Raw genomic sequence first — 230686 nt, forward strand, 5'->3', positions numbered from 1 at the left:
TGATCTGCTTCACGCGCTCGACGAAATCCTCCGACTTGTAGTCGATCGCGTGGGTCGCGCCGAGACTCAAGGCCGCCTCGCACTTCGCCTTCGAGCCCGCGGTGACGATGATGTCGATGCCGAAGACGTTGCATAAGCCGATCGCCATCGTGCCGATGCCTGAAGTGCCGCCGTGGACGAGGACCGTATCGCCTTCCATCGCGTAGGCGCGCTCGAAGAGGTTGGTCCAAACGGTGAAGAGCGTCTCGGGCATCGCCGCCGCCTCGACCATCGTCAGCGCCTCGGGGACGGGCAAGCACTGGCCGAACGGAGCGACCGCGTATTCCGCATACGCACCGCCCGAGATCAGCGCGCAGACGCGCTGGCCGATCTGTTCGTCGCCGACGCCGTCGCCGACCGCGACGATCGTGCCGGAAATCTCCATGCCGAGGATCGAGGGCGCACCCGGCGGGGGCGGATACTTGCCCTGGCGCTGCATGACTTCGGGGCGGTTGACCCCGGCCGCGGCGACCTTAACGAGCACCTCGCCAGGCCCAGGCCGCGGCACGGGACGGTCGACGAGGACAAGCACTTCGGGACCGCCCGGCTGTTCCGGATCGATCGCCTTCATGACGTCAGGTAAACCTAAGTTATTCGAATTGTTTTCGGGTATCGCGGTCATCTGCTCGTCACGTCCCTTTTGAACTTCGCGCCTTATTGACATCACTCCGGTGCGGGTCAACGTTACAGAAATTATGGACCCGGAAGACACCCCCTCCCGTCCCGACGATCTGCTCGACGCGCTCGTGCGGCAGGACCTCGATCCGCTGTCGGTCGCCGAGCTCGATGCACGCATAACCGTGCTGCAGGGCGAAATCGCCAGATGCCAGGTCAAGAAGGACCGTGCGGTCAGCCACCGCGCCATCGCCGACGATCTTTTCAGGCGGTGACCGCCGCCGCGGTGCCTTTGATTGCGGCCACGGCATCGACCGGTACTGTCCTTTCGACCGATGTGGGACAGCCTCACCGCTTCGTCATCCCAGCAGACGGAGGGACCCAGACTTACGAGCGTCCGCCTTCATGGCTCTGGATCCTGGGTCGAGCCCAGGATGACGGCGTGGGTAATGCGGGTCGTTCGATCTTTAACCGACGCAGGAACGGACGGGACCGGGTTCAAGTGCTTGATGCGACCGATATCAGTTCCGACATAGTGGCAAAGGGCTCGCGTTCTCGCGGCCCGACAGGAGTATTGTAAATGCCATCATTTGCACCCGCCCTCGAGACGACGCTGCACAAGGCGCTCGAGGCGGCATCGTCCCGGCGGCACGAATATGCGACGCTGGAGCATCTGCTGCTTGCGCTGATCGACGACGAACATGCGTCGAAGGTCATGACCGCGTGCAACGTCGAGATCGGCGATCTGAAGAACACCGTCTCGCATTACCTCGACAGCGAACTCGATGCGCTGAAGGTCGATGCGGCCACCGACCCCTCCCCCACCAGCGGGTTCCAGCGTGTCGTCCAGCGCGCGATCCTCCACGTCCAGTCCTCGGGCCGCGATGAAGTGACCGGCGCCAACGTGCTCGTCGCCCTGTTCAGCGAGCGCGAGAGCTATGCCGTCTATTTCCTGCAGCAGCAGGACATGAGCCGCCTCGATGCGGTCAGCTTCATCAGCCACGGCGTCGGCAAGGGCGGGCAGCAGGCGACCGAAGCATCCACGCCAAAGGGTGCGGACGACGAGAAGCCGGCCAAGGGACAGGAGAAGGGCAAGACGGAAAGCGCGCTCAAGCAATTCACGGTCGACCTCAACGAGAAGGCCAAGAACGGCAAGGTCGATCCCCTGATCGGGCGCGGGCCGGAGGTGGATCGCACGATCCAGATCCTGTGCCGCCGGTCGAAGAACAACCCGCTCTATGTTGGCGATCCCGGCGTCGGCAAGACCGCGATCGCGGAAGGCCTGGCGCGCAAGATCGTTGAGGGCGACGTGCCCGACGTACTGTTGCCTGCCGTCATCTACTCGCTCGACATGGGCGCGCTGCTAGCCGGGACGCGGTATCGCGGTGACTTCGAGGAGCGCTTGAAGGCGGTCGTCAACGAGCTCGAGAAGCTGCCCGATGCCGTGCTGTTCATCGACGAGATCCACACCGTGATCGGTGCGGGTGCGACGAGTGGCGGCGCCATGGATGCTTCGAACCTGCTCAAGCCGGCTTTGTCGGGTGGCACCATTCGTTGCATCGGCTCGACGACGTACAAGGAGTTCCGCAATCACTTCGAGAAGGACCGCGCTCTGCTGCGGCGCTTCCAGAAGATCGACGTGAACGAGCCGACGATCGAGGATACCATCAAGATCCTCGCCGGCCTGCGCTCGGCGTTCGAGGATCACCACAACGTCAAGTACACCCCCGACGCGATCAAGTCGGCGGTCGAGCTGTCGGCTCGGTACATCAACGATCGGAAACTGCCGGACAAGGCGATCGACGTGATCGACGAGGTCGGCGCGATGCAGATGCTGGTGCCGCCGAACAAGCGCAAGAAGACGATCACGCCGAAGGAGATCGAGCAGGTCATCGCGACGATGGCACGGATCCCGCCGAAGTCGGTGTCGACCGACGACAAGCTGGCGCTGGCCACGCTCGAGACGGATCTGAAGCGCGTGGTGTTCGGGCAGAATGCGGCGATCGAGAAGCTGTCGTCGGCGATCAAGCTGGCGCGGGCGGGTCTTCGCGAGCCCGAGAAGCCGATCGGCAACTATCTGTTCACCGGGCCTACCGGTGTCGGCAAGACCGAAGTCGCCAAGCAGCTGTCGACGATCCTCGGCATTCCGCTCCAGCGGTTCGACATGTCCGAATATATGGAGCGGCATTCGGTCAGCCGTCTGATCGGTGCGCCCCCGGGCTATGTCGGGTTCGACCAGGGTGGTTTGCTGACCGACGCGATCGACCAGAACCCGCATTGCGTCCTGTTGCTTGACGAGATCGAGAAGGCGCATCCGGACCTGTTCAACATTCTGTTGCAGGTGATGGATAACGGGCGGCTGACTGATCAGCACGGCAAGTCGGTCGATTTCCGCAACGTCATCCTGATCATGACGACCAATGCGGGCGCCAGCGACATGGCACGCGAGACGGTCGGCTTCGGCAATCTCACCCGCGAGGGCGAGGACGAGGTGGCCGTGACGAAGATGTTCACGCCCGAATTCCGCAACCGTCTCGATGCGGTGGTGCCGTTCGGGTACCTGCCGACCGAAGTGGTTGCGCGGGTGGTGGACAAGTTCATCCTCCAGCTCGAACTCCAGCTGGCGGACCGCGGCGTGCACATCGTCCTCGACGACGAGTCGAAGGCATGGCTGACGACCAAGGGCTATGACAAGCTGTACGGCGCACGGCCGATGGGTCGCCTGATCCAGGAGAAGATCAAGCAGCCGCTCGCCGAGGAACTACTGTTCGGCAAGCTGGTGCACGGCGGCGAGGTGACGGTGAAGATGAAGGACGGCGCGCTGTCGTTCGCGATCGAACCCGCCGCGCCGAAGAAGCCGAAGAAGAAGGGCAAGACCGAGACCGTCGAGGCGGAATAATCTCGGGTTGCGGTTGAGGTGAAGAGCCCGCTGTCGGAGCGATCCGGCGGCGGGCTTTTTTGTGCAGCGGGCGTTTTGAAGGGGACGGTTTCAGGCGGTCCACTTCGCGCGTGGTGGCCCTGAACTTGCCGAGGTCACCGCATCACGGGTTCCGGTCCTATCCCTCGCATCGAGAGAAGCTTGTTTCCCCGCGAAGGCGGGGATCCAGACTGGGCTCCCGCCTTCGCGGGAGAACATAAAGGCGCGGGCTGCTATCGGACATGTCGGTGTGTATGCCCTGAACGTACTTCACCTCCCCGGCGGAGGCCGGGGTCCAGTTGGGGGACGTAGCTGACGACGCGCAACGCTCCGTTACTGCGACCTTTCCAACTGGACCCCGGCCCCCGCCGGGGAGGTGCGGATGTTCGAATGGGATAAGGCCCAAAAGTTTTCGGAAGGCGAGTAGGACGGCCGATATGACTGTCCCAGATTCATATTCGGTCGACCGCTCTTATCTTCATCTCCAGGGAGAGGTGACTGGCACTCGCCACACGGAGGGAGCAGTGCGCGATCACCTTTGTTCCGTGTCCGCCCCCTCCGACGCTTCGCGCCCCCCTGGCGGGGGACGATTACAACCAAATTGGACCGCGTTTACCGATAATTGGGGAAGCGGTGCTAGTGTGGCGGCATGGAACGTTTGGCATGGCTGCGATGGATGATCGGCGCGGTGGCGCTGTCGTTCTGCGTTGCCTTCGCGACTCCGGCCGCAGCCATCACGGGCACACCCGTGTCGGTATGCGTGCGTCCGGCATTACCCGGCCAAACGCCGAAAGCACTGTTCGCGCACCCTGACGGATTCGACTGCACCACACCGCAGACTCGTTTCGGCGGCGGCGATTTCTGGGTGGTGTCGAAGCCCCTGCCCGCAAATACGACGCGGAACGATACCGTGCGGATCGGCAGCACATGGGTGAACCGCGTCACGCTGTATGTCCTGTATGCCGATAGCGCGATCCGCCAGACCGGGTTCACCTCGCGCACCGCAGGACAGTTGCTCGGGCTTGGCGCGGTCATCGTCCAGCCGATCCCGTATCACGACTCCGCGCCGGTCCGGCTGCTCTGGCACATCGAGGGCGCGGCGAACCTGCGCGGTCTCATCCTCGGCCCTGCGATCGCGGACCACGAACAGCGTGACGTCACCGAAATCCTGCTCGCGGCATTGTACGGCGCATTTGGCGGGATGGCGCTGGCGCTGATGGTCTATAATCTGGCTTTGTGGGGCGCGCTGCGCCAGGCTTTCCAGCCTGCCTATTGCCTGCTGGTGCTGTGCCTGCTTGCCTATGCGCTGACGTCGTCGGGAGCACTCGGGCAGATGGTCCCCGCCCTCGACAATAACGACCGGCAACGGCTGAACACGCTGTTCCTTGCCGGGTCCGCCGTCTCGGCCTTGCTGTTCGCGCGCGCGTTCTTCGAGCGGCCGGTGTTCGCAGGATGGCTGCGACCCGCGAGCACCTGGGTGATGGTCGCGTTGCTGACCAGCGCGACCGCGTGGGCAGCCTGCGCACCGTGGCATTTCCACGTGCTCGATAGATTGCTCGCGACGGCCTACCTCGCGTTGCTGATCCTGATCCCCACCGTCCTTTACAACGCGTGGCGCACGCGCAGCCATTTCCTGTGGCTGTTCTCGCTGGCATGGAGTGTGCCGATCGCGGTGGCCGGCCTGCGCGTCGCGAATGCGTTCGGCCTGCTGAAATGGAACCTGTGGCTCGACAATTCGACGATCCTGTCGATGGCGCTCGAATCGATGCTGTCGAGCCTGGCGATCGCGTATCGGATCCGCCTGTTGAGCGTCGAGCGCGACGAGGCCCGAGAACAGGAGATTGCCGCGCGATTGCTGGCGGATACCGAGCCGCTGACCGGGCTGCTCAATCGCCGCGCGTTCCTGACGCGTGCGATCGGCCGGCCGGGCGACCAGATGCTGCTGATCGCCGACGTCGACCACTTCAAGCGCGTCAACGAGAAGATCGGCCATGACGGCGGCGACGAAGTGCTGCGCGTGGTCGCGCGCGCGCTGCGCAACGCGGTGCCGGCGGATGCGCTGGTCGCGCGGATCGGCGGCGAGGAGTTCGCGATCCTGCTCGACGCGGCGAACGCAGTCTCGCCCGACGCGGTGCTGGATCGCCTGCGCCGTCAGCGGATGCCGTTCGACATCGTGGTGACCGCGAGCATCGGCGCCTGCACCGGGCCGTTGCTGCACGAGAAGGACTGGAAGCACCTGTATCACTGCGCCGATGGCGCGTTGTTCGCGGCGAAGGCCGCCGGGCGCGATCGGGCGCGCGAAGCCCCGGTGTGCATCGCCGCCTGACTGCCGCCCGACCGCTGCCGGGGTTTGACGGTCGACTTGTCGGCACGCGACATTTGCGACATGATCGCGCGTATTGCCGGGGGGACGCACGATGCGAAATCACAAGGGGACGCTGCTGATCGCGGGGCTGGTCACGCTGACCGCGATCGCCGTGCGGCATCCGACCGTCGATCTGCGACTGGTCACGCACGACGTGCGCGATCCCGCGCCGCACCGGATGCAGGCGGCGGTCGACTTCGGCCTGGTCGGCGTCTCTGTGCTCTATACCTGGACCGTGAACCGGCTGCGCTGAACACGCGCGCCATGTCCTTGACCCCCATCGCGTGCCTGCGCCATAGCGGCGGACATGGACACGCCGATCGAAGACCTCGCGTTCGAGGATGCATTGAAGGAACTCGAGCTTATCGTCGGTAAGCTGGAAAGTGGCGATACGCCGCTCCAGCAGGCGATCGAGCTGTACGAGCGCGGCAACAAGCTACGCCAGCGGTGCGCCGACCGGCTTGACGCGGCGCAGGCGCGTATCGGGGCGATCCGGCTCGATGGCGAGGGCAAGCCCGTGGGCGTGCGCCCGTTCGCGGCAGGCTGAGCCGGTGGCAGCGATTTCCGCCACGCTGAAGGACGCGCTCGCCGAGGTTTCGGCGGAGATCGACCGGCAGTTCGACCAGTTGCTGGCGATCCCCGACGATCCGCGTCACGACCTGTACCGGGCGATGCGCCATGCGGCGATCGGCGGCGGCAAACGCCTGCGGCCGCTGCTCGTGTTCGCGACCGCCAACCTATTCGACGTGGCGCGCGATTGTTCCGCAAGAGCCGCGACCGCGCTGGAGGCGATCCACGTCTACTCGCTGATCCACGACGATCTGCCGTCGATGGACGATGACGACATGCGCCGCGGCAAGCCGACCGTGCACAAGCTGTTCGACGAGGCGACCGCGATCCTGGCGGGCGATTGCCTGCACGCGCTGGCGTTCGAAATCCTCGCCGATCCCGCCACGCATCCCGATCCGTTCGTCCGCATCGAACTGGTTCAGGATCTCGCGCGCGCCGCCGGCCCCAACGGCATGGCGGGCGGGCAGAAGATGGACATCGAGGCCGAAAACACGCGGTTCGACCTCACCACCGTCACGCGGTTGCAGCAGATGAAGACCGGGGCGCTGATCTCGGCGTCGGTCGAGGCTGGCGCGATCCTCGGGCGCCTGCCACCGGAAGGGCGTGTCGGGTTGCGCGGCTATGCGCACGATCTTGGGCTCGCGTTCCAGATCGCCGACGATCTGCTCGATGCCGAGGGCGACGAGGCGGTGGTCGGCAAGTCGTTGCGCAAGGACGAGGTCGCGGGCAAGGAGACCTTCCTTTCGCTGCTCGGGCCCGAGCGCGCGCGCGAACAGGCGCGGATGCTGGTCGACCAGGCGATCGCGCATCTCCATAGCTATGGCAAGGAAGCCGATCTGTTGCGGGATATCGCCCGCTACGTGCTCGAACGCGACCGCTAGGAGAGCGCAATGACACCGCGAATCGGCGTTTATCCCGGCACGTTCGATCCGGTCACCCTGGGTCACATGGACATCATTCGGCGTGGCGCGAAGCTGGTCGACCGGCTGGTGATCGGCGTCACCACCAATCCCTCGAAGTCGCCGATGTTCACGATCGAGGAGCGGATGGCGACGGTGCGCCGCGAGGTCGCGAGCATCGGCGGCGATATCGAGGTCGTCGCCTTCGATTCGCTGCTGATGGATTTCGCCGAGCGGCAGGGTGCGAAGGTAATCGTCCGAGGCTTACGCGCGGTCGCCGATTTCGAATATGAATACCAGATGGCGGGGATGAACCAGCAGATCAATCCGCGCGTCGAGACGGTGTTCCTGATGGCCGACGTCGCGTTGCAGCCGATCGCGAGCCGGTTGGTGAAGGAGATCGCGCTGTACGGCGGAAATATCGCGAAGTTCGTGCCGGAAGCGGTGCGCGACGAGGTGATCGCGCGGGTCGAGAAGATCGGCCGCAAGGGGAGCTGACTTCTCTCCGCTCCCTGAAAGGGAGGGGTTGGGGATGGGTCTGGTTTCCGCTTGGTCGCACGTTTGAGGCTCAAGCGGGCCTACCCACCCCCGGCCCCTCGCTTTCAGGGAGGGGGGAAGTTCGGCGTCAGCAGCCCCGCACGTTCAGATTGGCGCAAGCGGGGATTTGCTCTAAGTGGCGGCAGCCTGGTTGCGCCGGGCCTCTTGCGAGTGGGAATTTGATGCGCTTTTTCGTCGGAATGTTCGCGTTGCTCGGGTGCCTCGTCACGGTACCAGCCGCTGCGCAGAAGAAGGATGTCGTGGCAGCGCCTGCGCGCCTGACGCCGCCGCTCACGACCGATACGCAGAATTTGCTGTTGCTCGACCTGTCGACCGGCGGGCGCGTGACGATCTGGCTGCGGCCCGACGTCGCGCCGCTGATGGTCGAGCGGATCAAGACGCTGACTCGCCAGCATTTCTATGACGGCCTCGCCTTCCACCGCGTGATCGATGGCTTCATGGCGCAGGGCGGCGATCCCAAGGGCGACGGCACCGGTGGATCAACGCTGCCCGACCTCAAGGCCGAGTTCAATTACCTGCCGCACGTCCGCGGCGCGGTGTCTGCGGCCCGCTCGGACAAGGAGGACAGCGCGAACAGCCAGTTCTTCATCGTCTTCCAGCCGCGCCTCAGCCTCGACAAGAAATACACCGTGTTCGGTCGTGTGATCGATGGGATGCAGTATGTCGACGCGATCGAGCGCGGCGAGCCGCCGGCGAACCCGTCGCGGATCGTCCATGCCTATATCGCGGCGGACAATCCCCCGGCGTATGTCGCTGGCCCGCCTGCCCCTGCTTTCGGTGCGCCGGTGACGTTGCCGGGAACGGCTTCGGGCCCGAACGCGGCGAAGCCCAAGCTCGCACCGGCCCGCAAGGCGCCGGTGAAGAAGGCGCCTGCCAAGAAGTGAGACTCCGTTGAACGTCGACCTTTTCGACTTCGACCTGCCGACCGACAACATCGCGCTGCGCCCGGCGGCGCCGCGCGATGCTGCACGGATGCTGGTGCTCGAAGGTGATCGGACCCTTGATGCGGGCGTGTCCGACCTGCCGTCGTTGCTGCGTCGTGGCGACATGCTCGTATTCAACGATACGCGCGTCATCCCCGCCCAACTCGAAGGACGGCGCGGCGATTCGAAGATCGGTGCGACCTTGCACAAGCGCGAGGGCCCGCGTCGATGGCGGGCATTCATCCGCAACGCGCGGCGACTTCACGACGGCGACGTGATCGCGTTCGGCAACGGCGTGAGCGCGGCGGCGGTCGATCGCGAAGACGACGGCAGCTACGCGCTGGTATTCGCTGGCGACGAGCCCGTCGAGCTGCTGCTGGAACGCGCGGGCCACATGCCCCTGCCCCCATACATCGCCAGCAAGCGCCCGACCGACGCGCGCGATGCGGACGATTACCAGACGATGTTCGCGTCCGAGCCGGGGGCGGTCGCCGCCCCGACCGCGGCGTTACACTTCACGCCAAAGTTGATGGAGGCGCTCGACGCGGCGGGGATCGGTCACGCGACGCTGACGCTGCATGTCGGCGCGGGGACGTTCCTGCCGGTCAAGGCAAACGATACGACCGAGCACCGGATGCACGCCGAGTGGGGCCGGATCGATGCCGCCACCGCCGATCGGCTCAACGCGGTGCGCGCGAACAGTGGTCGCGTGATCGCGGTCGGGACGACGTCGCTGCGACTGATCGAGAGTGCAGCCGGTGAGGACGACGTCATTCGGCCGTTCGATGGCGATACCGCGATCTTCATCACCCCCGGATACCGGTTCCGCGGGATCGACGGGTTGATGACCAATTTCCACCTCCCGCGCTCGACCTTGTTCATGCTGGTGTCGGCGCTGATGGGCCGCGAACGGATGCAGGCGGCGTATGCGCATGCGATCGCTGAGAAGTATCGCTTCTACAGCTATGGCGACGCCTCGCTTCTGCTGCCATGACCAGCGGCATGCTGCTCGCTCTCGCTCTGCTTCAGGCTATCACGGCCGCGGCGCCGCCCGCGGGCGCGCCGCAACCGCCCGCGACGATCTTCGCCGAACCGGCTGCGCTGTTCATCGCCGCATGCGATGCGAACGGTGACGGCCGCGTGACGCAGGCCGAACTGACCGCGGGCGTCGCGCGGAGCTATGCGACCGCCGACGGTGCTGCGACTGGATCGATCGGGTACATTGCCTTTGCCGACTGGGCTCAGGCGTGGCTTGGCGATCGCAACGCGTTGCCGAGCCCGTTCGAGGTCGATCGCGATGGCGACAACCGGATCACGCTCGCCGAACTCCAGGCGCGGTTCGCGCAGTTCTTCACGCGGTTCGACCGCGACAAGGATGGCGTGCTGACCCGCGCCGAACTCATCACCATCCGCGGCGCGCCGGCCGGCGATCGCTACGGCCTCCGCAAGAAAAAGTAATATGACCACCCGTCCCCGCTTCGACTTCACCATTTCCGCCACCGACGGCAAGGCACGCACCGGCGTCATCGCGATGCAGCGCGGCGACATCCGCACGCCAGCGTTCATGCCGGTCGGCACCGCCGCGACCGTCAAGGGGATGAAGCCGGCCGATGTGGTCGGTGCGGGCGCGGACATCATCCTCGGCAATACCTATCACCTGATGCTGCGGCCCGGCGCCGAGCGGGTCGCGCGGCTGGGCGGGCTGCACGCGTTTTCGGGCTGGTCGAAGCCGATCCTGACCGATTCCGGCGGCTATCAGGTGATGAGTCTTGCCGACCTGACCAAGCGCTCCGAGGAAGGCGTCTCGTTCAAGTCGCACCTCGACGGCACGCGGCACCTGCTCAGCCCCGAGCGGTCGATCGAGATCCAGCGGCTGCTCGGCTCGAACATCGTCATGGCGTTCGACGAACTCGTGCCGACGACCTCGACGCGCGAGGTGCAGGCCGCGGCGATGGAGCGATCGATGCGCTGGGCGAAGCGATCGCGCGCGGCATTCGATGCAGGCGAAGAGCATGCCGATAACAACGCGATCTTCGGCATCCAGCAGGGTGCGCTGAACGAGGGCTTCCGGAAGTCGTCGGCGGATGCGCTGATCGATATCGGCTTCGACGGCTATGCGGTCGGGGGGCTGGCGGTCGGCGAGGGCCAGGAAGCGATGTTCGGGTGCCTCGACTTCGCGCCGGACCAGTTGCCGGTCGACAAGCCGCGCTATCTGATGGGGGTTGGCAAGCCGGACGATATCGTCGGTGCGGTCGAGCGCGGGATCGACATGTTCGATTGCGTGATGCCCACGCGCTCCGGGCGGACCGGCCAGGCCTTTACGCGCACCGGCCCGATCAACATCCGTAATGCCAAGTTCGCCGAGGATATGGGGCCGCTCGATCCCGCCTGCCCCTGCCCGGTCTGCGCGACCTGGGGCCGGGCGTATCTGCATCATCTGGTACGGTCGGGTGAAATGCTTGGCGCGATGCTCATGACGGAGCATAACATCTGGTTCTACGAAACGCTGATGGCGGATCTGCGGGCGGCGATCGCCTCGGGGACGCTGACACAGTTCGCGAATGATTTCCGTGGCGTGTATGCCCGGAAGAGTGAAGGAGAGCCCAAGTGACGATCAAGATCGACAGCGATACCCCGAACGAAATCCTCGCCGCCGCGAAGGAGGCGAAGCTGCAGGCCGAAGCCGCCGCGCACAACGCCGCCGAGAAGGCCAAGAGCTGGCCGCTCGCGAAGATCGGCCTGGGCGTCGGCATCGGCTCGGCGGCGATCGCGGGCGCGGTGCTGTTCGCGAACCGCAACAAGTAAGGATCCCGATGCGCCTCCTCCGCTCCGCGCTGCTGCTGACCGCAGCATGTCTTCCCGTAGCGGCGGTGGCGCAGACCGCACCTGTCCCGACACAGGTCTCAGTGAAGCCGCTTGCCTATACCGAGCGCACGCTTCCGAATGGCCTGCGTGTGTATGCGATCCACGATACCGGTACGCCGAACGTGTCGGTGCAGGTCTGGTACGACGTCGGTTCGAAGGACGATCCCAAGGGCAAGTCCGGGTTCGCGCACATGTTCGAACATTTGATGTTCAAGTCGACGCGTAACCTGGTGTCGGAGCAGATGGACCGGCTGACCGAGGACGTCGGCGGCTACAACAACGCGTCGACCAACGACGACTATACCAATTACTACGAGGTGATCCCCGCCAACCACCTCCAGCGGCTGTTGTTCGCGGAGGCGGACCGGATGGCGAGCCTCGTCGTCGAGCCCAAGAGCTTCGGCTCGGAGCGCGACGTGGTGAAGGAGGAACTGCGCCAGCGGACGCTCGCGCAACCCTACGGCAAGCTGTTCTCGATCTATTATCCCGAACTCGCCTACCAGGTTCATCCCTATGCGCGGCCAGGAATCGGCAGCCTGGAGAATCTCGAAGCCGCCGGGATCGACGACGTCCGGGCGTTCCACGCGACCTATTATCGGCCGGACAACGCGATCCTCGTGGTGTCGGGCAATTTCGATCCGGCGCAGTTGAACGGCTGGGTTGATCAGTATTTCGCGGGCATCAAGAAGCCGAGCGCCGCGATCCCGCGCGTGACGGTGGCCGAGCCTGCGCGCACGAAGGCGGTGACGCGGACGGTGTACGAACCGAACACGCCGTTGCCTGCCCTACTCGTCAGCTATCACCTGCCGCCGGACCGTGACTCGGATATCCCCGCGCTGACGGTGCTGAAAGCAGTGCTCGCAACCGGCGAGAGTTCGCGACTGTACGAAAGCTTAGTGTACCGCGACCAGCTCGCGCAGTCCGCGGAAGCCATGCTCGATACCAAGCAGGCGACCGGCAACATGGTCGTCTATGCCATCCTGGCAGGCGGCAAGACAGTCGAGGCGGGTGAGGCCGCATTGAAGCGCGAGATCGCCCGGTTCCGCGACGCGCCAGTGACGGCGGCCGAACTGGCCGAGGCGAAGAACGAGATCCTGACCCAGTCGATCCAGTCGCGCGAGACGGCCGAGGGCAAGGCGAGCACGCTGGCCGCAGCGGTGCTGATCGATGGTGATCCGGCGGCGGCCGACAAGCAGTTGGCGGCGATATCGCGGGTGACGGCGGCGGATATCCAGCGGGTTGCGCGGAAATATCTTGGCGACAATCAGTCGGCGACTATCCGCTACATGCCGCTGGCCGACAAGCCTGCTGCTGGCGTTGCCGATACGATCGCGGTGGCGCCGACCGTGCAGGTCGCGGGTCTGAAGGCACCGGCAAATATCGAGATCGTGACGCCTGCGCCTGACAGCCAGCGCGTCCAGCCGCCCGCGCCCAGCGCGCCGGTATCGCCGACGATCCCGCAACCGGTCGAGACGCGGCTTACCAACGGCATGCGGCTGGTGACGGTGGAGCGGCACGACCTGCCGATCGTCACTGCGTATCTCGTGACCGCGGGCGGCGCGGCGACCGATCCGGCGAACCGCGCCGGCGTCAGCAGCCTGTCCGCCGACCTGTTGACCAAGGGTACGAAGACGCGGTCCGCGACGCAGATCGCGCGCGCCATCGAAGGTCTTGGTGGTGTGATCGGCAGCAGCGCGGCGAGCGACGGGGCGTCGGTCGACGTGACGGTGAAATCGGATCAGCTGGCGCCGGCGATGGCGATTCTCGCCGACGTCGCGATCAACCCGGCGTTTGCACCCGAGGAGATCGAGCGCGCGCGGACGCAGCAGGTCGACGCGGTCACGCTGGCGCTCAAGGACCCCGCGCAGGTCGCGGGGCTCGTCGCGGACCGGGCGGTGCTTGGCGCATCGCCTTATGGTGCGCCCAGCGGGGGAACGCCGCTATCGCTGAAAGCGATCACGCGCGACGACATCACCGCGGCCTATGCGCGCACCTTCAAGCCGGACCAGGCGACGCTGATCATGGTCGGCGACGTCACCGCCGCCAGGGCGAAGGCGTTGGCCGAGGCGCAGTTCGGCAGCTGGACGACACAGGGCGCAGGTGCACCGAAGGCTACACCGGTCGTGTATCCCAAGCCTCGCGTGATCGTCGTCGACATGCCCGAGGCTGGTCAAGCGGGCGTCGTCGTCGCGCGGCCGGCCATCGAACGCGCCGACCCGCGCTATTACCCGCTGGCGGTGGGCAACACCGTGCTCGGCGGCGGCTTCTCGTCACGGCTGAACCAGGAAATCCGGATCAAGCGTGGGCTGGCCTACGGTGCAGGAAGCGCGCTGGATGCGGGCAAGACCCAGGGGACGATCGCCGCGCGAACCCAGACCAAGAACCCGACCGCCGCGGAGGTGGTGACGCTAATCGCCGCCGAGATGACCCGGATGGGGTCGGCCCCCGTCCCGGCGGCCGAACTCGACACGCGTAAAGCCGTGCTGATCGGCAATTTCGGACGCGGGATCGAGACGACCTCCGGTGTCGCCAACATTCTCGGCGCGTATGTCCAGAACGGCGTACCGCTGGGCGAACTCCAACGCTTCACGGGCGCGGTCGGAGCGGTCGATCCAAAGACCGTGCAGGCGGCGGCGATCGCGCTGCTCGACCCGAAGGCGGCGAGCATCGTCGTGGTGGGCGATGCGAAGCAGTTCATCGCTGCCTTGCGCAAAGCCTATCCCAACGTCGAAGTCATTCCCGAGACCGCCTTGAACCTCGACACGCCAACCTTGCGGTAAGCAATTCCTGCCACGACGCCGTGCGTCCCGAGACGGGACGCACGGTAAATACGGAACAGTTCGCGACGGCATAATCGGCTATGCTCCGATTCTCCCGCGGCGGTCGGGCAGAGGCGAGGTAAGTCGGTTGCGGGTTCAGATGCGAACATTTCGGCTGATGCGCCGCATCTGGTTGGGCATGGTTGCGGTGCTGTTGATGATCGGCGCCGGGATGTCCGCGCAGGCCGCACTGCGCGCCATCGCCCGCCACGGCGCGGTCGCGTCCAATCTCGCCGACGTCGCTACCTTGCCGGGCGATACTGCTTTGCCAGTGGTGTCGGACAAGCAGGAAACCGCCGCGCCCGCCGCCGGCGTGACCGGGACGATCGATCTGCCCGACCTGCCGATCCCCGCCGGTACGGCGATCGACGTCGGTATCGTCCCCGCCCGGCCGTTCTCGACGACCGGCATCTCGGCGATAGATCGCGGCCGCGCGGTGCAGTGCCTGACCGCCGCGATCTATTACGAGGCGGCATCGGAACCCGATGCCGGCCAGCAGGCCGTCGCGCAGGTGATCCTCAATCGCACCCGTCATCCGGCATTTCCGGCGACCGTGTGCGGCGTGGTGTATCAAGGGTCCGAACATGCCGGCTGCCAGTTCAGCTTTGCGTGCGATGGCGCGATGGCGCGTATTCCCAATCGCGCGGCGTGGATGCGGGCGGCGCGGACCGCGGGCATGGCGCTGTCCGGCTATGTCTACGCGCCGGTCGGGCTGGCGACGCATTATCACACCTACGCGGTGACCCCGGCGTGGAACCGCGGCATGGTGATGACCGATGTCGTCGGCGCGCATTTCTTCCACCGATGGAAGGGGTATTGGGGAACCTCGGCCGCGTTCAGCCAGCATTATGGTGGCGGCGAGCCCGTGCCGGGACCGCACACGCCACTGGCACCGATCGCTCCGCCCACGCCGGCGATGATCGCGGCAGGCATCGCCGCGGCGGATACCGTTCCGACTCCGAGTGTTGCCGCTGTCTCGATGGCGTCGGTTCAGCGGGGCGCGATGTCGATGAAGTCCACCACCCCTACACCCGCGCCGGTTGCCGACGACATGCTGCCGCCCGAATCGCAGATCCTGGAGCGCTGGAAAGACTCGGGGAAGCCGTTGAAATAGCGCCGACCGACATTCGGTGTCGGCGTGCGGAAATGCCCAAACGGCTCCGTCGCCTGGGATTGGTTCGGTGATTATACGCATCCCACATCTAACCATCGTCATCCTCGCGGAGGCGGGGCCCCCTATGCTCACGCGTCGGCGATCACATCGCGAGGTTTGCCATTATGGGTTCCCGCCTGCGCGGGAATGACGACTAACTGCTTGAAAGCATGATCAGCGACTGACTCCGGGGCCTACCGTTCCGCGGGCCACATTCTATCGATTTGCCGGCATCGCGGATTCTAGGTTCAGGCTCTCCTGAGTGAAGCCGGACGGGCTGGATAATGCGCGAAAGAGCGGATTTTCGCAGTTAAAACTGACTGTCGGTCGGTTCTAGGTATCGCCGCTTGAAGCGCGCGACTTCCGCCGCTTGGGGCGCAGGACGGTCCGAAAGATTGGCTATCAAGGACTGGGTTCCGAGCTAAATTTGCCCAATCCTAGACAGTTGGAATTCGCCGAATTGCAGGCCTAAGCGATTCTCTCAAGCGTAGCCGAAGGGATGGGTATGATGGGATCAAGAGTCCCCGGACTCAACCGGCCCTATGCGGCCACCTCTTGATACAGAAAAGCCCGGGCGCTGGTGGCACCCGGGCTGTATTCGCTCGTCGATCACGTCACGGTGATCGCGGGTGTCCCTATTCGGCGGCGACCATCACGTTCATCATGTTCATGCGCTCGCCGCCGGGAGGGGCGGCTTCGCGGGCGGCGCGGAGGACCTGGGTGCGCTCGGCGCGCGAGGCCATCTCGTCCCAGGCCTTTTCGGCGCGGCGGCAACGGTCGCGGACGTTGTCGAGGAGGGCGGCATCGCCGTTGCGACGCTCTTCATCAGCGCGGGCCCGGTAAAATTCTGGATTATCGGCCATGCTGGTGCGCTCCTGCGGGAAATTTCAAAGGGGTGATGCGGCGGCCATGATAGCCGCCGCATCGCAACCGAGATCAGGTTGGCGGACCGTAATCCGCCAGCGAGATCAATCGGCTGGCTGGAGGTTCACGGCCGACTGCTTGCCACGCTTGTCGGGCTCGAGCTCGTAGGTGACGCGCTGGTTCTGGTTCAGCGTCGGCATGCCGGCGCGCTCAACCGCGGTGATGTGCACGAATGCATCGTTGCCGCCGCCATCCGGCGCGATGAAGCCATAGCCCTTGTCGGCGTTGAAGAATTTTACGGTTCCGGTGATAGCCATGAGATGGCTCCTTCTTAGTATGGGGCAACCCGACGTTCGGGCGGCCCGTGCCGCGGAGCAGGGAAAGAAGGAGAAAGGTGCCGCAAAGCGCCAAGAACCGTCGATATGCGACTGTAGCTGAGCACCATATGGGCCAAGATCGCCGGAAATGCAAATCTTGCCGATAAAATGGCTCAAGAAACACGTCGATTTACGCAACTAATATTTTCGCGCTCCCATCCCGAAGCAGCAATACTTCGTGACGACCGACACCGATATTTCGGTGCCGGTCGAGCGGCTTAGCGGCAACGCGTCTCGTTGCTGTTGCGATCGATGGCACGCCCGGCGAGCGCCCCGCCGGCGGCCCCGAGGACGGTGCCGAGCAAGCCCGAGCCGCCCGGTGCGATGACGTTGCCCAGCACGCCGCCCGCGACTCCGCCGACGATCAGTCCGGTGGTGCCGTCGTTGCGGCGGCAATAGTAGCGGCCGTCGTTGCCGCGATAGACGCGCTCGTTCTGCGACAGGCGGCGCTCGCGATAGCGGCGGTCGTCGCGGTAATAGCGGCCGGCGTCGTAGCCGTTGTAGGCGGGATCCGGCCGGTTATAGTCGTAGGACCGATAGCGCGGGTCGGCGCCGTAGCGACTGCCGCCGTCGCCGACGCAGCCGGCAACCAGGGTGGAGGCGGCCAGCAGGCCCAGCATCGCAACGCGCATTTCGTGTCCTTTCAGGGGATATCGAGAGCGTAATGATCGGCGCCGGGGTTTGGTTGCCGGCGCCTATCCCACATCAGTCCTTGAGGTTGGCGGGCACGGTGCCGCCGTTCTTCTCCAGCTCGCGCATCACGGCCTTGATCAGCCACATGTTCATCTCGGCGCTGCCGTCCTTCGCGCCGGTATAGCCGAGCTCGGTGGCGAGCTCCTTGCGGTTGTCGAGGCTCGAATCGAGATCAAGCAGCTTCATCAGGTCCACGATCGAGGTGCGCCAGTTGAGATCGGAGCCCTTCTTCGAGGCGATGCCCGAGAGGACGGCCTCGACGTCGACAGCCTGGGCGGGCGCGGCGGGAGCGGCCTGCGGAGTCGGTGCGGCGGGCGTTGGCGTCGGCGCGGGCTGGGCTGCGGTGGTCTGCGGCGCGGGCGCTGGTGCCGGTGCGTCGGCCTTGGGCGTGCCGAAATGGCCGCTGCCGAGCGGGCCGTGCTCACCGAAGATGGCGGACTTGATCTTGCTGAAGATGCTCATGGGGGGTCTCCGTTGATGAGGCGTATGGCGGGAGAACGCCCGGTGGCGGATTTGGGTGCAGGGTCCGCAAGCGCCGGCGCCAGATCGGCCGCGCCGTGCGACTGGCCGGGGCCGGCGCCGGGGCGGTGATCGGCACCGGGTTCGAACTCGGACTCGGGTTCGCGCGGGCGTTCCGGATCGAACATATCGGCGAGCGCCGCGACTCGCGCCGCATCGGTCGCGGCCGCCGCGTCGACCTCGTCATCGCCGATCAGCCCGCAGTCCACCGCATAGGCGATGAACCAGCTGTCGCGGTCCGCGCCCTCGACGACGACCCGCTCGGCGGTCTCGCGGTCACGCGGCGCATCGAGGATGATCACCTCCTCCTCGGAACAGTCGCGGCTGTAATCGTCGTCGCCGAAAATGTTGCCGTCCTCTTCGTCATAGTCGCTCGGCGGTGGGAAGCGGGTGCGCCAGGCACAGGTGACGTCGTCCCACCAGACCGGGCATTCGCCGTCGGGTCCGTCGGGCTCGACCGCCGGAAGTGCAGAAAGTGCAGACGCTGGAACGGGTTTCTGCGGCACCGGTTTGGCGACGGGTCCGGGCGCGAGACTGAGCAGCCCGGCGGCCTCCGCGCGCGCCCATTGCTCGGCGGTCCAGCCGGCGCGGGCGGCGGGATCGAGATCGGCGACGTCGATCTCCGACGCGAGGCCGGCGTTGCTGCGAAGCCAGCGGTCGGCGCGGGCGAGCGCCACGATCGGCGCCATCCCCTCCCCTGCGTCGGACGATCGGACACGCTCGCCGAGGAACAGGCCGGCGCGCGCCGGGCCGGCATCGCGCTCGACGAGGTCGAGGAACGCGTCGAACTCGGTCGCGATCAGGCGGGCGGCGGCGCTGGTGGTCTCGCTCTCCTCGGCATGGCGATCGAGCCGGGCGAGCAGCGACATGGCGAGGCGGTTGTCGAAGCGGTGGCGTTCGATCACGTCGCCGTCGGGCTTCGTGAGACGCTCGATCTGGCCGACCATCGCGCGACAGAACAGCGCCTCGGCGACGATCGGCCGCGCGACGAGCTTGGCAGCGTCCCAGCCGAGCGCGAACGCCGCGCCCGCTGCACGGCGGCGCAGGCTGTAGGCGGCGCGTGGCGACAGGCCGACGCTGGCGGTCGCCTCGTCGACGGTGGCGCCCTCGGCGATGCGTTCGAGAAAGCCGCGCTGGCGCTCGGGGGACCAGCCGTCGATGCGCTGGCGATGTTGCCGCGTGAAGGAGTCGATCGGCGGCGCGTCGACACCTTGGTCATGGAGAGCGGCGGTCACTTGCGCATGGTCCGGGCGAGCGCGGTCCAGCGGTCGCGGTTGGCGGCGATCTCGGGCGATACGGGGATGCGGGTGCCGATCCGGCCGGCGTCGACATGCGCTCGCCAGGCCATGACGTGGCGGACCGCGTCGGGGAGATGATCGGGGATCGGCGGTTCGTACCGTGGCCGGGGGGCGGGCGCGGCGCGCGTTGCGATGAAGCATGGGGGCGGGTCGGCCGGGGTGGGTGCGTTTGCCATGATCGATCCTCGTTGCGGAGAGGACCGATCAGGTATGCCGGATCGGGGTGTGTAGGACAGCGGTTTCGTGGGGTGGCCCATCGTCCTGACGCCCCCTCGTCATCTGACGAAAGTCAGGACCCAGGGTTACGGGGTATGGCGCTTTTGGCTCTGGGTCCTGACTTTCGTCAGGATGACGGAGGGGGGACGGCTGGCGCCGGCAACGGGGCGTGGAGGGGACGCGTGGCGACACCCCTCCCCCCTCATACCGGACTTGTTCCGGTATCCACCGTTCCGCACTACCGCCGCTATCGCGTTCGAGGGACCGTGGACCCCGGAACTGGTCCGGGGTGACGGAGCGAGGGTGGTGGCGACGGGATCAGCTTCGACCGTCGGGCTGTCCTGATCCTCCCCCGCTAGGGGGAGGTGGCACCGCAGGTGACGGAGGGGGAGGACACGGAACCTACGTAATCGCCCCCTCCCCTCCGTCTGGCAAGCGCCAGCCACCTCCCCCTTGCGGGGGAGGATCAGGAATGCGTCTCAGCCGAGCGTCGAACCGCGATCCGCGGCGAACGACGGGGCCGGGCCGGTGGCGGGGCGGAGCGACTCGCGCTCGGCCTTGGTGGGGACCGCGGTGGGGTCGGGGCGGAAGGCGTCCGGCGCGCGATCGGTCGCACCCGGGCGGGGCGTGTCGAGCGCGAGATCTGGCGCGGCATGCTCGGCGGGGTTGGCCTTCGACCGCAGGAACACCGCCAGCAACGCACCCCCGAGACCGATCGCCGCGGCCCCGATCGACAGCGCGTTGATGCCGAACGTTTTGGCGTTGGGCTTGGGCTTTGGGGCGGGCTTGTGCGGGTGAGGCTTGGTCATGGGAATGTCCTTTGATGCAGCCTCGGAAACGGACGGTCGGTGGCAGGGGTTCCGCTTTGCGCTGGCGACCGAGTTGCGTCCGTCACCGATGCGAATACCCTTGCTGCGTGTGATGACCCGCTATGCTCTCATTGACGGTGACATTGTTGTAGTTACATAAAGGGTCGGATGTGGAGATCAGCTTCGACCCGGTAAAGCGCGCTTGGACGCTGGCGGAGCGAGGGCTCGATTTCGCCGATGCGGGCAAGGTGTTTGCGGGGACGGTGTTCGAGTTCGAGGACGAGCGCGTCGCGTATCCCGAGCGGCGCTATTCGACGATCGGCATGCTCGAAGATCGCATGGTCGTGGTAATATGGGTCGACGCCGAAGACGGTCGGCGCGTCATATCGATGAGGAAGGCCAATGTCCGAGAACGCACGCGATTTGAACGCTACCTCGCTTGATCCGAACGACGACGCGCCGGAGTGGACGGACGAGATGTTCGAACATGCCGAGTTCGCGATCGGCGGGAAGGTGATCCGGCCGGCGACGGGCTATCTGGGCCCGAACGGCGTCGTCAAGGGCCGCCCTCCCCTGCGCGACCGGGCCAAGCAGCAGGTAACGTTGCGGCTCGATCCGGACGTGCTGGCGAAATTTCGCGAGGGCGGGCCGGGATGGCAGGGGCGGATCAATGCGGCGTTGCGGACGGCGGCAAAATTAAATTAAAACATTACTTCAGTATATTGCGAAAGGTTAGATTGATGCGAGAATCACATCTCTTGCTTTCCTTGTTAATGCCGTGTTTCCAAAATGATTGAGTTGGCCCTTGCATTAGCATCATACTGCCAGAGGTTAAGCTTATTGCCTTGACTGGCAAATCAACTTTTTTCTTATGTTTGAATAGCAAGGTTCTTGTAGCGCCGTAGCTCAACGATGCAATCGTCGGCTCCTTGCCAAGCGATGGTTCGTTATCGCTATGAAATCCCATGCTATCATTGTTATCTCGGTATAGATTCAACAATACGCTGTTAAACCTTGCGTCAACAATAGATTCAAGTTCTCTTTTTATACTTAAAAGTAGATTTGTCCAAGGCATCGGAAACATAACAGTACCCGAATAAGTATAACTTCTGCCGGGATCACCATACCATGCCGTGAGACGCGGCTGCAAATGCCGCTTACCCCACACAACGATTTCCTCATGTAACCACTTGGTTTCAGAATTTAGCTTTTCAAAAATAGAATCATTACTAAGTGGCATTGGAAATTGGACAAGAAAGGACACATCCGCGTCCTCCATCGGGATACTAGACATTTTAAGATCGGAAGAAAATAAATCACGCATTCTAAATCTTTTTCCAGATTCTTCTGTTCACATTTCCCGTTATTTTGGGGCTTTGATCGTATCGAGCAGAATACTTATTCAGCGTGGATTTTTCTTCGTCGCCGCCAATTAGCATCCAGGTATCGTCCTCCGAGAAAACCTCCACGATATCGCTTCGTTCCGCGATTGCCTTTTCTGCTAGCGGCAAAAAGGCGTCGCCGCCGTTATCTACATATACGAACAACGCCCCCGCCCTTGCACCGGAAATCAAGCGGTCAATAAATTTTGAAACCGACCCACCCGCCGCATCAAACGCCCAAACTTCGGAAAGGGCGAAGCTAAACGTGAAGATATCAGCATCGTTAAAACTCCAGCTATCAGCCCATGGAGCTCCAAGCGCAAGGTCAGTTTTTACGGATTTCCGCGTATAACTTGTTTCGCCAAACGTCGCAAATAAGGCATCGCGTACCGTCTTCCATGCCGCCTCATAATCCAAGAATACGAACTTTATCTTGCGCTTTTCCAAGCCATTACGCTCTGCGAATTTGATAAATCCTAATGCGTCGCTACCTGGGCCGCCGCCGATACACGCAATTTTTATTGAGCCTCCGCCAACCGCTTTTAGGACAGCTGATTTCGCTGAACTCAAAGTCCGATATAAGAGGTCGCCGTGAGACGCGAGACATCTAAAACTATAAGCAATTTGAGTATCTGCGGATGAATAATCGATTGGGCTTCGATCCACATTCATCAACATCGAATAAGCCGATGATAGAGAATTTAGCCTCGACTTAACACTCGCATCGACTGATTTTCCCTCGACCTCAACCGCCTGCCTGTCTAAATCATCAAGCACAAGGAGCACTCTGTCAAAATTGGTTAGCACGGCTCTCTCCATAATTCCGTGCTAGTTGAGCCTGCCGCTACTGATGTCGCAAGTGCTATAAAATTCAAATTATTACAAAAAGGGCCTACTAGAAAGGCTCAGCTCCAACACAGCTACAATTTGAAACCGAAAAACCGCCTACCCTCGCAGTTCACAACCTTATTCCTCTGCAACCACCCGCTTCTCCAGCAACGGCGCCAGATACTTCCCCGTGAAGCTGCCCTTGGCCTTCGCGACCTTCTCCGGCGTTCCCTCCGCGACGATCTCGCCGCCCTTGACGCCGCCTTCGGGGCCCAGGTCGAGGACCCAGTCGGCGGTCTTGATGACGTCGAGATTGTGTTCGATCACGACGACCGTGTTACCTTGCTCGACCAGCGCGTGGAGGACCTCCAACAATTTCCGCACGTCCTCGAAGTGGAGGCCGGTGGTGGGTTCGTCGAGGATGTAGAGCGTGTTGCCGGTGGCGCGGCGCGAGAGTTCCTTGGCGAGCTTGACGCGTTGCGCTTCGCCGCCCGAGAGCGTCGTCGCCTGCTGGCCGACCTTGACGTAGCCCAGGCCGACCTCGACCAGCATCGCCATCTTGTCGCGGATCGGGGGGACCGCCTTGAAGAACTCGGCGGCGTCCTCGACCGTCATGTCGAGCACGTCGGCGATCGAATGGCCCTTGAACTTCACCTCGAGCGTCTCGCGATTGTAGCGCGCGCCGTGGCAGACGTCGCAGGTGACGTAGACGTCGGGGAGGAAGTGCATCTCGATCTTGAGCACGCCGTCGCCCTGGCACGCCTCGCAGCGGCCGCCCTTGACGTTGAAGCTGAAGCGGCCGGGCTTGTAGCCGCGCGCCTGCGATTCGGGCAGGCCGGCGAACCAGTCGCGGATCTGCGTGAAGCTGCCGGTGTAGGTGGCGGGGTTGCTGCGCGGGGTGCGGCCGATCGGTGACTGGTCGATGTCGATGACCTTGTCGAGATACTGGAGGCCGGTGATCTTGTCGTGCTTGCCCTGGACGATGCGCGCGCCGTTCAGCTCGCGTGCGGCGGCCGCGTAGAGCGTGTCGATCGTGAAGCTCGACTTGCCCGAGCCGGAGACGCCGGTGATGCAGGTGAAGGTGCCGAGCGGCAGGCTGGCGGTGACGCCGCGCAGGTTGTTCGCGACCGCGTTGTGGACGGTGAGCTTCTTGCCGTTGCCTTTCCGACGCGTCGCGGGGACGGGGACTTCGCGCGTGCCGTTGAGATAGTCGGCGGTGATGCTGCCCTTCGACTTGAGGATCTGCTTCAGCGTGCCCTGCGCGACGACCTGGCCGCCGCGGACGCCGGCGCCGGGGCCCATGTCGATGATGTAGTCGGCGGTGCGGATCGCGTCCTCGTCATGCTCGACGACGAGCACGGTGTTGCCGAGATCGCGCAGACGGCGGAGCGTCTTGAGGAGCATGTCGTTGTCGCGCTGGTGCAGGCCGATCGAGGGCTCGTCGAGGACGTAGAGCACGCCGGACAGGCCGCTGCCGATCTGCGACGCGAGGCGGATGCGTTGGCTTTCGCCGCCGCTGAGCGTGCCGCTGGTGCGGTCGAGGTTGAGGTAGTCGAGGCCGACGTTGTTGAGGAAGCCCAGTCGCTCGACGATCTCCTTGAGGATGCGCTCGGCGATCGCGTTCTGCTGGTCGCCGAGATGCTGCGGCATGTCGGTGAAGAACTGGAGCGCGTCGACCACCGAGAGATGCGTGGCGTAGGAGATGTCCTTCATCGCGATCTTGACCGCTAGCGCTTCGGGTTTCAGGCGCGCGCCGCCGCAGACTTCGCAGGGGGCGGCGGACTGGTACTTGCTCAGCTCCTCGCGCATCCAGGCGGAGTCGGTCTGGAGCATGCGACGGTTGAGGTTGCCGATGACGCCCTCGAACGGCTTGGAGACGTCGTATTTCTTCTTGCCGTCGATGAAGGTGAGCGTGACGGGCTTGCCCTTCGAGCCGTGCAGGATGGTGCTCTGGACCTCCGGTGGGAGGTCGGACCACGGCGTCTCGATGTCGAACTTGAACTCGCGCGCGAGGCTGCCGAGGACCTGCATGTAATACGGGCTCGGAGGGTTGGATTTCGCCCAGGGAACGACCGCGCCCTTCTTGATGCTGAGCATGTGGTTGGGGACGACGAGGTCTTCGTCGAACAGCAGCTTCTCGCCGAGGCCGTCGCAGGCCGGGCATGCGCCTTGCGGGGCGTTGAACGAGAACAGGCGTGGCTCGATCTCGGATATGGTGAAGCCGCTGACCGGGCAGGCGAACTTCTCGCTGAACACGATGCGGCCGTCGGGGGCGTTGTTGCCGAGGATTTCCGACTTGGGGGTGTGCGGCTCGACCGGGTCGGCGGGGTCGACATAGGCTAGGCCGTCGGCGAGTTTCAGCGCGGTTTCGAAGCTTTCTGCGAGGCGCGTGGCGATTTCGCCGCCCACGACGAGGCGGTCGACGACGACTTCGATGTCGTGCTTGTACTTCTTGTCGAGCGCGGGGGCTTCGTCGATGTCGTGGATCGTGCCGTCAATGCGGACGCGCGCGAAGCCTGCCTTCTGCCACTCGGCGAGTTCCTTGCGGTACTCACCTTTCCGCCCGCGGACGACTGGAGCGAGCAGGTACAGGCGCGTGCCCTCGGGGAGCGCCATGACGCGGTCGACCATCTGCGACACGGTCTGCGCCGCGATCGGTTCACCGGTGGCGGGCGAATAGGGGATGCCGACGCGCGCCCAGAGCAGGCGCATATAGTCGTAAATCTCGGTGACGGTGGCGACGGTCGAGCGCGGGTTGCGCGACGTCGTCTTCTGCTCGATCGAGATCGCGGGGCTGAGGCCTTCGATGTGGTCGACGTCGGGCTTCTGCATCAGTTCGAGGAACTGGCGGGCGTAGGCAGACAGGCTCTCGACGTAGCGGCGCTGGCCCTCGGCGTAGATCGTGTCGAACGCGAGGCTCGACTTGCCCGAGCCCGAGAGGCCGGTGATCACCGTGAGCGTGTCGCGGGGGATGTCGATGTCGACGTCCTTGAGGTTGTGCTCGCGCGCGCCGCGTACGGAAATCTTTGTCAGCATGAGGCTGGTTCTACTTCTGTTCTGATCGGGAGACTAGTGGGAGAGATAGGAATGCATGAGGCCGGGTGCCAGTTCATCCGGGACGATCGATTGCGCGACGGTCGTCATGCGAGCGCACATCCGACTTGCAACCCGGTGGGTATTGATGACAACCGGCGGGAGGTACGGCGTGCAGGGGATAATGCGATGAGGACTGATTTTCGATGCCGCTGATGATGCCGCTGGCCGCCGCCGCAGCGCTGGCCGAGCCCACCGCGACTGCGCCGTTGACGCCGGTGGGCAAGTGGAACGTCGACTATGGCGCGACCGCCTGCATGCTCGGCCGCACCTATGGTACCGGCAAGGCGGAGACGGTCCTTGCGCTGCGCCAAGTGCCGCTGGGCTCGTCGCTCGACCTGATGGTCTATACCAACGACAGTAGCGCGACGATGCGAATGGGCCAGGCAAAGGTCAGCGTCGCTGGCGGCGGAACGCACGAGGGGCGTTACGAAAGCTTTCCGACGCAGGCGTCGGGGAAGCGGATGACGCAGATGCCCGTCGACGCCGCGCTGTTCGAGGCACTTCCTCCCGACGCGGTGCTGCGGGTCGCGCCCGAGAAGATGCGCGGATGGAGCTTTACCCTGCCCAATGCGAAGGCAGCGTTCGAGGCGTTGGCCAAATGCAATGATTCGACGGTCAAGCTGTGGGGGCTCGATCCGACCGAGCGATCGCGGATCGCCCAGGCCGCCGAGCCGAAAGGCCCTCCGGGAGACTGGATTTCGACCGGCGACTACCCGATGTCGATCGTCAGCAAGGGCGCGCAGGGCACGACGACGATCCTGTGGACGATCGGTCTGGATGGCCATGTCGCCGATTGCCGAACCGTGGTGTCGAGCGGCGAGGTCGAACTCGACAAGGCGGCGTGCCACGCGATCGTCGCACGGGGGCGCTACAGCCCGGCACTTGGCTTCGACGGCAAGCCGATGATCAGCCATGCTTCGCGCAAGGTGATGTGGCGACTGCCGGGGACGTGGTCCGGCAAGTAAGCGCGCTCCGGTGCAGAGCAGAGGACCGGCGCCATCGGGCTTGCGATCCTCAATCGGTGTATTATCTTTGTCGTACACATTGCGAACGGCACAGAGGACGACATGGGCAAGAAGAAGGACGAGCGTAAGCGGCGCGAGCGCGAAGTTGAGATCGACATGCGCGCGGGCGGGCATCACGCGGGTGAGCCGGACGGCGGCGGGCACAAGCGCCACAAACATGACGATGGCAAGCACGCCGACCATAAGCACGACGGTGGAAAGCAGGATGGCGGCAAGCATGCGGGCGGGGCGCCGTTCGCCGGGATCGCCGCGACGATCGCACGGCAGATGGGGACGCCGGTCGGGCGGCAGATGATCGCGGCCGGGCTGATGGCCGCGGCGACGGCGATCTCGAAGCATGACGCGAAGGTTAATGCTCGGCCGACGCCGCCGACCCCACCGACGCCCCCTGCCCCGCCCTCGCCTTCCGCACCCTCGCAACAGGCTGAGCCTGGTGCGTCGAAGGTGGAGCCGGATGTGGCGGTCGAGACGGCCAAGCCGCAGGGCAATGGTCCGTTCGCCGGGGATACGCCGGAGCCGCCGCGGAGCGAGAAGACCGCGTTGCCGCCCGAGTTCGCCAAGGTGCTGGACTCGGTGACGGTAGGGCTGGAGCGGTTGTTCGTCGGGTTCGGCAAGCCGACCGGGAAGAAGGATCCGCCTGCCGCTTGATCGTGCGGGACCGCGACGCCGCGCGTGGCGTTGCGGTCCTGCCCCGGGGCTCAGGCGGCCTTTGTGTATACGTCCGGGATATAGACGTCCGGGACGTAAACGGGAGGAATGCAAACGGCGGGTTGGCGGCGGTCGCTCTTCGCGCGGTACATCGCGCGGTCTGCGTCGGCGATGAGGTCGACGATCGGCGTCTGGGGCTCGCCTTCGACGATGCCGAAGCTGACCCCGAGCGTGCCATGCGTCGCCATGCGCGGCGCCATGGTCTGCGCGAACCGTGTCGCGATGCCGGTGCCGATCGCGCGGGCCTGCGTTGTCGGGACGTCGGGCAGCACGCAGACGAATTCGTCGCCGCCCCAACGGACGAGGTGGCCTTGTCGGCCGAGGGCCTCGTGGGCGATTTCCGCAAAGGTGCGGAGCGCCGCGTCGCCGGCGGCGTGGCCGAACGTGTCGTTGAGCATCTTGAAGCGATCGAGATCGAGCATCATCACCGTCAGCGTGCGCGGCGCATGGCCGCCAACGAACGTCCGCACGATGCGATCGAGGCCGGCGCGATTGAACGCGCCGGTGAGCCAGTCGCGCTCCATCTGATCGAGCAGCAGGTTCTGGCCGCGCTCGGCCTGCAGGATCAGCAGCGAGAACGCGCGGAAGATGATGAAGGCGATCTGGCCGGCGGCGAGCCAAGCGCCGAGATCGTCGTGACGACCGGTCAGCTGCGTGCCGATGCGGTCGCTATAGGCCAGCCAGGCGCGGCCGAGAAACATCGGTACGGTGACCGCGAACAGCGCGGCGACGATCCAGCCGGTCTGCAGCGAGTCACGCCGCGCGAAACGGACGGCGACGACGACCACGACGAGATCGAACCCGGCACGGATGACGCTGAGATAGGCGACGCGGAGGTGGAAATGCGCAGGGTCGTGCGTGAACCACAAGGGCAGGCCCAGCACCGCGGCGATCGCCAGCAGCGACCTCAGGCGCGCGTCCGGGCGGTCGAATTTCACCGCCGCGCCGGCGATCAGCGCATAGCCCATCACCACCGCGGGGTTGCCGATGCTGGGCGCCCAGGGGAGACCGATCCGATCGTTCAGCACCGCCATCAGTGCGCCGCAACCGGCGATCACGTGACCGGCGCCCCATAAGCCTGCCCATGACCCGAACCGGCCGGTCGCGAGGGGGATGAGATGGATGAACCCGGCGACCAGCATGCCAAGGCCTGCGACGACGTAGAGAGTAGAGAGATCGAGCGCCACGGAGACCTGCTTGTTCGTTCGTTACGCGGGTTGATAGGTCGGCTTTGCTAAGGATTGGTTCCGGTTAGGGCGTGGGGACGGAAATTTGCTTTTTGTTGGGTTTTGGGTGCTTCGGCTTGAAGGGCCCCGCCACGCGGTGCACGCCACTCTGATCGAGCTCGGTAATTGCGTTCCCCTTGCCCCGTCATCCCGGCGAACGCCGGGACCCATGGTCGCGGGGCGGGTAATGATGGCGCGATATCGCCGGGTCCTCCGTAACCGTGGGTCCCGGCGTCCGCCGGGATGACGGATCGGGGTGTGGGTTTGAAGGGTTTGAGAAGGGTCTGGAGCGTGGGCTTGGGAGCACGTGGCGCTGTCATAGACCTCGCAAACCAGGATCTTCCTGCAGTCGCGGCTGCCATTTTATAGCTCGCTACCCCCTCCCCCGTCATCCCGGCGGACGCCGGGACCCATGGTCGCGGGGCAGGTAATGATGGAGCGATATCGCGGGGTCCGCCGTAACCGTGGGTCCAGGCCTTCGCCGGGATGACGGATAGCGGGTGGTCGGACGGGTTTTCTGGAGGGCGTGCAATTGTATCGCTTCCCCACACCCCCGACTCCCGCTCGTTACCCCTACCCTTTCAACCCAGGTCGTTCGCCGTTCGCCGTTCGCCGTTCGCGCGGCAAACGCAGAGAGGGCGCCGGTGGATTGCCACCGACGCCCTCTCGATCTTTCTTCACTCGCAGATGCGAAGCCTTGCTTGGCCGGACAGGGGCAAAGCCCCTGTCGTCGGACGGCGCTGGAGCGTCGCCGGCCGGGCAAGCCCTTTGGATCCATATCTAGCAATTGCTAGATATGAATAGGCTTGCCCTGCACCGCCATCGCCGCTTCCTTGATCGCCTCGGCATGCGTGGGATGCGCATGGCAGGTGTAGGCGATGTCCTCGCTGGTCGCGCCGAATTCCATCGCGATGGCGGCTTCGGCGATCAGCGTTCCCGCCAGCGAAGAAACGATCCAGACGCCGAGGACGCGGTCGGTCTTGGCGTCAGCGATGATCTTCACGAAGCCGTCGGTGTCGCGGTTGGTCTTGGCGCGGCTGTTGGCGGCGAACGGGAACTTGCCGACCTTGATCTCGGTCTTGTCCTTCGCTGCCTCTTCCGTCAGGCCGACGCCGGCGATCTCGGGCATCGTGTAGACGACGCTCGGGATGACGTCCTCGTTGACGATGCCGGTCTGGCCGGCGATGTTTTCCGCGACCGCGACGCCTTCGTCCTCGGCCTTGTGCGCGAGCATCAGGCCGGGGATGCAGTCGCCGATCGCCCAGACGCCATCGACCTTGGTGCGGAACGAGTGATCGGTTTCGATCTGGCCGCGCTTGTTGAGTTCGAGGCCGATGGCTTCGAGGTTGAGACCGTCGACGTTCGCTTTCCGCCCGATCGAAACGAGCACCGCGTCGGCGGTCAGCGTCTCGGATGCGCCACCCGCGGCAGGCTCGACGGTGACGGTTGCGACGCCGTCAGCGACGGTGACGCCGGTGACCTTGGTTGAGAGCTTCAGCTCCATGCCCTGCTTCTTGAAGAGCTTGGCGGTCTCGCGGCGGACTTCACCGTCGAAGCCTGGAAGGATCTGGTCGACGAACTCGACGACCGTGACCTTCGCACCGAGACGACGCCAGACGCTGCCGAGTTCGAGGCCGATCACGCCGCCGCCGATGACGACCATGTGCTCGGGCACCTTCGGCAATGCGAGCGCGCCGGTGCTGTCGACGACGGTCGTCTGGTCGACCTCGACGCCGGGGAGCGGCATCACCGACGAGCCGGTGGCGATCACGATGTTCTTCGCGGTGACCTTCTGGCCCGCCACGTCGACGGTGTGCGCGTCCTGGAATGCGGCCTTGCCCTTGAGCCAGGTCACCTTGTTCTTCTTGAACAGGAATTCGACGCCGCCGGTCAGTTCCTTGACGGCCTTGGCCTTCTCGGCGTGCATCTGGTCGAGGTTCAGCGTGACGCCCTGGAAGTCGATGCCGAACTTCGTCATGTGGCCGCCCTTGGCCTCCTCGTAGATCTCGGACGCATGGAGCAGCGCCTTCGACGGGATGCAGCCGACGTTGAGGCAGGTGCCGCCGAGCGTCTCGCGCGATTCGGCGCAGGCGGTGCGCAGGCCGAGCTGCGCGGCACGGATCGCCGCGACGTAACCGCCGGGGCCCGCACCGATCACGAGGACGTCATAGTCGTAGTCAGCCATGCCTCAACTCACCTTTTAACTTATTGCGCTTCGCCGCAACGAGATCGCGCGTGAACCCGAGTGCAGCTTGCAACTGTGCCCGAGTGATATGGGAATAATCCGCGAGATAGCTATCGATCGAACCACCATACTCGATGAACTCAAGGAGGTGATCGACGTACATTCGGGTGCCGGCGATGCGAACCTTGCCGAAGCAAACATCTGGGTCGGTCACGATGATCCCGTCCCATGGCGTTCGATCTGGTGCCGTCATCTCGACCTCCGATTGCCTCACGATACTTTCCGTCATCCTGGGCTCGACCCAGGATCCAGAGCAACGAGCGGTTCCGTCCGTTACTCTGGATCCTGACTTTCGTCAGGATGACGGTTTAAGTCATGCGATACCTTTGGTGTACCTTCTTTCCGTTCAGAACGTACCTTCGTTCATCGACCTCAGAGGTCGATCAGGATGCGCGTGGGATCTTCGATCGCATTTTTCAGCGCCACCAGGAACGTCACGGCTTCGCGGCCGTCGATCAGGCGGTGGTCGTAGCTGAGTGCGAGGTACATCATCGGGCGGATGACGATCTGGCCGTTGACGACGACCGGGCGCTCCTCGATGCGGTGGAGGCCGAGCACGGCGGACTGCGGCGGGTTGATGATCGGGGTCGACATCAGCGAGCCGAACACGCCGCCGTTCGAGATCGTGAAGGTGCCGCCCTTCATCTCGTCCATCTTGAGCGCCCCTTCCTTGGCGCGCTTGCCGAAGTCGCCGATCGTCTTCTCGATCGTCGCGACGGACATCTGGTCGGCATCGCGGATCACCGGGACGACGAGGCCGCCCGGCGACGAGACCGCGACCGAGATGTCGGCGTAATCGTGATAGACGATGTCGTCGCCGTCGATCGACGCGTTGACCGAGGGGATGTCGCGCAGCGCCATCGTCGCGGCCTTCACGAAGAAGCCCATGAAGCCGAGGCGGACGCCGTGCTTCTTCTCGAACAGGTCCTTGTACTTGGCGCGCGCCTCGATCACCGCGGTCATGTCGACGTCGTTGAACGTCGTCAGCATCGCGGCGGTGTTCTGCGCTTCCTTGAGGCGCTTGGCGATCGTCTGGCGGAGGCGCGTCATGCGCACGCGCTCTTCGCCGCGACCCGAAGCGGCGGCAGGCGCTGCGGCCGGAGCAGGCGCTGCGGCGGGCGCCGGTGCTGGCTTGCTCGATGCGGCGGCGGTCACGTCTTCCTTGGTGATGCGACCGTCGCGGCCGGTGCCCTTGACGGTGCCGGGGTCGACGCCGTGCTCGAGCACCGCGCGGCGGACCGACGGGGAGAGCGCGGCGGGCGAGTCGCTGGTGCCGGCACCGGGCTGGTCGCCGTAACCTGCGCCGGACTCATCCTTGGCGGGCGCGGACGGCGTTGCGGTCGCGGCTGGCTCGGGCGCCTTGGCCGGGGCAGCGGCGGCGCCGTCACCGGAGTCGATCGTGGCGAGCATCGCGCCGACCTGCACGGTGTCGCCGACGGCGACGGCGTGCTGGCCCATGACGCCGGCGACCGGCGACGGGACCTCGACCGAGACCTTGTCGGTCTCGAGGCTGGCGATCGGCTCGTCGACCGCGACGGGGTCGCCGGGCTGCTTCAGCCACTCGCCGAGGGTGGCTTCGGTGATCGATTCACCCAGGACGGGGACGGTGACTTCGGTTGCCATTTTCTCGTTTCCTCCACCCCGGCGTAGGCCGGGGTCCAGTTACGAAACGCTGAGTGGCCGGCGTTTCGCTCAATTACATCTACCATCCCAATTGGGCCCCGGCCTACGCCGGGGTGGTAGAAAAACTTAGTTTGCGCGGGTGCGGCGGATTTCGTCGCGGACGCTGTGGCCGAGCGCGTCGGCGACGAGCGCGCCCTGTTCGGCCTGGTGACGCTTCATCAGGCCGGTCGCGGGCGACGCCGAGGCGTTGCGCCCGGCGTAGCGCGCGCGCTTCACGCGGGAGTCGACCGTTGCCAGCGCCTCCTCGATCAGCGGCTCGACGAAGAACCAATAGCCGTTGTTCTTCGGCTCTTCCTGCGCCCAGACGATCTCTTCCAGGTTCGGCATCCGTGCGACGCGCTCGGCGATCGGGTTGCCGGGGAAGGGATAGAGCTGTTCGACGCGGACTATCTGCGTGTCGGTGTCGCCCGCCGCATCGCGTGCCTCGATCAGGTCGTACGCGACCTTGCCGGTGCACAGGACCAGACGCTTCGTATCGACGTCGGCGGCCGGATTGGTATCCGACAACAGGCGGCGGAAGTGGCTGTCGCCCTGGAAATCCTCGGCGTTCGAGACGGCCAGCTTGTGCCGCAGCAACGACTTGGGCGTCATCACGATCAGCGGCTTGCGGAAGTTGCGGTGCATCTGCCGGCGAAGCAGGTGGAAATAGTTCGCCGGGCTGGTGCAGTTCGCGACCTGGATGTTGTCGTCCGCGCACGACTGAAGGAAGCGCTCGGGACGTGCCGAGCTATGCTCTGGCCCCTGCCCTTCATAGCCGTGCGGCAGCAGCATCACGAGGCCGTTGGCGCGGAGCCACTTCGACTCGCCGGACGTGATGAACTGATCGATCATGATCTGCGCGCCATTGACGAAATCACCGAACTGCGCCTCCCAGAGGACCAGCGTCTTCGGGTCGGCAAGCGCATAGCCATATTCGAAGCCGAGCACGCCGTACTCGGACAGCGGGCTGTCGAGCACCTCGAAATTGCCGTGCTCGATCTCCTGCAACGGCACGTACTTGTGCTCGTCGGTCTGGTCGACCCAGACGGCGTGGCGCTGCGAGAAGGTGCCGCGGCCCGAATCCTGGCCGGACAGGCGGACGCCGTACCCTTCCGAGAGCAGGCCACCGAATGCGAGTGCCTCGCCGGTCGCCCAGTCGAAGCCCTTGCCCGACTTGAACATCTCGCGCTTGGCGTCGATCACGCGCGCCAGCGTCTTGTGGATCTTCACGCTGTCGGGGACGGTCGTGAGCGTGCGGCCGAGCGAATCGAACAGCTTCGTGCTGAGGCCGGTCTCGACATTGCGGCGTGCCGACGCACCATCCGTGGGCGCGCTGAGGCCGGTCCAGCGACCGCCGAACCAGTCCGCCTTGTTCGGCTTGTACGACGATCCGGCTTCGAACTCACCCTCGAGACGGAGCGTGAACTGCTTCACGTTCTCGTCGATCCAGGGCTGGTCGATCACGCCTTCCTTGATCAGGCGGTTGCCATAGACCGTCGACACGCCGGGGTGCTTACGGATGATGTCGTACATCAGCGGCTGCGTGAAGGACGGCTCGTCGCCCTCGTTGTGACCGAAGCGGCGATAGCACCACATGTCGATGACGATGTCGCGGTGGAACTTCTGGCGGAATTCCATCGCCATCTTGGTCGCGAAGGTGACCGCCTCGGGATCGTCGCCGTTGACGTGGAAGACCGGCGCCTGGACACCCTTGGCGACGTCCGACGGGTAGGGCGACGAGCGCGCGAACTGCGGCGAGGTCGTGAAGCCCACCTGGTTGTTGATGATGAAGTGGACGCAGCCGCCGGTGTTGTAGCCGCGGATGCCGGAGAAGCCGAGGCACTCCCAGACGATCCCCTGCCCCGCGAACGCCGCGTCGCCGTGGATCAGCACGGGCAACGCCGCGGTGTGATCCTTGAGGTCGTTGGTGAGCGTCTGGATCGCACGCGTCTTGCCGAGCACGACGGGGTCGGCGGCTTCGAGATGCGACGGGTTGGCGACCAGGCTCATGTGAACCTTGTGGCCGTCGAACTCGCGATCGGTGCTGGTGCCGAGGTGGTACTTCACGTCGCCCGAGCCGCCGATGTCGTCGGGATTGGCCGAACCGCCGGCGAATTCGTGGAAGATCACGCGCAACGGCTTGGCCATCACGTTCGCCAGCACGTTGAGGCGACCGCGATGCGCCATGCCGATGACGAGCTCGCGCACGCCCATCTGGCCGCCGTACTTGATGACGGACTCAAGCGCGGGGATCATCGATTCGCCGCCGTCGAGCCCGAAGCGCTTCGTACCGACGTACTTCTTGCCGAGGAATTTCTCCCACTGCTCGGCCTCGATCACCTTGGTGAGGATCGCCTTCTTGCCGTCGATGGAGAATTCGATCGCCTTGTCCTGGCCCTCCATGCGCTCCTGGAGGAAGCGGCGCTCCTCGACGTCGGAGATGTGCATGTATTCGAGGCCGACATTGCCGCAGTAATTCTTGCGCAACGTGTCGACGAGCTCGCGGATCGAGACCCATTCGAAGCCCATCGTGCCGCCGAGATAGACCTTCCGGTCGATGTCGCCGTCGGAGAAGCCGTGATATTCGGTCTTCAGATCCTCGGGCATCTCGCGCTTCGACAGGCCGAGCGGATCGAGGTTCGCGGCGAGATGGCCACGGACGCGGTAGGTGCGGACGAGCAGCTGCGCGCGGATCGCGTCGGCGGCGGCCTTGGCGATCTCTTCCTTCGAGACGGGCGCGGGTGCCGCGGCGGCGGGGGCCGGCTTGCCACCCTTGGCGGGCTTGGGCGCGGGCTCCATCTGGGTCGGATCGAGCGCTGCGGTCAGGTCGTCCGTGGTGGTGAGCGGCCAGCGGGCGCTCTCCCAGCTCGGGCCCTGCGCGGAGCCTTCGAGACCCTCGAAGAACGCGCGCCAACCGGATTCGACCGAGGCCGGGTCCGCGTTGAACTTGGCGTAGAGCGTCTCCACGAACGCCGGGCTGACGCCGGCTGCGATATCGCTGAAATCCTGGCCTTCGTAGCCCATCGTTCTCGTCCTCAGTGTCCTTCTCCCCGCGGGGGAGAAGGAGGGGCCCACTCGCACTTGCGGGTGGGAGGGTGAGGGCACGGGCGGTCACGTGCCCTCACCCTTCCGCTGCCAAGAGGCAGCTCCTTCCCTCTCCCCGGGGGGAGAGGGGTAGTTCGTTCAACCCTTCAGCACGCTCAGCAGCGTCTCGCCGAGCAGGCTGGGGCTTTCCGAAACGCGGATCCCGGCAGCTTCCATCGCCGCGATCTTGCTCTCTGCGTCGCCCTTGCCGCCCGACACGATCGCGCCGGCATGGCCCATGCGACGGCCCGGAGGCGCCGTACGACCGGCGATGAAGCCTGCCATCGGCTTCGACCGACCGCGCTTGGCTTCGTCGCGGAGGAACTGTGCCGCCTGCTCCTCGGCGTCGCCGCCGATTTCGCCGATCATGATGATCGACTGGGTTTCGTCGTCGGCGAGGAACAGCTCGAGCACGTCGATGAAGTTCGTACCGTTGACCGGATCGCCACCGATGCCGACCGCGGTCGTCTGACCAAGGCCTGCGTTCGACGTCTGGAACACCGCCTCATAGGTCAGCGTGCCTGAACGGCTGACAACGCCGACCGAGCCCTTCTTGAAGATCGAGCCGGGCATGATGCCGATCTTGCACTCGCCGGGGGTCAGCACGCCGGGGCAGTTCGGGCCGATGAGGCGCGACTTGGAGCCCGACAGCGCGCGCTTGACCTTGACCATGTCGAGCACCGGAATGCCCTCGGTGATCGCGACGATCAGCTCGATCTCGGCGTCGATCGCTTCGAGGATCGAATCGGCGGCGAAGGGGGGCGGCACGTAGATGACCGACGCGGTCGCGCCGGTCATCGCCTTGGCTTCGGCGACGGTGTTGTAGACGGGGAGGTCGAGGTGGGTCGTACCGCCCTTGCCGGGCGTGACGCCGCCGACCATCTGCGTGCCGTATTCCAGCGCCGCCTTGGTGTGGAAGCTGCCGGTTTCGCCGGTCATGCCTTGCGTGATGACCTTGGTGTTCTTGTCGACGAGGATGCTCATCTTGTCTCGTTCCTTACCACCCCGGCGAAGGCCGGGGCCCAATTGGGAAAGCGGTCATGGTCGTGCGATGCGATCGTAAAGGTCGTCCCAAGAGGGATTGAAACCGTTGATCTCACGCAGTTTCCAGTCTCGCTTCCACTCCTTCATGTGCAGCTCGCGCTGCCGGGCGGCTTCCCAACTACCGGCTAACTCATACCAGACGAGCAGCTTGCAGTCGTATTTCTTCGTGAACCCGGCGACAACGGCGTTGCGGTGTTCCCACACGCGCTTCGCCAGGTTCAACGTCGAGCCGAGGTAGATCGTGCCATTAAACCCACTTGCCATGATGTAGACGAACGCTTGTTCTTCCATCAGCGGGGCCTTCCCAATTGGGCCCCGGCCTTCGCCGGGGTGGTGCGATCCTTACCTCACCTCAAATCAGTTCAGCGAACCGTCGATACCCTTGCAGGCGACGATCAGCTCCTTGACCGCGTCGACCGACACGGTGAGGTTCTGCTTGGCTTCGTCGTCCAGCTTGATCTCGACGATCTTCTCGACGCCGCCAGCACCGATCACCACCGGCACGCCGACGTACAGATCGGTAAGGCCGTACTCGCCCGACACATACGCCGCCGCCGGCAGCACGCGCTTCTGATCGTACAGATACGCCTCGGCCATCGCGATGCCGCTGGTTGCCGGCGCGTAGTATGCCGAGCCGGTCTTCAGCAGCGCGACGATCTCACCGCCGCCGCCGCGCGTGCGCTTGACGATCGCGTCGATCTTTTCCTGGCTCGACATGCCCATCGCGATGAGATCGGGAACCGGGATGCCCGAAACGGTCGAGTAGCTGATGACCGGGACCATCGTGTCGCCGTGGCCGCCGAGCACGAAGCTGGTGACGTCCTTGACCGAGACCTTGAACTCGTCGGCGAGGAAGTGGCTGAAGCGTGCCGAGTCGAGCACGCCGGCCATGCCGACGACCATGTGATGCGGCAGGCCCGAGAATTCGCGGAGTGCCCACACCATCGCGTCGAGCGGGTTGGTGATGCAGATCACGAACGCGTTCGGGGCGTTGGCCTTGATGCCCTCGCCGACGGCCTTCATGACTTTCAGGTTGATGCCGAGCAGGTCGTCGCGGCTCATGCCGGGCTTGCGCGCGACACCGGCGGTGACGATGATGACGTCTGCGCCGGCGATGTCGGCGTAGTCGTTCGAGCCGGTGATCTGCGAGTCGAAGCCTTCGACCGGGCCGCACTGCGACAGGTCGAGCGCCTTGCCCTGGGGGATGCCCTCGGCGACGTCGAACAGGACGATATCGCCAAGGCCCTTGAGTGCTGCGAGGTGCGCGAGCGTACCGCCGATGTTACCGGCGCCGATCAGCGCGATCTTCTTGCGAGCCATTCCAATCCGTCTCCGTCTGATGTGCGGGGTGATTGGTGACGCCGGTTACGCGCATTATCCCGCTACGGCAACCGCTAAAAGGACAAAAGCGGGTTGTTATTGCGAGTAGTTCGCATGTGCAATAAGCCGTGCTTGCTTCGTCATCCTGACGAAAGTCAGGATCCAGAGTAACGAACGACATCGCCTGTGGCTCTGGATCCTGACTTTCGTCAGGATGACGGTAGAGCCTTAGAGGTGGCCTTCCGCGAGATAATCCTCGGAGCGCATCTCTTCGAGGCGGCTGATCGTGCGGTCGAACTCGAAGCGCCCGTCACCGCTTTCGTAGAGGTCGCCGGGTTGCGCATCGGCGGCGGCGAGGAGCTTCACCTTGTGCTCGTACAGCGCGTCGATCAGCGCGACGAAGCGCGCGGCCTCGTTGCGGTTCTCGGGGCCGAGCTTGGGGATGCCGACGAGGATGACGGTGTGGAATTTCCGCGCGATGGCGAGATAGTCGGCCACGCCGCGGGCTTCTCCGCACAGCTTCTTGAAGCTGAACACCGCGACGCCCTTGAGCGATTTCGGCACCCGCAGCGTGCGGCCCTGGACGATCAGATCCTCGGCGGGGACGTGCTCGCTGTCGTCGGTCGAGAAGTCGGTTAGGCGGAAGAACGCGGCTGACAACTGCGCGGTCGCCTCGGGGCCGTTGGGGACGAGCCATGTGTCCTGGCTGCCGAGCCGGTCGCGACGATAGTCGACCGGACCGTTGAGCGGGAGCACGTCGAGGCGGTGCTCGATGGTCGCGATGAAGGGCAGGAAATGCTCGCGGTTGAGCCCGTTCTTGTAGAGATCGGCGGGCGGGCGGTTCGAGGTGGTGACGATCGTCACGCCGGAATCGAGCAACGACGTCACCAGTCGCGACAGGATCATCGCGTCGGGGCTGTTGGTGACCATCATCTCGTCGAACGCGAGCAGCCGCGTCTCGTCGGCGATCGCGGTGGCGACGGGAACGATCGGGTCGCCAACTTCCTTGCGACGCTCGGCGGCGATGCGCGCGTGGACCTCGAGCATGAACTCGCCGAAGTGGACGCGGCGCTTCTTCTCGACGGGCGCGTTGGCGAAGAACAGGTCCATCAGCATCGACTTGCCGCGGCCGACGCCGCCCCAGAGGTAGACGCCGCGGGGGTCTGGTTTTTTGGAGAAGCGGGCGAAGAAGCTAGTGGACTTGGGGGTGGCGAGTTCGGTGGCGAGGGTGTTGAGGCGCGCGGCTGCGGCGGCTTGTTCCGGGTCGGGGCGGAGTTCGCCTGACGCTACGAGTGCTTCGTAGGCCTTTAGGACGGTCACGCCGCCACCTCTCCGCCACCCCGGCGGAGGCCGGGGCCCAATTGGAAAGGTTTCGATAACGGAGCGGGGCGCTTCAACACTGATCGTTTCCCAATTGGGCCCCGGCCTTCGCCGGGGTGGTGATAGCGGCCGGGGTCAGCCCTTTTGCGGCTTAGGCGACGGCTTGCGGATCGTGGCCGAGAAGGCGGCGATCTTCGTTTCGTCGTCCCCTTGCACCACGAGGCCCCGCAGGAACAAGAGGCGGCCGGTTTCCTTGAGCACCTCGACCTGCGCCTCGATCGGCTCGCCGACGCGGCCGCCGCCGATGAATTGCGTGTTGAGATCGAGCGTCACCGCGGTGCCGGCGGTGATCAGGCCGAAGCCTCTGGCGGCGGCGAACAGCGCGACGTCGATGAACGCGAGGAGCGCGCCACCGTGGACGTTGTTCTGGAGGTTCGAATGGCGATGCTCGGGGGTGATGCGGACGCGGACGATGGGGCCGTCGACGCGGTAGAGCATGGGGCCGAGCAGCGTGTTGAAGCGGGTCGGGTCGGAGAGCGACCAGCTGCGCCAGCCTGGGTTGGCGGGGTCTTCGGCTTCGACGAAATGGGGTTGGGGAGCAGGCTTATCCGTCATAATTTCCGTTCGTGCCGAGTAGAGACCGAGCGTAGTCGAGGGCTCGTATCGAGGTACATGTCCTTCGATACGCCATCTCGACAAGCTCGATGGCTACTCGGGACGAACGGGATTGGGGGGAGGACTGACGCCCTCCCCGCCCCAAAGGATCAGACGATCCGTTCGGCTTCCATCTTCTTGATCTCGGCGATCGCCTTGGCGGGGTTGAGGCCCTTCGGGCACGCGTTCGCGCAGTTCATGATGGTGTGGCAGCGATAGAGGCGGAACGGATCTTCCAGCTCGTCGAGGCGCTCGCCGGTCATCTCGTCGCGGCTGTCAGCGAGCCAGCGATAGGCCTGCAACAGGATCGCCGGCCCCAGGAACTTGTCGGCGTTCCACCAGTAGCTCGGACACGAGGTCGAGCAGCAGGCGCACAGAATGCACTCGTACAGGCCGTCGAGCTTCGACCGGTCTTCCGGCGACTGGAGGCGCTCCTTGCCCGAGGGCGGCGGGGTGACGGTCTGCAGCCACGGCTTGATCGACGAATATTGCGCGTAGAAATGCGTGAAGTCGGGGACCAGGTCCTTGATCACATCCATGTGCGGCAGCGGGGTGATCTGGACCTCGCCCTTGCAATCCTCGATCGCGGTCGTGCAGGCGAGACCGTTCTTGCCGTTGATATTCATCGAGCACGAGCCGCAAATGCCCTCGCGGCACGACCGGCGGAAGGTGAGCGAGGAATCCTGCTCGCTCTTCATCTTGATCAGCGCGTCGAGCACCATCGGGCCGGTGTCGTCGAGATCGAGCGCGAACGTGTCGTAGCGCGGGTTCTCACCGCTGTCGGGATCGTAGCGGTAGACCTTGAACGATTTGAGACGCTTACCCCCGCTGGTCGAGGCATGCTTGACGCCCTTCTTGACGACGCTATTTTTCGGGAGCGAGAATTCGGCCATTGCGAGCGGTCCGTCCGTGGTGTGATTATAGGTTGTCAGAGCCGATACATGACAGCGGCCCTCCCCGCAAATCCTTAGCTTCGCGGGTGCAACATGGGTCACACCCGCTGTCGCGTCGCCTGCGCGTGCCGGATCAGATGATGTCGAGGACGAGCCCGAGGTCGCGCGCTTCCTCGGCTTCGATGTACCAGTTGGAGGGGGCCTTCTTCTTCAGCTCCTCGAGCGACACCTTCGAGCCCTCGACGATTGCGCGAAAACCTTCCTCCTGGATGTTGATCGAGTCCTCGATCTCGTGGAGCTTGGCCTTGAGCGTGTAGGACAGCGTGTTGAGCGGGCCATTGAGCTCGATCGTGCTCTGCATCTGGCGCTCGTGGATCATGATGCGGCTGTTGCGGGTGAGGAAACGGCTGTCGACGGGGAAGGCGGACATGAACGTCGCGCCGGCGGAATATACCGCGACCTTGCCGAGGAAGAGCGTCTCGCGGCCGGTGTATTCGCGGAGGAGGCGGATGTTGTCGCCCATCGCGCGGGCGACTTCGGGGTCGCCGCCGAGGGTGGTGATCGAGACGACGAGCGGGCCTTCGGTGGGCGCGGCGACGAGTTGCAACTTGAAATTGTCGTACATCGCGTCGTCGACGGGGCCGTGGAGGTGGATGTGTGGGGCGGCCAGCAAGGGGTAGTTGCGGGCGTTCGAAGCGGGGGATGTGTCGGTCATGCCGCGGCAAACTTTTGCGGGGGCGGTGGGTTCCGAGGGACGCGATAAAAGCGCGAGGGCCTAAAGCTTCGTGGCAAGCCCTGCCTGTTTCAGGATGGCGTTGGCCGTGTGGCGGGACAGGATCGTGCCATCGACGACGACCGGGCGTGGCGCGTGCGGACTGCGCCAGATTTCGTGATCGCCCTTGCCGCTGCGCACGAAGGTGCAGCCGTTGGCCGTAAGGATATCGCGAACCTGCGCGGCGTATCCTCGGACCATGATGCGTTAGGCCGCGATCTCGAAATCGCGTTCATGGTGAGCAATGATCCGGATGCGGTGCGGGCCGGCGAGCCGCGTGGGATCGGCGATATCGTCCGCGTGGATATCGAGAAGGTCGGGTAGCATCGCGGCGGCTTTTTCGACGAGTGCTTCGAGCGTGGCGGCGTCGGCAGCGAAACCAGGGATATCGCCGTCTACCGAATACCAGACGCTGGCTTCGGGGTCGTAGTCTGCACGGATCGTCCAGTGCGCCATGTCCAACCTCGTCTTTCCGCGGATTGCTGGGGTTGGTGTACGCGGGAATGCGGTTTGGCGCCACAGGCGCGGTGTTGCCGGGTCGGATGCGGACTGCACCCAACGTTGCTGCTCTCCTGCGAACGCAGGAGTCCAGGATCACACATGCCGCGTTCCGTAACCCTGGGCTCCTGCGTTCGCAGGAGAACAAGAGGGGGTTCAGCTAGCCTTGGTTGTGCGCTTGTACTGGAGTATCCAGCCTACGAGGCCGCCGGGGACGCCGCCCACTAGGGAGAACAGCGCGTAGAAGGTGATCGCTATCTTCTGAGGTTCTTCGCCGACACCGCGGGGTTCGATGCCGAAGACGTAGATCGCGGTCAGGATCGCGACGACCGCCGGCCATAGGAAGCCGGCGATCATCGGTTGGAAGCGCGTCAGGAGCCCCACCGCGACGGGCGCCAGGAACCCGACCGCGATGATGGCCCAGGTCATCAGTATACCCGCTTCTTGGGCTTGATGTAGTCGATGTCGTCGGTGAGCGTGTAGTCGTGGACCGGGCGGAAATCGATCTTGGTCTCGCCGCCCTTGCCGCCCCAGCCGTTGAAGGTGGTGATGGTGTGCTTCATCCAGTTCGCGTCGTCGCGCTCGGGGAAATCCTCGTGCATGTGTGCGCCGCGCGACTCGGTGCGGTTGGCTGCCGAGTTCATCGTCACGACCGCCTGGCCGATCAGATTGTCGAGCTCCATCGTCTCGACCAGATCGGTGTTCCAGATCATGCTGCGATCCTTCACGCCGACGTCGGTCATCCGGTTGTAGATCCCGGCCATCTTCTCGACGCCCTGGTTCAGCAGCTCGGTGTCGCGGAACACCGCGCAATGCTTCTGCATCGTCTGCTGCATGTCGAGACGGATCTGCGCGGTCGGCGACCCGCCGCTCGCGTTGCGGAAATGGTCGAGACGCGTCAGCGCGAGGTCTTCCGAACCCTTGGGCAGCGGCGCGTGTGCAGTACCGGGCTTCAGCGTGTCCTTGATCCGCAGGCCGGTCGCGCGGCCGAACACCACGAGATCGATCAGGCTGTTCGAGCCGAGGCGGTTGGCGCCGTGGACCGACACGCACGCAGCCTCGCCGACCGCGAACAGGCCGGGGACGACCGCGTCGGGGTTGCCGTCGACGAGGTTGACGACTTCGCCGTGGAAGTTGGTCGGAATGCCGCCCATATTGTAGTGCACGGTCGGCGTGACGGGCAGCGGCTGGCGCGTGAGATCGACGCCGGCGAAGACTTTCCCGGTCTCGGTGATGCCCGGAAGGCGCTCGGCAAGCACCTTGGGATCGATGTGATCGAGGTGGAGGAAGATGTGGTCGCCGTTCTTGCCGACGCCGCGGCCTTCGCGCATTTCGAGCGCCATCGAGCGGCTGACGACGTCGCGCGAGGCGAGGTCCTTCGCCGACGGGGCATAGCGCTCCATGAAGCGCTCGCCCTCGGAGTTGGTCAGGTAGCCGCCCTCACCGCGTGCGCCCTCGGTGATGAGCACGCCCGCGCCGTAGATGCCGGTCGGATGGAACTGGACGAACTCCATGTCCTGGAGCGGCAGGCCGGCGCGGAGCACCATCGCGTTGCCGTCGCCGGTGCAGGTGTGCGCCGAGGTCGCCGAGAAATACACGCGGCCGTAACCGCCGGTGGCGAGCACGGTCTGATGGCTGCGGAAGCGATGGATCGAGCCGTCTTCCATGCACAGCGCGATGACGCCGCGGCAGACGCCGTTTTCCATGATCAGGTCGAGCGCGAAATACTCGACGAAGAAGTCCGTGTTGTACTTCAGGCTCTGCTGGTACAGCGCGTGGAGCATCGCGTGGCCGGTGCGATCGGCGGCGGCGGCGGTGCGCTGGACCGGGGGGCCCTCGCCCATGTTCTGCATGTGGCCGCCGAACGGACGCTGATAGATCGTGCCGTTCTCGTTACGGCTGAACGGCATGCCGGCATGTTCGAGCTCGTAGACCGCCTGCGGGGCTTCGCGGCACAGATACTCGATCGCGTCCTGGTCGCCGAGCCAGTCGGAACCCTTGACGGTGTCGAACATGTGCCAGGTCCAGTGGTCCGGCGAGTTGTTGCCGAGCGACGCGGCGATGCCGCCTTGGGCTGCAACGGTATGCGAACGGGTCGGGAAAACCTTGGTGATGCACGCGGTCTTCAGGCCGCTCTCGGCGATGCCCATCGTCGCGCGCAGGCCGGAGCCGCCGGCACCGACGACGACCGCATCATAGGTATGATCGATGATCTTGTAGGCAGCTGACATTACGCGGGAGCTCCGGAGAAGGCGACCTTCAGGATCGCGAACAGGGCGATGCCGCCCAGCGTGAAGGTGAACAGGTTGAGGAGGATCATCGTCACGACACGGCTCTCGCCGTGCTGGTAATCCTCGATCACGACCTGCAGACCGAGACGGAAGTGATAGAACACCGACAGGATCAGCAACGCCATCGGCACCGCGACCCAGGCCGACTGTAGCCACAGGTGGACCGCGGCGTAGTCGTAGCCGGGCATCCGCGCGACCGAGATCATCAGCCACAGCATGAGGAACAGGTTCGCGCCCGCCGTCAGGCGCTGCTGCCACCAGTGGTGCGCGCCGTATTTCGCGCTGCCGAGGCCGCGGACGCGACCGATTGCCGTACCCGAACCCATTACTTGATCCCCATGTAGAGCCAGAACACGACCGTTAGCGCGACCGATGCGACCATCGTCGCGATCGCGCCCATCTTGTTCCGCTTCAGTTCGTAGCCCGCGCCGGTGTCGAGCACGAAGTGGCGGATGCCGGTCATCATGTGCTGGAACAGCGACAGCGTCAGCCCGACCGCGACGATATAGCCGAGGATATTGAGACGGCCGGTATCGGTCGTGAACACATCGACGAAGGTCGCATAGGCCTGATCGCCCGCGGCGATCGCGGCGAGCCACCAGACGAGCAGCAGGCTGCCGACGGTCGCCATCCCGCTGCCGGTCGCGCGGTGCAGGATCGAGACCAGCATGTGCGGGCCCCATTTATAGACCTGCAGATGGGGAGATAGCGGGCGTGCCGGGTTGCGCGATGCCAAGGGCGGAGTCCTCGAACCAGAAGATGACGAACCAAGAACAGCTTGGTCCAGAATATATAGATTGGGCGACCTATTAGCCACCGCGTGCTGCGATGCAACCCATCGCTCGGGTTCCGATAACCCAAGGCAATAGCTGGACACGTCCTGGCCACCCAGGAACGCGCACGCGAAACCGTCGCCGCTGTTGCCGGCCATCCCTAACCAGCTTTTAATCAATAGGCCTTAGCGCTCGACGGGCAAAACCCGTTTCCGGAGTCTACCGCCTTGACCACAGACATGCCGATGACCGGCGCGATCGCCGCCACCATCGACCTTCCGGTACGGTTGCGGGCGTTCGACTTCGACGGTTCGCTGACCGCCGCCAGCCGCGCGGTGTGGGACGCGATCGAACCCGAGATCGCGGCGGTGTCGAAGGCGTATTGGGAGCAGTGGCAGCGCTGTTTCTCCGAGGAACGGGTCTGGGCGGCGCACAAGACCGAGGAAATGATCGCGATCGGCTGCACGTTCCTGCGCAACCGCTTCCTCGACACCGCGGGTCGCGGCTGGGTCGAGTCGATCGAACGGTCGGTCGCAGCGGCCTACGCCGCCGACGTGTCGCCGATGGCGTTGTTGTCGATGATCAGCGCGAGCGATCGCGCCGCGCTGGACGTGCTGATGCGTCGGGTCGATCGCAGCAGCGAGACGTTGCCCGTATATATCGACACGCTCATGCGGCTGTCCGCGCTCGAGGGCGAGATCACCGTCGCGATCTATACCGCGTATCGCGCGCATTCGGCGCAGGACGCACGCGACAAGCTGGCCACCGAGTTCCGCGACGGGATCGCGGCGATGGTCGAGACCGCCACGCACGAGGGTCATACGTTGCGCGAACAGACGGTGCGCAGTTCGGCGTCGACCCGCGCGGTGCTGGGCAAGGCGAGCGAGGTCGCCGCCGCCGCCGAGCAATCCGCGGTGGCGATGCGCGAGGCGGCGCAGACTGCCGCCGGGCTCATCCGCGCGATCGAGGATGCGCGGACCGAAGTCGAGGCCGCAGCGGAGATCGCCAATCGCGCGTCGGTGCAGGCGGGCCAGGCGGTCGGCATGTCCGAGGCGCTGAGCGATCATGCCAAGTCGATCGAATCGATCCTCGGGCTGATCCGCGACATCGCCGGGCAGACCAACCTGCTCGCGCTGAACGCGACGATCGAGGCGGCGCGCGCAGGCGATGCCGGCCGCGGGTTCGCGGTGGTGGCGCAGGAGGTGAAGAGCCTCGCCAACCAGACCGCGCGCGCGACCGACGACATCGCCGCGAAGATCGCCGCGATTCAGTCGGCCACGCGGGGCACGGTCGAGACCAATGCCAGTATCAAGTCGACCGTCGCCGAAGTGCAGGAGAGCGCCGACCGTATCCGCTACGCGATGGAGGCGCAGGCGCAGACCGTGACCGCGATCACCGCCGCGGTCGACGAGACGGCGCTGGCGGCGGATTCGATGTCGACCACGATCGCGACGATCCGGGAAGACACCGAAACCGTCGCGCGCGAGATCGACAGCGTGGGACGCGGTTTCGACGTGCTCGACGGACGGCTCGGCCATCTCAAGAACAGCGCGGGCGATTTCGTGGCCAAGGTCGCTGCATAGGAACCCCGATGACTGCAACACCCGCCAGCGCGTCGCCCCGCCCCCTACTTCCCGCGGCCTGGGACAGCGACATCCGATCGCTGCGCGACCGCGTGCGCGACTATGACTGGGACGGGCTGATCGCGCCGACCTGCGCGACCCTGACCGCGTTGCTGGACGAGGACGACCATCGCCGGATCGCCGAGACGTTCTGGCAGCGTTATCTGTCGCTGGAGGCGGTGAGCCACGTCGTGGCGTATTTCACGCCCGAGCGACTGGCGCGCCGTATCACGGCGAGTGCCGAGTATGCGCGGCTGAAATACCAGTCGCCCTATGACGAGGCCTGGAAGGCAATCGCGATCGGCCATGCCGACGATTCGCGCAAATCGGGCATTCCCCTGCCCGCTCTGCTGTCGTCGCTGGCGTTCGCGCACAGCGTGACGCTGAGCCTGGTGGCGGACCGGATGGGCACCGATACCGCGCAGATGCAGAGGCTGGGCGATATCGTCCAGCGCCTCGCGCTGATCGAGGCGGATCTGATGGCGTCGCACCTTGGCGCCACCGACGCCGCACAGGCGCGTGGCGAGCGCGGCGCACGGGCGGCGAATTTTTCGCGAGTCGATCGCCGCGTCGATCGAGGATACCGCAGCCCTTGGCGCGCGCATCCGGATCCAGGCGGAAGGCGCATCGTCGTCGACCCGCAGCGTTTTGGGCAAGGCGAGCGAGGTCGCCGCCGCCGCCGAGCAATCCGCGGTCGCGATGCGCGAAGCCGCGCAGGTCGCCGCCGGCCTGATCCGCGCGATCGAGGACGCGCGCGTCGAGGTCGAGTCCGCCGCGCGGATCGCCGACCGTGCTTCGGTCCAGGCCGATCTCGCGGTTGGGACCTCGGACGCGCTGAGCGAGCATGCCAAATCGATCGATTCGATCCTGGGATTGATCCGGAACATCGCCGGGCAGACCAATCTGCTGGCGCTGAACGCGACGATCGAGGCGGCGCGGGCGGGCGACGCCGGGCGCGGCTTCGCGGTCGTCGCGCAGGAGGTCAAATCGCTCGCGAGCCAGACCGCGCGCGCAACCGACGACATCGCCGCGAAGATCGCCGCGATCCAGGCGGCGACGCGCGCGACCGTCGAGACCAACGCGATCATCAAGTCGACGGTCGCCGACGTGCAGGAGTCCGCCGGCCGCATCCGCTACGCGATGGAAGCGCAGGCGCAGACCGTGTGCGCAATCACCGCCGCGGTCGACGAAACCGCGCTGGCGGCGGATTCGATGTCGACCACGATCGCCGCGATCCGCGAGGACACCGAGAGCGTGGCTACCGAGATCGACGGACTTGGGCGGCAGTTCGGCGAGGTCGACGACAAGCTGGGCGAGCTGCGCGGCGCGGCGGACGGGTTCTCAGCTAGCGTGGCTTGAGGGCGGCGTCCTTCTATCTAGGGGCACGATCGCAGAATTTTTCGCGCAGAGGCGCAGAGGACGCAGAGACCTACGCGGAACCGCAGGTTCTCAAAATCGCAGTATTGCCGCGCCGTCGCCGCGATGTGTACGCACTCTGCGTCCTCCGCGCCTCTGCGCGAACCCATTTCTCACTTGGCCTCAGGTGACGGCATCAGCCTGCGGCGCTAGAGCGCGGGGATGACCATTCTTCTTACCGGCTCCAGTCGCGGTATCGGCGCGGCGATTCAGGCGGCACTGACCGACGCTGGCGCTTCCGTTATCGGGCATGGGACCGCCAGCGGTATTCCGGCCGATTTTAGTGATCCTGACGGGCCGACTGCGTTGTGGAACGCGGCACTGGAGCAAGCTGGCGGTACGATCGATGTGCTGATCAACAATGCCGGGGTGTTCGAGGCGGCAGCGCTCGCCGATGACGACTGGACCGCGCAGTGGGAGCGGACGATGCGGATCAACCTGACCGCGTCGGCGGAGCTGTGTCGGTTGGCGGTGCTGCATTGGCAGGCTCGGGGTGTCGGCGGGCGGATCGTCAATATCGCGAGTCGGGCTGCGTATCGCGGGGATTCGCCGGCGCATTGGCATTATGCCGCGTCGAAGGCGGGGATGGTGGCGATGACCAAGACGATCGCCCGGGGATATGCTCGGGAGGGCATCCTCGCCTTCGCGGTGTGCCCGGGGTTCACGATGACCGGGATGGCGGAGGATTATCTGTCGAGCCGGGGCGGCGATGCGCTGCTGGCGGATATTCCGCTCGGGCGGGTCGCGGCGCCTGACGAGATCGCGGCGGCGGCGAAGTTTCTTGCGCTGGAGGCGCCGGCTTCGATGACGGGGTCGGTGATCGACGTGAACGGGGCGAGCTATGTCCGATAGTTGGAAGCTCACCCTGCCCTGCACGCGGGCGGAGGCGGAGGCGATCGATGCGAGCGACGATCTGACGATCGACGCCGTGTTGATGACGACCGAGGAGATCGAGGATGACGTCGAGTCGTGGCGGCTCGATGCATATTTCGAGCATGAGCCGGCAGCCGACACGGTCGCGGCGGTGCGCGCGCTGGTGCCGAGTGCGGTGGGGGCCGAGATCGCGGTCGAGCGGTTGGGCGATGCAGACTGGGTTACGATGAGCCAGGCCGGCCTGGAGCCTTTGTCGGTCGGGCGGTTCTTCGTGCACACGGGTGCGCATGCGGGCGCGGTGCCGGCGGACAAGCGGGCGTTCCTGATCGAGGCTAGCCGGGCGTTCGGGACGGGGCATCACGAGACGACCAGCGGGTGTCTGGCTATGCTCGACGGGTTGGCGGATGCGTCGTTTGCGAACGTGATCGATATCGGGACGGGGACCGGGTTGCTGGCGTTCGCGGCGGCGCACCTTTGGCCTGAGGCCAAGGTGATGGGGACGGATATCGATCCGGTCTCGATCGATGTTACGGCTGAGAATGCGGCGCTTAACGGGGTCGAGGGGATCGATCTCGTTGTGGCGGACGGTACGCTGGACGATGCGATCGTGGTTCGCGCGCCGTATGATCTGGTGATCGCGAATATTCTGGCGGGGCCGCTGGTGTCGATGGCGCCGGAGATTGCTTCGATTTCGGATGTGGGGGCGACGATCGTTCTTGCCGGGTTGCTGGAGACGCAGCGGGCTGGGGTTGTCGCGGCGTATGAGGCTTGCGGGTGTTCGCTCGAGGCGGTCGATCGGCGGGGGGATTGGAGTGTGCTTCGGCTTAAGGCCGGGCCGGAGAGGTTTGTGGCGGAGGGGCCGTTCGATCCGAAGGGGCGCGATGGGTGGGCGTTGGATATCTGAGCGCTGCGGATATTTGAGTAACTGCCCTCCCCCCAGAAGGGTGTTCCCCCGCGAAGGCGGGGGTCCAGTCTGGGCCCCCGCCTTCGCGGGGGAACAAGTTGGTGAGGGCGGCCCTCACCTCACTTCCGGCACCACCCCGGCGGAGGCCGGGGCCCAATTGGAATGGCGGTGCGGCTCTATTTCCGAGGTTCGCCCAATTGGGCCCCGGCCTTCGCCGGGGTGGTGCTTCTGTTTTATGCGCTGAGTTTCGCATTCGCGTAGTCCTGCGTGCCCTCGGTGATCACCACATCGCCCGGCTCGATCCGCGCGACCGGGATATCCGGGAGTGCCTTCAGTTCTTCGTACAACGGCGCGAAGTCCGTCTCGACCGTCAACCGCAGCAACTCCTCGAAGCTCGGGATGACGAAGTAGTTCTGCTGGAAATCGTCGATCCGGTACTCGGTGCGCATCACGCGGGCGAGATCGAGCGCGATGCGGTTGGGGCTCGGATCGTCGAGCGCGAACCGCGTTTCCGCGTAGCTGGAGACGATGCCGGAGCCGTAGATGCGCAGGCCTTCGGGTTCCGCGATCAAGCCGAACTCGACCGTGTACCAGTAGAGCCGGCCGAGATACTTCAGCGCGTCGAGCCCCAGCGCGCGCTGGCCGCCGCGGCCGTAGGCGGCGAGGTAGTCGGCGAAGACCGGGTCGGCGAGCATGGGCACGTGGCCGAACACGTCGTGGAAGACGTCGGGTTCCTGGAGATAATCGAGCTGGTCGGGGCGGCGGATGAAGTTGCCGGCCACGAACCGGCGATTGGCCATGTGGTCGAAGAACACGTCGTCGGGGACGAGCCCCGGCACCGCGACGACCGACCAGCCGGTGAGCTTGGTCAGGCGCTCGGACAGTTCCTCGAAATCGGGGATGCCCGGCTTCGAGAGCTTCAGCACGTCGAGCCCACGCAGCCACGCGTTCGACGCGCGGCCGGGGAGCAGTTTCGACTGGCGCGCGAACAGCGTGTCCCAGGTCGCGTGATCCTCGGCGGTATAGGCCGCCCAGTTCTGCGGGATCGTCCAGTCGGGCGCGCCTTCGGGCGGGGTGCTCAGTACGTGTGTGTCATTGGCCATGCGGCTGGTCTAGCATGACGGAATGAAGACGGAAACGCGTTGGGTTAAGTGGATTTTATGGGCGATCGCCGCAGTCGTCGGCGTGGTTGCGAGCTATGCGGTGGCGGGGTTGGTCGGTGGCTCGATCCCGAGCAATCGCGACTGGCGAGCGCCTGCCGAGGGCGTGCATATCTTCGTCGAGAGCAACGGCGTGCATACCGGGATCATTGTGCCGAAGGTCGCCGCCGGGGTGGACTGGCGCGGGGTGGCTCGGGCGGGGGATCTGCGTGATCCGCGGTATGGCGCATTCGATCATGTGGCGTTCGGGTGGGGGGAGAAGACGTTTTATCTGGAGACGCCGACCTGGGCTGACGTGAAACTGCGAACCGTGGTCGGCGCGGCGTTCGGCAGCACGCGGACGTTGATGCATGTCGATCATCTGCCGAGGCCGCGTGCGGGGGACGGGGCTCGGGAGATCGTAGTCACGCCCGCGCAGTATCGGCGGTTGGCGGCGTATATCCGGGCTAGCTTTCGCGACGGGGGTGCGCGGTATCGGGGGTATGCTGGGTATGATGCGTTTTACGAGGCTAACGGTCGGTATAGCGGGGTGCGGACGTGTAATTCGTGGACGGGGGATGCGCTTCGGTTTGCGGGGGTTCGGATTGGGTGGTGGACGCCGTTTCCGGTTACCGTGATGGGGTGGTTTTGAGCCAAGCTTGTTCTCCCGCGAAGGCGGGAGTCCAGACTGGGCTCCCGCCTTCGCGGGAGAACAAAAAAAGAGCCACCACCCCGGCGGAGGCCGGGGTCCAGTTGGGGGACGTTGCTGACTGTGCGCAGCGCTACGTTACTTCTGTTTCCCAACTGGGCCCCGGCCTTCGCCGGGGTGGTAGAAGGGAGGTCAGTTTCCTGCGCGGTAGCCCTGGTATTGGCCGCATTCCGAGCGTTGTGGGTCGCGCTTGCAGCGCTTCGCGAGTTCCTTGCGCTGCTTGCCTTCTTCTGCCTCCTGTTTGCGCATCTTCTTGCCGTAGTTGCGGTCCGATTCTTCCTGGCTGGTGGTGGTCCAATCGACCGCCTTGCCGGCGACCTGGAACGGTGCCTTCACGATCGAGGTTGCGGTGCTGATGCAGCCACTTACGAGGAACGGCAGGACCGCGAGTACGGGAAGAACCTTACGCATTTACTTTACTCCTGCACGCGCAGTTCCCTGGGCTCGGTCGCGCGCTTGGGTTCCGTATAGCGGAAAGTCGGTGAAGAAACCGTCGATACCTTGTGCAAGCCCGGCGTCGATCTCCGCGGCGATGTCGCCGTGCGCGGCTGGGTCGGTGCCGCGGCGGAAGCGCGTCGGTTCGAAATAGTTCTCCGCGCGGTAGGTCCAGGGGTGGACGCGTAGACCCGCCGCGTGCGCGTCCGCGACCAGCGCCGTCGGCGTCGCGTCGGTCCAGAGCATGCTCTTGTTCGGGCCGATGCCGTAGGCGTAGGCCGCGACCGCCTTCAGGCCTTCGGGCGTGATCATCGCCTTGTAGCTCGGCTGTGCGCCGTCGGCAGGACCGCCCTCCCCGTCCATGAGCTGGATCAGGCGGACCTTCGTCATCTTGTGGAGACGCTGGAGATTGGCGACCTCGAACGACTGGATGAAGACCGGCGCCTTGGCCGAATCCCAGCCGGCCTCGCGCAGTTCGGCGACCAGCTTCGCGTCGGTCGGGTGGCCGATCTTGGCGAAATAGGTCGGATGCTTGGTCTCGGGATAGATGCCGATCGTCCGGCCCGTCTCGGTCGTGCGGCGTTTGGCGAGCGCGATGATCTCGGCGAGCGTGGGGATCTGGAACTGGCCGTCATAGGCGGTGTTCGCGGGGCGGAGCTTGGGCAGGCGTTCCTTCGCGCGCAGCGTCTTCAGTTCGGCGAGCGTGAAGTCCTCGACGAACCAGCCGGTCATCGTCTGGCCGTCGATCGTCTTGGTGGTTTTCAGGCCTGCGAACTCGGGATGGTCGGCGACGTTGGTCGTCTCCGCGATGTCGTTCTCGTGGCGCGCAACGAGCACGTCGTCCTTCGTCGGCACCAGATCGGGCTCGATGAAGTCCGCGCCCTGGTCGATCGCGAGCGAGTAGGCCGCCAGCGTATGCTCGGGGCGGAGACCGCTCGCACCACGGTGCGCGATCACGATCGGGGGCGACAATCGGGGAGAAGCTGGCGTCATCGCAACAGCTTGCCCGCTCGCCGCCGCCAGTGCCAGCGCAACTATGTATGAGAGCCTGTCGCAATAGGAAACGATTGGTCGCATCGGCGTTGAGTCCTCGAAATCCGTACATTCCCGGCACATTCAACCAGGGGCACCGCCATGCATTTCACGATCAATGGTCAATCATATGACGCCGAGCCCGATATTCGCACGTCGGTGCTCGACCTGTGCCGCGAGCATCTCGGGCTGACGGGCTCGAAGAAGGGCTGCGATCATGGCCAGTGCGGCGCGTGCACGGTGCTGATCAACGGGCGCCGCGTCAATTCCTGCCTGACGCTCGCGGTGATGCACCAGGACGACGAGATCACGACGATCGAGGGCATCGGCCAGCCGGGCAACCTGCACGCGTTGCAGGACGCGTTCGTGCGGCATGACGGCTATCAGTGCGGCTATTGCACGCCGGGGCAGATCTGTTCGGCGGTCGGCATGCTCGACGAGGTCAAGAAGGGCTGGGCCAGCCATGCGTCGGGCGACCTGACCGATCCGAAGTTCGACGATGCCGAGATTTCCGAGCGGATGAGCGGCAATCTGTGCCGTTGCGCCGCGTACCCGAACATCGTCGATGCGATCCGCGAAGTCGGTGGTGCCGAGCCCGCTGGCCGGACTGCGGACGAGAAGGACGCCGCGATGGAAGCCAACGCGCGCGGGGAGCTGGTGGCATGAAGACCTTCACGTACGAGAAGCCCGCGACGCCTGAGGCTGCGGTCAAGGATATCGATACCGATGGTGCGAAGTTCATCGCAGGCGGCACCAACCTGCTCGACCTGATGAAGTTGCAGGTCGAGACGCCGGACAAGCTGGTCGACATCTCGCGGCTCGATCTCGCGAAGATCGAGGAGCGCGAGGATGGCGGGCTGACGATCGGTGCGCTGGTGCCGAACAGTGATCTCGCCGCTGATCGCCGCGTCGTCGCCAAGTACGAGGTGCTGAGCCGCGCGTTGCTGGCGGGTGCCTCGGGCCAGTTGCGCAACAAGGCGTCGACCGGGGGCAATCTGCTCCAGCGGACGCGATGCTATTATTTCTACGACACCGCCGCAGCGTGCAACAAGCGCGAGCCGGGCAGCGGCTGTTCGGCGATCGGCGGCTTCAACCGCATCCTTGCCGTGCTGGGAACGAGCGAGCATTGCATCGCGACGCATCCGAGCGACATGGCGGTGGCGATGCGTGCGCTCGACGTGACGATCGTGACGTTGAAGGCGGATGGCGATCGTCGGCGGATCTCGATCCACGACTTCTATCGCCTGCCGGGCGACACGCCGCAGATCGAGAACGCGCTCGAAGCGGGTGAACTGATCACGCACATCGAGCTGCCCGCGCCGGTCAAGGGCAAGCAGGAATATCGCAAGGTCCGCGATCGTGCGTCCTATGCCTTCGCGCTCGTCTCGGTGGCGGCGATCGTCGACGTGCAGGACGGCGTGATCGCGTCGGCCTCGCTCGCGTTCGGCGGGCTCGGGCCGATGCCGTGGCGCAATCCGGCGGTCGAGGCGGCCCTGGTCGGCAAGGCGCCGTCCGATGCCGTGTTCGAGGCGGCGGCGACCGCGCTGCTGGCCGACGCCAAGGGCTATGGCTCGAACGACTTCAAGATCCCCCTCGCCCGTCGCACGCTGATCGCGACGCTGCGCAACGTCACGGGAGCATAAGCATGTTTGGTCTTGGCACTACGAATAGCCTGACGATGGACAAGCCGCATCCGGACAGTCTTCTGGATACGGGCGTCCAGGGTGTCATCGGCAAGCCGCTCGACCGGATCGACGGCCCGCTGAAGGTCACCGGGACGGCGACATATGCCGCGGAATACCAGTTCGCGAACATGGCGTATGGCGTGCTGGTCGGGACGAAGATCTCGGCGGGCAAGGTCGTCTCGATCGACGTTGATGCGGTGAAGGCGATCCCCGGCGTGATCGACGTCGTCACCGATTTCGACCAGTTCATCCGGGTCTCGGCGCAGGGCGGCGCGACCGATGCACCGACGCAGGGCGTGAAGGACATCGCGTTCTTCGGCCAGATCGTTGCGATCGTGCTCGCCGAGAGCTTCGAGGTCGCGCGCGATGCGGCGGCTCGCCTGCCAATCGAATATGACGAGGCCGAGGGTCAGTACGACTTCGCCGCGCACCGCGACGAGACGCGGACGCCGCCGGACGACGCGACGCCAGCGCACTTCAAGCAGGGCGACGTCGACAAGGCGATGGCCGAGGCGGCGGTGACGATCGATTCGACCTATGTGACGCCGAGCCAGAACTCGGCGGCGATGGAGCCGCATGCCTCGACCGCGGTGTGGGAAGAGGACGGCTCGCTGTCGCTGTACGGCGCGTACCAGATGCCGACGTCGGATGCGCAGCAACTGGCGAAGTCGCTCGGCGTGTCCGAGAAGAAGGTGCGGATCATCGCGCGTTATATCGGCGGCGGGTTCGGCTCGAAGCTCGGCATCGCCCCCGAGAGCGTCGCGGCGGCGATCGCGGCGAAGCAGCTTGGTCGCCCGGTCAAGGCGGTGATGTCGCGGCCGCAGGTGTTCGAGGCGACGGTGCGGCGCTCGAATACCGAGCAGCGAGTGCGTTTGGCGGCGGATGCGGACGGCAAGCTGTCGGCGATCGGTCACGAGACGCTGACGTCGAACCAGTCGACCGAGGATTATTTCGAGCCCGCGGGGATCGGCACGCACATGCTGTATGGCGGTGAGAACCGGCTGATCACGCATGAGGTGGTCGATCTGAACTTCGTGCTGTCGGGCTCGATGCGTGCGCCGGGCGAGGCTGTCGGGATGCTGGCGCTCGAAGGCGCGATGGACGAGCTGGCCGAGAAGCTCCAGATGGATCCGATCGAGCTGCGCAAGCGCAACGATCCGAAGATCGACCCCGAGAAGGACGTGCCCTATTCTTCGCGCAACCTGACGCGTGCGCTCGACGAGGGTGCGAAGAAGTTCGGCTGGGACAAGCGCCAGAAGGCCGGGACGCGCCGCGAGGGCGAGTGGCTGATCGGCATGGGCGTCGCCTCGGCGGTGCGCGGCAACATGATGATGGAATCGTCCGCCAAGGTCGAGATCCACCCGGATGGCTCGGCGACGGTGTCGTCGGCGATGACCGATATCGGCACCGGCAGCTACACGATCCTGGCGCAGATCGCGTCGGAGATTCTCGGCATTCCGGTCGAGAACATCACGATGTCCTTGGGTGATACCAACGATCCCCCCGCGGCTGGTTCGGGTGGATCCTGGGGTGCGACCTCGTCGGGGACCGCCGTGTATCTCGCGTGCGAGATGCTGCGCGGGAAGCTGGCCAAGGCGGCTGGCGTCGATGAGGACAGCCTGACGCTCAAGGACGGCAAGGCGATCGGCGACAACCGCTCCACGCCGATCGGCGAACTGGTCGGCAAGGGTCTCGAGGCTACCGGGCACATCAAGCCGGGCAAGCAGGAGAAGGAGACGACGCAGGCCGGGTTCGGCGCGCATTTCGCCGAGGTCGCGGTCAACGTGGTCACCGGCGAGACGCGGGTGCGGCGGATGCTCGGGTCGTTCGCGGCGGGGCGCGTGCTCAACGCGAAGACCGCGCGGTCGCAGTGCCTCGGCGGGATGACGTTCGGGATCGGCACCGCGCTGACCGAGGACCTCGTCCACGACACGCGGACCGGCAAGCTGGTGAACCACGATCTGGCGGAATATCACGTGCCGGCGAATGCGGACATTCCGCAGATGGACGTGCACTTCGTCGACGAGCGCGATATCCATGCGAACCCGATCCACGCGAAGGGGATCGGCGAGCTGGGGATTTCGGGCGCTGGTGCTGCGGTGGCGAACGCGGTGTATAATGCGACCGGAATCCGGGTGCGCGAGTTCCCGATCACGCTCGACAAGCTGCTGGATCAGTTGCCGGCTGTTTGAGGGCGAGGCTGAGTAAAGCTTAGCTCCTGTAACAGTTACCCCCCCGGCGGAGGCCGGGACCCAATTGGGAAGGCTTTGATAACGGAGAATTGTTCTCCGTTACTCTCGTTCCCCAATTGGGCCCCGGCCTTCGCCGGGGTGGTATTTGGGGGATGCGTGGCGCCCTCGTCAAACGACCCCACCCTACCCATATCCTTCCCTCCACCCGAGGACCGCAGAATGAACGAACACGTGATGGATGCGGCGTTTCGGCCGGGTGGTCTCGACCGCGCGAAGCAGGGCGTTCTCGGGCTTGGGCTCGACCGGATCGAGGGGCCGGCGAAGGTCACCGGTGTGGCTGACTATGCGTATGAGGGCACGCCCGATGGCATCGCCTACGCCGCGATCGTCGGTACGCCGGTCGGTAGTGGGCGCATTCTCGGCATCGACGTGAGCGCCGCCGAGGCGTTGCCCGGCGTGATCGCTATCATCCACGACGACCCGCGCATGCCGGCTGGCGAGTCCAATTCGCGCGCGATGCCGCTGTTCGATACCGACGTCATCCTTCACCTTGGCCAGCCGGTCGCGATCGTCGTCGCGGAGGACCAGGCGATCGCGCGCGATGCCGCCGCGCTGGTCGTGGTCCGCACCGAGGCGGGCGAGGATCGGTTCGACGTCGAGGCACAGCCGGTCGACACCGCGCCGAAAATCGGCTTCCTGCCGCCGATCGACAATGGCGATCTCGACGCGGTGATGGCGGACGCGGCGGTGACGTTCGACCGGACCTACACGACCCCCGTGCATTTCCCCGCCGCGCTGGAGCCGCATGCGACCACCGCGTGGTGGGACGGCGACAAGCTCACCGTGCGGTCGAGCAACCAGGTGATCGGCGGCGCGCGCAAGACGATCGCGAAGGCGCTGAAGATCGATGCGGACAAGGTGCGCGTGCTCGCGCCGTATGTCGGCGGCGGGTTCGGGGGCAAGACCGGCGTGGGTCCCGAGGCGATCCTCGCGGCGATCGCGGCGGAGGTCGTCGGGCGGCCGGTGAAGGTCGCGCTGCCCCGCCGCCAGACTGCGTATATGGTCCACCACCGCTCGCACACGACGCAGCGGATCCGGATCGCCGCCGACGCGAACGGCGTGATCCTCGGCATGGGGCATGAGAGTGTCGTCGCGCAGAACGACGATGGCGAGTTTTTGGAGCCGGTGCCGTTCGGGACGCTGCCGCTGTACCGGGGCGATGCGCGGCGGTTCAAGACCGACTTGGTGCGCGTCGACCTGCCCGCGAGCGGTGCGGTGCGCGCGCCGGGCGAGGCTGTGGGCACGTTCGGGGTCGAGTGCGCGATGGACGAACTGGCCGAGCAGCTCGGGATCGATCCGATCGAACTGCGGCGGCGCAACGAGCCCGAGACCGATCCGGTGAGCGGCAAGCTGTTCTCCACGCGGCGGATGCTCGATTGCTATACGCAAGGTGCCGAGCGGTTCGGCTGGCCGGATACGGTGCCCGCGCCGGGGTCGGTGCGCGAGGGCGAGTGGCTGGTCGGGATCGGCATGGCGGCGAGCCTGCGCGGCAACTTCACCGTCGAGGCGCAGGCGCGCGTACGGCTGGAGGCGGATGGCCGCGCGACGGTCGAGTGCGACATGACCGACATTGGTACTGGGACGTACACCATCCTCGCGCAGACCGCGGGCGAGATGCTCGGGCTGCCGGTCGCCGAGGTGAACGTGCGGCTCGGCGATACCGATTTCCCCCCGAGCGCGGGGTCGGGCGGATCGTTCGGCGCTGGCAGCGCGTGTTCGGCGGTGGTGCTGGCGTGCGAGGATATCCTTGGCGAGCTGGCGCTCAGGATGAATGCGGCGCCGGAGGATCTGAGCCTGCACGATGGCTGCGTGAGTGCTGGCGGGCGATCGGTGAAGCTGGCCGATCTCGTCCGCGGCGAACCGATCGTGGCGATGGGCAAGACCGGGCCGGGTGCCGAGAGCAAGCGCACCAGCCAGGCGAGCCACGGCGCGCACTTCGTCGAGGTCGCGGTCAATGCGGTGACGGGCGAGACGCGCGTGCGGCGGATGCTGGGCGTGTTCGATGTCGGGCGCGTGCTCAACCGCAAGACCGCGACGAGCCAGATCACCGGCGGGATGGCGTGGGGGATCGCCTATGCGCTGAGCGAGGAGGGCATCGTCGACACGCGCACGGGGGCGTTCGTGAACCCCGATTTCGGCGAATATCATGTCGCGGTGAATGCCGACATTCCGCAGCTCGAGGTGCATTTCATCGAGGAGATCGACGACTCCGCGAACCCGGTGGGGGCGAAGGGCGTTGGGGAGCTTGGCATCTCTGGCGCGGGGGCTGCGGTGGCGAATGCTATCTACAACGCGACGGGGGTGAGGGTTCGGGACTTTCCGGTGACGCTCGACAAGCTGCTCGAAGGGTTGCCCGCCATCTGATCCTCCCCGGCACGGGGAGGGGGACCGCGCCCCTTGGCGTGGTGGAGGGGGCGAACCCAAGCGTAACGTCTGCGGCTGGCCCCCTCCACCAGCTGCGCTGGTCCCCCTCCCCGCGTGCGGGGAGGATTAGAAAGAGAACGAGACATGGCCGAAAACGATAGCGTGCTCGCTGCTGCGAAAACCTGGAAGGGCGAGAAGATGGCGATCGCTACGGTCGTCTCGACCTGGGGATCCGCACCGCGGCCCAAGGGGAGCCATATGCTCGTCCACGCCGATGGCCGGTTCGAGGGATCCGTCTCCGGCGGGTGCGTCGAGAGCGACATCCTCGCCACCGCCGCCGAGGTGATCGCGGGCGCGCCGTTCCAGGTGCGCAACTACGGCGTCGCGGATGCGGCGGCGTGGGAAGTCGGGCTGCCGTGCGGCGGCGAGATCGCGGTGATGGTGCAGCCGGTTTCGGCCGAGGGGTTCGATCCCGAACTGTTCGACCGGATCGCCGATGCGCGCGACCAGGGCGACGCGTTGACGGTGACGACCGATCTCGCGACCGGGCACAGCGATGCGCGGCCGTTGGAAACGGGCGAGGTGTTCGTCAACCGCTACGATCCGCCGCGTCGGCTGCTGATCGTCGGCGCGGTGCAGATCGCGCAGGCCTTGGCGGGGCTCGCGCGCGAACTCGGAATCGAGACTATCGTGATCGATCCGCGCGCGCGCTTCCTGACCGAGGAGCGGTTTCCGGGCGTGACGCTCGACGATCGCTGGCCCGACGAGGCGATCGCCGCGCTTCGTCCCGGCCCCTCGACCGCGGTCGTGACGCTGAGCCACGACATCAAGATCGACGACCCCGCGTTGATCGCGGCACTCGCGTCCGATGCCGCCTATGTCGGTGCGCTCGGCAGCCGCAAGAGCCACGCCGCGCGGCGCGAGCGGCTTGCCTCGGAGGGCGTTACGGCGGAGAACATCGATCGGATCGATGCGCCGGTCGGGCTCGACATCGGTGCGATCGGCCCCTCGGAGATTGCGCTGTCGGTCGCGGCGGCGATGATAGGAGCGTTCAATGATCGCCGCTGAAAACGTCTTCCTCATCCTCCTCGCGGCCGGGCGCTCGGAGCGGTTCGGCATTCCCAACAAGCTGGAGGTGCCGTTCCTTAACAAGCCTTTGGGCATGCACGTCGTCACCGCGTTCGAGAACATCCCGTTCAAGCGCCGGCTGGTGGTCACCGACGGCTGCAAGCTCGACTTCATCAGCCATCATTTCGAGGTGGTGCATAACGACGATCCGTCGTCGGGCATGTCGCAGTCGGTGAAGCTCGGCGTGCAGTGCGCCAAGGACGAGGGTGCGGAGGCGGTGCTGATCGCGCTGGCGGACATGCCGCGCGTGACCGCGGCGCATATCTACCGGATGCTGGATGCCGCCGACAGCGCGGACGCGGTGGTCGCGTCGAGCGATGGCGAGAAGCCGAGCCCCCCTGCCCTGTTCGGGCGCGAGCGGTTCGATTTCCTGCTGACGCTGGACGGCGATGCGGGTGCGCGCGATCTGGTGAAGGCGGGGCGGCACGTCGTGACCGCGCCCGCCGAGTTGATCGACATCGATACGCCCGAGGATCTGGACCGGCTGCAGGCGCTGGTCCGCGATCCCAAGGCGGCGATCACTCGTGCCTTAACGCGTCGATAGGGTTCATCGCCGCCGCGCGTCGCGCCGGGAAATAGCCGAAGACGACGCCGATCACCGCGGAGATCGCGAACGCGAAGATGTTGATCTCGGGCACGAACAGCCACTGAACCTTGATCAGCGGCGCGATGATCGCGATCGCGGCCTGCGCGACGATCAGCCCGATGACGCCGCCGAGACACGACAGCGCGATCGCCTCGACGAGGAACTGCAACAGCACCTCGCGCGCGACTGCGCCGATGGCCAAGCGGATGCCGATCTCGCGCGTGCGCTCGGTCACCGACACCAGCATGATGTTCATGATGCCGATCCCGCCGACCACCAGGCTGATCCCGGCAACCGCCGCGACGATCCCGGTGAGCAAGGTGGTGGTGCCGGTGAGCGTGTCCGAAATCTGCTTGGTATCGAAGATGTTGAAATTGTTGTCCTGTCCCGCGGCGAGATGGCGGCGTTCGCGCAGCAGGTCGGTCAGCGACGCCTGGACCTGTTGCGTGTCGTAGCCCTGGTCGACGCCGACGAGGATCGCCGCGACGTTCTGGTTGCCGGTGAAGCGGCGCTGGACGGTCTTGATCGGCATGACCACGACATCGTCCTGGTCGCCGCCGAACCCCGCCTGCCCGCGCGTGCTGAGCGTACCGATCACGTCGCACGAGATGTCGTTGAGGCGGATACGCTGGCCGATCGGATCGGCGCCGCGGAACAGGTTCTGGATGACGGTGTTGCCGAGGATGCAGACCGCCTTGCCCGCGGCTTCCTCCTGGCCGGTGAACACGCGACCGCCGGCGAGCGGCCAGGGCTGGACCTCGAAATAGGCGCCGGTGGTGCCGTTGATCGAGGTCGTCCAGTTGGCGCCGTTGTAGATCGCGGTGGCACTCCGCTGTTCGGTCGGCGCGACCGCAGTGACGCCGGCGATCTGCCGCGCGATCGGGTCGATGTCGTCCATCTTGAGCGGCGGCGGCGGCGGCCCGCCCCCCCCGCGGCCAAAGCCCTGGCCGGGACGGATCTGGAGGATGTTGGTGCCGAGCGACGAGATCGACTGCTGGACGGCGGCGGTGGTCGCCTTGCCGAGCGTGACCATCGTGACGACCGCGCCGACGCCGATGACGATGCCGAGGATGGTGAGAAACGACCGCAGCATGTGCCGGCGGATCGAGCGGAGCGCGAGGACGAGCGTGGTACCGAACATGATCTAAAGCCCCTCCCCTTCAGGGGAGGGGTTGGGGTGGGGAAGCCGCCAGTTCACGCGCGCCGGTAATGATCGGGCAACCGAAAGAACGTGAAGGAGAACACCTTCTGCATTGCTCATGACGTCGACGTTGGTCACCCGAACAGTCGTGAATCCCAAGTCCTGCATCAAGGCGTCCCTGTTCCGATCTGTCGCCTGGTCGTGGGTGTGGCCATCCACTTCGAGGATGAGGCCGATCGCAGGACAGAAGAAATCGACGATGCGACTGCCGAGCACAGCCTGTCGCCGGAACTTGAAGCCACCCAATTGGCTGTTGGATACGCCGCGCCACAAGCGCTTCTCTGGCTCGGTCGGTTCTCGACGCATATGTTTCGCGTAGACGGCCAGCGTCGCTCCCCACCCCAACCCCTCCCCTGAAGGGGAGGGGCTTTTCGGGGCCACACCACTCACGACTCCACGCCTTCACCCTGGCGGCGCTGGCTTTCGATGCGTTCCACCAGTCCGTCCTTGAAGTGGACCACCGTCCTCGCGAACGCGGCCATGTCGGGCTCATGCGTCACCATCAATACCGTGATGTTCTTCTCCGCATTCAACCGCGTGAGGAGCTGCATGATCTCGACCGAGCGTTCGCTGTCGAGGTTGCCGGTCGGTTCGTCGGCGAGCAGCACGTCGGGGCTGGTGACCAGCGCGCGGGCGATCGCGACGCGCTGTTGCTGGCCGCCGGAGAGTTCCGCGGGGGTGTGATCCCACCAGTCCGCGAGGCCGACCGTGTCGAGGCTCGCCATCGCCGCGTCGCGCCGCGCGCGCTTTTCGTCGCCGCGGTAGAGCAAGGGGAGTTCGACATTCTCCAGCGCAGAGGTGCGCGAGAGGAGGTTGAAGCCCTGGAACACGAAGCCGAGGTGATTGCGGCGGAGCAGCGCACGCTGATCCCGGTCGAGCGTCTCGACATGGTGGCCCTGGAACGTGAACGTCCCCGCGCTCGGCACGTCGAGGCAACCGAGGATGTTCATCGTCGTCGACTTGCCCGACCCGGAGGGGCCCATCACCGCGACGAAATCGCCCGCCGCGATGTCGAGGTCGACGCCCTTGAGCGCCTGGAACATCGTCGCGCCGGTGCCGTACGTCTTGGTGACGCCGCGCAAGGAGATCAGGGGCGGCGATATCGGGGGCGGCGGGTTACTGGCCACCGCCCGCACCCTTGCTGGCGCCGCCCGACCGGCGCGCGGGAGTTTTCGTCGTGTCGGTGCCGGTGGCGAGCTGGCCGATGATGATCTGCGCGCCGGGCTGGAGATTGCCCGACAGCACTTCGGTCATCGTCCCGTTGGTGTCGCCCGTCGTGATCTGCACCGGCTGCGGCGTGCCGTCGGCGCCCTTGACGTAGATCGTCTGCTGCGAGCCGCGGTCGAGCTTGGCGGTCCGCGCGTTGCCACCGGCGCCGCGCCGTGGCCGGAAGGTCAGCGAGCCGGCAATGCCGCCGCCCTGATCCTTCGCGCCGTCCGCGCTCGGCTTGAAGCGCAATGCGGCGTTGGGGACGAGCATGACGTTGCGCTTGTCCGAGGTGACGATGTCCGCGGTCGCGGTCATGCCCGGGCGCAGCGTCAGCGACGGGTTCGCGACGGTCAGGTCGGCGGCGTAGGACACCACCTGACCGGTGGACGTCGTCGCCGTGGTCGTCGTCGACGAGGTCGCCGAGCTGACCGTCAGGTTCGAGCCGAGATCGACGCGCGTGATCGTCGCGGGGAAGGTCTGGCCGGGGAACGCGTCGACCGTGAAGCTGGCCTTCTGGCCGATCTTGACCTCGCCGACGTCGGCTTCGTCGATCGCGACCTCGAGCTTCATCTTGGTGAGGTCTTCGGCGATCACGAACAGCGTCGGGGTGTTGAACGACGAGGCGACGGTCTGGCCGGGATCGATCTGGCGCGCGAGCACCACCCCCGTCACCGGCGAGCGGATGATCGCGCGCGCGCGCTGCGTCTGGTTCTGCGCGAGGAGCGCGCGGCTGGCGACGACGTTGGCTTCGGCGACCTTCTGCGCCGCGACCGCACGTGCGTAATCGGCGCGGCCGGTCTGGAGCTCGGTCTTCGACGGCACGCGGCCACCCGAGAGGCGCGAGACCTCTTCGAGGCGGTTCAGCTGCGCGCGCGATTCGGCGACGGTGGCCTGCGCCTGCGCGACCTGCGCCTGGTTCGCCGCGAGCTGAGCGCTGGTTTGGCGGATCTGGTCGTCAAGCTGTTCGGGATCGATCAACGCGAGCGGCTGGCCGGCGGTCACGCGGTCGTTGACGTCGACGACGACCTTGGTGACGAGGCCCGACAGCTGCGAGCCGACCGTGACCTGCGTGGTCGGGGCGAGCTTGCCGGTGGCGGACACCGTGACGGTCAAATTGCCGCGCTGCGCCGCTTGCGTGGAATATTGCGTCTGTTCCTTGGCGCCGAAGCACTTCGCGAGCAGCAGGCACAGCACGACCACGCCGACCGCGATTGCGACCCACTTTACATAGCGCCGCCAGGGGGCCTGCGGCTTTACGCCGAGGAAATCGTCGATCGATGCGTCGGCCATCAGCGTGCCTCTGAAGTGTTCTGCGCACGCGGTGGCGCTTCGGGAATGACGGTCGAATCCCAGCCGCCGCCGAGCGCCGCATACAGCGCGATCAGCGCGGTGGCGGCATCGGCGCGTGCCTGCGTCGCGCCGTTGCGTGCGGACAGAAGCGCGGTTTCCTGCTGGTTGAGCGTGGTGAAATCGGTAAGGCCGGTGCGATACTGGCTGCGGCTGAGGATCGCGGAATTGTTCGACGCGTCGAGCGCGATCGCGAACTGGCGTTCGCGTTCCTGCGCGGCCTGAAGCGCGACGACGGCGTTCTCGACGTCTTCGAGCGACGTCAGCACGGTCGACTTGTAGAGCGCCAGCGCACCGTCGGCGGCGGCTTCGCTAGTGCGGACCTGGCTTCGCAACCGCCCGCCGTTGAAGATCGCCTGGGTCAGGCCGGCGAACAGGCTGCCGGTGATCGCGTCGCCGATGTTGCCGATCGAGGTCGCGTTGGTGTTGAGATTACCGGTGATCGCGAGCGCGGGATAGAGCTGCGCCTTGGCCACGCCGATCCGCGCGGTCGCCGCCGCCAGCGCACGCTCGGCCGAGCGGATGTCGGGACGCTGGCGCAGCGTGTCGGCGGGGATGCCGACGCCGACCGCGGCGGGGCCGGTCGGGATCGCCTTCACGGGCGCCATCATCGTCCGGAGCGCGCCAGGTGCCTGCGCGGTCAGCACGCCGATCCGCGCGACGGCGGCGGCATATTGCTGATCGAGGCTGGGGATCGTCGCGGCGGTCTGCGCGCGCTGGGCGCGGGCCTGTTCGGCGTCGACACTGGAGACGAGCCCGGCCTGGACGCGGAAGCCGGCGATCTCAAGATTGTCGTCCTGGATCGCGAGCGAGGCGCGGGCGTTGGCGAGCTGCTGCTGGTAGAGCCGCGCGAGGACGTAGTTGCGCGCGACCTCGCTTTCGACCGAGATCAACACGGTGGCGTAGTCGTAGCCCGACGCGGCGTAGTCGGCGCGGCTGGCCTCGACGGTGCGGCGGATCTCGCCGAAGACGCCGACCTGATAGCTGGCGCTGGCGCCGAGCGTGAAGCTGTTCGCGCCGCCGCCGCCGGTATCGACGACGGTGCCGTCGGGCAGCGTGAACGACCGCCCGCCACCGCGGACGTTCTCGTTGCGCTGATAGCCCGCCGAGCCGTTGACCGTCGGGAGCAGCGATGCGCGGTTCTGGAGCAGGCTTTCGCGCGCCTGGCGGAGGCGGGCTATCGACTGTGCGATATCGAGGTTGGCGGCGGCGGCCTGCTCGACGAGCTGGCCGAGGACGGGGTCGTCGAACTTCTGCCACCAGCGGGTGAGGTCTTCGGGCCTAGTCTCGGGGGTGACCGAGTATGCGTCGGGAACGCCGAGCTCGGCGGCAACCTTGGGGTGGTAGTCCGGGCCGACGGTGCAGCCGGCTAGCAGGACGCCCGCGGAGACGGGTGCGAAGAGAAGGACGCGGACGCGGGACATGGGCGGCAGGCATGACCAAGCGGCGTTTGCTAGTCCAGCGGTTTTGTGTCGCGAGGTGTCGCAGGTGGGGTGGATTGGAGGGGTGTGGGGGGGCTGTTCTGGGATCGGTGTTGATACGCCATTACCGCGTTGCTCGCTCCCGAACTCAAGTGTGTGCCCCCTGAATCCACCTTCGTCATCCTCGCGAAGGCGGGGATCCATATGCTCGGGCGTCAGTGAGCTTGCGGTAAGGTCTGCCAATATGGGTTCCCGCCTCCGCGGGAATGACGGTAAAAGATCTGGGTCCGCATCCGCCACAAACCACCACCCCGGCGGAGGCCGGGGCCCAATTGGGCGGACCGGGCTAATGAATGACTGCTGGCTATTACAACTGCCTTTCCAATTGGGCCCCGGCCTTCGCCGGGGTGGTGGTGGGTGCGGCGATGTGAGTGGTGAAAATGTGCCATGCTTCGTTGCCTTCTCGCCCTGCCCTTCCCTTCTTGTTCCCCCGCGGAGGCGGGGGGCCAGGGTTACGGGCGATGCGCTGCTGGGTGCTGGGCTCCCGCGTTCGCGGGAGAACAAGATGGCGAGCTCCCCAGCCCCCTCCCCCGACCCCGCCCCACCCCAAAAATCGAACCGCACCCGTTCCAATTTTGCAGTGCAGCGGAACGGAGCGGTGGCGCTAGGGGTTCAGGGATGATGCTAGCCGAACGCCAGCCCGCGACTGATGTCCTCGCGCCGCCCCTTGCCGTGCCCGACGCCGTGAGCCTTTTCTTCGATTTCGACGGGACGCTCGTCGATCTTGCCGCGACCCCGGATGCGGTTGTGGTGAGCCAGATGCTGCTCGATACGCTCGATACGCTCGCCGAGCGCTTCCCCGGTCGGGTCGCGATCATCAGCGGGCGGTCGATCGCGCAGCTCGATGCGATGCTCGGCCGCCACGCGCATTTGTTCGCGGTCGCGGGCAGCCACGGGGCCGAAACGCGCACGCCCGACGACGGCCATGTCGCGGCCGAACGCCCCGCTTCGCTCGAAGCCGCCGCCGGCGCGTTCCGCGACTTCGCCGACGCCAACGGCCTCGTCTACGAAGCCAAGAGCCTTGGCGCCGCGCTGCATTACCGGATGGCGCCGGACTTCGAACCCGCCGCCGTCCGCCTCGCCGAAGACCTCGCCGCCCGCCACGGCCTCACGCTCCAGCGCGGCAAGATGATGGTCGAGCTGCGCACCCCCGGCGACAAGGGCGCCGCCCTCCGCGACCTGATCGCGGCGCCGGCGATGGTGGGCAGCGTGCCGTATTTCTTTGGCGACGACGTCACCGACGAGGACGGGTTCGAGGCCGCGCGCGATCTTGGCGGGGCGGGCGTGCTGATCGGCGAGCAACGGCCTACCGCCGCCACCTACCGCCTGAACGACGTTGCCGCACTTCGCGACTGGATTGCTGCCATATTGGAAACACCCATGTTGGAAACACGATGACCGCACCTACCCAAAAAGCCGACATGAACCTGTGGCCGATCGGCAATTGCCAGGTCTCCGCGCTGATCGACAAGACCGGCACGTTCGTCTGGGGCTGCGTGCCCCGCGTCGACGGCGACCCGGCGTTCTGCGCGCTGCTCGGCGGCGATGCGCCCAAGACCGGGTTCTGGGCGATCGAACTCGAGGGCGGTGCGAAAACCACGCAGGCCTATATCCGCAACACGCCGATCCTGGTCACGCGCCACGAGGACGAGGCGGGGAACGCGGTCGAGGTGATCGATTTCTGCCCGCGCTTCGTCCGCGAGGGGCGGACCTATCGCCCAACCAGCTTCGTGCGGATCGTCAAGCCGGTGGCCGGCTCGCCGCGCATTCGCGTTCGGATGCGGGTCGCGACGAACTGGGGGAAGCCGACCGAGCATACGCAGGGCTCGAACCACATCCGTTTCCTGATGGACGACCAGACGCTGCGGCTGACCACCGATGCGCCGGTCGGGCATATCGTCGGCGAGAACTGGTTCCGGCTCGAACGCCAGATGCACCTGTTCCTCGGCCCCGACGAAAGCTTCGCGGGCGTGCTGCACGAGGCGGCGGAGGCGATGCTGTCGCGGACCAAGGACGAGTGGCGCCACTGGGTGCGCGGGCTCGCGACGCCGGTCGAGTGGCAGGACGTCGTCATCCGCGCGGCGATCACGCTGAAGCTGTGCCAGCATGAGGAGACCGGCGCGATCGTCGCCGCGCTCACCACCTCGATCCCCGAGCATGAGGGGTCGGAGCGCAACTGGGACTATCGCTACTGCTGGATCCGCGACGCCTACTACACCGTGCAGGCGCTCAACCGGCTGGGTGCGCTCGACGTGCTCGAAGGGTATCTCGAATATCTGCGCAACATCGTCGATGCGTCGAAGGGGGGGCACGTCCAGCCGCTCTACGGCGTTGGCGGCGAGGCGACGCTGATCGAGCGGATCGAGAGCGACCTGCCCGGCTATCGCGGCATGGGCCCGGTCCGCGTCGGCAACCAGGCATACGAGCAGATCCAGCACGACGCGTACGGCCAGATCATCCTGTCCGACGTCCAGGCGTTCTTCGACAAGCGGCTGTTCCGGATGTCGAGCGAGGAGGATTTCAAGAGCCTCGAACTGGTCGGCGACCGTGCTTGGGAGACGTACGACAAGCCCGACGCTGGCCTGTGGGAGCTGCGCACCAAGGCGCACGTCCACACCTATTCGGCGGCGATGTGCTGGGCGGCGTGCGATCGGCTGGCGAACGCGGCGGAGGTTCTCGGGCTCGAGGATCGCCGGACGTTCTGGGAAGAGCGCGCCAACACGATCCGCACGACGATCGAGCAGTCGGCGTGGCGCGAGGATACGCAGCGCATCTCGGCGACGTTCGGTGGCGACGATCTCGACGCGAGCCTGATCCAGCTGCTCGACCTGCGCTTCTTCGCGCCCGACGATCCGCGGTTCCAGTCGACGCTGAAGGCGGTCGAGGAGGGTCTGCGGCGCGGGAGCCACATGCTGCGCTATGCGACCGAGGATGATTTCGGCCTGCCGCATACCGCATTCAACGTCTGCACCTTCTGGCTGATCGAGGCGCTGCACGCGACTGGCCGCACCGCAGACGCACGCGCGCTGTTCTGCGAAATGGTCGCGCGGCGGACGCCGGCCGGGCTGCTGTCGGAGGATATCGACCCGAATACCGGCGAGCTGTGGGGCAATTATCCGCAAACCTATTCGCTGGTGGGGCTGATCAACTGCGCGGTCCTGCTCAGCAAGCCGTGGAGTGCCGTCCGATGAGCCGCCTCGTCGTCATCTCGAACCGCGTCCAGTCGGTCGATGCGCCTTCGGGCAACCAGGGTGGCCTCGCGGTCGCGCTGCTTGCTGCACTCCGCGAAAAGGGCGGCGTGTGGTTCGGCTGGTCGGGTTCGACCACCGAGACCTTCACGGGGCACATCAATTTCCAGCAGGGCAAGGGCGTCACCACCGCGACGATCGACCTCGAAGAGCAGGATTTCGACGAATATTACAACGGGTACGCGAACCGCACCTTGTGGCCGCTGTTCCATTACCGGATCGACCTCACCGAGTTCGAACGCGACTTCTCCAGCGGTTACGCGCGGGTGAACAAGCGCTTTGCCGAGACCGTGCTGCCGTTGATCGAGCCGGAGGATCTGGTGTGGGTCCACGATTACCACCACGTCCCGCTCGGCCAGGAACTGCGCAAGCTCGGCGTCGAGAACAAGATCGGGTTCTTCCTCCATATCCCGTGGCCGCCGATGGCGATGCTGCTGTCGCTGCCGAGCCACCGCGCGCTGGTCGAATCGATGTTCGCGTACGATGTCATCGGCTTCCAGACGCAGGACTGGCTCGACAGCTTCCTGCATTACGTCACCAGCCAGCTGGACGGCGTGGTTGGCGAGGATGGCTGGGTGACGGTCGGTGATCGCACGATCAAGGCGATCGTCACGCCGATCGGGATCGAGACCGCGGACTTCGAGAAGTCGGCGAACAGCGACGCGGCGCGGCATTCGAAGGAGCGGATGTACATGTCGGCGACCGGGCGCAGCCTGATCGTCGGGGTCGACCGGCTCGATTATTCGAAGGGGCTCGCCGAGCGATTTGCGGGCTATGAGCGCTTCCTCGGATCGCATCCGGACCGGCGCGGGCTGGTCTACATGCTGCAGATCGCGCCGCCTTCGCGTGAGAAGGTCGATACCTACCAGGAGATTCGCGCGAACCTCGATTCGATGTCGGGGCGGATCAACGGCGAATATTCGGACATCGATTGGACCCCGATCCGCTACGTCAACCAGGGCTTTCCGCGTGACGTGCTGGCGGGAATTTATCGCGCGGCGCGTGTCGGGCTGGTGACGCCGTTGCGCGACGGGATGAACCTGGTCGCGAAGGAATATGTCGCGGCGCAGGATCCCGAGGATCCGGGCGTGCTGGTGCTGTCGCACTTCGCGGGCGCGGCGACGCAGCTGAAGGACGCGGTGCTGGTCAATCCGTACAGCCCCGAGGAGATGTCCGACGCTATCGACCGAGCGCTGAAGATGCCGCTGGCCGAGCGGAAGGAACGCTGGGAGAAGCTGATCGACAACGTCCGCAAGGAGGACGTGATGTGGTGGTGCGAGCTGTTCATCACCGCGCTCGAGGCGGTACCGGAGCACGTCGAGGCCTGACTTCTTGGCCCCCTCGATAGGAGGGGCATAACTTCTTGCCCCCCTCCCTGGAAGGGAGGGGTTGGGGGTTGGTCGGCCAGTTTCAGCCAATACACCTGGGACTATGCCGAAGCCGACCCACCCCCGGCCCCTCCCTTCCAGGGAGGGGGGAAGTTAGGCGCGGCTCACCGGGTCGGGCGCCATCAGCAGGCGGTTGCGCGGGATCGCTTCGGGCATTTCCTCGCGGATATACTTCAGCAACGCCTCGCGCACATCACACCGCAGATCGAACGCGATCGCCGCATCCTTGGCGGTCATCAGCCCGCGCAGTTCGATGCAGTCCGTCTTCACGTCCGTCACCTGGAGGTTGTAGAATCGCTTGTCCCAGCGCGGATTCGACGTGACGATCTCGCCCAGTTTCTCGCGCAGCCGCGGCACATCCGCGGACGGATCGAGATACCAGAACACCGAACCCATCAACTGGCTGGTCTCGCGCGTCCAGTTCTGGAAGCTCTGCTCGAGGAACTTCGACACCGGCACGACGAGGCGCCGCTCGTCCCAGATCTTGATGACCACGAACGTCAGGTTGATCTGCTCGACCCGCCCCCATTCGCCGTCGACGATCAGCACGTCGTCGATCCGGATCGGCTCGGTGAACGCCATCTGCACGCCGGCGATCAGGTTCTTGAGCGCGGGCTGCGCGGCGGCACCGACGACGAGGCCGGCGATACCCGCCGACGCCATCAGCGTGACGCCTATCGAGCGGATGCCGGGGACGCTCAGCAGCATCAGGCAAACGCTGATGAAGACGATGAAGAACGTCCCGATCCGCCCAAGGATCGCTGCCCGCGTGCGTTTCCGCCTGGCGCGGAGATTGTCCTCGACCGAGATGTCGGCGCGGATCTCGATGACATCCTGGAACGCGCGCAACGCCGCGACCGCGAGCCAGCCGAGCAGTGCGGGGATCAGGAACCCGAGCAACTGCTTCCACAGGTCCTCGATGTCGTTGTCCATCGGCAGGATCCGCGCGACGAACGCGACCGCGACCGAGACGAATACCGCACGCAACGGCCGACGGACGCGGGCGAGGACGAGTCCGTCGGTCTTGGCGGTCGAGCGGCGCTGGGCGTGGCCGCCGATCCGCATCGTCAGCCAGTGCGCGATCAGCGCGACGAGGACGGCCGCCGCGACGACGGCGACGCTCTCCAGCCAGACCCATTCATGGGGTATGTGAAGCGATCTGAATATGCGCATGTAGGCGCAACGGTGCGTGGCCGCGGATGTTCCGCTGCAGTGCAGCATGGTCGCGCGATACATGGTAGCTTTTTTCCTGCCACACTTCGTGCGTAAGTCCGCGCCCATGAAGGCCATCATCCTTGCTGCCGGTCACGGATCGCGGCTGTTGCCGTTGACGCTGACGACGCCGAAATGCCTTGTGCAGGTCGGCGGCCGCGCGATCCTCGATCACCAGCTCGACGCGGTCGCGGACGCCGGGTTCGAGGGTGCGGTGATCGTCGGCGGCTATCGGATCGAGCAGGTCGCGGCGCATCTGGCGGCACGCGTGTCCGACCTGCCGACCGAACTCGTATTCAATCCGTTCTGGTCCGCCGCCAACAGCATCGGCAGCGTGTGGGCGTCGCGGGCGTATCTCGAAGCACCGTTCGCATTGATGAACGGCGACACGCTGTTCGACGCGGCGATTTTGCGCGCGGCGCTGGCCGACCGGGGCGTCGATCCGGGATCGGGCGTGAAGCTGGTCATCGAGCTGCTGGTGACGCCGGGGCTCGACGACATGCTGGTCGAAGCGAATGGCGACGCTGTCGTCGCGGTTGGCAAGCATCTGGTCGGGCACCAGGCGACCGATCGCTCGCTCGGACTGATCGTGTCGACCGGCGGCGGCGCGTATGCCGAGGCGTTGCGCGCGGTGATCGGCGAGGAGGATGGTATCCACGCCTATCACCACGCCGTCGTCCGCCGCGTCGCGGAGACCGTCGGCGTCCGCGCGGTGCGGGTCGCGGGCGATGTCCGCTGGCAGGAGATCGACCGTCCGGAGGATATCGCGTTGTGGCAGCATGACCATGTCGGGCCTGCGGGCGGCACTTCGGGATCATGACGCGGAAGGTCGCGTTCCTGTTCCTCGGCGAGACGCTGCTGATCCCGCATCTGTATCCGATCGTCGAGGCGCTCGCCGCGAAGTCGGACGTGCCGATCGAGCTTTGGGTGAGCACGTCGGTGCACGAGACGCTGCTGACGCGGTGGACGGCCCCCTTCCCCACCGTCCGCATTCGCCGCGCGCCGGGGTTTCGGATCGTTGCGGACGACGGCAGCGGGCGTAATCCGGTGCTGCCGGTGAAGATGCCGATGCTGCTGCGGCTACTGCCGTATCTGCGCAGCGCGACCGTCGTCGTGTGTGCCGAGCAGACGAGCCTGTGGCTGCCGCGGCTGTTTGCGATGCGCGCGAAGTTCGTGAAGACCTCGCACGGCGTCGGTTCGATGAGCGCGCGCGACGACCCCCGCCGGAAGGCCGCGGCGTTGACGTTGGTGCCGAGCGAACTGGAGCGGCAGACGTATCTCGACCGCGGGTTCGCGCCCGAGCGGTTCGTCGCGACCGGCTATGTGAAGGCCGACTTCACGCACCGGACGCATAGCGCGCCGCCGTTCGCGGATACGCGGCCGGTCGTCCTGTACACGCCGCATTGGCAGCAGCATCGCTCGTCCTGGTGGCGCTGGGGGGCGGAGGTGGTGCGGCGGATCGTCGCGGACGGGCGCTACAATCTGATTTTCGCGCCGCATCAGCGACTGGTCGAACGCGCGCCCGAGGTGGCGGATCTGATGCGCGAGATCGGTGACCTGGCGCATGTGCACTGCGACATCGACGGGTTCGCGATGGTCGATGGGAGCTATACCGGCGTGGCGGACGTGTATCTGGGCGACACGTCGAGCCAGGTGATCGAATTCCTGATGCGGCCGCGGCCTTGCGTGTTTCTCAATGCGGGGGGGGCCGCCTGGGAGGGCGATCCGAATTACGCGATGTGGGTTTGTGGTGAGGTGGTTGGCGACGTTGCGGATGTGGTGGCGGCGGTGGATCGCTCGGCGTTGAGACATGTAGAGTATGCGGCGGTTCAGGCGGAATTTGCCGGGCGGTCGCTAGGGGCGGTCGAGGGTGGCGCGGCGAAAGCTGCGCGCGAGATCGTTCGGATGTTGGAGCACACGCCGCTCCGCTAAACCCCACCACCCCGGCGAAGGCCGGGGCCCAATTGGAATGACCGGCGTAACCTCGCGCAGTCCTCCGTTGGCGCCGTCCCCCAATTGGGCCCCGGCCTTCGCCGGGGTGGTGGCTCCGGTGGAGTGTCCTTCACTTACCACCCCTCTCGCTTTCACGTCCAGATCGGGTAACGGGTGCGGCATGGTAGATTCGACAGCCCCTACGCCAGCGCTCCGAACCGTCCGGGCGAACGACACGCTGCTCTGGGGCATGACCAATGCCGAGCGGATCCGGCGGATCGGCGTCGCGCAAGGGTTGCCGGCCGATGGCGACGGCGACACCGGTCCGGTGATCCTCGCCAACCTCGCCTATGCGTGCGACCCGATGTGGATCGCGTATCTGAAGACGCGGCCCGGTACCGTCGTGACTCGCACCGGCGTACCCGTGCTCGCGCATGTCCGGGATGTCGACGAGCGTGCGCGGATGACCGCGGCGATGCTCGGCGAGGCGCCGCTGGTGACCGGGCTGACGGTGATCGCCGCCGAAGCCGAGGAAGGCATCTTCAACGAGGCGTTGCGCAAGCGCGAACGCCCGTTCGCCGAACTGCTGACCCCTGCCGCGGTGCCGACGATCGAGCGGGCGAGCTATGTCGGTGCGTACAAGGGCGTCACCGACCTGCTCACCAAGTATCTGTGGCCGGAATGGGCGCTCGCGATCACGCGGGTCTGCGCGCGCGCCGGGATCACGCCGAACCAGGTGACCGCGCTCGGCTCGGTACTGTGCATCGTCGCGACGGTGGCGTTCTGGTATGGCTGGTTCTGGACGGGGCTCGCGACGGGTCTGTTCTTCATGGTGCTCGACACCGTCGATGGGAAGCTGGCGCGGTGCACGATCACCTCGTCGAAACTCGGCAATGCGTGGGATCACGGGGTAGATCTGGTGCACCCTCCGTTCTGGTGGTGGGCTTGGGCGGCGGGGTGCGCGCCGTATGGGCGACCGCTAGACGACGGCATGTTCTGGGCAGTGATCGGGACGATGCTGTTCGGCTATGTCGCGCAGCGGTTGATCGAGGGGGCGTTCATCGTTCGGTTCGGGATGCATATTCACGTGTGGGAGCGGTTCGACAGCTGGTTCCGGCTGATCACCGCGCGGCGCAATCCGAACATGGTGATTTTGTTTGCGGGGTTGCTGGTGACGCGGCCGGATTGGGGGATCGTCGGGGTGGCGGCGTGGACCGCGATCTCGCTGGTGGTGCATCTGGTAAGGCTGGTGCAGGCGATGATTCGCAAGGCCAAGGGTGAGGTGTTGGTGAGCTGGCTGGCGTAAACTAGCCAAATACTCACACCACCCCGGCGGAGGCCGGGGCCCAATTGGAAAGGTTGGAGTAACCGGGCGCATACTTCCGTTACCATCGTCCCCCAGTTGGGCCCCGGCCTCCGCCGGAGTGGAAGACTTCAGGCTGCGACGCTCTTAGGCCGGCCGATCCACCACAGGCAGTAGATCGCAAGCGCGTAGAGGAAGCGGCTGTAATCCCGCTTGCCCGCACGGTGATCGACGAACACCTTGTCGACCGCGCCGGCGCGCCAGATGCCTTGCTCGCGGACGCCGCTGTCGCGCCAGAGTTGCTCCGCATACGCGCCGAAATCGCCGGCGAACCACGCCGCCAGCGGCATCTGGAAGCCTTGTTTGCGGCGGTCGAGAATTCCTTCCGGCAACCACGGCGCGATGGCCTGGCGGATCACGTATTTGCCGACCTTGCCGTGCAGCTTCATGTCCGCGGGCATCGACAGCGCAAGGTCGACCATCCCCCGCCCCAGCATCGGCACGCGGACTTCGAGCGAATGCGCCATGCTCGCGCGGTCGACCTTGGTGAGCATCGCGCCGGGCAGATTAAGCGCTAGGTCGGCGAGGCCGAACTGCTCGAGCGTGTCGGTCGAGATCGCGTCGGGATCGGGGAAATATTCCGCAACCAGCGCGGCGATCCCGCCTTCTTCCTCGGCGATGAACTCCGCGGAGAATATCTCGCGACGGAAGGCTTCGTTCGTGATCTGCGTCTTGGCGAAGAACCGCGCGATGCCGTTCGGGAGCGCGGCGCTGCCGGTGGTTTTCCGCCAGCGCTGCAACACTGCGTTCGCATGGCGTGAGGGCAAGGTCGGCACTGCATCCAGTGCGCGCGCGAGCTTGCGCAGAGGTGCCGGCAGCGCCCCGATCCGGCGCTCGGTCGCGTGGCGCTTGTAGCCGAAGAACAGCTCGTCGCCGCCATCGCCCGACAGCGCGACCTTGACCTCCTGCGCGGCGATCTGGCTGACGTACCAGGTCGGCACCGCGGAGGGATCGGCGAACGGCTCGTCGTAGCCATGCTGGACCTCGGGCAGCATCGCCTGCGCATCCGCCAACTCCAGGGTGCGCGTGACGTGGTGGCAGCCGAGATGCCGCGCGATCGCCTCGGCATGCGGCGATTCGTCGAAGCGCGGGTCGGGAAAGCCGATCGTGAAGGTGCGGACCGGGCGATCCGAGACCTGCGCCATCGCTCCGACCACCGCGGAGGAATCGACGCCGCCCGACAGGAACGCGCCGACATCGACGTCCGCGACCATCTGTTTGCCGATCGTGTCGAGCCATTCGTCGCGGAAGCGCTCGATCCACGCCGCCTCGGACCGGGGTTCAGAAGGATGATAGACGGGCGTCCAATAGGCGCGCATCGTCGGCGTGCCGCTCGCCTCGACGGTCATCACATGGCCCGGCGGCAGCGTGCGGACCTGCGCGTAAATCGAGCGCGGGGCGCGGACGTGGCCGAAGCTGAAATAATCGTGGAGCGCGCGGCGATCGACGTCGAACGCCATGCCGGGCAGCAGCGTCAGCGTCTTCAGCTCGGAGCCGAACGCGAACCCTGCGGCCTGATCGGTATAATAGAGTGGCTTGATCCCGATCGGATCGCGCGCCAGCGTCAGTTTCCGATCGAGCGTATCCCAGACTGCGACCGCAAACATCCCGTCGAGCCTAGCCCAGACGTCGTCGCCCCAGCGCTCATAGCCGGCGAGGATCACCTCGGTATCGCCCGCGCTCTCGAACACACGGCCTAGCGCCTGCAACTCGCGCCGCAATTCGCGGAAATTGTAGATCTCGCCGTTGAAGACGAGCGCGTAGCGGTGGTCGGGCGAATGGAACGGCTGGTGTCCGCCCTCGATGTCGATGATGCTCAGCCGGCGCATCCCAAAGCCGAAATCGCCATCGGTCATCACGCCCTGGTCGTCGGGGCCGCGGTGCAGGATCGCGTCGCACTGCGCGGTAATGAGGGGCGCCGTGACGAGGCGGGGCGAAACGGCAGCGCTACCCCGCGCGTAAAGGCCGGCAATTCCGCAGATGACGAACGATCCCTCGCATGACGGCGGCACCGCCGCCCGATCGCGCGCGGTCTAGGAGCCGCCCGCGGCTTTGTCACCTCCGCCCCCGCTGCGCGCCCCGCCCGCGGCTGCGCACTCCGCCCCCGCGCATCTTGCCGCAGTCGCCGCCGCACTCTAGGGGCCGGTCGCAGATGGTTCAGGACCCCGCTCCTTCTCCGGCCCCGGCGGATGCGTCGGCGCGCGCCGGCACGACCGGGATTTTCCGGGCGGCGGCGCGCAATCTCGGCTGGCTGCTCGCAAGCCGCAGCGTTCTCGCCATTCTGTCGCTGTTCTATCTCGGCTTTGCGACGCGCACGCTGGGCGTCGTCGATTTCGGCCGGTTCGCGTTGATCACCGGTGCCGCGCAGGCGTTGGCGACCTTCGTCGGCTTCCAGACCTGGCAGATCATCGTTCAATACGGCGTCGAGCCGATCCAGCAAGGCGACACGCCCCGGCTCGCACGGCTGCTCCGCCTGTCGGCGATCCTCGACATGTGCAGCGCGCTGGTCGGCGCCGGACTGACCGTCGCGATCCTGTTCGCGTGGAGCGACGGGTTCGGCATTCCACCCGACCTGATGCGCGACACGCTGATGTTCGCGGTGGTGCAGCTGATCACGATCCGCTCGACCCCGCTCGGCATCCTGCGGCTGCGCGACAAATTCTCGTTGTCGGCGGTGGCGGACAGCATGACGCCGATCATGCGCTTCGTCGGCGCGGGCGCGGCGATGATCTTCGAACCGACGATCCGCGGCTTCATGCTCGCCTGGGCGCTCGCCGAGATCGTCACCGCCGCGACCTATTGGATTATGGTCGCGAAAAGCGGCGACCTGCGCCTGCTCGCGAGCGGCCGGGGCCCGTGGCGGCAGGTGCGCGACGAGAATCCCGGCATCGTCCGCTTCTCGCTCAGCACCAACGCGAGCGCGACACTCGGCCTGTCGAGCAAGCAGATCCCGCTGCTGCTGGTCGGCGCATCGATCGGCCCCGCCGCGGCCGGCGCGTTCCGGCTCGCGACCCAGCTCGCGCAGGCGCTCGCCAAACTGTCGCAGATGCTGTCACGCGCCGCCTTCCCCGAGATCGTCCGCGCGGTGCGCACCGCCGAGCCGTCGCGCCTGCGCCGTATCCTGATCCGGACGATGCTGGCGAGCACCGCTGCGGCATTGGTGATCCTGGCGATCGTCGCGCTGGTCGGCGAGCCGATCCTCAAGCTCGTCGGCGGCAAGTCGTTCGGCCATGCCTATCCGGTGCTGCTGTGGCTGGCGGCGGCAGGCTGTTTCGACCTCGCCACCGTCAGCCTCGATACGGTAATGACCGCGCTGCACCGTGCCGGCACCGTCTTCGCGATCCGCGCGGTCGGCGTGCTGCTGCTGTTCGCCGCGGCGTTCGCGCTGATGCCGACCTACGGCTCGACGGGAATCGCCGCGGCGGTCGGCGTCGGCTCGGTGGCGGTCGCGATCCTGCTCGGATTTGCCGCCGCGCGGATGACCCGCACGCCGAGCGTCGAGGCAGAAACGGCGTAGTCAGCATGGCCCGACGGCGCATGCCGTTGCACCCCATGCTGCGACAAAGACGGCGATAAAGGCTGCGTTCACGGCGTAAATGTCATCTGCGCGCCGCTGTATCGCCACTTTTACCCGGTCTTAGTCTGTCGATGAACCCTTTATTCCTTATGATCCTGGGCGCGGCGGCGGTGCTCGCGCCGATCCAGGCGCAGGCGGCCGAGAGCTGCCAAGGTACGCCGGGCAATGGCAACGCCAGGTTGATCCTGGAAGCGACGACGATGCACAACGCCGTCGGCGAGGTCGCCTTCACGGTGTATCCCGATGACAAGAAACGGTTTCTGGCGAAGGGCGGCAAGCTCGTTCGGGCGCGCGTATCCGCCGCCAGCCCGCGCGCCTGTTTCTGGCTGAAGCCCGGCTATTACGCGATCGCGCAATATCACGACGAAAACAGCGATCATGATTTCAACCGGACGCTGTTCGTGCCGAAGGAGGGATTCGGCTTTTCGAACGACGCACCCACGTCGATCGGACTGCCGTCGTTCGCGTCGGTCCGCACCGCCTTGCCCCCCTCGGGCACGACCGTGCGGATGAAGATGCGGTATCGTCGATGAACTAAACCCCGTTCACAGACATTGAACGGAAATCTTCCTGACACAAATTTGTAGCGGTTATGTGCCGCGACGGGTATCTACTATCGTGGCTAATGTCGTTTCGAACTTCAATGCATTCAGCGGGCCTTCGCTCTCGCCACCGGCACCGCCGGCATGGCGGCCCGACGGCCTGTTCGATCCGGCCGTCGCCGATCGGTACGGCGTGACCCCGCGCGAGGCCGCCGCGAAGATCCGTACCGGTATCATCTGCAATCCCAAGAGCCATCGCAACCGCAGCAGCGTCGAGGCGACCAAGCCGTTCCTGTCGGGCACCGTGCTCGCGGTCACGCCCCGCACCCAGGCCGAACTCGCCGAAGTGCTGACAGATTTTGCGCGCCACGGCATCGAACTGCTGGTGATCGATGGCGGCGACGGCACGATCCGCGACGTGCTGACCGCGGCCGCGCGCGTCTGGACCGGTGCCGCCCCCCGCGTCGCGATCGTTCCGTCGGGCAAGACCAACGCACTCGCGCTCGATCTCGGCATCCCCGACGACTGGACGCTCGATCAGGCGCTGACCGCAGCACGCGACGGGACCGTCAAGGTTCGCAGCCCGATCGAGGTGGTGCGCAAGGCCGACGGCACGCGCCTGCACGGCTTCCTGTTCGGGGCCGGTGCGTTCGTGCACGCGACGGCGCTGGCGCAGCGCACCCACCGGGCCGGCGCGTTCAACGGCGTCGCGGTCGGGCTGGCGCTGTGCTGGGCGATCCTGCAGACACTGTTCGGCGGCGCCAACAGCGCGTGGCGCGCGGGCGATCGCATGCGGATCCGGTATCAGGGCGGCGCGGCGCCCGCCTATGCCGCCGGCGCCAATGCCGACACCGATCGTGCGCGGTATCTGATGCTGGCATCGACGCTCCAGCATATGCCGGTCGGTATCCGGCCGTTCGGCACGCCGCGCGAAGGCTTGAAGACCCTGGTGGTCGACGCCCCGCCGCGCTGGCTCGCGGCTGCGACGCCGCTGATCGTGACCGGATCGCCGGCCGCGTGGCTCGATCGTGCGGGCTATCACCGGATCGATTCGGCGTCGCTCGACCTGTCGATGGACTCGGGCTTCATCCTCGACGGCGAAGTCTATCCCGGTGGCGACCTGACCGTGCGCGAAGGCAAGCCGCTCCGCTTCGTCGTCCCTTGAGCGCGCTGGCCGACGTCGTGCGGCGTCAACTGGCGGCCCCGACGATCCAGCCGGTGCGCGATGTGGCCGAAATTCTCGCCGCCCATGCCGATGTCGTCGCGGTGCTGTTCTACGGGTCGAACCTGCGGACCGGCGCGACCGAGGGGGTGCTCGATTTCTACGTGCTGACCGCTGGTCCACCCGAGCGGGGCATCTGGCCGACCGTCAGCTACCGCGAATTCGCGATGGCGGGCGAAACGCTGCGCGCGAAAATCGCGACGATGCGGATGGCGACGTTTGCGAAGGCCGCCGCGGCGCGGTCGCTCGACACCACCATCTGGACGCGGTTCGTCCAACCATCGGCATTGGTTTGGGCGCGCGACTCCATTGCCGCCGATGCGGTTGCCGCAGCGATCGGCGAGGCCACGAAGTCTGCGGCCAGGTTCGCGGCGGCGCTCGGGCCGGAGGCGGGCACGGCGGACGACTATTGGCGCGCGCTGTTCCGCCAGACCTACGCCGCCGAACTGCGCGTCGAACGCAAGGGACGCGAGGGGCAGATTCTTGGTTTCGATCCGGACCGCTACACCCGCTTGCTGCCGCTCGCGTGGGCCGCCGACGGGATCGCGTTCGCCGACGATGCTGGCACGCTGCGTCCAAGCCTCGCCGCCGAGAGCCGTAGCCGACTGTTGCGCGCTTGGCGCCGTCGCCGCCGGGCCGGCAAACCGATCAACGTCGCGCGGCTGGTCCGTGCTGCGTTCACCTTCGAGGGCGCTGCGCAATACGGGCTGTGGAAGGTCGAGCGCCATACCGGGATTGTCGTGCCGCTCACGCCGTGGCGCGAGAAGCACCCGATCCTCGCCGCGCCGGGGATATTCTGGCGGGTATGGCGCGCGCGGGCGACCGCCGCATGAGCGAGGGGTTCAGCGCGGTGATCCTAGCGGGCTCGCGCGGCGGGGTCGATCCGGTCGCGGGGTATGCGGGCGTCTCGCACAAGGCACTTATCGTGCTCGACGGAGAGACGCTGCTTGCGCGCGTTGCGCAGGCGTTGCGCAACGCGGGCGCGACGCGGATCGCCGTCTCGGTATCCGACGACGCGGTGCGTGCGGAGGCGACCGCGTTGGGGCTCACCGTACTGACCGCCGCCAACGGTCCCAGCCTCAGCGTGCGCGAAGGCATCGCCGCGCTCGGCACGCCGCTGCTGGTTACGACCGCCGACCATGCGCTGCTCGACGCCGACTGGGTCCGCCGGTTTCGCGCCGATGCGCCGCAGAGTGCCGACGTCGCGGTCCTGCTCGCGCGGCGTGACGTGATCGAGCGTGCGGCCCCCGGGACCAAACGCACCTATCTGCGGTTCGCCGATGGCGCTTGGTCGGGCTGCAACCTATTCCAGTTCGCCACCCCGCGCTCGATCGCCGCGCTCGATCTCTGGGCGCAGGTCGAGGCGGATCGCAAACGGCCGTGGCGGATCGTTCGTCGACTGGGTGTCGGCACGTTGCTGCGGTATCTGTCGGGCAGGCTGACGCTGGTCGATGCGGTCGCGCACCTCGGCCGGATGGCGGGATTGAACGCTGCCGCGGTCGCGACTCCGTACGGTCTCGCGGCGGTCGACGTCGACAAACCCGGTGATCTCGATCTGGTCCGCACACTCCTCGCCGAGCAGCGCGCCGCGCACTAATTTACCGCTAACACGCAGAACCACCCTGCCCCGCCGGCCGGTTTTGTGGCAGGGCGGCGGCATGCAAACGACAACGCTTTCCGCCCGCCCGAACCGCCCCGCCGCGTCCGCGACCACCGCGATCGGCATCTACGGCAGCGCCGGCCGGATGGGTCGCGCGATCGCCGATGCGATCGAGAGCGCCGGCGCGACGCTGGCCGGCGGCGTCGACGCCGGCGAAGATCCGAACGCGATCGCCAAGCTCGCCGACGTGATGGTCGATTTCTCGACGCCGTCCGCGATCGAGGCGCATCTCGCCGCGGCACGCGCCGCCGGCACCGCGATCGTGATCGGCACCACCGGCCTGTCGCCGCAGCACCAGTCGCTGATCGATGCCGCTGCCAGCGACATTGCTGTGCTGCAAACCGGGAACACCTCGCTCGGCGTGACGCTGCTCAACATCCTGGTCCGCGACGCCGCAGCGCGGCTCGGTGCCGACTGGGATATCGAGATCGTCGAGATGCATCACCGCCACAAGGTCGATGCGCCATCGGGCACCGCGTTGCTGCTCGGCGAGGCCGCCGCGAAGGGGCGCGGAACGACGTTGGCCGAACTCCGCGTCGACAGCCGCGCCGGACTGGTCGGTGCGCGCAGCGAGGGCACGCTGGGATTCGCATCGGTGCGCGGCGGGTCGGTGATCGGCGACCACAGCGTGATCTTCGCGGGCGAAGGGGAGCGGATCGAATTGAACCACCGCGCCGACGACCGGTCGATTTTCGCGCGCGGCGCGGTGCAGGCGGCGATCTGGCTCGCCGGACAGCCCGCCGGCCGATACCGCATGGGCGACGTACTCGGTCTCTGACGCAGTGAAGAAGGCCGACGTCGTCGAATTCTATGCGCGGCTGGCTGAGGCCGATCCGCATCCCGAGACCGAACTCGAATTCGTCAACCCGTACACGCTGGTCGTCGCGGTCGCGCTATCGGCGCAGGCGACCGATGTCGGCGTCAACAAGGCGACGCGGGCGCTGTTCCGCGAGGTCGACACGCCCGCGAAGATGGTCGCGCTCGGACTCGATGCGCTGAAGGGGCACATCAAGACGATCGGGCTCTACAACACCAAGGCGAAGAACGTCATCGCGCTCTCGCAGATGCTGATCGACGACTATGGCGGCGAGGTGCCCGACGATCGCGACGCGCTCGAGCGACTGCCGGGCGTCGGGCGGAAGACTGCGAACGTCGTGCTGAACGTTGCGTTCGGCGCGGAGACGTTCGCGGTGGACACGCATATCTTCCGGGTCGGCAACCGCACCGGGCTCGCCCACGGCAAGACCCCGCTCGCGGTCGAACTGAAACTCGACAAGGCTACGCCGCAGCCGTTCCGCCTGCACGCCCACCACTGGCTGATCCTACACGGTCGCTATGTCTGCAAGGCGCGGACACCCGAATGCTGGCGGTGCATCGTCAGCGACCTGTGCGCCTACAAACCGAAGACGCCACCGCCCAAGGAGCGGGGCAAGAGCACGTGCGGAACGGCGAGCTTGCCGAGTATGCCAAATACGGAGTCCTGACGCGTTTTGCACAGGTCTAACGAATGCATATCACCGTCTCGTGCGACAATACGCGCGCGACCGACACAGCGCGGCAGCAATCGACATGAAAACGGCTGGCGCAGCCGGCCACGCTTTGCTAGGCGGGCCATCCGGCACCCGTAGCTCAGCTGGATAGAGCGCTGCCCTCCGAAGGCAGAGGCCACTGGTTCGAATCCAGTCGGGTGCACCATTTCCGTTCAGCTTTGGGCACTCGTGCATCGGGCTTCTGTGATGCGACGACGGCACGTTCGAGTGCGGCGTTGCGGCCGGTGATACGAATCTGACGGTCACCGACTTCCACGCAGTCGATGAGCAGGTGGATGTATTCCTTGCGCGTCCTACCGTCCGGCTCGTGAAGCTTGTGACGGAGAAGATTGCCGAACTCAGCGATGATCGCAGGTGTAATTCGCCGGTCGCCTGCATCGAGTTGCCGTTCGAGAACTTCGATGTCGGCTTGGGTGCTGGCCTTCTGCGCGCGAATGTTGCCCAGTTCGGTGGCGACTTGAGGATCGTCCGGGCTCAGCGTCTCGTTCCGCACCAGCTTGATGACTCGTGCGCTTTCGCCTTCAAGCTGGGTCAGCCGCGCCCGCAGTCGCTTCAGTTCGGCGGCACGCTCCGCCACGGCGGTTTCCGACCGATCCAGCCACGTCTGAAGAAGCGCGGTCAGCCGTCCTGGCTGAACGAGATGGCGGGTCACCGCCCCGACCACCAGATCATCCAGATGCTCCATCGGAACGCGGCGTCCCGGACACGCATCCGGCCCGCGCTTGATCCGGGCGGAGCACGCATAGTAGCGATACTGACCGGATTTGCCGGTGCTGGTCATCATTCCCGCGCCGCAGCCATCCTCGCCGCAACCGCAAATCGCGCGGCTGGTAAGCAGATTCATGTTGGTCTTCGCCGCCGCCTCACCCATCCGCGGATCGCGGTCGGCCATCTGCTGGCGAACGGCGTAGAAGGTGTCTTCGTCGATGATCGGCGGCACCGGAATGGGCACCCATTCGATTTCGGGCCGCGTCTCGCCTGTACGCGAGTCCCGGCGGTTGAAGATCACGTATCCGATATAGGCGGTGTTGGTAAGGATGTTGTGCAGCGTCCCGACACTGAACCGTTTGCCCCGGATGCGGTAGCCGCGCTCGTTCAGGTGATGGGCAAGGCCGGTGACGCCGATCGGACCATCGGCCGTGCCCTGCAGATAGGACTTGAAGGTGTACCGGATCATGTCGACCGTCTCGGGGTCATGCTCCAGTTTCTTGCGGTCCTTACCGCGCGTCTGCGGCACGTTGTAGGTGCGGAAACCGATCGGCGGCGTCTGCCCGTTCCAAAAGCCGTTCACCGCATTGGCGACCATCGTCCGCCGCACATGCTTGGCGTTTTCCGCCGAATGATATTCGTCGAAGATCGCTAGCATCGACACCGCAAGGTCGGAGGTGGTGTCATCACCGAAATTTTGCGTCACCGAGATGATGCGGATTTTCTTGCGGCGAAGGCGCTCGCGATACTGCATGAAGTCGAGCGCGTTGCGGAACAGACGAGACAGGGAATGCGCGAGGATAATATCGACCGGACGTTCATCTGACTCGGCGAGCGCGATCATTTCGCGAAAGGCGCGACGATTATCGTCAGTGGCGCTGCCCGCTTCGGAGAAGACCCGGACGGTCTGCGCGCCACTGTCCTCGACCCAGCGCTCGGCGGTGGCTATCTGATCCGGCAGGGACAGATCATTCTTTTCCTGCCGCGTGGTGGATACCCGCGCGTAGACGAAGACGCGCTTACCCGCGAAAGTGTCGTTTCCCATGATTAAGCCCTTCGAACAACGCGGTGATTTCGCCGCCGAACAGCCGGTCAATTAGCGCGACCTCCTGCTCGAGGGTCGACCATGAATCATCGAAGGCCGCGCTGACAAGTCCGTGATCATCAAGGCTTACATCACCGACCGGCGACGCGAAGGTCGCCCGGATCGTTGGAGGTGATGCACGCCGGTTCATGGGCCGGGCATCGCAGGATCAGCGCGATGCCGTTGCGGGGGGCACTCGCGATTGTCGGCTTATGGGCTCGTGTTAGCGGTTCACCATATCCGGCCAGCGACAAATGCATGAAATTTTGGCGGCTCGATCCATGTCGCTATCTTGTCGATGAAATTCCCGATTCTCCAACAGCGACCGCTGGTTTCGGGAAATGCCAATCGGGATTGAGGGATTTGAGAGTGAGACAAACATGAACCGATCCGTTAATTATGCTTTATTCACCCTCAGCTGACTGGCGACGGGAGATGTGAAGCCCGATCAGCTTCCGGGTTCCGGCCGATCAGTCCCCAACTGATTGTCGCTCATGCCATCCGCTGATCGCTTCTTGGTCTTCGCCTTCTTCTTCTGGTGCCGCTCCCGCTTTCGCGACAACATTTCTCGCATCGGATCGGTCGACAAGGGCGAGATCATCATACCAACATTTTGCGCACCACGAGCGGCGGCGATGTCGCCGATCATGCCGCAGGGTGATGGCTGATTATGTCCGATACCGCTGTGGTGCGGCGACACGCCGTACGAGCGCCCCAGAACCGCGACCACCTCTTCGGGTACGCGGCTCGTGTCGTTCAGGACCTCTGGAAGGATGCCCTTCTTAGCCTGATGGTAGCCTACGATCGCGTCCCACTGATAATGGCGATAGTGCGCAATGTCGTCTCCACGGTTGTTCAGCCACAAATGGGACTGATAACGCGCCGTGTAGCCGAGTTCGCCCGACTTGGGCCGGTCGGCAACCAGTGCGATCGCATTCTTGCGCAGCGTGTCACCCGACTTCGCCTTGAGGGTGCCGTCCATAGCGAAGGGGCCGGACACGAGCGGCAACGCATCTTCCTCCTTGCCCTGAGTCTGCGTCAACAGCCAAAGGGCGGCGGCCGGGTTGCTCTCCGCTATCCATGCGTAGTTGATCGTCGCGATCGCCCAGGACACGCGCCGCAGCGACACGGACGCCAGCTTAGGTCCTCCCGTTCTGCAGCGCCGGTTCCAATCCCGAGCCGTCATCATGATTTCCACCAGCCCGACCGAAGCGTGCTGGCGCCAATCCAGCCCCCAGAGCGTCGCGGCCGGGCGATTCTGGCGTGACCAGCCGTGGTCATTGCGCTGTTCCAGCCAGAATGCGGGGCTGGCCGCGAAATCGCGGGCGGTCGCCTTGGCCTGCTTCGGCGTAGTTGGCGCGATATCGAGGCCGTTCCGTTCCACTGCCGTCACTGACAGGCTCGCGGCGCAAACCTTGGCCCAAGCCGCTGCCGCTTCGGCATCACCGCGTTGCAAAATGGTCCCCGGCGCGCTCAAGGCAATCGACTGGAAGGGTAACATCTCGATAGCCCGCTTGATCGCGTACGGTTGATGGCGACCACCTGCCAGCGGAACGCGGGGCAGGAAGCGCTGCGTTGAAAGCGCGATGCCCTCATCGAATGCCAGTGTCAGCAGCCCGGCCTGATTGACGGCCAGGCGGGCCATTTCGGCATAGAGAACCGCAACCAGAAAGGGCGGCAAATAATCCGCCTCTGGCTCGACCCATAGGGAGCACACGCGATCCGGCCATGGATCATTAGCGATCGCGGGGCGTAGCGCGACCGCGCCCTTGAAGTCCTTGGCGATCACCCGATCGAATACCGCGCGGTCGCGCAGCCGCAGGTCGTCGAGATAGATCGCCAGATCGCGGGGCGAATGGCCGACCAGCGCGACCAAGGGTTCGACACGTCCGCAATGCGCGGCCATGCTGCTAACGACGAACTTGTCAGGTCCGTCGCCCGCGCGGAAGTCGTTCGGGCGGATCAGAACTTGCCGCCAGATCGATCCGGCGAGTTGCGTCACGGTCATCGTCCCGTCGATGATCGCGACAGCGTCTCCGGGTAGCAACGTCGGATCGATCGGGAGCCGATGCGGCGTGCGGGCGATACCACAGCCATCGGTGACGGCCAGTCCGGGAATCCAGTAATCCCAGCCACGCCGGTAGCTGACCGCGGGATCGACGCCGTCGTCGAGGCCCGCTTGCGCTATCGCGGCTGTGATGTCATCGAAGATGCTTATGCCACGTCTCCCGCGCCCACATTACCCTGCGGAATATTGAGGGTTCGTATATCGCTGCGAACGCGCTCGATCGCGCGGGTGAGCGCTGTATCATGGTCGGCCAGCCACACCTCCTGCGCCGTGCTGACGGCGACCAGCGCTTCGGCGGCGATCGCCAAGTCGTGCCAGTCCTTTTCTGATCCCGGCGGATTCGCACCCAGCGCGATCTCGATCTGCTGCATCCAACCGATCAGCCCGCTGGCACGACGCGCGAGCGCCTCATACCCGTGGAAAAGCTCGGTACGGCCGCCGATGACGACCGAGCGGGTTTCGTCGAGAATGTCGGTCATGCCTCGTCTCCGTGGTTGCTCATGTCATCGAGCGGGAGGCGGCCGGACGGGGTCACAACTTCGCCGACCGCTACGACAGTGGTGACAGACGGCTGCGGCGGGATCTCCGGACTGACCGATTCGACCGTTTCGACCGCCAGTCGCGGATTGCCGCCGTGCTGGTCGATCCAGTCGTGCGCCTCGCCACGATTCATCCGGGCAGGAGGTTCCAGTTCCAGAGCGGCCACCATCCGCCCGACGAGGAAACCTTGCGTTCGGGTCATCGTCTTGCGCCGCCACGCGTTGCTGTCAGGATTATCACGCTGCCAGACGCGGAAACCCGCGACGTCCTCCGCATAGGCGCGGCTGGCGCGGCTGGCGCGGCTCAGCAGTAGCGCCTCACCGCGCTCCGTCCAGTCGTCGAGATGGGCCCGGACCGCCGCGACCTCGGCCGCGATATTCGTGGCACCCGGCCGTACGGCGGCGAAGGGCGCGATCAACGCAATATATTTGTCGAGCGACTGGTGACGCAACCAGACGCGCGCCGACGCCATCTCGCCAGTGTATCCCGTATCGCGCTCCAGCCAAGCGAGCGACATGCGATGCCACTGCTCGGACCGGGTCGTCGATAACAACCGGGTCTTCGCGTTGCGGGCCTTGCGGTTGATCTCGGCCAGCCGCTCTTCGACCTTGCGCTTCGCAGCCAAGGCGGTCTCATATTCGCGGCGGCGGCGGGCTTCGATGGCATCGTATTCCATGAGTCGTCTCCTCGTCCGTGATCGGACGGGCTGACGATACGAACCTCAAGTTCGGACGATTGCGGGGGGCGCTCCACTTTTGCGGAAGATCGATGCCCCATATGCGGTTCACCGGCTGTCCTGAATTCGGAACGGTGCCCTGATGAGGCGCGGGGTTTGGCATGGGTCAAATCAAGCGCCCCCCGCAACGGCAGTGAGCAGCGGCCCCTACGAAGCGGAAGACCGCAGTCTAGGAAGAGATTTGGGGGTGGGATGCGAAAGAAATGTTGACCCCGGTCAACAGCGCATCCGCTTCCAGTCCCCCCCCCAGCCTGCGGCGCCACGATCGAGGGACCGCGATGCTGCTGGAGACCGAGGAAGGGATATGGGCGCGGGCGGACGCGCAGGTCTTCCGCCTGTTGATGGACAACGGACGGACCGAGCGTCGTATGCAGGCCGCCGAGCGTACGGTCGCCGCAGCCTTCCGCCGCGTCGCGGCGCTTCGCAAGCGTCGCCGTGCTGGCGCGTCGCGAGAACAGGCCGTTGCCGATCGCAGGGCCGACCGGGAACTGTCGCTCGCCTGGGGGCGTCCGCTGCGCATTCGCATGGCCCGGACCGATCGTCCGACATCGGCAGCCGCGTCTTCCTCCCGCAAGATGGCGATGCTGGCAGGAACCTCGAAGCGCGCCATCCGCACCTACCAGGTGCCGATAGTCGACGAAGCCGGCCGCGTCGCACTGTTCTTCCGCATCCGCTATGTCGGCTTCAAATCGAAGATGTGGCGCGCAGGCCTGCCTGCCGATCACGCGCTCTATATCCTGCGTGAGGATGCGCTCGAACGGATCGGTGACGACGCGATCGATTCTGTGCCGATGTCGAACATGGGCGAGGACGCGCATGAGATCGCAGCGGGATGGCGCGCGCTAGAGACGGTCGAGGAAGGCTATCGCGCGAATGCGATCGTCCAGCACCGCATCATCTGGAACCTGCCGCATGACTTGACTGCGGCCGAACGTCGCGCGCTGGTCGAGGATTTCTGCGAGCGGACTTTCGGCCGGTTGGACCTGCCTTGGGTGGCTGCAATCCACATGCCGGATGCGAAGGGCGATCAGCGCAACCATCACGCCCATGTATGCTTCTCACTGCGCCCCTGCGAGCGCACCGGCGATCATGAATGGAAGATCGCGCCGGAGAAGCTGAACGGCCTGACTGACCCGGACGGCCTGAAGCTGATGCGCGCGCTGGCTGCCGCGCACATGAACCGCGCCTGCCGTGCAGCCGGACGTCCTGAGCGCTTCACCCATCAGAAATACAAGGAACGCGGGATTGACGCCCAGCGCCAGGCCCATGTCGGTGCCGCGGCGATGGCGGCTCATGAACGCGGCGAGCATGTCCATGCCATTGCCCGCAACGCCGTCATTGCTGAGAGCAACGAGCTGGTGGTCGAGAAGGCACAGGTCGCGCGCGAGGTGCGGATGCATGCCCGCCTGACGGCGCTGCTCGAACGGCAGATGCAGGTGGATGGTCTGCGTTGCCGCCTCGCTACTGTCATGACCGGTGCGAGCGCGAGCGCGATCGCGACGTCCGCCCGCGATGCGATCGCACGGGCACGCCAAGGAATGGCTGCAGTTCGGCCCGTCGCTTCGCAGGTTGCCAAGACGACTCGCGACCAGGGCCGTGCGATCCTGCAGCGCGTCCAGCGTCGGCGTTCCTTTCATAAGCATTCGCGCGCTATGCAAAACACGACCATCGCGCTGGCACGCACAGCGCGAGCGATCGCGGAGCAAATCAACGCGAGCCCGGCGTCGATCATGCCGTCCCCGGTTGCGCTGACGCGGTTCCGCCGCATCGCGTCGATTGCGAGAGGCCAGACCATTTCGGCAGCGCTGCACCAAAAGCTGACCGCGCAGCGTGCTGAGGCGGCCGCCATCCACCAGCGGCTTGTCGAGCACGACCGACGAAACGCGATCGAACAGGCCCGGCGCCTTATCCTCACGTCAGAACCGGCACCCTATCGGCTGGAACACGGCCGGCTCTTTCTCGATCTGTCCGCCATGCCGCCGGCGGGGCGACAGATCGTCGAAGGTCTGCCGCATGACGACCTTGGCGCGGCCCTGCGCAGGCGTCATCGCCTCGACCGGGAGCGCGAAGCCGAGCGACGCAAGGCCGCCAACGCAGCGACGAAGCGAGTTGAAGCCGAACGCGCAGCCGAGGCCGCCCGGCGGACGCTGGTCGAGGAAGCATGCCGGATCCTGCGCGATGCGGAACCGCGCCCCTATCGACGCGATGACAAGCGGATCGAAGCCGATTGGTCCGTCCTGTCCGAACGCGAGCGGGGCACGGTGATGGCAGTCGGCATCGGTGACGATGATCTGCGCCGCACCCTCATCGCGCGTATCCGGCGAGACGATCGGGCGGACCGGACAGCGGCGATGCTGGAAGCCATCGAACGCGAGCGCCGGCCTATGCCGAGCATCGATGGTCGCCGACAGGTCGATGTTCGCACACTCTCGGCGTTCGGCCTGCGCGCGGAGGACGTGCAAAGCGGGCCGGTGCAGCACCAACTCGAAGACATCGCGGCGCAGCATCTCGGCGAGATCGAAATGATCGCAGTCTATGTCGAGGCGCATCCCAATCAGCTGGTGCGCGTGAAGGCGGGGTGGTCGCTCGACAAGGCGGGTCCCGACGTCATGCGAGAACTGGTAGAGGCTTGGCAGCACGACGCTAGGTTGCGATCCGTCCTTGGCGCGATCGCCGAGCAGGAACGGAACGGCATCGCGAACAGCGCGACACCGGCCATGACGCAGATTACCGGGCCAAAAGGCGCCGCGCAGCCAGGCGGGCTGTCAGATACCTCTGCGCCAAATGCCCCGGCGCGATCTCCGACAGATCGCGTTCAGCCTATCGGACCGTCACCATCCCTCGAAACGCCCCCACCCGATGCAGATGGTCAAGATGGTCGTGGAACTTGCCCGCCGCCGAACATCAACGATCCGGGCACAATATCGCGATGAGCCGAACATCACGCGTGATGTACCACTTACCGTCGACGCGGCGGACCTTGCCGGTGTCAGTCTGCATCGACCCGTTGCCGAAGCGGGTGACGGCCATCCATAGGCATCCTGACGCAGTCGGAAGATCGCGCGCAGCAGCGCCGCCTGTGCCACCAGCACGTCGGCGCGCGCCGACGCTACCGCGAGTTGCGCGCCGCGGAAACTCTCACCCGCGTCACCGATACGGCATTGCTGGAGGAGCAGCGGATTGCCCATCTCGGCCGCACGACGCGATTCGTTCCGGCTGGCGAGCTGCGTGGCGGGCACGACGAGGCCCGCGGGCAGCGCGCCCGCATGCCGGCCGACCGCGGCGCGACCGAGGCTGTTCGGCGGTGGCGGCACCGCGCTACCGGCACTGCTCACGCCGCCACCGGCGCAGGCCGCGACGATCAGCGCCACCAGGTTCGCCGACGGTGCCTTCGTCTCCCGAGTCACCACATTTATCCTCGATGAGAAATGCGCATTGGATAGCCGGCGGCACGCCGCCGGAGCCGGGTGTTTAAAACCTGTGAGATCGAACAGGCGCGAGAGCTTTAGTGGGGGCTGGACATACGCGTCCGCCACCAGTCCGAATAGCTTTCGACCTCGTTAGTCTTTCGGCCGGCTACGATTTCGGGGTTTCGACGCCATGGCCCACAGAACAAACTCCCGCAGTCCACCTTAGGCTATAAGCCAGGCCTTAACGAGTTGCGACAGTCGCGGCGCATTCGCGGAAGGGGCTGCCATGTCGGCAGCATGGAAAAGGCGCCGATGGCGCTGATCCGTGACGACGGATGAAGCGAAGGGTTTGAAAGAAAGGAAAAACAGATCGGCAGCCGCCGGTCGGCCTCTTTCAAGTTCTTCATCGTCGGCCGGTCTATCGCACCGGTCATCCCCAGCCTTCATGCTTGTCATTCTGCCTGCATCAGCGGGCGGCGGCAGGCGTGCGTCCGGAGCACTCCGCCTCATGTCACCCACACCCATCATCACCACACTGCACGTCGCCTCGCTCGATGTCGGCAATCATGTCGGCGTCGAACGACAGATGCCCGTCGGGGCAGCCGTCTTGACCGCGACGCTGCAAGGACCGCAGGTCCTCTTCAGCCTCGATAGCTGCATCCTGCGACCGTCCGATCCCACGGATAAGCTGCTGCTCTGGCTAGACCAGCATCTGATGCGCGAAGGCGTGACGATTGCCGGCTATCGGCTGAACGACGCCGTCGCCATGGTCGACCGTCTACCTGGGGCCGAATAGTCGCCGGTCCTGCGCGCAATGGCGGGCTGCGGCCAGCAGTATGCACTCGACTTGACCGCCCGTAGCGCGGGGACTCCGGTCGCGTTCGAACAGGCCTGCGCCTGTTCGGCAATCCTGTGCGCGCCCGCCGATGCCGGTCGGCGCTTCGCCGACTGGATACGCTGCGATGTCAATGGGCTGGAACAGGATGCCCAGCTCAACGTGATCGCGTCGTTCCGGCTGCTGATACGCCGCCTTGCATCGATCAATCCGGTCAGTCGGAGCATCGCCGCTGCCATCAGCCGCCAATTTGCTGCCTGGCTCGAACAAGCGGATCATCCCGCCGCGCAGGCCCACGTCGCCGACCTGCTGTCCGTCGCCGACTGACTTCAACCGGCCGCAGCGTGGCACATCTCTAAGGAATATTCATGTCTCTCATCGATCTATCTATTGAGCAGCGCGGCTACGCGCCTGCCTCGATCGCACTTGCCGTGCGAACCATAGGCGCTTGTCCCGCAGCCGGTCACCGACCGGACTCCAGGATCTTGTGCGGCATCGGGCTCCTCTCCGTCACACCGGAGGTTGGTGGTGGTTATATCTTCGCCACCAACGCCCGGGGTCTGGGGGAAGGCGAATCGCCGCTAAGTCTGCTCGACTGGCTGCAGCCGCGCATCCCAGCGGCCACCGGCATCATCAGTTGGAATAACTGGGGCAGCGTCCCGCGCCGCCTGCTGGCGCTGGCAGATCCTCTGAGGCATCCTAACATCATATCCGCCGCCGCCGACACGTCTGCTCGCTGGCGAGACATGCCGCGTGGACACACGTGGCATATGCGTCAGGCACGGGCGATGCTGATGCCTTGCGTGTGCCCGCTGGGAACCCGCGTCGACGAATGCGACGCCGTCATGCCCACGGCCCTGCTGCCGGACCCGGCCACAACTTCCAGCGAGTTGATCGGCGAGGCGATCGCCGGCTGGCAGTGCTGGGCAAGGTCGTTCGGGGATTTCGACGACGCCAACCATCCCGCTCAGGCCGCGCTTCGTGCGCTTGATCGCTGGCGAACCGGCCAACGCACTGCCCGCTAATCCCACGCTGCCCGCAATTCGGACCCCCGCGTCCGACAGGAGACCATTCATGCATATCGATTCCACCCGCATCTGGAAGACCGCCACCCCCGGCTATGTCGTCGTCCTCGATGCCGAATGCCGCTACGACCATCAGGTGCACGGCCGTTATCTCGCCGCCGAGCGCTGCACCCCCGCCGACATCGCCGATCTTCACCCGCGTGATCGCCGCCATGATCCCCGCGCTACGCCGCGTTGGCCCTGCCAGCAGATCGTCGCTTTGAGTTGGCTGATTCTGACTGATGGCGATGACGGACTGCGTCCGATCCGCATGGAAACGCGGGGCTGCCCGGAACTCGATGAGGCCGGAATTGTGGCCGCCTTCCTCGCCGATATGGAGCGATTGGGCCGCGTACAGCTGACCAGTTGGGGCGGTTTCCAAGCCGACCTGCCACAGATCTTGCTCGCCGCCGCCGCGGCGGGACTGCGGCTGCCCACGTCATTGACCGCACTGCACTCGCCTTGGCGACGGGATGCGTCGGGTCACTGTGATCTCATGACCGAGATGTGCGCCGGCGCCAAATCCGCGCATCTCGCCGAGGTCGCCGCTAAGCTGAACATCCCTGCGAAGCTCACCTGCCGGCCGGATCAGGTCAGCCGGCTGATGGACCAAGGTAAATGGTCCTCGGTCAAGGCGGTCGCCGAGGGCGATGTACTGACCACGACCATGCTCCTGATGCGGTGGCGGCATCTGCTCGGCGGCAGCGTCTCGACGCTCGACACGACGCGGCGGCTCGCGACCTTCGTCGCAGAGCACTGCGCGCACAGGCCTTACGCCGCCGACTGGCGACGACACGGCGACGACCTGCTTGCCGCGGCCTTCGCCGCAGAAGCCAGGAAAGTGGGAACTCTCGGAGCCTCGGCCTGCTGCTGAGCAGCGATGATAGCCTCAGTGAAGGGGCGGAAGAAACAGGAGATCAACGAAATGACTATCCAGCATTCGATCGACATCATGCAGGCGTGGACCCACGGCCTGCGTATCGCGATGGGCTATCCAGAATACGCACCGATCGGAAATCCGGTCGCTTTTGCCTCTGGCGGACGCAAGAACTTCGCCAAGGCGCTGGAGATCGCCGCCATCGTCGAGCAGACCGGCCGGGACATGGTCTTCGTGCAATTCGGCTTGCCCATAGTCGACGGACCGATCGGCGTCTCGCTCGCCGCCCGTGCCACCCTCCACGTCAACTGGCATGCCAACGTACAGCTTTACCTCGCTAGCGATGACTCATCCGTCGAGATCCTGGCGGACACGCACCGCTGGTCGGTCGGCCCTCGCAATGTCCTGACCGCCTCGGCGCTGCCACCACGCAACCGCATCAAACGCGGCGTCGAACGCGCCCATCGCCGCTGGCGCGAGGTGGCGGAGCGGGTGCATGGCGTCGAACTGATCGGCTCGATCTTCGTACCTACAGGCGGCAGCTATGCCGACGGCGTGCCGATGGAGACGCTCAGCGAGGCGGCGTGATGCTGCGTTTAGCCCCATTGCTGCGTAGGGTCTTCTCAAGATTGGACTCCAATGATTTGCAACCGCAATGGGGCTATCTATTATCAGACGCTGATTGACCGAGTGGCCGCGTCTCGATCCGGGTCGCTCAAGGTCAATCTGCGTTCAAACCACTGACGTAATATAGCCGTCGTTGTCGCGTGACACCGTTGAACGGCGCTTCACGACCAACTCAAGCCGTTCGTGAGCGGCTTGCGGATGGCAGCTCCGGACGGAACCCGACATCTGAAGGCGCCAAGAGGACGATCGGCGGTCGCCCGATCCTTGCCATAGAGCGCATCTGGTAGCTGGTCTTGAACGCCGTCGTTCCTGAGGTCACTTGGCACCAGCATGAGGCCGACTGGCGAAGGGTCATTCCCATTGGACAGCTATCGAGCACTTCGGGCGGGTAGCTGACGTACGTTGGCGTTTCCTGCACATTGATTTCCGAACCGGTTGATGAACATTGGCCCGCGGCAAGGGCCGGCTCTAGCCGGGCCGTATGCGATGTTCGGAAAACGGCCGTTTTCTGCACACCGCTGCATCCGCTGATTCTCAAAAGGGATCGAGTTTCGGGAATTACGGCAAAGGAGGGTCGTTGGCGATCAACACCTTTCCAATCGTCGTTTTCAATTGGAGAACTGGAGGAACGGTAGGGTTCGTCGGGTAGCTCCGACCATCAAATCGCAACCGCGCTTCGTACCCTTTGATGACCCCGCCACCCGCTACGGTGACACCCAGATCACGCCATCCGTGCGTGGCGGTCGGCAGGACCCGGATCGGCGGACGGGTGATGGAAATATCCGAGATTTGCCGATAGCCGGTTGGCGTCAGGGACAGGACATAGAGGTCGCAGCCTCCGCTCCCGCAGAGGTCAGATTGCTTGCCACCAGCGGACGTAGACATAGCGTAAATCAATGCTTCCGGGCGGTTATCGCCATTCAGGTCAACCGATGCGACGCTGTACCGCGTAAGGTGATTGTCCTTTACAAAGGCGGTAACGCCGGGCGCCATCGCGGTGTTTGAAGACGCCGCACTGAGGAGCATCGATGCTATCGGTAAAATCACGATCCTCGATCTCTGGCAATTGTGTGTGTTTTATAGCATGGCTGCGCCATCTCCGCTTCCCACAAACGATCGCATTTTGGGAATGCGCGCGCTTTCCGAACGCCGGTTAGCGGAGGCGGCAAGCAGCTTACCCTCGTGGAGTGTCCACGTAGGCCCTGTACCGGTTTTGACCATCGGTCACTATGAGCGTGATAGTACCGCCGGATGCATCAGGGGGCGGAATAAAGTAAATACTATCCACATCTTTATTAATACTGGCCAAAGGAAAATCTTCAATAATAGCCCCGTCTCGAACGACATAATGACCTAGATGGCTAGTATGATCGCTCCGCTCTATTCCAAAGAAGGATTTTTCATTTCCAAAGCTGCTGCACAGCTTCAGGCTCGAACTGATAGATGCTATTGTATTGATGCAGCTATCTGTCTGGACCTTCTCACGGGGAATGTCTTCATATTTCATTGTATAGGACTTTTCGATCGGATCACTAAAGCCAAATGCTGGTGCGAACCCGAACGGGTTATTTTCGATGTAGCGCCTTACCTCGCTACCGTTGGTTAAAAAGAGACTCCAACCGGATCGGTCATCTATTTTGAAGCCACATGGCAATGTCAGCATTGCGATGTCACGAACCTGAATACCTTTTTGCAGTGGTACGATAGAATTCTTGATACGGCTCGTGATATTCGAACCCACCGAAGCATGGACAAGTTGATCAGTAGTGCATGCGCTACCATTTGCATCACGCTTGAGCACCGGCGTTCCAACGTCTCCCGTAGAATGCTTGCTGCGCGAAGACGCTTGCTCGTTTAGCACCTCATAGAGCGTTGAGGCTGACCGATTGGCTTTGCGTTCGGAAGCTTTGTCATTGGTTTGCGCAGTCGCTTGAGGGACGGCACCCGCCCCGCCAATCGATATAAGCACGGCCATCATCATGACAGTTTGGGTTCGCATTGCTTCGATCCTAGCCTCCGCAGATTTTGCAGGGTCACCCGCCATCCCGCAAACCGAGGCGATGATCAACCGTCGAGGAATTAAGCTTTACCAAGGCGGACGGCTATCTAGCCGCGGTTTGTAGAAGCCGAATTTGCTTACCGTTTAGGCCTTCGCCGCTGTTCGCTCATTTCCCCAAAAAGGAACGGCCAGCGAGACGGCCGAGGCGTTCCCGAAATCGATCGAATTTTGAGAATGGCCTGACCTATGGAGTAACCGCCCACTCTTGATGCAAAAATCATCCGAGGGGGATCGATTTAATCCTCGCGTCAGCAACGTGTAATGTCATCCGGGGCTAGGCTGGCAAATGGTGATGCCTTTCCTTCTGATTCTTGCGGCACAGGCTGCCGCTTCCGGCGCGATATCGAGCCCCGATCTGTTGGGTCGTGACACCGAAGCGACGGCTCTGGCGAGCGCCACTGCGCTTCATAGGAAGATGGATGCAAACGGTGATGGAGACGTCACCCCCACAGAGATGGCCCGGTTCATCACGAAGTCTATGAACGGTTTGGCAATACCGGGAACCGATACCGCCCATCCGCTACCGCCGTTGTCAGCAGCACTTTTCCAAGCAGGCGACACCGACAAGGATGGTCGGATATCTCTCGCTGAAGAGATCGCCGCGGCAAAGCGTGCTTTTGCGCTTCAGGATACGAACCACGATGGTGTGGTGACGCCGGAAGAACGAATGGCATTTATGCAAAAGACCATAAGCGATGGGAGGACGCCAGAAGGCGTATCGCTACGTCCTTCATCACGTGCGAAGGACGCCGGACAGGCGGGCGAGAGATGGAATCCTCCCGCTCAGGCTACGTGGTCGGGATCAGCGACTCCTATCAAAATAGCGTTGAAGGCCGGCGCAGCGCCGATGAGCGGCATGGCGACGTTTACAGTGGATCTTACTGCAACAAGTGATGGTCTCGCTATCTCCCCATTTGTTCAGGTGACACGCGGGATCGTCTTTCTGGTGAGATCGTCGACCGGCCAGTTCGTCGAGCCTGCAGAAAGAATGATAGGATCACCGCCGCCACCGCCGCTTGCGCCCGGCGAGCTGACTTCTATCGGCGGAGAGGCCCCTTTTAGCGTCGCCATCCACGAAATGACCCGAACGATCTTCCCGGGGCCGGGTATCTACCAAGTCCAGGCGATGGTCTCTCTGTTCGATCCTAGCGCAACGCCGGCTCGCTATGCCAAGGCTATTTCGTCGCCCGTGACGATTAAGATCACAAGGTAAGCTTATGCCTACTAACTTATAAATGAAAAGAATTAACCCATATAAATCTCTGATAGAGAATCGCAAGTGTTGGATCGAGCGGGACCAACCTATCGCAGAGATAGCATTTATGCGCCAACCATCAATGTTAGCACCATATTTGTTGTTGGCGGTACTACTAGTTTGCGTAGTCCTAGCGATTATTATGTATATCACGGTGTGTGGTTCGTCGGCTGATTCGGTCAACGTGCTATAAACCTTTCAGCCTGAAATCCCATAAAACTTCCCCAAGATACTAAATCGAACAATTCAACCAACCGCGAATGCGATGAATACAATAAAGAACAATGGATAAGTATAGGGTACAGCGCCATCTCTTTTTTTAATACTGCCACTAAAGGAGAATGGAGTAATTACGGTAGCAAGACAGCAGAATAGTGGAATATTAATAGAAATGTATTGTTATCCTCAGGCTTATGCGGTCTCGAATGATAATAAATTATATTGTACAGACCAGAGCTATAAGGAATCTTTGACCTTAGCCAGATCATTGCCACAAAAAGTATGATACTGATACCACCAAAAATGAATCTGCACCCAGTTGTTCTCTTACTTAACATGCGGCACCAAAATCGGTACGGTTGCAGACATGATACAAACTCAGTAATTTGTATATTATGGATATGACGGTTTATTAAAATCGATCATCATCGTATTGCTGTTCGGCTTACCCATCTTGAGCCGCCGACGATTACAGCACCAAGAGCCCAAATAAGCGCTAGCTGAAAAATGCTTGTTCCGATAGATAACGGCAAGACAGAATTACTACTGACCTCTAGTTGATGCTCGGCAAGTTTGACGCAGGCGCTACCGGAATCAACTGCGTGCAAATGGCACGATCCAAGGTTGTGAAAGTATATTCTCAAATGCTCGCGTGATAGCCATGACCACCGCACCAAACTTATAATTACTAACCAAAGCACGGAAAATACGGTGCCGACGCGAAGCCAGAACCGTAACGGCATGCGGAGAAAGGCATCAACCATGCGGATACTTCCCATAGGTTGTGCCCAGCAGAGCACGTTGTTGAGCACCCTGAAAGTGACAAATTCGACATTCCCGGTAGGCGCTCGGATGCAAAAATCACGCATTTCGCCCCCTCTGCAACCTCAACGTGATCGCCACGACTTGCCTCTATTGCCGGACGGCTCCTGCCTATGAAGCCATATAACCCATACTACCCGTCTTCACCCGCTTTCCCGCAATGCCATCCCAAGCGGGATAATAGACGCTATTGAAAGCGGATGACGGTCAGCCCACCCCTCTTGGCGTCGTTAGGCGCGGTCGGAAATCTCATGGTCGAGGCGCGTGATCCGTAGTGGATTATCGCGAGCGCAGCCGTCGCCTTGCACGGGGCTGATCCAGGCCACGTAGCTGACGTGGACGTACTGTTGAGCATTGCCGATGCGCAACGCATTCTGCCAACGATCGGCATCCAGCTTCGGCAAGGATCGGCACATGCTGCATTTCGGTCGAAGATCTTCGGCACTTGGACCGGAACGACGCCGTTGCCGGTGGAGTTCATGGCAGACTTCCACCGCCGGTCAGGGGAGACGTGGCTGCCGGTACTGCCAGCGACGCGGCAACGCGTTGAGGTTGCTGGCTTGGTTGTCTTCGTCCCCGAGAAGGCGGACCTACAAGCCATGCTCGCCGCTTTTGGGCGGCCTAAGGACTTACAGCGCGCAGAAAGCCTCGCGGCTGTGGCGTAGAGGCTTTCCCGTTTCTCGATCGTTGATCGAGAAACTGAGCGGGCTGGCAGTGCTGTTCGGCGACTGACGATTACATGCACCACAACGCGCCGTTCTTGAGTGTCGGTTTCGAGCAGCCGGACGCTGGTAGCGGCAGCCGCTGCCCGGGTCGCCACAACGAAAGGCGCTGCAGTATTTCCGGCATTTCTGAATCGATCACCGGCAGCGCGTTGCCGTCGTTATAGCCTGTCGCGCTGCGATAGCGCAGCACGGTACGGTACGGCGCAGTCGGGTCGCTCGATCGTGCGACCGTGACCCAGTAGCCGAAAGGCGCGTCGGTGGTCGGCTCGACTGTGACGAAGGCGCCGCGCAGCAGCCCCGCTTGGACGAAGCGTACCTCCTGATTGTTGTTGGTGCCGGTGGTATGCGTAAACAGACTAACGAAACGGTCGGTATCTCGGTGATAGGCAAAAGCCTGGGTGCCGACAAGTTGACCACCGTTACCCGCGTGAATGCTGGCCAGAACGACAATCAGCAGCGGCTCCCGATCGCCCGCCTGTCGATACGCGACGCGCGCCATACGCAGGTAATGCGGTTGGTCGAAGTCACTCATCTGCCTATTGGGGTCAAGGCGAACGTCTAGGGCGGGATCGCAGGTCAAAGAACCCGCATGCCGGAGGCACGGCATAACCACGCCGGGTTCGGGATCTCCGGTGCCGGATACACCGGGATGCCCGCTTTGCGTCACCGTCAAGCGCCACGGCGTCTGCGTGGCAAAAGGACCGGAAAGCGCGACAGTGGCTATTGATCGGTCGGCGCCATCCGCACCGCTCGCGGTGGCCAAACCAAACAGGAAAGCGGCCGTGACACACGTTTTGATCATGGCTCGACTCCTGTTGTTACCTGTCGCCACTTCGTTGGTAAACTATGACGGGATCATCTCCAGCATAGCCTCCCTCATCGAGCGAGCATTCATATCAGGAGGCGCAACAACGGTATCACGCACTTTTTGCCCGGCACAACCAAATACGTTCGTTCGGCGCCCTCCCCGGCTATCCCTGTCTATACGCTCATCATGCAGTCTGATTCACGCCCCGATGCTCACGTACGGGGAACCGCACAACTTAGCTCTGCCGCTGCCGGCATGATCGCGTACGTCGTGATTGCTGATAAAAGGAATATACAGTGCAAAGGATCGCCCGATGATTCGAGATAAAACATCGTTCGTCATAATTTGCCTTGCAGCCGGCACCCAGGTTGCAGCTCTTCCGGGCGGTGCCCAAACCCAATCGGCTTCCGTTCAGGTTCCCATCCGCGAGGTCGATTTGTCTGACGGGACGCGACGCTACGCGATAACGATCAAAGTCGACGGGCATCCGATCGACGCCGGTCTCGATACCGGCTCGGTTGGGCTGCGCGTACTCCCAGGCGTTATAGATTCTGCCACCACGAAGGAAGTTGGACCGGTACAAAGATACGGCTATGGCGTCGGCACCACCCTTGAGGGCCCCGTGGTCCGCACAGAAGTTTCGGTCGGTGACCTTCACAAAAGCGCCCGCTGGCAAGATATTCGTGCAATCGGATGTAGTGCTGCCCGTCCCGATTGCCCTGCTTTGCACGTCGATCGCCGCCAGTTCGGTATTCAGGGCAATGGCCTCGCCGGCGAGGGGTTTCGCGCCATACTCGGTGTGGGTTTGGCAAGCGCCGACTTGCCAAACCCATTTCAAGAGATTGGCGCCCACCGGTGGATCGTCGAACTACCCAGGCCAGGCGAGACGCCTATCGGGAAACTAATCCTCAATCCGAGCGAGCAACAGATCATCGGTTTTACGCCACTTCTTTTGGCGGACGCGCATCGAACGCGATCGAATGACGCAGTGCGTGCGTGTTTACAGCACAACGACGGAAAACCCGTCTGCGCGCCGACGTTGATCGATAGCGGCGCCCCGGGAATTGAACTCGTCAACCACCGTGCCGATAACGGCTGGACCGAAGGCACGACAGCTCGGCTTACTTTTGGTGGCAGCACCGATACGGAGGCAATGGGAGTCCGTTTCACCGTGGGCCGCAGGATGCAGGCATCGAGGTTCAATGCCGTCGCCGATCCGCGAGTGGAAGGCATGCGGATTCGATCGGGTCTCCTGGCGTATTTTGCCTATGACGTTCTTTATGATGCCGATCGCGGTACGATCGCGATCAGGGCGCGGCCGGCATATCAGGATGGAGTTATCGCTGTCGGTGGGAGCCATGCAGATTGATCCAGAAGTCGATATTCGCGGGGTGATTTCTGCTGCCCAACTTCGGCCCTTCGTTCATGTCGAGGCGGGGCTCATGCTGCGCCCATCCCCCTCTGCGCGACGGCACACCAAATTTCTCGAAAAGGAACGCTGATCGAGACGTCGCAGGCGTTCTCGGAATCGATCCTTTGCGAGAAGGGAGGTATCGGCAGCTCCGCCTAATTGCGGACACCACGACTATGTGAAAGATAAGCGCGACCGAGTTAAGCGGTTACGAAGGAGAGCTGGATGCGTCAGGTGTACCTCGCTTATGCGATGTTGATCGTCGGAATGGCTTCCGGTCCCGCTCAATCCCAACGGCTGGACCAACCAGGAAGCGTTGCCGAGGGTGGAAAGCTCAACATCATCTCTTCCCAGAGCATCGCCACTCGGTGCAAAAAAGATAGATATCGATCAAAGGCGAAAGTCGAATGCGCACGAAGCGACGCCTACCAGACTGAGCAGGCTAAACGGCGCTCCAACCGCGGCTGAAAGGTTCTACGCCTGTTCGGCTTGGCGGACAGATCACGAGACGGAGTCACCTCATGACGCGTTGGCTTGATGTCCGCTTTCACCACACCTGGACGTTCAGTTGGGCAAATCACAGTCTCGAAAGTTGACGTTCGTTCATCACCACCGCTCCAACTCGGCCATTGCCAATGTAAGGATTAAAAGGTTTTCATTAATGCGGATGGCGGGGGAGGAGAGCGATCGGAGACCTAAACGTTTCTCACGCTCGGCAGAGCGTTGTTTGCTATTTTTCTTCGCTGTTGGCGAATGCTAATCTCAACGATGACAACGAAGAACGCCCAAACAAGAGCGCCAATTCCGAAGAATATACCAATCATTCCCAATGTGTATCCCCAAGTTGCCTGTCGCGCGATCTGATCGTTCCAAAAAAGCATTGATCGGGTCGGGTCGCCAGGATCATAGAGGATCGGTACTGTGCGGGTATTAATAATATAGTTGTATTCAGGATCAGGATCGCGTGCTGAACTACCAACCCGAGTATAGCCATTGACTAGATTATTTCGGCCATGTGGAATGAAGCTGTACTCAATATTAACGGTACAAAATCCAGACCTACCGCATTCGGTGGCAAATTCCCGAACAAAGCGCGCTTGCACCGGGACACCGCGGGCAACAAGAGCAGATGCTGTCACGCGGTCATGAATTTGCGGGACAATAAACGGGAACGTTATGCTCAATACGACCAACAACGAATAAGGGTACACTATAAGTCGGCTATTGAGACGTGACTCGGGATTGCGGGCCGTGAAGCCGATGCCGATAATTGCAAGCAGCATTGGTACGCAGCAAATTAACGCAATCTGGAAGGCTCCGCCGTGAACGATATCATCGATAACATGTCCGCGATCAAAGACACTGGGTAGCGCGATGACACAGAAGACCAGCATGCCTATCGCAAGAACGATCAAGATTGCGCGCCGTAAGGATTTTTTGGGACCGAACAACGAGGTCACCTGCTTTCCATTCTAACGTTCCCGAAGGCGGCTTAACATGTCCATCGCCTAAGCGTTTATCGAGTGGAGGCTAACCTTCTGCCGCAACGTCTGCTAATGACAAACGCGTCACTAAAAGCGGCCCGTCGGCTTTCCTGCCCAAACCGGACATTCCTAAAACTCGATCGAATTTCGCGAATGTCCGGGTTGGCAGAAAAGCGGCCCGTCTGCTTTTGGGGATGTGGGGGCGATAGTTGGCATCGCGCCGATGCCGGCGCAAATTGATCTCATGAATGAATTGTCATTAGCCAGCATCAGTGCCGACGTTTACCTCTAGGGAAAGTCTGGTAAAAAAAGGTGACGACAGTGATCGCACTTCTCAGCTTCATTGTAGCTACCGCAACAGCGGAAAGCGCAACCATCCCAATGTCCCCGCCACAAGCAATAGCGTTGGCCGAAGCCCACCCTAATCGGGCAACTACGGGCGTTTTCGCGATGAAGGTAGCTGCTGCTGAAAGACGGCCAAACGCCCTGTACTTGAACTCCGACGCCGATTATCGGTCGCCAAATGACATCACGTTCAACATCACGCCAATAGTAGCGGATATGCTGGAAAAGCGTTTGGGTTCAAAACCGGAAAATGCGCTGATTGGAAAGAACATCACAGTCAAAGGCGAGCTGAAGCTCCTTCCAGTAGCTAACATGCTCGCGGGGCAACCGCGTAGCCTCAATCGATATCAGCACACCGTTTTTGTGCGCGACGCTAGTCAAATCGTTATTCAATAAGCCTGCGAGATAACGGCCTGCGCATGCGATAATGACTGATTCAGATGAAGTATGCTGACGCCATGGTGGGTTGTCAGCGTTCCGACCAGGAAGCGCTCAGCGCGGGGGGAACGTCGTATTCTATTAGAGAAAGGCTGCTAGCTTTCAGCCGCCATCTGGCAAAGTTTCAAACGGCCGGGGAACGAACCGGCACCCTTCGCTGGGCCGCCGTAGCGATATGCCTACCAAATGCGTCACGCGGTTACGTACAAGGTTCGTGTGAATCCCGTCGTTACGCAATGTCCGGTTTCAGGTAGCGCGGTTCGCTGTCGGAGTGGCAATGTTTGGTCGTTCTAGTACGATCCCGCATTCTCGCGAGGGATCGAATATCGGGAAAGCGTACTATACCGCTGGATTAGCGCGAAGCTGTCGAGCCAGCTTCGCCAGCACATCGTCATCCGCACGCTCAAAATCGTGCGACGATATGTAGCCTTCATAATGATCGAAATACTTCGAGATGTTCGACTTGTGTTGCGTCCACTCCGACGCCTTAGTCCCGTGCATGGGAAACAGCTTGGCGTGCAGATGATCCACACCAAAGCCCTCAAATATCATTCCTGTCCGGCCTACGTCGGTCAGTCGGCTGTCGAGCAGCTTCGCGACTTGCCCGCTTGCCAATACCAGATCGGAGATCACCTCAGCCGGTTGGTCGAAAAGGTAGCTCGAATAATGAGCCTTGGGGATTACGACTGAAAATCCCTCAGTGTTCGGGAATATGGACAGGAAGGCGAGATGCTTTTCGTCTTCCCAAATGACATGCGAGGGCGCTGTGCGCGCAACGATTTTGCAGAAAATGCAATCATGTGATTCCGTCACGGTGCTCTGCCTTCGACCTAATCCAAGCGGGTGGATCGGCTTCTAACCGGCCTCGATCCAGACCCAAAAGACATTCCCACAAACGAACGTTGACCGGGAAACCTGCCCCGTCGATCCGGCTGACAGCCGCAGACGGATGCGCTTTCTCAAAATCTGTTCCCAATTTGAAATTCTCGAAATTGCGAATTTTGATGGCAAACTGGGAAAGATGCCGATGGCTCTTGGGCGGATATGGGGTGACGACTATACCCGAACCTGAAGCCGGGTGCTGATGTACACAACACCCTCAGCACCACCGTCCGTGTATGTTCAACAAACGGTCGTTTTCTGGACAGGTGCTTCCCGCCCACGCGGATACTACAAAACCGCGCTTTGTTAGTCATTTAGGCAAGGCGATCGTTTAACAAACGGGTGCCTAAAAACGGCTCAATGCGAGCGGTTCGAAGCGATCGTGCAAAGCGGAAATGAGTTCCGAGCGCACCTACCCTAAAGGCTGACCCGACGCGGCCACATCCGAGCGTTTGCCCTCTGCAGACTCACACCTCGAGCGTCTGCTTTTATCTGATCCCGCCGTTCGCGCGGACTATCTTAGTGACCGCTTTGTCACAATCCTCGCCCTTCCGCTGGGCCAATGGGCGTCGTCACGCGATATGAACCAATGACCCAAGTTGGGGCAGCGAAAGCTGGCCGGGAACGGCCGGGTATGGTTCGCGACATGGGTCGGCGTCGACCCGGATGCGGCGATCCCCGCGCTCGCGGCTCGGTTCGCCGGCTTGAACGATCCGGCAGAGCAGACGAAGCTTGCGCTCGCCTTCGTTGTCACCCTGTTCGGTGGTCGTTCGCAGGAAGGTCGCGCGCGCCAGGCCTTCCGCACGGTTGAGCACATGAAGTCGCTCTACCTCCTTATGGCTCGCTATATACGGCAGGAGGATGACATTCGGCGTGCCGGCAAGGGCGTCTACTCGCCGGGCCTGCGCGACGACGCGCAGGACGCGCGCAACGCGCTCATCGCCTTTATCCGCGAGACGCCTGGCAAACCGGCGTTCCTCGCGCTGCTCGAGATGGCGCGCGCGCACCCTGATGAGGGAAGCAGACCTTGGATGGGCTTCCACGCGAAGGCGAAGGCCGCGGCTGATTCGGACGTCGACGCCTGGGCCCCAGCACAGGTGCGCGAGTTCGGAAAGTCCCTCGTCGCGACACCCGCGAACCACCGCGAACTCTGGTATCACGCCGTCGACAAGCTCGACGCGCTGAAGCACGACCTCGAGAATGGCGACTCATCGATCGCATCGATCCTGCAGGCGGTTGACCGGGAGACGGAGTTTCGGAAGTTCATCGGCGGATGGTGCCGCGACCGCGCTGCCGGACGATACGTCGTCCCGCAGGAAGAGGAACTGGCGGACGCCAAGCGGCCGGACCTCCGCTTCTTCGGCGTCGGCTTCGATGCACCCGTGCCGGCCGAGCTGAAGCTGGCAGACAAATGGACTGGACCGCACCTCTTCGAACGACTCGAGGTCCAGCTGTGCGGCGACTACCTGCGCGACGTCCGGTCAAGCCGGGGCATCTTCCTTTTGGTCTACCTCGGCACGAAGTCGTACTGGGATTTGCCCAACGGACGACGGGCTGACACGTTCGAGATGCTGGTCGACGAGCTCCAGCGCCACTGGACGCTTATCGCTAACGACTACCCCGGCGTCGAGGACATACGCGTCATCGGGATAGATCTGACCCAGCGCGGCATCGACACCAAGGCGACCAAGGCCGCGAAAGCTGCCAAGAAGGCGGCGAAGATATCGGGGAAAATGACGAAACCAAGCTCGGAAAAGGGCCTTAAAAAAGGAAAGAAGCGAGGACAGTAGAAGCGCGGTGCGACCGAACGCTACCGAACGTCCAGCTCATTGGATGGTTTGCTGAAAGCGGCCAGTCTGCAGCCGGCCTAAGATTGCTTCTTATAAACCGCCGGCCGGCTTAACTTTGAACTTCCACTTCTGACAAAAGCTGCCGTACGACATATCGTTCGCGAACGTCTGGAATGAACATGCCCAAGCTGACCATGGACCGTCTGATACACGCAATCATCATTGGCCCGGCGGCACCGACGTCTCCCAAGGTCCTGCGTCGTCGTCCCAAAGCTGCGGCCAAGGCCTAACCATCATGCCGGTATCAAAGGTTCTGACGCCTGCGGGGCAGATTAAGGCAGCGATCCTCACGCTCAAGGACAGCGGCGACGATGGCTTCGAAGGCCTGATGGCGGCGCTGCTCGGCGCGGTGACGCACTTGCCGTTCCGGCTGGCCGTTTCGGGAAGCCAGGACGGCCAGGATGGTCGCGGTGACGGGGCTGAGGAGTCGATTGCGTTCGAGGCCAAACTCTACACGTCGAAGCTCACCAAATCAGTGGTCAACAACAAAGCCACTGAGGTGCTTGCCAGCGCCGATCCGCCCGATCTCTGGATCCTCGGCGCGACCGTCGGCGCGTCCTCTCAGATTGTCACGACCCTGCGCGCCGCCTTCGCCAAGGTCGAGACCAGCCTGCTGGTGCTCGACTGGCCGGCCAACACATCGCTGCCGCCGCTGGCCTTGCTGTGCGCCATGGTACCAGACACCTGCGCCGATTTCATCGCCTGCAACAGTAAGGCTGGCGTCGACCGGGCCGCATTGCTGGCTGCGCTCACGGCGCTGGCAGTCGCGCCGGGTTTTGCTGCGCGCGCCACCGACCTCAGCAACGCGCTGGCCGATCCGTTACTCGGTCTCGCAACGGCCCGCGCCGCCAATCATGCTACCTATGGGCGGCTCTTCGCGAGGGCAGACGAGGCCCGACATCGTTTCGGACAACCGCTGGCGCCTGCGGCCAGCCACGCTCTTGCGCCGATCGATCGAGCGCGACGTGTCGAGCTCGATACAGTTCTGACAGCGCCGCCGGTCCCGGGGATCATCGCGGTGACCGGCGACCAGGGGTGCGGCAAATCCTGGCTCGTCGCGCAAGCCTGGCTCGCTCTGCCGGATGCCCCGTTCCTTATCTTTCTGACGGCAGCCGAAGCGGTCGCCGCAATGTCCTGTGCGCCTCAGGAGCTTATCGCACGCCAGCTGATCGAACAATCGGGCGGTGTGCAGACCATCGCGAGCCTCGATCGCTGGATGCAGCGCCTTGCACGATGGCGCGCGCGGCCCGCGACCGCGCCGCGCGTGCTCCTGGTGATTGATGGGCTCAACGAGCGTGCGCGGACCGACTGGGCGCCCTGGTTGTCGCGCCTGGCCGGCTATCTCGCGACGATCGGTGGATGCGTGATCATCACAAGCCGGGCGCGCTATTTCAAGCGGATCGACGACCGTTTCACCGTACCGCGGCGTACGGTCACGCTTGGTGACTTTACCGATGCCGAACTCAATGCTGCGCTCGCCGCACATGGGGTCGCGCCCACACAAATCGCCAAGCGGGTCCGGTCATCACTGCGGAATCCGCGTATCCTCGGTATCGCGCTCGAGCTTCTCGGCACCGCGCAGATCGGCACCGCCGAGGAGCTGAGCATCGAGCGGTTGCTGTTCGACCATGTCCGCACCCACGCCAGCGACCCCGCCGACGGCGAGACGCCCTGGCAGTTCAAGACCCTGCTCGCCGATCACGCCCGGCTGATCCGCGAAAGGATTGAGGGTCAGGTCACCGACGACCGGCTGATCTTCGCCCATTATGACTTCGCAGACGCGCCGCGCTTCGATCTGCCGCGCGACCTCTTGCCAGTGGTCGAGGAGCGTTTCTTTGTCGGAGTCGAGGGCGATACCGCTCTCTACCAGCTGACCGAGGACGGCCTCGTCTATGCGCTCGCCATCGCGACGATCCGCGAGCTTCAGAAGGCCGAGCGCAATGCCCGGTCAGTCACCGAGCGCCTCGCCGAAATCATCGAGCCGGTCGCCGCGCTCGACCTCGTGACCCATGTCCTGTTCGCCGCAGCGCTCATCGCCAGCGTCGACGCCGAGGTCAGTCCGGCAATCGGTGCCGCCTTACTGGCGCGTCACGCGATGCAACAAAATGCCGATGAGGACAGCTATCCCGCTTATTGTGGCATTGTCCGCAACATTCCGGCGGCGGCGCTCGATGCGCTGTTCGCGCTGGCCATCGGCGAGCCCCATGTCCAGCACAAGGAATGGCTGCTCGATGCGCTGCGCCGTGCGCGCGCCGACCGGGCAGCTTGGGCGATCATCGCGCCGCGGCTCGATGCATGGCTGCGCATCTATTCGCTCAACGCTGCGCATGGCCTCATGCCGGGCGAACGCGATGCCACGAAGCGCGCCGATGCAAAGGCGGAGACCGAAACCAAGATTGCGACCCGGCTTGCCGACCTGACGCCGTGCGAGCGCGCGATCCTTGCGCGGATGACCCGCGACGACAGCGTCGATGGCACCGTGCTCAGCGAGGATATCTTCGCGATCCTGGCCGGCATGCCGCTGCTCGATTTCGCCGACGGGCTGATGTGCTGGGCGTTCGCCCGCTCGATCAACGGTGGCTATCATGTGCCGTGGAAGGACTTCGCCTTCGTCGTCCAGCATAACCGGATCGACTGGTTCGAAACGCGCGAGGCGCTGCTTGCGGCCGCCGCCTGCTTCACCGCCGCCGATGCCTCGCGCACCGGCCAATGGGCGCTGGTCTCAATCCTGCGCGCCACCGGCGATGCCGACGATGGCAGCCGTGCGGAGATCATCGCCAATGCGCTGATGCCCGAATGGGAGCATTTTCAGGGCTGGCGGCTGGTCGAGCGCTATTGTGCGACCGATCCGTGCGATCCAGCCTCCGAACGACCCGACACGATCGATGACACCGCCGAGCGCATAGGGGCGCTCGATCCCAAGGCCCTGGTCAGGAACCGCTGGACCGGCGAGCATGAGCACTTCCTAGGCGACGCCGCACCGGGTCTCGCACGCTTCGCACCCGATAACGTCGTCGCGATCAACCGGGCCGTGGTCAGCGACATGCTCGAGCGCCCGAGCAATATCGCGACGCTCGGCATTCCGTTGCTCGGCAGTGCCACCGTGCTGATCGAACCGGATACAGTCGAGGCAATGGCCGCGCGTGCCGCCGCGCTGTCCCATCCCAAGGAGCCGGTCGGGGACGCCGACACCAAGGACTGGGTCGTTTCGCAATATCTTCTGGTCACCGCCTTCGCCCATCTCGACGGCGACGCCCAGGTCCAGGTGCTCATCGATCTGCCCGAACACGGACCGCCGCTGATCCAGCTCGACAGCGTGTTTCATCCGGCGAGCGCCGACATGGTCGATCGGCTGGTTGACCACGGGACTGCCTCGAGCGAGGAGCATCGGCTGCTGATGGCGCTGGCGTTCGTGCGCGGGTCGGACTCACCGATCAGCCCGGAGACACTCGCGAAAATCCGGTTGTTGACCGATCATCCCAAAGGATCGGTGCGCGGTCTCGCGTTCCAGATATCGGCGGAGCATCCCGACGACGCACAGCTCACCGCCTTCGTGGCGAGCGGCTGGAGTGCCGCGACCTATCACCCGCGCGAGCATTTCTACGAACGCTGGCATGGCTCGTCGATGATGATCGCCGCGGCGATGCGGGGCCTGTTGAGCGGAGCCGAAGCCGTCGCGCGTGTCAGCCCCGATCGCTATGGCGCGGCAGCGGAAAAGCTTGGTGCCGCCGCCGTCGGTACGCCGCTCGCCAGCCTGATCGGTCAGGCCACCGCGCGCTTGCTCGAAGCGGTGATGCCGTTCCGGCCACCGCGCGTTTCGTTGAGTGACACTGCCGATGCCGACGCCGTCGCCCGCTTCTCGCTCGAGGATGACGACGCCGATTTGCCGGATGACCAGCGCTTCGCCCGGATCAACGAAAGCGACGAGGCGTTCGCCGCGCGCCAGAAGGCCGGGTGGGATCGCTTCCAGGCGTTCGAGGCTACGCTCACCAAAAGCGGTGCCGAGCTGATCCTGCGCGATATCGGCTCGAATGCGATGCGCGCGATCGCCGAAACCGACCTCGCCGCGCTTCAGGCCATTGCCAGGCAGTTGCTCGATGTCCCGACCAGCCGGTTGCCGCGCATCGCCAATCTCGCCTCTCGCATCGCCAGGGCGCTGTCCACCGCAGACCCGGATCTCGCCGTCGCGCTGTTCCGCCGTTGCGCTGGCCACGAGGCCTTTGTCCGCATCACGCGTTCGGCGGGTTCGATCCCGCTGATGACCTGGGATATCTGGCACAGCGAGGATTCCCGCGCGATGAAGGCGTTGCGTCGCGACCGGCTCGCGCGCTGTTCGAGTGACCACGCGCTGGCAAGTGAAGTGCTCGCCGCCTGCCATGCCGGGCGGCAATCCTGGCTGGAAGATTATGCGACGCGCGAGATCGCGACCGGCCATCCCGTCGCCACCGCTCGGGCGCTGACGATCCTTGGCTTCGCCGATGAGAGCGAGACCGCCGGCGCGACGATCGCGCGGTTCGACAATCATGGCGGAATGGTCGGGCGGGCCGCCGAGGCAGCGCGGTTCGCCTATGATCGCAACCGCTGGTCACGCATCTGGTATCAGCGCCTCGCCGAGACCGGCGACCGCGTCGACTTCTGGCGCTATGGCACCTTGCTCGCCAAGATCGCCGATGCCCGCATGGTGTTGTGGACCGGAGACTATGGGGAAGGCCCGCTGCTCGACCGGTTCGGTTATTCGCTCAACCGGCCGATCGAACGCCGCATCGAGGCGTGGAAGAAAAAGCGCGACGGCAAATTGTTCGGCCAGGACCAGCCACGCGATGTCTATCTCGAACCCGCGCCCGACGGCTTCGATCAGAGCGAGGAATGATGTGCGGTCCTGCGAAATGGTCGGAGCTGGGCGTCGCTATTCGGCGAAGCTTTCGGTGGATGAATAGAGATACTGCCAGGCGTTCTTGATCGTCATGCGATTGATGCCGGCGATCTCGTCCGCGTCCGGCGTGCGAGTCACCGGTCCGAAATTCCGGTGCGTGGGGTCGTTCGACAGAAACAGGCAATGGCGGTTCGACAGCGGCAGCAGCATCGTCGGCTTGTTGTTGAAGTCGATCAACGGATTGCTGGAGGTCAGGAATCGTTGGTCGCTGCCCGGCGGGATCACGTTGAGCGCATAATAGAGCGGAACATAGCTATCCCAATTGTCGACTGCGGTCTTCAGCCGGACCACAAGCCAATAATCCTCGCTCCAGTGGCCGACCTTGTCGGGATGGACCGTCTCCAGCTCGTGCCGCAATCGCGGCTGGTTATGGTGCATGAACGAAATCGCCATGGCGAGCTTGCGGATATCGGCCGGGAACTGACCCTCGAGAATCTCCGTGATGACCTTCGACGCCATACCATCGATCACCGCGATCTGCTTCTCCGCCCAGTCCGGCGCATAGCCGGGCGGTGGATTGCGCAAGCTGTTCCAGCGCTTCTTGAACCCGAAGCGCTCATTATTGCCCTTGGTAATCTTCCCCGTCTCGCTGTCGAGCCGCCACAGCGCGCCGGCCTCGGTCTCGAACCGCTTGAGATAATAGCGAGGCGTATAATGGTGCCGCTTCGAGACCGTCATGGCATCGCCTCCGGTTCATCGGCAGGGGCTTCCCGCACCGCCGACTTCCGGTCGCGCTCGCGTGGTCCGTTCCACTTCGGCTTGTCGGGACGCGGGCCGAAAATAAACTGACCGAACGCATAATAGCCGCCTTCGGGCGACGGCACGCGGTCGAGCTGGGCCACCGGCGACTGCTCAGCGGTGCCCGCGATCAGCGACGCTTCGCGCGTACCGGACGCGAAGATCGTGTGGTAGCCGAAGCGGCAGATCAGCCGATTGATCCTGGCAATCGCCTTGCGGTCGGTGATCGTGCGGTGGCCGATGTCCGGCCGGCGCGGACGGCTGCGACCGCGCAGGACCATCCGGGTCGTCACCGGAAACAGCAGCTCGATCCGGCCGGCGTCCTGCGCAATCTTATAGGGTCGCATCGCCGGCGTCGGGACGCGCGGGTCATAATAGATCACCGGATTGTCGCTGGTGAGGAACGCGTGATCGGACGCGTTGTGCAGCACATCGAAGCTGAGCGTGGCGAACAGCTTGCCCATGTCGTTGAGCGCGCGCGCCATTATCTCGAGCGATTTTTGCGGGTCGATGGTGACCTGGATCTTCTCCATCAGGTCCGGGAAGCCCTCGGGGAGCGGCGGCAGCTTCCCGGCGGCGTGCATGAGCAGCGCCTGTGTGTGCACCGAGTGGCCGAGGTACAGCTCGGCGAGATCGCGGAACGCCGGCACCCGCACGCGCATGAGGCTGAGGAAGGTGATGATATGCGGCGCGGCTTCAAACATCGCCTCGCGGTTGGCGAGGGCTATGACGATTGTCGGCCACTTCGTCTCGATCTCGCTGAAGATCGCCTCGAGTCGATCGTCGTCGCGCATACCCTCATCGTCGAACTGCGAATAATAATAGCGCTCGAACCCGGTCGACTCCGGGCGCTGCCGGAAGGGCCGAGCAGGATCGTCCTTGCGGAAGACCTGCAGCTGCCCCGCGGCATCACAGAAATTCTTCAGGTAGGTAACCGGGACGTAGTGGTGACGTTTCGGCATCGAGTGGAACATAACCAAAACATTGCCGCGCTGCCAGGCTGATCTTGGCCGCACCAATCATTTCGGTTGAAATTGAGTGACGTAGTGGCTGCGGATAACGCGAGCGTGCCCATCTATAACGGGGCGGCACGCTGGGCGATCCGGCTCGATGCGGGTGACCTCATTTCAGGCCGACTATAACGCGTGGCTGGCGGCCGATCCGCCACACGACATCGTGCTGTTGCGCGCGCAGGTTGCCTCGGCTTGGCTCGATCGCGGCTGGGCCTTGCGCGGTGTGGTCGAGAAAGATGTCGCGGAGGCAGACATGCCAGAGTCCGAAGATCGGGCACCGCGGATCATTGGCTGCGGCTAGACGGGTGCGATTGGAAAGCCTTCAGGACGACAGACACTGATAACAAGCTCGGCATCGGCGGCAATGGTCAGAAAACAGCTGGATGAACTTCGTTTAAAACTGTCTGCAAGTAACATCACCATGCCTCGCGTTGCGGTCGCGGTGGAGTCTTCATTCTTACGTTGTCGATCAGAAGCCGCCAGTTGGCTTGCGGCCCAATCTCAGTCGGCCCATGAGAACAGGGGTGCGATCGCTGAATGTCGGCATTTGATAAGACCCGGCGTTCGCCGCGTCGCCGGTGAACGGCAGAAATGTCCCAAGGTCAGTCCTTCCCCCCAATTAGAGCAATACCAACGAGGACGGCTTTTTTATAATCGCGCCATTACCCCTCGAACGGTCGAGATTAGCGGGCACAGAGGCCTCACGCCGTCCTCGGCACCAAAATTTCCCAATGATCTGAGTGCCCACCGCTTTCACCTCGGGTGCACCAAACTTCATTTATCATCTCCTGATTTCAATGCCTTAACAGAATCTTTGGCTAACCTTTCCGCAAGGTTAGCCAAAAGCTTGTCTGCAGCAGTGTCTGAAAGCGTGCGCTGATCGGCCGCTGCGGTGTACCGCGCGACCTCGCTGTCGGTCGTATGACCGTCCGCGCCTTGATCTCTTGATTCGAGCAACCGGCCTCGGCGAAGCGCCGCGCAGCGGCTTTGCGCAGGCCGTGCGCCGAGCAATTCGGCAGGCCGCGAGGTGTTCGATGGATTCTGGCAGATCGTCATCGACGATTCCGGTTCCATCACGCACAGCATGAAGAACGATACACGCCAGACCTATGCGCGGACGTACCTGACGGGGATCTGTCGCGACGTGGGCATGCCGCTTAGCGTCGACCTCATGATCGAACTGAGTCGTGCGCGCGGCAAGCCCACTTATGACACGGTCTGGTGCCGGTTCGATCAGGTTCTCGCCTCACGCGAGGAACAGCCGGATGATCCCATAGAGTCCGCTCAACAGATCGGCGACGCATACGCCGGTCGGGACGACCAGCTCGAGCCATCGGAGCAACCTGATCATCGTCCCGCCCTCCCCGACCCGCGGGGGCGGCCCGACGTACCCCTTCGGCCCGTCTACCCCAAATACAGCGCAAGAACCCCTGCCTCGCCCGCAAGCTTTTTAGGTGGCTTTCGATGCAGTTTGCGATGTGCCGCAGAGGACCGAAAAAACCTAGCCCTAAGGGGCGGTTTCGAGCGCAGGGGTTGGATGCAGATTGCCGCACCTGGGGTGCTTCAGCAAGGCCGACATGCGTGTTTTAAAATCGCGCTGAATTGCGCATCTAAAAAGGCGCAAGCCCCCCGCCTAGCCCACACCATGTTCGCAGCGCAAACGTGTGTTCTAAAATTGGGCGGAGCTGAATCCAAAATTAGCCGGCATCGTAATGTGGTCTGTTCAGGTGCTAAGCGGCACAAATAGAAATGATTCTAAATGACGTAGGTTGACCTGCAGTTTTTCACCGCTCAATATACGCAATGAAATACTGCGGCGTTGTCAGTTAGGCATAAATAAACATGACAAGATCAAATGATCTGTTCGAGCCAGCCTTCGATTCCGTCAGATGGGCTCGTCAATCGATCGATGAGGCGGAGGCCGCAATATCCGGTTTTTTTTCTAAATCCTGCCCATACTGAGCAGTTTGTAGAACAAGATCCTACATCGGGCTCTAATATCCTAAAAGTCAGGTTGTTAGAAGATATCCCGTCTGATTTCCGACGGCATATAAACCAAGCTTTGACATTGGCTCGCAGCTCTTTTGACCAGGTCCTTCACGCCGCTTACGAGACAACAGGTTACCCCACAAAAAGAGTGATGTACCCTTGGGCGGATAATCTTGATAAACTAAATGTTTACCTTAAAAATGCGCCTGATCCTTTTCAGAAATTGATCAAGATTCTCTCATTCCTCGACCCAATTCCCCCGGGAAATAGTGGCGATAATATCATAAGAGAAATGGCATCTCTTTCTAATCGAAAGCATGATGTCGGAATAAAGCTAGGCGCGTCAGCGGATATTAGAGATATTGAAGTCAGAATGCCCAATGCCGTTGTAAATTTTGGATTTACTCAGTGGGACCCAATTAAAAAAGAGATAGAAGTACTAAGATGGATTAATGATACTGGACCAGGCCTTATATCATTCAAACTTTACTTTTACGCCGGCCTCGACACTCCGGGCGAATCGGGCGAAACTCCAGCGACTAACCCAGTTCGATCATTCATAGACAAAGCTGACATTGTTTACGAAAGCTTCAAGCTAAAGTGTGAGGAAATTCTATCAGACGAAGCAATATCGGAATCACTCATTGAAAGCTCAGCGGCGCACGTCCTTGCAGCGACGGACTGGCGATCTAGGATTAAAATCAAGCCGCCTGAGAGAACGGTCCGGCCACCCACAAATCTTCGAAATTTGTCACGTGCAACAATTACGACACCGAAAAAATAACGCGGTGTTCACGCGTTGATACATCCAACCGACTAAACAATGGTCAATGCTGATCACTAGACTAGGCCATTCATGTCTTTTTTTTGAGAACGAATTCTCAAAGCTCCGCTGCCAGCAAAGGGCAGCGAAGCGCATTTTTTTGTTCGCGCGAAATCACGCATTCCTCCCAGGATGCACGGGACGGCGCAAGCCGGCACGCTCACTCGCGGTCGCTGGATGCTGAACCCGTCGAATAAGCACTTAAATAGCCAACAGTGCCCGCTCCCTGACTCGATCGTCCTATGATTGTAGGGATATTACTGAAACGGGCCTACGAAGCATATGTCGATCGCGAACATGGTACGCGCCGGAACGGCGGCGTTGATAACTTTGTTGCTGGTTGCGGCCCTGGTGGCAGCAACCAGGGTTAATGCGATTCGCATGGGGGGTGACATGCAGGTCAAGTCGCAGCAGGCGGCCGATCTGATCGCTGACGTCCTTCCACCGCCGGAATATGTGATCGAGCCCTATCTGGAGGTCATGTTGCTGCGTGAACAGCCGCAACGGATAGCGGAGGTACGAACCCGCCTGCAAAAGCTCCACGCGGACTATACGACCCGTCACAATTACTGGGTCGGTGCAAACCTTGCGCCCGAGCTAAAACGGGGTGTCACCGAGGCCACCCACGCGCCCGCTGCCGCCTTCTGGCATGAACTCGAAAGCAACTATCTTCCCGCGATCCAACGCGGCGACCGAGTTGCGGCCGACCGCAGCTATGCAGCGCTGACCGGCTATTATACCGCGCACCGCCAGCAAGTGGACGCGCTGGTGACGACCGCCACTGCTTATCAGTCGGCGCTTGAAGTCGAGGCTGCTACGGTGCTGCGGACGGCGCTGATCTGGCTTTGCGGTCTGGCAGCGCTGCTGCTCGTGCTGATCGTCACGGCGTCGTACACGCTGCTCCGCAAGGTGGTCCGCCCACTGGTTGAAGTGTCGGATGTAACCGCGCGGCTCGCGGTTGGGGAACAGGCAACCGTGCCGCACCGCGGCCGCCGCGACGAACTGGGCCGTATCGCCGATGCTGTGGAGCAGTTCCGATCGGTATCTGCCGCGCGCACCGCGCAGGATGCCCGGTCCGCAGCCGAACAGCAGGAAGTAACGGCTGCGCTCAGCAGCGGCCTGCTGGCGCTCCACCGCGGCGACCTCACCGCCGAGATTCGCGGCGACTTCCCGCAATCCTATGTTGCACTCAAGACCAACTTCAACGCCGCATTGGCGGGCTTGCGCACTCTGATCGCGGCGGTGAGCGAAAGTGCGGCCAGGATCAGCACCGGTTCGGGCGAGATCGCGCACGCTTCCGAAGACCTGGCGCGTCGCACTGAAGCAAACGCCGCCAGTCTCGAACAAACCTCCGCCTCCGTGGCGCAGATGGATACCCGGCTCGGAGCAACCGCCGCATCGGCAATTCGCACCGTGGAACGTGCCGACGGCGCCATTGCCAGCGTCGGCAATGGCCGCACCGTTGCCGGAGAAGCGGTGCAGGCGATGACCCGTGTGTCGGACAGCGCCAAGGACATCGACGACGTGATCGAAGGGCTCGACAAGATCGCTTTCCAGACCCGCGTCCTCGCCATGAATGCCGCAGTGGAAGCCGGCCGCGCCGGGGACGCGGGCCGCGGTTTCGCCGTGGTTGCAGATCTCGTCTCAGCGCTGGCGATGCGGGCAGAGGAGGAGGCCGGCCGGGCCCGTGAACAGCTTACCGCGACGCAGGCCGGTATCGTCACGGCAGTCGGCATGGTGCAGCGGGTCGACGGCGCACTCGCCGACATTTCTGCAGATGTCGTGGAAGTGCATGGCCTGCTCAAACGCATCGCCGATGACAATCAAGCTCAATCCACCGCTGTGTCGCAGATCAACGCTGCCATCGGCACGATGGACCGTTCTACCCAGCAGAACGCCGCTATGGTGGAACAAACCTCCGCGGCTGCGCGGACTCTATCGAGCGAGGTGCTGGCGCTTGCGGAACAGGCTGCGCGTTTCAACACGAACGCCGAAACTGCCCCGCGTGCGCGCACTACCCGAGAACAGCACCTCGAAATGGCGGGGTAAGGCACGCGGCCGGACTCACGCTGATGCCAATGCCACATAGCGTTCGCATGCTCGGAACCTGCGACGGTAATCATCCATCGGGTATCCTCCGATATTTCTCTATCCGACTTCGCAACAGACCAAAGAGGCGCGACGTAAACGGGTTGGAACGGCACCGAAATCGCGCATCCTCCTCAGGATGCACGGGACGGCGCAAGCCGGCACGCTCACCCGCGGTCGCTGGATGCTGAACCCGTTGGGTTCGGGGCCTCGGGGGCTTGGTGAAGCTTCAAACTGCGCACGCCATAGGCGTTCCTTCTATATTTAGATCTTACAGGGCCTCTGTCTGACCGCTCGGCAGATTTGCACTATCAACGAAGGCGCGGACGCGGGCGAGGATGGCGCGCAGCTTGGGGGTCTCGACCTCGGCGATCACGTCGTCGACCGTCGCGATGTCCAGCTTCTTCTGACGCGCGAGCTTCTCGGCGACGGCGCGAACGAGCTCGCTCGGTTTACGGAGCATGCGCCTCACGCACTCACCCACTCACGCACCGTGGGCGGCAGTAGTAGGATGAAGGCGTTCGAGATCTGCTCGCTTTGCTGCTCATCGGGCAGGGCGTCCTCGATCGGCATGCACCGTCGGATCCAATCGAGGACGGCGCAAGCCTTTAGGCGCGCAACCGCCTCTACAACATCCCGCCGCTTATGGTCTGCGGCGGGAGAAGAGCTATGCACTCGACGATCGGCTTTGCTTCGATGAAGTCTTCGTCATGCCGCGGGTGGCGGTTGCAGGCGGGACCTTGCGCGGGTAGGCGGACAGCCGATGCGGTCGGCGTACCATTCTTCGTCGATCGAGACGCGCGGGTCGGCACGGCGGCGGAGCGTTGCGGTCGGCTTGACGATCGTCGCGCATATCCTGATCATCCTGTTACTGCTGCGGCTGGCGCCGTCGATGGTCGCCAAGCCGGTGGAACCGCGCAACCCCGTGACGTTCCAGCTAGCACCCGATCAGACCGCGCCGACCCCCGCCAAACGGACGCCTTCGCCGACCAAGGTGAAGCGTGCGAGCGGTGGTTCTCCGCAACGTGCGGCGCCGCGCGCCGATGCCGCGCAGACGCCCCCCGCGCCGCCCAAATCGCCGCCGCCGCTGCCGATCAAGATGCTCGGCGGGATGGAGATGTTCGACGCCGCGGATATCTCGAAGATGCCGTCGCATCCTGAAGACCAGCTTGCTGGCGGCGACGGTGGGAGCGGGTCGGGCAAGGGCAAGGACAGCGGGTCGGTATACGGTCCGGGCGAAGGTCCTGGCGGGGAGCGTTTGATGAAGGTCGAATGGTATCGTCGGCCGACCGATGCGGAGCTGAACGGCTATCTGAAGAGCGCGCCGCCACCCAACAGCTGGGCGAAGATCGCCTGCCGGATGATCGCGAACTATCAGGTCGAGAATTGCCGCGCGCTGAGCGAGTCGCCGGTCGGGTCGGGTCTCGCCCGGTCGATGCGTCAGGCCGCGTGGCAGTTCCGCGTCCGCCCGCCGCGGATCAACGGAAAACCGGTCCTCGGCGGCTGGGTCGAGATCGACATCGAGTTCAACTCAGGCTCGGCGCCGTAAGCGACCGCAGTCTTCGCACCGTCAGGGGCGCGCCGGTTCTGCCACCACGGGTTCCACGACGGTCGCGCTAGGCTCCGCCGTCGGCATCTGCTCGATGATCGGCATGGCCGCGCGCGGCGGCGGTTCGGTAACCCCGCCCGGCCCGAGGATCGCGTCGACGTTGCGGCCGTGGAGATGATCGATCTCCGCCTGGCGTCGGCGCAGGTAGAATTCGCGCGACGCCGCATAGGGATCGGCGGCGTTGTCGTGCAGGTCCTTCAGCGTGTCGTCGAACTCCGAGCGATGATCGAGCGCACCGAGGACACCGGCCGGGATCGTGTAGGTCGGGCTGGTGAACGGCTTGCCGACCGCGACCGGCAGCATCAGCCGATCGACTCCGCCGCCGATCAGATCGCGCAGCGTCGTCGGGCCGACCAGCGGCAGGAACAGGAACGGCCCGTTCTTGACGCCGTAATAACCCAGCGTGTTGGCGAACCCGTTCGAGCGGCGCGGCAGGCGGAACGGTCGGCGCTTGGCGATATCGAGCACGCCGACTGCACCGACCGTCGAGTTGATCGCGAACCGACCGACGGTCTCGACGGCCTTGCCGGGCTTCAGCTGCAGCAGGAAGTTCACGAACACGATCGGCTCGCGCAGATTGTAGAGGAAATTGTGGATGCCGCGGCGGATCGGCGACGGGACGGTCTTCTTGTACTGCCGCGCGACCGGCCCGACGAACGCCTTGTCGACCGCCTCGGTCGCGTCGAACGCGGTCGCGTTGACCGATCGCAGCGGATCGCCCGCGAGCGCTTTCCGCCCGACGACGACGATATCGTGCTGTGGCCCGCCGGTGCTGCCGGCCTTCCGCGGTGCAGGCGTCGTCGCCTCTACGATCGGTCGATCGGTTTGCGGCGACACGGGGACCGGTGCGGGCGTGGGAGTAATCGACAGCGACGTTATCAGCGGCGCCACCGCTTGATCGTCGACGCGCACCGGCGGTTCGACCGGCTGTTGCGCGGCGAGCGACTCGCCGTTCGCCTGCATCGATGTTGCAGCCATCAGCAACGCGGTCGTCCAGGCCAACATATGCACTCATCACCCTTGTAGCCGGCCGCACTGTGCGCTCGCCGAAGCAGGGGCGCCACCACAACCCGATCGGTTACAGCCGCTGTGACGATTAGCGCGGCATAGCAAGCACCTAATGATGCCGGACTGTCATATGCGGTAATACAGTGACAGGAATTTGGGCCGCCGTCCGGTGGCGGTCGGCGCGTCTAACGAAGCGGTTGCTTCGCGTCGGTCGACAGCGTGCGCGACAGCGTCACGAAACCACCGCCGTCGACCTGGATCTCGTTGAACGCCGGAGGCGTGCCGCGCGTCCGCTTCGACAGGGTGCCCGCACCGATCATGCGGACCGTTCGGCCCTCGCGATCGACGGGGATATCGAAGGGATCGTGGACGTGGCCGGACAAGACGGCATGCGCCCCCGCCTCGGCAAGCGCGGTCAGCGCCTCGTCGCCATAGCGCGTCTTGGCGGTACCCGTCGTCCCGCCTTCGATCAGCGGATGATGCGCGGCAACAAAGACAAGATTGCCCTTCGGCGCGTCGGCGATCAATGCCAGCGCACGTCGCAACGAACCCTGCCCCACCCTGCCCTTCGACCAGTTCCACCGCCACTGCGCGCGCGCAGTCGTCTTGAGCGGCACGATCGTCACGCCGGGCAGTTCCAATGGGCGTTCGATCATCTGCTCGACCGCGGCATAGCGCTGATACGGTGCGAAGATCCGCCGGAACGGGTCCCAATAATAGGGAATGTCGTGATTGCCGACCTCGAGCGTCACCGGCACGCCCAGCGACCGCAGCCAATCGCCGCCGCGTTCGAACTCGCGCTTGGTCGCACGCATCGTCAGATCGCCCGTCATGATAACCGCATCGGGCTTTTCCGCGGCGACGCACTGGCCGAACCAGGCGATCGCCGCGGGATCCTCCGCGCCGAAATGCACGTCGCTGACATGGAACAGCTTCAGCATGCGAGGGTCACGCAAGTTCGGCGAGCGACGCGGGCTGATGCACCGGGCAACCGTTGAACTTGCCGCGGAAGTTCGCCGACAGCGCGTAGGTATCCTTGCGCGCGCGATTGACCCCGCCGAGCGGCTGGTGCGCGGTGACGCCGTTCCAGATGCTGTAGACCAGCGCATCGTCGGTCCGGTCGGTCACGCCCTGCTCCCAGGAGATTTGCGGCTCCACCGTGAGCGTCGCTATGGTGACGAACGGGCTCTCCGCTTCGTCCCACACCACCGACGCATCCTCGATCGGCATCGCTTCGAGATCGGTGTTGAGCTGGACGCGAAGCTCCCACGCGCCACCATGTTCGATCAGTTCCTCGCGGACCACCTCGCGCAATGCGTCGGGGCGCGCGGTGATGTCGACCATGTCGCCGGTGAGACGCGTCAGGCTTGGCGAGACGGGAAACAGCGCGATCTTCGCGATGTAATCGCCGTAGCGCAGCGGGGTCTGCGAGTAATAGGTTTCGCCGAGCGGGTGGACGGGTTTCGCGCCGCCTAAGGTCTGCAGCGTCGCCGACTGGCCGCCAACCGCTTCGAGCGCGGCTTCGACGACCCGGAAAGTGGCGGACATCGCCTTCTTCACGCCTTCGAACTTGTCGGTGGTCTTCGAGAGCAGTTTCAGGTTCTTCGAAAACGCCTTGGCATCCGCGGCGGCGAACGCAGGTCCGTTGACCATGATGAAGTCCTGCGTCGTCGCGTCTTCCGATCCCGGCAACCGCGCGCCGGCGACATCGAGGATCTTCAGCGCGAGACCGCGCGGCAGGCTGATGCTGTCGTCGAGGATGTCCCCGGCATTGGTCGAGATGCGCAGGATCGCCTCGTGCTCGCCGGGCGTCGCGAAGATCCCTTGCGCCAGTTCGGGGGGCAGATCGGCGGCGATGACCAGCGTCCCGCGGGCGATGCCGTGCGCCTTGGCATGGACCGCGCGGACCGCATGGCCATAGTCCTGTGAGGTCGTCTCGAGAATCTCGCGAAACGACTCCTCCAGCACGGCCAGCGTCTCCTGCTCGTCGGAGGCGACCGTCTCGACGGACGGATCGTAGCGGACGGGGGACTTGCTGGGCATCGGGTAACTCCATTTCGTACCGCGTCGTAACCCCCTGGTCTCGAAAGACGTTCCGCGAGATTGCGATCACGACGTTGCAAACCGGCTGCCGACCGCCGATCAGCGCCATCGAAGGAGCCTATGATGAAGATACCCGAAGTCACCCCGCCAACGGTCGCGATCGTCGGCACCACCGACCGCTTCCCGGTCCGGCGCATTTTCTGCGTCGGGCAGAACTACGCCGATCATGCCCGCGAGATGGGATCCGATCCCGACCGGCAACAGCCGTTCTTCTTCTCGAAGCCGGCGGATGCGGTCGTCGCGAGCGGCACGACGCTGCCCTTTCCAACGCAGACCGAGGATTTGCATCATGAGGTGGAACTGGTCGTTGCGATCGGCGTCGGCGGGAAGGATGTCGCGGCCACGGAGGCGACGGCGATGATCTTCGGCGCTGGCGTCGGCATCGATCTGACGCGGCGTGATCTTCAGGCGGTCGCGAAAAAGGCGGGGCGTCCGTGGGACATGGCGAAGGGGTTCGATCGCTCGGCCCCGGTCGGCGCACTGACGCCTAGCCAGCCGGCCGCCCACGGCGCGATCGCGCTGGCGGTCGATGGCGAGACGCGGCAATCGGGTGACCTGTCGATGATGATCTGGAGCGTGGCCGAGGTGATCGCGGCCCTGTCGAGCTTCGTCGAACTCGCACCGGGAGACCTGATTTTCACCGGCACGCCCGCCGGAGTCGGCCCGATCCGGCGCGGCCAGCGCGTCCGCGCGACGATCGATGGGCTCGAGCCGCTGGAGATCGCGTTCGAGGACTAGGAGGGATCGCCATTAAGTTCGGTTCGGCAAATCCCACCCACTTCCGTCATGCCGGGCTCGTTCCGGCATCCACGGTGCCGCACGATAAATAGTATTTGGTTTGCGGAACGGTGGACCCCGGAACCAGTCCGGGGCGACGGAGAAATTTTGGGGATGGCGCGATCCAGTCGACCGTTCGGGGTCTGCCGTCGCCCGTACTACCTCCATCGATTTCGCAGACTGCGAGGCCAGCGCCGTTCCGCTATTGCACATCGTTATCATTTCTATACGACTGCGCGGATGAACGAGCGCGGCGCTGCACATTCGGAACGGAAGATCGGCGTGCGGCCGTGACTCGCGGCACGATCAAGGCGTGGTATCTGGTCCACAAATGGACGAGCCTGATCTGCACGGCGTTCCTGTTGATGCTGTGCGTGACCGGGCTGCCGTTGATCTTCCACGAGGAGATCGACGGCTGGCTCGATCCGCCCGCACCGCTCGCGGTACTGCCGGCGACGACCCCGGCGCTGTCGCTCGACACCATCCTCGCGCGCGCCGCTGCGCAGGCGCCCGGCGATATCCCGCTCTATCTGAGCTTCGACGACCACCGGCCGATCGTCTATGTCACGACCGGCCCAACTCCCGATGCGGTCCCCGCAGCGATGCATTTCCTCGCGCTCGATGCGCGGACCGGCGCGATGCTGCCGCCGCATGCCGACGGCGTCATGGATTTCATCCTAAAGCTGCACACCGACATGCTGCTAGGCTTCTGGGCGGAGATCTTCCTCGGTTTCATGGGCCTGCTGTTCTTCGCGGCGATCGTGTCGGGCGTGGTACTCTACGCGCCGTTCATGGCGAAGCTCGACTTTGGCACTCTACGCCGCAACCGGAGCACACGGCTTGGCTGGCTCGACCGGCATAATCTTCTCGGCATCGTCACCCTCGTCTGGGCGAGTGTGGTCGGGCTGACGGGCACGATCAACACGCTGGTCGTGCCGATCACCGGGATTTGGAAGGCAAACGGGCTCGCCGCGATCATGGCTAGCGAGGCGCGGACGCCGCTCGGCATGCAGCGCGCGTCGGTACAGGCTGCGCTCGACGCGGTGCAGCGCAAGGCGCCGGACATGACGCCGCAGTTCATCGCGTTTCCCGGCGTCGTGTTCAGCAGCAAGCATCATTATGCCGTGTTCCTGCGTGGGACGACGCCGCTGACGTCGAAACTGCTGCTGCCGGGGTTCGTCGATGCGGCGACCGGGCGGCTCGACGCGGTGACGCCGATGCCGTGGTACATGCAGGCGATGCTGCTCGCGCAGCCGCTGCACTTCGGCGATTATGGCGGGATGGCGATGAAGATCGTCTGGGCGGTGTTCGACGCGCTGACGATCGTCGTGCTCGGCAGCGGGCTGTACCTATGGCTGCGGCGACGCGGCGGGCCGAGCGAACAGCGTGTTCGCGAAGTCGTGATGGCGGGCGAGGCATGAGGCACAGGACGACGCTGCAGGTCTTCGGCGTGCCGATCCTGCTTGGAATCGCCACGCTACTCGGGCTTGGCGCAGGGCTGATCGGCGATGGCGGCTGGGACGTCGCGGCCGGGCTGCTGCTCGCCGCACCGCTGGCGATCACCGGATGGTATTGGACGCGGACGGCGCCGACGAACCGCCGCAACCGCACTGGCGCGGTCCACCAAATGCCCGCAGTTCGGCGGGTGTGACGAAACGGGGCCGGCGGATTGCCGACCCCGTTTCGCAGTTTCGTTCTCGGCTCAGACGCCACGCGCCGGTCGTGCAGTACCGGTCGTTGGAGCCGGCACGGTGCCGGTCATCGGCGCCGGCGGGGTGCCGGTCACCGGAGCGGGTGGCGTAACACCGGGTGCTGGAGCCGGCGGCAGCGTGCCGAGTGCCGTTCCCATCGGTGCAGGGGGGACGACGCCGGCTGGCGGCGGTGGTGGCGGCGCACCGGGTCCACCTGGACCGCCCGGGCCGCCGGGACCACCGTCGGGGCCATCAGGACCGGGGCCGGGCCGCCCCCGCGGCGGACCGCCGACTGGGCCGAGCGCGGTGACCTTGCCGCCTGCACCGACCAGATACGACGCATGGACGAAGCCCTGGTCGAACTGGCCCTGGACGGTGACCGGCTGGCCGGCGGTGACGAGCGTGCCGTCCTCGCCTTCGCGACCGAGGTCGACCAGCGCGCGACCGGTGCGATCGGCCATCACGAACTTGTTGCCGTAGACCTCGGCGACCGTGCCACGAATGGTGACGATGCCGTCCGACTGGAGCGAGCGGATCGCGACCGGCGTGGCGGGGGCCATGCTCACCGTCGGGCGGGTGGCGGCGACCGTGACAGCACCGGCGGCACCGCCGACGACGAGCAGACCGGCGGCGGCGATTGCCAGGCGGTTGCGGCGAAACTTCGAAGGATTGGCGGGGTGTTCCGACATGATGTCTTTCCTCTCGTTGGTTGACGAGAGACGCTCTACGCCGAGTCGGCCGACGCCCGCTGAACCAAGCCGTTCAGTTTCCGTTTGGCACTCAGGCATAAGGCCAGCGGGTCAGGGGAAACACGCATGCGGGTATTGGTGGTCGAGGACGATGTGGCGATCGCCGACGGGTTGGCGCGGGCGTTGCGCGCGGAGCATTTCGCGGTCGACGTCGCGACCAACGGCGAGGATGGCGGCCATCTCGGCGCGACCGAACTCTACGACGTCGCGGTGCTCGATCTCGGCCTGCCCAAGCGCGACGGGCTGTCGGTGCTTCGCGACTGGCGATCGGCCGGGCGCGACCTGCCGGTGCTGATCCTGACCGCACGCGACGGCTGGTCGGAGAAGGTCGAGGGGTTCAAGGCCGGCGCCGACGATTACGTGGTGAAGCCGTTCCGCGTCGAGGAAGTCGTGATGCGGCTGCGCGCGCTCGTCCGCCGCGCCGCGGGTCACGCAGCCTCGCGCGTGACGTGCGGGCCGCTGGCGTTCGACGCACAGCTCGGCACGTTTGAGCTCGACGGCCTGCCGCTCAAGCTGACCGCGTTCGAATGGCGCGTGCTGTCCGCGCTGATGCTCCGCCGCGAAGTGGTGATCGAACGCGCCGACCTGATCGAACGCGTCTACGAAGGCGATGCCGATGTCGATTCGAACTCGATCGAGGTGATCATCGGCAGGCTGCGACGGAAGATCGGCGCGCAGATGATCGAGACGGTGCGTGGCCGGGGTTACCGGTTGACGGGCGGTGGCGCGTGAGGGTGCGACGGTCGCTCGTTCCCCGTTCGCTATACGGCCGGATGCTGGCGATCTCGGCGATCTCGACGCTGGTCGCGCTGGTGTTCGCTGGGTTCGCGATCAGCCATGTCCTCGAACGCTTCGTGATGCACGGGCTCGACGACCGGCTCGATGCGCAGGTGTCGGTGGTCGCGCGCGCGGTCCGCCCCGACGGGACGCTCGACCGGGCGCGGGTCGTCGATCTGGTCGGGTTCGATACGCCCGGTTCGGGCTGGGCCTGGCAGGTGGTCGGTCCCGCAGGCCGCTGGACCAGCGACGGGGCATTGCCCCAGGCTGCCGCCCTGCCCGGCCCCGACACTGCCCCCCCCCGCCCGCCGCTCGCGAGTCGGCCACCGGCACCGCCAGAGATCGACGACCGGCAGCCGCGGCCCGGCGAGACGCGCGACCGGCACGGGCAACGCCTGCATTCGCGCACCTCGACCGTCGCCAGTCGCGCAGGCCCGGTGACGATCACCGCGATCGGCCCGCGGCGGATCGTCGAGGCGCCGTTGCGCGAGGCGATGATCCCGCTGCTCGGCTCGCTCGCGCTGCTCGGTATCGGTCTCGGGCTGGCGACGCTGGTGCAACTCCGGATCGGGTTTCGGCCGTTGCGCGATCTGCGCGAGTCGCTGGCAGCCGTTCGGGCCGGCAGCGCGCGTCACGTCCCCGACGATCAACCCGGCGAACTGCGCCCGCTGGTCGTCGAACTGAATGCGCTGATCGACCAGAACGCCGCCGGGCTGGCACATGCCCGCCAGCATGTCGCGAACCTCGCGCATGGGCTGAAGACGCCGCTGGCCGCGCTGTCGCTCAAGCTGGCCGAGGTCGGCGCAGGCGACGAGCTGCGCGACATGGTCGATCAGATCGACTCGCGCGTCCGCCATCATCTCGGGCGCGCGCGCGCAGACGCCGCTGGGTCGGGCGCGCGCGCGCGCACCGCAATCGCCCCCGCGATCGGCGATCTCACCGACGTGCTGCGTCGGATCCATGCCGAGCGTCCGCTGTCGGTCGCGATCGCCGTGCCGCCCGAGATCGCGGTGGCGATCGACCCGCAGGACCTCGACGAGATGGTCGGCAATCTGCTCGACAACGCCTGGCGTCACGCGCGCGCGCGGATATCGGTCATCGCCGTGATAGAAGGTCCCGTCGTGGCGCTGGCGATTGCCGACGACGGTGACGGGCTCGATAACTCGGTAATCGACGAGGCGATGATGCCCGGCCGTCGGCTCGACGAACGTGGCGACGGGCATGGCTTCGGCCTGTCGATCACACGCGAACTCGCCGAGCTGAACGGCGGTGGGTTAACGCTGGGACGTTCGTCCGAACTCGGCGGGTTGTCGGCCACCCTGACGTTGCCGATCCAGGCCTGAGGCTCGCTAAGCCCCCGACAAAACTTCAGGAATTTCGAAACTTACAATTTTTGTTTGGCGAGAAAGATCTTGGCCCCTGCTCGGCGGGCCGCTGCACTTAAGCTCAAATTAACCTTTTACCTTCATTTGTCCTGTGGTTAATGAATGGAAGTCGAGCTGCGGACATGAGGTGTCGAGCGGTCTCGCGAACAGGGGACGACGCATGCGGGTGCTGCTGATCGAGGACGAGCCGACGACGGCCAAGGCTATCGAGCTGATGCTGACGACCGAAGGGTTCAACGTCTACATCACCGATCTCGGGGAAGAAGGCCTCGATCTGGGCAAGCTGTATGATTACGACATCATCCTGCTCGACCTGAACCTGCCCGACATGCACGGCTACGACGTGCTCAAGCGCCTGCGGGTCGCACGCGTGTCGACGCCGGTGCTGATCCTGTCGGGCGTGAACGAGATGGACTCGAAGGTACGCAGCTTCGGCTTCGGCGCCGACGATTACGTCACCAAGCCGTTCCACCGCGAGGAACTGGTCGCGCGCATCCACGCCGTCGTCCGCCGCTCGAAGGGTCACAGCCAGTCGGTCATCCGCACCGGCAAGTTGGCGGTCAATCTCGATGCGAAGACGGTCGAAGTCGATGGCAGCCGCGTCCACCTGACCGGCAAGGAATATGCGATGCTGGAGCTGCTGTCGCTCCGCAAGGGCACGACGCTCACCAAGGAAATGTTCCTCAACCATCTGTATGGCGGGATGGACGAGCCGGAATTGAAGATCATCGACGTGTTCATCTGCAAGCTACGCAAAAAGCTCAGCCTGGCGTGTGACGGCGAGAATTACATCGAGACCGTCTGGGGTCGCGGCTATGTGCTGCGCGAACCCGACGAGGTGCTCGAAGCCCAGGTCGCGTAACTCCCCTGTATTTGGGAGCGCTGAAGGCCGCGGTACCGGGGGGTGCCGCGGCCTTTCCTGTTTTTGACGGGCGCGGGGAAGAACCCCTACGCCATCGCGAAGTGAACGCGCCGTCACGCTGACGAAAGTCAGCATTCAGAGCAATGAAGCGGGATGCCTGGAATCCTGGGTCCTGACTTTCGTCAGGATGACGGGTCGCGGGCGGTCAGACCTACTTCTTCCGCCGCAGCCGCCGGAACAGGCCGCGCTTGCTGAGCGCCTCGAACATCTCTTCGGGACCTTCGGGGTCGAGCACTTCGTTGTCCGCCAGCCATTCCTCGACCGCGGTCAGGTCGGGGACCTCGTAGGGCTGGACCGTCTTTCCCTTGCCGCGCAGGCGCTCGATCGTCTCGATCAGCGACCCGGTCTCGGCGATCAGATCGCTGACCACAGACACCGAGACCCCAAGATGCTCGGCGATCAACCCGTCGCGGATTGCGGCGATGCCCCGCGCGGTCGCGTCATCGGTCGCGCGAATCGCTAGGTCGCATTCGGTGTCGAGCCGCAGCGAGCGGTTGTTCATGTTCGACGACCCGAGCCGGAACACGTCGTCGTCGGCGATCAGGATCTTCGCGTGGCAATAAATCGGCTCGCCGCCGACGGTGTAGGGATGATACATCCGTAGCCGCCCGTGCGTATCGCGCCGGTGCAGCGCCTCCATCAGCCGCGCCCGCGCGGTATCCATCGCGATCGGTTCGAGCCAGCCTTGCGCAGTAGTCGGGTTGATGATTACGATTTCCGGCCCGTCCGTCTCGTCGAGCCGCCGCGCCACCGCCTCGGCGATCTTCCGCGAGGCGAAATACTGGCTCTCGATGTAGAGGTGCTTCTTCGCTCGCGCGATTTGTCCAAGGAACAGCGCCTCGCTTTCGTAGACCGGTTCCTGGTCGGACATCTCGGGTTCGCTGCGCGCGATCGCGACGTCCACATCGCGGAAATCGACCGACAACCCCTTGGGCCAGTGTTTTCCGCCGGGTTCGCCCGCCGCCATCTTCATCCCGCCAGCCAGGTGCCAGCGCCGCCGGAACAGCTCGCCCAGTGCATGCGCCACGGGCCCCTGCACCGCGCTGATCGCGTCGTGCCACGGCTTGTACGGCTTGCCCGACGGCTGGACGCGGTGCGGATCGCCATCGCGGTGATCGCGCGTGTCCCAGCGGTCGCCGGTCATGTCGATGCCGCCGCAGAACGCCAGCGCATCGTCGATGATGACGATCTTCTGGTGATGCGATGCGGCGGTCGGATGATGGCCGTCGAGCTTGGTGTGGATGCGCTTGTGCTTCATCCATTTCATCATCGTGAAGACGGTCGAGCCACGGAACAGCGACTTGATCGCGCCGGTGTCCCAACGCAGCACGAAGATCTCGAGTTCAGGTTCACGCTCGACCAGCCACAGCATGAATTCGCCGAGCGTCTTGGGCTCGCCGGGGCGATCGACGCCGGGTTCGAGGGCGATGCGCGCGTCGAAGTCCCAGCCGATCAGCAGGATGCGACGCTTGGCGCCCATCATGGCGACGCGCGCGGTCCGGAAATAGTCCGCCGCATCGACGATCACCGCCATCTGTTCGGCGCGTTCGACCCGCCAGCATTCCGTCCCGACCTGCATTCGCGTCCCTTCGTTTGCCCGTCGGCAATACCTGCGGCCGGACGATTGGTTGCGGATGCACCTGTATCGCCGCCCCCCGCGCGCCTATCTAACGCGCTGATGAGTCCTCCTACCCAGCCGCCCGCCCAGCGCAAGGTGATCCATGTCGACATGGATGCCTTCTATGCGTCGGTGGAGCAGCGCGACGATCCGTCGCTGAGGGGGAAACCGGTAGCGGTCGGCGGATCGCGCGCGCGCGGCGTCGTCGCCGCGGCAAGCTACGAAGCGCGGGCGTTCGGGGTACGCAGCGCGATGCCGTCGGCCACCGCGATCCGGCGCTGCCCCGACCTCGTCTTCGTGCCGCCGCGGTTCGACGTGTACCGCGAAGTCTCCGACCGGATCCGCGCGATCTTCGCGGACTACACCGATCTGGTCGAACCGCTGTCGCTCGACGAGGCGTATCTCGACGTGACCGAGGATATCCGCGGGCTCGGCACCGCGGCGGCGATCGCCGAGGAAATACGCGCGCGGATCAAGGCGGACACCGGTCTCACCGCCTCCGCCGGGGTCAGCTACAACAAGTTCATCGCCAAGCTCGCGTCGGACCAGAACAAGCCCGACGGGATCTGCATCATCACGCCCAAGCGCGGCGCGGCGTTCGTCCAGTCGCTGCCGGTCAAGCGCTTCCACGGGGTCGGGCCGGTCACCGCGCAGAAGATGGAACGGCTCGGCATCCTGACCGGCGCGGACCTGTTCGGGCGCAGCCTCGCCTTCCTCCAGGCCAATTTCGGCAGCTATGCGGAGTATCTGTACGGCGCGGCGCGCGGCATCGATCACCGCCCGGTACGCGTCGATCGTGCCGCCAAGTCGGTCGGTGCGGAGCGGACGTTCGAGACCAACCTGCGCGATCCCGACGATCTGCGCGCCGCGCTCCACCGGGTGGCGGACGCCGCGTGGGTGCGGATCGAAAAGCACGGTACGCGGGGACGGACGATCACGTTGAAGCTGCGGCATGCCGATTTCCGGACAATCACGCGGGCGCGGTCGTCGCTGTCGGCGGTGACGGACAAGACCGCGTTCCTGGCGGCTGGGCTGGATCTGTTGATGGCGCAACTGCCGGTGCCGGACGGGGTGCGGCTGCTGGGGCTGACGCTGTCGGGGATCGTTGGCGACGAGGACGAGGCACAGCCGAGCTTGCTGTGATGTGCTCCCTCTGCCTCTGGGGAGAGAGCTGGAATAATCTGCTCCCTCTCTCCTTTGGGGCAAAGGTTGGGGTGAGGGGCTGTTCCGGGCGGAGCATTGCTGGGCTGCCCCTCACCCCGACCCTCTCCCCGCAGGGGAGAGGGAGAAGGAGGATCGCGCTTTCACGTGGACGTTGCTTATCGCCGCGTTTACCCTTTCGCGGACGAGACACCGGGGGGAACCGCGATCGCACTCTGGTTCTTCATTGCAATCGGTTTCAGTGCGGCGGGCTACGCGCTCTATCTCGCGGGGCTGCAGCGTCATCTGGTCGAGCCCAATCGCGCGTCGTGGCTGGTCTGGAGCGCCGCGACCGGGGTCGAGGCGACCACCTACGCCGCGGTCAATCCGCATGCTCCGCAAAGCCTCGTCTTCGGCGGGTCGGCGATCGCCTGCGTCGTCGTCACGTTGGTCATGTGGCAGCGATCGCGGTGGCGCGCGCCGACCCCGAGCGAAACCTTGTGCATGGCGTTCGCGTTCGCCGCGATCCTGCTGTGGGTGGCGTTTCACGAAACCTTCTGGGCGCACATGCTGGTCGTCGCCGCGGTACCGATCAGCTTCTGGCCGACTTGGCAGAGCATCCGGGAGGATCGCACGCGCGAACGATCGCCCGCCTGGGGCTTGTGGACGTTCGGCGATCTCGCGACGCTGTTGCTGGCGACGCGGACGCAAGGCTCGGGGGTCGGTGAATACGGCTATATCGTCGTCGAGCTACTCTGCCACGCGAGCGTGTGGTTGATGGTTGGACTGTCGACGATCAATCCGGCGCGATCGTTCGGGCTGCGGCTCGGCCGGTTCTTCGTCCTCGATTCGTACCGCTCGACGACCAACCTGTTCGCGGTCGGCGAGACGCATCTCGGCAAGACGGTCTATGCTGCAGCGGGGTTCGCCACGGGTGAGACGGTCATCCGCTTTTCGGGGCGTCGGATCGCCGCGGACCGCGTCCCCGCGGCGATGCACGGGACCGCCGATCGCTTCATGCAGCTAACCGCGAGCAGCTTCATGGGCCCATCGGGGCGGATCGACGACCTGATCAACCACAGTTGTTCGCCCAACACCGGGCTGCGGTTCGTCGGCGGCAATGTCTTCCTGGTGGCGATCCGCGATATCGCGGTCGGCGAGGAGATCGCGTGGGATTATTCGACCACCCTCGCCGATCCCGCTTGGCAGATGCCGTGTGCGTGCGGGAGCGCGTCGTGTCGGGGGATCATCGGCGGGTTCGGCACGCTGCCGATCGCCCGCCAGCGCTGGTTTCTCAAGCAGGAGATGGTCGCACCGTATCTGCGCCCGGCGATTGAAGGCGCGCGCGCCGCCTGATCGGGCGTAACCCCGACCGCTGCTGCCTACGCCGCCTTGGCCATCCGCGCCGCCGCGCGGTGCAGCGACAAGATCGCGACCGCGCCCAATCCGGGCCCGTCGCTTTCCAGCCGCAACGATCCCTCCATCGCGGTCATCGAGTTGGCGCACCAGTGCAGCCCGAGGCCGCCAGACTTGTGGTGCCGCGTCGAAAATCCGCGTTGGAACAGGTTTGGCGCGAGGTCGGGGGCGAACCCCTCGCCATCGTCGCGGATCACGATCGTGACACGGTCGTCCTGTTCGACGATCGACGTCATGATCGATCCACTGCCAAGCCCGCGCGCGACGATCGATTCGGATGCGTTGCCGAACAGGTTGCCGATCACTTGGCTGAGGATCACGCGGCTGGCCATCACGGGAATCGGCCCGGCGGGGAAGCTGAACGCGATCGAGACATTCTGCGAATAGCGCGCGATCGTCGCGTTGCGCGCGATGATGTCGGCGACGTCGCACCGTTCCAGCGTCGGCCGCTCGTGCGCGGCCTTCTGCTGCTGGCCGATGATCTCGAGGACATGCGCCATCGCTTCGCGCCCGACCGCGAGTTCGCGGCGCGTTGCCTCGCGGTTGGCCGACTCCGCCTCGATCGCCGCGGCGACGAACGCGACCAGTTTGCGACGGCGCGCCTCGGGAACATCGGTGCGGACGAGTTCGCCCAGCGCGCGGTCGACAGTGGTGCGCTCGATCGGTGGGGCCTGCGCAATACCTTGGCTGAGGATCGTGCTGATCGGGTTCAGCGCGTTGCGGACGTTGTGCATCACCGCGACCGCGCTTTCGCTGCGCCCGAGGTCGAAGGACTGCACCTCGATCTGCTCGCGCAGGTCCTTCAGCTGCCGCAGCATGGCATTGAAGCTGCGGCCGAGCGAGCCGATCTCGTCGCGGCGTCCATGCTCGCTTAACAGCGCCAGCGAGCCCGATGCGCGCACCCGCTCCATGTGGCTTTCGACGCGGTGGAGCGGACGCAGCACGAGCCGGGTGATCGTCCGTCGCAGGACGGCCAGGACGAGCAGCAGCAGGACGGTCGACCCGGCGACCGCGAGCAGCAGCATGCGGCGGCCGAGTAGGGATACGTCGCGTCTCACGCTAAACCGCGTGCTCGCGACGCCGCGACCGTCGGCACCTTTCATCGGCACCGCGATCGTCAGGATACCGGTGCGGGGAGTCACGGTCTCGGCGATCCCCGCCGCGTTCAGATCGATCCGGGCGTCGAGCTGGAGCAGGTCGGAAATCTGCTGCGAGGTGATGACCCGCGCCATCAGCACATAGCCGCGCGGCGCGCCGCTTCCGTCCGAGCGACGCACGCGGGCGATCCCCACCGCCGCGACGCTGTCACCGATCCGCGCGTAGAACCGCCCCGAACTCCGCCCCTGCAGCGCCCGCACGATATCCGTCCTGGCGATCGTCGCGATCAGCTCGCGACGCATCGCCGGCCGCTCGACGCCGCTGACCGGATCACGCCAGCGGGCGATGACGATCCGGCCGTCGGGCGCGACATAGGCCATGCCATCGACACCGATGTTGCTCATCGCCAGCGGCGAGAAGCTGTCGTTCTCGAACCGGGCGTGTTCGGCTCCCGCGCGCCGAGGTGTCGCGTCGGGATCCACCATATAGGCGTAGCTGTCGTTCCAGTCGCCATAGTCGCGCACCGCGCTTTCGACCTTGGCCTCATATTCGGACAGTGCCGCGCGGGTCCGCTCGATATGCCCGGCGATCGCCTTGTCCTCGAGCTGGGTGAAGCTCGGCGTGATGATACCGGCGAGCAGCATCGTGATCGCGATCGCGGCGCACAGCCCGACTGCGGTCATGATCAGCACGAGCTTGGCGCCGAGCGATGCCGGACCGCGGACCCGCCTGAACCGCCGCACCAAGCCGACGGGAAGTACCGCCATCAGCCGCGCGTCCCGTTGCTCGACCTGCGATACACCATCGGACCGTCGCCCGCGGTGTCGTCGCTGCCGCCGACGATCCGCGCATTGGCCATGTCCAGCGCGACCTCGGCGCTGACCGGACGCGAGAAGAAATAGCCCTGGAGATGGCTGGCACCGGCAAGGCGAAGCGCCTGGACCTGCGCTTCGGTCTCGACGCCCTCGGCGATGACGCCGAGCCCGAGCGCACGCCCGAGGTGGATGATCGAATGGACGATCGCCGCGCTTTCGCGCTCGCGGCCCATGCCATCGATGAACGACTTGTCGATCTTGAGGCAGTCGAGCGCGAACTTGCGGATGTTGTAGAGGCTCGAATAGCCCGTCCCGAAATCGTCGAGCGCGATCCGGAAGCCCATCTGGCGGAGCTTGTAGAGCGTGTCGGCGGCGCGCTCGGCATCGTCGAAGATCGCGGTTTCGGTGATCTCGATCTGCAGGCGCGCGGGCTCGATCCCGGCGCGCTGGACGCTCTGCATGATGTGCCCGACGAAATTCTGGCGGCGGAACTGGCGCGGGCTGAAATTGACCGAGACATATTGCCCGGGCCATTGCTTCAGGACCTGGAGCGCCTCGCCGAGCACCCAGTCGCCGAGTTCGTGGATGAGGTTCGATTCCTCCGCGATCGGGATGAAGGTGGCCGGGCTCATCGACCCGTATTCCCCGGTGTTCCAGCGGATGAGCGCTTCGAACCCGATCACCTCGATCGCGCTTCCCGAGACGATCGGCTGGTAGACCAGACTGAGTTCGCCCTTGGCGATCGCCTGGCTGAGGCCGCCCTCGACCCGGCGGCGAAAGCGGATGCCTTCGTCCATGCTCTCGTCAAACAGCCGGACGATCCCGCGACCGCCGCGCTTGGCGTCGTTGAGCGCGAGGTCGGCGCGGCGCATGACATCGACCGGGTCGCGGCCCTGCCCGCCTTCGGTGACGACCAGCCCCGCCGATGCGCCGGCCTGGACCGAGTTGCCGAACACCTGGACGCTGACCGAACAGGCCGCGATGACCCGCTCGCACGCCATCACCGCCGCAGCCTCGCCCGAGGTTTCGAACAGGATACTGAATTCGTCGCCGCCGAGCCGTGCGACCAGCGCACCCTCGGGCGACGCGCGATTGAGGATCGCGCACATCTCGCGGATCAGTTCATCGCCCGCCAGATGGCCGAGCGTGTCGTTGATGAGCTTGAACCGGTCGAGGTCGACCATCACGGTCGCGAACGCGCCCTGCGTCTTGGTGCGCTCGGCGAGCGCGCGAAGGAAGGCGAGACGGTTGGGCGCTTCGGTCAGCGAGTCATGCGTGGCGATGTGGATCGCGCGGCTTTCGTTCGCCGCCAGCTCGGCACCCTGCTCCTCGAGCTGGATGACCTGCGCCGCGAGCTGATCGCGGGCCGCCACCAGCTCGCGGTCGTTCTCCCAGCGCTTGGCGAGCGCGGTGGCGGTCTGCGTGATCTCGGCGACTTCGAACGGTTTGGCGATGTAGAAGATCTTGTCGGCGGGGCCCGCGACCTTGCTGATCTCGACCGGCGAGAAATCGGAAAATCCGGTGACGATGACCAGGTTTATCGCCGGATCGATCGCCCGGATTCGCATCGCGGTTTCGCGGCCGTCGATCCCCGGCGGCATGCGAACATCGATGAACGCGACCGTGAACGGATCGCCGTCGGCGCTGGCACGCTCGACCTCCGCAACCGCATCAAGGCCCTGGTCGCAGTGCGTCAACGCGAACGCAGGGATCGCATCGGCGGTATCCAGCGCATCGTCAGCTAGGGCGTCGCCGAACAACTCGGCCGCCATCGCACCCAGCGTGGCGGCGCCGATCGGATGCTGCCCGGCGAAGCTGCGCCGATAGCTGTCGTGCATCGCCGGCTCGTCGTCCACGATCAGAATACGCATCGATGTACCGCTCCATGTCGCACTTAGCAGGCCAAGCGTAACAGGCCGCCACTAAACGGTACTGCGCGATGCCCTTCTCTATTGACGCAAGCGGTAACGGAACGCGGTTAAGACGGTGTAAACGACGAGGCTAGTTGTTGGCCAAGTGCTTGAGCTCCCAGCACGATCGCGCCGAGCGGGCCGGCATTGTTACCGAGCGCGGGTGGCACGATGAAGGTGTCGGTCAGCGCGACCTCGGGCAGCGTGATGTACCCGCCAAGGCTTCGCGTCATCGCCGCCCGGACGCGCGGGAACAGATGCGTCGCGCCCATCACGCCGCCGCCCATGACGATCCGCCGCGGGATGCCCGTCAGCACCAGCGTATGGCAGAGTTGGCCAAGTGCATCGGCGACGCCGTCCCAGACGGGATCCTCCGCCGGTGCCTGGTCGGCAGGTTTGCCGATCCGCGCGGCGATGGCGGGCCCCGATACGAGGCCCTCCAGGCAGGCACCGTGGAACGGGCAATTGCCGACCCAGTCGTCGCCGCGGAACCGGACCGGACGGATGTGACCGAGTTCGGAATGCGTCAGCCCGTCGATCGGGCGGTGATTCGCGATCATCCCCACACCGACCCCGGTCCCGACCGTGACATAGGCGATATCGGGTAGCCCGGTGGCGGCGCCCCAGCGCGCTTCGGCCAGCGCCGCCCCGACGACGTCGGTATGGAAGCCGGTCGGCACGCCGTAGCGGCGATGCAACCGGCCGGCGATATCCGTCCCTGCCCAGCCCGGCTTGGGTGTCGAGGTGATATGGCCATAATCGCCGGCATGACGATCGATCGACACTGGCCCGAAACTGGCGATGCCGATCGCGACGAACCCGCTCCACCGGTCGAGCACCGCCTCGATCGCCGCCAGCGTTTCCTCTGGGCGCGTGGTCGGGATGCGGACGGTCTCCTCGATCTGGTCGGGGCCGCGCGCAAGGATGCAGATGCATTTCGTGCCGCCGAGTTCGATCCCTGCGACCAAAGGTGCTTCCGTCATCCTGAACTCCCTACGCATATACCGGCGCCCGCTTCCTTTGCCGGCGTCGTCCAGTCAAGAGGCTCGGCCGACCGCGTCGTCCGGAACGACCGAAAACACCGATCACGCTCAACGATCTTTTCGTCCGCTATCGATCCGCGTGGTCGTGCGTTAGGGTAGTTCTCTCTTCCGCTTGCAGACAGGAATTCCCGATGGCCAAGAAACCCCTCAAGATGCCGAAGGTCGATACGTCGGTCGAAGCACAGCCACAGTACAAGGTCGAGTATCGCGAGATCCAGCCTTACGGAACGCTGAAGCGCCTGCCGATCGCACTCGAGGACAACGCCCGTGCGCAGAGCGTGTCGATCCTCAACCAGGTTCTCGCCGATACGATGACCTTGCGCGACATGTACAAGAAGCATCACTGGCAGATGTCGGGCGCGACATTCTATCAACTGCACCTTCTGCTCGACAAGCATTACGAAGAGCAGGCTGCACTGGTCGATCTCGTTGCGGAGCGGATCATGGCGCTGGGCGGTATCTCGATCGCGATGGCGCATGATGTTGCCGAAATGACGACGATCCCTCGCCCGCCCAAGGGTCGCGAAGACGTCCCGACGCAGCTTGCCCGGCTACTCGAGGCGCACGAGATCATCCTGCGCCAGGCGCACGAGGGTGCCGAGGCGGCAGACGAGTCCGGCGACGACGGCACCAACGATCTGCTCGTGAGCAACATCGTGCGCACGCACGAGCCGCAGGTCTGGTTCCTGGCGGAGCATCTCGCCGAGACCGAACTGGTCCGCAGCGACAAGTAAACGAAACGGGGTCCGATTGCGTGGCAATCGGACCCCGCCTTCATCGCTTCACCGTTGCGACCGGCGATCAGCGGGTCGCGTTGTACTTCAGCTGATCGTCGGTGAGCTGGAAGCCGACCAACGCCTCGAAGCTCGCCCGCAGGACCGCCTGCCGGACTTCGGGGGTGCTCAGCGGATCGACCGCAGCATCCTGGTCACCAGCCTTGCGCTTGCGAGTCAGCTTCTCGCGAACATCGTCAGGCAGTGTCGCTGCGGCGCGCGAAATCGTCGACGATGCAGTCGCCGAGGTCGAGGCGAGCGCCTGACCGGCGGCGAAATGCAACGTCACGCGACCGACGCGCTTGGCGACAACGGCGCTGCCGCCGCGGACCACGGTGATGAAATAGGGCAGCGTCACGTCGCGCGCACCCTCGGTACGATTGCGGCGGGCGCGGATGTCGAACGTGACGTTGGTGACGACCTGATCGGTCGCGTCGGCACAGGTCGAGCGGACGTTGGTCATCAGCGCGGCGACGTCGATCGCCGACTGGTCGCGGCTGGTCGTCGGATCGAACAGCGTGACGTCGCCCGTCGCGGCGGGGATCGCCACGGCCGGGCAGACCGAACGGACCGCGGAGATACCGCCGGTCGCGTCGACTTCGCCCTTGCCGGCGCATCCTCCTAAAAGAACAGCAACGGCCGATATGGCGAGGATGGGGGCTTTCACGGCGACGCTTACCTTCTCGAACGAGCGAAAGGGCCACCGCATGTCGCAAGCGGCCCCTGTCGCCGCGCACCATAGGAACCGGCTATCGTCCAGGCAAGCAATCGCGTAGAGGCAGCCGCATCATGAGCCCAATCGACAAGCCGCCGCTCGACCTGCTGATCGCAGCACCCCGAGGCTTTTGCGCCGGCGTCGACCGCGCGATCCGGATCGTCGAACTGGCGATCGAGAAACACGGCGCGCCGGTCTACGTCCGCCACGAGATCGTCCACAACAAGTTCGTCGTCGACACGCTGAAGGCGCAGGGCGCGATCTTCGTCGAGGAACTCGACCAGGTGCCCGACGGCGCGCCGGTCGTATTCTCGGCGCACGGCGTGCCGAAATCGGTGCCGCTCGACGCACAGAATCGCGGGCTGGAGTATCTCGATGCGACCTGCCCACTGGTGTCGAAGGTCCACCGCCAGGCCGAACGGCTGGTCGGCGCGGGTCGGCACATCGTGTTCATCGGCCATGCCGGGCATCCCGAGGTGATCGGGACGTTCGGCCAGGTGCCCGAGGGCGCGATGTCGCTGATCGAGACCGTCGAGGATGCCGAGGCGTTCGCGCCCGCCGATCCGAGCAACCTCGCCTTCCTCACGCAGACCACGCTGTCGGTCGACGATACCGCCGCCGTCGTCGCGACGTTGCAGCGACGCTTCCCCGCGATGCTGCCGCCGCGGGGCGAGGACATCTGCTACGCGACGTCGAACCGCCAGACCGCGGTCAAGGCGATCGCGCATAATTGCGAGGCGATGCTGGTGATCGGTGCGCCCAATTCGTCCAACTCGGTCCGTCTCGTCGAGGTCGCCGAGCGCGAGGGAACGCGGGCCCGGCTGATCCAGCGCGCAAGCGAACTCGACTGGGATTTCCTGGCGGGTGTCCGCACGCTGGGGATCACCGCCGGCGCCTCCGCCCCCGAACTGCTGGTGCGCGAACTGGTCGAACGACTGTCGGAACGCTTCACCGTGACGGAGCGCGAGGTCGAGACGACCCGCGAGACGATCGCGTTCAAGCTGCCGCGTGGCCTGGAAGCCGCTGCTTAGGATGGGCGCCTAGCATGGCGGTCTATACGCAGGTTTCGGCCGAAGCGCTCGCGAGTTTCCTCGCCGGCTTCGATCACGGCGAACTGGTGTCCTTCAAGGGGATCGCAGAGGGCGTCGAGAACAGCAATTATCTGGTCGACACGACGGCCGGGCGGTTCATCCTGACGCTGTATGAGAAGCGCGTGTCGGCGGGCGACCTGCCGTTCTTCATGGCGATGCTCGAGCATCTCGCCTCCGACGGCAACCCGGTGCCGCGAGCCTTGGCGAACCGCGACGGCGTGCTGATCCACGAATTGTGCGGCCGCCCTGCCTGCCTGATCGAGTTCCTGCACGGCGTATCGGTATCGCATCCGACCGCTGCGCAGGCCTATGCCGCCGGTGGGGCGTTGGGGGCTATGCACGAGAGCCTGGCCGGGTTCGCGCTCGATCGGCCGAACACGCTGGGGCCGGCGGGATGGCAGGCGTTGCTGGCGCAGTGTGGCGACGATCTCGACACGATCGAGCATCGCTTGTTCGATCGCGTGTCGATGGCGCTGGACGGCGTCGTCTCGGTCTGGCCCGATAGGCTACCTCGCGCGGTAATCCATGCCGATCTGTTTCCGGACAACGTGCTCATGCGCGGCGATACGGTCGGCGGACTGATCGATTTCTATTTCGCGTGCACCGATATCCGTGCCTATGATCTGGCGATCATGCACAGCGCGTGGAGCTTCGACGACCGTGGCGAGCGCTATGACGCGGCGGTCGGCGGTGCGCTGGTCCAGGGCTATGCGGACCGGCATCCGCTGTCGGACGACGAACGGGGCGCATTGCCGATCCTAGCGCAGGGTGCCTGTTTGCGGTTCCTGCTGACGCGGGCGTGGGACTGGCTGAATACGCCGGCGGGCGCACTGGTGACCCGGAAGGATCCGCTCGCCTATTGGCGACGCTACGAAGCTTACGCAAAGGACGATATGTTCGCATGACTGACGGCGAGATGACGAAGGTGGAGATCTTCACCGACGGCGCGTGCAAGGGCAATCCCGGTCCCGGCGGCTGGGGTGCGGTGATCCGCATGGGCGCGCACGAGAAGGAATTGTCGGGCGGCGAAACCCCGACGACGAACAACCGCATGGAGATGACCGCGGCGATCGAGGCCCTCAATGCGTTGACCAGGCCGTGCGCGATCACGCTGTATACCGACAGCAAGTACGTCATGGATGGCCTCACCAAATGGGTGAAGGGATGGCAGCGCAACGGCTGGAAGACCGCCGACAAGAAGCCGGTGAAGAACGCCGAACTCTGGCACGCATTGCTGGCCGCGGTCGAGCGCCACAAGATCGAGTGGCAATGGGTCAAGGGCCATGCCGGCCACCCCGAGAACGAACGCGCCGACAAACTGGCGAGCGATGCCGCGGTGGCAGCGGGACGAACCTGACCCGCTTCGTCCGGTCCGGCGTGGTCATGCCCCGATCACGTCGCCGAACTGGGTATCCTGCATGGGCTGGTCGTCGCGCCATGAGGCCGAGTCGCGTTTCAGCGTCAGATTGATGATGACCACTCCCGCATAGGACGGTCGGGACGGCTTCGGCAGATGCAGGACGCGGCGACCCGACCGGTACGTCGCAAGCGCCGCCGCCTTGATCCGCCGGGCGGCGTCCGCACCGTGCCAACCGACGACCGCGACCGCGACGTGCGTCGCGTCGGTGATCGTGACGACCGCATCGCGCGAATAGTCGCGCAACTGCTGCAACGACCGTGCGTGCCATGACGGCTGGTCGAACGCCGAGACGTCGGTCGAGCGCCACGCGACTCGCATACCTTCGGGGACGGCGGTCCAGCTATCGGCCGGCGACGATTCGCTTGACGGGTCGATCGCCGGGTCGATCGACGGCCGGGCGGAGCGGATCAGGTCGTGTCGGCAGCGCTGGCACCGGCTGAACAGAAAGCCCTGGTTTTCCAGGACGAGCGGCGCGGCGACGTGCCCCGAGACGTGGCATAGCAGGTTCATGGCGATCCTCCTTGGTGATCGATGTATCGAGGTGCAGTGCGGCGAGGACGATCAGGTCGCTCGGTCCCTGTTCGAGCACCAGATCGAGATTCCAGACTTCGAAATGGCGGCCCATGCCGATCAGCAGCGCGCGCTGGCGGATGCCGCGTCGCGACCGCATCCAGGGCGCGATCCGAATCCGCCCCTTGCCGTCCATCTGCGCGGGCGCGACGAACCCCAGCCGTCTTCGCAACAGCGCCTCGCGCGCCTCGCGCTCCCACCCGCCGAGCAAGTTGCCCTGAGTATCGTGATGATGCACCGCGACGCTGTCGCGGTCGCAGACGATCATGCACGGGTGATCCGCATGAAGACCGACGAACAGATCGTCGCGGATCGCGCGCGATTGTATCGCCACGCAGAAATGTTCGGGTAAAGTCAGCTCGCCTTTCGCGTTGATCGTCGAAATCGAGCTGCCAACGAAGAAATCAACCATGCGCTACACACCGAAAAAGCTGGCTGCACCCTGCCAGCCCCGGAATTATCTCGCGTTAACCATATCTCGTATTTAACCTCGGTTAAGTTTTTGGGACTAACCCGATCCTGTCGATTTCTACGAATGAAGATCGGAATTTTTTCCAATGGATTCGCGAATCTTCACATCACTTCGGTATGCGAAAATAGCGATGCAGCCACATCGGGGAGGATAAACCGCGCCGTTTTTACGGAAATCGAGCGTTATCTGCAGAACGAAACGAGCCCAGCTCGAGTCGAGTTGCTCGATCGGAGACCTTCGACGGGGGCGATGGCACGGCTCACGTCGATCGAGTCGATTGCGTTTTTGGCGAACCTTTCGGCTACGCTACAGCTCCCCGCCGGACGCGTACCGAGGCTCGCTCAAAACCGGTGGGGCGAATAGCGTGCCGGATCGATCGCCGCGACCGCGGGATCGGGCGCGGTGCCGAGCAGCAGGCTGGCGGCAAGCAACGCGGCAGCGGGCGCCGTCTGGATTCCGAACCCGCCCTGCCCCGCGCACCAGAAGAACGCGGGGGTATCCGGGTCGAAGCCGTAGATCGGCAGGCGGTCCGGGGCGAAGGTCCGCAACCCCGCCCAACGCCGCTCGATCGCCGCGACGCGCCAATCGACGACGCGTTCGAATCGGTCGACCGCGATCGCGATGTCGATTTCCTCGGGCGCGGCGTCGCAGGGGGCGGTCGGTGTCTCGTCATGCGGGCTTAGCCAGAGGCGACCGCCGGGTTCGGGCTTGAAATAGAACCGCCCTGCGATGTCCGCGATATGCGGCAAGCCGTCGGGTGCGCCGGGATCGGTACGCAGTTGGACCATCGTCCGGCGATAGGCTTGCAGGCCAAGCGGGCGGACGCCGGCCCGCACCGCGACCGCGTCGGCCCACGCACCCGCCGCATCGACGATGACGCGAGCCCTGAACGCGCCGGCCTTGGTGTCGATCGTCCACACGCCGCCGACGCGAGTCGCGCCGGAGAAAGCGGCATCGCTGACGAAGTCGACTCCGGCACGGCGTGCGGTGGCGATGCTTTCGGCATGAAGTGCTGCGACGTCGATATAGGCGCAGCTCGCCTCCTGGACGCCGAGCGTCCACTCGGCGCGCAGGCCGGGGACGAACGCGGAGGGGTCGACTCGGTCGAGCGCGACGTCGCTGCCCGCGAATTCGGCCAGGAACGCGTCGATCGCCGCTTCGTCTTCGGCACGACCGATGTGGATCGAGCCGAGCGGCGCGAGATGCCCTCCCGCCTCGAGGAACGGACCCGAGGCAGTCGTCAACGGCTGGATGTCGGGGCCGCCATAGGTTTCCGACCAGAACGCCGCCGAACGACCGGTGGCATGATACCCGGGAGTGTCCTCCGCTTCGAGCACGAGCACGCGCGCATGCGGACCGACCGCCGCCGCAAGGCTCGCACCGCCCATGCCTGCGCCGACGATCGCGATGTCGTAGACGGGCGCCATCAGCGGAGCGGCACGCACGCCACGAGAAACGAATCGATCGCCGCCAGCGCACGGTCGCGAACGCCGTCGGCCTCGCGCAGAATTTCGTGCGCGGATTCGCGACCGAACCGGACGACCTGCGCATCCGGCAAGCGTGCCGCCAGCCGGAGCGCGGCGCGCGAATCGACCAGCTTGTCGGCGTCGGCGATCAGCATCAGCACGGGGATATGGGTCGACTCGATGCGGGGATCCTTCGCCAGCGCCGCCGCGCCTGCGAACCCCTGCGCGAGCCACGCCCAGCTCGGCGGGCCGAGTACCAGCTCCGGACACGTCCGCTGCCACCAGAGCTCGTCCTCGTAGCGCGCGGCGTCATGCGTCAACAAAGTCTGCCGCGACGCGACCGATCCGGGCCGCTCGTTGGTCCGCCACGCCGCACGCGCCGGATCGCCGCGCGCCGCCATCCACTGCGTCACCTTGCTGGCAAAGCCCGTGCCGAACGGGGATTTCAGCCCGATCATCGGCGCCACGAGGATCGCCGCTGCCGGCTGGATCGACCGTGCCGCGAGCGCGCGCATCACCATCATGCCGCCCATCGAGTGACCGAGCACGACGCTCGGCAGCGCCGCGTCCCGTGCATCCGCCGACGGCGCGTCCTCCGCGCTCCAGTCCGCCCAGAACGCTGCGAGATCGCGGTCGTACACACCGTAATCGCTGGCGTGGCCGACATGCGGATCGGCGGAAAGCCGCCCTGAACCACCCTGCCCGCGCCAGTCGAACGCGGTCACCGACCACCCCTGCGCATGGAGATGCGCGAACGTTTCCAGATATTTCTCGAAGATATCCCCGCGACCGGTCTGGAACAGCATACGGCCGCGCGGCGCCGCGGCTGGCCAGTCGAATCGACGCAGCTTCCAGCCGTCCGGCGCGGTCCAATAACCGATGCGAGCGCTGACCGGGATCGCCCGTCGCGCCGCACAAGTCGCGGTATCGCCGGTATTTTTGCGCGGCACGGTTACTTTTTCGAAAGCCATCTCCGTTAGGACTTAGCCGATGGGGTCCAACATTGCGCTTCCAATCTTGATTTTCGTGCTGGGGGGCCTGCTGGTTTCCGCTGGCATCGAGGACGTGCGGACTCGGGAAATCGCCAACTGGAAGAACGCCGCCGTCGCGCTGCTCGCGCCGGTCTGGTGGTATGCGAACGGCCTGGATGTCTGGCCCGACATGGCGCTCCAGCTCGGCGTGGCCCTGGCCGTTTTCGCCGTGTTTCTGATCGCGTTCCATTTCGGGATGATGGGCGGCGGCGACGTCAAGCTGATCGTCGCGCTCGCGCTGTGGCTGCCGTTCCCGGCGTTCCTGTCGATGCTGATGATTATGTCGATCGCCGGCGGGATCGTCACGATCGTCATGATGATCGAGCGAACGATCAAGAAGAATACTGGACTAATCGAGGTTCCATATGGGGTCGCTATAGCATTCGCCGGTATTCTCGCACTCCGCGAACCACTCCTTAACCAGTTTCAGTGATGATTAGCCTCGGAACGAACACCGGGCGCCTGAAAGGCACGATGTAGTCATGGACAGCCGCAAGATAATTCTGCTGGTAGGCGCGCTTATAGTCGCGGCCGTAACAGCCTTCTTTGCCAGAACGCTTGTGGCGGGAAGTTCGGCACCGCAAGCCGGTGCCTCCGCAATGGCCGCGCCGGCCGTCGACGGGCCCGAAGTGCTCGTCGCGACGCGCTCGCTGCCGGTCGGCACGATCCTCGACGCGACCGCGCTGAAGTATCAGCCCTGGCCCAAGGAGCTGGTCGACAACGCCTATTACCTCAAGGACAAGACCAACCTCCAGTCGTTGCAGGGCACGGTGGTGCGCAGCATCATCACGGCGGGACAACCGGTCACGCAGGGTGCGCTGGTGAAGCCCGGCGACCGCGGATTTCTCGCCGCGGCGCTTGGCCCCGGCATGCGCGCGGTCTCCGTCCCCGTATCGGCGCAGGCCGCGGTTGCGGGCTTCGTCTTTCCGGGCGACCGCATCGACCTTGTCCTGACGCAGAACGTCGCCGGTGGCGGCGATGGCCAGCCGCTCAAGGTGTCGGAAACGATCATGCGCAACATCCGCGTGCTCGCCACCGACCAGCGCACCGACAATCTGGTCGGCGAGGACGGCAAGACCAAGGTCCAGACCTTCTCGAACGTGACGATCGAAGCGACACCGAAGATGGCGGAGCAGGTCGCGGTCGCGCAGACGCTCGGCACGCTGTCGCTGTCGCTGCGCTCGATCGCCGACAATTCCGCCGAACTCGAAGAAGCCATCGCATCGGGCGCGGTGCACGTGCCCAACGGGAACGATCCAAAGGCCGAGAAGGCGATGATGGTCCGGCTCGCAAGCCAGCCATCGGCCGGTGCGGGAAGCTACCAGACCGGCGCCGACGTCTCGCGCTACCAGCGCAGCTCGGTCCCTGGAAAACCGACCGCAAGTGTCGGCGGACAAGGCGGGATGCCGATGATGCCGGTCGCAGGACCCACGACGGGTGTGGTCGCCGTGCAAGGGCCGATCGTGCGGGTGGCGCGCGGCAACGCAATGACCGTCGTTCCGGTCGGGGGGAAGAATTGAAATGCGCATTCCGTTGACGCACCCCTTTGGCGCGGCTCGCCAGAAAACGACGTTGGGATGGCCGCTCGTGGTGGCCCTGGTCGCGGCCAGCGCCGCGCCCTCGGTCCCCGCGATGGCGCAGCGCGGTCGCGGGGCGACCGCCCCCGCCGGATCGCCGGTCGTCCAGGTGAATACCGGCCGCGGTCGGTTGGTGACGCTCGCACGGCCGATGAGCGACCTGTTCGTCGCCGACGATGCGATCGCCGATGTCCAGGTCCGCTCGCCGACGCAGCTTTACATCTTCGGCAAGAAGACCGGCGAGACGACGATCTCGGCGACTGCCAAGGGTGGCGCGGTGGTCTATTCGGCGACGATCCGCGTCGGCAACAACCTCGATTCGGTGCAGCAGATGCTCGGGCTGGCGATGCCCGAAGCGCAGGTCGTCGCGACGCCGATGAACGGGCTGATCCTGTTGACCGGTACCGTGGCCGCGCCCGAAGACGCCGCCGAGGCCGAGCGCCTCGTCCAGGCGTTCGTCGGCGATTCGACCAAGGTCCTGTCGCGGCTGAAGACCGCGACGCCGTTGCAGGTGAACCTGCAGGTACGGATCGCCGAAGTTAGTCGGAGTTTCGTCAAGAACATTGGCGTCAACCTGACAAGCCGCGGGTCGGGCAATTTCCTGTTCAATATCGCGCAGGGTCGCCAAGGTACGATTACGACGGTCCCGGGTGTCATCGGCGCGCCGAATGCGCCCGTCGACGTCAATGGTGCAGTGCCGGGCAATACCCTGTTCGGATTCCCGGGGAAGGCAGCGCTCGGTTCGACCATCGGACTTGCCGGTCGATTGCTGGGACTGGACTTGCTGGCCGCGATCGATCTCGGCGAAACCACCGGCCAGGTGACGACGCTCGCCAATCCTAATCTCACCGCGCTGTCGGGTGAGACGGGGACGTTCCTCGCGGGCGGCGAAGTGCCGATCCCGATCGCGCAGGCGCTCGGCACCGTCACGGTCGACTACAAGCAATATGGCGTCAGCCTGGCGTACACGCCGACGGTTCTCTCGGATGGCCGCATCTCGCTGCGCGTCCGTCCAGAAGTGTCGCAGCTCGATTACTCGAACGCGGTCACGCTCAACGGGACGCGCGTACCCGGCCTGACGACGCGACGGACCGAAACCACCGTCGAACTCGGCTCGGGCCAGAGCATGATGATCAGCGGCCTGCTGTCGAACAGCCACAACAACTCGTACGACAAGACCCCCGGACTGGCGAACCTGCCGATCATCGGCGCGCTGTTCCGCTCGAACGCGTTCCAGCGCAACGAGACCGAACTGGTGATCGTGATCACGCCGTATCTGGTCAAGCCGGTCAACAACGCGAGCGACATCGCCCTGCCGACCGACGGCGCGCGCGCACCGTCCGACATCGATCGGGTGTTGCTCGGCACGCTGAGCGCGAGCGGCGGCGGCAAGCGGCCGGTGCCGACCGTGGCGCGTCCCGCCTATGTCCAGCCCTCCGTCGGTGCCACCGCGCCGGTCATGCCGGTGCCGCGGAGCGACATCCGCCGCAGCGAAGACGACGTCAGAGCGCCGGCTCCGATCGCCAACGGCACAGGCAAGGGCAGCAAGCCGGGCACGGCTGTCGTCCCCGCCCCCGGCTTCTCGAACTGATCGGATCGCAGTGACATGCCCCTGCACCCGACGTCTCAAGGATTTCCGATGATCAAGCAATCGATCCTAGCGTCCCTCCTCCCCGCGCTGCTGCTTGGCGGCTGTATGGGAACCGAGAATCGCGGCCTCGAATCGGTCCATCAGCCGGTCGTCAGCCGATCCGATTATGCGCTCGATCTGGGCGTGTCCGGGGGTGCGCTGGCAGGCGGCGAACAGCAGCGGCTGGCAGGCTGGATGACGACGATGCGGCTCGGCTATGGCGACCGCGTCACGATCGACGATCCCGCCGGCGAAGCACCGGGCGCGCGCGGCGACGTCGCCGCGGTCGTCGCGCAATACGGGCTGCTGCTCAGCGACGATGCACCGGTGACGCCTGCCCCGCTCGCGCCCGGCACGATCCGCGTGGTCGTGACCAGGATGCATGCCGGGGTACCGCGTTGCCCCGACTGGTCGCGAGATGCGTCCAACGAGTTCCAGGCGAACACCTCGTCGAACTATGGCTGCGCGATCAACAGCAACCTCGCGGCGATGGTCGCCAATCCGGCCGATCTCGTCCGCGGGGCGCCCGGCGCCGAAACCACCGACACGGCGGTCGCGTACAAGGCGATCGACACGTACCGCAAAAAGGCACCGACCGGTGCCGGTGGCCTGTCCGCCACCACCACGGGAGGAAAGTGATGAACGCTCCGTGGAAGCCAGGCGGCATCGCGCACCGCGAACCGTTTACCGCCTATGTCTGCGACGAGGTGACGGCAGACGCGCTGCGGCCGATCGCCGCCGAACTGGGCTGGTCGGTCGACAAGATCTTCAAGGGCGGCCTGCGCAACGCGGTCCAGTCGCTGTCGGTATCCGCCTCGCCGCAGATCCTGTTCGTCGATCTCGCCGAATCGGGTGATCCGCTCAACGACATCAACGCGCTCGCCGAAGTCTGCGAACCGGGTACGGTCGTGATCGCGGCCGGCCAGGTCAACGACGTCCGGCTGTACCGCGATCTGGTCGCCAGCGGGATCCAGGACTATCTGCTGAAGCCGTTGCAGCCCGACATGCTGCGCGAGGCGTTCTCGCACGCGCAGACGATCCTGAATGCGCCCAAGCATGTCGAGGTATCGCCCGATCGTGCGCATTGCTCGGTCGCGGTGATCGGCACGCGCGGCGGCGTCGGCGCATCGACGATCGCAACCTCGGTCGCCTGGCTGCTCGCGGAGCATGAAGGGCGCGCGACCGCGTTGCTCGATCTCGACGTCCATTTCGGGACCGGCGCGCTCGCCCTCGATCTCGAACCGGGCCGCGGCCTGACCGACGCGATCGAGAATCCGAGCCGGATCGACGGGCTGTTCATCGAACGTGCGATGGTGAAGGCGTCGGAGAAACTCTCCGTGCTGTCGGCCGAGGCGCCGATCAACACACCGCTGATCACCGACGGCTCCGCCTTCTTCCAGTTGCAGGAGGAGATGCGGTTGGCGTTCGAATGCACCGTCGTCGATCTGCCGCGCGGCATGCTGATCCAGCACCCGCATCTGATCAGCGACGTGAAGCTCCTCGTCCTGGTCACCGACCTGACGCTGGCGGCAGCGCGCGATACGATCCGGATCCTGTCGTGGCTCAAGTCGAACGCGCAGCAGACGACGGTGTACGTGATCGCCAACCGCATGCACGCGGGCGGCCAGCTCGAGATCAACCGCAAGGATTTCGAAGGGTCGATCGAGCGCAAGATCGATTACATCGTGCCGTTCGACCAGAAGCTGGCAGCGCAGGCGGCCAAGCTCGGCAAGCCGATCGTCGAGGTCGGCAAGACGTCGAAGACCATCGCGCCGATCCTGGCACTGGCCGCCGAGCTGGCCGCTGCATCGGTCGACACCGATCTCGGCGTCGTGAAGGGCGCGAAGGGCAAGTCGCTGATCGGCAAGTTCAGCAATCTGAAGGGCCTGATGCCGAAGCGCACGGTCAAGCCGGTACCGGCCAAGTAATGGATATGCTGCCGTTCCTTCTGGTGATGATCGGTTCCGCGCTGGCGCTGGGGATCGTGCTGTTCGCGTTCGCCGGTCCGTCGACCGGGCGCGCCCAATCGCGCCGGATCGCCGCGGTGCGCGAGCGTCACGGCGACGCGCTGGTGGTCGCCGAGGCGCAGTTGCGGCGCATCTCGATGACCCAAGATACCAAGATGGATCTCGCCTTCGGTCGTATCCTGCCAAACCCGGTACAGCTCGCCAAACGCCTCGCGATGACCGGCAAGGACTGGACCGTCGGACAATACGGACTGGCGACCGCGGGGATCGCGCTGGTCGTCGCCGCGCTGATGCTGTTGAAGGGCCTGCCGATCCTGCTCGCGCTGCTGTTCGGCGTGTTCGTCGGCGTCGGCCTGCCGCATTTCATCGTCGGCAAGACGATCCAGCGGCGGATCGGCAAGTTCACCGCGAAGTTTCCCGACGCGATCGACCTGCTGGTCCGCGGGCTTCGCTCGGGCCTGCCGATCAGCGAGACGATCGGGGTAGTCGGGCATGAGGTCGAGGGGCCGGTTGGCGAGGAATTCCGCGCGGTCAGCGACAAGATGAAGATCGGCCGGACGATGGACGCCGCGTTGCAGGATACCGCGGACCGGCTCGGCACGCCGGAATTCCAGTTCTTCGTGATCACGATCGCGATCCAGCGCGAGACCGGCGGCAATCTGGCGGAGACGCTGGCGAACCTGTCGCACGTGCTGCGCCAACGCGGCCAGATGAAGCTCAAGATCAAGGCGATGTCGTCGGAATCGAAGGCGTCCGCCTACATCATCGGCGCGCTGCCGTTCATCGTGTTCGGGATGATCTGGGTGATCAACGGCCGGTACATGCAGAATTTCTTCATCGACGAACGGCTGATGGCGATCGGCATGGGCGGCATGGTGTGGATGGCGATCGGCGCCTTCATCATGTCCAAGATGATCAGCTTCGAGATTTAGGGACACGATGATGGGCGGAACCGCCGGACCTACCATTCTCGGGATCGACGTCCTGCTCGTCGCGACGATCCTGTCGGGCGTCGCGGCCTTCGCGGTGATGATCGCGATCTACGCGGCGACGACCGTCAGCGATCCGATGACCAAGCGCGTCAAGGCGCTCAACGATCGCCGCGAACAGCTGAAGGCGGGCATCACCGCGTCGACCAAGCGCCGCGCGAAGCTGGTCCAGCGCAACGATACCGCGGACAAGCTGCGCGGCATCCTGTCGTCGATGAAGGTACTCCAGGACAGCCAGGTCAAGGCGGTCCAGCTGAAACTGATGCAGGCCGGCGTCCGCTCGAAGGAATGGGCGCCGTCGGTGATCTTCGGCCGGCTCGTGCTGCCGATCGTGTTGGGTGGGGCGATGTTGTACTGGGTGTACGGCACCGACGGCTTCGCGACCTGGGGCCCGCTGAAGAAATACGGGCTCGTCGCGATGACCTTCATCATGAGCTACAAGGCGCCCGACCTGTATCTCGACAACAAGATCAAGAAGCGCTCGGATGCGATCCGCAAGGGATTGCCGGATGCGCTCGATCTGCTCGTCATCTGCGCCGAGGCGGGGTTGACCGTCGATGCCGCGTTCCACCGCGTCGCGCGGGAACTGGGGCGGGCGTATCCGGAGCTGGGCGAGGAGTTCACGCTGACCGCGATCGAACTCGGGTTCCTGACCGACCGGCGTTCGGCGTTCGAGAATCTGGCGCAGCGGGTGAAGCTGGATGCGGTGAAGGGCGTCGTCACGACGATGATCCAGACCGAGAAATACGGCACGCCGCTCGCGTCTGCGCTGCGCGTGCTGTCGGGCGAATTCCGCAACGAGCGGATGATGCGCGCCGAGGAGAAGGCGGCGCGGTTGCCGGCGATCATGACGATCCCGCTAATCCTGTTCATCCTCCCGGTGCTGTTCGTCGTCATCCTCGGGCCGGCGGCGTGTTCGATCTCCGACGCGCTGTTGAAGACCTGAAGCAACCGGCGGCGCGGCGGATCGTTGGGCTTCCGTAACAGGAGGGTTTTACGATGCCGTTGTTTTCTACACCTACGCAGTTTGCGGCGCTTGCGCTGGTCTTCGTCGCCGGCTGGCTGTTCGGATTGGCGAGCCATCCGGGGGGGAAGAAGTGGAAGGCGCGGTATCTCGCCGAGCGGGATGCGCATGCTGCGGTGAAGAAGGATGGCGATGTTCGGGCGGCGGCGGCGGAGAAGCGGGCCGTTGAGGCTGAGCGGGAGAATGCTCGGTTGGTGAAGGACGTTGAGGCGGCGCGGTTTGCTCCGGCAGTTGTTGAGCGGGCGCCGGTTGTCGGGCGTGATCCAGTCGTCGATACGTCGCGGACTGGGGCGTTGTCTTCGGCGCGGCCGGGTTATCCTCGGCCGGCGTATAATGCCGATGGGACCAAGCGTGGCTGGTTCGATTTTGACCAGCGTCGGTGAGGTGTAGGGGGCTAGGTTAGCCCCTGCCCCCTTGTTCTCCCGCGAAGGCGGGAGCCCAGTCTGGGTCCCCGCCTTCGCGGGGACACATTTGGGGGGAGGAACCCTCTCCCCATTTTATCCACCCCGGCGGAGGCCGGGGCCCAGTTGGGAGTGCTGAGTAATTGGGGACTGCCCCTCGTTACTTCGGACGTTCCAACTGGGCCCCGGCCTTCGCCGGGGTGGCGGCCCCTATCGGGGTGGTGCGACTTTTGAGCGAGCGTTACTTCTTCGACAGCGCTGCTTGTGCCGCTGCTAGGCGGGCGATTGGGACGCGATAGGGTGACGCCGAGACGTAATCGAGGCCGACCTTTTCGCAGAATGCGATGCTGGCCGGGTCGCCGCCGTGTTCGCCGCAGATGCCGAGCTTGATGCCGGCACGCGTCTTGCGGCCACGTTCTGCTGCGATTTCAATCAGTTCGCCGACGCCTTCGACGTCGATGCTGACGAACGGGTCCTTCGCGTAGATGCCCTGTTCGACATACGCGCCGAGAAAGCGCGAGGCGTCGTCGCGGCTGACGCCCAAGGTGGTCTGCGTCAGGTCGTTGGTGCCGAACGAGAAGAACTCGCCGACTTCTGCGATCTCGCCAGCGCGGAGTGCTGCGCGGGGGAGTTCGATCATCGTGCCGACGAGATACTCGATCGTCCGGCCCTTTTCGGCGAACACCGCCTGGGCGGCCTTGTCGACGACCGCCTTCATCAGTTCCAGCTCGCGGCGGGTGGCGACGAGCGGGATCATGACTTCGGGGATCGGGGCGGCGCCGGACTTCTCCGCGACGTCGACCGCCGCCTCGAAGATCGCGCGGGCCTGCATCTCGTAGATCTCGGGATAGGTCACGCCGAGACGGCAGCCGCGATGGCCGAGCATCGGATTGAACTCGTGCAACTCCGCCGCGCGGCGCTTGAGGGTGTCGACGTCGACGCCCGCTGCGGTCGCGACCTCGGCGAATTCGGATTCCTCGTGCGGGAGGAATTCATGGAGCGGCGGATCGAGCAGGCGGATCGTCACTGGCAGGCCGGCCATCACCTCGAGGATCTCGGTGAAGTCCTTGCGCTGTTCGGGGAGCAGCTTTTCGAGTGCGACGCGGCGGCCCTTCTCGTCCGATGCGAGGATCATCTGGCGGACGTTGGTGATGCGGCTGCTCTCGAAGAACATGTGCTCGGTGCGGCAGAGACCGACGCCCTCGGCGCCGAACTCGCGCGCGACGCGGCAATCTTCCGGCGTTTCGGCGTTGGCGCGGACTTTCAGGCGGCGGACCTCGTCGGCCCACACCATCAACGTCGCGAAATCGCCCGACAGCTCGGGCTGCACGGTCGCGACCGCGCCGATCATCACTTCACCGGTGGTGCCGTCGATGGTGAGCAGGTCGCCCTCCTTCACCTCGCGGCCGCCGCAGCGCATGATCTTTGCCTTGGCGTCGATGGAGAGCGTGCCGGCGCCGGAAACGCAGGGGCGTCCCATGCCGCGGGCGACGACGGCCGCGTGGCTCGTCATGCCGCCGCGCGCGGTGAGGATGCCCTTGGCGGCGTGCATGCCGTGGATGTCGTCGGGCGAGGTTTCGGTGCGGACGAGGATCACGGCGACGCCATCGGCGGCTTTCTTCTCGGCGGCATCGGCGTCGAACACGACCGCACCCGAGGCTGCACCCGGCGATGCGGGGAGGCCCTTGGTCAGGACATCACGGTGCGCCTTGGGATCGAGCGTCGGGTGGAGCAGCTGGTCGAGCGCCATCGGCTCGATGCGCAGGATCGCTTCTTCGCGGGTGATCAGACCCTCGTTCGCCATGTCGACGGCAATCTTGAGCGCGGCCTTGGCAGTGCGCTTGCCGGCGCGCGTCTGGAGCATCCAGAGCTTGGTCTTCTCGACCGTGAACTCGATGTCCTGCATGTCGCGATAGTGGTTTTCGAGCGTGTCGAACACGTCGGCGAGTTGGTGGTAGACCTCGGGCATCGCCTCTTCCATCGAGGCGGGCTTGGCGCCGGCGTCTTCGCGCGCGGTCTTGGTGAGGTATTGCGGGGTGCGGATGCCGGCGACGACGTCCTCGCCCTGCGCATTGATCAGGAATTCGCCGTAATAGGCGCGGTCGCCCTTCGACGGGTCGCGCGTGAACGCGACGCCGGTCGCCGAGGTGTCGCCCATGTTGCCGAACACCATCGCCTGGATGTTGACCGCGGTGCCCCAGCCGCCGGGGATGTCGTTGAGGCGGCGATAGACTTTCGCACGCTCGGACTGCCACGAGCCGAACACCGCGCCGACCGCGCCCCAGAGCTGATCGTGGACGTCTTGTGGGAAGGGCTTGCCCCAGAGCTTCTCGACTAGGCCCTTATACTCCGCGACGAGTTTGCGCAGATCGTCGGCGGAGAGTTCGGTGTCGAGCGTGAAGCCCTGGTCTTCCTTGGCGATCTCCAGCGCTTCCTCGAACGCGCCGTGATCGAGTTCGAGGACGACGTCGGCGTACATCTGGATGAAGCGGCGATAGCTGTCCCACGCGAAGCGCGCGTCCTCGGACTTGGCGGCGAGGCCTTCGACGGTCTGGTCGTTGAGGCCGAGGTTGAGGACGGTGTCCATCATCCCCGGCATCGAGGCGCGGGCGCCGCTCCGGACGGAGACGAGCAATGGGTCGGCGGGGTCGCCGAACTTCTTGCCGGTGACGCCTTCGATGTGCGCGAGGCCGGTGGCGACCTCGTCGCGCAGGCCTTGCGGGAACTTGCCGCCTTCGTCGTAATAGACCGCGCAGAAATCGGTCGAGATCGTGAAGCCCGGCGGGACCGGCAGGCCGATCGACGCCATCTCGGCGAGGTTCGCGCCCTTGCCGCCGAGCAGGTTCTTGTCGCCCTTGCCGCCATCCGAAACACCGCCGCCGAAGCGATACACATATTGGGTCATGGTCGGTCCTCTAAGTGCCTGTTTTTATACGTTGGGCGGGAGCGAAGTTCACAAAGTTCACACGCTGGCGCGATGTGTGCACTTCCTCCAGTCAGCCCTCGATCTTCGAAAAATCTGCGACATTGTGCACTGCGGCACGGACTCGCTCAAGTAGCGCGAGACGGGCGGAGCGCTTCGCGGGATCGGAATCGTTGACGATAACGCTATCAAAGAACGCGTCGATCGGCGCGCGGAGGCTTGCAAGGGCAGCCATCGCGGCGGCGAAATCTTCGCGAGCGATCGCGGCGGTGGCGCGGGGTTCGGCGGAGTCGAGCGCGGTCATCAGCGCGGTCTCTGCGGGTTCGGGAGTGTAGGACAGCGATTCCTCTTCGCCCCTCCCTGGAAGGGAGGGGTTGGGGGTGGGTCGGTCCGAGGCGGGCGCGGCGTTCCCACGAGGGCTACCCACCCCCGGCCCCTCCCTTTCAGGGATGGGAGCAGAAGAGGCGGCGTCGTCCTTCGGCGCTTCCTTCTTCAGGATATTGGCGGCGCGCTTGTAGCCGGCGAGCAGGTTCGTGCCGTCCTCGGTGGTCACGAACGCCTGGAGCGCGTGGACGCGCGCGAGCAGGCGGACGAGATCGTCCTCGCCACCGAGCGCGAACACCGCGTCGATCAGGTCGTGCCGGACGCCGGCTTCGCGTTGCTGAACTTTGAGGCGGTCGGCGAAGAAGTCGAGAAGACGTGGAAGACCAACGAAGAACCGCTCGGTTGCTTCATCTACTGGGGCCTGTGTAAATTGCGCAACATAAGCATCGATATCAAAATCTCGTGGCGAAAGGTTCGTACGCTTCAAACCTTCGAAATCTCGCTTAATTACTATATCCGCATTTTCCACCATCGACTTATATAAAAAGCCGCCAGCTTGCTGCGCATAGGTTTTTATGATCGGCAACCTTATCGAGTTTTTCTCGAGTAAAGTGATGCATCCCAACGCCGCTCTTCGGAGAGCAAATGGATCTTTTGATCCTGTTGGGATCATATCCTGCGAAAAGAATCCGACAAGCGTATCTAGCTTGTCCGCCAAGCTTACCGCGACCGTTACCGGGTCGGTGGGGACGTCGTCGCCTTGGCCGACCGGCTTGTAGTGGTCGCGGATGGCGGTGGCGACGGCCGGGTGCTCGCCCTGCGCGGCGGCGTAGTAGCCGCCCATCAGGCCTTGCAGCTCGGGGAACTCGCCGACCATGCCGGTGACGAGGTCTGCCTTTGCGAGGCGGGCTGCGCGCTCTGCTAGGTCTGCCAATTCCTCCCCTGCAAGGGGAGGGGGACCGTCAGCCGTAGGCTGAGGGTGGAGGGGGTTCTCCGCGGACGCTGCGCTTCGTGGCGCGCCCCCTCCACCAGCTTCGCTGGTCCCCCTCCCCGTTCCGGGGAGGATTATGCCCTCTTCTACCAGCCAGCGGGCGAGCTTGGCGACGCGGTCGACCTTGTCGGCTACCGTGCCGAGCTTTTCGTGGAAGACGATCTTTTCGAGCTTCGGACGGAGGTCGTCGAGCTTGGTGTTCAAGTCGGTGTCGTAGAAGAATTTCGCATCCGACAGGCGCGCGGCGAGGACCTTGCGGTTGCCCTCGACGATCTTCGCGCCGCCGTCGTGTGCGGCGATGTTAGCGGTACAGACGAACGCGTTCGCGAGTTTTCCATCGGCGTCGCGGCAGACGAAATATTTCTGGTTCACGCGTGCCGTCAGCTGGATCACCTCGGGTGGGACGTCGAGAAACGCGGGGTCGAACTGGCCGAGCAGGGGAATCGGCCATTCCGTCAGGCCGGCATTCTCGGCGACGAGGCCCTCGTCCTCGATCAGTTCGAGGCCGGCTTGCGCGGCGGCTTCGCGGGCGTGGTCGCGGATCAGCGTGGCGCGTTCGTCGTGGTCGACGATGACGTGGCAGGCGCGCAGTTTCTCGACATAGTCGTGCGCGCCGCCGATCGTGATCTGGTACGGGTGGTGGAAACGATGGCCGAGCGTGGCGGCGCCGCTGGCGATGCCGGCGATCTCGAACGGCACGATCTCTTCGCCGAGCAGCGCGACGATGCCTTGCAGCGGGCGGACCCACCGGAGCGATTCAGTGCTGGCCGACGCGTCGCCCCAGCGCATCGACTTCGGCCACGGGAATGCGCGGACGATCGCGGGGATCGCCTCGGCGAGCACGGCGGCGGTGGCGCGGCCGGGCTTTTCGGTGACCGCGAACAGCGTGCCGTTGCGGTCGACGAGTTGCTCGCGGGTGAGGCCAGTCTTGCGGAGGAAGCCTTCGAGCGCCTGGGGGGGCGCGGAGGTCTTGGGGCCCTTGGTTTCCTCGGAGACGGCGGCGGTCTCGAGCGGCAGGTCGCGCGCGATCAGCGTCAGGCGGCGCGGGGTCGCATAGGTGACGATGGCGCGGGTGGCGATGCCGGCCTTGGCGAGCTCGGCGGTGAACAGCTTGGCGAGGTCTTCACGCGCCTTGGACTGCATCCGGGCGGGAATTTCTTCGGAGCGGAGTTCGAGAAGGAAGTCGGTCATTTGTGTTCGCACGCGAAGAAGAGAGAAGGGGTTTCGCGCAGAGGCGCAGAGGCGCGGAGGAGAAGGGTAGAAGAGAAGGTTGGAGCGGTTGCGCTGCGCGCGGCAAAGGGACGCCGCAGGCGTCTTTCACTACGCCGAAGCCGGATCGCCAGTCGATACACTAACGGCCCTGCCTTCTGCTCCGCGCCTCTGCGCCTCTGCGCGCAAAACCCTTCTTGTCGACGAACAGCCATCATGCCGCCCATCCGTGCTTGTCCATCCAGGCGGCGCAGGCGCCTTTGGCCAAGTCTCGGACGCGGCCCATATAGGCTTGGCGTTCGGCTACCGAGATGACGCCGCGGGCCTGGAGCAGGTTGAAGATGTGGCTGGCTTTGATCGCCTGCTCGTAGGCTGGGATCGGGAGCGCTTTTCCGCCGTCCTTGGGCTCAAGGCAATTCTCGCATTCCGCTACGTGCTTGCGGAACTGGTCGAACAAGGAATCCGTGTCGGCGATCTCGAAGTTCCACTTCGACATCTCCTGCTCGTTCTCCAGGAAGACGTCGCCGTAGGTCACCCCGGCGTCGTTGAACGCCAGGTCGTAGACCGAGTCCTTGTCCTGGATGTACATCGCCAGCCGCTCCAACCCGTAGGTGAGTTCGCCCGCGACGGGCTTCATGTCGAAGCCGCCCATCTGCTGGAAATAGGTGAACTGCGTCACCTCCATGCCGTCGCACCAGACCTCCCAGCCGAGACCCCAGGCGCCGAGCGTGGGGCTCTCCCAGTCGTCCTCGACGAAGCGGATGTCGTGCTTCAGCATGTCGATGCCGATCGCCGCGAGGCTGCCGAGGTAGAGTTCCTGGAGGTTGGCGGGGCTCGGTTTCAGGATGACCTGATACTGGTAGTAATGCTGGAGCCGGTTGGGGTTCTCGCCGTAGCGGCCGTCGGTCGGGCGGCGGCAGGGCTGGACGAACGCGGCGTTCCACGGTTTCGGCCCGAGCGCGCGGAGCGTCGTGGCGGTGTGGAAAGTGCCCGCGCCCATTTCCATGTCGTAGGGCTGCAGGATCAGGCATCCGTGTTCGCTCCAGTAATCGTGGAGCGTGAGGATCATGCGCTGGAAGCTAAGAGGCTTTGTCGTTGGCTGGATCTGGGGCTGGGTCACGCGCGGGCTTTGGCGGATGGGGGTGCGGGAGGCAAGTGGTGCGTTAAGCTGCGGCGTCCTACATGGGCTGCACCAACGATAAGGATTCCCTCCCCTTGAAGCTGTTTTCGAAGATCGCGTCGTTCCGATCCGCCCTGTCTGCGCTGGCGATGGCGTTCGCTTTGCCCGCCTGTGCGCAGGTCGCGCCGAAGCCTGTGCAAGCCGCGAACGATGCCGATCCGGCCTTGTGGGTGGTGAAGGACAAGGACACGACGATCTACCTGTTCGGGACGATCCATGTGTTGAAGCCCGGCATGACGTGGTTCGACGAGGCGGTGAAGACCGCGTTCGATCGCTCGAACCAGGTGGTGCTGGAGCTGGTGATGCCGGATCCTGCCAAGATGCAGTCGCTGGTGATGGCGACGGGGGTGTCGAAAGATGGCCCGACGCTGACCGAGCAGCTGCCTGCGGACAAGCGTGCGGCATATGCGAAGGCGGTGACCGATCTGGGGCTGCCGGCGAATGCGTTCGATCGGTTCAAGCCTTGGCTGGCGGCGACCAACCTATCGATCGCGCCACTGTCGAAGCTTGGCTATGATGCGGCAAACGGGCCCGAGCAGGTGATCACGGCGGCGGCGAAGGCTGCGGGGAAGCCGGTGATCGGGCTGGAGACCGCGGAGCAGCAGCTCGGGTATTTCGGGGGACTGTCGCAGAAGGCGCAGTTGCAGTTCCTGGGGAGCACGATCGACGAGTTGCCGACGCTCGAGAAGACGATGGCGACGATGGTGGACGAGTGGGCGAAGGGGGATCCCGAAGCTTTGGCCAGAGAAATGAACGACGACCTGAAGGACTCGCCCGAGGTGGCGAAGGCGCTGCTGTTCGACCGCAATGCGCGGTGGGCGGAGTGGGTCGCGAACCGGATGAAGTCGCCGGGGACTGTGTTTATCGCGGTCGGCGCCGGGCATCTGGCGGGCAAGGACAGCGTTCAGGCGCAGTTGGCGAAGCTGGGGGTGAAGGCCGAGCGGGTTCGGTATTGAGCCGCCGAGTCCCTCTCCCCTCGGGGAGAGGGAGGGAGGAGCCCTTGCGACGGAAGGGTGAGGGGGAGTTAGCGCGAACGTCCCGAGCCTCACTCCCCTCACCCTCCCACGTGCAAGCGCACGCGGGCCCCTCCCTCTCCCCGGAGGGGCGAGGGGCATTGAACGGTGTTTGAATCGGGCGTATATATCACGAGCCAAACGTCATGGCTGTGCCTTGAGATACGAACCCTCGCCATTGCCGTGGCGGGGGTTCAATCGTTTGGGGGGCACGTTGCCGCGCACCCCCCGCCCGTTGCGCTACTTCCGGCGTGCCGTCTCGACGACGTTCAAGATCAAGGTCGCAAAGGCGAACAACACCAGAAGCAGAACACAGACATTGCCAAACGTCATGGTTCTGCTCCTCGAGAACTGGCGAGATTGCCAGCGGTCGAAGCGTAGCAGGTATCGGCAGGATGCAGGCCCCTTCCCCGCAACCGTTGTTTTTTGCGCGAATCTCCGCTATGCGCCCGCGCTTCCGGTCCATGGTCATCCCTGGAGGCGTGGGCGGGAAGGACAACAAACGAGTTTCGGAGAATACAGATGAGCGACCAGTTGACGCTCGCAGCCGAGACGCGTGACCGGGTTGGCAAGGGAGCCTCCCGGGCGCTGCGTCGTGATGGCCGCGTGCCTGCCGTGATCTACGGCCTGAACCAGGAACCAACCTCGGTTCACCTCGAGGAAAAGGCGCTGATGAAGGCGCTGATGACCGGCCACTTCATGAATTCCGTCGTGATGGTCAACGGCGTGCGCACGCTGCCGAAGGACGTGTCGTTCCACCCGGTTTCGGATCGCCCGATCCATGTCGACTTCCTGCGCATCGGCGAGCATTCGACCGTCACCGTCGCGGTGCCGATCGCGTTCACCGACGAGGACGACGCACCGGGCATCAAGAAGGGCAAGGGCGTCCTCAACATCACGCGTCACGAGATCGAGCTAGTCGTCGACGCTTCGGACATCCCGAGCGAGATCACGATTTCGCTCGCCGGTCTGGAGATCGGTGATTCGATCCACATCAGCGACGTGAAGCTGCCCAAGGGCGCGACGCCCGCGATCGACGACCGCGACTTCGCGATCGCCACGATCGTGCCGCCGACCGTGCCGACCGTCGAGGACGAAGAGCTCGAGGCCGAAGTCGCCGAGACGCAGGCTGCCGAGGCTGCTGCCGAGGACGAGGCTGCGGTCGAGCCGAACGACGACAACAACGACGACGACAAGATCACGCCGCAGAAGAAGGACTGAGGGTTCAGCCCTTCGTCTTAGGATGATCTGGCGGGCGGGAAAGCTAGGGCTTTCCCGCCCGTTTCGTTTTACGGGGCTTGCCCTGCCCTCCTGTTCCCTCGCGAACGCGGGGGTCCAGGATCAAGCAGCGCCGCCGCCCGTTACCCTGGGCTCCTGCGTTCGCAGGAGAACACGGTTACGTGGCCCACGCGGTCTTTTGGAGAATCACACGTGCAGATCTGGGCGGGACTCGGCAATCCGGGGGCGCAATATGCGATGCACCGGCACAATGTCGGGTTCATGGTCGCCGACGCGATCGCCGAGGTGCACGGCTTCGGCGCGGTCAAGAAGCAGTTCCAGGGCTGGACGCAGGAGGGGCGGATCGGCTCGACCAAGATCCTGCTGCTGAAGCCTGCGACCTTCATGAACGAGAGCGGCCGCGCGATCGGCGAGGCGTTGCGGTTCTACAAGCTTGGCGTCGAGGCGCTGACGGTGTTCCACGACGAACTCGATATCGCGCCGTTCCGCGTGAAGGTTAAGACCGGCGGCGGGACCGCGGGGCATAACGGGCTACGCTCGACGGACCAGCATCTGGGGCCGGAGTTTCGCCGCGTGCGGCTGGGGATCGGGCATCCGGGGCACAAGGATCGCGTGACCGGCTATGTGCTCGGGAATTATGCGAAGGCGGAGATCGAGCCGCTCTCCGACATGCTCGGCGCGGTCGCGGCGGAGGCGAAGTGGCTGGCGGAAGGCGACGACGTCCGCTTCATGAACGATGTCGCGTTGAGGATGCAGCCATGACCACCCGCTCCCTGTTTGCCACGCGGTTCTACGAAGCCGATCTCGGCGACGACGATCTGGTCGAGGAACTCGAGGACGCCGCGCTCGAACTGGCGAAGGCGGATCGCGCCGGAGTCGCGTGGTCGAAGGCGCATGGGTATCGCGGGTATACCTCGTATGCGTCGCTGAACGACCTGCCGCTGCGCGATCCGCGGTTCGGGGACCTGGTGCGGCTGCTGAACAAGCATGTCGCGCAGTTCGCGAAGGATTGCGCGTTCGATCTCGGCGGGCGGAAGTTGAAGCTCGACAGTCTTTGGGTGAACGTCCTGAAGCCTGGGGGCGCGCATTCGGGGCATATCCATCCGCATAGCGTCGTTTCCGGGACGATGTACGTGGCGATTCCGGAAGGGGCTGGGGCGTTGAAGCTGGAGGATCCTCGGTTGCCGATGATGATGGCGGCGCCGACTCGGTTGGAGGATGCGGCGGAGGATCTGCGGACGTTCGTGTATGCCGAGCCTAAACCGGGGAGTGTTTTCCTGTGGGAGAGCTGGTTGCGGCATGAGGTCGTGCCGAACGCTGCCAAGGGCGAGCGGATCAGTATCAGTTTCAATTATCGGTGGTGATGGGGGCCGAAACAACTCGTCACGCAAAGTACCACCCCGGCGCAGGCCGGGGCCCAATTGGGAAACATCGCTAACGAAGTGCTGCCCTTCATCAGATTGGCCTTCCCACTTGGGCCCCGGCCTTCGCCGGGGTGGTAGTGTTTGAGGGAGCGTTCGGCACCTTCTTCTTACCCCCTCCCCTTCAGGGGAGGGTTGGGGTGGGGCTTCGCCGCATACGTCGGCGTTTGTGGCACTGCCCCACCCCGACCCTCCCCTGAAGGGGAGGGAGTTTGGGGCGGCACTCGTTGAGTGCCGCCCCCTGCCCGATCAGGCCGTCTTCATCGTCGCCATGTCGATGACGAAGCGGTACTTCACGTCGCTCTTTACCATGCGCTGATACGAGGGTTCGATCTCGTCCATGCGGATCATCTCGATGTCCGATACCAGGCCGTGTCGCCCACAGAAATCGAGCATCTCCTGCGTCTCGGCGATGCCGCCGATCAGCGAGCCGGCGATCGCGCGGCGCTTGAAGATGAGGTTGCCGACCGAGGGCGACGGATGCGCGTGCTCCGGCACGCCGACCAGCGTCATCGTGCCGTCGCGCTTGAGCAATGCCGTGAACGTGTCGAGGTTGTGGCTCGCCGCGACGGTGTTGAGGATGAAGTCGAAGCTGTTGGCGTGTTCGGCCATCGCGGCCTCGTCCTTCGACACGATCAGGTCCTTTGCGCCGAGACGCTTGGCGTCGTCGCGCTTGTTCGGCGAGGTCGAGAAGACATAGACCTCGGCGCCCATCGCGTTGGCGATCTTGACGCCCATGTGGCCGAGACCGCCGAGACCGACGATGCCGACCTTCTGGCCGGGGCCGACCTTCCAGTGTTTCAGCGGCGAATAGGTGGTGATGCCGGCGCACAGCAGCGGCGCGACCGCGGCGAGGTCGGCTTCGGGATGCGAGACCTTCAGCACGAAGCCTTCGTCGACGACGATCTTGTCCGAATAGCCGCCGAAGGTGTGGCCGCCGAGCACGGGATCGGGGCCGTTATACGTACCGACGAAGCCGGTGGTCTCGCAATATTGCTCCTCGCCGTCCTTGCACGACGGGCATTCGCCGCAGCTGTCGACCATGCAGCCGACGCCGACGACGTCGCCGACCTTGAACTTGGTGACGTCGCTGCCGACTGCGGTGACGTGGCCGACGATCTCGTGGCCGGGGACGCAGGGGTAGAGCGTGCCTTCCCACTCGCCCTTGGCGGTGTGGAGGTCGGAATGGCAGACGCCGCAGAACGCGATGTCGATCGCGACGTCGGTCTTGCCGGGTTTGCGGCGTTCGAAGCTGAACGGGGCGAGCGGCGTTTCGGGGGATTGCGCGGCGTAGCCGTTGGCGGTCGTGGTCATGGAATTCCTGATCTATCTCAAGCTGGGATCGGGATATAAGCGTCGACCATATGATAACTACCGTTCGGTATGATTATTTTGCTGCGCTGCGGCAATCGAGTGGGTCGATCAGGGCTGCCGTCCAAATCAGAAACCACCCCGGCGGAGGCCAGGGCCCAATTGGAAAGGTGGCAATAACGGGGTGCCGACCATCATTAGCAACGTCCCCCGATTGGGCCCCGGCCTTCGCCGGGGTGGTCGAGAAGGGTGTGGCGCCAACGATGCGCGCCTGCGTCCTTGCTGGCCTTCCGGACCGCCCTGCCCTAAAGCGCCACCACATTCTTATCCAAGGGCATATCATGGGTTTTCGCTGCGGCATCGTGGGGCTGCCGAACGTCGGCAAGTCCACTCTCTTCAACGCGCTGACCGAGACGGCCGCGGCGCAGGCGGCGAACTATCCGTTCTGCACGATCGAGCCGAACGTCGGTAACGTCGGCGTGCCCGACAAGCGGCTCGACGCGCTCGCCAAGATTGCCGGGTCGCAGAAGATCATCGAGACTCAGCTCGGCTTCGTCGACATCGCCGGCCTCGTGCGCGGCGCGTCGAAGGGCGAAGGGCTCGGCAACCAGTTCCTCGGCAACATCCGCGAGGTCGACGCGATCGTCCACGTGCTGCGCTGCTTCGAGGACGGCGACGTGACGCATGTCGACAACAAGGTCGACCCGATCGCCGACGCCGAGACGGTCGATACCGAGCTGATGCTGAGCGACCTCGAAAGCCTCGAGAAGCGCGTCCCCAACCTCGCCAAGAAGGGCATGCAGGGCGACAAGGAAGCCAAGATCGGCGCCGCCGTGCTCGGCCAGGCGCTCGAGCTGCTCCGCGAAGGCAAGCCCGCGCGGCTGACCGTGCCGAAGGACGAGGACGAGGCGCGTGTGTTCGCACAGGCGCAGTTGCTGACCGCGAAACCCGTCCTGTACGTGTGTAACGTCGACGAGGGCGATGCGGCGAACGGCAATGCGCTGTCGGCGCGGGTGTTCGAGAAGGCGAAGGCCGAGGGCGCCGAGGCGGTCGTGGTGTCGGCGGCGATCGAAGCGGAAATCGCGACGATGCCGGCGGAAGATCGCGGCGAGTTTCTCGGCGAACTGGGGCTGGAGGAGACCGGCCTCGCGCGCGTCATCACCGCCGGTTACAAGCTGCTGCACCTACTGACGTTCTTCACGGTCGGTCCGAAGGAAGCGCGTGCCTGGACCGTCCACCAGGGCGCTACCGCACCGCAGGCGGCCGGCGAGATCCACGGCGATTTCGAAAAGGGCTTCATCCGCGCCGAGACGATCGCGTTCGACGACTTCATCGCGCTGGGTGGTGAATCGAAGGCTCGCGAGGCGGGCAAGCTGCGCGCGGAAGGCAAGGCGTACGTCGTCCACGACGGCGACGTGATGCACTTCCTGCATAGCTGATCGGGGCTGATAAACCGGACCGATCGGGGCCGGGCGGCGGACTTAGCGGCGATAGTCTTCGCACGCGATCCCGTCGCCATCGCCGTCCATATGGGCGCCATAGCCGGGCGTTCCACGGTACAGAGGCGTGACGCCCGCAGCGCGCGCCTCGCGACATCCGCGATAGACCGCATTGATGGGCGCGGACCGCACAACCGGGGATGCGGCTTGTCCATAGACCGGGCGCGTGACGTTGTACGGTGCGGCGTCGCGGGCCGGCGCGGCTATTTTGAGGCGAGCCCGTTCGTCAGCCTTCGAGGTTTTTGCTAAAACCGGCGGCGAGGCCGCGTCGACGGGGCGAGCCACGTCTATCGGTGCGCCCACAATCAGCGGGGTTTCGGGCTGCGGCGTGCCGGTCGGCGCCATGGCGCTCCAGACACCGGCGAACATAAGCGCGGAGGCCGTGGCGGTTATCGCTATGAACGATCGATCCATGACCGCCACGCTATCCGAGAATCCGTTGACGAAAGCTTAGCGGCCGCGGCGGACGTGCAGGCCGGCGATGCCCCCTGTCATTGATCCCCGACCCTGGCTATTCCCGATCGCGCGCGATTGCGAACGGAGGGCGGCGATTGACGAACCAGAAAGCCGAGCCCTTCGTCAGCCGATCGGGCCTCGTCCGCGGTGTGGCCCTGCTGCTCGCCGGCTGCGTCACGCTGGCGGGGTGCGACCAGCGGCGCGATACCGGGGCGGTCGTCGTCAGTGCGATCGGCGCGCACCCGGAGGCGGTCGATGCCAGCCGGGTCGTGCTCGATACCCCTGCCCGGCTGCTGATGGACTCGACCGCCCAGGGGCTGGTGCGGTTCGATGCGACAGGGCAGATCGAACCCGGTATCGCCGAACGATGGATCGTGATCGACGGCGGGATGAGCTACATCTTCCGCCTGCGTGAGGTGAAATGGAGCGACGGCACGCCGGTCACCGCGGCGCAGGTCGTGGCGATGCTGGAACGCCAGTTCCGGCCCGGATCGCGCAATCCGCTGGCGCCGTTCATGACCGCGATCGACGAGATCGTCGTGATGACGCCGCAGGTTATCGAGGTAAGGCTGTCGCGCCCGCGCCCCGACCTGCTGAAGCTGTTCGCGCAACCCGAACTCGCGCTGCTGCGGTTGCAGCCCGTCAGCGGCACCGGGCCGTTCCACATCGCGCGGGGCGGGACCGCGCCGTTGCTGCGCCCCGCCTTCGATCCCGGCGAGGCGGACCCCGACGACCAGCATGACGTGAAGGCGGAGGAGGACGTCCGGCTGATCGGCGAACGCGCCGCACGGGCGATCGCACGGTTCGCCCATCGCGATTCGGACTTGGTCAGCGGTGGGAGCTTCGTCGACTGGCCATTGCTCGCGACCACCGACATCGCGCCCGCCAATATCCGCGTCGATCCCGCGGTCGGGCTGTTCGGGCTGGCGATCGTGCGGCGTGACGGGTTCCTTGCGGATGCCGCCAACCGCGCGGCGATATCGGAGGCGATCGACCGGACCGCGCTGACGACCGCGATCGCGCCGGCCTGGGATCCCGCGGATCGTATCCTGCCCGACATTCTCGATTCGGCGTCGCTGCCGCAGGTTCCGTCCTGGTCGCTGCTGTCGCAGGACGAGCGACGCGCGGCGGCGCGGCAACGCGTGGCGGCGTGGACCGGCGGCCCGATCGCAGTGCGGATCGCGCTGCCCGCGGGGCCTGGTGCGACGCTGCTGTACGCGCATGTCGCCGCGTCGCTGATCGCGATCGGTATCACCCCGTCGCGGGTCGCGTTGGATGCAGAGGCGGAGCTGAAGCTGGTCGATGCGGTCGCGCCCTATGACAGCGCGCGCTGGTATCTCGCGAGCGCGTGCGTGGTGTGCGGCGAGGCTGCGCAGGCGGCGGTCGAAGCCGCGCGCGAGGCGCCGACGCTGGCAGAGCGGAGCGTGCGCATCGCCGCGGCGGATGCGGCGATGAACGAGGATGTCGCGTTCATCCCGCTGGCGCGACCGCTGCGCTGGTCGCTGGTGACCGCGAGGCTGGCGCAGTGGCAGCCCAACCCGCGCGCGTGGCACCCGTTGAACCGGTTGCGCGCCGATACCAACTAAGTGGCATGAAACCGACCGTCACCCGCATCACCCCCGGATCGATCCTCGACTCGCTGCCGATGGGGCGCGATGCGCTGTCCGTGCGCCGCCGCGTCGAGGCGATGGAACGCGTGATGGAGGGGCTGTTCCAGATCCCCGGCACCAACCGCAAGGTCGGCCTCGACGTAATCCTCGATATCGTGCCGTTCGCGGGCAGCACGATCGCCGCGGCGGTCGGCGGCTGGATGGCGTGGGAGGCACGCAACATCGGCATGTCGAAGGTCCAGGTGGCGCGAATGGCGGGCAATATCGGGTTCGACTGGGCGCTCGGGATGATCCCGTTCGTCGGCGCAATCCCCGACTTCTTCTTCCGCTCGAACACGCGCAACCTGCGGATCATCAAGAAGCATCTGGACCGGCACTACCCGTCGACGACGATTCTCGACGGGTAATTTCGGGTATCTCAGCATCCTCCCCCGCCAAGGGGAGGTGGCAGGCAACGCCTGACGGAGGGGGAGGTAACGCAAACCTTTGTTCCGTATCCTCCCCCTCCGTCGCCTTCGGCGCCACTTCCCCCTGGCGGGGGAGGATTGGGATATCCTTAGCGGCTGCCGCGCCAGATTTTCAGGGCGGCACCGTCGGCTAGGCCACCCTGGTGGACGGGGCAGCGGCGGTAGCGGAAGCGGCGGTCTAGGCAGATCCAGACCTCGTCTAGCCAGCCCTGCTTCGTCGCGGTGACGCGCATCATGTCGGCGTTGAGCCCCGGATTGGCGGTCGCCATCGCGGTCGCAAAGCGTCCGGCGGTCAGCGGTGCGCGCGACAGCGCATCCATGTCGGGATAGCGCAGCTTGCCGTACAGCCCGGCGGACTGGTTAAAATATTTCGCGGGTCGATAGCCCGGCATGCAGGTGCCGTGCTTGGCCCATTCGTGCTGGAGCAACTGCGCCGACGGTGTGGTGCAGAGATGCGCGCGGATCACCGGCGGCGGGACGAACTCCGCCGCGCGACAATATTGCGGCCAGTCCTTGTCCACGCCGTCGGGCCACAGCCCGTGCAGCGTGAAGCCGAAGCGGTTGGCCGCGCCGCACTGGAACTGCGACCCGGAGCGCGTGCCGTTGTCGCGGCAATATTGCGGGGCCCAGGTGATGGCGAGCGTGTAGCCGCCGATCGGGACGACTCGCTTGGGCTGGCTGTCGGAGGGCAGGTCGGGGCGGACGCGCTCGACGGTGGCGGGGGTCGAGCACTGATAGGCTTGCGCCTGGGCAACTCCGGGCAGCGCCAGCGCCGCCGCGACGATGGTCATTCTAACGATCATGCGGCATGTCCTCGTCCAGCCTGGTCGAACCAGAGTTTCGCGTCGGGTTTCAGGAGTTGCAGCCCCGCGCCGATGTAGACCACGCTCGCGACGATCGACAGCCCGAGCGTCGCGCTCGGCACCGCATGCCCGGTCGCCAATTGCACGAGCGAGATCGCGACGCCGATCGCGGAGAGCGCGGCCAGCACGATCACCACCCACCGCGCGACGCCACTCGGCGCCCGCACGGTAAAATACCAGAGCGTCAGCGTGATTACGATCCCGGCGACCTCGAACGTCGGCAGGATCCAGCCGATCTTCGCGAGCATCGGGGTGGCCGCGACCATCGCGGTCCGCGGCCCCCAGCTCATCGCGGACACGATCAGCCCGATCACGAACGAGGCGAGATACAGACGTTCGTAGCGCGTTATGGATACCGGCCTGATCATCGTCTTGTCCCCGTTATCGATCATGCTGCGACCGGGACGCGCCGGGCGAGCCGGTCATGCCGTCGTGAAATCTAGGCCTATATCCGCCGCGGGTGCCGACTGCGTCAAGCGGCCGACCGACACATAGGTCACGCCGGTCTGGGCGATCGCGCGGATCGTGTCGAGATTGACGCCGCCCGACGCCTCGGTCGGCACGCGCCCGCCGACCAGCGCAACCGCCTCGCGCAACATCGCCGGCGGCATGTTGTCGAGCAGGAGATGCGTGGCTCCTGCTTCGAGCGCGGGTGCGATCTGGTCGATCCGGTCGACCTCGACGATGATGTGCGCGATCCCGGCGTCCTTGGCCCGGCGCACCGCTTCGGCGACGCCGCCGGCGACCGCGACGTGATTGTCCTTGATCATCGCGGCATCCCACAGCCCCATCCGATGGTTCTGCGCGCCGCCCATCCGGGTCGCGTATTTCTCCAGCACGCGCAGGCCGGGGATGGTCTTCCGCGTGTCGAGCAGGATCGCGCCGGTGCCTGCGATCGCGTCGACATAGCCGCGAGTCATGGTGGCGATCCCCGACAGATGCTGGACGGTATTCAGCGCCGACCGCTCGGCGGTGAGCATTGCCCGCCCCGCCCCTTCGAGTCGCATCAGGATCGTCCCCGCCGCGACCTGCTGTCCGTCCTGCACCAGTCGTTCGATACGGACATCGGGATCGAGCGTCCGGAAGAACGCCTCGGCGAGATCCAGCCCGGCAACGACGATCGGGTCGCGGCTGTCCATGACGCCGGTGAATCGCGCGTCGGCGGGGATGACCGCATTCGACGTGATGTCGCCGACCGTCCCGAGGTCTTCGGCCAGCGTGGCCGCGACGAATGCATCGACGGCGAAAGAAGCGGGTAAGCCGGTTTTCGGCAATGCTGCGTTCATTTCAGGACTCCCAATAAATGCGTGTCGGTCATGCGCGCGCGCTGGCCGATGCCTGTGTTGCGGGACCAGCGAACCACCGCAACCGTTTGTGCACGAACCATTTTCGCCCTGGAACCGAATGCGCGCAGGCGAGTTTGCCTGCTCGATACCAAGGAACGACCGATGCATACCAAGACTATCGCCGATACCGCTCGCCTGACCCAATTGCTCAGTGAGGCGCTCGTGCTGGCCGATACGCTCGAGTTGACGGTCGCCGCCATCCATATTGACCAGGCGCTGGCACAGCTGCCGAAGCCAACGCCCGAGGCCTGATCGTTCAGCCTCGTCCGTTGCTCGCCGGGCCGAGATCGCCCTTGCCGACGGTGTTCGAGGCCATACGCAGCATCGCATCGAGGCTCTTCTTGGCCTGAAGCCGCAAGCCTTCCTCGATCTCGATTCGCGGGCTGAGATCGCGCAGCGCGACGTAGAGTTTTTCCAGCGTGTTGAGTGCCATGTACGGGCAGATGTTGCAGTTGCAATTGCCGTCCGCACCCGGCGCGCCGATGAAGCGCTTGTTCGGCAACGCCTTTTCCATCTGGTGGATGATGTGCGGTTCGGTCGCGACGATCAGCGTATCGCCGGGCATCGCCAGCGCGTAGTCGAGGATGCCGCGCGTCGAGCCGACATAGTCGGCGTGATCGAGAATGATCGGCGGGCATTCGGGATGCGCGACGACGGGCGCGCCGGGATGCTGCGCCTTGAGCTTCATCAGCTCGGTCTCGCTGAACGCCTCGTGGACGATGCAGACGCCCGGCCACAGCAGCATGTCGCGGCCGGTCTTCCGCGCGAGATAGCCGCCAAGGTTACGGTCGGGGCCGAAGATGATCTTCTGCTCGGGCGGGATCTGCGCGAGGATCGTGTCCGCCGACGAACTCGTGACGATGATGTCGGAGAGCGCCTTCACCTCGGTCGAGCAGTTGATGTAGGTCAGCGCGATGTGATCGGGATGTTTGGCGCGGAACGCAGCGAACTGCTCGGGGGGGCAACTATCTTCCAGGCTGCACCCGGCGTCCATGTCGGGGAGCACGACGATCTTGTCGGGCGAGAGGATCTTCGCGGTCTCCGCCATGAAGCGGACGCCGCAGAACGCGATGACGTCGGCATCGGTGGCCGCCGCCTTGCGCGACAGATCGAGGCTGTCGCCGACGAAATCGGCGAGATCCTGAAGCTCGGGCTTCTGGTAATAATGCGCTAGGATGACCGCGTTCTTCTCCTTGCGGAGGCGCTCGATCTCGGCGCGGATGTCGATACCCGCAAAGTTCTGGTTCAATTCCATCGTCGTATCCCGAATAGCCCGATCGCGTTTACTGGCGGTTCCCTAGCACGTCCTGCAGCGAGCGCGAGGTGTCCCAGCGCTCCCCGTTTGCGACCGGCTCGTCGGCGAAGCGCACCGCGACGGTCGCGTCGATCCCGGCGGCGCGCAACGGCATCGCGAAACTGCGCTCCACCGCACGGCGGGTTGCGTCGCGGGCGAGCTTGATCATCGCCGGTTCGCGCGCCTGCCGGATCAGCTCGATCTGGCCGGCACGGCGGTTGGCATCGTCGAGCCGCTTTTCGGCATCGGTGAAAGTGGTCAGCACGCCGCCCGAGCCATATTCGCGGACCGCGTTGAGATCGACCTGCGGGCCGTCCGCCTCGACCGCGGGCAGGCGTACCGCCAGCGTCTTGGTGGCGCCGTCCCACGCGACGTCGGCCTGCGTGAGCTTGCCCATGTCGACCTCGTACCGCACCATGCCGGGCATGATCAGCGTCTTCTCGGTGGTGAAGCCGAGCTGCGACTGTTTGGAGGTGACGACCGCGACATAGCGCGCGGCGAACGCGGACAGCCGGTTCTGCTCGCGCAGGCCCTCCAGGCTGGCGCTGGCGATCGTGGTCGGATCAGGGGTCAGACGATCGCTGACATAGCGCTGCACGCCCCACAGCGCGAGCAAGCCGGCGAGCACGAGGATGACGACGAACCCCGCCGCCTTGGCAAGGAAGCCACCGACACCGGAACCGGTATTCGGCGCATTCAAATCTTGATCTGCCATGTTTCGCCTTCCTCGATCACCAAGCCACGGTTTTGCAGGTCGTAGAGATGCGCGAGCACCGATCGCTCGGCCGCGGGCGTGAGCCGCGCGTCGAGCCCGACGTACATCTGGGCCACCATCCGTCCGATCGGTTGCGGCTCGCTCCGCACCAAGCGCAGGATCTGCCCCTCGCGCTGTTTGCGATGGCCGAGCATGCCGCGGACCAGCCGCTGCGGCTTGTCGATCGCTTCGCCGTGGCCGGGATAATAGACGCGGTCATCGCGGCGCATCAGCTTTTCGAGGCTCGCCATATACGCCGCCATATCGCCATCGGGGGGCGAGACGATGGTGGTCGACCAGCCCATCACGTGATCGCCGGAGAACAGCGCGTTGGTCTCGGGCAGAGCGAAGGCGAGATGATTCGAAGTGTGGCCGGGCGTCGCGATCGCCTCCAGTGTCCAGCCTTCGCCGGTGATCGTGTCCCCGTCGGCCATCACCCGATCGGGCGCGTAGGCGGCATCGAACGAGGCATCGCCACGCGCGTGTGCGGTGTCGATATCGAACGGCGCGGCGCCGACGATCGGCGCGCCGGTGATCGCCTGCAACGGGCGTGTCGCGGGGCTGTGATCGCGATGATGGTGCGTGACGACGATCGCGGTGACGGGGCGGCCGTCGATCGCGCGGATCAGCGCGGCGATGTGCGCGGGATCGTCGGGGCCGGGATCGATCACCGCCAGATCGGTCGTGCCGACGATATGCGTCTGCGTACCGGTGTAGGTGTAGGGCGACGGATTGGGCGCGAGCACGCGAACGACGAGCGGCTCGAGCTGGATCGGGATACCGGTCGGGTGCTCAGCCATGCGACCGAGATGGCCGCTGCGCGCGGAGATGGCAATACCCTGTCATCAGGCAGCAGTGTCGGCGGATCTTACACATCGCGGATCGACGCTTCGGCAATTAACTAACATATGTGGCGTAGATCGGTGGGATACCGTGTTCTGGCACGCGCACTGCATCGTCTGTCACGTCACCGAACGCTGCGGCGTTCAAGCAGGGTGGATCGATCGCTACCGTCCGGTCTCGCATCGGTCCGCCCTCCCCGGTGCCTCTCAGGATTAAGATGCATCGATCGGTTTTCCCGTCATCCTGACGAAAGTCAGGATCCAGGGTAACGGGACGCAGCACCTCGTGGCTCTGGATCCTGACTTTCGTCAGGATGACGGGGGTGGGGTGAGGCATGCTAGCCGAGGTGATCCCCGGATGCTTCGCCCCGCCCCCAGCGGAAACTTCAGACCGTCTTCTGCTTCTCGAACAGCTGCGCCAGCTCACCGCTTTCGTACATCTCCATCATGATGTCGGAGCCGCCGACGAACTCGCCGTCGACGTAGAGCTGCGGGATCGTCGGCCAGTCCGAATAGGCCTTGATGCCCTGGCGGATGCCCTGGTCCTGCAACACGTCGACGCTCTCGAACTCGACTTCGAGATGGTTGAGGATCGCGATCGCGCGGCTGGAGAAGCCGCACTGCGGGAACAGCGGGCTGCCCTTCATGAACAATACCACGGGGCTGGCTTTGACAACCGCGTCGATGCGGGCGTTCGTGTCGTCGGTCATGTCTTGGGTCATCTCCGGGGTCCTCAGGAAATTGCGGTGGTAAGCTGGAGCGCGTGCAGGACGCCGCCCATGCGGCCGCCGAGCGCGGCGTAGACCGCCTGGTGCTGCTTCACGCGGCTCATGCCGGCGAAGCTCGGTGCAACGACCTTGGCGGCGTAGTGATCGCCGTCACCGGCGAGATCGGTGATCTCGACCTGTGCATCGGGAATAGCGTCGCGGATCATCGTCGCGATGTCATCGGCGGCCATCGGCATCTTATTGTGCCTCCAGCAACTGGCGGCGCGCTTCGATCATCTGCTGCGCGAGCGCGCGGCGGACGGTCGCCTCGTCGTGATCGAGCCCGGCTGCGGTCAGGTCGCCGACGAGCTTGCGTACGACGTCGTCGTCGCCGCCGCCTTCCATGTCGGCATGGACGAGCGCGGTGGCATAGGCGTCGGTTTCTTCCGGCGTGAGCTGCATCTCATGCGCCGCCCAGCCGCCGAGCAGGCGATTGCGCCGCGCGGTGATGCGGAACGCCATCTCCTCCTCGCGCGCGAAATGCGCCTCGCTGGCGCGTTCGCGATCGTCGAAACTGGTCATTGCGCAAGTCCCCGGTACAGCCGTGTATCCAGCCGGAGATAGGTCGCGGACCGCGCATGCGCAATAATGGCCGTGGAACCAGGTGTCGCGAACCTCGGCGCAGGCGCCGAGGTCAGCCGACTTCGACCACCAGCTTACCGATCGCGCCGCGGGCGGCCATCTTGGCGATCGCCTTGCCGCCGTCTTCGAACGCGAAAACCTCCGTGACGCGCGGGGCGATCTTTCCGGCTTCCCACAGGTCAAACAGCGTTTCGATATGCGCCTGGTTCGCCTTCGGATCACGCGCCGCGAACGCGCCCCAGAACACGCCGCAGACGTCGCAGCTTTTGAGCAGCGTGAGGTTGAGCGGGAGTTTCGGGATGCCGGCGGGGAAGCCGACGACGAGATACTTGCCGTCCCACGCGATCGATCGGAGCGCAGGTTCGGCATAGTCGCCGCCGACCGGATCGTAGATCACGTGTGCGCCGTCGCGACCGACTGCGGCCTTGAACTGTTCGGCAAGAGCCTTCGACTGGTCCTTGTCGAACGGGGCGCGGGCGTAGATCAGCGTTTCGTCGGCACCGGTGGACTTGGCGGCGGCGGCTTTTTCCTCGGACGAGACCGCGGCGACGACCTTCGCGCCGAACGCCTTGCCGAGTTCGATCGCGGCGAGCCCGACCCCGCCGGCCGCGCCGAGCACGAGCAGGGTCTGCCCCGCCTTGATATGGCCACGGTCGAGCAGTGCGTGGATCGTCGTGCCGTAAGTGAGGATCAGCGAGGCGCCCTCGGCGAAGCTGCGGCCTTCGGGGAGGCGGTAGAGCTTGGCGGGATCGGCAATGACCTTCTCGCACAAGCCGCCGTGACCGAGCATCGCGATGACGCGGTCGCCGACTTCCCAGCCGGTGACGCCCTCGCCGATCGAGTCGATCGTGCCGGCGATCTCGCCGCCCGGTGCGAACGGGCGCTGTGGCTTGAACTGGTATTTGTCCTCGATGATCAGGACGTCGGGGAAGTTGATCGCGCAGGCCTTGACCGCGACGACGACCTGTCCGGGGCCGGCTACCAGATCGGGCAGCTCGACCATTTCCAGAGTTTCAGGTCCGCCGACCGCCTTCGACACCAATGCTCGCATACCCGCTCTCCACCGTCGTCCAGGGGCGATTCGATGCGACCGCCTCCTCGAATTTCGAAATCTGGGTATCCCTTGCCAGCGTCAGGCCGACTTCGTCCAGCCCTTCCATGAGGCACTGGCGACGGAATGCGTCGAGTTCGAAGGTGAAGCGATCCTGGAACGGGGTAGTGACGGTCATCGTCTCGAGATCGACGGTGACGGTTTGATCCTTGGCAACCTCCAGCAGGCGGTCGATCGCCTCCTGAGGAAGCACGACGGGGACGATGCCGTTCTTGAACGCGTTGCCCGAGAAGATGTCGGAAAAGCTCGGCGCGATCACCGCGGTGATACCCATGTCGGCGAGCGCCCACGCGGCATGCTCGCGGCTGGAGCCACAGCCAAAATTACTGCCGGCAATGAGGATCGGCGACCCGGCATAGCGCGGGTCGTCGAAGATGTTGCCGGGTTGCGCGCGAACCGTCTCGAACGCGCCGCGGCCGAGGCCGGTGCGCGTGATCGTCTTCAGCCAGTGCGCCGGGATGATGACGTCGGTGTCGATGTTCTTCGCGCCCCAAGGATAGGCGCGGCCCGAGACGGTCGTGACGGGGGTCATCGCTGTTCCGTGCGCTCCGGAACCACACGCGCCGATGCGACATAGGCCGCGACGCCGCTGATCATCGCGCCAGCTGCCAGCAGTACGAAAACCTTCTTCATGCTCCCACCCCTATCATATCACGCCCCATCAACTCTCTGACGTCGCTCAGCTTACCGGTCACCGCCGCCGCCGCCGCCATCGCGGGTGATACCAGATGCGTGCGCGCTCCGGGACCCTGTCTGCCGACGAAATTACGGTTCGACGTGGAAGCGCAACGCTCCCCCGCAGGGACTTTGTCCGGGTTCATCGCGAGGCACATCGAACAGCCCGGCTCGCGCCATTCGAAACCGGCGGCGATGAAGATCCGATCGAGCCCTTCAGCCTCAGCCTGCCGCTTCACGAGTCCCGATCCGGGGACGACGAGCGCGCGGACGCCGGTCGCGACATGGCGACCGTCGGCGATCGCCGCAGCGGCGCGCAGATCCTCGATGCGGCTATTGGTGCAGCTGCCGATGAAGACGTGCTGGATCGGCACGTCGCGCATCGCGGTGCCGGCGGTGAGGCCCATGTAATCGAGCGACTTCTGCGCGGCGGCCTGCTTGGCGGGATCAGCGAAGCTCGATGGTTCGGGGACGAATCCAGTGATCGGCACGACGTCCTCGGGGCTGGTGCCCCAGGTGAGGCCGGGAGCGATGTCAGCGGCGTCGAGCGTGACGGACTTGTCGTAACGCGCGCCGGGGTCGGTGGCGAGACTGCGCCACCATGTGACGGCCTTGTCCCAGTTCTCGCCGGTCGGGGCCATCGGGCGGCCCTTGAGGTACGCGAAGGTCGTGTCGTCGGGCGCGATCAGGCCCGCCCGCGCGCCCGCCTCGATCGACATGTTGGCGATCGTCAGGCGACCCTCGATCGACATCGCGCGGATGACGCTGCCGGTGAATTCGATGACGTGGCCGGTGCCGCCGGCTGCGCCGATCTTGCCGATGATCGCGAGGATGACGTCCTTGGGGCTGACGCCGAAACCGAGCTCGCCGTCGACGCGGACTTCCATCGTCTTGGCCTGCGAGAGCAACAGCGTCTGCGTGGCGAGGACGTGCTCGACCTCGCTGGTGCCGATTCCGAACGCGAGCGCGCCGAGTGCGCCGTGCGCGGAGGTGTGGCTGTCGCCGCAGACCAGCGTGGTGCCGGGGAGCGTGAAGCCCTGCTCCGGGCCAACGACGTGGACGATGCCCTGCTCAATCGCAGTCGCGTCGATATAATCGATGCCGAACTCGCTGGTGTTGCGGCGGAGCGCGTCGAGCTGTTGCGCGCTTTCGGGATCGGCGATCGGCAGGACGCGACCGGCGGCGTCTTTCCGCGCGGTGGTCGGGAGGTTGTGATCCGGGACGGCGAGCGTCAGGTCGGGGCGGCGGACCTTGCGGCCTGCGACGCGGAGACCTTCGAAAGCCTGCGGGCTGGTGACTTCGTGGACGAGGTGGCGGTCGATATAGATCAGGCAGGTGCCGTCGTCGCGGCGTTCGACGACGTGCGCCGCCCAGATCTTTTCGTACAGCGTTTGCAGAGTGGCCATGATGGGCGGGCGTTTAACCGATAGTTGCGCCCGGGCAAAGCCCCGGCGCAACTATCGGCCTTGATCCATGCAGACATCGCCGCATTCAGCCTATGCGTCCTGCGCGAGATCCTTCACGGACGACACCAGGACACCGACGACGATCGGATTGCCGAGCGCCGATGTCGTCGTCACGACCAGATTGCTGGACGCATTGAACGTCGTGCTCGTATTGGTCGTGCTGTCGGAGCTGTTGCTGACGTAATAGGGCCAGCAACCATAGCCCTCGTTGCTCTGCGCTGTGGCATAGGTCTGCTCCGCGGTACTGAACGCCTGCGACGATGTCGTTATCGTCGACGTACCGTCGGCGATGATCAAGCTGGTGACGACATATTGCATCGACCCCTCGGGACCGAACAGCGCATCCCACTGCGTCAGATCGGTCCATACCGCGGCCGTCTTGTTGTTGTAGGCGTAGGCCAGTGCGGCGCCATAATACCACGGCAGATAGGTCGTCTTGTCGGCGTCGATCGATTCACCGGAGAGCGGCAGCGCCGCCACGTTGATGAAATGATCGTAGGACACCGCGACCGTGAAGGAGGACGAGGCGAACGTCTGTGAGAAATCTGTCGATGCCGAACTGCTCGACTTGGAATAGAAGTACGTCCCGCCGGTCGAGCTGCTGCTGTTCGCCCAGGAATTGCTGATGTCCGACGAGGCTTGGGCCGACTCCATCGTAAAATTCACGCTGGGTGCGACGCCGATGTCGCCCAGTACCCCTTCATAGGTCTGGTTGAATGCCGCCGGGCCGCCGAGCGGCAGGTTCAATTGCAACTCCTGCGCGATGTAGATCGGATTCTCGAATCCGGCGCGGTACAGCGTATAGCATTGCGCAGCGGATCCGGGGTTCGGCACCAATTCCGCCATCGACCAGTTCTGGAACAGATTCTGCAACGCGGTCTGCAGAACGATCGCGGAATCGCTGAATGCGGAGGGATTGGCCTTGAAATAGGCGCTCTTCGCGGCGGCCCAGGACTTCGTGTTGTCCGCGCCCATCGCCTTGTTCAGATCCGCCACACTCGAAGCCTGAACGAACGACAGCAGCGAGGTGTATTGGCTCGAAAGGCTGACCAGCGTGTCGGGCGAATAATATTGGATAACCGTGTCGGCGGGCAGCGCGTCCATCATGTCCCAGAGTTCATCGGTCGTCCGCGGCAGGATGACGTCACCCTGGCAGAGCTGGAACTCCTCCACCGACAGGTTGAGCTCCTTGGCCAGCGTATTGTACCATTTTGCGTTCACCGTATCGAGAACCGTGCCGGGATCTGACATGACTTTCCTTTCAGGAAAAAGACGCAGATATACACCAGGCAAAGATTACAGATCCTCTCCCGACGTTCCAGCGCCATCTGCAAGGTCGGACTCTTTGGTTACTATCGTCAACGACGACAGCGTCCATTATGAAGCATTACAGGATCATTAAGGATCTCTGTCGCGACAGTAGCATCAACGAATCCAATAGTATCGTGTCCGATATGGCTGGAGGTGCGAACTATCGAAATTCTTAGCGGACGGCGGGGGCGCTCGCCGTTACGTCGAGTACGCGGTTCAGGAACGCGACGCTATCGGCGAGCACCGGTGCTTTGCCGCGGAACGGCTTCGAGAGCGCCATCGCGACGTTCTCGTGGCTCAAACCGGGGTAATCGATGTGCGTTACCGGCGCGCCGAGTGCCTTCAGCCGCGCGGTGAGGTTGATCGCGTTGTGCGGCTTGACCTGCGTGTCGTCGCCGGCGGTGATCAGCAGCATCGGCGGGGCGTCCGCCCGGGCGAAGTGGATCGGCTGGGTCATCACCGGCTCGGCGGCGCCCTGCATCGCGTCGATCGCGCGCTTGGCGGTGAAGGGGTAGAAGTCGTACGGGCCGCACAGGCCGACCGCGGCCTTGATGATGTGCGGGTCGACGCCCTCCGCCTTCAGCCAGCGCTGGTCGAGCGTCAGCATCGCGACGGTGTAGGCGCCGGCGGAGTGGCCGGCGACGGCGATCCGGTTCGGGTCGCCGCCGGACTGTGCGATGTGGTCGCGGGTCCACTTTACCGCTTCGGCTCCGTCCTGGAGGAAAGCGGGGAAGCGGACGTCCGGCACTTTGCGGTAGTCGGGCATGACGACGACGTAACCCGCCTTCGCATAGGCGCGCGCGGCGAACGCATAGGCACCGCGCGAGCCGTGGACCCAGCCGCCGCCGTACCAGAAGATCAACACCGGCAGGCCGGTCTTCGCGCCACCAGACGGGCGCCAGACGTCGAGCTTCTGGCCGTGCGTGCCGAACGGGACGCCTTCGCGGATGCGCGCGGTGCCGCGACCGCCACCCATTACGCCGTCGAGGACGCTGAGCGTGCCGGGGCCCGCGGTGAACGCCGTGCCTGCGATCAGGATGACGATCAGCGCTATGACGATCGCGGCGCGGCGCATCAGCGGCGGAAGTCCGCGGTGATCGATCCGCAAGCGGCGAGGTCGGCCTCGTGGCTTTCCTCGCGCCATGTCTCGGCCAGCGCTGTCGCTTCCCATTCGCGCATCGCCGGGTGCGCGATGATCCGCTCGACCCAGGCGAGGCCAGCCGCACCGACGTCGATCCCGTAGGTCCGGGCGCGAAACGCGACCGGCGCGTAGAAGGCATCGACGGCGGTGAACTCGGCGCCGGCGAGCCAGGGGCCACCGAACCGATCGAGTCCCTCGCTCCAGAGTTCGGCGATCCGCGCGACGTCGCGGTCGAGCGCGTCGCTACCAGGGGCGGCATTCACGCGGACGCCGACGTTCATCGTCCGCTCGTTGCGGAGCGCGGAGAACCCGCCATGCATCTCCGCCGTCGCGCAGATCGCCCACGCGCGTGCCTCGGCGTCGACCGGCCAGACGCCGTCATGACGCTCGGCGAGGTAGAGGACGATGCCGAGCGAGTCCCATACCGTCCGCTCGCCGTCGATCAGCACCGGCACTTGCCCGGTCGGCGAGAAGGCGCGGAACGCCTCGTAATTGACGGGCTCCAGGAACGGCTCGATCCGGTCCTCGAAGTCGATGCCGAGCGCCTTCATCAAGACCCAGGGGCGCAGCGACCAGCTCGAGTAATTGCGGTTCGCGGTGACGAGGGTGTAGCGCATCAGGCGGTGTAGCGCGCGGTAGTCTTCGCGGCGATCTCGTCCGCGGTGACGCCGGGCGCCATCTCGACCAGCTTGAACGGGCTGTCGTGATCGGGACGCTGGAACACGGCGAGGTCGGTGACGATCATGTCGACGACGTTCTTGCCGGTCAGCGGCAGCGTGCACGACGGGATGAACTTGGGGCTTCCGTCCTTGGCATTGTGGTCCATCACGACGATGATCTGCTTGACGCCCGCGACGAGATCCATCGCGCCGCCCATGCCCTTGATCATCTTGCCGGGGATCATCCAGTTGGCGATGTCGCCGCCTTCGCTGACCTCCATCGCGCCCAGCACCGTGAGGTCGATATGGCCACCGCGGATCATCGCGAAGCTGTCCGACGAGCTGAAATACACCGACGAAGGGAGTTCGCTGATCGTCTGCTTGCCGGCGTTGATCAGGTCGGCGTCCTCTTCGCCCGCGTACGGGAACGGACCGATCCCGAGCATGCCGTTTTCGGACTGGAGCGTGACGGTCATGCCCTCGGGGATGTTGTTCGCGACCAGCGTCGGGATGCCGATGCCGAGATTGACGTAATAGCCGTCCTTCAGTTCTTGCGCCGCGCGCGCGGCCATCTGGTTACGGTCCCAGGGCATCAGTGCATTCCTTCCTGGATGGTGGTGATGGTCGTGAATTGTTCGCGGAGCTCGGTGCCGACGCCGTCGACGATCGCCTGCAACGCGGCGTCCTCCTCTAGGCCCCAGGTGCCCGCATAGGCGCGCGCGGCGTGGCGGATCGTGTCGGCGAGAAGGTAGCCGAACACGGTCGGATCCTCGAGGATGCCCGCGTCGATCAGCACGTTGCTGCCGGCGCCGTTGGTGATCCAGATGCGCGCGACCTCGACCGATTCGCTGGTGAGTTGCGCGCCCTTGTCGAGCGCGATCGCGTTTGGGTGGTCGGCCATCAGCGTACGCCTCCTGTCGGGGCCCAGCGGACTGCTGGCGGGAATACCTCGTCGCGGTTGCCTTTCAGCGCGGTGCCGTAGACCGGGTTGGGGAGGACGAACCACCCTGCGCCCCATTTCGCGGCGATCACTGGCGACTGGACGGCGGCGCGCCGCGCGGCGGGGGTCTGGCCGGCGTTGAAGAGGTCGCTGAAATCGCCGAGCTGGTCGCCGCCCATCGCGATGACGCAGTATTTTGCGGCGATCGTTGCGCGACGGCCGTCCTTCTTCGAGCCCATCGCGTCGTCGCCGGCGAGGAACAGCGTCTCGCCGTGGCGCGCGGGCCCGAGGCCTGCGGCTTCGATCGCGGCCTCGGTCTGTGCGGCGTTGGCGGCGGAGCGGTTGGTGTTGAAGATCACGGTGACGCCCATCGCGCGGAGTTGGTTGAGCGCGGCGAGCGCGCCGGGGACGGGGGCGACCTGCTTGACGCCGGTGCGCTCCCAGTCCTGCCAGCGCGGGTCGGACCAGGGTTGGCCGGAGGACGCGTCGTATTCGAAGCCGAGGTTGAGAAGCACGGTTTCGTCGACGTCGAAGACCGCGGCTTTTGGCTTGGTGCCGCAGGTGGTCCAGGCGGGGGCGGCTAGCGAGGCGCCTTGGGCGAGGACGACGGAGGTTGGAGTGCGTTGAGTGCGGACGTAGCCGACGAGCGCGTTCCAGGCCTGGATGCTGACCGCGGCGGCTTCGCCCGAGGCGTAGAGATACTGCATGCCGGCTGGGACGCCGTCGACGGTGACGGGCGCGGAGACAGTCGGCGTCGCTGCGATCGAGGTCGGCGCGGAGACGCTGACGCAGCCTTGAAGCGCCAGTGCCCCTGCGAACGCAGGGGCCCAGGATACCACCCGCACCGCCCGTGATCCTGGAACGGATCGACGTTCAGCCTGAGTCGGCACAGTTCTACCCTCCGTCATGCCGGGCTCGTTCCGGCATCCACGGTGCCGCACGATCGAGAGCATTTGGTTGGCGGAACCGTGGACCCCGGAACCAGTCCGGGGTGACGGAGCGGTTTGATGGCCGCCACCGCCCCGAAACGCAGACAGTTCCTGCCATGCCGGGCTCCAGCCTTTCCAGGAAAACCGAAACAGCGTCACGCCGTCGCACGCTCGCGGACGGTGCGGAATTCGATCTGCTTGTCGTACGGCGCACCGACGATCATTCGCTTCACGTAGATCCCCGGCAGGTGGATCGTGTCGGGATCAAGGCTGCCGACGGGGACGATCTCCTCGACCTCGGCGACGCAGATCTTGCCCGCGGTGGCCATCGGCTGGTTGAAGTTGCGCGCGGTCTTGCGGAAGATGAGGTTGCCGCTTTCGTCCGCTTTCCAGCCCTTGATGATCGCGAGATCGGCGCGGATGCCGCGTTCGAGGATGTAGTCCTGGCCGTCGAAGACCTTGGTTTCCTTGCCCTCGGCGACCTGCGTGCCGACGCCGGTCTTGGTGTAGAAGCCCGGGATGCCCGCCCCCCCTGCCCGGCAGCGTTCGGCGAGCGTGCCCTGCGGGCAGAACTCGACCTCGAGTTCGCCGCTGAGATATTGCCGCTCGAATTCCTTGTTCTCGCCGACATAGGACGAGATCATCTTCTTCACCTGGCGCGAGCGGAGCAGTTTGCCGAGGCCCTGCCCGTCGATCCCGGCGTTGTTGCTGGCGATCGTCAGGTCTCGCACGCCCGAGGCCTCGATCGCGTCGATCAGCCGCTCGGGGATGCCGCACAGCCCGAACCCGCCCGCGCAGATCGTCATGCCGTCGAACAGCACGCCTTCGAGTGCCGTTGCCGCATCGGTGTAGCGCTTGTTCGCCATGCATCCTCCTCAGGTCTTTCGCCTCGCATAAAGCGCGGCGGCAGCGACGGCAACGCCTCGACTTCGCGCGCGCCGCCCGGCTAGGATGCGGCGAGGAGATTTGCATGACCCAGCGTACCGGCGGCCGCATTCTGGTGGATCAACTCATCGCACAAGGGTGCGACCGCATTTTCACGGTGCCGGGGGAAAGCTTCCTGGCCGTGCTCGACGCGCTGCACGATACGCCCGCGATCGACCTGGTGGTGTGTCGGCAGGAGGGCGGTGTCGGGTTCATGGCGTGCGCGGACGGGACGCTGACTCATCGGCCGGGGGTGGCGTTCGTAACGCGGGGGCCGGGCGCGACCAACGCGTCGATCGGCGTGCACGTCGCGATGCAGGATTCGCAGCCGATGATCCTGTTCGTCGGCGATATCGACCGCGGCACGCGCGATCGCGAGGCGTTCCAGGAGATCGATTTCCAGGCGATGTTTTCGCCGATCGCGAAGTGGGCGGCGCGGATCGACGATGCGCGGCGGATCCCGGAATATGTCGCGCGCGCGTATGCGACGGCGATGTCGGGGCGGCCGGGGCCGGTGATGCTCGCGCTGCCCGAGGACATGCTGCTGGACGTGGTCGACGCGGTCGATCGGCCGCGGGTCGAGCGGGTGGCGCAAGGGTGTGATGCCGATACGATGGACCTGCTCGCCGATCTGCTGACGACGGCGGAGCGGCCGGTGGCAATCGTTGGGGGTGCGGGCTGGGATGTCGCGGCGTCTGGGGCGTTCTCGACCTGGGCGGATCGTAACGGCATTCCGGTGGCTGCGGCGTTTCGGCGGCAGGATGCTATTCCGAACGACTGTCCGGTGTGGGCTGGGAACCTGGGGTATGGGCCCAATCCGAAGCTGGTCGAGCGGGTGAAGGCGGCGGATCTGCTGCTGGTGGTCGGGCCGCGGCTGGGGGAGGCTACGACCGATGGGTATGCGCTGATCACGCCCGATCATCCGGGGCAGCGGCTGATCCACGTGCATCCCGATCCGAATGAGTTGCACCGGGCGTACCGCGCGGATGTCGCGGTATGTGCGGGGATGGCGGAGTTTGCGGAGGCGTTGCTGGCGGTCGACCTGCCGCCGCGCACTGCCGGGTCGGAGGCGCATGCGGAGTGGCTCGACTGGTCGACGCCGGCGCCGCGGAATCTGGTGATGGACCTCGGGCCTTGCGTGGCGGCGATGCGCGAGCGGCTGCCAGCGGATGCGATCCTCTGCAACGGGGCGGGGAATTACTCGGGCTGGTGGCACCGGTACTGGGCGTATGCCGGTCCGGGGACGCAACTTGCGCCGACCGCTGGAGCTATGGGGTACGGCGTGCCGGCTGCCGTCGCGGCGTCGTTGCGGCATTCGGAGCGGACGGTGGTTGCGCTCGCTGGCGACGGGTGTTTCCTGATGAACGGGCAGGAACTGGCTACCGCGGTCGCGCATGGCGCGGACATGCTGGTGCTGGTGGTGGATAATGGCGGGTATGGGACGATCCGGATGCACCAGGAGCGGGAGTATCCGGGGCGGGTGTCGGGGACTGGGTTGCACAATCCGGACTTTGCCGCGCTGGGGCGGGCTTATGGGTGTTGGGCGGAGACTGTTTCCCGGACGGATGAATTTGCGGGGGCGCTCGACCGTGCGATGGCGCGGTCTGGGGTTCGGTTGCTGCATGTGGTGACGGATATCGAGGCGATTACCGCTGGGACTACGCTGGCGAGGGTGCGTGGGGACTGAGCCGTATCCAGAAGTGATGCCGAACGCTCGACACGAGCACCACCCCGGCGAAGGCCGGGGCCCAGTTGGGGGACGGCGATAACAAAGGACCGCGCTCCGTTATTGCCACCTTTCCAACTGGGCCCCGGCCTTCGCCGGGGTGGAGATAGTTGTAGCGGGCGACTTCATCAGCGCAGTCTGTTGCCGCGGCGAAAGCGGGGGCCCAGCTAACGGTATTTAGCTGGGCCCCCGCGTCCGCGGGGGAACATTGCTTGGGGTTAGTGTGCGGCGTCGGCGAGTTTCAGGCGCCCATCGTTTCCAGTTTCGCGCGCACCGCAGCGACGGCATCTGAGGCCTTGTCGCCATCGGGGCCACCGCCCTGCGCCATGTCGGGACGGCCGCCGCCGCCCTGCCCGCCTAGCGTGGCCACCGCGATCTTGAGCAGGTCGACCGCGTTGTGGCTCGCCACAAGGTCCGCCGTCACGCCGACCGCGACCGAAGCGCGGCCGTCGTTGATTGCGACCATCACCGCGATGCCGGAGCCCAGGCGCTGCTTGGCTTCGTCGACCGCGCCGCGCAGGCCCTTGGCTTCGAAGTCGTTGAGCACCTGGCCGATGAACGCGACGCCGCCGACTTGCTCCGGCCCTGCCGCTTCGCCCGAACCACCGCCGCCGAGCGCGAGCGCCTTCTTCGCGTCGGCGAGTTCGCGTTCGAGGCGGCGGCGGTCTTCGAGCAGCGATGCGACGCGCGCCGGGACCTCGTCGGGGGTCGACTTCAGCACTGCCGCCGTCTCGCGGAGGCGATCGTCGCGGCCGGTAAGGTACGCGCGCGCCGCTTCGCCGGTGAGCGCTTCGACACGGCGGATGCCGCTGGAAACCGCGCCTTCGCCGACGACCTTGAACAGGCCGATATCGCCGAGCGCGTTGACGTGCGTGCCGCCGCAGAGTTCGATCGAGTAGGTGCCCTCGTCGGTCGACCCCATCGACACGACGCGGACCTCGTCGCCGTATTTCTCGCCGAACAGCGCCATCGCGCCCATCGCGATCGCGTCGTCGGGGGTCATCAGCAGCGTCGTCACCGCGCCGTTGCCGCGGACCTGTGCGTTCACGTCGGCCTCGACCTGCGCGATGTCGGCGGGGGTCATCGCGACCGGCTGCGAGAAGTCGAACCGCAGGCGGTCGGGCGCGACGAGGCTCCCCTTCTGCGCGACATGCGTGCCGAGGCGTTCGCGCAAGGCCTCGTGAAGGAGGTGTGTCGCGGAGTGGTTGGCGCGGATCTGTGCGCGGCGCGCGACGTCGATCTGGAGCTTGACCGGGTCGCCGACCTTGATCTCGCCGGCGTCGACGATCGCATGGTGGACGAACACGCGGCCGAGCTGCTTCGACGTCTCGGTGACGTTCGCGCGCAGGCCGGTGTCGTTGGAGATGTGGCCGGCATCGCCGACCTGGCCACCGCTCTCGCCGTAGAAGGGCGTCTGGTTGACGACGATCGAGACCGTATCGCCGGTGGTGGCGTGGTCGACGCGCGCGCCGTCCTTGACCAGCGCGACGACCTCACCCTCGCCGGTATCCGATGCGTAGCCGAGGAATTCGGTGCCGCCGGTCTGCTCGACGATATCGAACCAGACGTCGTCCGAGGCCTTCGCGCCCGAGCCCTTCCAGGCGGCGCGAGCGGCGCGCTTCTGCTCGGCCATCGCGGTGTCGAAGCCGTCGCGATCGACCGCGATGTTGCGTTCGCGCAGCGCGTCCTCGGTCAGGTCGTACGGGAAGCCGTAGGTGTCGTAGAGCTTGAACGCGACGTCGCCGGCGAGCGTGCCATCAGTCATCCCGGTGGTTGCTTCGTCGAGCAGCTTCAGCCCCTTGTCGAGCGTCTGGCGGAAGCGCGTTTCCTCCTGTTGGAGGGTCGCCTCGATCAGCGGACGGGCGCGCGACAGCTCGGGGTACGCGGCACCCATCTCGGTGACGAGCGCGGGGACCAGCCGGTGCATCAGCGGCTGTTTGGCGCCGAGGATGTGCGCGTGGCGCATTGCGCGGCGCATGATCCGGCGCAGGACATAGCCGCGGCCCTCGCTCGCGGGCAGCACGCCGTCGGCGATCAGGAAGCCGGCGGTGCGCAGGTGATCGGCGATCACGCGGTGGCTGGCGGTGTTGGCGCCATCGGTCGCGGTGTGCGTCAGTGCGCCCGACGCGGCGATCAGCGCCTTGAACGTGTCGGTGTCGTAATTGTCGGTGACGCCCTGCATGACGGCCGCGATGCGCTCGAGCCCCATGCCGGTGTCGATCGACGGCTTCGGCAGGTTGCCGACGATCTCGGCATTCTCCTGCTCATACTGCATGAACACGAGGTTCCAGATCTCGACGAAGCGATCGCCGTCCTCGTCGGGGCTGCCGGGAGGGCCGCCGAAGATGTGGTCGCCGTGGTCGTAGAAGATTTCGGAGCACGGCCCGCACGGCCCGTTGTCGCCCATCGACCAGAAATTGTCCTTGGTCGGGATGCGGATGATGCGGTGATCGGGGAGGCCGGCGATCTTCTTCCAGAGATCGAACGCCTCGTCGTCGGTGTGGTAGACGGTGGCGGTCAGCTTGTCGGGCGACAGGCCCCATTCGCGCGTGAGCAACGTCCAGGCGTGGACGATCGCCTGCTCCTTGAAATAATCGCCGAACGAGAAATTGCCGAGCATTTCGAAGAAGGTGTGGTGGCGCGCGGTGTAGCCGACATTGTCGAGATCGTTATGCTTGCCGCCGGCGCGGACGCATTTCTGCGACGAGGTCGCGGTGGTGTAGGGGCGCGATTCGAGGCCGGTGAAGACGTTCTTGAACGGCACCATCCCGGCGTTGACGAACATCAGCGTCGGGTCGTTCTGCGGCACGAGCGGTGCGGAGGGCACGATCTGGTGCCCCTGCGATCCGAAATAGTCGAGGAAGCCGCGGCGGATGTCGTTCGTCGATGTCATGCGCGGGGACTTAGGCGAGCGGGGCGGTTCGCTCAAGTCGGGTGTGTGAAGGGCCGTGCAGTAGAGAAGGGTGGCGGCGGCGAATGCCCGCGCTGCACGCATCCGATTGAAACGAAGAGAGCTTGTTTCCCCGCGAAGGCGGGGATCCAGACTGGGCTCCCGCCTTCGCGGGAGAACAAGGGAGTGCTGCAATTCAACAAGAGTAACACCACCCCGGCGAAGGCCGGGGCCCAGTTGAGGAACGTGGCTAACGAAGGACTGCGCTCGATTATTACCACCTTTCCAACTGGGCCCCGGCCTTCGCCGGGGTGGTGGCGCGCACGGTGAGCGTAGCTATCCCCGGCAACCAGCCTATCCCAACGGTGCATCCAGCGACTTGGGCGGCTCGCTGAACCATTTCGGGCCCGCATCGGTCATGTGGAAACAATCCTCGATCCGCACGCCGTACCGTCCGGGAATGTAGATGCCCGGTTCGTCGGAGAAACACATCCCCGCCGCCAGCCTGGTCGCCTCACCACGAACGAGGTTGACGGGTTCGTGGCCGTCCATGCCGATGCCGTGGCCGGTGCGATGCGACAGGCCGGGGAGCTTGTACCCCGGCCCGTAGCCGAGCGCTTCGTACTCGCGGCGGACCGCGTCGTCGATGCTGCCGGCGGGTGCGCCTATTTTGGCGGCGGCGAACGCGATCTGTTGGCCGCGGGCGACCTGATCCCATGTCTTGCGCTGATCCGCGGTCGCCGTGCCGTGGACCCAGGTGCGCGAGATGTCGGACTGATAGCCCTGCACGGTGCAGCCGCAGTCCATCAGCACGACTTGGCTGTCGGCAACTCGGTGGATCTCGCGGCTGCCGTGCGGATAGGCGGACGCTTCGCCGATCAGCGCGAGCGCGAATTCGGGGGCACCGCCAAGCTTGCGCGTCGCGGCGTTCATGAGCGCGCCGATCTCGGGGCCGGTCATGCCTTTCTCGACGCGCGGCTTCGTCCAGCGATACGCCGCCAGCGTGACCTCGGTCGCCGCCTGCATCAGCGCGATCTCGGCGGGGGTCTTGATCATCCTGCAGGCGCGGACCACCGGGTCGGCGGAGACGATCTTGGCGTCAGGCAGGACCCGCGCGAGTCCGGCATAGGCAAAGTAGCGCACCTCCGCCTCCAGGCCGATCGGCAGCGCGGCGAGCCTCCGGTCGCGCAGGAAGCCGGCGACCACGGCGAGCGGATTCTCGTCCTCTTGCCAGACGCGGACCTCGGCGGGGACGGCGAGCGTCTCGCGGACCGATGGCTCCTCGAAGAACGGCGTGACGATGCACGGCTCTCCTTCGACCGGGAGGATCATCGCGGTCAGCCGTTCGCTGCGCCACCAACTGACGCCCGAAAAGTAGATCATCGACGATCCCGGCTCGATCAGCACCGCGCCGATGCCCGCCGCCTTCATCAGCGATTGCGCGCGGACCAGCCGCGCGGCGCGTTCGGTGGCGTCGATCGGCCTCGTCGTGCCGGTGATGTCGGACAGCGTCGACAGGTCCGGTTCGGCGGCGCGGAGGATCGCGCTGGTCGACAGCAACGGCGCCGCGATGGCGAGGCTCAGCAGGTCGCGGCGCGATGGGCTGAAGGCGGGCTTGTGGCGTGCGGTCGACATCGCCGGACGATAGGGTCCTTGACCCGGGCGCCGCAATCCCCTTCCCTGTCGGCAATTCTCGGGAGCGATTAATGGCCAAGCGGCTAACCTATTACATCTTGTTCGGCCTCGTCGCGGGGATGGTCGTCGGCTGGATCCTGAACGCGTCGATCGACAACGGCACGGCCGAGTCCGCCGAACGGCTGAAGGACATCGCCGGCTATTTCTCGATCGTGACGACGCTGTTCCTGCGGCTGATCAAGATGATCATCGCGCCTTTGGTGTTCTCGACGCTGGTCGTGGGCATCGCGCATATGGGCGATACCGGTGCGCTCGGGCGGGTCGGATTGCGCAGTCTCGGCTGGTTCATCTGCGCGAGCCTGTTGTCGCTCACGCTAGGCCTGATCCTCGTCAACGTATTGCAGCCGGGCGTCGGACTCGCGCTCGCGATCCCGCCGGCCACCGCGTCGAGCGGCGTCGACCGCGCGGCGTTCGATCTCGCCAAGTTCATCACGCATATCGTCCCCGATTCGATGATCGCGGCGATGGCGGGCAACGAGATCCTCCAGATCGTCGTGTTCTCGGTGTTTGTCGGCGTCGCGATCACCGCGGTCGGCGAGAAGGCCGCGCCGCTGGTCAAGGCGATCGAGGCGCTGGTCGCGGTGATGCTCCAGATCACCAACTACGTGATGCGGTTCGCGCCGTTCGCGGTGTTCGCGGCGGTGACCGCGACGCTCGCCGAGCGGGGGCCGACCATCCTCGGCCAGCTCGGCTATTTCATGCTGAGCTTCTATATCGGGCTGGCGCTGCTTTGGGCGGTGCTGATCGGGATCGCGTTCCTGCTGATCGGGCCGCGGACGCGGTTGCTGGTGCGGTATATCCGCGATCCGCTGATCCTCGCCTTCTCGGCGGCATCGTCGGAGGCGGCGTATCCGCGGACGCTGGAGGCGCTCGACCGGTTCGGCGTGCCGCCGCGGATCGCGAGCTTCGTACTGCCGCTGGGCTATTCGTTCAATCTCGACGGGTCGATGATGTACATGACGTTCGCGTCGCTGTTCATCGCGCAGGCCTACGGCATCCACATGCCGATCGGGCAGCAGATCGCGATGCTGCTGGTGCTGATGGTGACGTCGAAGGGCATTGCGGGGGTGCCTCGCGCATCGCTCGTGGTGATCGCGGGGACGCTGTCGATGTTCAAGATCCCGGAGGCTGGGATCCTGCTGATCCTGGCGGTGGATCATTTCCTGGACATGGGGCGGTCGGCGACGAACGTGATCGGGAATGCAGTGGCGGCGACCGTGGTGGCGAAATGGGAGGGTGGGCTTGATGAGCGCGAGCCCGCCGATCGGGATTTCCCGCATGCGCCGACCGGGCACGGGCCGAAGGTGGATGTGGACAGCTACGAGAAGATCGGGCCGGGGCAGGTTTGAGGTTGGACGACGATCTTGAGCCGTTAACTTTTCAGGGATGCCCTTCCACGCTGGCAGTTTAATAAAGGAGTACCGCCCCGGCGAAGGCCGGGGTCCAATTGGGCGACGCTAATGATGACCGCCGCACCGCGTTACTCCAACCTTTCCAATTGGGCCCCGGCTTTCGCCGGGGTGGTGTTTGGGGAAAGGTTGCGTTCTCAGCCTCGATGCAGTTTCCAATCTGCAGCCCTCAGGCGTAGGCGTACGGCCCGCCCTTCTTTAGCCCCGCCTGATACGCCGGCCGCGCATGGATCTTCGCCAGCCACGCGATCGTCGCAGGCCGCGACTCGTTTAGCCCACCACGACTTCGCGCGGCTTCGAGGGGGAAGCTCATCATGATGTCGGCGGCTGTCATCTCGGCGCCGGCGAACCAGGGACGCTGCGACAGCTCGGACTCGACATAGTCGAGGTGGACGTCGATCATCGGCTGGATCTTCTTGGTCGCTGCCTTCCCCAGGATCGGGATGCGCGCGAGGACGAGCTTCAGGAGCAGCGGCGGCATCATCGAGCCTTCCGCGTAGTGGAGCCAGAAGCGGTAGCGTAGCGCATCGGCGCGGTTGGCGGGGGCGCCGAGTTTGCCGTCCGCCTTGTCGACGAGATATTCGACGATCGCGCCCGTTTCGGCGACCACCTGGCCGTCATCTTCGATCACGGGCGACTTGCCGAGGGGGTGGACCTTCTTGAGTTCGGGCGGGGCGAGCATCGTTGCCTTGTTCCGCTCGTAGCGCTTGATCTCGTAGGGGAGGCCAAGTTCCTCGAGCATCCAGAGAATCCGCTGCGATCGCGAGTTTTCGAGGTGGTGGACGATGATCATGCGGGCTCCCCTGTTGGTCTACTCAGCCGATTTGCGCGCGGTCCAGATCCAGGCGGCGGCGGGGAATTCCACCGTGTCGCCGCTTCGGTACCGGTCGCAGACCTGGGTGAGACGCGCGATGTGGCGCTCGCGTTCCTCGGGGGCGGCGTCGCGGATGGCGGAGGCGGCTGGGCCGATGCGGCGGAAATAGTCGACCGCGTCGGCTACGGGGTCAGCGCCCTCCCCTGCTCGGTAGGCGAATTCGACACGTTCGGGTGACGCGACGTGCCAGCCGGATTTCTCGAGGATGCTCGCGACGTAGGTTGGGTCGGCGAAGGCGAAGGGGCCGGGTGCGGTGCTTGCCGGAGCGTCTGCATCGCCGCCGGTCGCGGTGATGATTTCGGTGGCCCAGCGGTTGGCGGCGCGGTCGGCGAAACAGGAGAAGACGAGCGTTGCGTCGGGGGCGGCGGCTTCGGCCAATGTCGTGAAGGCGGCGACGGGGTCCGCGAAGAACATGACGCCGTGGCGCGAGACGTAAAGGTCGATTGGCGCGTGGTTCGGGGCGGCTGCGGTGATGTCCGCGCACTCGAAACTGGCGTTGGTTTGGGTTTCGGCGCGGTGTTTGGCGATCTCGATCAGGTTTGGTGAGAGATCTATGCCGGCTATCTGCGCGGTAGGGAGGGCTTGCGCGGTGGCGAGTGAGGTTGCCCCGGCGCCGCAGCCTATGTCGATGATCTTGCGTGTTTGGGGGGTGGCGGCGGACAGGATCGCTGCGTTCAAATGCGGGGTCAGGTTGGTGAAGCTGCGGTCGGTTCGGCGCCATTCCGCAGCCCAGACATCGCCTATTCTGCCGGTCCAGTCGTGGGCGGTGGTCATGGGGTGGGGTGCTTTTTGGTTGCGGTTCGGGGCGGTGGTTTTGAGTGAAGTATAGGAAGTATAGACGCTGGTGACGGCTTAGTGTTGCAGGATTTCGAGGCTTTTCCGAGCGCGTTGCACTGCTTTCCTTGTTTCCCCGCGAAGGCGGGGATCCAGACTGGGCTCCCGCCTTCGCGGGAGAACAAGGGGGCGTGGGCTCTTCTAACTATGCGGGGTGATTGCCGCTAAGGAACTTGGTTTAGCGCAGGATTTTGTTTGCAGGGTCATGCCAATTGGGCCCCGGCCTTCGCCGGGGTGGTGCTGAGGGTGGGTTAGCGGGGTGCCAGTTCGCCACGCGTTTGAACTATCGGCCGTGCTCGTCCTTGGCACTATGAACCGTGAGCCATGAAGCGTGCAGCCACCGCGTGCCCTCACCCTCCCATTGCGAAGGCAATGGGTCCCTCCCTCTCCTCGCCGGGGAGAGGGTAAAGAGCGTTACGCGTCGTCGCCTTCTTCGGGGCCGGCCATCATTTCCTCGGCGACCTTGTCGGTGCGCGCGCGGATCTGCTTTTCGAGGCGGTCGGCGGTCTCGGGGTTGTCCTTGAGGAACGTCTTCGAGTTCTCGCGGCCCTGGCCCAGGCGAACGCTGTCGTAGCTGAACCACGCGCCCGACTTCTCGACGAGCCCGGCCTTCACGCCGAGATCAAGGATCTCGCCGAGCTTCGAGACGCCCTGCCCATACATGATGTCGAACTCGACCTGCTTGAATGGGGGGGCGACCTTGTTCTTGACGACCTTTACGCGAGTCTGGTTGCCCGTGACCTCTTCGCCAGCCTTGATCGCGCCGATGCGGCGGATGTCGAGGCGGACCGAGGCGTAGAACTTCAGCGCGTTGCCGCCGGTCGTCGTCTCGGGATTGCCGTACATGACACCGATCTTCATGCGGAGCTGGTTGATGAAGATCACCATGCAGCGCGAGCGGCTGATCGAGCCGGTCAGCTTGCGCAGCGACTGCGACATCAGGCGGGCCTGGAGGCCGACATGGCTGTCGCCCATCTCGCCTTCGATTTCGGCGCGCGGCACGAGTGCTGCGACCGAGTCGACCACGAGCACATCGATCGCGTTCGAGCGGACGAGCGTATCGACAATCTCGAGCGCCTGCTCGCCGGTGTCGGGCTGCGAGACGATCAGTTCGTCGATGTTGACGCCGAGCTTCTTGGCATAGACCGGGTCGAGCGCGTGCTCCGCATCGACGAACGCCGCGGTGCCGCCGCCCTTCTGTGCTTCGGCAATCACGTGGAGCGCGAGCGTGGTCTTGCCCGAGCTTTCCGGACCATAGATCTCGATCACGCGGCCGCGCGGCAGGCCGCCGACGCCGAGCGCGATGTCGAGCCCGAGCGAGCCGGTCGAGATGACCTCGACCTGCATGGTTTCCTTGGAGCCCAGGCGCATTGCCGAGCCCTTGCCGAAGGCGCGGTCGATCTGCGCGAGCGCGGCGTCGAGCGCCTTCTGCCGGTCGTTGGTTGCGGTTGCCATGCCGGTGTCGATCACTTTCAGATTAGCGGCCATCGAATATGCTCCCATCGCTAAAGCAAGCGCGCGTGCCATTCAACGCGTCAAACACCATGTATTCTCTTTGTTCTTTTGGAACAAGTGGAGAACGGGAGGTTTGTTGGAAAAGGTGTAAGTTTGGTAACGGCCGCGGGTGGATGCCCAGCCTAGTCATGCGGGGCTTGGTTCAGCACCCACCGTTCCGCGCTCGTCGATCGTTGATTACGCGGAGCGCTGGCCCCCTGAACATGTCGGCTGCTGCCCTTGCGCGCAAATAAGACATGTTTCCCCGCGAAGGCGGGGATCCAGACTGGGCTCCCGCCTTTGCGGGAGAACAAGGGAAGGGCGTGACGCCGTATGACTGCGGACTAACACGTTCGAAGGGGATAAATGCCGAACACGTCTGGGGTGACGAGATGGGACGGGCAGAGTTTAGTCGAGAACGGTTCTGGTTGTTCGAGCGCGGGTTTGGCGGCGATCGACTCGTCGATGGTGTCGAGAACTGATTGTTACCACCGGTGGCGTTGGCCGCTCTGGATCCTGACTTTCGTCAGGATGACGGGCGGTGGCGGCGCTGTGACGCCCAGCCTCGAAGGTGCCGCCGCCTATCGACCGATCAGGCGAGGGTTGTTGCGAGGGTCCACCAGCCTTTGGCACGCGCGGCGGTGGCGGCGGTGTCTCTGGCTTCGGGGGTTTCGAACAGCGCGAAGCAGGTGGCGCCGGAGCCGGACATTCTGGACAGGAGAACGCCTTGGGCTGCGTCGAGGAGGGTGCGGACTTCGGCGATTTCTGGGGCGAGGGCCAGTGCGGGGGGTTCTAGGTCGTTGCGGCCTTCGAGGGCGCGGTCGAGGAGATTGCCTTCGGGGATCGGGCCTCGGTCGTGGCCGTCCCAGGTCTTGAAGACGGCGGCGGTGGAGACCGCGACGCCCGGGTTCACGAGCAGGAGGGGGGTACCGGACAGGCCTTCGAGATTGGTGAGGGTGTCGCCTTTGCCGGTGCCGAGTGTGGTGCGGTTGGCTAGGCAGGCGGGGACGTCGGCGCCGAGCTTTGCGGCGATTTCGTGGAGGCGGGGGTCGGTTGGGGCTATGCCGTGGAGGCGGGCTAACGCGCGGAGCGTGGCGGCGGCGTCGGCTGAGCCTCCGCCTATGCCCGAGGCGATGGGGAGGTGCTTTTCCAGGGTTATGGCGTGGTGAGCCTCGGGGGCGAACGCGGTGGTGAAGGCGTCTGCTGCGGCGGTTACGAGGTTGCCCTGCCAGGGGGCGTTGCTGGACGAGCGCGGTGCTTCGTCATTGTCCGTCCCCAATTGGGCCCCGGCCTTCGCCGGGGTGGTGTTGGGGGTCGGGGTGGTGTTTTGGGCGGGGAGGAGGGCTGCAGCGAAAGGGCCGGTTATGGTGAAGCTGTTGGTTTGGGCGGGTTCTACCGTGACCACGTCGCCGTCGGTCGCGAAGGCGAAGAGGGTTTCGAGGTCGTGGTAGCCGTCGGGGCGGCGACGGCGGACGTGGAGGGCCAGGTTGATCTTGGCGGGGGCGGGTTCGGTGATGGCGGGCATTAGGGGTCTCGGGGTTTGGCGGCGAAGGGTTCCAGCGCGGCTTAGCGTAATACGCGTGATGTCTGCGGGTTTAAGCGCGTCATCCTGACGAAAGTCAGGATCCAGGTAACGATTGGTGCCGTGCTTGGCTCTGGATCCTGACTTTCGTCAGGATGACGGGAGGGGGATGCCGCATGCCTCGCCAGTTGCGGGCGTTGTCGCGATCACCTCCGCGGTTCGTCCGGCGCTCAGAATTAGTTGTGATTTCGCGAAGCGGCGCCTTCGCGGTCCACTCGCCTTGCCCTCACCCTTCCCACACCTGCGGTGCGGGGCCCTTCCCTCTCCCGATGGGAGAAAGGTTTCAGCGGCGGGCGTTGGCGGGAAGGCCGTTGGCGATCTTGGCGGTTATGCGCGCAGTGTCTCCGGGTTCGGCGGTCAACAAGGCGGCGCGCCAGGCGTAGCGTGCTTCGTAGTTTCGGCCGGTGCTCCAATAGGCGTCGCCGAGGTGGTCGGCGATTTCGGCATTCGTGGGCTCGGCCTGCGCGGCGGTTTCGAGCAGGGGGAGCGCTCGGGTGGTGTTGCCGGAGAGGTGGTAGGCCCAGCCCAGCGAGTCGGTGATCGATGCGTTGGTCGGGTCGATCCGGCTTGCGCGTTCTAACAGCTTGATCGAGGCGGGGATGTCGTCGCCGTGCTCGACTTGCGCAAAGCCTAGATAGTTGAGTGCGAGCGGTTGCGCTGGGCCGCGGGCAACGGCTTTTTCCAGCGCATCGCGCGCTTCGGGCCAGCGGCCGGCCTGGTCGAGCGCGCCGCCATATTGCAGCCAGTTGCCCCAGCTGCCGCCCTTCGCGCCGTCGGCGGCGATGATCCGCTGGTACCAGGTCGCGGCTTCTGCGGGGTTGCCGGTGGTCAGCAACAGGTCGGCGTAGCGTTGCCAGTCGGCGGGCTCCGAACCCTTCTGGTCGACGCGGTTCTTGGCGGCGGCGAGCGCTTCGCCGTTGCGGTCGGCGGTGGCGAGGATGTCGATGCGTTCGGCGGCGGCGGCCGGGGCGGAGGGGCTTTTCGCGTCGATGCCGTCGAGCACCACGAGCGCGCGGTCGACCAGCTTGTTGCGGGCGAGCGCGTCGGCGAGGAGGACGCGCGCAGCTTCGTAACTCGGGTCGGCGCGTAGGGCTGCCTGGGTAAGCGCGATCGAGAGCGGCGAGGGTTCGCCTGCGCTGAGATCGCTGGCTAGGCGCGCGAGCAGGCGCGAGACGCCGATCGACATCGGTTGCTTGCGCGGTGCCGCGACGATGAGAGCGCGCGTTTCCGTGGCGAAGCGGTTGGCGACGGGGTCTTTCGCTGCGGTCGCTAGCGACGGTTCGGGATCGCGGCCCTCGGCATGCGCGACCCACGCGTAGAGCGAGGGCGCGAGGACCACGAGGGGGCCACTCGACAACGTGCCGATCGCTGCGCTCGCGGCCTTCGCGTCGTTGCGGCGTGCGGCATCGGCGAGCGGGATCAGCTCGGCGTCGGCGGGGGCTACGCCGGCCTTGTTCAGCACCGCGACGGCGCGGGTGGCGAGTGGCATGTCGCCCGCCTCCAGCGCCTCGCGATAGGCGCGGATCGCGACGACGGGGTCGTCGGGTGCGGCCGCCAGCACCTTCGCATAGCTGGCGGCCGCCAGGCTCGTCTCGCCGGCGGCGTCGGCCGCGCGCGCCTTCAGATAGGCGGACAGATCACCCGTCCCGGCCGTGGCGGGCGCCGCCAGGACGAGACCGAGCGCGAGCAATGCAGGCTTACATGTTGGGATAATTGGGGCCTCCGCCGCCCTCGGGTACGACCCAGTTGATGTTCTGGGTGGGGTCCTTGATGTCGCAGGTCTTGCAGTGGACGCAGTTCTGCGCGTTGATGACGAACTTCGGATCCGCGGTGTCCTCGCCGACGACTTCATAAACGCCGGCCGGGCAATAGCGTTGCGCGGGTTCGTCGTACATCGGCAGGTTGTATTCGATCGGCACGCTCGCATCCTTGAGCGTCAGGTGGACCGGCTGGTCCTCCTCGTGGTTGGTGTTCGAGACGAACACCGACGAGAGGCGATCGAAGGTCAGGACGCCGTCGGGCTTCGGATAGACGATCGGCTTGACCAGATCCTTGCGCCACAGGCTCTCATTGTCGGGGTGATGGTGCATCGTGAAAGGCACCTTGATGCCGAGATGCTCCATCCACATCGTCACGCCGGCGAGGCCCGAGCCGACGAGGTCGCCGAACTTCTTGACCAGTGGCGCGACGTTGCGGACGACCGACAACTCCTTCTTGACCCACGACTTTTCGAACGCTTCGGGATAGGCGGCGAGTTCGTCATGGCCGCGCTGCGAGACGATCGCCTCGACCGCGGCTTCGGCGGCCATCATGCCGGACTTCATTGCGGTATGCGTGCCCTTGATCCGCGGCACGTTCAGGAAGCCTGCGCTGTCGCCGATCAGAGCCGCACCGGGCATCACGAGCTTGGGGATAGACTGCAGCCCGCCGTCGCTGATCGCGCGAGCGCCGTAGCTGACTCGTTTGGCGCCCTTGAGCAGCGCGGCGATCTCGGGATGCGTCTTCCAGCGCTGCATCTCGCTGAACGGCGAGAGATATGGGTTGGTGTAGTTCAGCCAAGTGACGAAGCCGATCGAGACCTGGCCGTTCGCCTGGTGATAGATCCAGCCACCGCCGTTCGAGCCGTCGGTTTCGGACAGCGGCCAGCCCTGCGTGTGGATGACGCGGCCGGGGACGTGGAGTTCGGGATCGATGTCCCAAAGCTCCTTGATGCCGAGGCCGTAGACCTGCGGGTCGCTGTCCTTGTCGAGCGCGAACGTCCGGATCAGTTCCTTGGTGAGGTGACCGCGGCAGCCTTCCGAGAAGAAGGTGTATTTGGCGTGGAGTTCGAGGCCGGGGGTGTAGTCGCCCTTGTGCGTGCCGTCGCGCGCGACGCCCATGTCGCCGGTCGCGACGCCCTTGACCGAGCCGTCGTCGTTGAACAGAATTTCTGCCGCGGCGAACCCCGGGAAGATCTCGACGCCGAGCTCTTCGGCCTTGCCCGCGAGCCAGCGGCACAGGTTGCCGAGCGAGCCGGTGTACGTGCCCTTGTTGTGCATGAACGAGGGCGTGACGAAGTGCGGCATCTCGCTCTTCTTCGTCTTGGTCAGGATCCAGTGATGGTTCTCGGTCACCGGCACTTCGGCGAGCGGGCAGCCGTCCTCGCGCCAGTTCGGCAGCAGCTCGTCGAGCGACTTGGGATCGATGACCGCGCCGGACAGGATATGCGCGCCGACTTCGGAGCCCTTTTCGAGCACGCAGACGCTGATCTCGGCGTCCTTCTCCGCGGCCAGCTGTTTCAGGCGGATCGCTGCCGAGAGACCGGCCGGGCCAGCGCCGACGATCACCACGTCGTACGGCATCGATTCACGTGTCGTCATCATCGTCTCCCGGGGGATGTCCCCTATTGCCATAGCTTTGCGCCCCACCCCTCGTTCGGGCTCGGGCCGGCACCATCTTGTCCAATATGGCGATTGCGCGAGTTGACCGCCACGTCAACCATGCAGCATAGGTTACCCTGTGGGGGCGGATCAAACCATCGATTGGCGAAACGCCGCCGCGAGCGCGCTCGATTGGTGGCACGAGGCTGGCGTCGACACGCTGGTCGACGACGTTCCACGCGACTGGTTCGCGGCGCCCGAGCTGCTTGTCGTGCCCTCCGCTACGCCTACTGCGCCGGTCGTGGCACCGTCCGCGATGCCGCATTTGCTGGCCGATTTCCTGGCCTGGCGGAGCAGCGCGGAGGTTCCCGAGGCGGAGTGGAGCGGGGTTTCGCTCGCTGCCGTAGGTCCGGCTGACGCTACGGTCATGGTGCTTGTCGATTGTCCCGACCGGGATGATGGGGACGCGGGGGCGTTGCTGAGTGGCGCATCGGGACGGTTGCTCGACAAGATGCTCGCGGCGATCGGACTTACGCGCGACGAAGTGCATCTCGCGGCGGTCTGCGCGAAGCGGCCGACGGCGGGGCGGATCCAAAGCGAGGTCGAGGCGCGGCTGTCGGAGATCGCCAAGCATCACATCGGGTTGGTTGCCCCCAAGCGGTTGCTGCTGCTGGGCAATGCGGCGAGCCGTGCGATCCTCGGGACGGAATTGCAGGCGGCGCGCGGGCGTTTGCACGGATTTAACCATAAGACCGGAGAAACGGGGTCCGGTTCGGCTTCTGGCGAAGCATCCAGCGAGACCGGTGTGGTCGCGAGCTTTCACCCGCGGTTTCTGATCGAGAAGCCCGCGGCCAAGGCCGAGGCCTGGAAGGATTTGCAGATGTTGATGCGCGGACTGACGTCGCAAGAGGGTGTGAGATGATGCGGATCCGATCGGTTTCCTGGGCGGCGATCGCCCTGGGCCTCAGCGCCCTCCCCCTCCCGGCCTTGGCGGCGACTGCCGCGGGCGAGCCTGCCGGCGATGCGCGGCTCGGGACGACCAAGCTGGTCGGTGCGCCGACGCTGGAGCAAATCCCCGACCAGCTCGATGCCAGCCAGCGCGAGGCCTACAAGACGGTGTTCGCGGCGATCCGCGACGGCAAGTGGACCGACGCGCAGATCGGGCTCGACACGATGAAGCCCGGCCCGCTGCATGCGATCGCGCGCGCCGAGATGTACACGGCGAAGGGGTCGCCGCGGGTCGAGATGGAGCCGCTGGTCGCGCTGCTCAACGAAGCGCCCGAGCTTCCCGAAGCCGCGCAGATCTCCCGCCTTGCGACGACGCGCGGCGCGGTCGGTTTGCCGCCCCTGCCCGTAGCGCAGCGGTTGATCTGGCAGGACGGCGCGCCGCGTAGGGTCCGCGCCAAGAGCCTGCAGGGCGACATGATCGCCGCCGATCTCGCGATGAAGATGCAGCCCTACGTCAAGGCGGACATGGGCCGTGAGGCGCAGTCGCTGCTGGAAAGCACGCCCGGCCTTACCCCCGAGGCGCTGACCGAATGGCAGCAGAAGATCGCATGGATCTATTTCCTCCAGGGCGACGACGTGAACGCGCGCGTGATGGCGGCCAAGGCACAGGACGGCGTCGGCGACTGGGCGGTCCAGGGCCGCTGGGTCGGCGCGCTGTCGGCCTGGCGGCAGAATGACTGCGCGAATGCCGAGACCGGGTTCGAGGGTGTCGCGGCACGCGCGGGCGACGTCGATCTGCGCGCTGCCGCGCTATACTGGGCATCGCGTGCCGACATGGTCTGCTCGCGCCCCGACAAGATCGAGGGTCGGCTGAAGGCGGCGGCGCAGTTCGGCGAGAGCTTCTACGGACAGCTCGCACGTCAGCAGCTTGCGATGAGGGACAAGGGCACATCCGTCGGTGGGCTGGTAGCGAGCGACTGGAAAATCGTCGGTAACCGCCCGAACGTCCGCGTCGCCGCCGCTTTGGTCGAGGTCGGCGAGACCGACCTGGCCGATACCGTGATCCGCCAGCAGGCCAAGATCGGCGACCCGCGCGAGTTCGGCAATCTGGTGCGCGTGGCCGAAGCGCTGAGCCTGCCGGCGACGACCGTGTGGCTCGCACACAATTGCCCGCAAGGGATCACGTCGACCGCCGAGGCGCGCTATCCGACGCCGAACTGGACGCCCGACAGCGGCTGGCACATCGACAAGGCGCTGGTCTACGCACACACGCTCGAGGAATCGCGGTTCCGCAACACCGTGAAGAGCCCAGCCGGCGCGTATGGCCTGATGCAGATCATGCCCGCCGCCGCGACTGATTTCGCGCGCGAGCGCGGTACTTCGATCGACGTGAAAGCGCTGACCAAGCCGAGCACCAACATGGATGTCGGCCAGCGTCATCTCGAACGGCTGCGCGACATGGCGGGCGTCACCGGCGGGCTGCTGCCCAAGGTGATCGCGGCGTATAACGCGGGCCCGCGCCCGGTCGGCGACTGGAACGCAATCGTCCACGATAACGGCGATCCGCTGCTGTATATCGAGAGCATTCCGTACTGGGAGACGCGCGGATACGTCACCACCGTGCTGCGTAACTACTGGATGTACGAGGCGCAGGGCGGCAAGAAGGCGTCGACCAGCCGCAACGCGCTGGCACAGGGCATGTGGCCGCGCTTCCCCGGCCTGCCGGGTGCGACCGCGGTGCGGATGGCCGCCAGACCCTATACGCAATACCGGGCCAGCACGGCGCCCTTGAACGCCACCGTTGCCGTCAATGCCAGCGTCGGGCCGCAATCCACCACTGTCACGCGCGCGGACTGAGTTTCATGCCGATCGATGAAAGCCGGATTTTCCTGCCGGTGCGGATTGCCGTATTGACGGTGTCGGATACGCGTGGCCTTGCCGAGGATCGCTCGGGCGATACGCTGGTCGCGCGACTGACCGAGGCAGGCCACGTTCTCGCCGACCGCCGGATCGAGAAGGACGACGTCGAGACGATCGTTTCACGCCTGCACGCCTGGATCGGCGATCCCGAGGTCGACTGCGTCATCACCACCGGCGGCACCGGCGTCACCGGCCGCGACGTGACCCCGGAGGCGGTCGAGCAGGTCGCGGAGAAGATGATCCCGGGGTTCGGCGAACTCTTCCGCATGCTCAGCTACCAGACGATCGGCACCTCGACCGTCCAGTCGCGCGCGTGCGCCTGCGTGTCGCACGGCACCTATATCTTCGCGCTGCCGGGATCGACCGGCGCGGTGAAGGACGGCTGGGACGGCATTCTCCGCGACCAGCTCGACAGCCGCCACCGGCCCTGCAACTTCGTCGAGCTGATGCCGCGGCTGCTGGAACGGTAAACGCACCAACCTTCCGTATCGCGCGCCAGATCATGGTGTTGCGTTCGGTGCGTGATGCTAGCGGCCCTGGAAGAAATTCGACAAATTATGACGTTTTGTGAGTGCGTTGAAGGTAGCGTGTCGCTGTAGTAACAAACTGGCACACTCGGTGCATTGGTGATCAGGCAATCCGATCGGGTTGCAACGCCAACAATCCGAAGGACGCCCTCATGTCATCGTTCATCCTCAAGAGCCTGATCGTCGCCACCGCGCTCGTCTCCGCCGCACCGGTTCTCGCTGCCGGTGGATCGCAACCGACGACCGAACTGAAATACGACGCGAAGACGCAGAAATACTGCGTGACCGATCCGGCCGTCACGGGCAGCCATCTTCAGCGCAAGACGTGCAAGACCGCGACGCAGTGGAGCGCCGACGGGCTCGACATGCCGAAGGCAGCGATCGGGGACACGAGGACGGTTGCGACGATCGTCGAGAAGTAACCCGCAAACCGACGCTCGGGGCGACATGGCCAGCATGTCGCCCCGCCGTTCGAGGCTGAACCACCCTCCCCCTCGAGAGGGAGGATATCTCGACCGATCCTTCGCGCTAGCCGCGCAGGGCCCGGCCGGCGACCACGGCGAGCTTCGCAACCAGAGCCGGATCGCGCGCGTCGCCGGCGGTGATGATCGCGCTGTCCAGGCAGGTATCGATCGGCGATGTCGGACGCTCCGCCGGTAACGCGCGGAGGAGCGCCATCACCATCGCGCGGGCCTTGGCCGCATTCGCGCCGAGTTGCGCGATCACCTGCGCGACGTCGACGCCAGCCTCATCTTCCCGCCAGCAATCGTAATCCGTCACCATGCCGACCAGCGCATAGGGCAGCTCCGCCTCACGCGCGAGTTTCGCCTCGGGCATCGCGGTCATGCCGATCACGTCGCAGCCCCATTGGCGGTAGAGCCGGCTTTCCGCCCGCGTCGAGAATTGCGGGCCTTCCATCGCGAGATACGTGCCGCGGTCGTCGACCTGCGCGCCGGCTTCGCGCGCGGCGTCGGCGGCATAGCGCGACAGGCGCGGGCAGACCGGGTCGGCCATCGAGACGTGCGCGACGAGACCGGTGCCGAAGAAGCTCGACGGCCGCCCCTTGGTACGATCGACGAACTGATCGACGACGGTGAAGCTGCCGGGCGGGCGCTGCTCGACGAGCGAGCCGACCGACGACACGGCCAGAACGTCGGTCACGCCGAGCCGCTTCAACGCATCGATGTTCGCGCGGGCGTTGATCTCGGAGGGGGAGATGCGGTGGCCTCGGCCGTGCCTTGGCAGAAACGCGACGCCGACATGGCCGACGCGGCCGGTGTAGATCGCGTCCGATGGCTCGCCCCACGGCGTCTCGACCGTCTGCCAGCGGCCATCCTCGACCCCGTCGACCGCGTACAGCCCCGAGCCGCCGATGATCCCGATCGTCCAGCCGTTCACTCGGCGAGCGCCCTGGGCCGTGCGTAGACGAAGTAGATTGCGAGACCGAGCAGGTTCCATAATCCGAAATAGAGCTGCGTCTTGGAGGGGAGGCTGAAGAAGAGGTACAGGCAGCCGAGGATGCCGATCGTGCCGACCAGCGTCGCCGCCGGCGCGCGGAACGTCCGGATCGCATCGGGCCCACGGCGGCGCATCACGAGCATGCACGCGCAGACCGCGACGAATGCAGCAAGCGTGCCCGCATTGGCTAGCGCGGCGATCTCGGCGAGCGGCAACAGGCCTGCGATGACGGCAACGATCGCCGCGGTGATCCAGGTGATCCGCACGGGGGCACCTCGCTTGGAGACCTTGGCGAGGCTCAGCGGGAGCAGTCCGTCGCGTGCCATCGTGAAGAATATCCGGCTCTGGCCGAACAGGAAGGCGAGCAGCACCGTCGGCAAGGCGATCACGGCGGAGGCGCCGAGGAAGGTCGCGAACCCCGGCCGGCCGATTTCGCGCAGGATCAGCGCGAGCGGCTCGGCGCTGCCGGCGAACTTGGTGTAGGACAGCGCGCCGACCGCGGCGACCGCGACCAGGATGTAGATCGCGATGCACGCGACCATCGATCCGACGATGCCGATCGCGAGATCGCGGCCCGGGTTCTTGGTCTCCTCCGCCGCGGTGGAGATCGCGTCGAAGCCATAGAACGCAAAGAAGATGATCGCCGCCGCCGCCATGACGCCGCGCTCGGCCCCGTCGGGCTGGACGGCCTTGGGGAAGCCGTAGGGCATGAACGGATGCAGGTTGGCGCTGTTAAAATAATGCAGCGCAATGAACACGAACACGGTCAGCGCGATCATCTTCACGCCGACGAGGACCGCGTTCAGCGTCGCACTCTCGCGCGTGCCGAACGACAGCACGCCGGCTACGACCGCGATGATGAAGATCGCCGGCACGTTGAGAATGCCGCCGAGTTCGGGGCTGAGCGTCAGCGCCTCGGGAAAGCCGAACGCACCGCGCAGCAACGGCGCCGCATAGCCCGACCAGCCGACCGCAACGGTCGACACGACGAGGGAGTATTCGAGGATCAGCGACCAGCCGATCACCCACGCGATCAGCTCGCCGAGCACGACATAGCTGTAGGTATACGCGCTGCCCGAGGCGGGGATCATCGTCGCCATCTCGGCATAGGCGAGCGCGGCGCAGGCACAGATCCCGCCGGCGATTATGAAGGAGAGGATCACCGCCGGCCCCGCGAGCCCCGCGCCGACGCCGATCAGCGTCAGGATGCCGGTGCCGACGATTCCACCGACGCCCATCGCCACCAGATGCGGCCACGACAGCGTCCGCGCGAGCTGATGCTCCGGCGGCTGCTCGGTGACGATTTTTCGGCGAAACAGACTGGCCACGGATATCCCCTCTTCTTTGGCGCGGGGAGTGGCACAGGTGGGGCGCGGCGGGCAAGTTCGGCGACCTTGCCAGCCCCGGTTGCCGCCCTCCCCCCGTCATGCCGGGCTCGTTCCGGCATCCACTGTTCCGCATATTCGAGAGATTTGAGTTCGCGGAAGGGTGGACCCCGGAACCAGTCCGGGGTGACGGAGCTATGGGGCACCGTCTCGACCCAATCCTTGTTCTCCCGCGAAGGCGGGAGCCCAGCCTGGGTCCCTGCCTTCGCGGGGACACAAACTAGCTAACGCTGGAACTCAAACGGTGAAGCTTTCCCCGCACCCGCACGCGCCCTTGGCGTTGGGGTTCTGGAACACGAACCCTGCGGTAAAGTCGTCCTCCACCCAGTCCATTGTCGAGCCGATCAGATACAGGATCGACCCGCCATCGACGAACAAGGTCCCCCCCGGCGTATCGATCCGCTCGTCGAAAGGTTTGGCCTCGGTGACGTAATCGACCGAATAGGCCAGCCCCGAACACCCACGCTTCGGCGTCGACAACTTCACCCCGATCGCATCTTCCGGAGCCCGAGCCATCAGGTCGGCGATCCGCGCATGCGCCGTCGCCGTCAGGTTCAGCGCCGCCGGCCGTGCTCGCAATGTCGTCGCCATCACCAATTCCTTCTGCTCCCCTCCCGCCTGCGGGAGGGGTTGGGGGAGGGCTTGAACAGCAGCGTTCCGCTCTCCCCTCCCCTAACCCCTCCCGCAAGCGGGAGGGGAATTGTTACAGCATGCCCAACTCGAGCTTCGCCTCGTCCGACATCTTCTGCGGATCCCAGGGCGGATCCCAGACCAGGTTCACTTCGGCAAACCCGACCCCCGGCACCGATCCGACGCGCATCTCGACCTCTGCCGGCATCGACTCCGCGACAGGACAGTTCGGTGTGGTCAGCGTCATCGCCACCACCGCATGCCCGTCCTCGGTCACCTCGACGCCGTAAATCAGCCCCAGGTCATAGATGTTCACCGGGATCTCGGGATCGTAGATCTCCTTCAGCGCATCGATGATCGCATCGTACACCGCGCCACCGGGCTCGCCGGGCGAGTCCACCTGCGGCTTCTGCGCCAGGAAGCCCGCGAGATAATCCCGCTTGCGCTCCGCGTCGGAGTCCGTCTCCATCACGACGCGCGCCTTGGGCGGCGATGCGACCGCATCCACTTCCTCGATCTCGAACCGATCGGTCATTTGAAGATCCTCGTTACTCGCTCGATACCGCGCACCAGCGCCTCGACGTCCGCCGGCCCGTTATACACGCCGAAACTCGCGCGTGCCGTCGCCTCGACGCCCAGCGCCTCCATCAGCGGCTGCGCGCAGTGATGGCCGGCACGGATCGCGACGCGCTCCTCGTCCAATATGGTGCCGATGTCGTGCGGATGAACCCCCTCGATCGTGAAGCTCACGATCCCCGCCGAGTCCGCCGGACCATAGAGGCGCACAGAATTGATCCCCGACAGCGCCTCGCGCGTCGCCGTGACCAGCGCCGTCTCGTGCGCGTGGATCGCGTCGAGCCCGATGCTCTCGACATAGTCGATCGCCGCATGCAGCCCGAGCGCGCCGACGATATGCGGCGTCCCCGCCTCGAACCGTCCCGGCGGCGGCGCATAGGTGGTCTTCGCAAACGATACCTTGTCGATCATCGACCCACCACCCTGGTACGGCGGCATCGCGTCGAGCAATTCAGGCTTGGCCCACAGCACGCCGATCCCGGTCGGCCCGTACAGCTTGTGCCCGGAGAACACGTAGAAATCGCAGCCGATCGCCTTCACGTCGACCATGATCCGCGGCACCGACTGGCACCCGTCGAGCAGGATCTTCGCGCCGACCGAATGCGCGATCTCGGTCGCGCGCCTGGCGTCGAGCACCGAGCCGAGCACATTCGAGACATGCCCGAGCGCGACCAGCTTGTGCGCCGGCGTGATCATCCGCTCCATCGCGTCGAGATCGATGCGGTGGTCGGGCGTCAACGGCAACACGTCGATCGCGACGCCGCGCGCTTCCGCGATCATCTGCCACGGAACGATGTTCGAATGATGCTCGAGCATGGAGAGCAGGATGCGGTCGCCCGCCTTCAACTGCGTCCCTGCCCAGCACTGCGCGACCAGATTGATCGCCTCAGTCGCACCACGCACGAACACGATCTCGTCGGGAGAGCCAGCGCCGATGAACCGCGCGACGGCCTTACGCGCCGCTTCGTACGCGACCGTCATATCGGCGGACCGCTGGTACACGCCGCGGTGCACGGTGGCGTAGGTCTCTCCATACGCGCGCGTAATCGCATCGACCACGACCTGCGGCTTCTGCGCAGTCGCAGCGGTATCGAGATACGCCCAGCCCTCAGGGATCGCCGGGAAGTCCGACAGGCGGTCGAGCGGGCGCGTTTGGGTCAGCATGGTCATCTTCCCCCCTCCCTGAAAGGGAGGGGTCGGGGGTGGGTCGGCTGCTGGGACTCGGTGACGCCAGCCAAAGGGCCAACCCACCCCCAGCCCCTCCCTTCCAGGGAGGGGAGCGCGTTGCGCCCGTTCACAACGCTCGCTCCAGCCACGCATCGGCGTCCGCCACGAAAGCCTCGCGCACCGTCTCGTCCGCGATCTGCACGAACGCATCCCCGACGAATGCGCGCGTGAGCAGCGCCTGCGCCTTGGCATGCGGGATGCCGCGGCTCTGCATGTAGAACAGCGCGCGCTGATCGAGTTCGCCGACCGTCGCGCCGTGCGCGCACTTCACGTCGTCCGCGAAAATCTCCAGCTCGGGCTTCAGGTTCACCGTCGCGGTCCGCTGCAACAGCAACCCGCGCAACGACTGCACCCCGTCGGTCTTCTGCGCATCGCGCGCCACCTCGACCCGCGCCGCAAGGCTCGCCGTAGATTTGTCCGCAGCGACCGCACGCCAGATCTGCTTGCTCTGTCCGTTCAGCGCCGCATGCCGCACCGACACCGCGCACTCCTGCCGCTGGTCGTTCCGCGTCAGCAACGCGCCGCCATATTCGGCAAACGCATCGTCGCCCGTCACCGTGATCGCCCCATCGATCCGCGTCCCGGCATCGCCCGCGCCCAACACAGTGACGATCAGGCTCGCCTCAGCACCGATCTCGACCTCGTCGCGCAACGACACGAAACCACCGGCCTGAAGCAACCGTACCGCCCGCGTAAGTTTGGCACCCTTGCCAAGCACGATCCGCGTCGACCGGTTCGACCAGCCAGCCCCGACATACGTCTCGACGACCGACGCGCTCGCGCCATTGGCCAGCACGATCTCGGCCGGAAGCTGATTGTCGCCACCCGTGGCGATGTGGACGATCTGGATCAGTTCGGCCGTCGCATCCGCGTCGACGCGCAAGGACCAGCCCAGCCCGGTCGTCCGACGCCCAAGCGCGTGCGATCCGCCGTCAATGGGAACGATCGTGACATGCCGCAGATCTCTGCGCCCCTCGTCGAGAACGCCATCGACGAACACCGCCCGCGCACCCGGCAAGTCGAGAAACCACTCGCCAGCATCCAGCGCAACGCCGCGCGGCAACTCCGCCGCCGCCGCAATCGCCGCCGGATCACCCCAGCGCCAGGATTCCTCGCGGGTGGAAGGAAGTTCGATCCTGAAATCCTCCCCGGCACGGGGAGGGGGACCGCGACGCGTAGCGGCGGGGTGAAGGGGGGCTTCCACAGACGCTACGTCCAGCGGAGAACCCCCTCCACCAGCTTCGCTGGTCCCCCTCCCCGTACCGGGGAGGATTTGCGACAGGCTACTCACGCGGCGATCCCCACATAGCCTTCGCTCTCGAGCTGCTTGGCGAGGTCCTTGCCGCCCGAGCGGACGATCTTGCCGTCCGCCAGCACGTGGACGAAGTCCGGCTCCACGTAATCGAGCAACCGCTGGTAATGCGTGATCAGCAGCACCGCCTTGTCAGGCGCGCGCATGATGCGGTTGATGCCGTCGCCGACGACGCGCAGCGCATCGATGTCGAGCCCCGAATCCGTCTCGTCGAGGATCGCGAACTTCGGGTTGACGATGCCCATCTGGACCATCTCGTTGCGCTTCTTCTCGCCGCCCGAAAAGCCGACGTTCACCGGCCGCTTGAGCATGTCGTAATCCATGCCGAGCAGATCCGCCTGCCCGCGCGCGAGCTTCAGGAACTCGCCGCCCGACAAAGGCTTCTCGTCGCGCGTCGCGCGCTGGGCGTTGAGCGCCTCGCGCAGGAACTGGACGTTCGACACGCCGGGGATCTCGACCGGATACTGGAAGCCAAGGAACACGCCCGCCGCAGCGCGCTCATGCGCCTCCAGCTCGAGCAGGTCGACGCCGTCGAACGTCACCGAGCCCGCCGTGACCTCATAGCCGGGCCGCCCGCCGAGCACATAGCCCAGCGTCGACTTGCCCGCCCCGTTCGGCCCCATGATCGCGTGCACCTCGCCCGCGTTCACCGCGAGCGACAGGCCCTTGAGAATTTCCTTGCCGTCGATCTCGGCGTGGAGGTTTTCAATTTTCAGCATTTAGATTTCTTTAGAAAAAATTGCTTCGCGACGAGCCAATAGCCGCCGCAACATATTCCTTAAGCGTGGCGCCTTCAAAAGACTCGCGCTGAACCTTTTTATCAACAAACCAAACGCAGTGAACCAATTCATCTGAAAGTGATTCAACAGTCATCTTTTCGCCGCCGGATTTTAACCGAACAACATCTCCAGGTTTAAAGCTCATTGTTACCACTCCTGTTTTAGACAAAAAGAATTTAGCCTACGCTACCTTCCAACGAAATCCCCAGCAGCTTCTGCGCCTCAACCGCGAACTCCATCGGCAGCTGCTGCAGCACCTCCCGCGCAAAGCCATTCACGATCAGCGCGACCGCCGCCTCCTGGTCCAGCCCGCGCGACATCGCGTAGAACAGCTGGTCCTCGGAGATCTTCGACGTCGTCGCCTCGTGTTCGATCTGCGCGGACGGGTTGCGGACCTCGATATACGGCACGGTATGCGCGCCGCACTGGTCGCCGAGCAGCAGGCTGTCGCACTGCGTGAAGTTCCGCACGCCCTCCGCGGTCGGCGCGACGCGCACCAGCCCGCGGTACGTGTTGTCCGAACGCCCCGCCGAAATCCCCTTCGACACGATCGTCGATCGCGTGTTCTTGCCGAGGTGAATCATCTTCGTGCCGGTATCGGCCTGCTGGCGATTGTTCGTCACCGCGACCGAATAGAACTCGCCGACCGAGCCGTCGCCGAGCAGCACGCACGACGGGTATTTCCATGTGATCGCGCTGCCGGTCTCGACCTGGGTCCAGCTCACCTTCGAGTTCTTGCCCTGGCACAACGCACGCTTGGTGACGAAATTATAGATCCCGCCGACGCCGTTCTCGTCGCCCGGATACCAGTTCTGCACAGTCGAATATTTGATCTCGGCATCGTCGAGCACGACAAGTTCGACCACCGCCGCATGCAGCTGGTTCTCGTCGCGCATCGGCGCGGTGCAGCCCTCAAGATACGAGACGTACGAGCCCTTGTCGGCGACGATCAGCGTGCGTTCGAACTGCCCGGTATTCTCGGCGTTGATGCGGAAATAGGTCGACAGCTCCATTGGGCAACGGACGCCCTCCGGGATGTAGACGAACGTCCCGTCGGAGAAGACCGCCGAGTTCAGCGTCGCGAAATAGTTATCGCGCTGTGGCACGACCTTGCCGAGCCACTTCCGGACGAGCTCGGGATATTCCTTGATCGCCTCGGAGATCGAGCGGAAGATCACGCCCGCAGCCTCGAGCTCCTTGCGGAACGTGGTCGCGACCGAGACGCTGTCGAACACCGCATCCACCGCGACGCGACGCTTGGGCGTGCCGTCCTCGTTCAGCGGATCCTCGACAACGCCGGCCAGCATCTTCTGCTCGCCGATCGGAATGCCGAGCTTCTCGTAGACTCGCAGGATCTCCGGATCGACCTCGTCGAGCGATCCGAGTTTTGGCTTCGCCTTGGGCTCGGCGTAATAATACGCGTCCTGGTAATCGATCGGGGGCACGTTGAGCTTCGACCAGTCGGGCGCCTCCATCGTCTGCCACAACGCGAACGCCTTCAGCCGCCAGTCGAGCATCCAGGCAGGCTCGCCCTTCTTGGCGGAAATGAAGCGCACCGTGTCTTCCGACAGACCCTTCGGCGCGAATTCCTGTTCGATGTCCGAGGAGAAGCCCCACTCGTACGTCTTGTTCGCGGCGGCGTATGCCTCTGCGTTCCGGGTAGCCATCATTCCATCTCCGCCGCAACGCGGCTCTCTAAAAACTCGGCGATCTCTGCGTCTCTGCGCGAGCAAAATTCTTTGCGCGCAGAGGCGCAGAGATCGCGGAGGAAGGGGTAAGGCGCTTCGCGCGTCATGCGGGCACCTGTGAAAGAGGGGGGTGTAAAACCGGGGCTTGCGAAAGGCTGGCGAGCGACACGCCGGCGAGCGCACCGCGGACCGCGCCGTTGACGGCGTTCCAGTGCGGCTTGACCTTGCACGTCTGCTCGACGCAGCAATCCTGCGATGCGCCATCGACGCACGACGTCAGCGCGATCGGACCCTCGACCGCCTCGATGATGTCGGCGAGCGAGATCATCGCGGGTGGGCGCGACAGGCGGAAGCCGCCGCCGGTACCGCGCGTGCTCTCGATCAGCCCTGCGGCGGACAGCCGGCTGACCAGCTTCTGCACGGTCGGCAAGGGCACGCCCGTCTCCTCTGCCAGCAGCGTCGCGTTCAGCCGCGCGACACCGCCGCAATGACGCGCCGCGGCGCTCATCATCACGACAGCATAGTCAGCAAGGCTGGAAAGACGCATGGTGGCTTCTAAAGTCCAATCGGACCGATATGATCCGATTGGTCAAATGGGCTTTGTGCAGTGCATCGTCAACCCGCTGAGCCATGCTAACGACTCGCAACTGAGCCCTCCCCATCATTCCCGCGAAGGCGGGAATCCACTTCGCCTTTCGCGCCTGCGGATGGTTGGATCCCCGCCTTCGCGGGAATGACGGAAGAAGGGTTTGGCCGCCCCGGCCGATATGCCTAAGAGCGCGCATGGCCTTTTACCACCCGATCCTGTTCCGCCTCGACGCCGAGCGCGCGCATACCCTCACCATCGCCGCGCTCGGCGCATGGGGGAAGGCCGGTGTGCCGCTGGCACCGAACGTACCGCGGCTCGCGACGACGGTTGCGGGGATCGCTTTTCCCAACCCGGTTGGGCTCGCTGCAGGCGTCGACAAGGACGGCCGAGCGATCGACGGTTTCTTCGGGTTGGGCTTCGGCAGCGTCGAAATCGGCACGCTCACGCCGGTGCCGCAACCCGGCAACCCGAAGCCGCGCATCTTCCGCCTTCCCGAGGACCGCGCGATCATCAACCGGCTCGGCTTCAACAATGGCGGGCTCGATGCGGCGCTGGGTCGCGTCAGGAGCGGGGCTGGCGGTGAAGGCGTGCTCGGCATCAACGTCGGCGCCAACAAGGACGCAACCGATCGCACCGCGGATTACGTCCACGGCGTGACCCGCGCATCGCGCCACGCCAATTACGTCACGATCAACATCAGCTCCCCCAACACGCCGGGGCTGCGCGATCTCCAGCACGGCGCGGCGTTGCGCGACCTGCTCGCAGCCTGCACCGCGGCGAAGGGCGACACGCCGATCTTCCTCAAGGTCGCGCCAGACCTCGAACCCGCCGATATCGACGATATCGCCCGCGCGGCGATCGACAACCGCATCGACGCGCTGATCGTCAACAACACGACGATCTCCCGCCCCGGCCTGCAATCGACCAATGCGAAGGAAACCGGCGGCCTGTCCGGCGCGCCGCTGGTCCCGCTAGCCCGCAAACGCCTGTCGGACTTCCGCAAGGCGACCGGGGCTGCGATTCCGCTGATCTCGGTCGGCGGCATAGACAGCGGTGCCGAAGCCTATACCCGCCTCCGCGCCGGTGCGAGCCTCGTCCAGCTCTACACCGCGCTGGTGTACGAAGGGCCCCGCCTCCCCGCCCGCATCCTCCGCGAACTCGACGCGCTGCTGACCCGAGATGGCTTTACGTCTGTCGGCGACGCGGTGGGTGTCGACGCGCGCTAAGCCGCTTCCGTCATCCCGGCTCCTCCCGTCATCCCAGCGAACGCTGGGATCCAGAGCCGCGGATGTCGCCCTGTGTGGCTCTGGATCCTGGGTCGAGCCCAGGATGACGGGAAGTTCGAGGTGAATGCTTGCCTCGTATCCGAACCGCGCTAGGCTCGCGCTCGATGAAGACCTCTCTCCTAGCGCTCGCCCTCCTCGTCCCCGCAGCCACCGCAGAGGCGCGCCAAGCCGCCCCCGCCCCGGCCAAAGACCAGGGCATGGTCAGCGCCGCCGACCCGCGCGCAGCAGCCGCCGGCGTCGAGATCCTCCGCGCCGGCGGCAGCGCCACCGACGCCGCGATCGCGACGATGCTCGCCCTCAACGTCGTCGAGCCGCAAAGCTCGGGCATCGGCGGCGGCAGCTTCTGGATTTCCCACGCGGCGGGCGGCGCCCTCAGCACGATCGACGCGCGCGAAGAGGCCCCCGCCGCAGCCGACGCACGCTGGTTCTACGCCCCCGACGGCACGCCGCTAAGCCACAGCGACGCAGTCCCCGGCGGTCGCAGCGTCGGCATCCCCGGCGCACTCCGCGGCATGGCGCTCGCGCACCGCGCTTCGGGCAAACTCCCCTGGGCGCAACTCTTCGCCCCCGCGATCCGCCTCGCGACCAACGGCTTCCAGGCCTCCCCCCGCCTCGTCAACGGCATGACGGCGTATGGCGACCACATCACGTCGGAGACGCGAAAGCTCTTCTCCGCCCCCGACGGCTCGCCGGTCGCGATCGGCGCGGTCATCAAGAACCCGCAGCAGGCCGCCCTCCTCCAGCGCATCGCCACCCAGGGCCCCGACAGCTTCTACGTCGGTCCCGAGGCGCAGAAGATCGTCACCGCGGTCAACACCGCCGCGCGCAATCCTTCGAAGATGACGCTCGGCGACCTCGCGAGCTACGACGCCAAGTCGCGCCCGCCGGTGTGCGTCAAATACCGCGTCTACCGCGTGTGTGGGATGGGCCCGCCCTCGTCCGGCGGCATCACCGTATTGATGATCCTGAAGCAGCTCGAACGCTTCGACATGGCCAAGCTCGGCAAGGACAGCGCGAAAGCCTGGCACCTGTTCGCCGAATCCTCGCGCCTCGCCTATGCCGACCGCGATCTGTACGTCGGCGATCCCGATTTCGTCCGCGTGCCGGTGCAGGGCATGCTCGACACCAAGTATCTCGCGTCGCGCTCCGCACTGATCTCCCCCGCGAAGACGATGGCAAACGTCGCTCCCGGCACGCCCCCCGGCGCCCCTGCCCGCAGCCGCGCGCCGGTCAGCGAAGTCCCCGGCACCACCGACATCGCGACGGTCGACGCCCGCGGCAACGTCGTCGAGGTGACCACCACCGTAGAGGGCTATTTCGGCTCCGGCATCACCGTCGACGGGACCGTCCTCAACAACCAGCTCACCGACTTCGACATCGTGCCCGTCAAGGACGGCGCGCTCGTCGCCAACCGCGTCGAGGGTGGCAAAAGACCGCGCAGCTCGATGTCGCCGACGATCGTCTACGGCCCCGACGGGAAAGTCCGCCTAGCGGTTGGCGCGGCGGGCGGCTCGACGATCATCGCGCAGGTCGCGAAGGCGATCATCGGCGTGGTCGACTGGAAACTGTCGGCACAGGACTCGATCGCGCTCGGACTGCTCTACGCCCCCGGCCACGTCGCCGCCGCCGAAAAGGGCACGGAGCGCGAGGCGATGGTCCCAGCCTTGCGGGCGCTAGGCGAGACTGTGCAGGTCGCGGCGCTCGGCCTGAAAGCGAACGCGATCGAGCGCGTCGGCGGCAAGTGGGTCGGCGCGGCAGATCCCCGTAGCGAAGGTGTCGCGATCGCTGAGGACGGTACCGTTACCAAGATCCAGCGCGTCGACGCCCTCCAGCGCGCACCGGAGTAACAACCAAACTTCACCTCCCCGGCGTAGGCCGGGGTCCAGTTGGGGGACCTTGCTAATTGACGTTCGCGCGTCGTTACTGCGACCTTCCCAACTGGACCCCGGCCTCCGCCGGGGAGGTGCCAAGCCCTTGGCAGAGGTTGGGGTTGAGCCCCCGTCGGTTATGACGCACTAACCGACCAACGCTCAGAATCGCGTCGTACAAGGCGCAACGGCACAGCGCCCAGGGAGAGACAATGGCCCGCCAGCTCGAACGATTCCCGAACCTCGTCACGATGTTCTTCGCGCGCGCCGCGGAGAAGGGTGACGCGCCGTTCCTCTGGACCAAGACGAGCGGCACCTGGTTCGCCACCAGCTGGGCCGAAGCCGCTCGGCAGGTCGCGAGCTTGGCGACCTCACTGACCGCGATCGGCCTGAAACGCGGCGACCGCGTGATGCTGGTCAGCGAAAACCGCCCCGAATGGTGCCTGAGCGATCTCGCGATCATGGCGGCGGGGTGCATCACTGTGCCGACCTACGTCACCAACACCGAGCGCGATCATCTCCACATCATCGAGAACGCCGGCGCCTGCGCGATCATCGTCTCGACCGCGAAACTTGCGAAAACCCTCCTCCCCGCGGTCATCCGCTCGAACCAGGCGCAGACCGTCATCGGGTTCGAGGACATGAAGGTCCCCGCCGGGATCGACTTCCACAACTGGCACGCGCTGATCGCCGCGCACCAGACCGCGCCCGAGACCGCCGCCGCCCGCGCCGACTTCGAACGCGAAGACCTCGCCTGCATCATCTACACCTCGGGCACCGGCGGCGCGCCACGCGGCGTGATGCAGCACCACGGCGCGATCCTTCACAATTGCGCCGGCTGCGCGTCCGTCATCTCGGAGGATTTCGGCTGGGACGACGAGGTCTTCCTCTCGTTCCTCCCCTTGAGCCACGCCTACGAACACACCGGCGGCCAGCATTTCCCGATCTCGCTCGGCGGCCAGATCTACTACGCGGAAGGCCTGGAAAAGCTCGCCGCGAACATCGAGGAGACGCGGCCGACGATCATGTTCGTCGTCCCCCGCCTGTTCGAAGTCCTCCGTACGCGCATCTCGAAGACGATCGAGAAACAGGGCGGCGCGTCGGCGTATCTGCTGCGCCAGGCGCTCGACATCGGCGGCAAGCGCTATGCCGGTCGCCTCCGCCTGATCGACCGCCCGATGCAGGCCGCCGTCGCCACGCTGTTCAAGCCGAAGATCTCGAAGAAGTTCGGTGGCCGGTTGAAGGCGATGATCTCCGGCGGCGCACCGCTCAACCCCGAAGTCGGCCTGTTCTTCGAGGCGCTCGGCCTCACCTTCCTGCAAGGTTACGGCCAGACCGAAGCCGCCCCCGTCATATCCTGCAACCGCCCCAAGGCCGGCGTCCGCATGGACTCGGTCGGCCCTGCGCTCAAGGATACCGAGGTGCGGATCGCCGAGGACGGCGAGATCCTGGTGCGCGGCGAACTCGTCATGCACGGCTATTGGCGCAACGACGCCGAGACGGCCAAGGTGCTGAAGGACGGCTGGCTCCACACCGGCGACATCGGCGAGATCGACGATCGCGGCCGGATCCGCATCACCGACCGCAAGAAAGACCTGATCATCAACGACAAGGGCGAGAACGTCGCCCCGCAAAAGGTCGAGGGCATGCTGACGCTCCAGCCCGAAATCGCGCAAGCGATGATCGCCGGCGACAAGCGCCCGTACATGGTCGCGCTGATCGTGCCCGATCCGGAGTGGACGCAGGAATGGTGTGCGGGCAACGGCGACGCGTGCAGCTTCGCGCGGCTGGCGGAGAACAGCGAGTTCCGCACGGCGCTGGGCGCGGCGGTCGAGCGCGTGAACAAGGAGCTTACGGTGACCGAACGGATACGCCGCTTCGTACTGGCGGACGGGCCGTTCACGATCGAGAACGAGCAGTTGACGCCTAGCTTGAAGATCCGGCGGCATGTTTTGAAGCAGGCGTATGGGGAGCGGCTGGACGGTTTGTATTCGGGGTGAGGTTACGGGCTGTTCAGGCAAATGGCCCCACCCCGGCGGAGGCCGGGGCCCAGTTGGAAAGGTTGTAATAACGGAGCACGGAGCTTCACCAGCACCGTACCCCAACTGGGCCCCGGCCTTCGCCGGGGTGGTGTTGCTTGGTTGGGCTAGGACAGAACCCGCCCCCCTTGTTCTCCCGCGAAGGCGGGAGTCCAGTCTGGGTCCCCGCCTTCGCGGGGAAACAGTCTGGGTTCGCGGCTTACAGCGCTTCCATGCGGCGGCGGGCTTCGGCGGCTATCGCTTTGCGGTCGCCGTATTGCGCGGGATCGAACGGCTCGGCGAAGTGCAACGTCGCGACGAAACTGCCTTTGCGTTTCAGGACGCGCGCGGCGTGATGTTGGCCGGGCTCGTCGCCGATCCAGGCGAGTTCGCTCGTCGCCGCGCTATAATCGATGCGGACAGGCTGGACCTTGACGCCCGCTGGCGGTGGGTCGAGCGCGGCGAGCAGCGCGGCCTTGAACGGGAGCAGCATCGTCCCGTCGCCTGTCGTCCCCTCAGGAAACAGCGTCACGGGCCAGTCCGCGGCCAGCGCATCGCGGATCTGCGCGATCTGGGCGGTCACCGCCATGCGGTCGCCGCGGCTGACGAAGATGGTGTGGTTCAGCGTGCAGAGCCAGCCGACCAGTGGCGCAGCACGAAGCTCGGATTTGGCGACGAACGCGCTACCGGTCGCGCCGGACAGGAGGAGGATGTCGATCCAGCTCAGATGGTTCGAGACGAAGACGACGTCGTGGCGAAGCGGCGTCCCGACCACCCGCGCCCGACCACCGACGATCCGCGCGACCAGTCCCAGGAACCGCGGGGGCCAAGGCGATTTTCGCCCGAACAGCCGCCACATCCCATGCAGCGGCAACGCCAGGACCAGCGCCAGCAGCAGCGCCGCCAGCCGCGCGCCAAAGCGGATCTGGCCGATCGCGTCAGTCCTTGCGGGTGAGCGCGACGCCGTAGAGTTCCATGCGGTGGTCGACCAGCCGGAAGCCGAGCTTCTCGGCGATCGCCTTCTGCAACTGCTCGAGTTCGGGATCGACGAATTCGATGACCTTGCCGCTCTCGACGTCGATCAGGTGATCGTGATGCGCTTCGGGCGCAGGCTCGTAGCGCGCACGACCATCGCCGAAATCGTGGCGGTCGAGAATGCCGGCTTCCTCGAACAGGCGGACCGTACGGTACACCGTCGCGATCGAGATGCCCGGGTCGATCTGCGAAGCGCGCTCATAGACCTTCTCGACGTCGGGATGGTCGTCCGCCTCGGACAGCACGCGCGCGATGACGCGGCGCTGCTCGGTGATGCGCAGGCCCTTCTCGTTGCAGAGTGCTTCCAGATCGATCTTGCGCGGCATGTGTCATTCCCTCGTTGAGTGCCATGTAGGGCCTCCGCGCTGTTGCGAAAAGGGATAGTGACTCGCAATAAGCCTTAGCTGTTGATATCTTTCGAGTATGTATGTGCGTCGTACGCGACGCCGGTCTTGCCGCGGTAGTAGGCGCGGCGTTCGCCGACCTTGGTAAAGCCGTGCGCATCGTACATCTTGACCGCGTCGTTGCCGGCGCGGACCTCGAGATGGAGCTTGGCGATGCTACCGACCGAGCAATCGGCGATCGCCGCGCGGATCAGCGCGGTGCCGACGCCGCGGCGGCGATAGTCGGGCGCGACCGCGATCAGCAGGAGTTCGGCCTCGTCGGCGACCGACCGGGTCATCGTGAAACCGGCGGGGAAATCGTCGACGAACGCGAGCGTCAGGTGGACGCCGGTCAGTGCAAGCACGCCGAGGCACTGGCTGCGCGTCCACGCCTCGCCGTAGCGCGGGTCGAACGCATCGGTCATCAGCGCGTCGACGATCGCGAGATCGCGCGCGTCGCCGGTGCGGAGCGTGACGGTGCGCGTGGCGGCCTGGCGCGTGGCCATTATTTCGGGACCGACGGCTTGGCGTCGGGCGCGCGGCCGTAGATCGGGCTTGGCGCGAGGGCAGTCAGTGCTGCGGGCAGCAGGATCGCGGAGGCTGCGTCGGGAAGCGCTTCGGTGAGGTCCAAGCCGTCGTCGAGTGCGGCGAGCCAGCGGACGCCGTTGCCGACTGCGCGCCGTCCTGCCAGCGCGGCGAGCGCGGCGTCGGGCTTCAGCGATACCATGTCGGATCGCGGCGACAGATCGGCGGAGAACGCTTGCATGAAGACCTCGCCATGCCCGCCTTCCATGATCACCGCAATATCGTCGGTTAAGCGGTCGGCGAAACCGGCGGCGGCGATGAGCGGGAGCGAGGAAAAGCCGGCGATTTCCGCGCCCCAGCCTAGCGCTAGGCCGCGCGCGGCGGCGATGCCGACGCGGACGCCGGTGAAGCTGCCGGGGCCGCAATCGACTATGATGCGGTCGGCTCGGCCTCCGTTAGGGAGCTCGGCGATCATCGGGATGAGGCGCTCGGCGTGGCCGCGGCCGACGACGTCGTGCGCGCGGGCAGTGACGGCGCCGTCGTCGATGAGGGCGACCGAGCAGGCGGTGGTGGATGTTTCGATGACTAGCGTGCGCACGTCTTATTCCCTCTCCCCCTCGGGGAGAGGGCTAGGGTGAGGGGCAGTCAAGCAGTGCGTCGCCTGGAACAGCCCCTCACCCAACCCTCTCCCCGAGGGGGAGAGGGCTATTATCAAGCGATGCTGTTGAACTTCGCGAAGTCGGGGCGGGGCGAGCGGGCGTAGATCGTCGCGGGGTCGCCGTGGCCGAGCGTCGAGATGAAGTTGGTCCGCACCGCGGGTGTATCGTGGAAGAACGCCGCATCGACCTTGCCTGCGTCGAAGCCCGACATCGGCCCGGTATCGATCCCGAGCATCCGCGCGGCAATAATGAAATACGCACCCTGCAACGTCGAGTTGCGGAACGCGGACGCCTCGCGCAGTTCGGCGTTGCCGTCGAACCAAGATTTCGCATCGGCGTGGGGGAACAGCTCGGGGAGGTGTTCGTGGAAATTGGTGTCCATGCCGATGATCACCGACACGGGGGCCTTGAGGATCTTCGGCTGGTTCTGCGCGCTACACGCGTCGGCGAGCTTCTGCTTGGCCTCGTCGCTGGTCACCCAGATCAGGCGCGCGGGCAACTGGTTCGCGGAGGTCGGGCCCCATTTCATCAGGTCCCAGATCGCGTGCAGCTCGGACTCGGCGACCGGCTGATCGGTATAGCCGTTATAGCTGCGGGCATCGCGGAAGACGGAGTCGAGAACGGTATCGTCGAGTTTCTGACGCATCAGACGGCTCTCACTTCGGTGACTTCGGGGACATAATATTTCAGCAGCTGCTCGATGCCGTTCTTGAGCGTCGCGCTCGACGACGGGCAGCCTGCGCACGCGCCCTGCAACTGGAGGAACACCTTGCCCTTGTCGAAGCCGCGATAGACGATGTCGCCGCCGTCGTTGGCGACCGCAGGGCGGACGCGCGTGTCGATCAGTTCGCGGATCTGCGCGACGATGTCGGCATCGGCCGGGTCATCCGACAGCGCGGGCTCGTCCGACGGCACCGAGAAGCCGGCGCGCGCGGGCTTGAACAGCGGCATCGCGGCGGAGAAGTGATCGAGCAGGATCGCGAGCACGTCGGGCTTCAGGTCCGACCAGGCGACGCCCGGCCCGGCGGTCACAGACACGAAATCGCGGCCGAAGAACACGCCGGTCACGTCGCCGAGATTGAAGATCGCCTCGGCCAGCGGACTGGTCTCGGCCTCCTCGGGGGTGGCGAAGTCGCGCGTGCCGGCGTCCATGACGGTGCGTCCCGGCAGGAACTTCAACGTCGAGGGGTTCGGGGTGGATTCCGTTTCGATGAGCATGAGGGTCATGTGGCCCGGCGGGCGCGAGGGATCAAGCGCGGAACGGGAAACGGTTTCTTTCGGGCGCCGAGCACCGCTTTGTTGTCGCGCCGGGGCCGGCGCGCTGGGGTTCCTATGCCAGAGCTCTCGCATCGTGGCTTCCGTGCCGGGGCTGTCCCGTTGGGTCAGGCATCACTGTGCGGCTGATATGCGGTGGTGTTGCTCTTCGACAGACTAGGCCGCGAGGGGGAGCGAGGGATCGGACCGCTTGGGGCTGAGTTTGGCGGCCCAGCGCGCAAGGACATCCTCGTTCTCACCTATCCACGTCTTGGCCAGTCCCGTCAGCTCGGCGAGATGCTCGGGGGTGGCATCGTCCAGCCCGCCCCCATTAAGAGTGAGCGGGATATCGGCGCGATCATAATGGCCGTCGCTCGCCAGTTCTCGGGCCTGGTACGATATCGTGCTGGAGCCGGCCTGCATCAGGATCGAGAAGATCGGCACGCGGCGCAGCGGATTGACCCAGCCGAAGATCGACCAGTGGCCCGCGGATCTGTAGGGCCGGTCGGAGGCCCCGGTGCTGAGCGACAGGATTTCCAGATCGCCGAGATGCCAGCCGAGCTTGCGCGCCTCGATGATCGCCGCGATCGTCGGGTCGTTGGCGAAGACGCCGCCGTCGATCAGCAGCAGCGCGGGTTCCGCCCTGACCGAGCCGCCCCCCGCGGTCGCTGGGATGGCCGCGGGGGGAAAGAAGGTCGGTGCCGCCGAGGTCGCGCGGGCCGCCACATGCAGCGGGAAGACGCGCTCGGGTTTTGCCGAATCCACGGGGTAATCGGGGCCGCCGGCCATGAAGACGGCCTTGCGCCCGATCATGTCGTAGGCCGGAATGACGATGTTGGTCAGCGCGTCGCGCGTCGTCGCGATCGTACCGATCCGCGCGGCGAGAATCTTCTCGAGCGGGCGGGCGCTGTAGGGAAAGCCCGGCAGCCGCTGCGACAGGCCGAGGATATGCGGGAATATCCGCTTGCCGTCGGTGCGGTAGAAATCGACCAGATCGCTGGCCGTACACGCCGCCCTGGTCTTGTCCGCCTGGCTCGGCGCGGTGAGGCCGGCGGCGATGATCCCGCCGGTCGAGGTGCCTGCGATCAGGTCGAAGCATTCGTGCAGCGGCCGTTCGATCCGCCTCTCGAGTTCGGCGAGGATCAGCGCGGGGATCAGCCCGCGTATCCCACCGCCGTCGATCGTCAGCATGTATCTCGGTGTCGCGCGATCCTTGGCCACGGCCATTTCTCCCCACCAGTACGGCGTATCAGCAAACGGCCGCGCGGTTTGCAAAGACCGGTCCGGTTTGGTTCGATCCGCCCGGCGTCAAGTCTGTAGCTGAGGGATCAGGATAGTTGGGCTGGGTCAGAGCGGCGGGCGACGCGCAGGACGAGGTCTGCAATCCATTTGCCGGGATTGCGCAGCGGCCGTTCGAAATGGATCAGCAACACCACCCGCGTGCCGCGCGTGTCGTTCCAGACCTCGTGCCGATACGTGTCGTCGAACACCAGCGTCTCGCCTTCGGCCCAGCGAACGGTGCGGTCGTGGACACGCATCCGCACGTCGCCGTCGCGCGGGACGATCAGGCCGAGGTGGCAGGTTATCAGGCCCTTGGTCGCGCCGCGGCACTCGGGAATGTGCGTGCCGGGCGCGAGAACTGAAAAGGACGCGCTGTGGAGGCCGGGGATACGCGCGACCGCGGCTGCCGTATGCGGGCAGCGCGCGAGAGTGTGCTCGATCGTCGCGCCGCCGGGCAATGCCTCGGCTGGCAGCGCGACGCGGATGGCTTCGTCGCGGATCGCCGCCCAGTCGTCGCGCAACCCCGCGGTCCACGGGAAGTCGCGAACGTCGAGCACCGGATCGTTGGCGACCAACGACGACGACGCGATCACCCGGTCGGACGCGCGACGCAAATGCTCGCCGATACGGGCAACTAGGGGGCGGTCGGCTTTGCCCGCGGTCGACGCGCTAGAGATGACGTTCACATCGGGAACGCGAACGCTGCGCCGTACGGCCGACCCGCCCGAATCCCGCCACAATGAAGACTGCCCCAGTTCGGCTCCGACCGTCATCGCTACCCTGCATATCGGCACGTCCCCGCGCCGATCCCCGTGTTGGAGTGCGGCATACCGCAGGTGTTGGACGAAATGATGGCGCCGCAGCGGCGGACTGAGGCTGGCGCTGGCGATCTAAGGCGCGGCGCTGGCGATGCGCGCGCGGGGGCGCTAGAGATGCACGATGCTATCCTTTCCGCGCCTGTACCGCGCTCCCATCCTGCTTCCCCTCGTGCTCGGCCTCGCCATCCCGGCGAGTGGGCAGATGGCGACGCAGCAGGCCGCCTCCACGCCCGCTACGGAGGGGGCCAAGGAAACGCCGACGCTTCCCGAACTGACCGGGATCGATACGACCGCGTGGCTCTACAAGGGCAGCGATCTCACCCGCGATCCCGAGTGGAAGTTCGGCACCCTGCCCAACGGCATGCGGTTCGCGGTGCGCAAGAACGGCGTACCGCCCGGGCAGGTTTCGGTGCGCGTGCGGATCGATGCGGGGTCGCTCAACGAGACCGACAGCGAACGCGGCTTCGCGCATTTCATCGAGCATCTGACCTTCCGCGGCTCCGAATACGTCCCCGACGGCGAGGCGAAACGCGTGTGGCAGCGGTTCGGCGCGACCTTCGGCTCTGACACCAACGCGCAGACCACGCCGACATCGACCACCTTCAAGCTCGACCTGCCCTCGGCGACTGAAACCGGGCTCGACGAGAGCCTGAAGATCATGTCGGGTATGATGGAGAAGCCGACGATCACCGATGCGTCGGTCACCGCCGAGCGTCCGGTCGTGCTGGCGGAACAGCGCGAGCAGCCGGGGCCGCAGGTGCGGTTCGGCGATGCGATCCGCGCGACGTTCTTTGCCGGGCAGCCGCTCGCGGATCGCTCGCCGATCGGCAATATCAAGACGCTCGAGGCGGCGACCGGCGTGACCGTGAAGGCGTTTCACGACCGCTGGTATCGGCCGGAGAACACCGTCGTCATCATCTCGGGCGACATGGACCCGGCGCTGTTCGGGCGGCTGATCGTCAAGAACTTCGCGGACTGGAAGCGTACCGACCCGTTCACCCCTGCGCCCAGCTTCGGCAAGCCCGATCCTAAAGCGCCGGTCGCCGCGTCGATCGCCGAGCCGGCCATACCGGCGGTGGTCACGCTCGGCGTCGTCCGGCCGTGGGAGTATAAGGACGACACCGCGATCATGAACCAGAAGCGGCTGGTCGACGTGCTGGCGACGCGGCTGATCAGTCGCCGCCTCGAAACGCGCGCGCGCGCCGGCGGCAGCTTCCTGCAGGCGGGCGTGTCGATCGACGACGTATCGCGGTCGGCGAACCTGACCAGCGTCAACATCGTGCCGATCGGGACCGACTGGGAAGCGGCGTTGAAGGACGTCCGCGCGGTGATCGCCGACGCGCAGACCAACGCGCCGAGCCAGGCCGAAGTCGACCGCGAATATGCCGATTTCGACACGATCATGCGGACCAGCGTCGAGACCGCCAAGGTCGAGGCGGGATCGAAGCAGGCCGACGATATGGCCAGCGCGCTCGACATCCGCGAGACGGTCGCGGGGCCGGAGACGTCGTACAAGATTCTGCAGGACGCCAAGGCGAAGGGCATGTTCACGCCCGCCACGCTGCTCGCATCGAGCAAGGCGATCTTCGAAGGCATCACGCGCGCTCTCGTCAATACGCAGACGCCCGATGCCGGCGCCGCGACGAAGCTGGCGACGGCGCTGAAGGCGGACGTGTCGGGGCTGGCCGGCAAGCGCCGCGCGCAGGCCGCGGTCGATTTCTCGAAGCTGCCGTCGCTCGGCAGGCCGGGCGTCGTCGCGAGCCGCGAGAAGATCGCCGCGTTCGACATGGAGCAGGTGAACTTCGCCAACGGCACGCGCGTGCTGCTGTTCCCCAACTCGGGCGAGACCGGGCGCGTCTATGTGCGCGTGCGGTTCGGCGGCGGCTATACCGCGATCCCGTCGAACCGGCCGACGCCGGCCTGGGCGGGCGATCTCGCGCTGGTCGCGGGGGGTATCGGCAAGCTCGACCAGGGCGATCTCGATCAGCTGACCGCGGGGCGGCGGATCGGTCTCGACTTCGGGATCGATGACGATGCGTTCACACTGAATGCGATCACGTCGCCCGCGGATTACGCGGATCAGTTGCGGCTGATGGCTGCGAAACTGACGTTCCCGGCCTGGGATCCGGCACCGGTCGCGCGGGCGCGTGTCGCTGCGCTGGCGGGGTTCGCCGGCTATGATTCGTCGCCCGACGGCGTGTTGTCGCGCGACCTCGAAGGCCTGCTGCGAGCGGGCGATCCGCGCTGGGGCACCCCGTCGAAGGCGACCGTCGAGGCGCTGAACGCGAAGGACTTCCGCGCGTTCTGGGAGCCGATCCTGAAGACCGGACCGATCGAGGTCTCGATCTTCGGCGACGTGAAGACCGAGGAGGCGATCGCGGCGGTGGCGAAGTCGTTCGGGGCGATGGCGCCGCGGACAGCGGTGTCGACGGTCGGTGCGCCGGTCGGCTTCCCGGCGCACAACACGACGCCGGTGATGCGCGCGCATACCGGCCCCGAGAACCAGGCGGCGGCGGTGATCGCGTGGCCGACCGGCGGCGGGATCGACAACATCGTCGAGGCGCGGCGTCTCGACGTGCTGGCGCAGGTGTTCAGCGATCGGCTGTTCGAGCGACTGCGGCAGGCAGCGGGCGCGAGCTACAGCCCCAACGTGTCGAGCCAGTGGCCGGTGGGCATGACCACCGGTGGCCGCATGGTCGCGATCGGTCAGGTCGCGCCGGACAAGGTGTCGTTCTTCTTCCAGATCGCGCGGCAGATCGCGGCGGAACTGGTGTCGACGCCGATCGCGGCGGACGAGCTGGACCGGATCAAGAAGCCGATGGGGCAGTATATCCTGCGCGCCTCGACGGGGAACCAGTTCTGGTTGCAGCAGCTCGGCGGCGCGACGTTCGATCCGCGCCGGATCGCGGCGACGCAGCGGATCGCTTCGGACTTGGTCGCGACGACGCCGGTGGAGTTGCAGGCGACGGCGGCGAAATACCTGCGGCCGGAGAAGGACTGGACGATGGCGGTCGTGCCGGCTGCGGTTCCAGCGAAGAAGTGAACTAGTCCCTCTCCCCCACGGGGAGAGGGAGGGAGGAGCCACTTGGCGACGGAAGGGTGAGGGGCTTTGGGGCGCACGATCCGAGCCTCACACCCCTCACCCTCCCACCCGCAAGAGCGGGCGGGCCCCTCCCTCTCCCCGAGGGGGAGAGGGGTTAGAGAGCCCCCTCCCCACTTGCGCGCAAATTTGGTAGGGGCACCGACATGTCCCCTCCCAAAACCTTCCACGTCAAGTCGTTCGGCTGCCAGATGAACGTCTATGACGGCGAGCGCATGGCCGAACTGATGGCCGCCCAGGGCCTGACGCAAGCCGATGCGGTCGATGCCGACGTCGTCGTCCTCAACACCTGCCACATCCGCGAACGCGCCACCGAAAAGGTCTATTCGGACATCGGCCGGCTGCGGAAGGACCAGCGCCGCAAGTCCGGCAAGACGCCGATGATCGCCGTCGCCGGCTGCGTCGCGCAGGCCGAGGGCGAGGAGATCTTCACCCGCGCCAAGGTCGATATCGTCGTCGGCCCGCAGGCCTATCACAACCTCCCCGACCTCGTCGCCAAGGCCGCCGCGGGCACGCCGTCGCTCGACACCGACATGCCACTGCTGTCGAAGTTCGGCGCGCTGCCGGCACGGCGGAAGGTCGCGCCCTCGGCGTTCCTCACCGTGCAGGAAGGGTGCGACAAGTTCTGCACCTATTGCGTCGTACCCTACACGAGAGGCGCGGAAATCAGCCGACCGTTTGCGGCGATCGTCGACGAGGCGAAGGCGCTGGTCGACGCCGGTGCGCGCGAGATCACGCTGCTCGGCCAGAACGTCAACGCGTGGTCGGAGAATGAGCGCGGGCTGCACGACCTGATCCGCGACCTCGACCGCATCCCCGGCCTCGCGCGGATCCGCTACACCACCAGCCACCCCAACGACATGACGCAGGGCCTGATCGACGCGCATCGCGACAT

At 65.2% G+C, this 230686-nt stretch carries 212 protein-coding genes, 1 tRNA gene and 2 pseudogenes (2 of these 215 cut by a window edge); 98 read left to right on the plus strand and 117 right to left on the minus strand.

From position 1 onward, the window contains the following. Positions 1–610, minus strand: the 5' portion of a protein-coding gene (locus C8J44_RS05020; RefSeq protein WP_121903525.1) for an NAD(P)H-quinone oxidoreductase. Its footprint begins 371 nt before the window's first position; only the first 610 of its 981 coding nucleotides appear in the window; it begins with the start codon at positions 608–610; the stop codon falls past the left edge of the window. Between the two features lie 124 nt (positions 611–734). On the opposite strand from C8J44_RS05020, the gene C8J44_RS05025 reads away from it, so the two are divergent. From C8J44_RS05025 to C8J44_RS05090, 14 genes are all read left to right on the plus strand, one after another. Beyond that, positions 735–929, plus strand: coding sequence for a DUF1192 domain-containing protein (locus tag C8J44_RS05025; protein ID WP_056047521.1), 195 nt, complete (start codon positions 735–737; stop codon positions 927–929). Positions 930–1234: 305 nt separating this feature from the next. Next, positions 1235–3553, plus strand: a complete 2319-nt coding sequence (gene clpA / locus C8J44_RS05030) for an ATP-dependent Clp protease ATP-binding subunit ClpA (RefSeq protein ID WP_121903526.1) — start codon at positions 1235–1237, stop codon at positions 3551–3553. A 667-nt stretch (positions 3554–4220) separates the two neighbouring features. Continuing rightward, entirely contained in the window at positions 4221–5897 is a 1677-nt protein-coding gene (locus C8J44_RS05035; RefSeq protein WP_259466715.1) for a diguanylate cyclase, read from the plus strand. A gap of 91 nt (positions 5898–5988) precedes the next feature. Continuing rightward, the gene (locus C8J44_RS05040) at positions 5989–6189 is read left to right on the plus strand and encodes a hypothetical protein (protein ID WP_121886013.1); all 201 of its coding nucleotides are present in this window, start codon (positions 5989–5991) and stop codon (positions 6187–6189) included. 54 nt (positions 6190–6243) lie between these two features. Continuing rightward, the gene (locus C8J44_RS05045; protein ID WP_121903527.1) at positions 6244–6483 is read left to right on the plus strand and encodes an exodeoxyribonuclease VII small subunit; all 240 of its coding nucleotides are present in this window, start codon (positions 6244–6246) and stop codon (positions 6481–6483) included. A 4-nt stretch (positions 6484–6487) separates the two neighbouring features. Next, positions 6488–7387 (plus strand): polyprenyl synthetase family protein, encoded by a 900-nt coding sequence (locus C8J44_RS05050; protein ID WP_056047506.1) that lies wholly within the window; start codon positions 6488–6490, stop codon positions 7385–7387. Positions 7388–7396: 9 nt separating this feature from the next. Further along, complete coding sequence (gene coaD / locus C8J44_RS05055) at positions 7397–7903, plus strand: pantetheine-phosphate adenylyltransferase (RefSeq protein ID WP_121903528.1); 507 nt, start codon at positions 7397–7399, stop codon at positions 7901–7903. A 221-nt stretch (positions 7904–8124) separates the two neighbouring features. Next, positions 8125–8847, plus strand: a complete 723-nt coding sequence (locus tag C8J44_RS05060) for a peptidylprolyl isomerase (RefSeq protein ID WP_121903529.1) — start codon at positions 8125–8127, stop codon at positions 8845–8847. Positions 8848–8854: 7 nt separating this feature from the next. Continuing rightward, positions 8855–9880, plus strand: a complete 1026-nt coding sequence (queA, locus tag C8J44_RS05065) for a tRNA preQ1(34) S-adenosylmethionine ribosyltransferase-isomerase QueA (RefSeq protein ID WP_121903530.1) — start codon at positions 8855–8857, stop codon at positions 9878–9880. An 8-nt stretch (positions 9881–9888) separates the two neighbouring features. Continuing rightward, positions 9889–10344: an EF-hand domain-containing protein gene (locus tag C8J44_RS05070; RefSeq protein WP_121903862.1), complete on the plus strand. Its 456-nt coding sequence runs from the start codon at positions 9889–9891 to the stop codon at positions 10342–10344. Position 10345: 1 nt separating this feature from the next. Further along, on the plus strand, positions 10346–11497 hold the full coding sequence (gene tgt / locus C8J44_RS05075; protein ID WP_121903531.1) for a tRNA guanosine(34) transglycosylase Tgt: 1152 nt from the start codon (positions 10346–10348) through the stop codon (positions 11495–11497). After that, positions 11494–11691: a hypothetical protein gene (locus C8J44_RS05080; protein WP_197978314.1), complete on the plus strand. Its 198-nt coding sequence runs from the start codon at positions 11494–11496 to the stop codon at positions 11689–11691. Before tgt ends, C8J44_RS05080 begins: the two co-directional genes overlap by 4 nt. Before the next feature lie 8 nt (positions 11692–11699). Then, positions 11700–14531, plus strand: coding sequence for a pitrilysin family protein (locus C8J44_RS05085; protein ID WP_121903532.1), 2832 nt, complete (start codon positions 11700–11702; stop codon positions 14529–14531). 157 nt (positions 14532–14688) lie between these two features. After that, positions 14689–15684, plus strand: a complete 996-nt coding sequence (locus C8J44_RS05090; protein ID WP_121903533.1) for a cell wall hydrolase — start codon at positions 14689–14691, stop codon at positions 15682–15684. A 674-nt stretch (positions 15685–16358) separates the two neighbouring features. Here the strand turns inward: C8J44_RS05090 and C8J44_RS05095 are convergent. The 7 genes from C8J44_RS05095 to C8J44_RS05120 form a co-directional block, all read right to left on the minus strand. Further along, positions 16359–16586 (minus strand): hypothetical protein, encoded by a 228-nt coding sequence (locus C8J44_RS05095; protein WP_056047490.1) that lies wholly within the window; start codon positions 16584–16586, stop codon positions 16359–16361. 105 nt (positions 16587–16691) lie between these two features. After that, a complete protein-coding gene (locus C8J44_RS05100; RefSeq protein WP_031394996.1) occupies positions 16692–16904 on the minus strand; it encodes a cold-shock protein in 213 nt (70 codons plus the stop codon). Positions 16905–17182: 278 nt separating this feature from the next. Then, positions 17183–17596 (minus strand): glycine zipper 2TM domain-containing protein, encoded by a 414-nt coding sequence (locus C8J44_RS05105; protein WP_183128697.1) that lies wholly within the window; start codon positions 17594–17596, stop codon positions 17183–17185. Positions 17597–17669: 73 nt separating this feature from the next. Then, positions 17670–18119 (minus strand): DUF3597 domain-containing protein, encoded by a 450-nt coding sequence (locus tag C8J44_RS05110; RefSeq protein ID WP_121903534.1) that lies wholly within the window; start codon positions 18117–18119, stop codon positions 17670–17672. Next, on the minus strand, positions 18116–19411 hold the full coding sequence (locus C8J44_RS05115) for a hypothetical protein (protein WP_121903535.1): 1296 nt from the start codon (positions 19409–19411) through the stop codon (positions 18116–18118). The genes C8J44_RS05110 and C8J44_RS05115 overlap by 4 nt, the downstream gene beginning before the upstream one ends. After that, complete coding sequence (locus C8J44_RS18125) at positions 19408–19650, minus strand: hypothetical protein (protein WP_147453125.1); 243 nt, start codon at positions 19648–19650, stop codon at positions 19408–19410. The genes C8J44_RS05115 and C8J44_RS18125 overlap by 4 nt, the downstream gene beginning before the upstream one ends. Positions 19651–20169: 519 nt before the next feature. Then, positions 20170–20499: a hypothetical protein gene (locus tag C8J44_RS05120; RefSeq protein WP_121903536.1), complete on the minus strand. Its 330-nt coding sequence runs from the start codon at positions 20497–20499 to the stop codon at positions 20170–20172. 170 nt (positions 20500–20669) lie between these two features. Here C8J44_RS05120 and C8J44_RS05125 point away from each other — a divergent pair, with 170 nt between their 5' ends. Both C8J44_RS05125 and C8J44_RS05130 read left to right on the plus strand, forming a co-directional pair. Then, positions 20670–20942, plus strand: a complete 273-nt coding sequence (locus C8J44_RS05125) for a BrnT family toxin (RefSeq protein ID WP_121903863.1) — start codon at positions 20670–20672, stop codon at positions 20940–20942. After that, a complete protein-coding gene (locus C8J44_RS05130; protein ID WP_121903537.1) occupies positions 20902–21204 on the plus strand; it encodes a BrnA antitoxin family protein in 303 nt (100 codons plus the stop codon). The genes C8J44_RS05125 and C8J44_RS05130 overlap by 41 nt, the downstream gene beginning before the upstream one ends. Before the next feature lie 4 nt (positions 21205–21208). On the opposite strand, the gene C8J44_RS05135 is transcribed toward C8J44_RS05130, so the two are convergent. The 3 genes from C8J44_RS05135 to uvrA form a co-directional block, all read right to left on the minus strand. After that, entirely contained in the window at positions 21209–21823 is a 615-nt protein-coding gene (locus C8J44_RS05135; protein ID WP_121903538.1) for an alpha-ketoglutarate-dependent dioxygenase AlkB, read from the minus strand. 1 nt (position 21824) lies between these two features. Continuing rightward, positions 21825–22688, minus strand: a complete 864-nt coding sequence (locus C8J44_RS18130) for a hypothetical protein (protein WP_147453126.1) — start codon at positions 22686–22688, stop codon at positions 21825–21827. Positions 22689–22847: 159 nt separating this feature from the next. Then, the gene (gene uvrA, locus C8J44_RS05145; RefSeq protein ID WP_121903540.1) at positions 22848–25745 is read right to left on the minus strand and encodes an excinuclease ABC subunit UvrA; all 2898 of its coding nucleotides are present in this window, start codon (positions 25743–25745) and stop codon (positions 22848–22850) included. 203 nt (positions 25746–25948) lie between these two features. Here uvrA and C8J44_RS05150 point away from each other — a divergent pair, with 203 nt between their 5' ends. Together C8J44_RS05150 and C8J44_RS05155 are read left to right on the plus strand one after the other, a co-directional pair. After that, complete coding sequence (locus C8J44_RS05150; protein ID WP_121903541.1) at positions 25949–26770, plus strand: energy transducer TonB; 822 nt, start codon at positions 25949–25951, stop codon at positions 26768–26770. A gap of 102 nt (positions 26771–26872) precedes the next feature. After that, positions 26873–27478 (plus strand): hypothetical protein, encoded by a 606-nt coding sequence (locus C8J44_RS05155; protein ID WP_121903542.1) that lies wholly within the window; start codon positions 26873–26875, stop codon positions 27476–27478. Between the two features lie 50 nt (positions 27479–27528). On the opposite strand, the gene C8J44_RS05160 is transcribed toward C8J44_RS05155, so the two are convergent. From C8J44_RS05160 to sdhC, 18 genes are all read right to left on the minus strand, one after another. Continuing rightward, positions 27529–28725, minus strand: a complete 1197-nt coding sequence (locus tag C8J44_RS05160) for a GGDEF domain-containing protein (protein ID WP_147453127.1) — start codon at positions 28723–28725, stop codon at positions 27529–27531. An 829-nt stretch (positions 28726–29554) separates the two neighbouring features. Then, positions 29555–30949 carry a dihydrolipoyl dehydrogenase gene (lpdA, locus tag C8J44_RS05165; protein ID WP_121903544.1) on the minus strand — a complete coding sequence of 465 codons (1395 nt, stop codon included), beginning with the start codon at positions 30947–30949 and terminating at the stop codon, positions 29555–29557. Then, positions 30942–31202 (minus strand): DUF433 domain-containing protein, encoded by a 261-nt coding sequence (locus C8J44_RS05170; protein WP_056050234.1) that lies wholly within the window; start codon positions 31200–31202, stop codon positions 30942–30944. The genes lpdA and C8J44_RS05170 overlap by 8 nt, the downstream gene beginning before the upstream one ends. Positions 31203–31381: 179 nt before the next feature. After that, complete coding sequence (gene odhB / locus C8J44_RS05175; RefSeq protein WP_121903545.1) at positions 31382–32632, minus strand: 2-oxoglutarate dehydrogenase complex dihydrolipoyllysine-residue succinyltransferase; 1251 nt, start codon at positions 32630–32632, stop codon at positions 31382–31384. Between the two features lie 126 nt (positions 32633–32758). Then, positions 32759–35695, minus strand: coding sequence for a 2-oxoglutarate dehydrogenase E1 component (locus tag C8J44_RS05180; protein WP_056047460.1), 2937 nt, complete (start codon positions 35693–35695; stop codon positions 32759–32761). Positions 35696–35854: 159 nt separating this feature from the next. Further along, entirely contained in the window at positions 35855–36739 is an 885-nt protein-coding gene (gene sucD / locus C8J44_RS05185; protein ID WP_093396778.1) for a succinate--CoA ligase subunit alpha, read from the minus strand. A 54-nt stretch (positions 36740–36793) separates the two neighbouring features. Next, complete coding sequence (locus tag C8J44_RS05190) at positions 36794–37090, minus strand: GIY-YIG nuclease family protein (protein WP_056060662.1); 297 nt, start codon at positions 37088–37090, stop codon at positions 36794–36796. A gap of 66 nt (positions 37091–37156) precedes the next feature. Further along, positions 37157–38119 (minus strand): malate dehydrogenase, encoded by a 963-nt coding sequence (gene mdh / locus C8J44_RS05195; RefSeq protein ID WP_056047455.1) that lies wholly within the window; start codon positions 38117–38119, stop codon positions 37157–37159. 228 nt (positions 38120–38347) lie between these two features. After that, positions 38348–39439, minus strand: a complete 1092-nt coding sequence (gene zapE / locus C8J44_RS05200) for a cell division protein ZapE (protein ID WP_121903546.1) — start codon at positions 39437–39439, stop codon at positions 38348–38350. 135 nt (positions 39440–39574) lie between these two features. Then, positions 39575–40054 carry a PaaI family thioesterase gene (locus C8J44_RS05205; protein WP_121903547.1) on the minus strand — a complete coding sequence of 160 codons (480 nt, stop codon included), beginning with the start codon at positions 40052–40054 and terminating at the stop codon, positions 39575–39577. A 149-nt stretch (positions 40055–40203) separates the two neighbouring features. Next, entirely contained in the window at positions 40204–40986 is a 783-nt protein-coding gene (locus C8J44_RS05210; protein ID WP_107952059.1) for a succinate dehydrogenase iron-sulfur subunit, read from the minus strand. A 133-nt stretch (positions 40987–41119) separates the two neighbouring features. Next, complete coding sequence (locus C8J44_RS05215; protein WP_121903548.1) at positions 41120–41701, minus strand: ClpP family protease; 582 nt, start codon at positions 41699–41701, stop codon at positions 41120–41122. A 60-nt stretch (positions 41702–41761) separates the two neighbouring features. Next, entirely contained in the window at positions 41762–41959 is a 198-nt protein-coding gene (locus tag C8J44_RS05220; RefSeq protein ID WP_121903549.1) for a type II toxin-antitoxin system HicA family toxin, read from the minus strand. 6 nt (positions 41960–41965) lie between these two features. Further along, entirely contained in the window at positions 41966–42214 is a 249-nt protein-coding gene (locus tag C8J44_RS05225; RefSeq protein ID WP_121903550.1) for a DUF1902 domain-containing protein, read from the minus strand. A gap of 198 nt (positions 42215–42412) precedes the next feature. Further along, entirely contained in the window at positions 42413–42685 is a 273-nt protein-coding gene (locus C8J44_RS05230; RefSeq protein WP_121903551.1) for a hypothetical protein, read from the minus strand. After that, on the minus strand, positions 42685–44487 hold the full coding sequence (gene sdhA / locus C8J44_RS05235; RefSeq protein WP_121903552.1) for a succinate dehydrogenase flavoprotein subunit: 1803 nt from the start codon (positions 44485–44487) through the stop codon (positions 42685–42687). Before sdhA ends, C8J44_RS05230 begins: the two co-directional genes overlap by 1 nt. Continuing rightward, positions 44487–44873, minus strand: coding sequence for a succinate dehydrogenase, hydrophobic membrane anchor protein (gene sdhD, locus C8J44_RS05240; protein ID WP_121903553.1), 387 nt, complete (start codon positions 44871–44873; stop codon positions 44487–44489). The genes sdhA and sdhD overlap by 1 nt, the downstream gene beginning before the upstream one ends. Next, entirely contained in the window at positions 44873–45283 is a 411-nt protein-coding gene (gene sdhC, locus C8J44_RS05245; RefSeq protein ID WP_056047433.1) for a succinate dehydrogenase, cytochrome b556 subunit, read from the minus strand. The genes sdhD and sdhC overlap by 1 nt, the downstream gene beginning before the upstream one ends. Before the next feature lie 276 nt (positions 45284–45559). On the opposite strand from sdhC, the gene C8J44_RS05250 reads away from it, so the two are divergent. The 4 genes and pseudogenes from C8J44_RS05250 (at position 45560) to C8J44_RS05265 (ending at position 50135) form a co-directional block, all read left to right on the plus strand. After that, positions 45560–46903, plus strand: a complete 1344-nt coding sequence (locus C8J44_RS05250; protein ID WP_056047430.1) for a methyl-accepting chemotaxis protein — start codon at positions 45560–45562, stop codon at positions 46901–46903. 8 nt (positions 46904–46911) lie between these two features. Then, positions 46912–48301, plus strand: a pseudogene (locus C8J44_RS18695) (methyl-accepting chemotaxis protein). A 219-nt stretch (positions 48302–48520) separates the two neighbouring features. After that, positions 48521–49210: an SDR family NAD(P)-dependent oxidoreductase gene (locus C8J44_RS05260; protein WP_121903554.1), complete on the plus strand. Its 690-nt coding sequence runs from the start codon at positions 48521–48523 to the stop codon at positions 49208–49210. Beyond that, entirely contained in the window at positions 49200–50135 is a 936-nt protein-coding gene (locus C8J44_RS05265; protein WP_121903555.1) for a 50S ribosomal protein L11 methyltransferase, read from the plus strand. Before C8J44_RS05260 ends, C8J44_RS05265 begins: the two co-directional genes overlap by 11 nt. 233 nt (positions 50136–50368) lie before the next feature. Here the strand turns inward: C8J44_RS05265 and phhA are convergent, their stop codons facing one another. Next, positions 50369–51238 carry a phenylalanine 4-monooxygenase gene (gene phhA / locus C8J44_RS05270; RefSeq protein ID WP_121903556.1) on the minus strand — a complete coding sequence of 290 codons (870 nt, stop codon included), beginning with the start codon at positions 51236–51238 and terminating at the stop codon, positions 50369–50371. A gap of 22 nt (positions 51239–51260) precedes the next feature. Between phhA and C8J44_RS05275 the strand changes: the two genes are divergently transcribed. Continuing rightward, the gene (locus C8J44_RS05275; protein ID WP_121903557.1) at positions 51261–51926 is read left to right on the plus strand and encodes a TIGR02117 family protein; all 666 of its coding nucleotides are present in this window, start codon (positions 51261–51263) and stop codon (positions 51924–51926) included. 189 nt (positions 51927–52115) lie between these two features. Here the strand turns inward: C8J44_RS05275 and C8J44_RS05280 are convergent, their stop codons facing one another. Next, positions 52116–52394 carry a hypothetical protein gene (locus C8J44_RS05280; protein ID WP_056060708.1) on the minus strand — a complete coding sequence of 93 codons (279 nt, stop codon included), beginning with the start codon at positions 52392–52394 and terminating at the stop codon, positions 52116–52118. After that, entirely contained in the window at positions 52395–53411 is a 1017-nt protein-coding gene (locus tag C8J44_RS05285; RefSeq protein WP_121903558.1) for a glycerophosphodiester phosphodiesterase, read from the minus strand. It lies immediately after the preceding gene. A 141-nt stretch (positions 53412–53552) separates the two neighbouring features. On the opposite strand from C8J44_RS05285, the gene C8J44_RS05290 reads away from it, so the two are divergent. The 6 genes from C8J44_RS05290 (at position 53553) to C8J44_RS05315 (ending at position 61423) form a co-directional block, all read left to right on the plus strand. Beyond that, positions 53553–54116 (plus strand): 2Fe-2S iron-sulfur cluster-binding protein, encoded by a 564-nt coding sequence (locus tag C8J44_RS05290; RefSeq protein WP_082441359.1) that lies wholly within the window; start codon positions 53553–53555, stop codon positions 54114–54116. Further along, positions 54113–55093 (plus strand): xanthine dehydrogenase family protein subunit M, encoded by a 981-nt coding sequence (locus C8J44_RS05295; protein ID WP_121903559.1) that lies wholly within the window; start codon positions 54113–54115, stop codon positions 55091–55093. The genes C8J44_RS05290 and C8J44_RS05295 overlap by 4 nt, the downstream gene beginning before the upstream one ends. Positions 55094–55128: 35 nt before the next feature. Beyond that, positions 55129–57327, plus strand: coding sequence for a xanthine dehydrogenase family protein molybdopterin-binding subunit (locus C8J44_RS05300; protein ID WP_259466716.1), 2199 nt, complete (start codon positions 55129–55131; stop codon positions 57325–57327). Positions 57328–57546: 219 nt separating this feature from the next. After that, positions 57547–59751 (plus strand): xanthine dehydrogenase family protein molybdopterin-binding subunit, encoded by a 2205-nt coding sequence (locus C8J44_RS05305; protein ID WP_121903561.1) that lies wholly within the window; start codon positions 57547–57549, stop codon positions 59749–59751. A 144-nt stretch (positions 59752–59895) separates the two neighbouring features. Then, entirely contained in the window at positions 59896–60819 is a 924-nt protein-coding gene (locus C8J44_RS05310; RefSeq protein WP_093396751.1) for an XdhC family protein, read from the plus strand. Then, positions 60806–61423, plus strand: coding sequence for a nucleotidyltransferase family protein (locus C8J44_RS05315; protein WP_093396750.1), 618 nt, complete (start codon positions 60806–60808; stop codon positions 61421–61423). Before C8J44_RS05310 ends, C8J44_RS05315 begins: the two co-directional genes overlap by 14 nt. Here C8J44_RS05315 and C8J44_RS05320 read toward each other — a convergent pair. From C8J44_RS05320 to C8J44_RS05340, 5 genes are all read right to left on the minus strand, one after another. Next, positions 61398–62606: an ABC transporter permease gene (locus C8J44_RS05320; RefSeq protein ID WP_121903562.1), complete on the minus strand. Its 1209-nt coding sequence runs from the start codon at positions 62604–62606 to the stop codon at positions 61398–61400. The two genes, C8J44_RS05315 and C8J44_RS05320, sit on opposite strands and share 26 nt — an antisense overlap. Before the next feature lie 3 nt (positions 62607–62609). Next, a complete protein-coding gene (locus C8J44_RS05325; RefSeq protein WP_121903864.1) occupies positions 62610–62972 on the minus strand; it encodes a DUF559 domain-containing protein in 363 nt (120 codons plus the stop codon). 80 nt (positions 62973–63052) lie between these two features. After that, positions 63053–63709, minus strand: a complete 657-nt coding sequence (locus tag C8J44_RS05330; RefSeq protein WP_121903865.1) for an ABC transporter ATP-binding protein — start codon at positions 63707–63709, stop codon at positions 63053–63055. Positions 63710–63782: 73 nt separating this feature from the next. Continuing rightward, positions 63783–65165, minus strand: coding sequence for an efflux RND transporter periplasmic adaptor subunit (locus C8J44_RS05335; protein ID WP_121903563.1), 1383 nt, complete (start codon positions 65163–65165; stop codon positions 63783–63785). Continuing rightward, positions 65165–66646 carry an efflux transporter outer membrane subunit gene (locus tag C8J44_RS05340; protein ID WP_121903564.1) on the minus strand — a complete coding sequence of 494 codons (1482 nt, stop codon included), beginning with the start codon at positions 66644–66646 and terminating at the stop codon, positions 65165–65167. Before C8J44_RS05340 ends, C8J44_RS05335 begins: the two co-directional genes overlap by 1 nt. A gap of 675 nt (positions 66647–67321) precedes the next feature. Here C8J44_RS05340 and otsB point away from each other — a divergent pair. Genes otsB through C8J44_RS05355 form a run of 3 tightly spaced genes read left to right on the plus strand, consistent with a single transcriptional unit; the run spans position 67322 to position 71279 of the window. Then, positions 67322–68101, plus strand: coding sequence for a trehalose-phosphatase (gene otsB / locus C8J44_RS05345; protein ID WP_259466717.1), 780 nt, complete (start codon positions 67322–67324; stop codon positions 68099–68101). After that, the gene (locus tag C8J44_RS05350) at positions 68098–69894 is read left to right on the plus strand and encodes a glycoside hydrolase family 15 protein (RefSeq protein WP_056060739.1); all 1797 of its coding nucleotides are present in this window, start codon (positions 68098–68100) and stop codon (positions 69892–69894) included. Before otsB ends, C8J44_RS05350 begins: the two co-directional genes overlap by 4 nt. Next, on the plus strand, positions 69891–71279 hold the full coding sequence (locus C8J44_RS05355) for a trehalose-6-phosphate synthase (protein WP_121903867.1): 1389 nt from the start codon (positions 69891–69893) through the stop codon (positions 71277–71279). The genes C8J44_RS05350 and C8J44_RS05355 overlap by 4 nt, the downstream gene beginning before the upstream one ends. Before the next feature lie 153 nt (positions 71280–71432). On the opposite strand, the gene C8J44_RS05360 is transcribed toward C8J44_RS05355, so the two are convergent. Beyond that, positions 71433–72512 (minus strand): mechanosensitive ion channel family protein, encoded by a 1080-nt coding sequence (locus C8J44_RS05360; RefSeq protein WP_121903565.1) that lies wholly within the window; start codon positions 72510–72512, stop codon positions 71433–71435. A 106-nt stretch (positions 72513–72618) separates the two neighbouring features. Between C8J44_RS05360 and C8J44_RS05365 the strand changes: the two genes are divergently transcribed. From C8J44_RS05365 to C8J44_RS05375, 3 genes are all read left to right on the plus strand, one after another. After that, entirely contained in the window at positions 72619–73371 is a 753-nt protein-coding gene (locus C8J44_RS05365) for an NTP transferase domain-containing protein (RefSeq protein ID WP_121903566.1), read from the plus strand. Next, the gene (locus tag C8J44_RS05370; RefSeq protein WP_121903567.1) at positions 73368–74483 is read left to right on the plus strand and encodes a hypothetical protein; all 1116 of its coding nucleotides are present in this window, start codon (positions 73368–73370) and stop codon (positions 74481–74483) included. Before C8J44_RS05365 ends, C8J44_RS05370 begins: the two co-directional genes overlap by 4 nt. A gap of 181 nt (positions 74484–74664) precedes the next feature. Continuing rightward, a complete protein-coding gene (locus tag C8J44_RS05375) occupies positions 74665–75789 on the plus strand; it encodes a CDP-alcohol phosphatidyltransferase family protein (protein WP_121903568.1) in 1125 nt (374 codons plus the stop codon). 128 nt (positions 75790–75917) lie between these two features. Here C8J44_RS05375 and asnB read toward each other — a convergent pair whose 3' ends face one another. Beyond that, positions 75918–77858, minus strand: a complete 1941-nt coding sequence (gene asnB / locus C8J44_RS05380; protein ID WP_259466718.1) for an asparagine synthase (glutamine-hydrolyzing) — start codon at positions 77856–77858, stop codon at positions 75918–75920. A gap of 140 nt (positions 77859–77998) precedes the next feature. Here asnB and C8J44_RS05385 point away from each other — a divergent pair, with 140 nt between their 5' ends. The 8 genes from C8J44_RS05385 to C8J44_RS05420 all read left to right on the plus strand — a co-directional run bounded on the left by C8J44_RS05385 (position 77999) and on the right by C8J44_RS05420 (position 84542). Then, complete coding sequence (locus C8J44_RS05385) at positions 77999–79363, plus strand: lipopolysaccharide biosynthesis protein (RefSeq protein ID WP_121903569.1); 1365 nt, start codon at positions 77999–78001, stop codon at positions 79361–79363. Positions 79364–79494: 131 nt separating this feature from the next. Continuing rightward, on the plus strand, positions 79495–79956 hold the full coding sequence (locus C8J44_RS05390; RefSeq protein ID WP_121903570.1) for a DUF2141 domain-containing protein: 462 nt from the start codon (positions 79495–79497) through the stop codon (positions 79954–79956). 85 nt (positions 79957–80041) lie between these two features. Beyond that, positions 80042–81130, plus strand: a complete 1089-nt coding sequence (locus tag C8J44_RS05395; RefSeq protein WP_060523973.1) for a diacylglycerol kinase family protein — start codon at positions 80042–80044, stop codon at positions 81128–81130. After that, entirely contained in the window at positions 81127–82020 is an 894-nt protein-coding gene (locus C8J44_RS05400) for a hypothetical protein (RefSeq protein WP_121903571.1), read from the plus strand. Before C8J44_RS05395 ends, C8J44_RS05400 begins: the two co-directional genes overlap by 4 nt. Then, a complete protein-coding gene (locus C8J44_RS05405) occupies positions 82017–82784 on the plus strand; it encodes a nucleotidyltransferase family protein (protein ID WP_121903870.1) in 768 nt (255 codons plus the stop codon). The genes C8J44_RS05400 and C8J44_RS05405 overlap by 4 nt, the downstream gene beginning before the upstream one ends. 61 nt (positions 82785–82845) lie before the next feature. Beyond that, positions 82846–83625 carry a 4-hydroxy-tetrahydrodipicolinate reductase gene (dapB, locus tag C8J44_RS05410; RefSeq protein WP_121903572.1) on the plus strand — a complete coding sequence of 260 codons (780 nt, stop codon included), beginning with the start codon at positions 82846–82848 and terminating at the stop codon, positions 83623–83625. 4 nt (positions 83626–83629) lie between these two features. Then, the gene (gene nth, locus C8J44_RS05415; RefSeq protein WP_121903573.1) at positions 83630–84331 is read left to right on the plus strand and encodes an endonuclease III; all 702 of its coding nucleotides are present in this window, start codon (positions 83630–83632) and stop codon (positions 84329–84331) included. A gap of 134 nt (positions 84332–84465) precedes the next feature. Then, positions 84466–84542: transfer RNA gene (locus C8J44_RS05420), tRNA-Arg, on the plus strand. A gap of 564 nt (positions 84543–85106) precedes the next feature. On the opposite strand, the pseudogene C8J44_RS18920 reads toward C8J44_RS05420, so the two are convergent. From C8J44_RS18920 to C8J44_RS05450, 5 genes and pseudogenes are all read right to left on the minus strand, one after another. Beyond that, positions 85107–86150 (minus strand): annotated as a pseudogene (locus C8J44_RS18920) (recombinase family protein); the annotation flags it as partial. After that, the gene (locus C8J44_RS05435; protein WP_121903574.1) at positions 86125–86340 is read right to left on the minus strand and encodes a hypothetical protein; all 216 of its coding nucleotides are present in this window, start codon (positions 86338–86340) and stop codon (positions 86125–86127) included. The gene C8J44_RS05435 and the pseudogene C8J44_RS18920, both read right to left, overlap by 26 nt. A gap of 297 nt (positions 86341–86637) precedes the next feature. Then, entirely contained in the window at positions 86638–88197 is a 1560-nt protein-coding gene (locus tag C8J44_RS05440; RefSeq protein WP_147453128.1) for a hypothetical protein, read from the minus strand. Between the two features lie 206 nt (positions 88198–88403). Then, the gene (locus C8J44_RS05445) at positions 88404–88736 is read right to left on the minus strand and encodes a hypothetical protein (protein ID WP_121903576.1); all 333 of its coding nucleotides are present in this window, start codon (positions 88734–88736) and stop codon (positions 88404–88406) included. Continuing rightward, positions 88733–89473 carry a hypothetical protein gene (locus C8J44_RS05450; RefSeq protein ID WP_121903577.1) on the minus strand — a complete coding sequence of 247 codons (741 nt, stop codon included), beginning with the start codon at positions 89471–89473 and terminating at the stop codon, positions 88733–88735. Before C8J44_RS05450 ends, C8J44_RS05445 begins: the two co-directional genes overlap by 4 nt. A gap of 338 nt (positions 89474–89811) precedes the next feature. On the opposite strand from C8J44_RS05450, the gene C8J44_RS05455 reads away from it, so the two are divergent. Further along, positions 89812–92466 (plus strand): MobA/MobL family protein, encoded by a 2655-nt coding sequence (locus C8J44_RS05455; RefSeq protein WP_183128699.1) that lies wholly within the window; start codon positions 89812–89814, stop codon positions 92464–92466. Here C8J44_RS05455 and C8J44_RS05460 read toward each other — a convergent pair. Beyond that, a complete protein-coding gene (locus C8J44_RS05460) occupies positions 92365–92940 on the minus strand; it encodes a hypothetical protein (RefSeq protein ID WP_147453129.1) in 576 nt (191 codons plus the stop codon). The two genes, C8J44_RS05455 and C8J44_RS05460, sit on opposite strands and share 102 nt — an antisense overlap. A gap of 511 nt (positions 92941–93451) precedes the next feature. On the opposite strand from C8J44_RS05460, the gene C8J44_RS05465 reads away from it, so the two are divergent. From C8J44_RS05465 to C8J44_RS05485, 5 genes are read left to right on the plus strand one after another with little or no spacing between them, the layout of a single operon-like run. Next, positions 93452–93739: a hypothetical protein gene (locus tag C8J44_RS05465; RefSeq protein ID WP_121903580.1), complete on the plus strand. Its 288-nt coding sequence runs from the start codon at positions 93452–93454 to the stop codon at positions 93737–93739. Positions 93740–93790: 51 nt separating this feature from the next. Next, a complete protein-coding gene (locus C8J44_RS05470; protein ID WP_147453130.1) occupies positions 93791–94105 on the plus strand; it encodes a hypothetical protein in 315 nt (104 codons plus the stop codon). Between the two features lie 41 nt (positions 94106–94146). Next, positions 94147–94803 (plus strand): hypothetical protein, encoded by a 657-nt coding sequence (locus tag C8J44_RS05475; RefSeq protein WP_121903582.1) that lies wholly within the window; start codon positions 94147–94149, stop codon positions 94801–94803. Positions 94804–94852: 49 nt separating this feature from the next. Continuing rightward, entirely contained in the window at positions 94853–95716 is an 864-nt protein-coding gene (locus C8J44_RS05480) for a hypothetical protein (RefSeq protein ID WP_121903583.1), read from the plus strand. A 51-nt stretch (positions 95717–95767) separates the two neighbouring features. Then, the gene (locus tag C8J44_RS05485) at positions 95768–96307 is read left to right on the plus strand and encodes a hypothetical protein (RefSeq protein ID WP_121903871.1); all 540 of its coding nucleotides are present in this window, start codon (positions 95768–95770) and stop codon (positions 96305–96307) included. Between the two features lie 597 nt (positions 96308–96904). On the opposite strand, the gene C8J44_RS05490 is transcribed toward C8J44_RS05485, so the two are convergent. Further along, a complete protein-coding gene (locus C8J44_RS05490) occupies positions 96905–97372 on the minus strand; it encodes a hypothetical protein (RefSeq protein WP_121903584.1) in 468 nt (155 codons plus the stop codon). A 148-nt stretch (positions 97373–97520) separates the two neighbouring features. After that, on the minus strand, positions 97521–98414 hold the full coding sequence (locus C8J44_RS18140) for a hypothetical protein (RefSeq protein ID WP_147453131.1): 894 nt from the start codon (positions 98412–98414) through the stop codon (positions 97521–97523). A gap of 277 nt (positions 98415–98691) precedes the next feature. Between C8J44_RS18140 and C8J44_RS05495 the strand changes: the two genes are divergently transcribed. Then, on the plus strand, positions 98692–99618 hold the full coding sequence (locus tag C8J44_RS05495) for an EF-hand domain-containing protein (protein WP_121903585.1): 927 nt from the start codon (positions 98692–98694) through the stop codon (positions 99616–99618). A 1430-nt stretch (positions 99619–101048) separates the two neighbouring features. Beyond that, entirely contained in the window at positions 101049–101366 is a 318-nt protein-coding gene (locus C8J44_RS18145; RefSeq protein ID WP_132897179.1) for a hypothetical protein, read from the plus strand. A gap of 70 nt (positions 101367–101436) precedes the next feature. On the opposite strand, the gene C8J44_RS05505 is transcribed toward C8J44_RS18145, so the two are convergent. Beyond that, positions 101437–102228: a hypothetical protein gene (locus C8J44_RS05505; RefSeq protein WP_147453132.1), complete on the minus strand. Its 792-nt coding sequence runs from the start codon at positions 102226–102228 to the stop codon at positions 101437–101439. A gap of 319 nt (positions 102229–102547) precedes the next feature. Between C8J44_RS05505 and C8J44_RS18150 the strand changes: the two genes are divergently transcribed. Further along, complete coding sequence (locus C8J44_RS18150) at positions 102548–103603, plus strand: hypothetical protein (RefSeq protein WP_147453133.1); 1056 nt, start codon at positions 102548–102550, stop codon at positions 103601–103603. A gap of 737 nt (positions 103604–104340) precedes the next feature. Here the strand turns inward: C8J44_RS18150 and C8J44_RS05515 are convergent. Further along, positions 104341–105105 carry a DUF3592 domain-containing protein gene (locus tag C8J44_RS05515; RefSeq protein WP_147453134.1) on the minus strand — a complete coding sequence of 255 codons (765 nt, stop codon included), beginning with the start codon at positions 105103–105105 and terminating at the stop codon, positions 104341–104343. 345 nt (positions 105106–105450) lie between these two features. Between C8J44_RS05515 and C8J44_RS18155 the strand changes: the two genes are divergently transcribed. Further along, positions 105451–105870 carry a hypothetical protein gene (locus C8J44_RS18155; protein WP_147453135.1) on the plus strand — a complete coding sequence of 140 codons (420 nt, stop codon included), beginning with the start codon at positions 105451–105453 and terminating at the stop codon, positions 105868–105870. A gap of 381 nt (positions 105871–106251) precedes the next feature. Here C8J44_RS18155 and C8J44_RS05520 read toward each other — a convergent pair whose 3' ends face one another. Next, positions 106252–106725, minus strand: a complete 474-nt coding sequence (locus C8J44_RS05520; RefSeq protein ID WP_121903590.1) for an HIT family protein — start codon at positions 106723–106725, stop codon at positions 106252–106254. Positions 106726–107393: 668 nt separating this feature from the next. Between C8J44_RS05520 and C8J44_RS05525 the strand changes: the two genes are divergently transcribed. Next, positions 107394–108584: a hypothetical protein gene (locus C8J44_RS05525; RefSeq protein WP_183128700.1), complete on the plus strand. Its 1191-nt coding sequence runs from the start codon at positions 107394–107396 to the stop codon at positions 108582–108584. A 295-nt stretch (positions 108585–108879) separates the two neighbouring features. Further along, on the plus strand, positions 108880–113514 hold the full coding sequence (locus C8J44_RS05530) for an NACHT domain-containing protein (protein ID WP_121903591.1): 4635 nt from the start codon (positions 108880–108882) through the stop codon (positions 113512–113514). A 36-nt stretch (positions 113515–113550) separates the two neighbouring features. On the opposite strand, the gene C8J44_RS05535 is transcribed toward C8J44_RS05530, so the two are convergent. Together C8J44_RS05535 and C8J44_RS05540 are read right to left on the minus strand one after the other, a co-directional pair. Beyond that, complete coding sequence (locus C8J44_RS05535) at positions 113551–114255, minus strand: DUF4238 domain-containing protein (RefSeq protein WP_121903592.1); 705 nt, start codon at positions 114253–114255, stop codon at positions 113551–113553. Then, the gene (locus C8J44_RS05540) at positions 114252–115277 is read right to left on the minus strand and encodes a DUF4238 domain-containing protein (RefSeq protein WP_183128701.1); all 1026 of its coding nucleotides are present in this window, start codon (positions 115275–115277) and stop codon (positions 114252–114254) included. Before C8J44_RS05540 ends, C8J44_RS05535 begins: the two co-directional genes overlap by 4 nt. Positions 115278–115425: 148 nt before the next feature. Between C8J44_RS05540 and C8J44_RS05545 the strand changes: the two genes are divergently transcribed. Continuing rightward, positions 115426–115629, plus strand: a complete 204-nt coding sequence (locus C8J44_RS05545) for a hypothetical protein (protein WP_121903594.1) — start codon at positions 115426–115428, stop codon at positions 115627–115629. 473 nt (positions 115630–116102) lie between these two features. Here C8J44_RS05545 and C8J44_RS05550 read toward each other — a convergent pair whose 3' ends face one another. Then, positions 116103–116384 carry a hypothetical protein gene (locus C8J44_RS05550; RefSeq protein WP_220683080.1) on the minus strand — a complete coding sequence of 94 codons (282 nt, stop codon included), beginning with the start codon at positions 116382–116384 and terminating at the stop codon, positions 116103–116105. A 1012-nt stretch (positions 116385–117396) separates the two neighbouring features. Between C8J44_RS05550 and C8J44_RS18160 the strand changes: the two genes are divergently transcribed. Both C8J44_RS18160 and C8J44_RS05555 read left to right on the plus strand, forming a co-directional pair. Then, positions 117397–118101 (plus strand): hypothetical protein, encoded by a 705-nt coding sequence (locus C8J44_RS18160; RefSeq protein ID WP_220683081.1) that lies wholly within the window; start codon positions 117397–117399, stop codon positions 118099–118101. A gap of 321 nt (positions 118102–118422) precedes the next feature. After that, positions 118423–120189: a methyl-accepting chemotaxis protein gene (locus C8J44_RS05555; protein WP_259466720.1), complete on the plus strand. Its 1767-nt coding sequence runs from the start codon at positions 118423–118425 to the stop codon at positions 120187–120189. A gap of 310 nt (positions 120190–120499) precedes the next feature. Here the strand turns inward: C8J44_RS05555 and C8J44_RS05560 are convergent, their stop codons facing one another. Then, the gene (locus C8J44_RS05560; protein ID WP_147453137.1) at positions 120500–120700 is read right to left on the minus strand and encodes a hypothetical protein; all 201 of its coding nucleotides are present in this window, start codon (positions 120698–120700) and stop codon (positions 120500–120502) included. A 291-nt stretch (positions 120701–120991) separates the two neighbouring features. Between C8J44_RS05560 and C8J44_RS05565 the strand changes: the two genes are divergently transcribed. Continuing rightward, positions 120992–121777 (plus strand): hypothetical protein, encoded by a 786-nt coding sequence (locus C8J44_RS05565; RefSeq protein ID WP_121903597.1) that lies wholly within the window; start codon positions 120992–120994, stop codon positions 121775–121777. A gap of 21 nt (positions 121778–121798) precedes the next feature. Here C8J44_RS05565 and C8J44_RS05570 read toward each other — a convergent pair whose 3' ends face one another. The 3 genes from C8J44_RS05570 to C8J44_RS05580 form a co-directional block, all read right to left on the minus strand. Then, complete coding sequence (locus C8J44_RS05570; RefSeq protein ID WP_259466721.1) at positions 121799–122815, minus strand: VacJ family lipoprotein; 1017 nt, start codon at positions 122813–122815, stop codon at positions 121799–121801. A 215-nt stretch (positions 122816–123030) separates the two neighbouring features. Then, positions 123031–123786: a metallophosphoesterase gene (locus C8J44_RS05575; protein WP_121903598.1), complete on the minus strand. Its 756-nt coding sequence runs from the start codon at positions 123784–123786 to the stop codon at positions 123031–123033. Between the two features lie 7 nt (positions 123787–123793). Next, positions 123794–124888 (minus strand): catalase family protein, encoded by a 1095-nt coding sequence (locus C8J44_RS05580; RefSeq protein ID WP_121903599.1) that lies wholly within the window; start codon positions 124886–124888, stop codon positions 123794–123796. A gap of 120 nt (positions 124889–125008) precedes the next feature. On the opposite strand from C8J44_RS05580, the gene C8J44_RS05585 reads away from it, so the two are divergent. From C8J44_RS05585 to C8J44_RS05595, 3 genes are all read left to right on the plus strand, one after another. Continuing rightward, positions 125009–125686 (plus strand): fumarylacetoacetate hydrolase family protein, encoded by a 678-nt coding sequence (locus tag C8J44_RS05585; RefSeq protein ID WP_121903600.1) that lies wholly within the window; start codon positions 125009–125011, stop codon positions 125684–125686. A 329-nt stretch (positions 125687–126015) separates the two neighbouring features. Beyond that, the gene (locus tag C8J44_RS05590) at positions 126016–127146 is read left to right on the plus strand and encodes a PepSY domain-containing protein (protein ID WP_121903601.1); all 1131 of its coding nucleotides are present in this window, start codon (positions 126016–126018) and stop codon (positions 127144–127146) included. Then, positions 127143–127376: a hypothetical protein gene (locus C8J44_RS05595; protein WP_121903602.1), complete on the plus strand. Its 234-nt coding sequence runs from the start codon at positions 127143–127145 to the stop codon at positions 127374–127376. Before C8J44_RS05590 ends, C8J44_RS05595 begins: the two co-directional genes overlap by 4 nt. 51 nt (positions 127377–127427) lie before the next feature. Here C8J44_RS05595 and C8J44_RS18605 read toward each other — a convergent pair whose 3' ends face one another. Then, a complete protein-coding gene (locus tag C8J44_RS18605; RefSeq protein WP_220683082.1) occupies positions 127428–128105 on the minus strand; it encodes a hypothetical protein in 678 nt (225 codons plus the stop codon). Positions 128106–128231: 126 nt separating this feature from the next. Here C8J44_RS18605 and C8J44_RS05605 point away from each other — a divergent pair, with 126 nt between their 5' ends. The 3 genes from C8J44_RS05605 to ctrA all read left to right on the plus strand — a co-directional run bounded on the left by C8J44_RS05605 (position 128232) and on the right by ctrA (position 131189). Beyond that, positions 128232–128897, plus strand: coding sequence for a response regulator transcription factor (locus tag C8J44_RS05605; protein ID WP_060523936.1), 666 nt, complete (start codon positions 128232–128234; stop codon positions 128895–128897). Positions 128898–128938: 41 nt separating this feature from the next. Beyond that, complete coding sequence (locus C8J44_RS05610) at positions 128939–130285, plus strand: HAMP domain-containing sensor histidine kinase (RefSeq protein ID WP_121903603.1); 1347 nt, start codon at positions 128939–128941, stop codon at positions 130283–130285. A 202-nt stretch (positions 130286–130487) separates the two neighbouring features. Continuing rightward, the gene (gene ctrA / locus C8J44_RS05615) at positions 130488–131189 is read left to right on the plus strand and encodes a response regulator transcription factor CtrA (RefSeq protein ID WP_055872989.1); all 702 of its coding nucleotides are present in this window, start codon (positions 130488–130490) and stop codon (positions 131187–131189) included. A gap of 211 nt (positions 131190–131400) precedes the next feature. Here the strand turns inward: ctrA and C8J44_RS05620 are convergent, their stop codons facing one another. Then, on the minus strand, positions 131401–132828 hold the full coding sequence (locus tag C8J44_RS05620; protein WP_121903604.1) for a phospholipase D-like domain-containing protein: 1428 nt from the start codon (positions 132826–132828) through the stop codon (positions 131401–131403). Between the two features lie 99 nt (positions 132829–132927). Here C8J44_RS05620 and dinB point away from each other — a divergent pair, with 99 nt between their 5' ends. Both dinB and C8J44_RS05630 read left to right on the plus strand, forming a co-directional pair. Next, positions 132928–134010 carry a DNA polymerase IV gene (gene dinB / locus C8J44_RS05625; protein WP_121903605.1) on the plus strand — a complete coding sequence of 361 codons (1083 nt, stop codon included), beginning with the start codon at positions 132928–132930 and terminating at the stop codon, positions 134008–134010. A gap of 165 nt (positions 134011–134175) precedes the next feature. Next, positions 134176–135363: an SET domain-containing protein gene (locus tag C8J44_RS05630; protein ID WP_259466722.1), complete on the plus strand. Its 1188-nt coding sequence runs from the start codon at positions 134176–134178 to the stop codon at positions 135361–135363. A 26-nt stretch (positions 135364–135389) separates the two neighbouring features. Here the strand turns inward: C8J44_RS05630 and C8J44_RS05635 are convergent, their stop codons facing one another. From C8J44_RS05635 to C8J44_RS05645, 3 genes are all read right to left on the minus strand, one after another. After that, entirely contained in the window at positions 135390–137288 is a 1899-nt protein-coding gene (locus tag C8J44_RS05635; RefSeq protein ID WP_121903606.1) for a CHASE4 domain-containing protein, read from the minus strand. Continuing rightward, positions 137288–139207 (minus strand): bifunctional diguanylate cyclase/phosphodiesterase, encoded by a 1920-nt coding sequence (locus C8J44_RS05640; RefSeq protein ID WP_121903607.1) that lies wholly within the window; start codon positions 139205–139207, stop codon positions 137288–137290. Before C8J44_RS05640 ends, C8J44_RS05635 begins: the two co-directional genes overlap by 1 nt. A 107-nt stretch (positions 139208–139314) precedes the next feature. Further along, positions 139315–140229 carry an ROK family protein gene (locus C8J44_RS05645; RefSeq protein WP_121886081.1) on the minus strand — a complete coding sequence of 305 codons (915 nt, stop codon included), beginning with the start codon at positions 140227–140229 and terminating at the stop codon, positions 139315–139317. Between the two features lie 191 nt (positions 140230–140420). On the opposite strand from C8J44_RS05645, the gene C8J44_RS05650 reads away from it, so the two are divergent. Further along, complete coding sequence (locus C8J44_RS05650) at positions 140421–141023, plus strand: Dps family protein (protein ID WP_056047308.1); 603 nt, start codon at positions 140421–140423, stop codon at positions 141021–141023. Positions 141024–141090: 67 nt separating this feature from the next. Here the strand turns inward: C8J44_RS05650 and C8J44_RS05655 are convergent, their stop codons facing one another. Next, on the minus strand, positions 141091–141771 hold the full coding sequence (locus C8J44_RS05655) for a hypothetical protein (RefSeq protein ID WP_259466723.1): 681 nt from the start codon (positions 141769–141771) through the stop codon (positions 141091–141093). A gap of 80 nt (positions 141772–141851) precedes the next feature. On the opposite strand from C8J44_RS05655, the gene ispH reads away from it, so the two are divergent. Genes ispH through rnhA form a run of 3 tightly spaced genes read left to right on the plus strand, consistent with a single transcriptional unit; the run spans position 141852 to position 144225 of the window. Beyond that, positions 141852–142808: a 4-hydroxy-3-methylbut-2-enyl diphosphate reductase gene (ispH, locus tag C8J44_RS05660; RefSeq protein ID WP_121903608.1), complete on the plus strand. Its 957-nt coding sequence runs from the start codon at positions 141852–141854 to the stop codon at positions 142806–142808. A 14-nt stretch (positions 142809–142822) separates the two neighbouring features. Next, entirely contained in the window at positions 142823–143773 is a 951-nt protein-coding gene (gene thrB, locus C8J44_RS05665) for a homoserine kinase (protein ID WP_121903609.1), read from the plus strand. Then, positions 143770–144225, plus strand: coding sequence for a ribonuclease HI (rnhA, locus tag C8J44_RS05670; RefSeq protein ID WP_056047298.1), 456 nt, complete (start codon positions 143770–143772; stop codon positions 144223–144225). Before thrB ends, rnhA begins: the two co-directional genes overlap by 4 nt. A 24-nt stretch (positions 144226–144249) precedes the next feature. Here the strand turns inward: rnhA and C8J44_RS05675 are convergent, their stop codons facing one another. The 4 genes from C8J44_RS05675 to C8J44_RS05690 form a co-directional block, all read right to left on the minus strand. Further along, on the minus strand, positions 144250–144606 hold the full coding sequence (locus C8J44_RS05675) for a hypothetical protein (protein ID WP_147453138.1): 357 nt from the start codon (positions 144604–144606) through the stop codon (positions 144250–144252). A 22-nt stretch (positions 144607–144628) separates the two neighbouring features. Continuing rightward, on the minus strand, positions 144629–145270 hold the full coding sequence (locus tag C8J44_RS18165) for a hypothetical protein (RefSeq protein ID WP_147453139.1): 642 nt from the start codon (positions 145268–145270) through the stop codon (positions 144629–144631). Positions 145271–145671: 401 nt separating this feature from the next. Beyond that, the gene (locus C8J44_RS05685) at positions 145672–146757 is read right to left on the minus strand and encodes an FAD-binding oxidoreductase (RefSeq protein WP_121903612.1); all 1086 of its coding nucleotides are present in this window, start codon (positions 146755–146757) and stop codon (positions 145672–145674) included. Next, on the minus strand, positions 146757–147767 hold the full coding sequence (locus C8J44_RS05690) for an alpha/beta fold hydrolase (RefSeq protein ID WP_121903613.1): 1011 nt from the start codon (positions 147765–147767) through the stop codon (positions 146757–146759). Before C8J44_RS05690 ends, C8J44_RS05685 begins: the two co-directional genes overlap by 1 nt. Positions 147768–147786: 19 nt before the next feature. On the opposite strand from C8J44_RS05690, the gene C8J44_RS05695 reads away from it, so the two are divergent. The 8 genes from C8J44_RS05695 (at position 147787) to C8J44_RS05730 (ending at position 155397) form a co-directional block, all read left to right on the plus strand. Next, complete coding sequence (locus tag C8J44_RS05695; protein WP_121903614.1) at positions 147787–148260, plus strand: prepilin peptidase; 474 nt, start codon at positions 147787–147789, stop codon at positions 148258–148260. Between the two features lie 49 nt (positions 148261–148309). Further along, entirely contained in the window at positions 148310–149347 is a 1038-nt protein-coding gene (cpaB, locus tag C8J44_RS05700; protein WP_121903615.1) for a Flp pilus assembly protein CpaB, read from the plus strand. A gap of 112 nt (positions 149348–149459) precedes the next feature. Beyond that, a complete protein-coding gene (locus C8J44_RS05705) occupies positions 149460–150995 on the plus strand; it encodes a type II and III secretion system protein family protein (RefSeq protein WP_259466744.1) in 1536 nt (511 codons plus the stop codon). Positions 150996–151043: 48 nt separating this feature from the next. Further along, entirely contained in the window at positions 151044–151673 is a 630-nt protein-coding gene (locus C8J44_RS05710) for a CpaD family pilus assembly protein (RefSeq protein WP_121903617.1), read from the plus strand. Further along, the gene (locus tag C8J44_RS05715; RefSeq protein ID WP_121886092.1) at positions 151673–152962 is read left to right on the plus strand and encodes a pilus assembly protein CpaE; all 1290 of its coding nucleotides are present in this window, start codon (positions 151673–151675) and stop codon (positions 152960–152962) included. Before C8J44_RS05710 ends, C8J44_RS05715 begins: the two co-directional genes overlap by 1 nt. After that, positions 152962–153933 carry a type II secretion system F family protein gene (locus C8J44_RS05720; RefSeq protein WP_121886093.1) on the plus strand — a complete coding sequence of 324 codons (972 nt, stop codon included), beginning with the start codon at positions 152962–152964 and terminating at the stop codon, positions 153931–153933. The genes C8J44_RS05715 and C8J44_RS05720 overlap by 1 nt, the downstream gene beginning before the upstream one ends. Before the next feature lie 10 nt (positions 153934–153943). Further along, a complete protein-coding gene (locus tag C8J44_RS05725; RefSeq protein ID WP_121903874.1) occupies positions 153944–154936 on the plus strand; it encodes a type II secretion system F family protein in 993 nt (330 codons plus the stop codon). Positions 154937–154989: 53 nt separating this feature from the next. Further along, positions 154990–155397, plus strand: coding sequence for a hypothetical protein (locus C8J44_RS05730; RefSeq protein WP_121903618.1), 408 nt, complete (start codon positions 154990–154992; stop codon positions 155395–155397). A 259-nt stretch (positions 155398–155656) separates the two neighbouring features. On the opposite strand, the gene ppdK is transcribed toward C8J44_RS05730, so the two are convergent. The 3 genes from ppdK to C8J44_RS05745 all read right to left on the minus strand — a co-directional run bounded on the left by ppdK (position 155657) and on the right by C8J44_RS05745 (position 161931). Then, positions 155657–158320 (minus strand): pyruvate, phosphate dikinase, encoded by a 2664-nt coding sequence (ppdK, locus tag C8J44_RS05735; RefSeq protein ID WP_121903619.1) that lies wholly within the window; start codon positions 158318–158320, stop codon positions 155657–155659. Positions 158321–158411: 91 nt separating this feature from the next. Next, complete coding sequence (gene glyS / locus C8J44_RS05740) at positions 158412–160844, minus strand: glycine--tRNA ligase subunit beta (protein ID WP_121903620.1); 2433 nt, start codon at positions 160842–160844, stop codon at positions 158412–158414. A 232-nt stretch (positions 160845–161076) separates the two neighbouring features. Continuing rightward, entirely contained in the window at positions 161077–161931 is an 855-nt protein-coding gene (locus C8J44_RS05745) for a glycine--tRNA ligase subunit alpha (RefSeq protein WP_121903621.1), read from the minus strand. 200 nt (positions 161932–162131) lie between these two features. On the opposite strand from C8J44_RS05745, the gene C8J44_RS05750 reads away from it, so the two are divergent. The 4 genes from C8J44_RS05750 to C8J44_RS05765 all read left to right on the plus strand — a co-directional run bounded on the left by C8J44_RS05750 (position 162132) and on the right by C8J44_RS05765 (position 165658). Beyond that, positions 162132–162998: a TraB/GumN family protein gene (locus C8J44_RS05750; protein ID WP_121903875.1), complete on the plus strand. Its 867-nt coding sequence runs from the start codon at positions 162132–162134 to the stop codon at positions 162996–162998. A gap of 579 nt (positions 162999–163577) precedes the next feature. After that, positions 163578–164276, plus strand: a complete 699-nt coding sequence (locus C8J44_RS05755; RefSeq protein ID WP_121903622.1) for a 50S ribosomal protein L25/general stress protein Ctc — start codon at positions 163578–163580, stop codon at positions 164274–164276. A gap of 210 nt (positions 164277–164486) precedes the next feature. After that, a complete protein-coding gene (gene pth / locus C8J44_RS05760; RefSeq protein WP_056488650.1) occupies positions 164487–165056 on the plus strand; it encodes an aminoacyl-tRNA hydrolase in 570 nt (189 codons plus the stop codon). Beyond that, positions 165053–165658 carry a TIGR02466 family protein gene (locus C8J44_RS05765; RefSeq protein ID WP_056047257.1) on the plus strand — a complete coding sequence of 202 codons (606 nt, stop codon included), beginning with the start codon at positions 165053–165055 and terminating at the stop codon, positions 165656–165658. Before pth ends, C8J44_RS05765 begins: the two co-directional genes overlap by 4 nt. Before the next feature lie 306 nt (positions 165659–165964). Here the strand turns inward: C8J44_RS05765 and C8J44_RS05770 are convergent, their stop codons facing one another. Continuing rightward, positions 165965–167029 carry an NAD(P)-dependent alcohol dehydrogenase gene (locus C8J44_RS05770; RefSeq protein ID WP_121903623.1) on the minus strand — a complete coding sequence of 355 codons (1065 nt, stop codon included), beginning with the start codon at positions 167027–167029 and terminating at the stop codon, positions 165965–165967. 338 nt (positions 167030–167367) lie between these two features. On the opposite strand from C8J44_RS05770, the gene ychF reads away from it, so the two are divergent. After that, the gene (gene ychF, locus C8J44_RS05775; protein ID WP_121903624.1) at positions 167368–168465 is read left to right on the plus strand and encodes a redox-regulated ATPase YchF; all 1098 of its coding nucleotides are present in this window, start codon (positions 167368–167370) and stop codon (positions 168463–168465) included. A 42-nt stretch (positions 168466–168507) separates the two neighbouring features. Here ychF and C8J44_RS05780 read toward each other — a convergent pair whose 3' ends face one another. Then, positions 168508–168939, minus strand: coding sequence for an excalibur calcium-binding domain-containing protein (locus C8J44_RS05780; RefSeq protein WP_121903625.1), 432 nt, complete (start codon positions 168937–168939; stop codon positions 168508–168510). Between the two features lie 137 nt (positions 168940–169076). Here C8J44_RS05780 and C8J44_RS05785 point away from each other — a divergent pair, with 137 nt between their 5' ends. Both C8J44_RS05785 and C8J44_RS05790 read left to right on the plus strand, forming a co-directional pair. Continuing rightward, the gene (locus C8J44_RS05785) at positions 169077–170567 is read left to right on the plus strand and encodes an ABC transporter substrate-binding protein (RefSeq protein WP_310886154.1); all 1491 of its coding nucleotides are present in this window, start codon (positions 169077–169079) and stop codon (positions 170565–170567) included. Positions 170568–170572: 5 nt separating this feature from the next. Next, entirely contained in the window at positions 170573–170998 is a 426-nt protein-coding gene (locus C8J44_RS05790) for a DUF4112 domain-containing protein (RefSeq protein WP_121903626.1), read from the plus strand. Between the two features lie 149 nt (positions 170999–171147). Here C8J44_RS05790 and C8J44_RS05795 read toward each other — a convergent pair whose 3' ends face one another. Genes C8J44_RS05795 through nadC form a run of 3 tightly spaced genes read right to left on the minus strand, consistent with a single transcriptional unit; the run spans position 171148 to position 173207 of the window. Continuing rightward, a complete protein-coding gene (locus C8J44_RS05795; protein WP_121903627.1) occupies positions 171148–171861 on the minus strand; it encodes a ribonuclease T2 family protein in 714 nt (237 codons plus the stop codon). Then, positions 171858–172313 carry a hypothetical protein gene (locus C8J44_RS05800; protein WP_121903628.1) on the minus strand — a complete coding sequence of 152 codons (456 nt, stop codon included), beginning with the start codon at positions 172311–172313 and terminating at the stop codon, positions 171858–171860. The genes C8J44_RS05795 and C8J44_RS05800 overlap by 4 nt, the downstream gene beginning before the upstream one ends. A 30-nt stretch (positions 172314–172343) precedes the next feature. Next, entirely contained in the window at positions 172344–173207 is an 864-nt protein-coding gene (gene nadC, locus C8J44_RS05805; RefSeq protein ID WP_121903629.1) for a carboxylating nicotinate-nucleotide diphosphorylase, read from the minus strand. A gap of 162 nt (positions 173208–173369) precedes the next feature. On the opposite strand from nadC, the gene C8J44_RS18400 reads away from it, so the two are divergent. Continuing rightward, positions 173370–173519 (plus strand): hypothetical protein, encoded by a 150-nt coding sequence (locus C8J44_RS18400; RefSeq protein WP_183128703.1) that lies wholly within the window; start codon positions 173370–173372, stop codon positions 173517–173519. Positions 173520–173523: 4 nt separating this feature from the next. On the opposite strand, the gene nadA is transcribed toward C8J44_RS18400, so the two are convergent. From nadA to C8J44_RS05885, 16 genes are all read right to left on the minus strand, one after another. Further along, entirely contained in the window at positions 173524–174522 is a 999-nt protein-coding gene (gene nadA / locus C8J44_RS05810; RefSeq protein ID WP_121903630.1) for a quinolinate synthase NadA, read from the minus strand. 28 nt (positions 174523–174550) lie between these two features. Continuing rightward, positions 174551–175276 (minus strand): DUF4230 domain-containing protein, encoded by a 726-nt coding sequence (locus C8J44_RS05815; protein ID WP_056047231.1) that lies wholly within the window; start codon positions 175274–175276, stop codon positions 174551–174553. After that, the gene (locus C8J44_RS05820; RefSeq protein ID WP_121903631.1) at positions 175258–176115 is read right to left on the minus strand and encodes an MBL fold metallo-hydrolase; all 858 of its coding nucleotides are present in this window, start codon (positions 176113–176115) and stop codon (positions 175258–175260) included. Before C8J44_RS05820 ends, C8J44_RS05815 begins: the two co-directional genes overlap by 19 nt. Before the next feature lie 428 nt (positions 176116–176543). Beyond that, a complete protein-coding gene (gene grxD / locus C8J44_RS05825) occupies positions 176544–176867 on the minus strand; it encodes a Grx4 family monothiol glutaredoxin (protein ID WP_107957228.1) in 324 nt (107 codons plus the stop codon). Positions 176868–176890: 23 nt separating this feature from the next. Beyond that, positions 176891–177121 (minus strand): BolA family protein, encoded by a 231-nt coding sequence (locus C8J44_RS05830; protein WP_056420018.1) that lies wholly within the window; start codon positions 177119–177121, stop codon positions 176891–176893. A gap of 1 nt (position 177122) precedes the next feature. Next, on the minus strand, positions 177123–177446 hold the full coding sequence (locus C8J44_RS05835; protein WP_056047222.1) for a DUF1476 domain-containing protein: 324 nt from the start codon (positions 177444–177446) through the stop codon (positions 177123–177125). A gap of 112 nt (positions 177447–177558) precedes the next feature. Beyond that, entirely contained in the window at positions 177559–178557 is a 999-nt protein-coding gene (locus C8J44_RS05840) for an NADPH:quinone oxidoreductase family protein (RefSeq protein ID WP_183128704.1), read from the minus strand. Beyond that, on the minus strand, positions 178520–179149 hold the full coding sequence (gene leuD / locus C8J44_RS05845; protein ID WP_121903633.1) for a 3-isopropylmalate dehydratase small subunit: 630 nt from the start codon (positions 179147–179149) through the stop codon (positions 178520–178522). The genes C8J44_RS05840 and leuD overlap by 38 nt, the downstream gene beginning before the upstream one ends. Positions 179150–179246: 97 nt before the next feature. After that, on the minus strand, positions 179247–180698 hold the full coding sequence (gene leuC / locus C8J44_RS05850; protein ID WP_121903634.1) for a 3-isopropylmalate dehydratase large subunit: 1452 nt from the start codon (positions 180696–180698) through the stop codon (positions 179247–179249). 90 nt (positions 180699–180788) lie between these two features. Further along, positions 180789–182009 (minus strand): hypothetical protein, encoded by a 1221-nt coding sequence (locus C8J44_RS05855; RefSeq protein WP_121903635.1) that lies wholly within the window; start codon positions 182007–182009, stop codon positions 180789–180791. Positions 182010–182241: 232 nt separating this feature from the next. Continuing rightward, entirely contained in the window at positions 182242–183144 is a 903-nt protein-coding gene (locus tag C8J44_RS05860; RefSeq protein ID WP_121903636.1) for an alpha/beta hydrolase, read from the minus strand. After that, entirely contained in the window at positions 183144–183827 is a 684-nt protein-coding gene (locus C8J44_RS05865) for a glutathione S-transferase family protein (RefSeq protein WP_121903637.1), read from the minus strand. The genes C8J44_RS05860 and C8J44_RS05865 overlap by 1 nt, the downstream gene beginning before the upstream one ends. After that, entirely contained in the window at positions 183827–184462 is a 636-nt protein-coding gene (locus C8J44_RS05870) for a 3-oxoacid CoA-transferase subunit B (protein ID WP_121903638.1), read from the minus strand. The genes C8J44_RS05865 and C8J44_RS05870 overlap by 1 nt, the downstream gene beginning before the upstream one ends. Next, on the minus strand, positions 184462–184770 hold the full coding sequence (locus C8J44_RS05875) for a DUF5076 domain-containing protein (RefSeq protein WP_183128705.1): 309 nt from the start codon (positions 184768–184770) through the stop codon (positions 184462–184464). Before C8J44_RS05875 ends, C8J44_RS05870 begins: the two co-directional genes overlap by 1 nt. Continuing rightward, a complete protein-coding gene (locus C8J44_RS05880; protein WP_404969188.1) occupies positions 184770–185648 on the minus strand; it encodes an HAD family acid phosphatase in 879 nt (292 codons plus the stop codon). The genes C8J44_RS05875 and C8J44_RS05880 overlap by 1 nt, the downstream gene beginning before the upstream one ends. A 245-nt stretch (positions 185649–185893) precedes the next feature. Then, positions 185894–186604 carry a CoA transferase subunit A gene (locus C8J44_RS05885; protein ID WP_121903640.1) on the minus strand — a complete coding sequence of 237 codons (711 nt, stop codon included), beginning with the start codon at positions 186602–186604 and terminating at the stop codon, positions 185894–185896. Between the two features lie 104 nt (positions 186605–186708). On the opposite strand from C8J44_RS05885, the gene C8J44_RS05890 reads away from it, so the two are divergent. Beyond that, entirely contained in the window at positions 186709–188349 is a 1641-nt protein-coding gene (locus C8J44_RS05890) for a thiamine pyrophosphate-binding protein (RefSeq protein ID WP_121903641.1), read from the plus strand. 280 nt (positions 188350–188629) lie between these two features. Here C8J44_RS05890 and alaS read toward each other — a convergent pair whose 3' ends face one another. Both alaS and C8J44_RS05900 read right to left on the minus strand, forming a co-directional pair. Further along, positions 188630–191281: an alanine--tRNA ligase gene (gene alaS / locus C8J44_RS05895; protein WP_121903642.1), complete on the minus strand. Its 2652-nt coding sequence runs from the start codon at positions 191279–191281 to the stop codon at positions 188630–188632. 351 nt (positions 191282–191632) lie between these two features. Beyond that, entirely contained in the window at positions 191633–192913 is a 1281-nt protein-coding gene (locus C8J44_RS05900) for a Xaa-Pro peptidase family protein (protein ID WP_121903643.1), read from the minus strand. A gap of 71 nt (positions 192914–192984) precedes the next feature. On the opposite strand from C8J44_RS05900, the gene C8J44_RS05905 reads away from it, so the two are divergent. Beyond that, the gene (locus C8J44_RS05905; protein WP_121903644.1) at positions 192985–194322 is read left to right on the plus strand and encodes a dicarboxylate/amino acid:cation symporter; all 1338 of its coding nucleotides are present in this window, start codon (positions 192985–192987) and stop codon (positions 194320–194322) included. Positions 194323–194551: 229 nt separating this feature from the next. Here C8J44_RS05905 and C8J44_RS05910 read toward each other — a convergent pair whose 3' ends face one another. The 6 genes from C8J44_RS05910 to C8J44_RS05935 all read right to left on the minus strand — a co-directional run bounded on the left by C8J44_RS05910 (position 194552) and on the right by C8J44_RS05935 (position 202525). After that, the gene (locus C8J44_RS05910; RefSeq protein ID WP_121903645.1) at positions 194552–195175 is read right to left on the minus strand and encodes a glutathione S-transferase family protein; all 624 of its coding nucleotides are present in this window, start codon (positions 195173–195175) and stop codon (positions 194552–194554) included. Positions 195176–195193: 18 nt separating this feature from the next. Beyond that, complete coding sequence (locus tag C8J44_RS05915) at positions 195194–196030, minus strand: trans-aconitate 2-methyltransferase (RefSeq protein ID WP_121903646.1); 837 nt, start codon at positions 196028–196030, stop codon at positions 195194–195196. A gap of 474 nt (positions 196031–196504) precedes the next feature. Beyond that, complete coding sequence (recA, locus tag C8J44_RS05920; protein WP_056047175.1) at positions 196505–197578, minus strand: recombinase RecA; 1074 nt, start codon at positions 197576–197578, stop codon at positions 196505–196507. 598 nt (positions 197579–198176) lie between these two features. Then, the gene (locus C8J44_RS05925) at positions 198177–199109 is read right to left on the minus strand and encodes a 4-(cytidine 5'-diphospho)-2-C-methyl-D-erythritol kinase (protein ID WP_121903647.1); all 933 of its coding nucleotides are present in this window, start codon (positions 199107–199109) and stop codon (positions 198177–198179) included. Positions 199110–199449: 340 nt separating this feature from the next. After that, complete coding sequence (locus tag C8J44_RS05930; protein WP_259466724.1) at positions 199450–200856, minus strand: lipopolysaccharide assembly protein LapB; 1407 nt, start codon at positions 200854–200856, stop codon at positions 199450–199452. Between the two features lie 7 nt (positions 200857–200863). Then, positions 200864–202525, minus strand: coding sequence for an electron transfer flavoprotein-ubiquinone oxidoreductase (locus tag C8J44_RS05935; RefSeq protein ID WP_121903879.1), 1662 nt, complete (start codon positions 202523–202525; stop codon positions 200864–200866). 139 nt (positions 202526–202664) lie between these two features. Here C8J44_RS05935 and C8J44_RS05940 point away from each other — a divergent pair, with 139 nt between their 5' ends. From C8J44_RS05940 to C8J44_RS05955, 4 genes are all read left to right on the plus strand, one after another. Next, positions 202665–203447, plus strand: coding sequence for a uracil-DNA glycosylase (locus tag C8J44_RS05940; protein ID WP_121903648.1), 783 nt, complete (start codon positions 202665–202667; stop codon positions 203445–203447). Continuing rightward, positions 203447–205330, plus strand: coding sequence for a lytic transglycosylase domain-containing protein (locus C8J44_RS05945; protein ID WP_121903880.1), 1884 nt, complete (start codon positions 203447–203449; stop codon positions 205328–205330). The genes C8J44_RS05940 and C8J44_RS05945 overlap by 1 nt, the downstream gene beginning before the upstream one ends. Positions 205331–205335: 5 nt before the next feature. Then, positions 205336–205863: a molybdenum cofactor biosynthesis protein B gene (moaB, locus tag C8J44_RS05950; protein WP_121903649.1), complete on the plus strand. Its 528-nt coding sequence runs from the start codon at positions 205336–205338 to the stop codon at positions 205861–205863. A 209-nt stretch (positions 205864–206072) separates the two neighbouring features. Further along, positions 206073–206342: a hypothetical protein gene (locus C8J44_RS05955; RefSeq protein ID WP_060523839.1), complete on the plus strand. Its 270-nt coding sequence runs from the start codon at positions 206073–206075 to the stop codon at positions 206340–206342. A 106-nt stretch (positions 206343–206448) separates the two neighbouring features. Here the strand turns inward: C8J44_RS05955 and C8J44_RS05960 are convergent, their stop codons facing one another. The 10 genes from C8J44_RS05960 to C8J44_RS06005 form a co-directional block, all read right to left on the minus strand. Beyond that, positions 206449–207318, minus strand: a complete 870-nt coding sequence (locus C8J44_RS05960) for an S-methyl-5'-thioadenosine phosphorylase (protein ID WP_121903650.1) — start codon at positions 207316–207318, stop codon at positions 206449–206451. Then, positions 207315–208706, minus strand: a complete 1392-nt coding sequence (locus C8J44_RS05965; RefSeq protein ID WP_121903651.1) for an amino acid permease — start codon at positions 208704–208706, stop codon at positions 207315–207317. Before C8J44_RS05965 ends, C8J44_RS05960 begins: the two co-directional genes overlap by 4 nt. 294 nt (positions 208707–209000) lie before the next feature. Then, positions 209001–209354, minus strand: a complete 354-nt coding sequence (locus C8J44_RS05970) for an iron-sulfur cluster assembly accessory protein (protein ID WP_056057673.1) — start codon at positions 209352–209354, stop codon at positions 209001–209003. A 112-nt stretch (positions 209355–209466) separates the two neighbouring features. After that, on the minus strand, positions 209467–209928 hold the full coding sequence (locus C8J44_RS05975) for an SUF system Fe-S cluster assembly protein (RefSeq protein ID WP_121903652.1): 462 nt from the start codon (positions 209926–209928) through the stop codon (positions 209467–209469). Beyond that, entirely contained in the window at positions 209925–211139 is a 1215-nt protein-coding gene (locus C8J44_RS05980) for a cysteine desulfurase (RefSeq protein ID WP_121903653.1), read from the minus strand. Before C8J44_RS05980 ends, C8J44_RS05975 begins: the two co-directional genes overlap by 4 nt. Before the next feature lie 124 nt (positions 211140–211263). Beyond that, positions 211264–212400, minus strand: a complete 1137-nt coding sequence (locus C8J44_RS05985) for a SufD family Fe-S cluster assembly protein (RefSeq protein WP_310886155.1) — start codon at positions 212398–212400, stop codon at positions 211264–211266. 83 nt (positions 212401–212483) lie between these two features. Further along, positions 212484–213227 (minus strand): Fe-S cluster assembly ATPase SufC, encoded by a 744-nt coding sequence (gene sufC, locus C8J44_RS05990; protein WP_121903654.1) that lies wholly within the window; start codon positions 213225–213227, stop codon positions 212484–212486. Between the two features lie 10 nt (positions 213228–213237). Then, positions 213238–213432, minus strand: coding sequence for a YodC family protein (locus tag C8J44_RS05995; protein WP_121903655.1), 195 nt, complete (start codon positions 213430–213432; stop codon positions 213238–213240). Between the two features lie 31 nt (positions 213433–213463). Then, on the minus strand, positions 213464–214954 hold the full coding sequence (gene sufB / locus C8J44_RS06000) for a Fe-S cluster assembly protein SufB (protein ID WP_121903656.1): 1491 nt from the start codon (positions 214952–214954) through the stop codon (positions 213464–213466). 124 nt (positions 214955–215078) lie between these two features. After that, a complete protein-coding gene (locus C8J44_RS06005; protein ID WP_121903657.1) occupies positions 215079–215522 on the minus strand; it encodes an SUF system Fe-S cluster assembly regulator in 444 nt (147 codons plus the stop codon). A 236-nt stretch (positions 215523–215758) separates the two neighbouring features. On the opposite strand from C8J44_RS06005, the gene C8J44_RS06010 reads away from it, so the two are divergent. The 3 genes from C8J44_RS06010 (at position 215759) to C8J44_RS06020 (ending at position 220718) form a co-directional block, all read left to right on the plus strand. Further along, complete coding sequence (locus C8J44_RS06010; RefSeq protein ID WP_121903658.1) at positions 215759–216790, plus strand: quinone-dependent dihydroorotate dehydrogenase; 1032 nt, start codon at positions 215759–215761, stop codon at positions 216788–216790. 164 nt (positions 216791–216954) lie between these two features. Then, entirely contained in the window at positions 216955–218697 is a 1743-nt protein-coding gene (ggt, locus tag C8J44_RS06015; protein ID WP_121903659.1) for a gamma-glutamyltransferase, read from the plus strand. 233 nt (positions 218698–218930) lie between these two features. Further along, positions 218931–220718 (plus strand): long-chain fatty acid--CoA ligase, encoded by a 1788-nt coding sequence (locus tag C8J44_RS06020; protein ID WP_121903660.1) that lies wholly within the window; start codon positions 218931–218933, stop codon positions 220716–220718. 238 nt (positions 220719–220956) lie between these two features. Here the strand turns inward: C8J44_RS06020 and C8J44_RS06025 are convergent, their stop codons facing one another. From C8J44_RS06025 to C8J44_RS06060, 8 genes are all read right to left on the minus strand, one after another. Then, positions 220957–221610, minus strand: coding sequence for a 1-acyl-sn-glycerol-3-phosphate acyltransferase (locus tag C8J44_RS06025; protein ID WP_259466726.1), 654 nt, complete (start codon positions 221608–221610; stop codon positions 220957–220959). Between the two features lie 64 nt (positions 221611–221674). Next, on the minus strand, positions 221675–222097 hold the full coding sequence (locus C8J44_RS06030; protein ID WP_056047123.1) for a Fur family transcriptional regulator: 423 nt from the start codon (positions 222095–222097) through the stop codon (positions 221675–221677). A 74-nt stretch (positions 222098–222171) separates the two neighbouring features. After that, the gene (locus C8J44_RS06035) at positions 222172–222660 is read right to left on the minus strand and encodes a GNAT family N-acetyltransferase (protein ID WP_121903662.1); all 489 of its coding nucleotides are present in this window, start codon (positions 222658–222660) and stop codon (positions 222172–222174) included. After that, positions 222660–223277, minus strand: a complete 618-nt coding sequence (gene tsaB, locus C8J44_RS06040) for a tRNA (adenosine(37)-N6)-threonylcarbamoyltransferase complex dimerization subunit type 1 TsaB (RefSeq protein WP_121903663.1) — start codon at positions 223275–223277, stop codon at positions 222660–222662. Before tsaB ends, C8J44_RS06035 begins: the two co-directional genes overlap by 1 nt. 113 nt (positions 223278–223390) lie before the next feature. Continuing rightward, positions 223391–223984, minus strand: a complete 594-nt coding sequence (locus C8J44_RS06045; RefSeq protein WP_121903664.1) for a malonic semialdehyde reductase — start codon at positions 223982–223984, stop codon at positions 223391–223393. Next, entirely contained in the window at positions 223984–224556 is a 573-nt protein-coding gene (locus C8J44_RS06050) for a NifU family protein (protein WP_056050182.1), read from the minus strand. Before C8J44_RS06050 ends, C8J44_RS06045 begins: the two co-directional genes overlap by 1 nt. A 213-nt stretch (positions 224557–224769) precedes the next feature. Then, positions 224770–225813 carry a patatin-like phospholipase family protein gene (locus tag C8J44_RS06055; RefSeq protein WP_183128706.1) on the minus strand — a complete coding sequence of 348 codons (1044 nt, stop codon included), beginning with the start codon at positions 225811–225813 and terminating at the stop codon, positions 224770–224772. 107 nt (positions 225814–225920) lie between these two features. After that, on the minus strand, positions 225921–226646 hold the full coding sequence (locus tag C8J44_RS06060) for an aspartyl/asparaginyl beta-hydroxylase domain-containing protein (RefSeq protein ID WP_121903666.1): 726 nt from the start codon (positions 226644–226646) through the stop codon (positions 225921–225923). Positions 226647–226812: 166 nt separating this feature from the next. On the opposite strand from C8J44_RS06060, the gene C8J44_RS06065 reads away from it, so the two are divergent. Both C8J44_RS06065 and miaB read left to right on the plus strand, forming a co-directional pair. Further along, positions 226813–229734: a pitrilysin family protein gene (locus C8J44_RS06065; RefSeq protein WP_121903667.1), complete on the plus strand. Its 2922-nt coding sequence runs from the start codon at positions 226813–226815 to the stop codon at positions 229732–229734. Positions 229735–229937: 203 nt separating this feature from the next. Next, positions 229938–230686, plus strand: the 5' portion of a protein-coding gene (gene miaB, locus C8J44_RS06070) for a tRNA (N6-isopentenyl adenosine(37)-C2)-methylthiotransferase MiaB (protein ID WP_121903668.1). 568 nt of this gene lie beyond the right edge of the window; the window shows 749 of its 1317 coding nt (coding positions 1–749); its start codon is at positions 229938–229940; its stop codon lies beyond the right edge, outside the window.

The sequence above is a fragment of the Sphingomonas sp. PP-CE-3A-406 genome (assembly GCF_003688625.1).
In the GTDB taxonomy this organism is placed as follows: Bacteria; Pseudomonadota; Alphaproteobacteria; order Sphingomonadales; family Sphingomonadaceae; genus Sphingomonas.

Excerpts from the sequence above, each read along its gene's own strand:
- C8J44_RS05025 (WP_056047521.1), top strand. The coding sequence starts at position 735 with ATGGACCCGGAAGACACCCCCTCCCGTCCCGACGATCTGCTCGACGCG.
- clpA (WP_121903526.1), top strand. The coding sequence starts at position 1,235 with ATGCCATCATTTGCACCCGCCCTCGAGACGACGCTGCACAAGGCGCTC.
- C8J44_RS05035 (WP_259466715.1), top strand. The coding sequence starts at position 4,221 with ATGGAACGTTTGGCATGGCTGCGATGGATGATCGGCGCGGTGGCGCTG.
- C8J44_RS05040 (WP_121886013.1), top strand. The coding sequence starts at position 5,989 with ATGCGAAATCACAAGGGGACGCTGCTGATCGCGGGGCTGGTCACGCTG.
- C8J44_RS05045 (WP_121903527.1), top strand. The coding sequence starts at position 6,244 with ATGGACACGCCGATCGAAGACCTCGCGTTCGAGGATGCATTGAAGGAA.
- coaD (WP_121903528.1), top strand. The coding sequence starts at position 7,397 with ATGACACCGCGAATCGGCGTTTATCCCGGCACGTTCGATCCGGTCACC.
- C8J44_RS05060 (WP_121903529.1), top strand. The coding sequence starts at position 8,125 with ATGCGCTTTTTCGTCGGAATGTTCGCGTTGCTCGGGTGCCTCGTCACG.
- C8J44_RS05070 (WP_121903862.1), top strand. The coding sequence starts at position 9,889 with ATGCTGCTCGCTCTCGCTCTGCTTCAGGCTATCACGGCCGCGGCGCCG.
- tgt (WP_121903531.1), top strand. The coding sequence starts at position 10,346 with ATGACCACCCGTCCCCGCTTCGACTTCACCATTTCCGCCACCGACGGC.
- C8J44_RS05085 (WP_121903532.1), top strand. The coding sequence starts at position 11,700 with ATGCGCCTCCTCCGCTCCGCGCTGCTGCTGACCGCAGCATGTCTTCCC.
- C8J44_RS05090 (WP_121903533.1), top strand. The coding sequence starts at position 14,689 with ATGCGCCGCATCTGGTTGGGCATGGTTGCGGTGCTGTTGATGATCGGC.
- C8J44_RS05095 (WP_056047490.1), bottom strand. The coding sequence starts at position 16,586 with ATGGCCGATAATCCAGAATTTTACCGGGCCCGCGCTGATGAAGAGCGT.
- C8J44_RS05100 (WP_031394996.1), bottom strand. The coding sequence starts at position 16,904 with ATGGCTATCACCGGAACCGTAAAATTCTTCAACGCCGACAAGGGCTAT.
- C8J44_RS05105 (WP_183128697.1), bottom strand. The coding sequence starts at position 17,596 with ATGCGCGTTGCGATGCTGGGCCTGCTGGCCGCCTCCACCCTGGTTGCC.
- C8J44_RS05110 (WP_121903534.1), bottom strand. The coding sequence starts at position 18,119 with ATGAGCATCTTCAGCAAGATCAAGTCCGCCATCTTCGGTGAGCACGGC.
- C8J44_RS18125 (WP_147453125.1), bottom strand. The coding sequence starts at position 19,650 with ATGGCAAACGCACCCACCCCGGCCGACCCGCCCCCATGCTTCATCGCA.
- C8J44_RS05120 (WP_121903536.1), bottom strand. The coding sequence starts at position 20,499 with ATGACCAAGCCTCACCCGCACAAGCCCGCCCCAAAGCCCAAGCCCAAC.
- C8J44_RS05130 (WP_121903537.1), top strand. The coding sequence starts at position 20,902 with ATGTCCGAGAACGCACGCGATTTGAACGCTACCTCGCTTGATCCGAAC.
- C8J44_RS05135 (WP_121903538.1), bottom strand. The coding sequence starts at position 21,823 with ATGCGTGATTTATTTTCTTCCGATCTTAAAATGTCTAGTATCCCGATG.
- uvrA (WP_121903540.1), bottom strand. The coding sequence starts at position 25,745 with ATGCTGACAAAGATTTCCGTACGCGGCGCGCGCGAGCACAACCTCAAG.
- C8J44_RS05150 (WP_121903541.1), top strand. The coding sequence starts at position 25,949 with ATGCCGCTGATGATGCCGCTGGCCGCCGCCGCAGCGCTGGCCGAGCCC.
- C8J44_RS05155 (WP_121903542.1), top strand. The coding sequence starts at position 26,873 with ATGGGCAAGAAGAAGGACGAGCGTAAGCGGCGCGAGCGCGAAGTTGAG.
- lpdA (WP_121903544.1), bottom strand. The coding sequence starts at position 30,949 with ATGGCTGACTACGACTATGACGTCCTCGTGATCGGTGCGGGCCCCGGC.
- C8J44_RS05170 (WP_056050234.1), bottom strand. The coding sequence starts at position 31,202 with ATGACGGCACCAGATCGAACGCCATGGGACGGGATCATCGTGACCGAC.
- odhB (WP_121903545.1), bottom strand. The coding sequence starts at position 32,632 with ATGGCAACCGAAGTCACCGTCCCCGTCCTGGGTGAATCGATCACCGAA.
- C8J44_RS05180 (WP_056047460.1), bottom strand. The coding sequence starts at position 35,695 with ATGGGCTACGAAGGCCAGGATTTCAGCGATATCGCAGCCGGCGTCAGC.
- sucD (WP_093396778.1), bottom strand. The coding sequence starts at position 36,739 with ATGAGCATCCTCGTCGACAAGAACACCAAGGTCATCACGCAAGGCATG.
- C8J44_RS05190 (WP_056060662.1), bottom strand. The coding sequence starts at position 37,090 with ATGGAAGAACAAGCGTTCGTCTACATCATGGCAAGTGGGTTTAATGGC.
- mdh (WP_056047455.1), bottom strand. The coding sequence starts at position 38,119 with ATGGCTCGCAAGAAGATCGCGCTGATCGGCGCCGGTAACATCGGCGGT.
- C8J44_RS05205 (WP_121903547.1), bottom strand. The coding sequence starts at position 40,054 with ATGACGGATAAGCCTGCTCCCCAACCCCATTTCGTCGAAGCCGAAGAC.
- C8J44_RS05210 (WP_107952059.1), bottom strand. The coding sequence starts at position 40,986 with ATGGCCGAATTCTCGCTCCCGAAAAATAGCGTCGTCAAGAAGGGCGTC.
- C8J44_RS05215 (WP_121903548.1), bottom strand. The coding sequence starts at position 41,701 with ATGACCGACACATCCCCCGCTTCGAACGCCCGCAACTACCCCTTGCTG.
- C8J44_RS05220 (WP_121903549.1), bottom strand. The coding sequence starts at position 41,959 with ATGGTCCGAGGATACGCCGCGCAGGTTCGCGATATCCTTACGGCCAAC.
- C8J44_RS05225 (WP_121903550.1), bottom strand. The coding sequence starts at position 42,214 with ATGGCGCACTGGACGATCCGTGCAGACTACGACCCCGAAGCCAGCGTC.
- C8J44_RS05230 (WP_121903551.1), bottom strand. The coding sequence starts at position 42,685 with ATGACCTGGGCCATCATCGCGGTCGGGTTCCTGGCGCCCGTCGCGGTG.
- sdhA (WP_121903552.1), bottom strand. The coding sequence starts at position 44,487 with ATGTCAGCTGCCTACAAGATCATCGATCATACCTATGATGCGGTCGTC.
- sdhD (WP_121903553.1), bottom strand. The coding sequence starts at position 44,873 with ATGGGTTCGGGTACGGCAATCGGTCGCGTCCGCGGCCTCGGCAGCGCG.
- C8J44_RS05250 (WP_056047430.1), top strand. The coding sequence starts at position 45,560 with ATGCCGATGACCGGCGCGATCGCCGCCACCATCGACCTTCCGGTACGG.
- C8J44_RS05260 (WP_121903554.1), top strand. The coding sequence starts at position 48,521 with ATGACCATTCTTCTTACCGGCTCCAGTCGCGGTATCGGCGCGGCGATT.
- C8J44_RS05265 (WP_121903555.1), top strand. The coding sequence starts at position 49,200 with ATGTCCGATAGTTGGAAGCTCACCCTGCCCTGCACGCGGGCGGAGGCG.
- phhA (WP_121903556.1), bottom strand. The coding sequence starts at position 51,238 with ATGGCCAATGACACACACGTACTGAGCACCCCGCCCGAAGGCGCGCCC.
- C8J44_RS05275 (WP_121903557.1), top strand. The coding sequence starts at position 51,261 with ATGAAGACGGAAACGCGTTGGGTTAAGTGGATTTTATGGGCGATCGCC.
- C8J44_RS05280 (WP_056060708.1), bottom strand. The coding sequence starts at position 52,394 with ATGCGTAAGGTTCTTCCCGTACTCGCGGTCCTGCCGTTCCTCGTAAGT.
- C8J44_RS05285 (WP_121903558.1), bottom strand. The coding sequence starts at position 53,411 with ATGACGCCAGCTTCTCCCCGATTGTCGCCCCCGATCGTGATCGCGCAC.
- C8J44_RS05290 (WP_082441359.1), top strand. The coding sequence starts at position 53,553 with ATGCATTTCACGATCAATGGTCAATCATATGACGCCGAGCCCGATATT.
- C8J44_RS05295 (WP_121903559.1), top strand. The coding sequence starts at position 54,113 with ATGAAGACCTTCACGTACGAGAAGCCCGCGACGCCTGAGGCTGCGGTC.
- C8J44_RS05300 (WP_259466716.1), top strand. The coding sequence starts at position 55,129 with ATGGACAAGCCGCATCCGGACAGTCTTCTGGATACGGGCGTCCAGGGT.
- C8J44_RS05305 (WP_121903561.1), top strand. The coding sequence starts at position 57,547 with ATGAACGAACACGTGATGGATGCGGCGTTTCGGCCGGGTGGTCTCGAC.
- C8J44_RS05310 (WP_093396751.1), top strand. The coding sequence starts at position 59,896 with ATGGCCGAAAACGATAGCGTGCTCGCTGCTGCGAAAACCTGGAAGGGC.
- C8J44_RS05315 (WP_093396750.1), top strand. The coding sequence starts at position 60,806 with ATGATCGCCGCTGAAAACGTCTTCCTCATCCTCCTCGCGGCCGGGCGC.
- C8J44_RS05320 (WP_121903562.1), bottom strand. The coding sequence starts at position 62,606 with ATGTTCGGTACCACGCTCGTCCTCGCGCTCCGCTCGATCCGCCGGCAC.
- C8J44_RS05325 (WP_121903864.1), bottom strand. The coding sequence starts at position 62,972 with ATGCGTCGAGAACCGACCGAGCCAGAGAAGCGCTTGTGGCGCGGCGTA.
- C8J44_RS05330 (WP_121903865.1), bottom strand. The coding sequence starts at position 63,709 with ATGTTCCAGGCGCTCAAGGGCGTCGACCTCGACATCGCGGCGGGCGAT.
- C8J44_RS05335 (WP_121903563.1), bottom strand. The coding sequence starts at position 65,165 with ATGGCCGACGCATCGATCGACGATTTCCTCGGCGTAAAGCCGCAGGCC.
- C8J44_RS05340 (WP_121903564.1), bottom strand. The coding sequence starts at position 66,646 with ATGTCCCGCGTCCGCGTCCTTCTCTTCGCACCCGTCTCCGCGGGCGTC.
- otsB (WP_259466717.1), top strand. The coding sequence starts at position 67,322 with ATGATGCTAGCCGAACGCCAGCCCGCGACTGATGTCCTCGCGCCGCCC.
- C8J44_RS05350 (WP_056060739.1), top strand. The coding sequence starts at position 68,098 with ATGACCGCACCTACCCAAAAAGCCGACATGAACCTGTGGCCGATCGGC.
- C8J44_RS05355 (WP_121903867.1), top strand. The coding sequence starts at position 69,891 with ATGAGCCGCCTCGTCGTCATCTCGAACCGCGTCCAGTCGGTCGATGCG.
- C8J44_RS05360 (WP_121903565.1), bottom strand. The coding sequence starts at position 72,512 with ATGCGCATATTCAGATCGCTTCACATACCCCATGAATGGGTCTGGCTG.
- C8J44_RS05365 (WP_121903566.1), top strand. The coding sequence starts at position 72,619 with ATGAAGGCCATCATCCTTGCTGCCGGTCACGGATCGCGGCTGTTGCCG.
- C8J44_RS05370 (WP_121903567.1), top strand. The coding sequence starts at position 73,368 with ATGACGCGGAAGGTCGCGTTCCTGTTCCTCGGCGAGACGCTGCTGATC.
- C8J44_RS05375 (WP_121903568.1), top strand. The coding sequence starts at position 74,665 with ATGGTAGATTCGACAGCCCCTACGCCAGCGCTCCGAACCGTCCGGGCG.
- C8J44_RS05385 (WP_121903569.1), top strand. The coding sequence starts at position 77,999 with ATGGTTCAGGACCCCGCTCCTTCTCCGGCCCCGGCGGATGCGTCGGCG.
- C8J44_RS05390 (WP_121903570.1), top strand. The coding sequence starts at position 79,495 with ATGAACCCTTTATTCCTTATGATCCTGGGCGCGGCGGCGGTGCTCGCG.
- C8J44_RS05405 (WP_121903870.1), top strand. The coding sequence starts at position 82,017 with ATGAGCGAGGGGTTCAGCGCGGTGATCCTAGCGGGCTCGCGCGGCGGG.
- dapB (WP_121903572.1), top strand. The coding sequence starts at position 82,846 with ATGCAAACGACAACGCTTTCCGCCCGCCCGAACCGCCCCGCCGCGTCC.
- C8J44_RS05435 (WP_121903574.1), bottom strand. The coding sequence starts at position 86,340 with ATGAACCGGCGTGCATCACCTCCAACGATCCGGGCGACCTTCGCGTCG.
- C8J44_RS05440 (WP_147453128.1), bottom strand. The coding sequence starts at position 88,197 with ATGACCGTGACGCAACTCGCCGGATCGATCTGGCGGCAAGTTCTGATC.
- C8J44_RS05445 (WP_121903576.1), bottom strand. The coding sequence starts at position 88,736 with ATGACCGACATTCTCGACGAAACCCGCTCGGTCGTCATCGGCGGCCGT.
- C8J44_RS05450 (WP_121903577.1), bottom strand. The coding sequence starts at position 89,473 with ATGGAATACGATGCCATCGAAGCCCGCCGCCGCCGCGAATATGAGACC.
- C8J44_RS05455 (WP_183128699.1), top strand. The coding sequence starts at position 89,812 with ATGCTGCTGGAGACCGAGGAAGGGATATGGGCGCGGGCGGACGCGCAG.
- C8J44_RS05465 (WP_121903580.1), top strand. The coding sequence starts at position 93,452 with ATGTCACCCACACCCATCATCACCACACTGCACGTCGCCTCGCTCGAT.
- C8J44_RS05475 (WP_121903582.1), top strand. The coding sequence starts at position 94,147 with ATGTCTCTCATCGATCTATCTATTGAGCAGCGCGGCTACGCGCCTGCC.
- C8J44_RS05480 (WP_121903583.1), top strand. The coding sequence starts at position 94,853 with ATGCATATCGATTCCACCCGCATCTGGAAGACCGCCACCCCCGGCTAT.
- C8J44_RS05485 (WP_121903871.1), top strand. The coding sequence starts at position 95,768 with ATGACTATCCAGCATTCGATCGACATCATGCAGGCGTGGACCCACGGC.
- C8J44_RS05490 (WP_121903584.1), bottom strand. The coding sequence starts at position 97,372 with ATGCTCCTCAGTGCGGCGTCTTCAAACACCGCGATGGCGCCCGGCGTT.
- C8J44_RS05495 (WP_121903585.1), top strand. The coding sequence starts at position 98,692 with ATGGTGATGCCTTTCCTTCTGATTCTTGCGGCACAGGCTGCCGCTTCC.
- C8J44_RS05505 (WP_147453132.1), bottom strand. The coding sequence starts at position 102,228 with ATGATCAAAACGTGTGTCACGGCCGCTTTCCTGTTTGGTTTGGCCACC.
- C8J44_RS18150 (WP_147453133.1), top strand. The coding sequence starts at position 102,548 with ATGATTCGAGATAAAACATCGTTCGTCATAATTTGCCTTGCAGCCGGC.
- C8J44_RS05530 (WP_121903591.1), top strand. The coding sequence starts at position 108,880 with ATGCCGGTATCAAAGGTTCTGACGCCTGCGGGGCAGATTAAGGCAGCG.
- C8J44_RS05535 (WP_121903592.1), bottom strand. The coding sequence starts at position 114,255 with ATGACGGTCTCGAAGCGGCACCATTATACGCCTCGCTATTATCTCAAG.
- C8J44_RS05540 (WP_183128701.1), bottom strand. The coding sequence starts at position 115,277 with ATGCCGAAACGTCACCACTACGTCCCGGTTACCTACCTGAAGAATTTC.
- C8J44_RS05545 (WP_121903594.1), top strand. The coding sequence starts at position 115,426 with ATGCGGGTGACCTCATTTCAGGCCGACTATAACGCGTGGCTGGCGGCC.
- C8J44_RS05550 (WP_220683080.1), bottom strand. The coding sequence starts at position 116,384 with ATGACGATCTGCCAGAATCCATCGAACACCTCGCGGCCTGCCGAATTG.
- C8J44_RS05555 (WP_259466720.1), top strand. The coding sequence starts at position 118,423 with ATGTCGATCGCGAACATGGTACGCGCCGGAACGGCGGCGTTGATAACT.
- C8J44_RS05565 (WP_121903597.1), top strand. The coding sequence starts at position 120,992 with ATGCGGTCGGCGTACCATTCTTCGTCGATCGAGACGCGCGGGTCGGCA.
- C8J44_RS05570 (WP_259466721.1), bottom strand. The coding sequence starts at position 122,815 with ATGGCTGCAACATCGATGCAGGCGAACGGCGAGTCGCTCGCCGCGCAA.
- C8J44_RS05575 (WP_121903598.1), bottom strand. The coding sequence starts at position 123,786 with ATGCTGAAGCTGTTCCATGTCAGCGACGTGCATTTCGGCGCGGAGGAT.
- C8J44_RS05580 (WP_121903599.1), bottom strand. The coding sequence starts at position 124,888 with ATGCCCAGCAAGTCCCCCGTCCGCTACGATCCGTCCGTCGAGACGGTC.
- C8J44_RS05585 (WP_121903600.1), top strand. The coding sequence starts at position 125,009 with ATGATGAAGATACCCGAAGTCACCCCGCCAACGGTCGCGATCGTCGGC.
- C8J44_RS05595 (WP_121903602.1), top strand. The coding sequence starts at position 127,143 with ATGAGGCACAGGACGACGCTGCAGGTCTTCGGCGTGCCGATCCTGCTT.
- C8J44_RS18605 (WP_220683082.1), bottom strand. The coding sequence starts at position 128,105 with ATGTCGGAACACCCCGCCAATCCTTCGAAGTTTCGCCGCAACCGCCTG.
- C8J44_RS05605 (WP_060523936.1), top strand. The coding sequence starts at position 128,232 with ATGCGGGTATTGGTGGTCGAGGACGATGTGGCGATCGCCGACGGGTTG.
- C8J44_RS05610 (WP_121903603.1), top strand. The coding sequence starts at position 128,939 with ATGCTGGCGATCTCGGCGATCTCGACGCTGGTCGCGCTGGTGTTCGCT.
- ctrA (WP_055872989.1), top strand. The coding sequence starts at position 130,488 with ATGCGGGTGCTGCTGATCGAGGACGAGCCGACGACGGCCAAGGCTATC.
- C8J44_RS05620 (WP_121903604.1), bottom strand. The coding sequence starts at position 132,828 with ATGCAGGTCGGGACGGAATGCTGGCGGGTCGAACGCGCCGAACAGATG.
- dinB (WP_121903605.1), top strand. The coding sequence starts at position 132,928 with ATGAGTCCTCCTACCCAGCCGCCCGCCCAGCGCAAGGTGATCCATGTC.
- C8J44_RS05635 (WP_121903606.1), bottom strand. The coding sequence starts at position 137,288 with ATGGCGGTACTTCCCGTCGGCTTGGTGCGGCGGTTCAGGCGGGTCCGC.
- C8J44_RS05640 (WP_121903607.1), bottom strand. The coding sequence starts at position 139,207 with ATGCGTATTCTGATCGTGGACGACGAGCCGGCGATGCACGACAGCTAT.
- C8J44_RS05645 (WP_121886081.1), bottom strand. The coding sequence starts at position 140,229 with ATGACGGAAGCACCTTTGGTCGCAGGGATCGAACTCGGCGGCACGAAA.
- C8J44_RS05650 (WP_056047308.1), top strand. The coding sequence starts at position 140,421 with ATGGCCAAGAAACCCCTCAAGATGCCGAAGGTCGATACGTCGGTCGAA.
- C8J44_RS05655 (WP_259466723.1), bottom strand. The coding sequence starts at position 141,771 with ATGCGGTGGCCCTTTCGCTCGTTCGAGAAGGTAAGCGTCGCCGTGAAA.
- ispH (WP_121903608.1), top strand. The coding sequence starts at position 141,852 with ATGAGCCCAATCGACAAGCCGCCGCTCGACCTGCTGATCGCAGCACCC.
- thrB (WP_121903609.1), top strand. The coding sequence starts at position 142,823 with ATGGCGGTCTATACGCAGGTTTCGGCCGAAGCGCTCGCGAGTTTCCTC.
- rnhA (WP_056047298.1), top strand. The coding sequence starts at position 143,770 with ATGACTGACGGCGAGATGACGAAGGTGGAGATCTTCACCGACGGCGCG.
- C8J44_RS05675 (WP_147453138.1), bottom strand. The coding sequence starts at position 144,606 with ATGCGAGTCGCGTGGCGCTCGACCGACGTCTCGGCGTTCGACCAGCCG.
- C8J44_RS18165 (WP_147453139.1), bottom strand. The coding sequence starts at position 145,270 with ATGGTTGATTTCTTCGTTGGCAGCTCGATTTCGACGATCAACGCGAAA.
- C8J44_RS05685 (WP_121903612.1), bottom strand. The coding sequence starts at position 146,757 with ATGGCGCCCGTCTACGACATCGCGATCGTCGGCGCAGGCATGGGCGGT.
- C8J44_RS05690 (WP_121903613.1), bottom strand. The coding sequence starts at position 147,767 with ATGGCTTTCGAAAAAGTAACCGTGCCGCGCAAAAATACCGGCGATACC.
- C8J44_RS05695 (WP_121903614.1), top strand. The coding sequence starts at position 147,787 with ATGGGGTCCAACATTGCGCTTCCAATCTTGATTTTCGTGCTGGGGGGC.
- cpaB (WP_121903615.1), top strand. The coding sequence starts at position 148,310 with ATGGACAGCCGCAAGATAATTCTGCTGGTAGGCGCGCTTATAGTCGCG.
- C8J44_RS05705 (WP_259466744.1), top strand. The coding sequence starts at position 149,460 with ATGGCGCAGCGCGGTCGCGGGGCGACCGCCCCCGCCGGATCGCCGGTC.
- C8J44_RS05710 (WP_121903617.1), top strand. The coding sequence starts at position 151,044 with ATGATCAAGCAATCGATCCTAGCGTCCCTCCTCCCCGCGCTGCTGCTT.
- C8J44_RS05715 (WP_121886092.1), top strand. The coding sequence starts at position 151,673 with ATGAACGCTCCGTGGAAGCCAGGCGGCATCGCGCACCGCGAACCGTTT.
- C8J44_RS05720 (WP_121886093.1), top strand. The coding sequence starts at position 152,962 with ATGGATATGCTGCCGTTCCTTCTGGTGATGATCGGTTCCGCGCTGGCG.
- C8J44_RS05725 (WP_121903874.1), top strand. The coding sequence starts at position 153,944 with ATGGGCGGAACCGCCGGACCTACCATTCTCGGGATCGACGTCCTGCTC.
- C8J44_RS05730 (WP_121903618.1), top strand. The coding sequence starts at position 154,990 with ATGCCGTTGTTTTCTACACCTACGCAGTTTGCGGCGCTTGCGCTGGTC.
- ppdK (WP_121903619.1), bottom strand. The coding sequence starts at position 158,320 with ATGACCCAATATGTGTATCGCTTCGGCGGCGGTGTTTCGGATGGCGGC.
- glyS (WP_121903620.1), bottom strand. The coding sequence starts at position 160,844 with ATGACCGACTTCCTTCTCGAACTCCGCTCCGAAGAAATTCCCGCCCGG.
- C8J44_RS05745 (WP_121903621.1), bottom strand. The coding sequence starts at position 161,931 with ATGATCCTCACGCTCCACGATTACTGGAGCGAACACGGATGCCTGATC.
- C8J44_RS05750 (WP_121903875.1), top strand. The coding sequence starts at position 162,132 with ATGGCGTTCGCTTTGCCCGCCTGTGCGCAGGTCGCGCCGAAGCCTGTG.
- C8J44_RS05755 (WP_121903622.1), top strand. The coding sequence starts at position 163,578 with ATGAGCGACCAGTTGACGCTCGCAGCCGAGACGCGTGACCGGGTTGGC.
- C8J44_RS05765 (WP_056047257.1), top strand. The coding sequence starts at position 165,053 with ATGACCACCCGCTCCCTGTTTGCCACGCGGTTCTACGAAGCCGATCTC.
- C8J44_RS05770 (WP_121903623.1), bottom strand. The coding sequence starts at position 167,029 with ATGACCACGACCGCCAACGGCTACGCCGCGCAATCCCCCGAAACGCCG.
- ychF (WP_121903624.1), top strand. The coding sequence starts at position 167,368 with ATGGGTTTTCGCTGCGGCATCGTGGGGCTGCCGAACGTCGGCAAGTCC.
- C8J44_RS05780 (WP_121903625.1), bottom strand. The coding sequence starts at position 168,939 with ATGGATCGATCGTTCATAGCGATAACCGCCACGGCCTCCGCGCTTATG.
- C8J44_RS05790 (WP_121903626.1), top strand. The coding sequence starts at position 170,573 with ATGAAACCGACCGTCACCCGCATCACCCCCGGATCGATCCTCGACTCG.
- C8J44_RS05795 (WP_121903627.1), bottom strand. The coding sequence starts at position 171,861 with ATGATCGTTAGAATGACCATCGTCGCGGCGGCGCTGGCGCTGCCCGGA.
- C8J44_RS05800 (WP_121903628.1), bottom strand. The coding sequence starts at position 172,313 with ATGATCGATAACGGGGACAAGACGATGATCAGGCCGGTATCCATAACG.
- nadC (WP_121903629.1), bottom strand. The coding sequence starts at position 173,207 with ATGAACGCAGCATTGCCGAAAACCGGCTTACCCGCTTCTTTCGCCGTC.
- C8J44_RS18400 (WP_183128703.1), top strand. The coding sequence starts at position 173,370 with ATGCATACCAAGACTATCGCCGATACCGCTCGCCTGACCCAATTGCTC.
- nadA (WP_121903630.1), bottom strand. The coding sequence starts at position 174,522 with ATGGAATTGAACCAGAACTTTGCGGGTATCGACATCCGCGCCGAGATC.
- C8J44_RS05815 (WP_056047231.1), bottom strand. The coding sequence starts at position 175,276 with ATGGCAGATCAAGATTTGAATGCGCCGAATACCGGTTCCGGTGTCGGT.
- C8J44_RS05820 (WP_121903631.1), bottom strand. The coding sequence starts at position 176,115 with ATGGCTGAGCACCCGACCGGTATCCCGATCCAGCTCGAGCCGCTCGTC.
- grxD (WP_107957228.1), bottom strand. The coding sequence starts at position 176,867 with ATGACCGACGACACGAACGCCCGCATCGACGCGGTTGTCAAAGCCAGC.
- C8J44_RS05830 (WP_056420018.1), bottom strand. The coding sequence starts at position 177,121 with ATGCCGATGGCCGCCGATGACATCGCGACGATGATCCGCGACGCTATT.
- C8J44_RS05835 (WP_056047222.1), bottom strand. The coding sequence starts at position 177,446 with ATGACCAGTTTCGACGATCGCGAACGCGCCAGCGAGGCGCATTTCGCG.
- C8J44_RS05840 (WP_183128704.1), bottom strand. The coding sequence starts at position 178,557 with ATGCGAGCATTGGTGTCGAAGGCGGTCGGCGGACCTGAAACTCTGGAA.
- leuD (WP_121903633.1), bottom strand. The coding sequence starts at position 179,149 with ATGACCCCCGTCACGACCGTCTCGGGCCGCGCCTATCCTTGGGGCGCG.
- leuC (WP_121903634.1), bottom strand. The coding sequence starts at position 180,698 with ATGGCCACTCTGCAAACGCTGTACGAAAAGATCTGGGCGGCGCACGTC.
- C8J44_RS05855 (WP_121903635.1), bottom strand. The coding sequence starts at position 182,009 with ATGTCAGATCCCGGCACGGTTCTCGATACGGTGAACGCAAAATGGTAC.
- C8J44_RS05860 (WP_121903636.1), bottom strand. The coding sequence starts at position 183,144 with ATGCGCCGCGCCGCGATCGTCATAGCGCTGATCGTCATCCTGATCGCA.
- C8J44_RS05865 (WP_121903637.1), bottom strand. The coding sequence starts at position 183,827 with ATGCGCTACACCCTCGTCACCGCGAACCGCAATTACTCGAGCTGGTCG.
- C8J44_RS05870 (WP_121903638.1), bottom strand. The coding sequence starts at position 184,462 with ATGCCCTGGGACCGTAACCAGATGGCCGCGCGCGCGGCGCAAGAACTG.
- C8J44_RS05875 (WP_183128705.1), bottom strand. The coding sequence starts at position 184,770 with ATGGCCGACCACCCAAACGCGATCGCGCTCGACAAGGGCGCGCAACTC.
- C8J44_RS05885 (WP_121903640.1), bottom strand. The coding sequence starts at position 186,604 with ATGGCGAACAAGCGCTACACCGATGCGGCAACGGCACTCGAAGGCGTG.
- C8J44_RS05890 (WP_121903641.1), top strand. The coding sequence starts at position 186,709 with ATGACCCAGCGTACCGGCGGCCGCATTCTGGTGGATCAACTCATCGCA.
- alaS (WP_121903642.1), bottom strand. The coding sequence starts at position 191,281 with ATGACATCGACGAACGACATCCGCCGCGGCTTCCTCGACTATTTCGGA.
- C8J44_RS05900 (WP_121903643.1), bottom strand. The coding sequence starts at position 192,913 with ATGTCGACCGCACGCCACAAGCCCGCCTTCAGCCCATCGCGCCGCGAC.
- C8J44_RS05905 (WP_121903644.1), top strand. The coding sequence starts at position 192,985 with ATGGCCAAGCGGCTAACCTATTACATCTTGTTCGGCCTCGTCGCGGGG.
- C8J44_RS05910 (WP_121903645.1), bottom strand. The coding sequence starts at position 195,175 with ATGATCATCGTCCACCACCTCGAAAACTCGCGATCGCAGCGGATTCTC.
- C8J44_RS05915 (WP_121903646.1), bottom strand. The coding sequence starts at position 196,030 with ATGACCACCGCCCACGACTGGACCGGCAGAATAGGCGATGTCTGGGCT.
- recA (WP_056047175.1), bottom strand. The coding sequence starts at position 197,578 with ATGGCCGCTAATCTGAAAGTGATCGACACCGGCATGGCAACCGCAACC.
- C8J44_RS05925 (WP_121903647.1), bottom strand. The coding sequence starts at position 199,109 with ATGCCCGCCATCACCGAACCCGCCCCCGCCAAGATCAACCTGGCCCTC.
- C8J44_RS05935 (WP_121903879.1), bottom strand. The coding sequence starts at position 202,525 with ATGACGACACGTGAATCGATGCCGTACGACGTGGTGATCGTCGGCGCT.
- C8J44_RS05945 (WP_121903880.1), top strand. The coding sequence starts at position 203,447 with ATGCGGATCCGATCGGTTTCCTGGGCGGCGATCGCCCTGGGCCTCAGC.
- moaB (WP_121903649.1), top strand. The coding sequence starts at position 205,336 with ATGCCGATCGATGAAAGCCGGATTTTCCTGCCGGTGCGGATTGCCGTA.
- C8J44_RS05955 (WP_060523839.1), top strand. The coding sequence starts at position 206,073 with ATGTCATCGTTCATCCTCAAGAGCCTGATCGTCGCCACCGCGCTCGTC.
- C8J44_RS05970 (WP_056057673.1), bottom strand. The coding sequence starts at position 209,354 with ATGGCGACGACATTGCGAGCACGGCCGGCGGCGCTGAACCTGACGGCG.
- C8J44_RS05975 (WP_121903652.1), bottom strand. The coding sequence starts at position 209,928 with ATGACCGATCGGTTCGAGATCGAGGAAGTGGATGCGGTCGCATCGCCG.
- C8J44_RS05980 (WP_121903653.1), bottom strand. The coding sequence starts at position 211,139 with ATGACCATGCTGACCCAAACGCGCCCGCTCGACCGCCTGTCGGACTTC.
- sufC (WP_121903654.1), bottom strand. The coding sequence starts at position 213,227 with ATGCTGAAAATTGAAAACCTCCACGCCGAGATCGACGGCAAGGAAATT.
- C8J44_RS05995 (WP_121903655.1), bottom strand. The coding sequence starts at position 213,432 with ATGAGCTTTAAACCTGGAGATGTTGTTCGGTTAAAATCCGGCGGCGAA.
- sufB (WP_121903656.1), bottom strand. The coding sequence starts at position 214,954 with ATGGCTACCCGGAACGCAGAGGCATACGCCGCCGCGAACAAGACGTAC.
- C8J44_RS06005 (WP_121903657.1), bottom strand. The coding sequence starts at position 215,522 with ATGCGTCTTTCCAGCCTTGCTGACTATGCTGTCGTGATGATGAGCGCC.
- C8J44_RS06010 (WP_121903658.1), top strand. The coding sequence starts at position 215,759 with ATGGCCTTTTACCACCCGATCCTGTTCCGCCTCGACGCCGAGCGCGCG.
- ggt (WP_121903659.1), top strand. The coding sequence starts at position 216,955 with ATGAAGACCTCTCTCCTAGCGCTCGCCCTCCTCGTCCCCGCAGCCACC.
- C8J44_RS06020 (WP_121903660.1), top strand. The coding sequence starts at position 218,931 with ATGGCCCGCCAGCTCGAACGATTCCCGAACCTCGTCACGATGTTCTTC.
- C8J44_RS06030 (WP_056047123.1), bottom strand. The coding sequence starts at position 222,097 with ATGCCGCGCAAGATCGATCTGGAAGCACTCTGCAACGAGAAGGGCCTG.
- C8J44_RS06035 (WP_121903662.1), bottom strand. The coding sequence starts at position 222,660 with ATGGCCACGCGCCAGGCCGCCACGCGCACCGTCACGCTCCGCACCGGC.
- C8J44_RS06045 (WP_121903664.1), bottom strand. The coding sequence starts at position 223,984 with ATGCGTCAGAAACTCGACGATACCGTTCTCGACTCCGTCTTCCGCGAT.
- C8J44_RS06050 (WP_056050182.1), bottom strand. The coding sequence starts at position 224,556 with ATGCTCATCGAAACGGAATCCACCCCGAACCCCTCGACGTTGAAGTTC.
- C8J44_RS06060 (WP_121903666.1), bottom strand. The coding sequence starts at position 226,646 with ATGACGGTCGGAGCCGAACTGGGGCAGTCTTCATTGTGGCGGGATTCG.
- C8J44_RS06065 (WP_121903667.1), top strand. The coding sequence starts at position 226,813 with ATGCTATCCTTTCCGCGCCTGTACCGCGCTCCCATCCTGCTTCCCCTC.